Annotated in this window: 216 protein-coding genes, 7 tRNA genes and 6 pseudogenes (1 of these 229 only partly in view); 91 read left to right on the top strand and 138 right to left on the bottom strand. The window is 66.8% G+C overall.

Annotated features, from left to right (window positions below; genetic code table 11):
* The 4 genes in view from ligA to ACVWWW_RS08330 are tightly spaced (at most 50 nt apart) and all read right to left on the bottom strand, a layout consistent with a single transcriptional unit that may run on beyond the window.
* Window positions 1-1,765, bottom strand: partial view of an NAD-dependent DNA ligase LigA gene (ligA, locus tag ACVWWW_RS08345; RefSeq protein ID WP_027083002.1) — the 5' portion only. 587 nt of this gene lie to the left of the window's left edge; the window shows 1,765 of its 2,352 coding nt (coding positions 1-1,765); its start codon is at window positions 1,763-1,765; the stop codon falls past the left edge of the window.
* 4 nt (window positions 1,766-1,769) lie between these two features.
* A complete protein-coding gene (locus ACVWWW_RS08340; RefSeq protein ID WP_051235116.1) occupies window positions 1,770-2,864 on the bottom strand; it encodes a class III poly(R)-hydroxyalkanoic acid synthase subunit PhaC in 1,095 nt (364 codons plus the stop codon).
* The gene (locus tag ACVWWW_RS08335; protein ID WP_051235113.1) at window positions 2,864-3,790 is read right to left on the bottom strand and encodes a poly(R)-hydroxyalkanoic acid synthase subunit PhaE; all 927 of its coding nucleotides are present in this window, start codon (window positions 3,788-3,790) and stop codon (window positions 2,864-2,866) included. The genes ACVWWW_RS08340 and ACVWWW_RS08335 overlap by 1 nt, the downstream gene beginning before the upstream one ends.
* Before the next feature lie 50 nt (window positions 3,791-3,840).
* Window positions 3,841-4,455: a CDP-alcohol phosphatidyltransferase family protein gene (locus tag ACVWWW_RS08330; RefSeq protein WP_027083000.1), complete on the bottom strand. Its 615-nt coding sequence runs from the start codon at window positions 4,453-4,455 to the stop codon at window positions 3,841-3,843.
* Window positions 4,456-4,637: 182 nt separating this feature from the next.
* On the opposite strand from ACVWWW_RS08330, the gene ACVWWW_RS08325 reads away from it, so the two are divergent.
* The 3 genes from ACVWWW_RS08325 to ACVWWW_RS08315 are packed head-to-tail and all read left to right on the top strand — an operon-like array spanning window position 4,638 to window position 7,904.
* Window positions 4,638-6,431, top strand: coding sequence for a DUF1800 domain-containing protein (locus ACVWWW_RS08325; protein ID WP_051235111.1), 1,794 nt, complete (start codon window positions 4,638-4,640; stop codon window positions 6,429-6,431).
* A gap of 10 nt (window positions 6,432-6,441) precedes the next feature.
* Window positions 6,442-7,065 carry a DUF1501 domain-containing protein gene (locus ACVWWW_RS08320; protein ID WP_456998671.1) on the top strand — a complete coding sequence of 208 codons (624 nt, stop codon included), beginning with the start codon at window positions 6,442-6,444 and terminating at the stop codon, window positions 7,063-7,065.
* Window positions 7,062-7,904: a DUF1501 domain-containing protein gene (locus ACVWWW_RS08315; protein WP_456998670.1), complete on the top strand. Its 843-nt coding sequence runs from the start codon at window positions 7,062-7,064 to the stop codon at window positions 7,902-7,904. Before ACVWWW_RS08320 ends, ACVWWW_RS08315 begins: the two co-directional genes overlap by 4 nt.
* A gap of 898 nt (window positions 7,905-8,802) precedes the next feature.
* On the opposite strand, the gene pnp is transcribed toward ACVWWW_RS08315, so the two are convergent.
* From pnp to tpiA, 25 genes are all read right to left on the bottom strand, one after another.
* Window positions 8,803-10,911 (bottom strand): polyribonucleotide nucleotidyltransferase, encoded by a 2,109-nt coding sequence (gene pnp, locus ACVWWW_RS08310; RefSeq protein WP_027082998.1) that lies wholly within the window; start codon window positions 10,909-10,911, stop codon window positions 8,803-8,805.
* Between the two features lie 114 nt (window positions 10,912-11,025).
* Window positions 11,026-11,286, bottom strand: a complete 261-nt coding sequence (gene rpsO / locus ACVWWW_RS08305; protein ID WP_027082997.1) for a 30S ribosomal protein S15 — start codon at window positions 11,284-11,286, stop codon at window positions 11,026-11,028.
* Between the two features lie 162 nt (window positions 11,287-11,448).
* Entirely contained in the window at window positions 11,449-12,432 is a 984-nt protein-coding gene (gene truB, locus ACVWWW_RS08300) for a tRNA pseudouridine(55) synthase TruB (protein WP_027082996.1), read from the bottom strand.
* A 9-nt stretch (window positions 12,433-12,441) separates the two neighbouring features.
* Window positions 12,442-12,837 (bottom strand): 30S ribosome-binding factor RbfA, encoded by a 396-nt coding sequence (gene rbfA, locus ACVWWW_RS08295; RefSeq protein ID WP_027082995.1) that lies wholly within the window; start codon window positions 12,835-12,837, stop codon window positions 12,442-12,444.
* 3 nt (window positions 12,838-12,840) lie between these two features.
* Window positions 12,841-15,429: a translation initiation factor IF-2 gene (infB, locus tag ACVWWW_RS08290; RefSeq protein WP_027082994.1), complete on the bottom strand. Its 2,589-nt coding sequence runs from the start codon at window positions 15,427-15,429 to the stop codon at window positions 12,841-12,843.
* 125 nt (window positions 15,430-15,554) lie between these two features.
* Window positions 15,555-17,066 carry a transcription termination factor NusA gene (gene nusA, locus ACVWWW_RS08285; protein ID WP_027082993.1) on the bottom strand — a complete coding sequence of 504 codons (1,512 nt, stop codon included), beginning with the start codon at window positions 17,064-17,066 and terminating at the stop codon, window positions 15,555-15,557.
* 5 nt (window positions 17,067-17,071) lie between these two features.
* The gene (gene rimP / locus ACVWWW_RS08280) at window positions 17,072-17,677 is read right to left on the bottom strand and encodes a ribosome maturation factor RimP (protein ID WP_027082992.1); all 606 of its coding nucleotides are present in this window, start codon (window positions 17,675-17,677) and stop codon (window positions 17,072-17,074) included.
* Window positions 17,678-17,830: 153 nt separating this feature from the next.
* Window positions 17,831-17,907, bottom strand: a tRNA-Met gene (locus ACVWWW_RS08275).
* Window positions 17,908-17,986: 79 nt separating this feature from the next.
* Window positions 17,987-19,441: an NADH-quinone oxidoreductase subunit NuoN gene (gene nuoN, locus ACVWWW_RS08270; protein WP_196804400.1), complete on the bottom strand. Its 1,455-nt coding sequence runs from the start codon at window positions 19,439-19,441 to the stop codon at window positions 17,987-17,989.
* A 10-nt stretch (window positions 19,442-19,451) separates the two neighbouring features.
* A complete protein-coding gene (locus tag ACVWWW_RS08265) occupies window positions 19,452-20,966 on the bottom strand; it encodes an NADH-quinone oxidoreductase subunit M (protein ID WP_027082990.1) in 1,515 nt (504 codons plus the stop codon).
* A gap of 27 nt (window positions 20,967-20,993) precedes the next feature.
* A complete protein-coding gene (nuoL, locus tag ACVWWW_RS08260) occupies window positions 20,994-23,144 on the bottom strand; it encodes an NADH-quinone oxidoreductase subunit L (protein ID WP_027082989.1) in 2,151 nt (716 codons plus the stop codon).
* Between the two features lie 13 nt (window positions 23,145-23,157).
* On the bottom strand, window positions 23,158-23,481 hold the full coding sequence (gene nuoK, locus ACVWWW_RS08255; protein WP_036141954.1) for an NADH-quinone oxidoreductase subunit NuoK: 324 nt from the start codon (window positions 23,479-23,481) through the stop codon (window positions 23,158-23,160).
* A complete protein-coding gene (locus ACVWWW_RS08250) occupies window positions 23,478-24,116 on the bottom strand; it encodes an NADH-quinone oxidoreductase subunit J (RefSeq protein ID WP_027082987.1) in 639 nt (212 codons plus the stop codon). The genes nuoK and ACVWWW_RS08250 overlap by 4 nt, the downstream gene beginning before the upstream one ends.
* A 7-nt stretch (window positions 24,117-24,123) precedes the next feature.
* On the bottom strand, window positions 24,124-24,612 hold the full coding sequence (gene nuoI / locus ACVWWW_RS08245; protein ID WP_027082986.1) for an NADH-quinone oxidoreductase subunit NuoI: 489 nt from the start codon (window positions 24,610-24,612) through the stop codon (window positions 24,124-24,126).
* A 16-nt stretch (window positions 24,613-24,628) separates the two neighbouring features.
* Complete coding sequence (gene nuoH, locus ACVWWW_RS08240) at window positions 24,629-25,687, bottom strand: NADH-quinone oxidoreductase subunit NuoH (protein WP_027082985.1); 1,059 nt, start codon at window positions 25,685-25,687, stop codon at window positions 24,629-24,631.
* A 6-nt stretch (window positions 25,688-25,693) separates the two neighbouring features.
* The gene (gene nuoG, locus ACVWWW_RS08235) at window positions 25,694-27,925 is read right to left on the bottom strand and encodes an NADH-quinone oxidoreductase subunit NuoG (RefSeq protein ID WP_027082984.1); all 2,232 of its coding nucleotides are present in this window, start codon (window positions 27,923-27,925) and stop codon (window positions 25,694-25,696) included.
* Window positions 27,922-29,289, bottom strand: a complete 1,368-nt coding sequence (gene nuoF / locus ACVWWW_RS08230; RefSeq protein ID WP_027082983.1) for an NADH-quinone oxidoreductase subunit NuoF — start codon at window positions 29,287-29,289, stop codon at window positions 27,922-27,924. The genes nuoG and nuoF overlap by 4 nt, the downstream gene beginning before the upstream one ends.
* A gap of 7 nt (window positions 29,290-29,296) precedes the next feature.
* Window positions 29,297-29,824 (bottom strand): NADH-quinone oxidoreductase subunit NuoE, encoded by a 528-nt coding sequence (gene nuoE / locus ACVWWW_RS08225; RefSeq protein ID WP_027082982.1) that lies wholly within the window; start codon window positions 29,822-29,824, stop codon window positions 29,297-29,299.
* A 25-nt stretch (window positions 29,825-29,849) separates the two neighbouring features.
* Window positions 29,850-31,151, bottom strand: coding sequence for an NADH-quinone oxidoreductase subunit D (locus ACVWWW_RS08220; RefSeq protein ID WP_051235109.1), 1,302 nt, complete (start codon window positions 31,149-31,151; stop codon window positions 29,850-29,852).
* On the bottom strand, window positions 31,148-31,888 hold the full coding sequence (locus tag ACVWWW_RS08215; RefSeq protein ID WP_051235107.1) for an NADH-quinone oxidoreductase subunit C: 741 nt from the start codon (window positions 31,886-31,888) through the stop codon (window positions 31,148-31,150). Before ACVWWW_RS08215 ends, ACVWWW_RS08220 begins: the two co-directional genes overlap by 4 nt.
* On the bottom strand, window positions 31,885-32,451 hold the full coding sequence (locus ACVWWW_RS08210) for a NuoB/complex I 20 kDa subunit family protein (protein ID WP_036141947.1): 567 nt from the start codon (window positions 32,449-32,451) through the stop codon (window positions 31,885-31,887). Before ACVWWW_RS08210 ends, ACVWWW_RS08215 begins: the two co-directional genes overlap by 4 nt.
* A 7-nt stretch (window positions 32,452-32,458) precedes the next feature.
* Window positions 32,459-32,815: an NADH-quinone oxidoreductase subunit A gene (locus tag ACVWWW_RS08205; RefSeq protein ID WP_027082978.1), complete on the bottom strand. Its 357-nt coding sequence runs from the start codon at window positions 32,813-32,815 to the stop codon at window positions 32,459-32,461.
* Between the two features lie 93 nt (window positions 32,816-32,908).
* Window positions 32,909-32,993, bottom strand: a tRNA-Leu gene (locus ACVWWW_RS08200).
* A gap of 94 nt (window positions 32,994-33,087) precedes the next feature.
* Complete coding sequence (gene secG, locus ACVWWW_RS08195; protein WP_027082977.1) at window positions 33,088-33,552, bottom strand: preprotein translocase subunit SecG; 465 nt, start codon at window positions 33,550-33,552, stop codon at window positions 33,088-33,090.
* Between the two features lie 19 nt (window positions 33,553-33,571).
* Window positions 33,572-34,324, bottom strand: coding sequence for a triose-phosphate isomerase (gene tpiA / locus ACVWWW_RS08190; RefSeq protein ID WP_027082976.1), 753 nt, complete (start codon window positions 34,322-34,324; stop codon window positions 33,572-33,574).
* 58 nt (window positions 34,325-34,382) lie between these two features.
* Between tpiA and ACVWWW_RS08185 the strand changes: the two genes are divergently transcribed.
* Both ACVWWW_RS08185 and ACVWWW_RS08180 read left to right on the top strand, forming a co-directional pair.
* Window positions 34,383-34,910: a DNA-deoxyinosine glycosylase gene (locus ACVWWW_RS08185; protein ID WP_051235106.1), complete on the top strand. Its 528-nt coding sequence runs from the start codon at window positions 34,383-34,385 to the stop codon at window positions 34,908-34,910.
* 7 nt (window positions 34,911-34,917) lie between these two features.
* Complete coding sequence (locus ACVWWW_RS08180; RefSeq protein WP_027082975.1) at window positions 34,918-35,589, top strand: DUF6445 family protein; 672 nt, start codon at window positions 34,918-34,920, stop codon at window positions 35,587-35,589.
* 57 nt (window positions 35,590-35,646) lie between these two features.
* On the opposite strand, the gene ACVWWW_RS08175 is transcribed toward ACVWWW_RS08180, so the two are convergent.
* The 11 genes and pseudogenes from ACVWWW_RS08175 to prmB form a co-directional block, all read right to left on the bottom strand.
* Window positions 35,647-36,588, bottom strand: a complete 942-nt coding sequence (locus tag ACVWWW_RS08175; protein WP_027082974.1) for a 2-oxoglutarate and iron-dependent oxygenase domain-containing protein — start codon at window positions 36,586-36,588, stop codon at window positions 35,647-35,649.
* A gap of 61 nt (window positions 36,589-36,649) precedes the next feature.
* Window positions 36,650-37,999: a phosphoglucosamine mutase gene (gene glmM / locus ACVWWW_RS08170; protein WP_027082973.1), complete on the bottom strand. Its 1,350-nt coding sequence runs from the start codon at window positions 37,997-37,999 to the stop codon at window positions 36,650-36,652.
* Complete coding sequence (gene accD, locus ACVWWW_RS08165; protein ID WP_027082972.1) at window positions 37,996-38,874, bottom strand: acetyl-CoA carboxylase, carboxyltransferase subunit beta; 879 nt, start codon at window positions 38,872-38,874, stop codon at window positions 37,996-37,998. The genes glmM and accD overlap by 4 nt, the downstream gene beginning before the upstream one ends.
* Before the next feature lie 120 nt (window positions 38,875-38,994).
* Window positions 38,995-39,789, bottom strand: a complete 795-nt coding sequence (trpA, locus tag ACVWWW_RS08160; protein WP_027082971.1) for a tryptophan synthase subunit alpha — start codon at window positions 39,787-39,789, stop codon at window positions 38,995-38,997.
* 102 nt (window positions 39,790-39,891) lie between these two features.
* The gene (trpB, locus tag ACVWWW_RS08155; RefSeq protein ID WP_027082970.1) at window positions 39,892-41,121 is read right to left on the bottom strand and encodes a tryptophan synthase subunit beta; all 1,230 of its coding nucleotides are present in this window, start codon (window positions 41,119-41,121) and stop codon (window positions 39,892-39,894) included.
* 48 nt (window positions 41,122-41,169) lie between these two features.
* A complete protein-coding gene (locus tag ACVWWW_RS08150) occupies window positions 41,170-41,838 on the bottom strand; it encodes a phosphoribosylanthranilate isomerase (protein ID WP_027082969.1) in 669 nt (222 codons plus the stop codon).
* Window positions 41,835-42,668 carry a tRNA pseudouridine(38-40) synthase TruA gene (gene truA / locus ACVWWW_RS08145; protein ID WP_051235104.1) on the bottom strand — a complete coding sequence of 278 codons (834 nt, stop codon included), beginning with the start codon at window positions 42,666-42,668 and terminating at the stop codon, window positions 41,835-41,837. Before truA ends, ACVWWW_RS08150 begins: the two co-directional genes overlap by 4 nt.
* Entirely contained in the window at window positions 42,665-44,353 is a 1,689-nt protein-coding gene (locus tag ACVWWW_RS08140) for a FimV/HubP family polar landmark protein (protein ID WP_027082967.1), read from the bottom strand. Before ACVWWW_RS08140 ends, truA begins: the two co-directional genes overlap by 4 nt.
* An 81-nt stretch (window positions 44,354-44,434) precedes the next feature.
* Window positions 44,435-45,449: pseudogene (locus tag ACVWWW_RS08135) on the bottom strand (aspartate-semialdehyde dehydrogenase).
* Window positions 45,450-45,582: 133 nt separating this feature from the next.
* Window positions 45,583-46,674 (bottom strand): chorismate synthase, encoded by a 1,092-nt coding sequence (gene aroC, locus ACVWWW_RS08130; RefSeq protein WP_027082965.1) that lies wholly within the window; start codon window positions 46,672-46,674, stop codon window positions 45,583-45,585.
* Between the two features lie 4 nt (window positions 46,675-46,678).
* Window positions 46,679-47,560 (bottom strand): annotated as a pseudogene (gene prmB, locus ACVWWW_RS08125) (50S ribosomal protein L3 N(5)-glutamine methyltransferase); the annotation flags it as partial.
* Between the two features lie 241 nt (window positions 47,561-47,801).
* Between prmB and ACVWWW_RS08120 the strand changes: the two are divergent.
* From ACVWWW_RS08120 to ACVWWW_RS08110, 3 genes are all read left to right on the top strand, one after another.
* Window positions 47,802-48,332, top strand: a complete 531-nt coding sequence (locus ACVWWW_RS08120; RefSeq protein WP_456998747.1) for an SCO family protein — start codon at window positions 47,802-47,804, stop codon at window positions 48,330-48,332.
* Window positions 48,329-49,174 carry an archaetidylserine decarboxylase gene (gene asd / locus ACVWWW_RS08115; RefSeq protein WP_027082962.1) on the top strand — a complete coding sequence of 282 codons (846 nt, stop codon included), beginning with the start codon at window positions 48,329-48,331 and terminating at the stop codon, window positions 49,172-49,174. Before ACVWWW_RS08120 ends, asd begins: the two co-directional genes overlap by 4 nt.
* A gap of 81 nt (window positions 49,175-49,255) precedes the next feature.
* Window positions 49,256-49,639 (top strand): hypothetical protein, encoded by a 384-nt coding sequence (locus tag ACVWWW_RS08110; protein ID WP_027082961.1) that lies wholly within the window; start codon window positions 49,256-49,258, stop codon window positions 49,637-49,639.
* An 81-nt stretch (window positions 49,640-49,720) separates the two neighbouring features.
* Here ACVWWW_RS08110 and ACVWWW_RS08105 read toward each other — a convergent pair whose 3' ends face one another.
* On the bottom strand, window positions 49,721-51,367 hold the full coding sequence (locus ACVWWW_RS08105) for a transglycosylase SLT domain-containing protein (protein ID WP_036141939.1): 1,647 nt from the start codon (window positions 51,365-51,367) through the stop codon (window positions 49,721-49,723).
* Between the two features lie 132 nt (window positions 51,368-51,499).
* Here ACVWWW_RS08105 and ACVWWW_RS08100 point away from each other — a divergent pair, with 132 nt between their 5' ends.
* Together ACVWWW_RS08100 and greB are read left to right on the top strand one after the other, a co-directional pair.
* On the top strand, window positions 51,500-52,978 hold the full coding sequence (locus tag ACVWWW_RS08100) for a helicase HerA-like domain-containing protein (RefSeq protein WP_027082959.1): 1,479 nt from the start codon (window positions 51,500-51,502) through the stop codon (window positions 52,976-52,978).
* Window positions 52,979-53,005: 27 nt separating this feature from the next.
* A complete protein-coding gene (gene greB, locus ACVWWW_RS08095) occupies window positions 53,006-53,509 on the top strand; it encodes a transcription elongation factor GreB (protein WP_027082958.1) in 504 nt (167 codons plus the stop codon).
* 17 nt (window positions 53,510-53,526) lie between these two features.
* Here the strand turns inward: greB and rimO are convergent, their stop codons facing one another.
* Complete coding sequence (gene rimO / locus ACVWWW_RS08090) at window positions 53,527-54,909, bottom strand: 30S ribosomal protein S12 methylthiotransferase RimO (protein WP_027082957.1); 1,383 nt, start codon at window positions 54,907-54,909, stop codon at window positions 53,527-53,529.
* A 126-nt stretch (window positions 54,910-55,035) separates the two neighbouring features.
* Between rimO and ACVWWW_RS08085 the strand changes: the two genes are divergently transcribed.
* Window positions 55,036-55,698: a dienelactone hydrolase family protein gene (locus ACVWWW_RS08085; RefSeq protein WP_027082956.1), complete on the top strand. Its 663-nt coding sequence runs from the start codon at window positions 55,036-55,038 to the stop codon at window positions 55,696-55,698.
* Window positions 55,695-56,111, top strand: a complete 417-nt coding sequence (locus tag ACVWWW_RS08080; protein WP_027082955.1) for an HIT family protein — start codon at window positions 55,695-55,697, stop codon at window positions 56,109-56,111. Before ACVWWW_RS08085 ends, ACVWWW_RS08080 begins: the two co-directional genes overlap by 4 nt.
* 9 nt (window positions 56,112-56,120) lie before the next feature.
* Here ACVWWW_RS08080 and dcd read toward each other — a convergent pair whose 3' ends face one another.
* Window positions 56,121-56,690: a dCTP deaminase gene (gene dcd, locus ACVWWW_RS08075; RefSeq protein WP_027082954.1), complete on the bottom strand. Its 570-nt coding sequence runs from the start codon at window positions 56,688-56,690 to the stop codon at window positions 56,121-56,123.
* Between the two features lie 61 nt (window positions 56,691-56,751).
* A complete protein-coding gene (gene apbC / locus ACVWWW_RS08070) occupies window positions 56,752-57,825 on the bottom strand; it encodes an iron-sulfur cluster carrier protein ApbC (RefSeq protein WP_081672076.1) in 1,074 nt (357 codons plus the stop codon).
* A 324-nt stretch (window positions 57,826-58,149) separates the two neighbouring features.
* Here apbC and ACVWWW_RS08065 point away from each other — a divergent pair, with 324 nt between their 5' ends.
* A complete protein-coding gene (locus ACVWWW_RS08065; protein ID WP_036141936.1) occupies window positions 58,150-61,029 on the top strand; it encodes a TonB-dependent receptor domain-containing protein in 2,880 nt (959 codons plus the stop codon).
* A gap of 75 nt (window positions 61,030-61,104) precedes the next feature.
* Here ACVWWW_RS08065 and ACVWWW_RS08060 read toward each other — a convergent pair whose 3' ends face one another.
* Complete coding sequence (locus ACVWWW_RS08060) at window positions 61,105-62,670, bottom strand: tetratricopeptide repeat-containing sulfotransferase family protein (protein WP_036141933.1); 1,566 nt, start codon at window positions 62,668-62,670, stop codon at window positions 61,105-61,107.
* A gap of 155 nt (window positions 62,671-62,825) precedes the next feature.
* Between ACVWWW_RS08060 and ACVWWW_RS08055 the strand changes: the two genes are divergently transcribed.
* The 3 genes from ACVWWW_RS08055 (at window position 62,826) to rnfB (ending at window position 65,907) form a co-directional block, all read left to right on the top strand.
* A complete protein-coding gene (locus ACVWWW_RS08055) occupies window positions 62,826-63,254 on the top strand; it encodes a DUF2147 domain-containing protein (RefSeq protein ID WP_027082950.1) in 429 nt (142 codons plus the stop codon).
* A 117-nt stretch (window positions 63,255-63,371) separates the two neighbouring features.
* On the top strand, window positions 63,372-65,441 hold the full coding sequence (metG, locus tag ACVWWW_RS08050) for a methionine--tRNA ligase (protein WP_027082949.1): 2,070 nt from the start codon (window positions 63,372-63,374) through the stop codon (window positions 65,439-65,441).
* 28 nt (window positions 65,442-65,469) lie between these two features.
* On the top strand, window positions 65,470-65,907 hold the full coding sequence (gene rnfB, locus ACVWWW_RS08045; protein WP_051235100.1) for an Rnf electron transport complex subunit RnfB: 438 nt from the start codon (window positions 65,470-65,472) through the stop codon (window positions 65,905-65,907).
* Between the two features lie 13 nt (window positions 65,908-65,920).
* Here the strand turns inward: rnfB and ACVWWW_RS08040 are convergent, their stop codons facing one another.
* From ACVWWW_RS08040 to ACVWWW_RS08015, 6 genes are all read right to left on the bottom strand, one after another.
* On the bottom strand, window positions 65,921-66,868 hold the full coding sequence (locus ACVWWW_RS08040) for a TraB/GumN family protein (protein ID WP_036141931.1): 948 nt from the start codon (window positions 66,866-66,868) through the stop codon (window positions 65,921-65,923).
* The gene (locus ACVWWW_RS08035; protein ID WP_036141928.1) at window positions 66,868-67,794 is read right to left on the bottom strand and encodes a DUF1684 domain-containing protein; all 927 of its coding nucleotides are present in this window, start codon (window positions 67,792-67,794) and stop codon (window positions 66,868-66,870) included. The genes ACVWWW_RS08040 and ACVWWW_RS08035 overlap by 1 nt, the downstream gene beginning before the upstream one ends.
* The gene (gene mutL / locus ACVWWW_RS08030; RefSeq protein WP_456998669.1) at window positions 67,773-69,584 is read right to left on the bottom strand and encodes a DNA mismatch repair endonuclease MutL; all 1,812 of its coding nucleotides are present in this window, start codon (window positions 69,582-69,584) and stop codon (window positions 67,773-67,775) included. Before mutL ends, ACVWWW_RS08035 begins: the two co-directional genes overlap by 22 nt.
* Window positions 69,585-69,651: 67 nt before the next feature.
* The gene (locus tag ACVWWW_RS08025) at window positions 69,652-71,160 is read right to left on the bottom strand and encodes an N-acetylmuramoyl-L-alanine amidase (protein WP_027082946.1); all 1,509 of its coding nucleotides are present in this window, start codon (window positions 71,158-71,160) and stop codon (window positions 69,652-69,654) included.
* Window positions 71,161-71,246: 86 nt separating this feature from the next.
* Entirely contained in the window at window positions 71,247-71,720 is a 474-nt protein-coding gene (gene tsaE / locus ACVWWW_RS08020; RefSeq protein WP_027082945.1) for a tRNA (adenosine(37)-N6)-threonylcarbamoyltransferase complex ATPase subunit type 1 TsaE, read from the bottom strand.
* Entirely contained in the window at window positions 71,717-73,174 is a 1,458-nt protein-coding gene (locus tag ACVWWW_RS08015; protein ID WP_027082944.1) for a bifunctional ADP-dependent NAD(P)H-hydrate dehydratase/NAD(P)H-hydrate epimerase, read from the bottom strand. Before ACVWWW_RS08015 ends, tsaE begins: the two co-directional genes overlap by 4 nt.
* Window positions 73,175-73,196: 22 nt before the next feature.
* Here ACVWWW_RS08015 and queG point away from each other — a divergent pair, with 22 nt between their 5' ends.
* Both queG and ACVWWW_RS08005 read left to right on the top strand, forming a co-directional pair.
* Entirely contained in the window at window positions 73,197-74,282 is a 1,086-nt protein-coding gene (gene queG / locus ACVWWW_RS08010; RefSeq protein ID WP_036142522.1) for a tRNA epoxyqueuosine(34) reductase QueG, read from the top strand.
* Window positions 74,283-74,289: 7 nt separating this feature from the next.
* Window positions 74,290-74,901: a TfoX/Sxy family protein gene (locus ACVWWW_RS08005; RefSeq protein WP_081672073.1), complete on the top strand. Its 612-nt coding sequence runs from the start codon at window positions 74,290-74,292 to the stop codon at window positions 74,899-74,901.
* A gap of 65 nt (window positions 74,902-74,966) precedes the next feature.
* Here ACVWWW_RS08005 and pgi read toward each other — a convergent pair.
* The 6 genes and pseudogenes from pgi to pcnB form a co-directional block, all read right to left on the bottom strand.
* Window positions 74,967-76,482 (bottom strand): annotated as a pseudogene (pgi, locus tag ACVWWW_RS08000) (glucose-6-phosphate isomerase).
* Between the two features lie 3 nt (window positions 76,483-76,485).
* The gene (gene panD, locus ACVWWW_RS07995) at window positions 76,486-76,866 is read right to left on the bottom strand and encodes an aspartate 1-decarboxylase (RefSeq protein WP_027082941.1); all 381 of its coding nucleotides are present in this window, start codon (window positions 76,864-76,866) and stop codon (window positions 76,486-76,488) included.
* Window positions 76,867-76,947: 81 nt separating this feature from the next.
* Entirely contained in the window at window positions 76,948-77,805 is an 858-nt protein-coding gene (gene panC, locus ACVWWW_RS07990) for a pantoate--beta-alanine ligase (RefSeq protein WP_027082940.1), read from the bottom strand.
* Window positions 77,806-77,808: 3 nt separating this feature from the next.
* On the bottom strand, window positions 77,809-78,630 hold the full coding sequence (gene panB / locus ACVWWW_RS07985; protein ID WP_027082939.1) for a 3-methyl-2-oxobutanoate hydroxymethyltransferase: 822 nt from the start codon (window positions 78,628-78,630) through the stop codon (window positions 77,809-77,811).
* A gap of 4 nt (window positions 78,631-78,634) precedes the next feature.
* Entirely contained in the window at window positions 78,635-79,129 is a 495-nt protein-coding gene (folK, locus tag ACVWWW_RS07980) for a 2-amino-4-hydroxy-6-hydroxymethyldihydropteridine diphosphokinase (protein ID WP_027082938.1), read from the bottom strand.
* Entirely contained in the window at window positions 79,126-80,439 is a 1,314-nt protein-coding gene (pcnB, locus tag ACVWWW_RS07975; protein WP_036141925.1) for a polynucleotide adenylyltransferase PcnB, read from the bottom strand. The genes folK and pcnB overlap by 4 nt, the downstream gene beginning before the upstream one ends.
* A 103-nt stretch (window positions 80,440-80,542) precedes the next feature.
* Between pcnB and ACVWWW_RS07970 the strand changes: the two genes are divergently transcribed.
* Together ACVWWW_RS07970 and fdxA are read left to right on the top strand one after the other, a co-directional pair.
* Window positions 80,543-80,618: transfer RNA gene (locus ACVWWW_RS07970), tRNA-Glu, on the top strand.
* A gap of 125 nt (window positions 80,619-80,743) precedes the next feature.
* Window positions 80,744-81,067: a ferredoxin FdxA gene (gene fdxA, locus ACVWWW_RS07965; protein ID WP_027082936.1), complete on the top strand. Its 324-nt coding sequence runs from the start codon at window positions 80,744-80,746 to the stop codon at window positions 81,065-81,067.
* Between the two features lie 74 nt (window positions 81,068-81,141).
* Here fdxA and ACVWWW_RS07960 read toward each other — a convergent pair whose 3' ends face one another.
* Together ACVWWW_RS07960 and dapA are read right to left on the bottom strand one after the other, a co-directional pair.
* Entirely contained in the window at window positions 81,142-81,636 is a 495-nt protein-coding gene (locus ACVWWW_RS07960; RefSeq protein ID WP_027082935.1) for a hypothetical protein, read from the bottom strand.
* Between the two features lie 13 nt (window positions 81,637-81,649).
* Window positions 81,650-82,552, bottom strand: coding sequence for a 4-hydroxy-tetrahydrodipicolinate synthase (dapA, locus tag ACVWWW_RS07955; protein WP_027082934.1), 903 nt, complete (start codon window positions 82,550-82,552; stop codon window positions 81,650-81,652).
* 57 nt (window positions 82,553-82,609) lie between these two features.
* On the opposite strand from dapA, the gene ACVWWW_RS07950 reads away from it, so the two are divergent.
* The 5 genes from ACVWWW_RS07950 (at window position 82,610) to ACVWWW_RS07930 (ending at window position 86,853) form a co-directional block, all read left to right on the top strand.
* Window positions 82,610-83,278 (top strand): glycine cleavage system protein R, encoded by a 669-nt coding sequence (locus tag ACVWWW_RS07950; protein ID WP_155914272.1) that lies wholly within the window; start codon window positions 82,610-82,612, stop codon window positions 83,276-83,278.
* The gene (locus ACVWWW_RS07945) at window positions 83,275-83,757 is read left to right on the top strand and encodes a peroxiredoxin (protein WP_456998746.1); all 483 of its coding nucleotides are present in this window, start codon (window positions 83,275-83,277) and stop codon (window positions 83,755-83,757) included. The genes ACVWWW_RS07950 and ACVWWW_RS07945 overlap by 4 nt, the downstream gene beginning before the upstream one ends.
* A 74-nt stretch (window positions 83,758-83,831) precedes the next feature.
* Window positions 83,832-85,229 carry a PhoH family protein gene (locus ACVWWW_RS07940; RefSeq protein WP_027082931.1) on the top strand — a complete coding sequence of 466 codons (1,398 nt, stop codon included), beginning with the start codon at window positions 83,832-83,834 and terminating at the stop codon, window positions 85,227-85,229.
* Window positions 85,226-86,020: a bifunctional hydroxymethylpyrimidine kinase/phosphomethylpyrimidine kinase gene (gene thiD, locus ACVWWW_RS07935; RefSeq protein WP_027082930.1), complete on the top strand. Its 795-nt coding sequence runs from the start codon at window positions 85,226-85,228 to the stop codon at window positions 86,018-86,020. The genes ACVWWW_RS07940 and thiD overlap by 4 nt, the downstream gene beginning before the upstream one ends.
* 77 nt (window positions 86,021-86,097) lie before the next feature.
* Complete coding sequence (locus ACVWWW_RS07930; protein ID WP_456998668.1) at window positions 86,098-86,853, top strand: alpha/beta hydrolase family protein; 756 nt, start codon at window positions 86,098-86,100, stop codon at window positions 86,851-86,853.
* A 139-nt stretch (window positions 86,854-86,992) separates the two neighbouring features.
* Here ACVWWW_RS07930 and ACVWWW_RS07925 read toward each other — a convergent pair.
* From ACVWWW_RS07925 to ACVWWW_RS07885, 9 genes and pseudogenes are all read right to left on the bottom strand, one after another.
* Window positions 86,993-87,069: transfer RNA gene (locus ACVWWW_RS07925), tRNA-Arg, on the bottom strand.
* Between the two features lie 104 nt (window positions 87,070-87,173).
* A tRNA-Ser gene (locus ACVWWW_RS07920) sits at window positions 87,174-87,266 on the bottom strand.
* 66 nt (window positions 87,267-87,332) lie between these two features.
* Entirely contained in the window at window positions 87,333-87,536 is a 204-nt protein-coding gene (csrA, locus tag ACVWWW_RS07915; RefSeq protein WP_027082928.1) for a carbon storage regulator CsrA, read from the bottom strand.
* 116 nt (window positions 87,537-87,652) lie between these two features.
* Window positions 87,653-90,317: pseudogene (gene alaS / locus ACVWWW_RS07910) on the bottom strand (alanine--tRNA ligase).
* A gap of 123 nt (window positions 90,318-90,440) precedes the next feature.
* The gene (locus ACVWWW_RS07905) at window positions 90,441-90,869 is read right to left on the bottom strand and encodes a regulatory protein RecX (protein ID WP_051235438.1); all 429 of its coding nucleotides are present in this window, start codon (window positions 90,867-90,869) and stop codon (window positions 90,441-90,443) included.
* Between the two features lie 551 nt (window positions 90,870-91,420).
* Window positions 91,421-92,449, bottom strand: coding sequence for a recombinase RecA (recA, locus tag ACVWWW_RS07900; RefSeq protein WP_027082926.1), 1,029 nt, complete (start codon window positions 92,447-92,449; stop codon window positions 91,421-91,423).
* A gap of 154 nt (window positions 92,450-92,603) precedes the next feature.
* The gene (locus tag ACVWWW_RS07895; protein WP_027082925.1) at window positions 92,604-92,795 is read right to left on the bottom strand and encodes a DUF1508 domain-containing protein; all 192 of its coding nucleotides are present in this window, start codon (window positions 92,793-92,795) and stop codon (window positions 92,604-92,606) included.
* An 8-nt stretch (window positions 92,796-92,803) separates the two neighbouring features.
* Window positions 92,804-93,427 carry a transcriptional repressor LexA gene (gene lexA, locus ACVWWW_RS07890; RefSeq protein ID WP_027082924.1) on the bottom strand — a complete coding sequence of 208 codons (624 nt, stop codon included), beginning with the start codon at window positions 93,425-93,427 and terminating at the stop codon, window positions 92,804-92,806.
* A 45-nt stretch (window positions 93,428-93,472) separates the two neighbouring features.
* The gene (locus ACVWWW_RS07885; protein WP_027082923.1) at window positions 93,473-93,970 is read right to left on the bottom strand and encodes a CinA family protein; all 498 of its coding nucleotides are present in this window, start codon (window positions 93,968-93,970) and stop codon (window positions 93,473-93,475) included.
* A 130-nt stretch (window positions 93,971-94,100) separates the two neighbouring features.
* On the opposite strand from ACVWWW_RS07885, the gene mutS reads away from it, so the two are divergent.
* Window positions 94,101-96,653 (top strand): DNA mismatch repair protein MutS, encoded by a 2,553-nt coding sequence (gene mutS, locus ACVWWW_RS07880; RefSeq protein ID WP_456998745.1) that lies wholly within the window; start codon window positions 94,101-94,103, stop codon window positions 96,651-96,653.
* A 3-nt stretch (window positions 96,654-96,656) separates the two neighbouring features.
* Here the strand turns inward: mutS and ACVWWW_RS07875 are convergent, their stop codons facing one another.
* Window positions 96,657-97,289: a TMEM175 family protein gene (locus tag ACVWWW_RS07875; protein WP_051235096.1), complete on the bottom strand. Its 633-nt coding sequence runs from the start codon at window positions 97,287-97,289 to the stop codon at window positions 96,657-96,659.
* A 160-nt stretch (window positions 97,290-97,449) separates the two neighbouring features.
* On the opposite strand from ACVWWW_RS07875, the gene ACVWWW_RS07870 reads away from it, so the two are divergent.
* Window positions 97,450-98,100, top strand: coding sequence for a DUF937 domain-containing protein (locus tag ACVWWW_RS07870; protein ID WP_051235094.1), 651 nt, complete (start codon window positions 97,450-97,452; stop codon window positions 98,098-98,100).
* A 90-nt stretch (window positions 98,101-98,190) separates the two neighbouring features.
* Here the strand turns inward: ACVWWW_RS07870 and ACVWWW_RS07865 are convergent, their stop codons facing one another.
* From ACVWWW_RS07865 to ffh, 6 genes are all read right to left on the bottom strand, one after another.
* Window positions 98,191-98,589, bottom strand: a complete 399-nt coding sequence (locus ACVWWW_RS07865; RefSeq protein ID WP_027082921.1) for an RNA-binding S4 domain-containing protein — start codon at window positions 98,587-98,589, stop codon at window positions 98,191-98,193.
* 512 nt (window positions 98,590-99,101) lie between these two features.
* Entirely contained in the window at window positions 99,102-99,521 is a 420-nt protein-coding gene (gene rplS / locus ACVWWW_RS07860; RefSeq protein WP_027082920.1) for a 50S ribosomal protein L19, read from the bottom strand.
* Between the two features lie 115 nt (window positions 99,522-99,636).
* On the bottom strand, window positions 99,637-100,431 hold the full coding sequence (trmD, locus tag ACVWWW_RS07855) for a tRNA (guanosine(37)-N1)-methyltransferase TrmD (protein ID WP_027082919.1): 795 nt from the start codon (window positions 100,429-100,431) through the stop codon (window positions 99,637-99,639).
* A gap of 54 nt (window positions 100,432-100,485) precedes the next feature.
* Window positions 100,486-101,037: a ribosome maturation factor RimM gene (gene rimM / locus ACVWWW_RS07850; protein WP_051235092.1), complete on the bottom strand. Its 552-nt coding sequence runs from the start codon at window positions 101,035-101,037 to the stop codon at window positions 100,486-100,488.
* The gene (rpsP, locus tag ACVWWW_RS07845; RefSeq protein WP_027082917.1) at window positions 101,037-101,294 is read right to left on the bottom strand and encodes a 30S ribosomal protein S16; all 258 of its coding nucleotides are present in this window, start codon (window positions 101,292-101,294) and stop codon (window positions 101,037-101,039) included. The genes rimM and rpsP overlap by 1 nt, the downstream gene beginning before the upstream one ends.
* 108 nt (window positions 101,295-101,402) lie before the next feature.
* Window positions 101,403-102,770 (bottom strand): signal recognition particle protein, encoded by a 1,368-nt coding sequence (gene ffh, locus ACVWWW_RS07840; RefSeq protein ID WP_027082916.1) that lies wholly within the window; start codon window positions 102,768-102,770, stop codon window positions 101,403-101,405.
* 84 nt (window positions 102,771-102,854) lie between these two features.
* On the opposite strand from ffh, the gene ACVWWW_RS07835 reads away from it, so the two are divergent.
* The 6 genes from ACVWWW_RS07835 (at window position 102,855) to ACVWWW_RS07810 (ending at window position 108,794) form a co-directional block, all read left to right on the top strand.
* Window positions 102,855-103,655, top strand: a complete 801-nt coding sequence (locus ACVWWW_RS07835) for a cytochrome c biogenesis protein CcsA (protein ID WP_027082915.1) — start codon at window positions 102,855-102,857, stop codon at window positions 103,653-103,655.
* An 89-nt stretch (window positions 103,656-103,744) separates the two neighbouring features.
* Window positions 103,745-104,194: a MarR family transcriptional regulator gene (locus tag ACVWWW_RS07830; RefSeq protein WP_027082914.1), complete on the top strand. Its 450-nt coding sequence runs from the start codon at window positions 103,745-103,747 to the stop codon at window positions 104,192-104,194.
* Window position 104,195: 1 nt separating this feature from the next.
* Window positions 104,196-105,668, top strand: coding sequence for an efflux transporter outer membrane subunit (locus tag ACVWWW_RS07825; protein WP_027082913.1), 1,473 nt, complete (start codon window positions 104,196-104,198; stop codon window positions 105,666-105,668).
* On the top strand, window positions 105,665-106,852 hold the full coding sequence (locus ACVWWW_RS07820; protein WP_027082912.1) for an efflux RND transporter periplasmic adaptor subunit: 1,188 nt from the start codon (window positions 105,665-105,667) through the stop codon (window positions 106,850-106,852). The genes ACVWWW_RS07825 and ACVWWW_RS07820 overlap by 4 nt, the downstream gene beginning before the upstream one ends.
* A 1-nt stretch (window position 106,853) precedes the next feature.
* Window positions 106,854-107,225 carry a hypothetical protein gene (locus ACVWWW_RS07815; RefSeq protein ID WP_027082911.1) on the top strand — a complete coding sequence of 124 codons (372 nt, stop codon included), beginning with the start codon at window positions 106,854-106,856 and terminating at the stop codon, window positions 107,223-107,225.
* A 21-nt stretch (window positions 107,226-107,246) separates the two neighbouring features.
* Window positions 107,247-108,794 (top strand): DHA2 family efflux MFS transporter permease subunit, encoded by a 1,548-nt coding sequence (locus ACVWWW_RS07810; RefSeq protein WP_036141919.1) that lies wholly within the window; start codon window positions 107,247-107,249, stop codon window positions 108,792-108,794.
* A gap of 306 nt (window positions 108,795-109,100) precedes the next feature.
* Here ACVWWW_RS07810 and radA read toward each other — a convergent pair whose 3' ends face one another.
* Window positions 109,101-110,507, bottom strand: coding sequence for a DNA repair protein RadA (gene radA, locus ACVWWW_RS07805; protein WP_036141915.1), 1,407 nt, complete (start codon window positions 110,505-110,507; stop codon window positions 109,101-109,103).
* Window positions 110,508-110,684: 177 nt separating this feature from the next.
* On the opposite strand from radA, the gene ACVWWW_RS07800 reads away from it, so the two are divergent.
* Window positions 110,685-110,885, top strand: a complete 201-nt coding sequence (locus ACVWWW_RS07800) for a hypothetical protein (RefSeq protein WP_027082908.1) — start codon at window positions 110,685-110,687, stop codon at window positions 110,883-110,885.
* A 27-nt stretch (window positions 110,886-110,912) separates the two neighbouring features.
* On the opposite strand, the gene ACVWWW_RS07795 is transcribed toward ACVWWW_RS07800, so the two are convergent.
* The 4 genes from ACVWWW_RS07795 to ACVWWW_RS07780 are packed head-to-tail and all read right to left on the bottom strand — an operon-like array spanning window position 110,913 to window position 115,865.
* Window positions 110,913-111,881, bottom strand: coding sequence for an aldose 1-epimerase (locus ACVWWW_RS07795; RefSeq protein WP_051235090.1), 969 nt, complete (start codon window positions 111,879-111,881; stop codon window positions 110,913-110,915).
* Entirely contained in the window at window positions 111,878-112,939 is a 1,062-nt protein-coding gene (gene galK, locus ACVWWW_RS07790) for a galactokinase (RefSeq protein WP_027082907.1), read from the bottom strand. The genes ACVWWW_RS07795 and galK overlap by 4 nt, the downstream gene beginning before the upstream one ends.
* A complete protein-coding gene (galT, locus tag ACVWWW_RS07785) occupies window positions 112,936-114,024 on the bottom strand; it encodes a galactose-1-phosphate uridylyltransferase (protein ID WP_027082906.1) in 1,089 nt (362 codons plus the stop codon). The genes galK and galT overlap by 4 nt, the downstream gene beginning before the upstream one ends.
* Entirely contained in the window at window positions 114,024-115,865 is a 1,842-nt protein-coding gene (locus ACVWWW_RS07780; RefSeq protein WP_051235088.1) for a glycosyl hydrolase 2 galactose-binding domain-containing protein, read from the bottom strand. Before ACVWWW_RS07780 ends, galT begins: the two co-directional genes overlap by 1 nt.
* A gap of 77 nt (window positions 115,866-115,942) precedes the next feature.
* Here ACVWWW_RS07780 and ACVWWW_RS07775 point away from each other — a divergent pair, with 77 nt between their 5' ends.
* The 3 genes and pseudogenes from ACVWWW_RS07775 (at window position 115,943) to ACVWWW_RS07765 (ending at window position 120,614) form a co-directional block, all read left to right on the top strand.
* A complete protein-coding gene (locus ACVWWW_RS07775; protein ID WP_196804362.1) occupies window positions 115,943-117,205 on the top strand; it encodes a glycosyltransferase in 1,263 nt (420 codons plus the stop codon).
* Between the two features lie 20 nt (window positions 117,206-117,225).
* Window positions 117,226-118,411 (top strand): annotated as a pseudogene (gene glf / locus ACVWWW_RS07770) (UDP-galactopyranose mutase).
* A 76-nt stretch (window positions 118,412-118,487) separates the two neighbouring features.
* Complete coding sequence (locus ACVWWW_RS07765; protein ID WP_196804361.1) at window positions 118,488-120,614, top strand: family 1 glycosylhydrolase; 2,127 nt, start codon at window positions 118,488-118,490, stop codon at window positions 120,612-120,614.
* A gap of 41 nt (window positions 120,615-120,655) precedes the next feature.
* On the opposite strand, the gene ACVWWW_RS07760 is transcribed toward ACVWWW_RS07765, so the two are convergent.
* Window positions 120,656-122,623 (bottom strand): LTA synthase family protein, encoded by a 1,968-nt coding sequence (locus ACVWWW_RS07760; protein ID WP_036142496.1) that lies wholly within the window; start codon window positions 122,621-122,623, stop codon window positions 120,656-120,658.
* A gap of 85 nt (window positions 122,624-122,708) precedes the next feature.
* Between ACVWWW_RS07760 and ACVWWW_RS07755 the strand changes: the two genes are divergently transcribed.
* From ACVWWW_RS07755 to ACVWWW_RS07735, 5 genes are all read left to right on the top strand, one after another.
* Window positions 122,709-123,473, top strand: coding sequence for a response regulator transcription factor (locus tag ACVWWW_RS07755; protein WP_456998667.1), 765 nt, complete (start codon window positions 122,709-122,711; stop codon window positions 123,471-123,473).
* A complete protein-coding gene (locus ACVWWW_RS07750; protein WP_027082902.1) occupies window positions 123,470-124,693 on the top strand; it encodes a sensor histidine kinase in 1,224 nt (407 codons plus the stop codon). Before ACVWWW_RS07755 ends, ACVWWW_RS07750 begins: the two co-directional genes overlap by 4 nt.
* A 144-nt stretch (window positions 124,694-124,837) precedes the next feature.
* Window positions 124,838-125,638, top strand: coding sequence for a membrane protein (locus tag ACVWWW_RS07745; RefSeq protein ID WP_027082901.1), 801 nt, complete (start codon window positions 124,838-124,840; stop codon window positions 125,636-125,638).
* 22 nt (window positions 125,639-125,660) lie between these two features.
* Window positions 125,661-126,365, top strand: a complete 705-nt coding sequence (locus ACVWWW_RS07740; protein ID WP_027082900.1) for a hypothetical protein — start codon at window positions 125,661-125,663, stop codon at window positions 126,363-126,365.
* Between the two features lie 51 nt (window positions 126,366-126,416).
* Complete coding sequence (locus tag ACVWWW_RS07735) at window positions 126,417-127,448, top strand: YncE family protein (protein WP_027082899.1); 1,032 nt, start codon at window positions 126,417-126,419, stop codon at window positions 127,446-127,448.
* Window positions 127,449-127,521: 73 nt separating this feature from the next.
* Here the strand turns inward: ACVWWW_RS07735 and ACVWWW_RS07730 are convergent.
* From ACVWWW_RS07730 to murJ, 6 genes are all read right to left on the bottom strand, one after another.
* A tRNA-Thr gene (locus ACVWWW_RS07730) sits at window positions 127,522-127,597 on the bottom strand.
* Window positions 127,598-127,663: 66 nt separating this feature from the next.
* Complete coding sequence (ispH, locus tag ACVWWW_RS07725; RefSeq protein ID WP_027082898.1) at window positions 127,664-128,614, bottom strand: 4-hydroxy-3-methylbut-2-enyl diphosphate reductase; 951 nt, start codon at window positions 128,612-128,614, stop codon at window positions 127,664-127,666.
* Window positions 128,615-128,623: 9 nt separating this feature from the next.
* The gene (gene lspA / locus ACVWWW_RS07720; protein ID WP_027082897.1) at window positions 128,624-129,133 is read right to left on the bottom strand and encodes a signal peptidase II; all 510 of its coding nucleotides are present in this window, start codon (window positions 129,131-129,133) and stop codon (window positions 128,624-128,626) included.
* A gap of 52 nt (window positions 129,134-129,185) precedes the next feature.
* A complete protein-coding gene (gene ileS, locus ACVWWW_RS07715) occupies window positions 129,186-131,981 on the bottom strand; it encodes an isoleucine--tRNA ligase (protein WP_051235436.1) in 2,796 nt (931 codons plus the stop codon).
* 75 nt (window positions 131,982-132,056) lie between these two features.
* On the bottom strand, window positions 132,057-133,007 hold the full coding sequence (locus tag ACVWWW_RS07710) for a bifunctional riboflavin kinase/FAD synthetase (protein ID WP_081672065.1): 951 nt from the start codon (window positions 133,005-133,007) through the stop codon (window positions 132,057-132,059).
* Between the two features lie 38 nt (window positions 133,008-133,045).
* Window positions 133,046-134,641, bottom strand: a complete 1,596-nt coding sequence (gene murJ / locus ACVWWW_RS07705; RefSeq protein WP_027082895.1) for a murein biosynthesis integral membrane protein MurJ — start codon at window positions 134,639-134,641, stop codon at window positions 133,046-133,048.
* 149 nt (window positions 134,642-134,790) lie between these two features.
* On the opposite strand from murJ, the gene rpsT reads away from it, so the two are divergent.
* On the top strand, window positions 134,791-135,063 hold the full coding sequence (gene rpsT, locus ACVWWW_RS07700; protein ID WP_027082894.1) for a 30S ribosomal protein S20: 273 nt from the start codon (window positions 134,791-134,793) through the stop codon (window positions 135,061-135,063).
* A gap of 169 nt (window positions 135,064-135,232) precedes the next feature.
* Here the strand turns inward: rpsT and cgtA are convergent, their stop codons facing one another.
* From cgtA to rplU, 3 genes are all read right to left on the bottom strand, one after another.
* The gene (gene cgtA, locus ACVWWW_RS07695; RefSeq protein ID WP_027082893.1) at window positions 135,233-136,312 is read right to left on the bottom strand and encodes an Obg family GTPase CgtA; all 1,080 of its coding nucleotides are present in this window, start codon (window positions 136,310-136,312) and stop codon (window positions 135,233-135,235) included.
* A 135-nt stretch (window positions 136,313-136,447) separates the two neighbouring features.
* Entirely contained in the window at window positions 136,448-136,708 is a 261-nt protein-coding gene (gene rpmA, locus ACVWWW_RS07690; protein WP_027082892.1) for a 50S ribosomal protein L27, read from the bottom strand.
* A 12-nt stretch (window positions 136,709-136,720) separates the two neighbouring features.
* A complete protein-coding gene (gene rplU, locus ACVWWW_RS07685) occupies window positions 136,721-137,041 on the bottom strand; it encodes a 50S ribosomal protein L21 (RefSeq protein WP_027082891.1) in 321 nt (106 codons plus the stop codon).
* 298 nt (window positions 137,042-137,339) lie between these two features.
* Between rplU and uvrA the strand changes: the two genes are divergently transcribed.
* Complete coding sequence (gene uvrA, locus ACVWWW_RS07680) at window positions 137,340-140,228, top strand: excinuclease ABC subunit UvrA (protein WP_081672063.1); 2,889 nt, start codon at window positions 137,340-137,342, stop codon at window positions 140,226-140,228.
* Window positions 140,229-140,674: 446 nt separating this feature from the next.
* On the top strand, window positions 140,675-141,091 hold the full coding sequence (locus ACVWWW_RS07675) for an acyl-CoA thioesterase (RefSeq protein WP_027082890.1): 417 nt from the start codon (window positions 140,675-140,677) through the stop codon (window positions 141,089-141,091).
* Here ACVWWW_RS07675 and ACVWWW_RS07670 read toward each other — a convergent pair.
* Window positions 141,088-141,534 (bottom strand): copper chaperone PCu(A)C, encoded by a 447-nt coding sequence (locus tag ACVWWW_RS07670; protein ID WP_081672061.1) that lies wholly within the window; start codon window positions 141,532-141,534, stop codon window positions 141,088-141,090. The genes ACVWWW_RS07675 and ACVWWW_RS07670 overlap by 4 nt on opposite strands.
* 85 nt (window positions 141,535-141,619) lie before the next feature.
* Here ACVWWW_RS07670 and ACVWWW_RS07665 point away from each other — a divergent pair, with 85 nt between their 5' ends.
* Window positions 141,620-142,399: an enoyl-CoA hydratase/isomerase family protein gene (locus ACVWWW_RS07665; protein ID WP_027082889.1), complete on the top strand. Its 780-nt coding sequence runs from the start codon at window positions 141,620-141,622 to the stop codon at window positions 142,397-142,399.
* Here the strand turns inward: ACVWWW_RS07665 and ACVWWW_RS07660 are convergent, their stop codons facing one another.
* From ACVWWW_RS07660 to ACVWWW_RS07650, 3 genes and pseudogenes are all read right to left on the bottom strand, one after another.
* The gene (locus ACVWWW_RS07660) at window positions 142,400-143,251 is read right to left on the bottom strand and encodes a sulfurtransferase (RefSeq protein ID WP_027082888.1); all 852 of its coding nucleotides are present in this window, start codon (window positions 143,249-143,251) and stop codon (window positions 142,400-142,402) included.
* Window positions 143,248-144,043, bottom strand: a pseudogene (locus ACVWWW_RS07655) (CoA pyrophosphatase). The gene ACVWWW_RS07660 and the pseudogene ACVWWW_RS07655 overlap by 4 nt, the downstream one beginning before the upstream one ends.
* Window positions 144,044-144,124: 81 nt before the next feature.
* Entirely contained in the window at window positions 144,125-144,820 is a 696-nt protein-coding gene (locus tag ACVWWW_RS07650) for an FKBP-type peptidyl-prolyl cis-trans isomerase N-terminal domain-containing protein (RefSeq protein ID WP_027082887.1), read from the bottom strand.
* A 220-nt stretch (window positions 144,821-145,040) separates the two neighbouring features.
* On the opposite strand from ACVWWW_RS07650, the gene ACVWWW_RS07645 reads away from it, so the two are divergent.
* The 14 genes from ACVWWW_RS07645 (at window position 145,041) to rnt (ending at window position 157,311) form a co-directional block, all read left to right on the top strand.
* Window positions 145,041-145,835, top strand: coding sequence for an enoyl-CoA hydratase-related protein (locus tag ACVWWW_RS07645; protein ID WP_036141901.1), 795 nt, complete (start codon window positions 145,041-145,043; stop codon window positions 145,833-145,835).
* A gap of 50 nt (window positions 145,836-145,885) precedes the next feature.
* On the top strand, window positions 145,886-146,209 hold the full coding sequence (locus ACVWWW_RS07640; RefSeq protein WP_081672227.1) for a hypothetical protein: 324 nt from the start codon (window positions 145,886-145,888) through the stop codon (window positions 146,207-146,209).
* 308 nt (window positions 146,210-146,517) lie between these two features.
* Window positions 146,518-147,201, top strand: coding sequence for an endonuclease III (gene nth / locus ACVWWW_RS07635; RefSeq protein WP_051235432.1), 684 nt, complete (start codon window positions 146,518-146,520; stop codon window positions 147,199-147,201).
* 89 nt (window positions 147,202-147,290) lie between these two features.
* On the top strand, window positions 147,291-148,568 hold the full coding sequence (locus ACVWWW_RS07630) for a porin (RefSeq protein ID WP_027082885.1): 1,278 nt from the start codon (window positions 147,291-147,293) through the stop codon (window positions 148,566-148,568).
* Between the two features lie 204 nt (window positions 148,569-148,772).
* Window positions 148,773-149,777, top strand: a complete 1,005-nt coding sequence (gene pstS / locus ACVWWW_RS07625; protein WP_155914417.1) for a phosphate ABC transporter substrate-binding protein PstS — start codon at window positions 148,773-148,775, stop codon at window positions 149,775-149,777.
* Between the two features lie 149 nt (window positions 149,778-149,926).
* Complete coding sequence (pstS, locus tag ACVWWW_RS07620; protein ID WP_027082883.1) at window positions 149,927-151,003, top strand: phosphate ABC transporter substrate-binding protein PstS; 1,077 nt, start codon at window positions 149,927-149,929, stop codon at window positions 151,001-151,003.
* Window positions 151,004-151,101: 98 nt separating this feature from the next.
* Window positions 151,102-152,064 (top strand): phosphate ABC transporter permease subunit PstC, encoded by a 963-nt coding sequence (gene pstC, locus ACVWWW_RS07615; protein WP_036141898.1) that lies wholly within the window; start codon window positions 151,102-151,104, stop codon window positions 152,062-152,064.
* Complete coding sequence (pstA, locus tag ACVWWW_RS07610) at window positions 152,064-152,912, top strand: phosphate ABC transporter permease PstA (RefSeq protein WP_027082881.1); 849 nt, start codon at window positions 152,064-152,066, stop codon at window positions 152,910-152,912. The genes pstC and pstA overlap by 1 nt, the downstream gene beginning before the upstream one ends.
* 29 nt (window positions 152,913-152,941) lie before the next feature.
* The gene (pstB, locus tag ACVWWW_RS07605; RefSeq protein WP_036142482.1) at window positions 152,942-153,751 is read left to right on the top strand and encodes a phosphate ABC transporter ATP-binding protein PstB; all 810 of its coding nucleotides are present in this window, start codon (window positions 152,942-152,944) and stop codon (window positions 153,749-153,751) included.
* Between the two features lie 13 nt (window positions 153,752-153,764).
* A complete protein-coding gene (gene phoU, locus ACVWWW_RS07600; RefSeq protein WP_027082879.1) occupies window positions 153,765-154,460 on the top strand; it encodes a phosphate signaling complex protein PhoU in 696 nt (231 codons plus the stop codon).
* Between the two features lie 205 nt (window positions 154,461-154,665).
* Window positions 154,666-155,001, top strand: coding sequence for an HvfA family oxazolone/thioamide-modified RiPP metallophore (locus ACVWWW_RS07595; RefSeq protein WP_051235081.1), 336 nt, complete (start codon window positions 154,666-154,668; stop codon window positions 154,999-155,001).
* 10 nt (window positions 155,002-155,011) lie between these two features.
* A complete protein-coding gene (locus ACVWWW_RS07590) occupies window positions 155,012-155,878 on the top strand; it encodes an HvfB family MNIO-type RiPP peptide maturase (protein WP_027082878.1) in 867 nt (288 codons plus the stop codon).
* Window positions 155,847-156,626 carry an HvfC family RiPP maturation protein gene (locus ACVWWW_RS07585; RefSeq protein ID WP_456998666.1) on the top strand — a complete coding sequence of 260 codons (780 nt, stop codon included), beginning with the start codon at window positions 155,847-155,849 and terminating at the stop codon, window positions 156,624-156,626. The genes ACVWWW_RS07590 and ACVWWW_RS07585 overlap by 32 nt, the downstream gene beginning before the upstream one ends.
* A gap of 58 nt (window positions 156,627-156,684) precedes the next feature.
* Window positions 156,685-157,311 carry a ribonuclease T gene (rnt, locus tag ACVWWW_RS07580; protein ID WP_027082876.1) on the top strand — a complete coding sequence of 209 codons (627 nt, stop codon included), beginning with the start codon at window positions 156,685-156,687 and terminating at the stop codon, window positions 157,309-157,311.
* 3 nt (window positions 157,312-157,314) lie between these two features.
* Here the strand turns inward: rnt and ACVWWW_RS07575 are convergent, their stop codons facing one another.
* From ACVWWW_RS07575 to ACVWWW_RS07550, 6 genes are all read right to left on the bottom strand, one after another.
* The gene (locus tag ACVWWW_RS07575; protein ID WP_196804360.1) at window positions 157,315-158,061 is read right to left on the bottom strand and encodes an anti-sigma factor domain-containing protein; all 747 of its coding nucleotides are present in this window, start codon (window positions 158,059-158,061) and stop codon (window positions 157,315-157,317) included.
* A 2-nt stretch (window positions 158,062-158,063) separates the two neighbouring features.
* Window positions 158,064-158,627, bottom strand: coding sequence for a sigma-70 family RNA polymerase sigma factor (locus tag ACVWWW_RS07570; protein WP_456998744.1), 564 nt, complete (start codon window positions 158,625-158,627; stop codon window positions 158,064-158,066).
* 169 nt (window positions 158,628-158,796) lie between these two features.
* Entirely contained in the window at window positions 158,797-159,072 is a 276-nt protein-coding gene (locus ACVWWW_RS07565) for a CBU_0592 family membrane protein (RefSeq protein ID WP_051235079.1), read from the bottom strand.
* Complete coding sequence (rlmB, locus tag ACVWWW_RS07560) at window positions 159,072-159,833, bottom strand: 23S rRNA (guanosine(2251)-2'-O)-methyltransferase RlmB (protein WP_027082872.1); 762 nt, start codon at window positions 159,831-159,833, stop codon at window positions 159,072-159,074. The genes ACVWWW_RS07565 and rlmB overlap by 1 nt, the downstream gene beginning before the upstream one ends.
* Window positions 159,834-160,250: 417 nt before the next feature.
* Entirely contained in the window at window positions 160,251-162,677 is a 2,427-nt protein-coding gene (rnr, locus tag ACVWWW_RS07555) for a ribonuclease R (RefSeq protein ID WP_036141894.1), read from the bottom strand.
* A gap of 39 nt (window positions 162,678-162,716) precedes the next feature.
* Window positions 162,717-163,730, bottom strand: coding sequence for a CorA family divalent cation transporter (locus tag ACVWWW_RS07550; protein WP_027082870.1), 1,014 nt, complete (start codon window positions 163,728-163,730; stop codon window positions 162,717-162,719).
* Between the two features lie 101 nt (window positions 163,731-163,831).
* Here ACVWWW_RS07550 and ACVWWW_RS07545 point away from each other — a divergent pair, with 101 nt between their 5' ends.
* Window positions 163,832-164,455 (top strand): RES domain-containing protein, encoded by a 624-nt coding sequence (locus tag ACVWWW_RS07545; RefSeq protein WP_051235076.1) that lies wholly within the window; start codon window positions 163,832-163,834, stop codon window positions 164,453-164,455.
* Window positions 164,456-164,507: 52 nt separating this feature from the next.
* Here ACVWWW_RS07545 and ACVWWW_RS07540 read toward each other — a convergent pair whose 3' ends face one another.
* Window positions 164,508-164,693 (bottom strand): hypothetical protein, encoded by a 186-nt coding sequence (locus ACVWWW_RS07540; RefSeq protein ID WP_027082869.1) that lies wholly within the window; start codon window positions 164,691-164,693, stop codon window positions 164,508-164,510.
* A gap of 221 nt (window positions 164,694-164,914) precedes the next feature.
* Window positions 164,915-165,001, bottom strand: a tRNA-Leu gene (locus tag ACVWWW_RS07535).
* Between the two features lie 219 nt (window positions 165,002-165,220).
* Between ACVWWW_RS07535 and parC the strand changes: the two genes are divergently transcribed.
* The 3 genes from parC to ACVWWW_RS07520 are packed head-to-tail and all read left to right on the top strand — an operon-like array spanning window position 165,221 to window position 170,507.
* Window positions 165,221-167,464, top strand: a complete 2,244-nt coding sequence (parC, locus tag ACVWWW_RS07530; protein ID WP_027082868.1) for a DNA topoisomerase IV subunit A — start codon at window positions 165,221-165,223, stop codon at window positions 167,462-167,464.
* 3 nt (window positions 167,465-167,467) lie between these two features.
* A complete protein-coding gene (locus ACVWWW_RS07525) occupies window positions 167,468-168,124 on the top strand; it encodes a thiopurine S-methyltransferase (RefSeq protein ID WP_027082867.1) in 657 nt (218 codons plus the stop codon).
* Between the two features lie 46 nt (window positions 168,125-168,170).
* A complete protein-coding gene (locus ACVWWW_RS07520) occupies window positions 168,171-170,507 on the top strand; it encodes a penicillin acylase family protein (RefSeq protein WP_027082866.1) in 2,337 nt (778 codons plus the stop codon).
* 18 nt (window positions 170,508-170,525) lie between these two features.
* Here ACVWWW_RS07520 and ACVWWW_RS07515 read toward each other — a convergent pair whose 3' ends face one another.
* The 11 genes from ACVWWW_RS07515 to ACVWWW_RS07465 form a co-directional block, all read right to left on the bottom strand.
* Entirely contained in the window at window positions 170,526-173,798 is a 3,273-nt protein-coding gene (locus ACVWWW_RS07515) for an EAL domain-containing protein (RefSeq protein WP_081672053.1), read from the bottom strand.
* Window positions 173,799-173,899: 101 nt separating this feature from the next.
* Window positions 173,900-175,606 (bottom strand): asparagine synthase B, encoded by a 1,707-nt coding sequence (gene asnB, locus ACVWWW_RS07510; protein ID WP_027082865.1) that lies wholly within the window; start codon window positions 175,604-175,606, stop codon window positions 173,900-173,902.
* 275 nt (window positions 175,607-175,881) lie between these two features.
* Complete coding sequence (locus ACVWWW_RS07505; protein WP_027082863.1) at window positions 175,882-176,250, bottom strand: VOC family protein; 369 nt, start codon at window positions 176,248-176,250, stop codon at window positions 175,882-175,884.
* A 30-nt stretch (window positions 176,251-176,280) separates the two neighbouring features.
* Window positions 176,281-177,741, bottom strand: coding sequence for a UdgX family uracil-DNA binding protein (locus tag ACVWWW_RS07500; protein ID WP_051235072.1), 1,461 nt, complete (start codon window positions 177,739-177,741; stop codon window positions 176,281-176,283).
* Window positions 177,741-178,973: a putative DNA modification/repair radical SAM protein gene (locus ACVWWW_RS07495; protein WP_027082862.1), complete on the bottom strand. Its 1,233-nt coding sequence runs from the start codon at window positions 178,971-178,973 to the stop codon at window positions 177,741-177,743. Before ACVWWW_RS07495 ends, ACVWWW_RS07500 begins: the two co-directional genes overlap by 1 nt.
* Window positions 178,974-179,046: 73 nt before the next feature.
* On the bottom strand, window positions 179,047-179,754 hold the full coding sequence (locus ACVWWW_RS07490) for a UdgX family uracil-DNA binding protein (RefSeq protein WP_081672051.1): 708 nt from the start codon (window positions 179,752-179,754) through the stop codon (window positions 179,047-179,049).
* Window positions 179,754-180,608: a DUF3298 and DUF4163 domain-containing protein gene (locus ACVWWW_RS07485; protein ID WP_027082861.1), complete on the bottom strand. Its 855-nt coding sequence runs from the start codon at window positions 180,606-180,608 to the stop codon at window positions 179,754-179,756. The genes ACVWWW_RS07490 and ACVWWW_RS07485 overlap by 1 nt, the downstream gene beginning before the upstream one ends.
* Window positions 180,609-180,680: 72 nt before the next feature.
* Entirely contained in the window at window positions 180,681-181,394 is a 714-nt protein-coding gene (locus ACVWWW_RS07480; protein ID WP_036141890.1) for a pseudouridine synthase, read from the bottom strand.
* Between the two features lie 62 nt (window positions 181,395-181,456).
* A complete protein-coding gene (locus tag ACVWWW_RS07475; protein ID WP_027082859.1) occupies window positions 181,457-181,729 on the bottom strand; it encodes a GNAT family N-acetyltransferase in 273 nt (90 codons plus the stop codon).
* Between the two features lie 60 nt (window positions 181,730-181,789).
* Window positions 181,790-182,386, bottom strand: a complete 597-nt coding sequence (locus tag ACVWWW_RS07470) for a rhomboid family intramembrane serine protease (RefSeq protein ID WP_027082858.1) — start codon at window positions 182,384-182,386, stop codon at window positions 181,790-181,792.
* A 22-nt stretch (window positions 182,387-182,408) separates the two neighbouring features.
* Window positions 182,409-183,041: a glutathione S-transferase family protein gene (locus ACVWWW_RS07465; protein WP_036141887.1), complete on the bottom strand. Its 633-nt coding sequence runs from the start codon at window positions 183,039-183,041 to the stop codon at window positions 182,409-182,411.
* A 74-nt stretch (window positions 183,042-183,115) separates the two neighbouring features.
* Here ACVWWW_RS07465 and ACVWWW_RS07460 point away from each other — a divergent pair, with 74 nt between their 5' ends.
* Both ACVWWW_RS07460 and ACVWWW_RS07455 read left to right on the top strand, forming a co-directional pair.
* Window positions 183,116-184,888 carry a M14 family metallopeptidase gene (locus ACVWWW_RS07460; RefSeq protein WP_456998743.1) on the top strand — a complete coding sequence of 591 codons (1,773 nt, stop codon included), beginning with the start codon at window positions 183,116-183,118 and terminating at the stop codon, window positions 184,886-184,888.
* Window positions 184,889-184,934: 46 nt separating this feature from the next.
* Window positions 184,935-185,942, top strand: coding sequence for an MliC family protein (locus ACVWWW_RS07455; RefSeq protein ID WP_081672049.1), 1,008 nt, complete (start codon window positions 184,935-184,937; stop codon window positions 185,940-185,942).
* Here ACVWWW_RS07455 and ACVWWW_RS07450 read toward each other — a convergent pair whose 3' ends face one another.
* Window positions 185,943-186,692: a DUF72 domain-containing protein gene (locus ACVWWW_RS07450; protein WP_027082855.1), complete on the bottom strand. Its 750-nt coding sequence runs from the start codon at window positions 186,690-186,692 to the stop codon at window positions 185,943-185,945. It abuts the gene before it with no gap.
* A gap of 32 nt (window positions 186,693-186,724) precedes the next feature.
* Window positions 186,725-187,276 carry an RNA 2',3'-cyclic phosphodiesterase gene (thpR, locus tag ACVWWW_RS07445; RefSeq protein ID WP_051235066.1) on the bottom strand — a complete coding sequence of 184 codons (552 nt, stop codon included), beginning with the start codon at window positions 187,274-187,276 and terminating at the stop codon, window positions 186,725-186,727.
* Window positions 187,277-187,358: 82 nt separating this feature from the next.
* Between thpR and ACVWWW_RS07440 the strand changes: the two genes are divergently transcribed.
* Complete coding sequence (locus ACVWWW_RS07440) at window positions 187,359-188,207, top strand: SDR family oxidoreductase (RefSeq protein WP_027082854.1); 849 nt, start codon at window positions 187,359-187,361, stop codon at window positions 188,205-188,207.
* Window positions 188,208-188,213: 6 nt separating this feature from the next.
* Here the strand turns inward: ACVWWW_RS07440 and ACVWWW_RS07435 are convergent, their stop codons facing one another.
* From ACVWWW_RS07435 to rsmD, 7 genes are all read right to left on the bottom strand, one after another.
* On the bottom strand, window positions 188,214-188,843 hold the full coding sequence (locus ACVWWW_RS07435) for an alpha-ketoglutarate-dependent dioxygenase AlkB (protein WP_051235064.1): 630 nt from the start codon (window positions 188,841-188,843) through the stop codon (window positions 188,214-188,216).
* Between the two features lie 40 nt (window positions 188,844-188,883).
* A complete protein-coding gene (locus ACVWWW_RS07430) occupies window positions 188,884-189,270 on the bottom strand; it encodes a YbjQ family protein (protein ID WP_027082853.1) in 387 nt (128 codons plus the stop codon).
* 62 nt (window positions 189,271-189,332) lie between these two features.
* The gene (gene ggt / locus ACVWWW_RS07425; protein WP_027082852.1) at window positions 189,333-191,066 is read right to left on the bottom strand and encodes a gamma-glutamyltransferase; all 1,734 of its coding nucleotides are present in this window, start codon (window positions 191,064-191,066) and stop codon (window positions 189,333-189,335) included.
* The gene (locus ACVWWW_RS07420; protein ID WP_027082851.1) at window positions 191,066-191,329 is read right to left on the bottom strand and encodes a YfhL family 4Fe-4S dicluster ferredoxin; all 264 of its coding nucleotides are present in this window, start codon (window positions 191,327-191,329) and stop codon (window positions 191,066-191,068) included. Before ACVWWW_RS07420 ends, ggt begins: the two co-directional genes overlap by 1 nt.
* 172 nt (window positions 191,330-191,501) lie before the next feature.
* The gene (locus ACVWWW_RS07415) at window positions 191,502-191,999 is read right to left on the bottom strand and encodes a hypothetical protein (RefSeq protein ID WP_027082850.1); all 498 of its coding nucleotides are present in this window, start codon (window positions 191,997-191,999) and stop codon (window positions 191,502-191,504) included.
* A gap of 20 nt (window positions 192,000-192,019) precedes the next feature.
* Window positions 192,020-192,517, bottom strand: a complete 498-nt coding sequence (gene coaD / locus ACVWWW_RS07410) for a pantetheine-phosphate adenylyltransferase (protein ID WP_027082849.1) — start codon at window positions 192,515-192,517, stop codon at window positions 192,020-192,022.
* Complete coding sequence (gene rsmD, locus ACVWWW_RS07405) at window positions 192,514-193,143, bottom strand: 16S rRNA (guanine(966)-N(2))-methyltransferase RsmD (RefSeq protein WP_051235062.1); 630 nt, start codon at window positions 193,141-193,143, stop codon at window positions 192,514-192,516. Before rsmD ends, coaD begins: the two co-directional genes overlap by 4 nt.
* Before the next feature lie 63 nt (window positions 193,144-193,206).
* Here rsmD and ftsY point away from each other — a divergent pair, with 63 nt between their 5' ends.
* Genes ftsY through ACVWWW_RS07385 form a run of 4 tightly spaced genes read left to right on the top strand, consistent with a single transcriptional unit; the run spans window position 193,207 to window position 197,014 of the window.
* Window positions 193,207-194,424: a signal recognition particle-docking protein FtsY gene (gene ftsY / locus ACVWWW_RS07400; protein WP_027082848.1), complete on the top strand. Its 1,218-nt coding sequence runs from the start codon at window positions 193,207-193,209 to the stop codon at window positions 194,422-194,424.
* Window positions 194,421-195,689 carry a hypothetical protein gene (locus ACVWWW_RS07395; RefSeq protein WP_027082847.1) on the top strand — a complete coding sequence of 423 codons (1,269 nt, stop codon included), beginning with the start codon at window positions 194,421-194,423 and terminating at the stop codon, window positions 195,687-195,689. Before ftsY ends, ACVWWW_RS07395 begins: the two co-directional genes overlap by 4 nt.
* Window positions 195,679-196,743, top strand: coding sequence for an A/G-specific adenine glycosylase (gene mutY / locus ACVWWW_RS07390; RefSeq protein ID WP_027082846.1), 1,065 nt, complete (start codon window positions 195,679-195,681; stop codon window positions 196,741-196,743). Before ACVWWW_RS07395 ends, mutY begins: the two co-directional genes overlap by 11 nt.
* Before the next feature lies 1 nt (window position 196,744).
* Window positions 196,745-197,014 carry an oxidative damage protection protein gene (locus ACVWWW_RS07385; RefSeq protein ID WP_027082845.1) on the top strand — a complete coding sequence of 90 codons (270 nt, stop codon included), beginning with the start codon at window positions 196,745-196,747 and terminating at the stop codon, window positions 197,012-197,014.
* Between the two features lie 4 nt (window positions 197,015-197,018).
* On the opposite strand, the gene ACVWWW_RS07380 is transcribed toward ACVWWW_RS07385, so the two are convergent.
* Genes ACVWWW_RS07380 through ACVWWW_RS07370 form a run of 3 tightly spaced genes read right to left on the bottom strand, consistent with a single transcriptional unit; the run spans window position 197,019 to window position 201,033 of the window.
* Entirely contained in the window at window positions 197,019-197,546 is a 528-nt protein-coding gene (locus ACVWWW_RS07380) for a hypothetical protein (RefSeq protein WP_027082844.1), read from the bottom strand.
* Window positions 197,547-197,555: 9 nt separating this feature from the next.
* The gene (locus ACVWWW_RS07375) at window positions 197,556-199,442 is read right to left on the bottom strand and encodes an ATP-binding cassette domain-containing protein (protein WP_027082843.1); all 1,887 of its coding nucleotides are present in this window, start codon (window positions 199,440-199,442) and stop codon (window positions 197,556-197,558) included.
* 37 nt (window positions 199,443-199,479) lie between these two features.
* On the bottom strand, window positions 199,480-201,033 hold the full coding sequence (locus ACVWWW_RS07370; protein WP_027082842.1) for a protein adenylyltransferase SelO: 1,554 nt from the start codon (window positions 201,031-201,033) through the stop codon (window positions 199,480-199,482).
* Window positions 201,034-201,229: 196 nt separating this feature from the next.
* On the opposite strand from ACVWWW_RS07370, the gene ACVWWW_RS07365 reads away from it, so the two are divergent.
* Window positions 201,230-203,308: a DEAD/DEAH box helicase gene (locus ACVWWW_RS07365; protein WP_027082841.1), complete on the top strand. Its 2,079-nt coding sequence runs from the start codon at window positions 201,230-201,232 to the stop codon at window positions 203,306-203,308.
* A gap of 206 nt (window positions 203,309-203,514) precedes the next feature.
* On the opposite strand, the gene ACVWWW_RS07360 is transcribed toward ACVWWW_RS07365, so the two are convergent.
* The 5 genes from ACVWWW_RS07360 to ACVWWW_RS07340 all read right to left on the bottom strand — a co-directional run bounded on the left by ACVWWW_RS07360 (window position 203,515) and on the right by ACVWWW_RS07340 (window position 207,127).
* Window positions 203,515-204,039 (bottom strand): pyridoxamine 5'-phosphate oxidase family protein, encoded by a 525-nt coding sequence (locus ACVWWW_RS07360; protein ID WP_051235059.1) that lies wholly within the window; start codon window positions 204,037-204,039, stop codon window positions 203,515-203,517.
* Window positions 204,040-204,125: 86 nt separating this feature from the next.
* Window positions 204,126-204,866 carry a sulfurtransferase gene (locus ACVWWW_RS07355; RefSeq protein ID WP_027082839.1) on the bottom strand — a complete coding sequence of 247 codons (741 nt, stop codon included), beginning with the start codon at window positions 204,864-204,866 and terminating at the stop codon, window positions 204,126-204,128.
* Window positions 204,867-204,920: 54 nt separating this feature from the next.
* Window positions 204,921-205,268 carry a hypothetical protein gene (locus ACVWWW_RS07350; protein WP_027082838.1) on the bottom strand — a complete coding sequence of 116 codons (348 nt, stop codon included), beginning with the start codon at window positions 205,266-205,268 and terminating at the stop codon, window positions 204,921-204,923.
* 29 nt (window positions 205,269-205,297) lie between these two features.
* A complete protein-coding gene (locus ACVWWW_RS07345; RefSeq protein ID WP_155914266.1) occupies window positions 205,298-205,450 on the bottom strand; it encodes a hypothetical protein in 153 nt (50 codons plus the stop codon).
* A gap of 48 nt (window positions 205,451-205,498) precedes the next feature.
* Window positions 205,499-207,127, bottom strand: coding sequence for a serine hydrolase (locus ACVWWW_RS07340; RefSeq protein WP_036141882.1), 1,629 nt, complete (start codon window positions 207,125-207,127; stop codon window positions 205,499-205,501).
* An 88-nt stretch (window positions 207,128-207,215) separates the two neighbouring features.
* Between ACVWWW_RS07340 and ACVWWW_RS07335 the strand changes: the two genes are divergently transcribed.
* The 4 genes from ACVWWW_RS07335 to ACVWWW_RS07320 all read left to right on the top strand — a co-directional run bounded on the left by ACVWWW_RS07335 (window position 207,216) and on the right by ACVWWW_RS07320 (window position 210,152).
* Window positions 207,216-208,457: a TIGR03862 family flavoprotein gene (locus ACVWWW_RS07335; RefSeq protein ID WP_027082836.1), complete on the top strand. Its 1,242-nt coding sequence runs from the start codon at window positions 207,216-207,218 to the stop codon at window positions 208,455-208,457.
* A 100-nt stretch (window positions 208,458-208,557) separates the two neighbouring features.
* Entirely contained in the window at window positions 208,558-208,935 is a 378-nt protein-coding gene (locus ACVWWW_RS07330) for a response regulator (protein ID WP_027082835.1), read from the top strand.
* 10 nt (window positions 208,936-208,945) lie between these two features.
* Complete coding sequence (locus ACVWWW_RS07325) at window positions 208,946-209,788, top strand: chemotaxis protein CheX (protein ID WP_027082834.1); 843 nt, start codon at window positions 208,946-208,948, stop codon at window positions 209,786-209,788.
* 145 nt (window positions 209,789-209,933) lie between these two features.
* The gene (locus ACVWWW_RS07320; RefSeq protein ID WP_027082833.1) at window positions 209,934-210,152 is read left to right on the top strand and encodes a hypothetical protein; all 219 of its coding nucleotides are present in this window, start codon (window positions 209,934-209,936) and stop codon (window positions 210,150-210,152) included.
* 34 nt (window positions 210,153-210,186) lie between these two features.
* On the opposite strand, the gene ACVWWW_RS07315 is transcribed toward ACVWWW_RS07320, so the two are convergent.
* On the bottom strand, window positions 210,187-210,834 hold the full coding sequence (locus tag ACVWWW_RS07315; protein WP_051235057.1) for a hypothetical protein: 648 nt from the start codon (window positions 210,832-210,834) through the stop codon (window positions 210,187-210,189).
* 83 nt (window positions 210,835-210,917) lie between these two features.
* Complete coding sequence (locus ACVWWW_RS07310; protein WP_027082832.1) at window positions 210,918-212,027, bottom strand: sensor domain-containing diguanylate cyclase; 1,110 nt, start codon at window positions 212,025-212,027, stop codon at window positions 210,918-210,920.
* A 188-nt stretch (window positions 212,028-212,215) separates the two neighbouring features.
* Here ACVWWW_RS07310 and ACVWWW_RS07305 point away from each other — a divergent pair, with 188 nt between their 5' ends.
* From ACVWWW_RS07305 to ACVWWW_RS07295, 3 genes are read left to right on the top strand one after another with little or no spacing between them, the layout of a single operon-like run.
* Window positions 212,216-212,986: an alpha/beta hydrolase gene (locus tag ACVWWW_RS07305; protein WP_051235055.1), complete on the top strand. Its 771-nt coding sequence runs from the start codon at window positions 212,216-212,218 to the stop codon at window positions 212,984-212,986.
* 57 nt (window positions 212,987-213,043) lie between these two features.
* Window positions 213,044-213,352, top strand: a complete 309-nt coding sequence (locus tag ACVWWW_RS07300; protein WP_027082831.1) for an HPF/RaiA family ribosome-associated protein — start codon at window positions 213,044-213,046, stop codon at window positions 213,350-213,352.
* Between the two features lie 22 nt (window positions 213,353-213,374).
* The gene (locus ACVWWW_RS07295) at window positions 213,375-214,175 is read left to right on the top strand and encodes a glucose 1-dehydrogenase (protein ID WP_027082830.1); all 801 of its coding nucleotides are present in this window, start codon (window positions 213,375-213,377) and stop codon (window positions 214,173-214,175) included.
* Here the strand turns inward: ACVWWW_RS07295 and ACVWWW_RS07290 are convergent.
* Complete coding sequence (locus ACVWWW_RS07290; RefSeq protein WP_027082829.1) at window positions 214,166-214,345, bottom strand: hypothetical protein; 180 nt, start codon at window positions 214,343-214,345, stop codon at window positions 214,166-214,168. The genes ACVWWW_RS07295 and ACVWWW_RS07290 overlap by 10 nt on opposite strands.
* A 41-nt stretch (window positions 214,346-214,386) precedes the next feature.
* Here ACVWWW_RS07290 and ACVWWW_RS07285 point away from each other — a divergent pair, with 41 nt between their 5' ends.
* The 6 genes from ACVWWW_RS07285 (at window position 214,387) to ACVWWW_RS07260 (ending at window position 218,604) form a co-directional block, all read left to right on the top strand.
* The gene (locus tag ACVWWW_RS07285; RefSeq protein ID WP_051235052.1) at window positions 214,387-215,226 is read left to right on the top strand and encodes an NAD-dependent protein deacetylase; all 840 of its coding nucleotides are present in this window, start codon (window positions 214,387-214,389) and stop codon (window positions 215,224-215,226) included.
* A gap of 69 nt (window positions 215,227-215,295) precedes the next feature.
* A complete protein-coding gene (locus ACVWWW_RS07280; protein WP_081672046.1) occupies window positions 215,296-216,264 on the top strand; it encodes an MBL fold metallo-hydrolase in 969 nt (322 codons plus the stop codon).
* Window positions 216,265-216,330: 66 nt separating this feature from the next.
* Window positions 216,331-217,230, top strand: coding sequence for an SDR family NAD(P)-dependent oxidoreductase (locus ACVWWW_RS07275; RefSeq protein ID WP_027082828.1), 900 nt, complete (start codon window positions 216,331-216,333; stop codon window positions 217,228-217,230).
* Between the two features lie 62 nt (window positions 217,231-217,292).
* Window positions 217,293-217,613, top strand: coding sequence for a hypothetical protein (locus ACVWWW_RS07270; protein WP_027082827.1), 321 nt, complete (start codon window positions 217,293-217,295; stop codon window positions 217,611-217,613).
* Between the two features lie 73 nt (window positions 217,614-217,686).
* A complete protein-coding gene (locus tag ACVWWW_RS07265) occupies window positions 217,687-218,070 on the top strand; it encodes a hypothetical protein (protein WP_155914264.1) in 384 nt (127 codons plus the stop codon).
* A gap of 60 nt (window positions 218,071-218,130) precedes the next feature.
* Window positions 218,131-218,604, top strand: coding sequence for an NUDIX domain-containing protein (locus ACVWWW_RS07260; protein ID WP_027082825.1), 474 nt, complete (start codon window positions 218,131-218,133; stop codon window positions 218,602-218,604).
* Here the strand turns inward: ACVWWW_RS07260 and ACVWWW_RS07255 are convergent, their stop codons facing one another.
* Window positions 218,605-218,871 (bottom strand): DksA/TraR family C4-type zinc finger protein, encoded by a 267-nt coding sequence (locus ACVWWW_RS07255; protein ID WP_027082824.1) that lies wholly within the window; start codon window positions 218,869-218,871, stop codon window positions 218,605-218,607.
* A 138-nt stretch (window positions 218,872-219,009) separates the two neighbouring features.
* On the opposite strand from ACVWWW_RS07255, the gene ACVWWW_RS07250 reads away from it, so the two are divergent.
* Window positions 219,010-220,017, top strand: coding sequence for a sensor domain-containing diguanylate cyclase (locus ACVWWW_RS07250; RefSeq protein ID WP_027082823.1), 1,008 nt, complete (start codon window positions 219,010-219,012; stop codon window positions 220,015-220,017).
* Here the strand turns inward: ACVWWW_RS07250 and ACVWWW_RS07245 are convergent.
* Entirely contained in the window at window positions 220,014-220,487 is a 474-nt protein-coding gene (locus ACVWWW_RS07245; RefSeq protein ID WP_027082822.1) for a DUF1203 domain-containing protein, read from the bottom strand. The genes ACVWWW_RS07250 and ACVWWW_RS07245 overlap by 4 nt on opposite strands.
* A 185-nt stretch (window positions 220,488-220,672) precedes the next feature.
* On the opposite strand from ACVWWW_RS07245, the gene ACVWWW_RS07240 reads away from it, so the two are divergent.
* Window positions 220,673-221,746 (top strand): DUF1615 domain-containing protein, encoded by a 1,074-nt coding sequence (locus ACVWWW_RS07240; protein WP_456998665.1) that lies wholly within the window; start codon window positions 220,673-220,675, stop codon window positions 221,744-221,746.
* A gap of 19 nt (window positions 221,747-221,765) precedes the next feature.
* On the opposite strand, the gene ACVWWW_RS07235 is transcribed toward ACVWWW_RS07240, so the two are convergent.
* Window positions 221,766-222,758 (bottom strand): SDR family oxidoreductase, encoded by a 993-nt coding sequence (locus ACVWWW_RS07235; RefSeq protein WP_036141878.1) that lies wholly within the window; start codon window positions 222,756-222,758, stop codon window positions 221,766-221,768.
* A 96-nt stretch (window positions 222,759-222,854) separates the two neighbouring features.
* Window positions 222,855-223,373 carry a DUF1993 domain-containing protein gene (locus ACVWWW_RS07230; protein WP_027082819.1) on the bottom strand — a complete coding sequence of 173 codons (519 nt, stop codon included), beginning with the start codon at window positions 223,371-223,373 and terminating at the stop codon, window positions 222,855-222,857.
* Between the two features lie 78 nt (window positions 223,374-223,451).
* Between ACVWWW_RS07230 and ACVWWW_RS07225 the strand changes: the two genes are divergently transcribed.
* Entirely contained in the window at window positions 223,452-224,009 is a 558-nt protein-coding gene (locus ACVWWW_RS07225; protein ID WP_456998664.1) for a M23 family metallopeptidase, read from the top strand.
* Here the strand turns inward: ACVWWW_RS07225 and ACVWWW_RS07220 are convergent.
* On the bottom strand, window positions 223,992-224,312 hold the full coding sequence (locus tag ACVWWW_RS07220; protein WP_051235050.1) for a hypothetical protein: 321 nt from the start codon (window positions 224,310-224,312) through the stop codon (window positions 223,992-223,994). The genes ACVWWW_RS07225 and ACVWWW_RS07220 overlap by 18 nt on opposite strands.
* A 76-nt stretch (window positions 224,313-224,388) precedes the next feature.
* Here ACVWWW_RS07220 and ACVWWW_RS07215 point away from each other — a divergent pair, with 76 nt between their 5' ends.
* From ACVWWW_RS07215 to ACVWWW_RS07205, 3 genes are all read left to right on the top strand, one after another.
* Window positions 224,389-224,688: a hypothetical protein gene (locus ACVWWW_RS07215; protein ID WP_196804358.1), complete on the top strand. Its 300-nt coding sequence runs from the start codon at window positions 224,389-224,391 to the stop codon at window positions 224,686-224,688.
* A gap of 73 nt (window positions 224,689-224,761) precedes the next feature.
* Window positions 224,762-225,064, top strand: coding sequence for a DUF2388 domain-containing protein (locus ACVWWW_RS07210; RefSeq protein WP_027082815.1), 303 nt, complete (start codon window positions 224,762-224,764; stop codon window positions 225,062-225,064).
* Between the two features lie 15 nt (window positions 225,065-225,079).
* Window positions 225,080-226,879, top strand: a complete 1,800-nt coding sequence (locus ACVWWW_RS07205) for a DUF7844 domain-containing protein (RefSeq protein WP_051235045.1) — start codon at window positions 225,080-225,082, stop codon at window positions 226,877-226,879.
* The last annotated feature ends 67 nt before the right edge of the window (window positions 226,880-226,946 follow it).

Raw genomic sequence — 226,946 nt, 5'->3', positions numbered from 1 at the left:
TGCCAGGCTGATCGAGGAAGTGCCCGAGCGAGCGCGCGACCTCGCCGCCGATGTCCGGCAGCGCCTTGAACAGCGGCCACGGCAGGCGACGCACGACCTCGAGCGAACCGAACCATGCGGACAGCGCCTTGGCGGTGCTCTCGCCGACGTGCTCGATGCCGAGTGCGAACAGCAGGCGCTCGAGAGTCGTGCTGCGGCTGCGGTCGATGGACGCCAGAAGGTTTTCCGCCCACTTGGTCGCGACCTTGCCGCGCGCTTTCGTGGTCGACTCAACATCGACCACTTCAACATCGCGTGCGTCGACCTCGCGTTTCATCGCGAGCAGGTCGTCGAGCGTCAACGCGTACAGATCGCCGAGCTGCTTCACGTAGCCGAGGTCGCAGAGATCCTCGATGAAGCGATCGCCAAGACCTTCGATATCCATCGCGCGGCGCGACGCGAAGTGGCGGACGGCCTCCTTGCGCTGCGCAGCGCAGGTGAGTTCGCCCGAACAGCGCCACACCGCCTGCCCTTCCTCGCGCACGATTTCCGAACCGCACACCGGGCACGTCGTCGGCATCTGCCATGCCTTGGCGCCGCGCGGACGTTCCGATTCGACGACGCGCACGATTTCAGGGATCACGTCGCCCGCACGACGCACGATCACCGTGTCGCCGGCGCGCACGTCGAGACGGGCGACCTGGTCGGCGTTATGCAGCGTGGCGCTCGTCACGACAACGCCGGCTACCTGCACCGGACGCAGGCGCGCGACGGGCGTTGCCGCACCGGTGCGACCGATCTGGATCTCGATCGACTCCAGAACCGTCATCTGTTCCTGCGCCGGAAACTTGTGCGCGATCGCCCATCGAGGCGCACGCGATACGAAACCCATCTCGCGCTGGCCGGCGTAGTCGTCGAGCTTGTAGACGACGCCATCGATGTCGAACGGCAGCGATGCGCGGCGTCCGCCCATGCCGCGGTAGTAGTCGAGCAGACCGTTTGCACCGCGCACAACCGCGTTCTCGGCGCTGACGGGCAAGCCCCAGTCACGCAGCTTCGCCAAGACCTGCGAATGCGCATCGGGCAACGTGCCGCCCTCAACTGCGCCAATCGCATACGCGTAGAACGCGAGCGGACGTTGCGCAGTGATGCGCGGGTCGAGCTGGCGCAGTGAGCCTGCGGCACCGTTGCGCGGATTCGCGAGCGGCTTCGCCCCTTCCGCGAGCGCCTTCTCGTTGTAGACGTTGAATGCCGCGATCGGCATAAAGACTTCGCCGCGCACTTCGAGCACATCTGGCCAGCCGCTGCCACGCAAGCTGAGCGGAACGCTGCGGATGGTGCGGACGTTGAGCGTTACGTCTTCGCCGGTTGCACCGTCGCCGCGTGTCGCTGCGACCGTCAGTCGACCCTGTTCGTAGCGGAGGCTGATCGCAAGGCCATCGAGTTTGGGTTCGACCGAGAAAGCCGGATTGTCCACCTCGAGCGTTTGCTCGATGCGGCGCACGAAGTCCGCGACTTCCTCGTCGGTGAACGCGTTGGACAGCGACAGCATCGGCACGACATGGCGCACCTGTGCGAACGCGCTGGCCGGCACAGCGCCGACCCGCTGCGTCGGCGAGTCGTCCGTCGCGAGATCCGGATTATCGGATTCGAGCGCGAGCAGCTCGCGCATCCAGCGGTCGTACTCGGCGTCCGGAACCGACGGATCGTCGAGCACGTAGTAGCGATGGTTCGCGTCGGCGATCAGCCGGCGCAGTTCGTCGATGCGTGCAGCAGGTTTGGCCATGCGGTCAGCGGGCGCCCTTCGATCGCTGCGACAACCAGTCGTGGATGCCCTGCGGAATGTCGCGTTGCGCGCGTCCCGACACGTAGATGCCGATGTGGCCGCCACGGAACGAGAGCTCGCTGTAGTCCTTGGTGCCGACGAGGCCGCGCAACGGCTTCGACGCTGACGGCGGCACAAGATGATCCTGCTCGGCGTAGATGTTGAACACCGGCATGTCGATCGCCTTCAGGTCGACGGTTCGATCACCGACGCGCACCGTGCCCTTGACCAGGCCGTTCTCCTGGTAGAACTGCTTCATGAACTCGCGGAACGCTTCGCCGATGAGGTCCGGCGAATCGAAGATCCACGTTTCCATGCGCAGGAAATCCTCGACCGCGCGCTTGTCCTCGAGGATGTCGACCAGCCCGACGTACTTCTGCACGAGCAGCCGATACGGCTTGAGCGTGAGGTAGCACCAGTTCATGACATCCGCCGGCACGTTGCCCAGCGTGTCGACCATCAGGTCGATGTCGAGCGAACGCGCCCAGCCGGCGAGCATGTTGTCGTCGGTGTGGAAGTCGACCGGCGTCACCATCGTGACGAGGTTGCGCACCTTGCTTGGATTCAGCGCGGCGTAGCACAGCGAGAACGCGCCGCCTTGGCAGATGCCGAGCAGGTTGATCGCATCGACGCCATGCGCGCGGCGCAGGTAATCCACCGCACCGCCGAGGTAGCGTTGGATGTAATCCTCGATCGTCTGGTAACGATCCGAACGGTCCGGATAGCCCCAGTCGATGATGTAGACGTCCTGCCCGCGCTCGAGCAGGCCGCGCACGATCGATTTGTCGCTCTGCAGGTCGACCATGTACGGGCGGTTGACCAGCGCGTAGGCGATCAGCAGCGGCACGGTTTCGGTCGGTGTCACGCCGTCGCGGCGGAAGCGGTAGACCGCGACCTTGCCGTCGCGCCAGACCTCTTCGCGTTCGCTTGCGCCGATGTCGACGGGATCGAGCGTCGCAAGCGTTTCCATGCCCTTGCGCAGGCGCGCCTGCGTCTGCAGCGCTTCACGCGCGAGCGCGTCGAGGCCGATGTTCATCGGCGATCCGAACGGGTTGTCCATCAGCGTTTACCGGTCTTGCGGGGCGCGGCCTTGGCGGCGCGGGGCTTGGCGGGTTCGGGCTCCGCTGCGGTGCGTGTATCGGGTGCCGGTTGCGACATCGCTTCGACCGTTTCGCGAAGACGGCGAAGCTCGCGCTCGAGTTGCGCGACCTTGCGATGCGCGGCGTCGACTTCCGAACGGCCGGGAATGCCCCACTGCGCGCAGGCCAGTTCGACTTCCTGCTGCATCGCCGCGCGAACGCGCATTTGTGCGTTGATGTATTCGCCGAACGCGGCCTTGAAGCGGTCGCTCAGCGCGATGTCCGCATACGCGTCTTCCGCGGCATCGATCCAGAGATCGAACAGCGCACGTGCGGATTCGACCGGCTTGCCGTCGGTACCGCGCTTGGCGAGCAGCGATTCGAAACGCGAGAACGCGTCCTGCCCGGCTTCGGCGACGATCGCGTTGAACGCGCGCGACGCCTGCTGGAAATCGGCGGTCGCCTTGCCGAACGCCTGCATGCGTTCTTGCGACTCGCGTGTAAAGCCGAACGCCGGCATCTCGAACGGTCCGCGCGTTGCGCCCGGCGCGCCGCCGAAGAAGGCCGCCGGCATGAATGCGCTGGCGAAACCGGACTGCGCGAACGGGTTGTCGCCCAGCATCGAACGCCAGGCGCGCGCGATGTCCGCCGCCTGCGCTTCGCCGCTGCTGCCGAACTGCGCGGCGAGCTGCTGCATCTGCGTCATCCACTGGCTCGCGAGCGCGGTCGGATCGAAGCCTGGCGCCGGTTGCGGCGCGGCAGGCTTCCACCATGCGAACGGATCGGGCGCAGGCGCGGCGGGCTGCGGGCTCATGGCCGAAAGCCATTGACGCCCGAGACGCTCGAACGTGGCGGGATCGAACGCGGGAAATCCGAAGCCGGCGGCTCCGAACGGGGATGTCGACATGGTGTTCTCCGATCGAGCGTCGATGATAACGAACGCGTCGTACGGCCCGGTTACGGTTTCGGGATATGCACGGTCTTGCTGATCATCAGCGAGCCGGACAGCGCGAACATCAGCACCAGCGGGTGCAGCTGCCACGGCCCGAGCTGCACGACGCCGCCCCATGTGCTCGACCCGAGCGCGCCGCGCATCGCAGCGATCGCCAGCACGATGACGAGCACCAGGCTGGTCGGGATCGGCGTGCCTTCGAAGTACTTCACCTTGTCGCCGCCGCCCGAGAGCTGCTCTGCGGTGACGTTGTAGCGCGCGAGGCGGCTCACGCCGCAGCAGACGAAGTAGCTGAGCACGATCCAGTCCCACCCGCCCTGCAGGCCGCAGGCGTAGGCCAGCGCTGCAGGTGCGACGCCGAACGAGATCACGTCGGCGAGCGAGTCGAGTTCGCGCCCGAGCGTCGATGCCGACTGACGCCAGCGCGCGACGCGCCCATCGAGCGCATCGAACACGAACGCGAGCGGGATGAGCGCCATGCCGAACAGCAGGTCGCGCACCACGCCGTCCTGCAGGAAACGCATGGCCGCGAAGACCGCGCCCGAGCCGCAGAACGCGTTGCCGAGGGTGAACCAGTCCGCGAGCTGGAAGTCGCGGATCATCGAGAAGTGGCGTTTCATCGGGGCATCCGGCGGTTTCGTGGCAGCGTGCCAAACCGAGTGTGACGCACGCAACACTGCTGCTTCACATTTCCAACCGGCGGTCGCCAAATTTTTGACACGTAGCCGTGACGGCGCACCCGGTTCGGCAAGCTGTTGATTTCTATAGTGCTTCCTGCTGGAGGGGGATCCAGGGGAAGGATATGAAGCGTTCGATGTATGCGATGCGGCCGGCCCGCGTCGCCCGCCGTGGTGGGTTCTGGACGGTCACGCGCCGCGCCCCGGCCCCGGTCTACTCCCTGGCCCAGAAGTACGGCGACGGCCTGCGCATCCGCAGCCAGCCCTTCGTGCGCAGCGTTGCGCCCGAGGTGGGCGCCGGTGCTGCACTGCCCGCCGAGGTGCTCACCCTCGCCCGTGCGCCGTTCGCGGTACGCATGCTGCGCAACCTGAGCTTCGGCCCGACCAAGACATCGCTGGCCGAATTCCAGGGCCTCGGCTCGACCGACCCGCAGCGCCTCGCGAACTGGGTCGACTGGCAGCTCGACTACACGTCCATCGACGACAGCGCGGTCGCCGCACGTCTCTCGCGCGGCGGCTACGTCACGCTCGGTAAGTCACTCCCGCAGCTCTGGGCCGACCACGTCGTGCCGAATCCCGCCTGGGAAGTGCGCATGCTGCCGGCGCTTGAAATGCAGCGCGCCGCGTTCGTGCGTGCAACCTATTCGCGACGCCAGTTGTTCGAGATGACCGTCGACTTCTGGCACGACCACTTCAGCGTGTTCGGTTACGACTACTCCGCGGGCCCGGTGTTTCCGCATTTCGATCGCGACGTCATCCGCAAGAACGCGTTCGGCAATTTCCGCACGATGCTCGAGGACGTGGCCAAGAGCCCGTCGATGCTCTACTTCCTCGACAACTACTCAAACACCAAGGCCGGCCAGAACGAGAACTGGGCGCGCGAGCTGATGGAGCTGCACACGCTCGGCAGCGAGAACTACTACGGCTTCCAGGACCCGGCGACGATCCCGCGCGACCCAGCCGATTCGAGCTACCCCGCCGGCTACACCGACATCGACGTCTACGAAGTCGCCGCCGCATTTACCGGTTGGACGCTGCGCGACGGCAATTGGCAGTTCCCGAACGAGAACGACGGCAGCTTCGTCTATCGCGCCGCGTGGCATGACACCAACCCGAAGACCATCCTCGGCAAGCAGCTCGTCCCCGAGCAGCCGGACATGAAGGACGGCCGCGACGTCCTGGATCGCCTCGCCTCGCATCCGGCGGTCGCGCGCCACATCTGCGCGAAGATCATCCGACGCTTCATCAGCGACACGCCGTCGCAGTCGCTGATCTGGAGCGCGGCGCAGGTGTTCCGCGACAACTGGCAGGCGCCGGACCAGCTGACGAGAGTGCTGCGCCACATCCTCAACTCCACCGAGATGTACAACGCGTGGGGCAACAAGACGCGCAAGCCGTTCACCGCGATCGTCGCGGCGATGCGCGCGGGCGGTTCGGATTGGACGCTCGCCACCACCGGCGAACGCAGCGACGAATTCGTCTGGCGCTTCGGCTTCACCGGACACACGCCCTTCGGCTGGCCTGCGCCGAACGGCTATCCCGACATCACCGCGCCGTGGTCGGGCTCGAACAGCTACGGCCAGACATGGCGAATGCTCGACTGGCTCACCGACACCACCGACGGCGGTTTTTCGTTGCTGCCGGTGCTGCAGGAAACGCGTGCGAACGTCGCCGCGGGCTCGTGGACCGCGAACAACCTCGTCGATTACTGGTGTGGCCGCCTGCTCGGCTACACGCCGGATGCGGCGCGTCGCAACGTGCTGACGAAATTCCTCGCGCAGAACGGCGACCCGGCGACGTACGTGATCGCCGATAACGAAGTCTGGTCCGGCAGCGACTTCAAGAAGCACTACAACCAGTCGCGGCTCAAGAGCACGGTGTCGATGATCCTGCTCTCGCCCGAATTCCTGAGCCGCTGAGGGCGACGCCATGCATACGCCACGATTCACACGTCGACAGTTCCTCAAGGGCGTCTGCGCGACCGCCGCAACCGCGGCCGCCGGCCCGCGACTCATGTTCGGCAACGACGCACGCGCGGCGAGCGGCGACGGCGATGTCGTCGTCATGCTGTTCCTGCGCGGCGCGATGGACGGCCTCAACTTCGTCGTGCCGATGGGAAGCAGCGACCGCGCTTATTACGAGACGGTGCGACCGAACCTCAACATCGCCGCGAGCGGCACGTACGGCGCGTTGCCGCTGACGTACAGCGACGGCAGCGCGAGCAGCTTCGGTCTGCATCCCTCGGCGACGGGCCTGCGCGATCTGTGGAATGCGGGTCGTGTCGCCGTCGTGCATGCCGCGGGCTTGATGACGTCGGCATCGCGCAGCCACTTCGATGCGCAGATGGCGATCGAACAGGGCGTCGCACGCGGGCTCAACACCGGCTGGATGGCGCGTGCTATCGCGACACAGCCGAACATCGCCGGCTCGAGCATGGCCGCGCTGGCCTGCATGCCGCGCGAGCCCGTGTCGCTCAACGGCACGACGCGCGCGATCACGATGGACAGCCCGACGGACTTCCAGCTCAACCTCGGCGCGTGGGCGTGGGGATGAAGACGCGCTCGGATTCACCGGCGGGTCTCGTCGGCATGCAGGAAACCCTCAAGCAGTTGTGGGGCGGGCAGACGTCAATCGAATCGAACGGCGCGCTCGCCGAGCAGGCATTGCGCGTGGTCGCGGCACAGCCGTACGGCGCACTGCCGTCGACGTGGCCGAGCACGCAGATCGGCAACGAGCTGTGGACCGTCGCGCAGTCGATCAAGTTCGGCGTCGGCCTGCGCTATGCCGCCGTCGACCTCGGCGGCTGGGACACGCACGACGCGCAGGGCACGGCGGGCTCGGGCTATCACTACTACCAGAACAAGATTGCCGAGCTCTCGCAGGCGTTGTCGGCGTTCCAGGCGGAACTGGAAGCGAACGGCAACGCGCCGCGCGTCACGACGATCGTGATGTCCGAATTCGGTCGACGCATGCGGCAGAACGCCGCCGGCGGCACTGACCATGGCTACGGCAATCCGATGCTCGTGATGGGTGGCCCGGTGAACGGTCGTCGCTTCTACGGCCAGTGGCCGGGGCTTACCGACACCGTGATCGCAGCGGCGAATGGCGACCTTCCGGTCACCACCGACTACCGACGCGTCGTCTCGGAGATCCTGATTCGCCGGATGGGCAACAACAACCTGTCGACGATTTTCCCGGGCTACAGCGGTTACACGCCGCTCGGGATCATGCAGGGTGCCGACATGGCGGCTGCGATGGCGCCGATGATGGCGAGTTCGTCGGTGAGTGCGGTGGATGCGCCGGTGCAGAGCGAGCAGGATGTTGCGATCGAGCAGGGTCTGCGGGCGCGTGGTGGGTCGGTGCGGGATCAAGTGTTGCGGCGGATGTTCTGATTGGCCGGCTGGCGGCGTCGACCGGCGCGCCGTGTGCTTGAAGACCGTCGTTCTAGCTTGCGCTGATGAAAGGCAACGTCGGAAGCGTTTCGTGCGCTGACGCGCCCGAGTCACTTTTCTTTGCCGGTGCAAAGAAAAGGTAACCAAAAGAAAGCACCTTCCCCGATCAGATCTACAGCACGCAGGTTGTAGTTCCACACGATCCGCACACTCGCCATCCTGGCTCGGGTGCGGACGGCGGCCACCCATGTCCGCCGCCCTTCGGGTCCCACGATTTGAGTCGCGACGCGAACTCGCACTTGCGCTCGCTTGCGCGTCGCGCGGGTGGTACTGACCCGTTGCAGCTCGCAGTTGCGTGTTGGCTCCAGTGTTCAGTTGATGCCGCGGATCGAATCGACTTAAAGACAACCGCCGAACGCGTGGCGTCAAGGCCCAAGTACTTTCCGCAACGGATGCGCTTAAGCGCGACGTCGCAATGTCTCGCCGAGGCGCCATTACCCACTGCGGACATCGAGCAACCGAGCTAACGCGTCAGACGCGTGCTTCGCGCTTCCACCTCAAAAGCCGCGCAATCGGTGAAGACCCCGAAGGGGCGGCCGACAGGACGTCGGCCGTTGCCACCCGAGGCAGGATGCCGAGTGTGGCGATCGCGACAATGCCGCCCGCTCGCGAGCTGTAGATCCGTCGGGGAAAAGTGCTTTCTTTTGGTTACTTTTCTTTGCACGAGCAAAGAAAAGTGACTCGGCCGCTTCAGCGGACGAAACGCCTTCCGTCTATGCCCGCGGGCGCGTCAGTCGCACGAACGTTGAGGCCTCGCGAAGTAGAAGGCTAGAAACACGGCCCAAAGAAAAAGCGGGCCGAAGCCCGCCTTCTCCAATTCCAGCAATGACCGCAGCGATTACTCCGCTGCGACGCCCTCGCCTTCCTCGACGGCCTTCATCGACAGGCGGATGCGGCCCTGCTTGTCGACTTCCAGCACCTTGACCTTCACCACGTCGCCTTCCTTGAGCTTGTCGCTGACCTTCTCGACGCGCTCGTTGGAGATCTGCGACACGTGCACCAGCCCGTCCTTGCCCGGCAGGATCGTGACGAACGCACCGAAGTCCATGATCTTCGCGACCTTGCCTTCGTAGATGCGGCCCGGCTCGACGTCCGAGACGATCTGGTCGATGCGCGCCTTCGCGGCCTGCGCGGCGGCGGCGTTGACCGAGGCGATGACGATGGTGCCGTCGTCCTGGATGTCGATCTGCGTACCGGTTTCCTTGGTGATCGACTGGATGGTCGCGCCACCCTTGCCGATGACTTCGCGGATCTTGTCCGGGTGGATCTTCATCGTGAGCAGGCGCGGCGCGTACTCGGACAGCTCGGTGCGCGGCGTGGTCAGCGCGCTCGCCATCTCGCCGAGGATGTGCAGGCGACCCTGCTTGGCCTGGTCGAGCGCGATGCGCATGATCTCTTCGGTGATGCCCTGGATCTTGATGTCCATCTGCAGGGCGGTGATGCCTTCCGACGTACCGGCGACCTTGAAGTCCATGTCGCCGAGGTGATCTTCGTCACCGAGGATGTCGGACAGCACGGCGAAGTCGTTGCCTTCCTTGATCAGGCCCATCGCGATACCCGCGACCGGCGCCTTGATCGGCACGCCCGCGTCCATCAGCGCCAGCGACGAACCGCAGACCGATGCCATCGACGACGAACCGTTCGACTCGGTGATCTCCGACACGACGCGGATGGTGTACGGGAACTCTTCCATCGTCGGCATGACAGCGAGAATGCCGCGCTTGGCAAGACGGCCGTGGCCGATCTCGCGACGCTTCGGGCCCATCATGCGGCCCGTCTCGCCCACCGAGTACGGAGGGAAGTTGTAATGGAACAGGAAGTGTTCCTTGTACTCGCCCGAGACGGCATCGATGATCTGGCCGTCGCGCGCGGTACCGAGCGTTGCGACCACGAGCGCCTGCGTCTCGCCACGCGTGAACAGCGACGAGCCGTGCGTACGCGGCAGCACGCCGACGCGCGAGGTGATCGGGCGAACGGTGGTCAGGTCGCGGCCGTCGATGCGCTTGCGGGTGCGAAGCACCGAGTTGCGCATCGTCTGGTATTCCTGCTCGCCGAATTCCTTCGAGACGTCGGCGGTGTTCCAGCCGTTCGACTCGACGTGCGGCTGTAGCACTTCCATGGCCGCCTTCTTCAGCGTCTGGATCGACGTACGGCGCTCGGCCTTGTTGACGATCTGGTACGCGGCGCTCAGGCGGTCCCCGACGGCGTTACGCAGCGCGTCGATCATGGACTCGTTCTTCGCGGGCGCTTCCCAGTTCCACGACTGCGTGCCTGCTTCGGCGACGAGTTCGTTGATCGCGTTGATCGCGATCTGCGATGCCTGGTGACCGAACATCACGGCGCCGAGCATCACGTCTTCCGACAGCACGTCGGCTTCCGATTCGACCATCAGCACGGCGTCCTTGGTACCGGCGACGACGAGTTCCAGCGCCGATTCCTTCAGCTGCGCGGCGGTCGGGTTCAGCACGTACTGGCCGTCGATGTAGCCGACCTTCGCAGCACCGATCGGGCCCTGGAATGGTGCACCGGTGAGCGCCATGGCGGCGGACGCGCCGAGCAGCGCCGGGATGTCACCGTCGACTTCCGGGTTCATCGAAACCACGGTGGCGATGATCTGGACTTCGTTCTTGAACTCTTCCGGGAAGAGCGGGCGGATCGGACGGTCGATGAGGCGCGAGATCAGCGTCTCCTTCTCCGTCTGGCGGCCTTCGCGCTTGAAGAAGCCGCCCGGAATGCGACCACCGGCGTAGAAACGCTCCTGGTAGTCGACGGTGAGCGGGAAGAAGTCCTGGCCTTCCCGTGCCGTCTTGGCCGCGACGGCCGAAACGAGCACCACGGTGTCGTCCATCTTCACGAGGACCGCGCCGCCCGCCTGACGGGCAATTTCGCCGGTCTCCAGCGTGACCTGGTGGGCGCCGTACTGGAAGGTCTTGGTAATTTTCGCCACGTTGTTATTCCCTTGTATCGCTTTGGTTCGTCCGGAGCCCCTGCCCCGGCCGTACTGCTTTTCGTTACCCAAAAACGAACCGCGGCGCATCACTGCGCCGCGGTCGGTGTTTCTTTAGCGGCGCAGACCGAGCTTCTCGATCAGGGCCTTGTAGCGCTCGTTGTCTTTGCGCTTCAGGTAGTCGAGCAGGCTGCGACGGCGGTTGACCATCTGCAGCAGGCCACGACGGCTGTGGTGATCCTGCTTGTGGATCTTGAAGTGGCCGGTGAGCTGCTCGATGCGCGCGGTGAGCAGAGCGACCTGCACTTCCGGCGAGCCCGTGTCGTTGGTGCCGCGGGCGTGCTCGCCAATAACCTTGGAGGTGTCGATGGACATCAGTTTTCCTTGAGACGCGGGACCCGCAGAGGCAATCGGCGACGAAACTGACGTCGCTGACGCACCGCATGGTCCGCCGGGTGAAATAAAGGGGTGCCCGAAAGGGCGCGCGTATTGTAGCCGCGGGGCTCGACCCCAACAAGGCGAAACATCGATCGACCGCTAAGCGGCGGGCGTCGACGCCCAACTGAAAAGCCGCTGGGGACGCAGGCGGCCGTCGTGGACATTCGCCAAACCGATCACGCGACCGTCGGGCCCGGTGACGACAAGCAAACCGGCGTCGCCATGCGCGGCAGCACTCGATTCCACCGGACTCTGCACGGCTGGCAGTTGTGCGACGGCCGCTTGCGACCAGTCGATGGACTGCCCATACCCGAACCGGCGGGTTTCATCGGCGTCGAGGGCGACCTGCGCGCGATGCGCGACCGCTTCTTCGATCGACATGAGGCAGCCGTCCAGTGCCGCTTCGTCGTCCGCGGCGAGCGACTGCAGCGCCTCGAGCGTCCACATCCGTCGCGTGCGGAATGGATCGACCCAAAGCCGCCGCAGCGCCGTCACGTGCGCGCCGCAGCCGAGCGCTTCGCCCAAGTCGCGCACGAGGCTCCGTACATAGGTGCCCGACCCGCATTCGACCGACAGCGTCAGGTCATCGCCATCGCGGGCGATCAGGCGAAACGAAGCGACATCGACCTCGCGCTCCGGTGCCTCGACGGCCTCGCCGCGCCGCGCGCGCGCATAAAGCGGCTCACCGCCCTGCTTCAGCGCCGAGTAGATCGGCGCGCGCTGGCGGATGCGGCCTTCGAACGACGACATCGCAGATCGGATCGCGTCGTCATCAAGCGACGGAATCGGCCGCTCGCGCAGCACGACGCCGTCTGCATCGTCCGTATCGGTGGTAGCGCCGAGTCGAGCGACCGTCTCGTAGGCCTTGTGCGCGCCGAGCAGTAGGCCCGCGATCTTCGTTGCCTCGCCGAAACAGACCGGCAGCAGCCCGGTCGCCAGCGGATCGAGACTACCGGTATGCCCGGCCTTTTCGGCGCGGAAAAGATGGCGGACGCGCTGCAGCGCCTGGTTCGAGCTCATGCCCGACGGCTTGTCGAGCAGCAGGATGCCGTCCAGACGACGGAATCGCGTCTTGCGACTCACGCGCGTTGCTCAGGCTTCGGGCGTGGACGCAGCGTCGTCGGTACCCGACGTCTCGTCGATGCGCGGATTCGCCTGCAGCAACTGCTCGATGCGCTCGCCGCGGTCGAACGAGGCGTCGTAATGGAAGTGCAGCTCCGGCACGTGCCGCAGTTTCATCGCACGGCCGAGCTCGTAACGGATCTGCTTGCCGGCCTCTTTAAGGCCCTTCAGCGCTTCGTCCGCACGCTCGGGCTGCAGCGCGGTGACGAAGACCTTGGCGTGCGCCATGTCACGGGTGATTTCGACGTCGGAAACGCTGACCGACGGCAGCCCCAGCTCGCGCACGGCCTCGTGCACGAGCGTGCCCAGCTCACGGCGGAGCTGGGCGGAAACGCGGTCGGTTCTATGGAAGCTCTTGGAAGGCATGGATTACAGCGTGCGCTGCACTTCGATGCGCTCGAAGCACTCGATCTTGTCGCCCGGCTTGACGTCGTTGTAGGCCTTGACGCCGATGCCGCACTCGGTGCCGTTACGCACTTCGTCGACGTTCTCCTTGAAGCGGCGCAGCGATTCCAGCTCGCCTTCGAAGATGACCGTTTCCTGCCGAAGCACGCGAATCGGCTTGCCGCGACGGATGACACCTTCGATGACCATGGAACCCGCCACCGCACCGAACTTCGAGGAGCGGAACACGTCGCGAACCTCGGCGGTACCGATGATCTCTTCGCGGATCTCGACGCCGAGCACGCCCGACGCGATCTGCTTCACCTGGTCGATGACGTCGTAGATGATCGAGAAGTAGCGCAGGTCGACGCCCTGGTTCTCGATGACCTTACGTGCCGACGCGTCGGCACGGACGTTGAAGCCGATGACCGTGGCCTTCGACGTCGCCGCCAGCTGCGCATCGGACTCGGTGATGCCACCGACGCCCGAACCGATCACGTTGATGCGGATCTGGTCGTTCGACAGGCCGGTCAGTGCGTCGCGAAGTGCCTGCACGGAGCCCTGCACGTCCGCCTTGACGACGAGGTTGAGGTTGAGCTGGCCGGCGCCCTCGCCCATCTGCGCAAGGATGTCTTCCATGCGGTTGCCCGGCTGCGCGACGAGACGATGCTCGCGACGCTTGGTGTCACGCTGCTGCGCGACGTCCTTGGCGAGGCGCTCGTCGTCGACGACGACCAGATCGTCGCCCGCATCCGGAACGCCCGAGAGACCGAGGACCTGCACCGGAATCGACGGACCCGCCGACTGCACCTGCTGGCCGGTCTCGTCGAACAGCGCACGCACGCGGCCGTACTGCACGCCGCAGACCACGTAGTCGCCCTTCTGCAACTGGCCCGACTGCACCAGCAGCGTGGCGACCGGTCCGCGGCCCTTGTCGAGCGACGATTCGATGACGACACCGGTCGCACGACCGGTCGGAACCGCGCGCAGCTCTAGGACTTCGGCCTGCAGCGAGATCGCATCGAGCAGATCGTCGATGCCCTGCCCGGTCTTCGCGGACAGTTCGACCATCTGCACGTCACCACCGAATTCCTCGGCGACGAGGTCGTAGGCGAGCAGTTCGTTCTTGACGCGGCTCGGGTCGGCGTCCGATTTGTCGATCTTGTTGACGGCGACGACCACCGGCACGCCGGCAGCCTTCGCGTGCTGCACCGCTTCAACGGTCTGCGGCATGACGCCGTCATCGGCAGCGACGACCAGCACCACGATGTCCGTCAGCTTGGCGCCGCGGGCACGCATCGCGGAGAACGCGGCGTGGCCCGGGGTGTCGAGGAAGCTGATGACGCCCTTCGCCGTTTCGACGTGGTACGCACCGATGTGCTGCGTGATGCCGCCGGCTTCGCCCGACGCCACCTTGGTGCGACGGATGTAGTCGAGCAGCGAGGTCTTGCCGTGGTCGACGTGGCCCATGATCGTGACGACGGGCGGACGCGGGGTCTTGTCGCCCTGCACATCCTCGACGTGCGCGATCAGCAGCTCTTCGGCCGAATTTTCGGACGCGCGGACTGCGGTATGGCCCAGTTCCTCGGTCACGAGCACCGCGGTGTCGTGGTCGACGGTCTGGTTGATGGTCGCCATCACGCCCATCTTGAAGAGCGCCTTCACGACGTCACCGCCCTTGAGCGCGAGCTTCTGCGCGAGCTCGGCAACGGTCACCGTGTCGCCGATGGCGACTTCGCGGCGCACCGGTGCGGTCGGGCGCTGGAAGCCCGAACCCGTACGGCTCTGGTCCGGCTGGCGACGCTGCTGGGTCTTCGGCTTGCCACGGGCGGCGCCACGACGGGCGCGCTCGGAGGCGCTGAGGTGCATCTGGCCGGCAAAGCGGCTGGCGCGGTCGTCGTCCTCAACGCCTGCGACCATCGCGTGCGAGCCGCGGGTCTTGTGCTTCGGGTCGTGCGCCGGGGCACGTGCGGGCTCGGCAGCGCGCGGCGCGGGACGGCCGTGCGCATGGCCGGCAGCGGCGGCAGGACGGCGGACTTCCGCTTCGCCCTCGGCGGCAGCGGCGGTTGCGCGCTCGGCTTCGAGGCGCGCGCGGGCGGCCGCTTCGGTTTCCTGACGTGCGCGCTCGATTTCCTCGGCGCGCCGACGGTCGGACTCCGCCAGGCGCTGCTGCTCGTCGAGGTTGCGCTGACGCGACTCCTCGAGCTTGCGCAGGATCTCGGCGCGTTCGTCGGTCGGGCCGCCGCCAGGCGAGTTGGCGTCGCGTACCAGCGTCACCTTCTTGCGGACGACGACGTCGACCGTCTGCTTGGCCTTGCCACCGCCGACAGTGATTTCCTGCTTGCGGCTGCGGTTGAGCGTGATCTTCTTGGGTGCGTCGACCTCGGCGGCCGCCGCATCGCTCTTGCCGTGCGCACGCTTCAGGAAGCCGAGCAGCTTCACCTTCTCCATGCTGGTCACGACCTGATCGGGGCCGCTGAAGCTCATGCCGGCTTCCGCCAGCTGCTCCAACAGCTTCTCGACCGGCGTATTGACCAGTTCGGCGAGCTTGCGAATCGTGGTTTGCTGCGACATTCGGTTTCCGTGTTCTCGTTGCGCGGCCGAGGCCGGGCTATCCATTGAATTCTAGCGCGGGTGGGTGGTCCGCCCCCGTCACCCGGGCCGCCGTCCGCCCTGCGGCAGCGGCCCGATGGCGCGGCTTACTCGCCGCGCTCGAGTCGTGCGATTTCTTCGGCGCGTGCCGCGAGGATCAGAGCGGCCGCGCGGGCCTCGTCGAGACCCTCGATGCCGAACTCCACCACCTCGTCCGCGCCGAGGTCCGACAGGTCCTCGCTGGTCCGGATGCCGTTGGCGGCCAGCGCATGCGCGGTCGCCTCGTCCATGCCCTCGAGCGCCAGCAGGTCGTCGGCCGGCATCTGGCCTTCCAGCGACTCTTCCTCGGCCAGCGCGTCGTTGAGCAGCGAGTCGCGGGCGCGCGAGCGCAGCTCTTCGACGATGTCCTCGTCGAAGCCTTCGATCGCCAGCAGTTCGCCGACCGGCACGTAGGCGATTTCCTCGACCGTGTTGAAGCCTTCCGACACCAGGATGCCGGCGATTTCCTCGTCGACTTCGAGCTTGTCGACGAACAGCTGGCGCGACGCGGCCTGCTCGGCCTCGCTCTTGGCCTGCACCTGGTCGGCGGTCATGACGTTGAGCTGCCAGCCCGTCAGGCGGCTGGCGAGGCGCACGTTCTGGCCGCCCTTGCCGATCGCCTGCGCGAGGCGCTCTTCGGCGACCGCGAGGTCCATCGAGTGCTTGTCCTCGTCGACGACGATCGACTGCACTTCGGCCGGCGCCATCGCATTGATGACGAACTGCGCCGGATTGTCGGACCACAGGATGATGTCGACGCGCTCGCCGTTGAGCTCGTTGCTCACGGCCTGCACGCGCGAACCGCGCATGCCGATGCAGGCGCCGATCGGATCGGTGCGGTTGTCGTGTGCAAGCACCGCGATCTTGGCGCGGTCGCCCGGATCACGCGCGCAGGCGCGGATCGTGACCAGGCCCTGGCCGACTTCCGGCACTTCGAGCTTGAACAGCTCCATCATGAATTCGGGCGCGGCGCGGCTGATGAAGATCTGCGGGCCACGCGGCTCCGGGCGCACGTCGTACAGGAAGCCGCGCACGCGGTCGCCGGTACGCAGCACGTCGCGCGGGATGCCCTTGTCCTTCGGGATGATCGCTTCGGCGTTGCCGCCGAGGTCGACATAGATGTTGCCGCGCTCGACGCGCTTGACGATGCCCGTCACCAGCTCGCCGACACGATCCTTCCACGCGTCGATCACCTGCTGGCGCTCGGCCTCGCGGACCTTCTGCACGATGACCTGCTTGGCGGCCTGCGCGGCGATGCGGCCGAAGTCCGGGTTCTCGATCTGCTCTTCGATGAAGTCGCCGACTTCCACGCCTTCGACTTCGTCGATCGCGTCCATCATGCGGATCTGGCGATCCGGCGATTCCATCACCACGTCGTCGGCGACGACTTCCATGCGGCGGAAGGTCTCGTAGCTGCCGTCCTTGCGGTCGATGGTGACGCGCACGAGCACGTCCTCGTCGTGGTAGCGCTTCTTCGCAGCCGACGCGAGCGCGGCTTCGATCGCATCGAAAATGACGTCGCGCGGGACGCCCTTTTCGTTGGCGACCGCATCCACGACCATCAGAAGTTCCTTGCTCATCTCGATTACTCCGCCTCGGACGGATTCGAATCCGCCGGCTTAGGTTGGGTGTTCTTCTTCGGCGCCTTGGCGGCCTTGCCGCCACGACCCTTTTCCTTCTGGGGCGCGAGGCCCAGCGCGACCCAGTCCGGCACGATGCGCGCCTTCTCGACGTTGCCGATGGCGACATCGATGTTGAGCCGCTGGCCGCCGAGCCCTTCGATATCCATGCGCACGTTGTCGCCTTCGACACCGACGATGCGGCCCTGCAGGCGACGACGGCCGTCCTGCGGAAGCTTCAGCGTGACCTTCGCTTCCTCGCCCGCGAACCGCGCGAACTGCGCAGCGGTGAACAGCGGGCGATCGACGCCGGGCGACGACACTTCGAGCGTGTAATGCACGGTGATCGGATCTTCGACGTCGAGCTGCGCGGACACTTCGCGGCTGACGCTTTCGCAATCCTCGATCGTGACCATGCGGCCTTCTGCCGCGGCGTCCTGCGTCACGTCGATGTACAGGCGAAGCACTGCGCTGCCCGGTGCAGGCAGGTACTCGACACCGACCAGTTCGAGCCCGAGGGCCTCGATGGTCGGCGTCAAAAGAGCGGTGATCTGTGTGGCTTTGTCCGCCATTCGCTCAACTCCCGGGCGGCATGCGCCGCGTCCGAAAACAACAAGGGGCCCATTGGGCCCCTTGTCCGGTACTGCTGGATGTCGGTCGATCGCGTGGAGCCGCGACCGTCGAGCCCAAGCAACGGTTCTTCGAAACATTGAAGAACCCGAAGCTGGTAGCGGGGGCAGGATTTGAACCTGCGACCTTCGGGTTATGAGCCCGACGAGCTGCCAGACTGCTCCACCCCGCATCAGGCCGACAATTGTATGGGTGACACCGGATTCGCGCAAGCCTGAATTGCGGTCAATCGCGCCGCGTTCGGCGAATGGTCAGGCGAATGCGCGCTGGCACCACGCCATGACCGGGCTCCACGCGAAGCCGAGCGCCAGAAGTCCGAGTGCGTTGACGGCGAACACGATACGCAGGGGGCGGCTCGCGACCACGGGCTGCGTGTGACTGTCCGCATCATCGAAGTACATCGCCTTGACGACCCGCAGGTAGTAGAACGCGCCGACTACCGCGAACACCACGCCGACGATCGCGAGCCACATCATTCCACCGTCGAGAGCGGCGCGCAGCACCGCGAGCTTCGCCCAGAAGCCGAGGAACGGCGGCAGGCCGGCCAGCGACGCCATTACGCAGAGCACCATGCCCGCCAGCATCGGGTGACGCGCGTTCAGGCCCTTGTAGTCGTCGACCAGGTCGGCCTCGAAGCCGCGCGCCGACATCACCACGATCATGCCGAACGCGGCGACGGCCATCAGCGCGTAGCTGATCGCATAGAACATCGCTGCCGCAAAACCCTGCGAACCGCCGCCGGCGATGCCCATGAACAGGAAGCCGACATGCGACACCGTCGAGTACGCGAGCATGCGCTTCAGATTGCTCTGCACCATGGCGCCGAGGTTGCCGATCGCCAGCGACGCAACGGCGATGACCGCGAACAGAAGCCGCCACTTTTCATCAAGGGCATTGGCGCCCACTTCGAACAGGCGATACGCCATGCCGAACGATGCGAGCTTCGGCGCCGAACCGATGAACTGCGTGATCGGCGTCGGCGCGCCTGTGTAGACGTCGGGCAGCCACATGTGGAACGGCGCGCCGCCGAACTTGAACGACACGCCCGCGAGCATGAAGACGACGCCGGTCACGAGCATCGTGCCGCCCTCGCCGCTCGCGACCACCGACGCGATGCGCGTGAGGTCCAGCGAGCCGGTCGCGCCGTAGACGAGCGACATGCCGTACAGCAGCAGGCCGGACGCCAGCGAGCCAAGGACGAAGTACTTGATGGCCGATTCCGATGCGAGCGCGCTATCGCGATCGATGGCGACCAGCGCGTACGAGCACAGTGCAAGCATCTCCAGGCCGAGGTAGATCATTACCAGGCTGCCCGCAGACACGAGCAGCATCATGCCGACGGTCGCGAACAGCACCAGCACGGCCACTTCGCCGCGGTACAACTCACGCGCGCGCAGGAACGGCCACATGTAGAGCATCGAGAGCGCGGAGACGACCAGTACCGCGACCTTCAGCACATCCGCCGCGGTGTCGCGCACGAACATGCCGCCTAGCGTGGTCGCGTCACCGCCGACGCCCGTCGCAACCATGATGGCCACCGCGACGAGAGCGACGATCGCGCCCGCATGCGTGACGATCCGGCGGCCCTCGTCGAGGAATAGGTCCAGCATCAGCAGGACAAAGGCGGCACCCACCAGCACCATCTCCGGAAGGAGCGGCATCAGGTCGGCGGCGGTGGGCATCGGGGCAATCATGGGCGGCGGTATTCCGTCGGCATTACAGCTTGGACGACTCGATCTGCTTGGCGAGCTGCGCGATCGAAGGCTGCATCAGGTCGGTGAGCGGCTTGGGCCACAAGCCCAGCAGCAGCACGCCGACGGCGAACGCGCCGAGCACGAAGCCCTCGCGCTTGTTGATGTCGGTGAGCGCCGCGACGTTCTCGTTGGCGACCTCACCCCAGACGACGCGCTTGACCAGCCACAGCGTGTAGGCGGCACCGATGATCAGCGTGAACGCAGCGCCGAACGCTAGCAGCGGATTCTTCTGGAAGCTCGCGATGATGACCATGAACTCGCCCACGAAACCCGACGTGCCCGGCAGGCCCGAATTCGCCATCGCGAATAGCACCATGAAGGCGGCGAACCACGGCATGACGTTCGCGACGCCGCCGTAGTCGCGGATCATGCGGCTGTGCATGCGGTCGTAGAGCACGCCAACGCAGCTGAACATCGCGCCCGACACGAAGCCGTGGCTGATCATCTGCACCATCGCGCCCTGCAGGCCGAGTTCCGCGCCGGTTGCATTGCCCATCTCGCGCACCAGGCTCAGCGCGATGAACGTGCCGATGGTGACGAAGCCCATGTGCGAGATCGACGAATACGCGATCAGCTTCTTCATGTCCTCCTGCACGAGGGCGACGAGGCCGACGTAGACGACCGCGATGATGCTCAGCGTCAGCGGCAGCCACGCCCAGTACCAGCTCGCGTCGGGGACGATCGGCAGCGCAAAGCGCAGGAAGCCGTAACCGCCGATCTTCAGCATGATCGCCGCCAGCACGACGGAGCCCGCGGTCGGCGCCTCCACGTGCGCATCAGGCAACCACGTGTGCACCGGGAACATCGGCACCTTCACCGCGAATGCGATGAAGAAGGCGAAAAACAGCCAGGTCTGCTCCTTCATCGTCAGCGGCAGCGCGTACATGTCGGCGAGCTGCCAGCTGCCACCCTTCAGGTACAGATAGATCAGCCCGACCAGCATGAACAGCGAGCCGAGGAACGTGTAGAGGAAGAACTTGATCGAGGCATAGATGCGGCGCGGCCCGCCCCAGACGCCGATGATCAGGAACATCGGGATCAGCATGCCTTCGAAGAAGACATAGAACAGCATCGAGTCGAGCGCCGCGAAGACGCCGATCATCAGACCTTCGAGGATCAGGAACGCGGCGTAGTACTGGCTGACGCGCGCGTCGACGGATCCCCACGCACCGATGAGTACGAGCACGGAAGTGAACGTGGTCAGCGCGATCAGTGCCGCCGAAATGCCGTCAGTGCCGACGTGGTACTGGATGTCGTAGGACGCGATCCAGATGCGCGCTTCCTCGAACTGCATGCCGGGGTTCGAGAAGTCGAAGCCGGTGAACAGCGGGATGGTCAGCGCCAGCACGACGATCGAACTGGCGACTGCGAACCAGCGCGCGGCGTTCGGACGTTCGTTGCCGAAGGCGAGCGTGATCACACCGGCCAGGATCGGCAGCCAGATGAGGAGGCTCAGCAAGGGAAAGGTCCCGTTCAAGGGCTCGGGGCTCACGTCATTCCCTCGTCAATGCCAGCCGCGCATGAGGAAGGCCAACAACAGAATCAGGCCGACGATCATCGCGAACGCGTAGTGGTAGAGATAGCCGGACTGCAGACGGCGCGAGAGGCGCGCGACCACGTCGACCAGGCGGGCGCTGCCATTCACGGCGACGCCATCGATCACGATCGAATCGAACATCCGCGACGCGCGGCCGAGCGCGATACCACCACCCGCGAAGCCGTCGATCCACAGATTGTCGAAGCCGTACTTGTTCTCGAGCACGCGCACCGGCCACGCGAACATGCGGCGCGCGCGATCGGCGAGTTCGGGCTTGATCAGATACATCAGCGTCGCCAACGCGAACCCAGCGACCGTGAGCCAGAACGCAGGCGCCTTGAGTGCGTGCGCCGCCATCAGCACTGGACCGTGCCAGTCCTCCTCGCCGATCTTCGCCATCGTGTCGCGAGCAGCCTGCAGGTCGATCGCGCCGAGGAAGAAGGGCCACTGCTTCGTGTGCCCGGTCCAATCGGTGCCGAACAGCATTGGGCCGGCGGTGAAGAAACCGATCAGCATCGACGGGATCGCGAGCAGGACCAGCGGCAGTGTCACCACCCACGGCGACTCGTGCGGTTCGTGCACGCCGTGATGGCCGTGATCGTCGTGGTGACCATGGCCGTCGTCGTGCAGCGGCTCGTGCAGCGTCTGCGAACCCTCGGCATGCGCGTCCACGTTGTGGTGCGTGTCGGACGGAACGACATCGCGGAAGCGCTCGCGGCCGTGGAAGGTCATGTACAGCAGGCGGAAGCTGTAGAACGACGTCACGAACGCGCCCAGCAGCACACACCAGTAGGCGTACTTCGCGATCCAGCCGTCGCGGTGCTCGGCCGCGAACTTGGCCGCCTCGATGATCATGTCCTTCGAGTAGAAGCCGCTGAAGAACGGCGTCGCGACCAGCGCGAGCGTGCCGATCAGGCTCGTCCAGTAGGTGATCGGCATGTACCTGCGCAGGCCGCCCATCTTCCGCATGTCCTGCTCGTGGTGCATGCCGATGATCACGCTACCGGCCGCGAGGAACAGGAGCGCCTTGAAGAAGGCGTGCGTCATGAGGTGGAACACGGCCGCGGAGTACGCCGACGCGCCGAGCGCGACGGTCATGTAACCGAGCTGCGACAACGTTGAGTACGCGACGACGCGCTTGATGTCGTACTGCACCATGCCGATCAGGCCGGTGAAGAACGCCGTCGTCGCACCGATGAACAGCACGAAGTTCAGCGCCGTCTGGCTCATCTCGAACAGCGGCGACATGCGCGCGACCATGAAGATGCCGGCGGTCACCATCGTCGCCGCGTGGATCAGTGCGGAGATCGGTGTCGGGCCTTCCATCGAGTCCGGCAGCCAGACGTGCAGCGGCACCTGTGCGGACTTGCCCATCGCGCCGATGAAGAGGCAGACGCAGGCCACGGTCATCACGGACCAGGACCACATTCCGCTCGTCGCCGCCGGATGGTTGAACATGTCGCCCAGCAGGTGACCGGTCATCACCGGCGCGCGCGCGAACACGGTGCCGTAGTCCAGCGAACCGAACGCGTACAGCAGCAGCGCGATACCCAGCAGGAAGCCGAAGTCGCCCACGCGGTTGACGAGGAACGCCTTGAGGTTCGCGAACACCGCGGTGGGCTTCTTGAACCAGAAGCCGATCAGCAGGTACGACACGAGGCCGACCGCTTCCCAGCCGAAGAACAGCTGCAGGAAGTTGTTGCTCATGACCAGCATGAGCATCGAGAAGGTGAACAGCGAGATGTAGCTGAAGAACCGCTGGTAGCCCGGGTCTTCTTCCATGTAGCCGATCGTGTAGATGTGCACGAGCAGCGACACGAAGGTGACCACCACCATCATCATCGCGGTGAGGCGGTCGATCATGAAACCGACGTGCGCCTGCAGCCCACCGATGTCGAACCAGGTGTAGAGGTTTTCGTTGAACGGCGCGGCGCCCTGCCCGACCAGCGTCCACAGCACGCTCATCGACAGGACGCAGCTCGTCGCGACGCCGAGGATCGTGACCCAGTGCGCGCCGGCGCGGCCGATCTTGCGGCCGAACAGGCCCGCGAGGATCGAGCCGATCAGCGGCGCGAGGACGATCGCGACGAGGATGGACTTGGAAATGACGTGTTCCACACCGGGCATCGGATCAACCCTTCAGCGAATCGATTTCGGCGACGTTGATCGTTCGCCGATTGCGGAACAGCGTGACGAGAATCGCCAGGCCGATGGCGGCCTCGGCCGCTGCGACGGTCAGGATGAAGAACACGAACACCTGACCCGACGCGTCACCGAGTTGCCGGGAGAACCCGACGAAATTCACGTTGACCGACAACAGCATCAGCTCGATCGACATGAGCAGCACGATGATGTTGCGGCGGTTGAGGAAGATACCCGCGACCGCGATGCAGAACAGCACCGCGCCGAGCGCGAGGTAATGGCCCAGCGTGATGCCGTGCGCCGTCAGGATCATGCGTCACCTCCGGTGGGCGGGACCGGCGCCTTCGCCGGACGCACCGCGTCCATGCGCACGAGGCGCACGCGATCGGCCGCGCGAATGCTCGACTGCCACGACGGATCCTGCTGGCGGACCCCGCCGCGATGGCGGAGTGTCAGCATCACTGCCGCGACGACCGCGATGGTCAGGATGACGGCTGCGACTTCGAACGGCAGCAGGAAGTCGGTGAACAACGTGCGCGCCAGCCAGACCGTGTTCGGCACATCGGTGCCAGCCGCGGCGTTGGCGGGCAGACCGGCCGCCATCTGCGCGCGCACGCCGATCAGCGTGACGATCTCGACCAGCATGACGATCGAGACGATCAGGCCGATCGGCAGGAAGCGCACGAAGTGCTTGCGCAACGGCGCGACGTCGATGTCCAGCATCATCACGACGAACATGAAAAGCACCATTACCGCGCCGACGTAGACGAGGATCAGCGCGATGCCGAGGAACTCGGCACCGGCGACGATCCAGGTGCAGGCGACGGAGAAGAACGTCAGCACCAGGCACAACACGGCGTGCACCGGATTGCGCAGGGTGATGACCGCGCCCGCCGCGATGACGGCCGTGGCGGCGAACAGAAGGAAGGCGATCTGCGCAAAGTCCATGGCGGCCTCAGCGGAAACGGGCGTCGAGCTGGCGACGCTCGGCGAGCTCGGCTTCAAGCCGGTCACCGATCGCGAGCAGCTGCGGCTTCGTCACGACGTTCTGGCCGCGCGTGTCGAAGTGGTACTCGAGGATGTGCGTCTCGACGATCGAGTCCACCGGGCACGACTCCTCGCAGAAGCCGCAGTAGATGCACTTGAACAGGTCGATGTCGTAGCGCGTGGTGCGACGCGTGCCGTCCTCGCGCTTCTCGGAATCGATCGTGATCGCCAGCGCCGGGCACACCGCCTCGCACAGCTTGCACGCGATGCAGCGCTCTTCACCGTTTGGGTAACGACGCAGCGCATGGATGCCGCGGAAACGATGCGACTGCGGCATCTTCTCCATCGGATACATGACCGTGTACTTCGGCTTGAACAGGTACGACGCCGTAAGCCACAGGCCCTGCATCAGCTCGATGAGCAGCAGGCTTTTGAAGTAGGACGTAATGCGCTTCATGGGGTCCGGGCGTCCGTCACTTGTAGGGCACGAAGACGCCGTAATAGGCCATCAGGGCGGTGACGCAGATCCACGCGATCGTGATCGGAATGAACACCTTCCAGCCGAGACGCATGATCTGGTCGTAGCGGTAACGCGGGAACGAGGCGCGGAACCAGATGAAGGCGCTCGCGAAGAACGCGACCTTCAGCAGCAGCCACCACCAGCCGTCGACCGACAGCAGCGGAATGCCGAGCCCCTGGAACGGGCTCAACCAGCCACCGAGGAAGAACAGCGACGTCAGGAAGCTGACGAGGATCATGTTCGCGTATTCGGCCAGGAAGAACAGCGCGAACTGCGAACCCGAATACTCGACCATGTGGCCGGCGACGATTTCCGACTCGCCTTCCACCACGTCGAACGGTGCGCGGTTGGTTTCCGCGACGCCCGAGATGAAGTAGACGACGAACAGCGGGAACAGCGGCCACATGAACCACTCGAACATGCCGGCATTGCCGGCCTGCGCGCGCACGATCTCCGACAGGTTGAGGCTGCCCGCGGCGATCAGCACGCCGACAAGCGCGAAGCCCATCGCGATCTCGTACGAGACCACCTGCGCGGCGGAGCGCATGGCGCCGAGGAACGCGTACTTCGAGTTCGACGCCCAGCCCGCGAGGATGATGCCGTACACGCCCAGCGACGTCATCGCGAGCAGATACAGCAGGCCCGCATTGACATCGGCCAACACGACCTTCGTGTCGAACGGCACCACCGCCCATGTGGCGAAGGCCGGGGCGAGGCCGATCAGCGGCGCGAGCACGTACAGCACCTTGTCGGCGCGCACGGGCTGGATGACTTCCTTGAACAGAAGCTTGAAGACGTCGGCGAACGCCTGCAGCACGCCCATGCCCACGTACATGGGTCCGTGGCGCACGTGCATCCAGCCGATGAGCTTGCGCTCCCAGACCACGTAGAACGCGACCGAGATGATCACCGGCATGGTGATCGCAAGGATCTTCAGGACGATCCAGACGAGCTGACCGGTGACGCCGAAACCGTCGAACCAGCCGTGCATCGAATCAATGGCCTCATGCACCATCTATCAGGCCCTCCCGGCGTCGACGCGTGCGGTGCCGAGCGGCGACGTCGCGCCGTGACCGCCTTCGATATGGACGGTGCCGACCGCCACCTTCGCACTGACTTCGACCGGCAACTTCGCGGATCCGGCAGCGACCGCGAAGCGACCGACGGAACCGTGTTCGAGGCCGAGCGACTGCGCGTCCTGCGGGTTCACGTATGCACGCGGCGCGTGGTTGAGCGGATGCGACTGCAGCGCGGGTGCGCGACGAACCACCGCGTCGACGCGATAGATCGCCGGACTCACGGCGAGCTCGAGACCACCCTGCCCCGCATCAGGTGCACGACCGGCGGCGACCTGCACGTTGCGCGGCGCAATCGACGCGCGAGCACCGGCGAAGTCGACGAATTCGAAACCCGGAACCGCAAGCTCCGTCGCGAGCGCACGCAGCACGCGCCAACCCGGGCGCGCCTGGTCAGGCAGCTTGCCGCCCGCGACGGCGATCTGGTCGCGACCTTCGAGGTTGGTCAGCGTCGCGTCGATTTCCGGCAGTGCGCCGATCGGCAGGATCACGTCCGCGACCGCACGCGTCGACTCGCAGGCGAACTGACTGAACGCGACGACCTGCGCACCGTTGAGTGCTGCCATCGCGATGCCGGTATCCGCGAAATCGAGGCCCGGCTCGATGCCGTACAGCACGTAGGCCGAGCGCGCGTCGGCGAGCATCGCCTGCGTGTCGCGCGACGTCGGCAGCACGCCGTGACGCGCAAGACCGACGGCATTCGCGCCTTGCGGCACGCGGCAGAGCTTGGCACCCGTCGACTCGGCGAGCTGGTGTGCAGCAGCGCGAATGCGCGCGGCGTGCGGGCCGTTCTCGGCGATCGACCCGACAATGATCGCGGCGGACGTCGCACCGGTCAGTGCATCGCGCAGCGAGGTATCACCCAGCGCATCGGCAATTCGTGACGGCGCGACGATCTGCTTGCCGACGATCTCGAACGTGAAGTCGAAATCGACCGGATTGACGACGAACACCTTCGCGCCGCGCGTCCACGCGCGACGGATGCGCGCATGCACCAGCGGAAGCTCGTGACGGATGTTCGAGCCGACGATGACGATCGTCGATGCGGTGTCGATATCGGCGACCGGCATCGCGAATGGTTCGGCGATGGCTGCGTCCGACAGGTCGACCTGCCCGAGGCGATGGTCGATGTTGCCCGAACCCAGCGCATCGGCCAGGCGCGCGAGCAGCGCACCTTCCTCGTTCGACGTCGACGGATGCACGAGCACGCCAAGCTTGTCGGCGCCGTTGTCGCGCAGGATCTGCGCCGCGCGTGCGAGCGCCTGCTCCCACGACACTTCGCGCCACTCGCCGGCGTCCTTGACCATCGGACGCGTCGCGCGATCCGCGGCGTACAGGCCCTGGTGCGAGTAACGGTCACGGTCGGACAGCCAGCACTCGTTGACCGCGTCGTTGTCACGCGGAACGGTGCGCAGCACTTCGCCGCGACGCACGTGCAGGAACAGGTTGCTGCCAAGCGCGTCGTGATAACCGAGCGACTCACGCGCCATGAGTTCCCACGGGCGCGCCTTGAACTGGAACACCTTGTTGGTCAGCGCCCCAACCGGACAGACGTCGATCACGTTGCCCGACAGTTCCGTCGTCAACGGCTTGCCGTCGTACGTACCGATCTGCAGGTTCTCGCCGCGATACATGCCGCCGAGTTCGTACGTACCGGCGACCTCCGCGGTGAAGCGAACGCAGCGCGTGCACTGGATGCAGCGCGTCATCTCGGTCGCGACCAGGGGACCGATGTCCTCGTCCGGCACCGTGCGCTTGCGCTCGGAGAAGCGCGAGATCGATCGGCCGTAGCCCATCGACAGGTCCTGCAGTTCGCACTCGCCGCCCTGATCGCAGATCGGGCAGTCGAGCGGATGGTTGATCAGCAGGAACTCCATCACGTTGCGCTGGCTCTTGAGAGCCTTCTCGCTACGCGTGACGACCTTCATGCCGTCCATCACCGGAGTGGCGCAGGCCGGCGCCGGCTTCGGCATCTTCTCGACTTCCACCAGGCACATGCGGCAGTTCGCCGCGACGCTGAGCTTGTCGTGGTAGCAGAAACGCGGGATCGGAATGCCGGCCTTGTCGGCGGCATGGATGATCATCGAACCCTTGGGCGCGGCCATCTCGACGCCGTCGATGAAGACGGTGACGTGATCCGGCGGAAGGTTCGGATTGACGGGTTGCGCACTCATGCGGCGGCCACCTGCTGCACGACCGTGCCCGCGGCTTCGTCGTCGACGAGGAAGCGCTTGTTGACGATCGCGTATTCGAATTCATGCCAGAAATGGCGCAGGAAGCCCTGCACCGGCCACGCCGCGGCTTCGCCGAACGCGCAGATGGTGTGGCCTTCGATCTGGCCGGCGGCGGCGCGCAGCATCTGCAGGTCGTCGAGCGTCGCTTCGCCATTCACGATGCGCGTGAGCATGCGGTACATCCAGCCGGTGCCTTCGCGGCACGGCGTGCACTGGCCGCACGACTCCTTGAAGTAGAAGCGCGCAATGCGCTGACAGGCGCGCACCATGCAGGTGGTGTCGTCCATCACGATGACCGCACCCGAGCCGAGGCCGGAACCGGCCTTCTGGATCGCGTCGTAGTCCATCGTCAGCGACATCATCGTGTCGCCGGGCAGCACGGGCATCGACGAGCCGCCCGGAATCACCGCCTTGAGCTTGCGACCGCCGCGAACGCCGCCGGCCATCTGCAACAGTTCGGAGAACGGCGTGCCGAGACGGATCTCGAAGTTGCCCGGGTTGGCGACGTGGCCCGACACCGAGAACACCTTCGGGCCGCCGTTGTTCGGCTTGCCAAGGCCTGCGAACCATTCCGCACCGTTGCGGATGATCGCCGGCACCGACGCATACGTTTCGGTGTTGTTGATCGTCGTCGGCTTGCCGTACAGGCCGAAATTCGCCGGGAACGGCGGCTTATAGCGCGGCTGGCCCTTCTTGCCTTCCAGCGATTCCATCAGCGCAGTTTCTTCACCGCAGATGTAGGCGCCGGCGCCGAGCGCGCCATAGATGTCGACGTCGATGCCGCTGCCGAGCACGTTCTTGCCGAGCCAGCCGTTTTCGTACGCTTCCTTCAGCGCCTGCTCGAAATGCTCGAACGGCTCGTGATGGAATTCGCCGCGCAAGTAGTTGTAGGCCGCCGTCGAACCGGTCGCGTAGCAGGCGATGGCCATGCCTTCGACGACCGAATGCGGGTTGTAGCGCAGGATGTCGCGATCCTTCGCCGTGCCCGGCTCGGACTCGTCGGAATTGCAGAGGATGTACTTCTGCCCGGCGCCCTTCGGCATGAAGGACCACTTCAGACCGGTCGGGAAGCCCGCGCCGCCGCGGCCGCGAAGGCCTGACTGCTTGACCATGTCGATCACTGCAGCCGGCTCGATCTTCTCGGTGAGGATCTTGCGCCAGGCGCTGTAGCCGCCGGTCTTCAAATAGTTTTCGTACGACCACGGCGTGTCGAAGTGCAGCGTCGTGTAGACGACGTTGTGCTCCTGCGGCGCCGGGCCGACCGGGCCGTAGCCCTTGGAATAGTCGTGGTGCGAATGCGCCATCGCGCGATTACTCCAACCCGTCCAGAAGCGCGTCGACCTTCGTCGTGTCGAGCTTCTCGTGGTAATGGCCGTTGATGACGACGACCGGCGCACCGCAGCAGGCGGCGAGGCATTCCTCTTCGCGCTTCAGGTACACGCGGCCGTCGGCTGTGGATTCGCCAAGCCGGCAACCGAGTTTCTTCTCGGCATGCTCGACCAATTCCTGCGCGCCGTTGAGCCAGCAGCTGATGTTGGTGCAGAAGGCGACGTTGTGGCGGCCGACCTTCTCGGTCTCGAACATCGAATAGAAGCTCGCGACCTCGTATGCCCACACCGGCGGAATGCCGATGTACTTTGCGACCGCGGCGATGATCTCGTCGCTCAGCCAACCGTCGTTCTGCTCCTGCGCAGCGTGCAGGCCCTGCAGCACGGCGGAGCGGCGACGGTCCGCCGGGAACTTCGACAGCCAGTGGTCGATGTGCGCGCGCGTAGCATCCGTCAGCGCGACCATGGGGTCGACGTTCTGGCAGGCTTCGAAGTTGCCGGTGGCTTTCATTTCGGTGAGTGCTCCAGCGATCGACTCAGCGGTCGATCTCGCCGAAAACGATGTCGTAGGTGCCGATCATCGCGACGACGTCGGCCAGCATGTGGCCCTTGACGATCGCGTCCATCGACGAGAGATGCGCGAAACCCGGCGCGCGCACTTTCAGGCGGAACGGCTTGTTCGCGCCGTCGGAAACCAGGTACACGCCGAACTCGCCCTTGGGCGCTTCCACCGCCGCATAGGTCTCGCCCGCCGGCACGCAATAGCCTTCGGAGAACAGCTTGAAGTGGTGGATGAGCGCTTCCATGTCGTCCTTCATCTCTTCGCGCTTGGGCGGCGCGACCTTGAAGTTGTCGACCATGACGGGGCCCGGGTTGGCCTTCAGCCACTTCACGCACTGCTGGACGATGCGGTTCGACTCGCGCATCTCGGCCACGCGGACGAGATAGCGGTCGTAGCAGTCGCCGGTCTTGCCGACCGGAATATCGAACTCGACCTGGTCGTAGCGCGCGTACGGCTGCATCTTGCGCAGGTCCCACGCGATGCCCGAGCCGCGAATCATCGGACCGCTCATGCCCCAGGCATGCGCGTCTTCCGGCGACACCACGCCGATACCGACGGTGCGCTGCTTCCAGATGCGGTTGTCGGTGAGCAGCGTTTCGTACTCGTCGACGCGCGCCGGGAAATCGCGGGTAAAGGCTTCGATGAAGTCGAGCATCGTGCCTTCGCGCGACTCGTTGAAGCGCTTGAGGTTGTTGCCCTTGCGCCACGGCGACTCGCGGTACTTCGACATGCGATCCGGCAGGTCGCGATAGACGCCGCCCGGGCGGTAGTACGCGGCATGCATGCGCGCACCGGACACCGCCTCGTATACGTCCATCAACTCTTCGCGTTCGCGGAACGCGTAGAGGAAGACGGCCATCGCACCGAGATCGAGCGCGTTCGATCCGATCCACATCAGGTGGTTCAGGATGCGCGTGATCTCGTCGAACATCGTCCGGATCCACTGCGCGCGTTCCGGAGCCTCGATACCGAGCAGCGTCTCGATCGCACGCACGTAGGCGTGCTCGTTGCACATCATCGAGACGTAATCCAGACGGTCCATGTACGGAACCGACTGGTTGAAGGGCTTGGATTCGGCGAGCTTCTCGGTCGCGCGATGCAGCAGACCAATATGCGGATCGGCGCGACGCACGACTTCGCCATCCATCTCGAGGATGAGGCGCAGCACGCCGTGCGCGGCCGGATGCTGCGGGCCGAAGTTCAGCGTGTAATTGCGGATCTCGGGACCGAGGTTGGTCGGACGCAGCGGTTCGGCCTGGGACGGAACGGCACTCACTTCTTCACCTCCGCGCGCTGCGCGGCTTCGCCGACCGAGGTCTCGTAGCGCGCGTCGTCACGGATGACGCGAGGCACGAGCACGCGCGGCTCGATCGTCACCGGCTGATAGACCACGCGGCGACGCTCGGCGTCGTAACGCACTTCAACATTGCCGATCAGCGGGAAATCCTTGCGGAACGGATGACCGACGAAGCCGTAGTCGGTCAGGATGCGGCGCAGGTCCGGATGATCATCGAACACGATGCCGTAGAGGTCGAACGCCTCGCGCTCGAACCAGTTCACGCCCGGCCAGATGCCGACCAGCGACGCGACCGCGGGCACCGCATCGTCGGGCGCGAACGTACGCACGCGAAGACGCGCGTTGTGCTGCACCGACAACAGATGGGTGACCACGGCGTACCGACGCTCGGGCGCGATCGTCGCGCCGTTCGGCTGCTCGCCCCAGACGAAGCGGCCCATGCCTTTGCCTTCGACGCCGCGCGAAAAGCCTTCGGACGAGACGCTGGTGTCCCACTCGTCGCTGCCGTAGCTCAGGTAGTCGACGCCGCAAAGGTCGACGACCTGCTCGAAGCCGAATTCGTCGCGCAGCGCGACATGCGTCGCGAGCCATGCATCGTGCGGCAGTTCCAGCGTGACTTCGCCGCGCGGCTGCGCGACGGTCACGATGCCGTCGGCGAAGCGTTCGCGCAGGCGCGACGCGAGAACGGGTTCGATCGCTTCCGGCACCGCACTCATGTGCGCACGCCCTCGCGGGTGTCGCCGAAGTTGGTGCCACGACGGATCTTCTTCTGCAGCTGCAGGATGCCGTAGGTGAGTGCTTCGGCCGTCGGCGGGCAGCCCGGCACGTAGATGTCGACCGGCACGATGCGATCGCAGCCGCGCACGACCGAATATGAGTAGTGGTAGTAGCCGCCGCCATTGGCGCAGCTGCCCATCGAGATGACCCACTTCGGGTCCGGCATCTGGTCGTACACACGGCGCAGCGCCGGCGCCATCTTGTTGACCAGCGTACCCGCCACGATCATCACGTCGGACTGGCGCGGCGACGGGCGGAACACGACGCCGAAGCGATCGAGGTCGATGCGCGCGGCACCCGCATGCATCATCTCGACCGCACAGCAGGCGAGACCGAACGTCATCGGCCACATCGAGCCGGTGCGCGCCCAGTTCCACAGCGTGTCGAGGTTCGTCGTAACGAAGCCCTGCTGCATGACCGGGTTGTCGGCCTCGGGCAACAGGATGTCGTCGAGCCGCCCTTCGGGCAGCGGATTGAACATACGGTCGGAAAGCGACTTCATGGCGACCTCACTCCCAATCCAGGGCGCCGCGCTTCCACGCGTAGGCGAAACCGATTACCAGCAGCGCGAGGAAGGTGCCCATCTCGACGAGGCCGAACGGTCCGAGCTCGCGAAACACCAGCGCCCAGGGGAATACGAACGCGATCTCCAGATCGAAGACGATGAAGATGATCGCGATCAGGTAATAGCGCACGTTGAACTGCATGCGCGCGTCTTCGAACGCATTGAAGCCGCTTTCGTAAGGCAGCAGCTTCTCGACCGTCGGGGTTTTGGGCCCGAGGACGCGTCCGACAATGATCAAGGCGACGCCGATACCGCCGGCGACGATCAGGAACAGCAGGGTCGGCAGATATTCGGCCAGCACTCGTGTTCTCTCGGCTCTCGCGCGGCGGGCCGGCGTATGCCGCACGGCGCGCTTCGGTCACCCCGCACCGTCGCGGCCGGGGGATGCTTCGTGTGGTGCCCAAGGGGGGACTCGAACCCCCACGACCTAAGTCGCTACCACCTCAAGGTAGTGCGTCTACCAATTCCGCCACCTGGGCAAAAACATGTCATCCGGGACGACTTTTTCGGGTCGCTTGCGACCCACTCCGTGCTTCCGTGCCGGAGCAGCACATTGTAACTAAATCGCGCGGTTTAACCACCCTGCGACGGCGCATTCGGCGTCGTCGTCACAGGTGCGGTTTGCGCCGGTGCAGTGGCGGGCGTCGTCGCAGGAACCGACGGTGCCGTTGTCGGCGCTGCAGGAATCGCACTCGGTGCCGACGGCACTGCGCTGCCCGGCGCGACCGGAACTGCAGTCTTCGACGCTGGCGCGTTCGGCACCTGCGACATGATGCTGCCGCCGTTGTCGGCATCGGGCTTGCTCGCATTGCGCGAGACATTCCACGAGATGAGCAGGCTCAGCACGAAGAACACGACCGCGAGCCACTTCGTCGACTTCGACAGGAAGTTGGCCGAACCGCGCGAGCCGAACACGGTGCCCGAAGCGCCGCCGCCGAAGCCGGAACCGGCCTGCGCGCCAGCGCCGCGCTGCATGAGGATCAGTGCGATCATGCCGATCGCAAGCAGCACATAAATGATGTTCAAGAACAGCAGCATGGGATGGCCCCGTCGAGGCTCAGGGGGCGGCCGCTCGCGCGATCGCCAGGAAGTCCGCGGCCTTCAGCGATGCGCCTCCGACCAGTCCGCCATCGACGTCGGGCTGGGCGAAGAGCTCGGCCGCGTTGTCAGGCTTGACGCTACCGCCATACAGGATCGGCAGCGAGCCGCCGATTCTAGCATCGCGCTGGGAAATCTCGCCACGGATGAAGGCGTGGACCTCCTGTGCCTGCTCCGGGCTGGCAGTGCGGCCGGTGCCGATCGCCCAGACCGGCTCGTAAGCGAGGACGGCACAGTCAAGGTCCGCGACGCCGTCGCCGGCGAGCAGCGGCTCCAGCTGCTGCTCGATCCGCCACCAGGTGCGACCGGCTTCACGGTCTTCGAGCGTCTCGCCGACGCACAGGATCGGCACGAGGCCGGCGGCCTTGGCGGCTCGGAACTTGCGCGCGACCAGCTCGTTCGATTCGTGGTGGTACTGACGACGCTCGGAATGCCCGACCAGCCCATAGACCGCGCCGACATCCTTCAGCATCGACGCCGACACTTCGCCGGTGTACGCACCCTGCTCGTTCGCGCTCACGTCCTGCGCGCCGAAGCCGAGGCCGCGTGCACCGTAGTGCTGCACCAGTTCGGCGAGGTATGGCAGCGGCGGGAGGATCACGCGCTCGACCCCGGCGACCGCCGTTTCCGCGACGACCGCATCGAGCAGCGACGCGGCGAACGCACGATCTCCGTGCAGTTTCCAGTTTCCGGCGACGATTCGACGACGCATCGCGTGTTCCCCTCGAAATCCGGCGCGAAGTCTAGCCCAACCCGCGACGCCACCGACCATGACGACCCTCCGCGGCCTGCCACCGATCGAGAATCCCGACGCGCGAGCACTCGTGCTCGGCAGCATGCCGGGCGGCGCGTCGCTGCGCGCGGGCCGCTACTACGCCCATTCGCAGAACCTGTTCTGGACGTTCATGGGTGAGCTGGTCGGCGCGCTACCGGAGTGGACGTACGAGCGCCGCATCGAACAATTGCGCTCGGCCGGCGTCGCGCTCTGGGACGTGATCGCGACCTGCGAACGGACGGGCAGCCTGGACAGCGCGATCCGCGGCGCGGTCGCGAATGACTTCAGCGCGTTCTTCGCGGCGCACCCGCGGCTGCGTGCGGTGCTGTTCAACGGTGCGACGGCGGAGGCCACGTTCCTGAGGCAGGTGCCGGTCGACGTCGTGCCATCCGGCGTGCAACTGATCCGGGGGCCGTCGACCAGCCCGGCGAATCGTTCGATACCCACCGCGACCAAGCTCGACGCATGGCGGGGCGCACTGACCGATGCCGGCGTTCGGATGCGGCCGGCACCGTCGGTATAGTCCGGGCATGCGCCCTGCTCCCGTTCGCCTCCCCGTTCTTCCATATCGAAAGCCCACCGAAGGCCGCGACTTCTGGGTCGTCGATGACGTGCTTCCGGATCCCGATCGCGTGCGCGAACGCGCACTCGCGCGAGAGGACTGGACGCTCGGCTGGCCGCATCGCGAAGAGAGCTGGCCCGGCGCGCGGATCATGCCGGGACTGGAGCCCGACGAACTCGAGGGCGTGGACGCGCGCGTCAAGGCGCTGACGGGTGCGACGAAGCTTTGGGTGCAGGCATCACCCGACGGCACGACGCTGAATCACAACTGCATCCAGGCGGTGGGCGACAACGAAGGCGAAGTGCGGCCGCATACGGATTCGCGTGCGCTGTGCCGCTACGCCGCGGTGCTGTATCTCAACCCGAAGGTGCCGGACGACTGCGGCACGAGTTTCTTCCGCCAGCGCCTGCCGACCGGGCAACTCGGCGGCAATTCGGTGATGCCGCCGCATAACAATCTGGTCGAAGCGCTGGGCACGCGGTTCGTCGCCGACGGCAGCTTCGTCGAGGACATCGCTGTTCCGCACCGCTACAACCGGCTGCTCGTCTATCGCGCGAACCTGATCCACAGCGCGACGCGCTACTGGGGCCGCACGCTGGAAACCAAACGCATGGCCGCGGTGTTCTTCTGGATGGCCTGATTCGGCCGTCAACCGCATCAACGAAAAACCCGGCCGAGGCCGGGTTTTCCTTGTGGGTCACTTCAGCTTGATTTCGCGAAGCCGCTCTTCGAGATAGCCCTGCGCCGTGATCGACTCCGGATAGCGGCTCGGGTTGTCCGCGCTGACGCACGACGGCAGCACGTCGATCACGAAATCCGGATTCGGATGCAGGAAGAACGGCGTCGAGTAGCGCGGCTGGCGCGCCTTCTCGCCCGGCGGATTGACGACGCGGTGCGTCGTCGACGGATACACGTGATTCGTCAGGCGCTGCAGCATGTCGCCGATGTTGACGACGATGGTGTCGGACTGCGCGGTGAACGGGATCCACTCGCCCTTGCGCGACAGCACTTCGAGGCCTTCCGCGCTCGCACCGACCAGCAGCGTGATGAGGTTGATGTCCTCATGTGCACCGGCGCGAACGTTCGGCACGTCGGGCGTGGTGATCGGTGGATAGTGGATCGGGCGAAGGATCGAATTGCCCTGGTCCGTCACCGTCACAAAGAAGTCTTCCGGCAGGCCGATGTGCAGCGCGAGCGCGCTGAGCATGCGCGAGCCGAGCGCGTCGAGCTCGGAATACAGGCGGTAGCCGACGTCGCGGAACTCGGCGATTTCGGTCGGCCACACGTTCGCCGGCATTGAGTCGGCGTACTTCGAATCGCGGGCGATCTCGCGACCGATGTGGAAGAACTCCTTGAGGTCGAAGTGCTGCGCGCCCTTCGCGGTCTCGATGCCGAACGGCGTATAGCCGCGCGCGCCGCCACCGCCGGCGATGTGGTACTTGCGCTTCACGTCGTCCGGCAGCGCGAAGAACTCGGCGAATACGCGGTAGGCGTCGTCGATCAGCTGCTGCGGGATGCCGTGGTTGCGGATGCCGGCGAAGCCCCATTCGCGGTACGTGGTGCCCACTTCGGCGACGAAGGCGTCGCGCTGCGACGGGTCGTCGAAACGCTTGATGTCGAGGGTCGGGATCTGGCTCATGTCGGTTCTCTTGTCGAGCCGGCAGTGTGGATCACCACCGGCTCCATCGATTTGATCGAGGTCAGGCCGCTGCGGCCTGCACGGCGGCGGCGAGCTGCGCGAGCGTGGCGTCGACGAGTGCATCGTCGTCGGCTTCGACCGTGACGCGCACGACGGGCTCGGTGCCGGACGGACGCAGGAACGCGCGACCCCGACCCAGCACCGCCTGCTGCGCATCGGCGAGCGCGGTCTTGACGCTCTCGGCTTCGGCCGGCTTCTTGCCCGCCGCGTAGCGGACATTGACCGTCTTCTGCGGCACGCGACGCAGGCCTTCGAGCGCCTGCGTCAGCGACATGCCGCGACGCCCGAGCACTTCCAGTACCTGCAACGCGCTGACGATGCCGTCGCCGGTGCTGACGCGATCGAGGCAGAGCAGGTGGCCTGACGCTTCACCGCCGAGCACCGCTTCGTGCGCGACGAGCTGCTGGTGCACGTAACGGTCGCCGACCTTCGCGCGCAGGAAGTTGATGCCGCGCTGGCCCAGCGCCTGCTCGAGGCCGAAGTTGCTCATTAGCGTGCCGACCACCGGGCCGCGCAGTCGACCCGCGGCCTGCCAGTCGGTCGCGAGCACGTAGATCAGGTCGTCGCCGTCGCGCACGTTGCCTTCGCCGTCGACGAACAGCACGCGGTCCCCATCGCCATCGAACGCGATGCCGAGGTCGGCGCCCTGCTCCACCACGGTCTTCGCGAGAAGTTCCGGGTGCGTCGAGCCGACGCCATCGTTGATGTTCGTGCCGTTGGGTTCGACGCCGATCGTGGTGACGCGCGCGCCGAGTTCGCGGAACACGACGGGCGCGACCTGGTACGTCGCACCGTTCGCGCAGTCGACGACGATGCGCATACCGGCGAGGTCGAAGCGGCGCGGCACGCTGCCCTTGCAGGCTTCCACGTATCGACCGAGCGCCTCGCGGGTGCGCACCGCCTTGCCGAGTTCGTCGGACGGAACGGTTCGGAACGGTTCGTCGAGTGCGGCTTCGATCGCGAGCTCGGTTTCGTCGTCGAGCTTCTCGCCTTCGGCCGAGAAGAACTTGATGCCGTTGTCGTAGTGCGGGTTGTGCGACGCCGAAATCACGATGCCGCCGTCCGCACGCAGCGAGCGCGTGAGGTGCGCGACCGCGGGCGTCGGCATCGGGCCCATCAGCTGCACGTCGACGCCGGCGGCGACGAGCCCCGCTTCCAGCGCGGCTTCGAACATGTAGTTCGAGATGCGCGTGTCCTTGCCGATGATGACGACCGGCTTGCGCCACGACGGCGCGCTGGAACGCAGCGCGTGACCGTACGCGTTGCCGAGACGAAGCACGAAGTCCGCAGAAATCGCGCCTTCGCCGACGCGGCCGCGAATGCCGTCCGTACCGAAATAACGACGACTCATGCCGCCGCGTCCGCGGGCTTGGGCTGCTTCATCATCAACGCGAGCAGGTGTGACAGGCGATCGCGCAGTTCGCGACGGTCGCAGATCATGTCGATCGCGCCGTGCTCGAGCAGGAACTCCGAACGCTGGAAACCTTCCGGCAGTTTCTCGCGCACGGTCTGCTCGATCACGCGCGGGCCCGCGAAGCCGATCAGCGCTTCCGGCTCGGCGATGTTGACGTCGCCCAGCATCGCGAATGACGCGGACACGCCGCCGGTGGTCGGATTGGTGAGCACCGAGATGTACGGAAGGCCGGCGTCGCGCAGGCGACCGAGCGCCGCGGATGTCTTGGCCATCTGCATGAGCGAGAACAGCGACTCCTGCATGCGCGCGCCGCCCGACGCCGAGAAGTTCACGAACGGACAGCCGATTTCCAGCGCCATTTCCGCCGCACGCGTGAAGCGCTCGCCGACGACCGAACCCATCGAGCCGCCCATGAACGGGAAATCGAACGACGAGGCGACGAGGTCGCGACCGTCCAGCGTGCCGCGCATGGCGATCAATGCATCGCGCTCGCCGGTCGACTTCTGCGCGGCCTTGATGCGGTCGGAATACTTCTTCTGGTCGCGGAACTTCAGCACGTCGGTCGGGCCGAGTTCGGCGCCGATCTCGCTGGCGCTGCCGGCATCGAACAGCGCCGCGAGCCGCGCCCGGGCGCGGATCGGCATGTGGAAGCTGCACTTCGGGCAGACCTCGAGGTTTTCCTCGAGCTCCGGGCGATACAGCGCGGTGGCGCAGCGGTCGCACTTTTCCCATAGACCTTCCGGCACGCTGCGGCGGCGCTGCGTGCCTTCGGTGCGGATGCCGGACGGCATCAGTTTCTTGAGCCAGGACATGCTGGAGGCTCTCCCCTATCGGACGAACGGCCGCCACGCGGCCAGCGGGTCAGTGTAGCTCAGCGCTCCGGACCGGCCGGTTGAGCCGGCCGGGCTTCCGTTCGCGGACTGCGACAGACGTCAGGCGTCGAGCGCGGCGCGCAGCGGTGCGAGGAACGCGCGGGCTGCGGCGGCCGGATCCGCGGCGTCCGCCAAGGCGGAGACCAGCGCGCTGCCGACCACCACGCCATCGGCGTCGACAGCCATCGCCGCGGCGCTCGCGGCGTCCTTGATACCGAAGCCGGCGACCACCGGGACGCCGGTGCCGTCGCGAATCACGCGCAGGCGCTCGCCGGCGGCGCCGGTATCTAGCAGATCCGCCGCGCCGGTCACGCCGGCGAAGCTGACGTAATAGAGATAGCCGCGTGCCAGGTTCTGCAGCATCGCGATGCGCGTGTCGGACGAGGTCGGCGACGCGAGCAGGATCAACGCGACACCCGCCGCCTCGAACGCGTCGCGGAACTCCGCGGCTTCTTCCGGCGGCAGGTCGACCAGCAGGATGCCGTCGACGCCCGATTCCGCCGCGAGCTTGGCGAACGCCAGCGGCCCGCGGATCTCGACGGGATTGAGGTAGCCCATCAGCACGACCGGCGTGTCGGCATCGCGCGCGCGGAACTCGCGCACGCTGCGCATCACGTAATCGATGCCGACGCCACGTGCCAGCGCGCGTTCGGAACTGCGCTGGATGGTCGGGCCGTCGGCCATCGGGTCGGAAAACGGCACGCCGAGTTCGATGACGTCAGCCCCGGCTTCGACCAGTGCGTGCATCGCGGGCACGGTCGATTCGAGCGACGGATCGCCCGCCGTCAGGAACGGGACTAGCGCCTTGCGGCCGGCGGACTTGAGCTGCGCGAAGCGTGTGTCGATGCGGGACATGGAATCCAAATTCGATGGCGCACCTTCGTCGAAGGTGCCGGCGGGCGTCGGTCGATCAGTGCGACCGTCGCCATCGCGGCGTCGCGGCGTGCGCGCGGTGCATCAGAGCGTCATGCCGTCGCGCGCGGCGATGGTGTGCACGTCCTTGTCGCCACGCCCGGACAGGTTGCACAGCACCAGCGCGTCCTTCGGCAGATCGCGTGCAAGCTTCACCGCCTGCGCGATCGCGTGGCTCGACTCGAGCGCCGGCAGGATGCCTTCGGTGCGCGCGAGGCGATGGAAGGCTTCGAGCGCTTCGTCGTCGGTGACGCCGACGTACTGCGCGCGACCGGTGTCCTTGAGGAACGCGTGTTCCGGGCCGACGCCGGGATAATCGAGACCTGCGGACACCGAATGCGTTTCGATGATCTGGCCGTCGTCGTCGCAGATCACGTAGGTGCGATTGCCGTGCAGCACGCCCGGACGACCTGCGGCGAGCGATGCGGCATGGCGACCGGTATCGATGCCATCGCCCGCGGCTTCGGCGCCGACGAGGCGCACGTCGCGATCGTTGAGGAAGGCGTGGAAGATGCCGATCGCATTGCTGCCGCCGCCGACGCATGCAGTCACCGCGTCAGGCAGACGACCGTATTCGGCGAGCATCTGCGCCCTCGCCTCGCGCCCGACGATCGCGTTGAAGTCGCGCACCATGCGCGGGTACGGATCGGGGCCGGCGACGGTGCCGATGATGTAGAACGTGTCGCGAACGTTCGTTACCCAGTCGCGCATCGCTTCGTTGAGCGCGTCCTTGAGCGTCGCCGAACCGCTGGTCACCGGCACGACGGTCGCGCCGAGCAGCTTCATGCGATAGACGTTGATCTTCTGGCGCTCGATGTCGGTCGCGCCCATGTAGACGACGCATTCGAGGCCGAGCCGCGCCGCCACCGTCGCGCTCGCGACGCCATGCTGGCCGGCGCCGGTCTCCGCAATGATCCGCGTCTTGCCCATGCGGCTGGCGAGCAGCGCCTGGCCGATGGTGTTGTTGATCTTGTGCGCGCCGGTGTGGTTCAGGTCTTCGCGCTTGAGCAGGATGCGCGCGCCGCCGGCTTCGCGGGTCAGGCGTTCGGCGAAGTAGATCGGGCTCGGGCGGCCGACGTAATGAGCGAGGTCGCGATCGAAGGCATCGACGAACGCCGGATCGACGCGCGCGGCGTCGTAGGCGTCGGCCAGCTCCTGCAACGGACCCATCAATGTTTCGGCGACGAACCGCCCTCCGAAGCGACCGAAGTGGCCGTCGGCGTCGGGATAGGCGTTGTAATCGTCGACCGCGGAGGTCGGTGCAGCGTCGGACATCGTCGGGGCCGGCAGGACGCGGGGGAGCGCGCCCGCCAGTTTAGGCGATCAGCAGGCCGCTACGGCCGCGTCGGTATGGCAATCGGCGCGACGCACTTCCTCGACGAAGCGACGCATCTTGTCGCCGTCCTTGATGCCGGGTTCGCCTTCGATGCCGCTGGACACATCGACGGCCCACGGCGTCGCGGTGGTGACCGCTTCGAACGCGTTCTCGGGGGTCAGGCCGCCGGCGAGTGCATAGGGTTTCTGCAGGTCGCGCGGGATGCGCGTCCAGTCGAACGTGCGTCCGCTGCCGCCGCTCTCGCCGGTGCGATGGCTGTCGAGCAGGAAGCCCGCGGCGCCAGGGAACCGAAGCTGCAGATAGTGCGGCGCCATGATTTCCTCGCCCATCGGGACGACCTTGAGGTACGGCAGGCCGAACGATCGACAGAACGAATCGTCTTCGTTGCCGTGGAACTGCAGCAGGCTCGGACGGACCTGGCGCACGACGTCGCGCACTTCCTCCAGCGAGTTGTCCTGGAACAGCGCGACCGCATCCACCAGCGGCGCGAGCGCCTGGCGCATCGCGCGCGCTTCTTCCGGCGCGATGCGACGCGGGCTCTTCGGCGCGAACACGAAGCCGATGCCATCGACGCCGAGCTCGCAGGCCAGGCGCACGTCGCCCGGACGGGTGAAGCCACAGAACTTGATGCGGGTACGGAAGAGAGTTCGATTCACAAGGTGACCTCGGGGGGAAGGTGCCATTCCGCGGGGTAGCGCGGGCCCAGGAAGACCAAGCCCGCCGACGGCGCCGTCGGGCCGGCGCGCGTGCGATCTCGGCCTTCGAGCAGCTCGGCGATCCAGCCTTCCGGCCTGTCGCCACGACCCACCATCAGCAGGCTGCCGACGATGTTGCGGACCATGTGGTGCAGAAACGCGTTGGCCTGGACTTCGACTTCGACCACGTCGCCGGCGCGGCGGACGAGCGCCTCCTGCATCTCGCGCCGTGCGTGCGCAGCCTGGCAATGCACGGTGCGGAAGGCGGAGAAATCGCGCTCGCCGATAAGGAACTGTGCCGCCCGGTGCATCGCGGCGGCGTCAAGCGGTCGTCGCTCCCATGCCAGCACCTGGCGTTTGAGCGCCGGGCGGACGGGACGGTTGAGGATGCGATAGACGTAGCGTCGGGCGCGTGCAGAGAAGCGCGCGTTGAAGTCGCGTGGCACTTCGCGGCACCAGAGAACGGCGACTTCGGGTGGGAGCCGGGACGTCGCGCCCAGCATCCAGCCGCGCGGATCGCGCTGCACGGTCGCGTCGAAATGCGCGACCTGGCAGGCGGCGTGGACGCCCGCATCGGTGCGGCCGGCGCAGGTGACTTCGATCGACCTGCCCGCGACAAACGACAAAGCGGCCTCGACCGTGGCCTGCACGGTCGGAAGCGGTGTGGGTTCGGGCTGGCCGTGCGCACTCAGGCGCTGCCAGCCGCTGAAACAGGTGCCGTCGTACTCGACGCCGATCGCGTATCGCGTAGTCTCGCCGCCGGCCGGCTCCGTGGCCGCGCCGTCGGTCATCCCATGTCCCGCAGCATTTTCGCGGCGACGCCGCGGGTGGTGGCGTCACCGGTTTCGGCGACCTCGGCGAGCAAACTGCGCGCGCGCTCGCGGTCGCCCATGTCGAGGTAGGCCTGCGCGAGTTCCAGACGCTCGACGCTGTTGGCGTCGGCGGACGGCGTTTCGAGCGGCAGCTCGACGGCGGCGGCAGGTGCGACCGCCGCCTTCGCGGGAGCCCTACGACGCGGCGTCTTGGCGACTGCCGGCGTTCGGTCCCACGACGGCGTGGCATCGACGGGCTCCGGCTCCGGCGCGGAAATCGGCGCGGCCGGGCCAGCCGGGAACGCGTCAGCCAGAGACGGACGCGGCTCGGTCGACGGTGCGCGGAACACCGGTTCCGGACGCGAGCGACGGCGCGCCCAAGCCGCGGCGGCGAGACCGAGGAGCACCAGCACGCCTCCACCGATCCACGGCAGCGACGACGAATGCTCGGCTTGCGGCGGCTGCACGGCCGGCGGCTGCGTCGCCTTGCGCTGCTGCGCGGCGGCGAGCTGCGAGTTCTGCATCGCCAGCAACTTCTGTTGATCGGTCTGCAGTTTCTCCAGCTCCGCCACGCGGCTCTTGAGTTCCTGCACTTCGGCATCGCGCGCGGCGAGCGTTTCCTTGGTCTGCACGAGTTCCTGTCGAAGCATTTCCCCCTCGCCTCCGGCATCGATGCCGGACTGGGTGCCGCCGCGGGCCGTTCGGCCGGCGCCCGGGGGCACGATTTCGAGTCGACCGCCCGCCTCGGCCGCAGCCGACGCCGGACGGTTCGGCTGCGCCGCCTGCGCGACGGGCGCCTGCGGCTGCGTACGCGCCTGTCGGTACTGCCGCGCGTACGTACGCACGAGGTCGGCCGCTTCGCGCGCCTCGACCGCCTGCAGTTCCGACGTCGCCGGCACGCGCAGCACGCTGCCGCTGCGAAGTTGATTGAGGTCCCCGCCGATGAACGCCTCGGGGTTCGCCCGCAGCAGGCCGATCATCGTCTGCTCGTTGCTGGCGCCCTGCGGCGCAACCTGCGAGGCGACCCGCGACGCGGTGTCGCCCGGACGGACGCGGTATTCGGTGCCTGGCGATGAACTCGGCGCGGGCTGCGCAGCGATCGGTGCCGGCGCGGGCGCGGGTGTCGGAGTCGCGCTCGGCGTGGCAGCCGGCGTCGGCGCTGCAGGAGTCGGCGCAGGCGTCGGTTCGACCGCGACCGGACGCTCGATTACCGCCGGCGACTCGACCGCAGGCGCCTGCACGACGACCGCGGGCTGCGAATCGATCGAACCCGGCTGCGCGACGGTCGCGGTGTACTCGCGGACCAGTCGTCCCTCGCCCCAGTCGACCTGGATGAGGAAATCGAGCAGCGGCTCGGTGACCGGCTGCGACGTCGTGATGCGGATGACCGGCCGACCCTGCAGGTCGCTGCCGACGGTGAACTGGAGGTCGGCGACGATGCCGATCGGCGGCTCAAGGCCGACGCGGGTGAAGGTTTCCGGCGAGGCGAGCGCGGCCTGGAGGTCGACCAGTTCCGACGGGTCATTGCTGACAACCGGGATCTCCGCCAGCAGCGGCTGCCCGAGTCCGGACTTGACCTGCAGCTGTCCCAGACCGAGGGCATGGGCCGACCCGCTCGCCAGCGCGAGAGCCAGCAGCCCGACGGATCGCAACAATGGCCTCACGGATGTCTCCCCTACGTTCCGCCGCGACTCTAGCAGGCCGGGCCGACGTCGCACGAGCCGTGCGACGCGACCGGTGCCGGCTTATTCGGCGATCACGAGCTCGGCGAGCTGCACCGCATTGAGCGCGGCACCCTTGCGGATGTTGTCCGCCGTCACCCACAGCGACAGCCCGCGCGGATGCGAAATGTCCTCGCGGATGCGGCCGAGCGTAGACGGCATCGTTGCCCGACGCATGCGTCACCGGCGTCGGATAACCGCCGGGCTCGCGGTCGTCGACCACTTCCAGGCCCGGCGAGGCTTCGAGCAACTCGCGGGCGCGCTCGGCCGTGATCTTCTCGCGCGTCTCGATGTGCACGGCCTCGGAGTGGCCGTAGAAGACCGGCACGCGGACGACGGTCGGGTTCACGAGGATGGAGTCGTCGCCGAGGATCTTGCGCGTCTCCCAGACCAGCTTCATTTCCTCGCTGGTGTAGCCGTTCTCGAGGAAATCGCCGCCGTGCGGGATCACGTTGAAGGCGATCTGCACCGGGTAGACCTCCGGCTTCGGGTCCTGGAAGTTCAGCATCGCCGCGGTCTGGCGACCGAGCTCTTCCAGCGCGCGACGACCGGTGCCCGACACCGACTGGTACGTCGCGATGTTGATGCGTTCGATGCCGACTTCGCGATGGATCGGTGCGAGCGCCACCATCAGCTGCATCGTCGAGCAGTTCGGATTGGCGACTATGCCGCGCGGCCGGTTCTTCAGCGCCTCGGGGTTCACTTCGGACACCACCAGCGGCACGTCGTCCATGTAGCGGAACGCGGACGAGTTATCGATGACCACCGCGCCCGCCTGCGCAAACTTCGGGCCGTATTCCTTCGAGATGTCGCCGCCGGCCGAGAACAGCGCGATGTCGACGCCGGTCGGGTCGAACGTCGCGAGGTCCTGCACGACGATCTTCCGATTCTTGAAGTCGACCTTCTCGCCGGCCGAGCGTTCGCTCGCGAGCAGGTGCAGTTCGGCGATGGGGAAGTCGCGCTCGGCGAGCACCTTCAGCATGGTTTCGCCGACGGCGCCGGTGGCACCGACGACTGCGACATTCACGGGGTTCTTCATGTGTTCGTTCTCTCTGGGGCTGTCGCGCCGGCACTCGGGCTTCGTGCGCGATGGCGAATAGTTGGATTGTCGGGCAAACGCACGTCGCGGCGCAGGCGAGCGTCGCGCCCAAGGCGCGCGCAGCGGCTGGCCGCTATCGTTTTTTCACGTCGCCGCACTGCGCGCGATGGCGCAGCGCCTGGTCCATCAAGACGAGCGCGACCATCGCCTCGCAGATCGGCGTCGCACGGATGCCGACGCAGGGGTCGTGACGTCCGGTCGTGATCACTTCGACCGCATTGCCGTCCACGTCGACGCTGTCGACCGGCAGCCGAAGGCTCGACGTTGGCTTGAACGCGACCGAGCAACGCAGCGGCTGGCCGGTGCTGATGCCGCCGAGGATGCCACCGGCATGGTTGCTGTCGAACTGCGGGAGACCATCGCTGCCCGGACGCATGACATCGCGATGCACCGAGCCGTGCATCGGCACCGCGTCGAAACCGTCGCCGATCTCGACGCCCTTCACCGCGTTGATGCTCATCAGCGCAGCGGCGAGTTCCGCATCGAGCTTGCCGTAGATCGGTTCGCCCCAGCCCGGTGGCAGCCCGAGCGCGACGACCTCGATGCGCGCACCGACCGAATCGCCGGACTTGCGCAGCGCATCCATGTAGGCCTCGAGTTCGGCAACCTGCGCGCCGTCGGGCCAGAAGAACGGATTGGCTTCGACGTCGGTCCAGTCCGGAATATCCGGGCAGGAGGAACGGATCTCGCCGAGCTGCGACAGGTAGCCGCGCACCTGCACGTCGAATGCGGACGCCAGCCACTTCTTCGCGATGACGCCGGCGGCGACGCGCATCGTCGTCTCGCGCGCACTCGAACGACCCCCGCCGCGCGGATCGCGCACGCCGTACTTCGCCCAGTACGTGTAGTCGGCATGGCCGGGCCGGAACTGCTGCGCGATCGCCGCGTAATCCTTGCTGCGCGCATCGGTGTTGCGAATGAGCAGCGCGATCGGCGTGCCGGTGGTGACGCCTTCGTACACGCCGCTGAGGATCTCGACCTCGTCGGCCTCGTGGCGCTGCGAGGTGTGCCGCGTGCGGCCGGTCGCGCGACGTTCGAGATCGCGTGCGAAATCCTCGACCGCGATCGGCAGGCCCGGCGGACAACCGTCGACCACGCAGCCGATCGCCGGACCATGGCTTTCGCCGAAGGTCGTGACGCGCAACAGGTGGCCGAAAGTGTTCAAGGCGTCAGGCGCGTGCGTCAGCGAGTTCGCGGATGCGCGCGTGGTGCTCGACGAGGTCGTCGCGTTCGACGACGAAGATGCCCATCTGACCGACCTTGAACTCCACCCACGCCATCGGCAGCTCCGGCAGCAGGTCGCCCAGCGCGCGCTCGGCCTCGCCGACTTCGCAGATCAGCAGGCCGTTCTCGGTGAGGTGTTCCGGCGCGTCGCGCAGGATGCGCAGCGCGAGGTCGAGGCCGTCGTCGCCGGCACGCAGGCCGAGCTCGGGCTCGTACGAATACTCGCGCGGCAACGCGTCGGTTTCGTCGTTGGTGACGTACGGCGGATTGGTGACGATGAGATCGAAACGCTCGCCCTGCAGGCCGTCGAACAGGTCGGACTTCACGAACGAGACGTTGGGAACATGCAGGCGTTCCTTGTTCTCGGCCGACAGCGACAGCGCTTCGTCGCTGATGTCGATGCCGACGACGTCCCAGTTCGGGTGGTAGTGCGCGGTCGCGATCGCGATGCAGCCGGAGCCCGTGCAGAGATCCAACACGCGTTCGACGTCGCGCTCACCCAGCCACGGCTCGAAACCGGCAGTGATGAGTTCGGCGATTGGCGAACGCGGCACGAGGGCGCGGCGGTCGGACTTGAAGCTGAGGCCGGCGAACCACGCCTCGCCGGTGAGGTAAGCGGCGGGCACGCGCTCGTCGATGCGGCGTCGGAACAGCTCCAGCACGCTGCGCATCTCGTCTTCGGTCACGCGCGAGGCGCCGTAGATCGGATTGAGATCGTGCGGCATGTGCAGCGCATGCAGGACGAGCTGCGTCGCTTCGTCCAGCGCGTTGTCGTAGCTGTGGCCGAAGGTGAGGTCCGATGCATTGAACAACGACCCGCCGTGGCGGGATCAGGTCGATGATCGAGACCTGCTGAAAGTTCGGAAGGCCAGCGCCCATTGACGTCGCACACGCAGGAAGGCCCGCGATTATAGCGGGCGGCCGGTATCATCGCCGGTCCCGTCGGGCCTGGAGCCGACCATGTTCAACCGGACGACGCTGATCGTTCTCGCCGCCGCGCTCGCCGGTGGCCTCGGGCTGCTCGCCGCACGCCACGTGTTCGCGCCCGCGGCGTCGGCGGCGCCTGAGATGAAAGCGGTGCACCTGATCGACCCGCGCGCCATTCCGGCCTTCGCGCTGCGTCAGTCCGACGGCACCCAGCTCGTGCCCGGCGAACTCAAGGGCCACTGGACGCTGGTGTTCCTCGGTTTCACCCATTGCCCGGACGTCTGCCCGACCACGCTTGCCGAGATGGCGCGCGCGCAGAAGCAGTGGGAGGCGCTGCCGGAAACCACGCGCCCGCGGTTGCTGTTCGTGTCGGTCGACCCGGACCGCGACACGCCCGATCGCGTCGGCGAATATGCGCATGCTTTCCATCGCGACACGCTCGCGGCCACCGCCGACGTACCGACGCTGGAACGCTTCGCGCGCTCGATCGGCCTGGTGTTCGAGAAGTCGCCGCCCGCGCCCGGCGCACCCGCGGATGCATATTCCGTCGACCACAGCGCGGCGATGATCGCGCTCGACCCCGAAGGCCGCATGGCCGGTCTGCTGCAGCCGCCGCTCGATCCCGCCGCGATCGCCAGCGACCTCACGACCCTGACGAAGACGATGCGATGAGCCTGGTCACCCGCCTCACCTACGCCCTGCCCCATCGCTTTCTGTCGTCGCTGGCGCGTTCGCTTGCGTACTCGAAGCATCCGCGCGTCAGCCGTTGGCTGATCGACACGGTGACGCGCAAGTTCGGCGTCGACCTCGAGGAAGCTGCTGAAGCAGACCCGCGTTCGTACGACTCGTTCAATGCGTTCTTCACCCGTTCGCTGAAGCCCGGCGCGCGCACCGCGCATGTCGACGCGAACGCGTTGGTGATGCCGGCCGATGGTCGCATCAGCCAGTGCGGGCCGATCCGCAACGGCGAGATCTTCCAGGCGAAGGGACGCAGCTTCACCGCAGCGGAACTGCTCGGCAGTGAAGAAGACGCGCGTCCATTCGCGGATGGGGTGTTTGCCACGGTGTACCTCTCACCGCGCGATTACCACCGCGTGCACATGCCGTGGACCGGCACGCTGAGGCGCACCGTGCACGTGCCGGGTCGGCTGTTCAGCGTCGGACCGAACGCCGTGCGCTTGGTGCCGCGACTCTTCGCACGCAACGAGCGTCTCGTCTGCCACTTCGACACCGACTTCGGGCCGATGGTGATGGTGATGGTCGGCGCGCTGCTGGTGTCGGGCGTCGAAACCGTGTGGAGCGGCATCGAGATTCCGCAGTACGGCGACCGCATCAACGTCAAGAGGTACGAGCGCGGCATCACGCTGGAGCGCTTCGCCGAGATGGCGCGCTTCAACTACGGCTCGACCGTGATCGTGCTGCTGCCGGCGGGCGTCGCGACGCTCGATCCTTCGCTGCAGGCGGAATCGGCAGTGCGCCTCGGCGAGCGGCTGGCGACGCTGCTGCCACGTTAGAGCCCGGTTAACGCGACGAACGGTGGCGTCGCCGTGTCGGCGCGCTCTTAGCATCGGCATTCCTGTTGCGAAGGAATCGCTATGCGCACCATCAACACTGTTGTTCTGACGTTCGGGCTGGCGACCGCCGGCATCGCGGCTGCGCAAACCCCGCGTCCCGCTCCGAAGCCCATGCCGCCGACTGCGACGGTCGGCCGAAGCACGCCGTCGCCCGCGATCATCGTGCAGGGCGGCATCACGCCACAGCCGGGCTGCGGTCCGTCAACCGGCGGTTCGATGAGCGGAACGCCGAGCGCGGCGATCGGTCCGAAGCAGGACGACCCGGTCGGCCCGCATCCGAACAGCGCCGCGACATCCGGCGCGCTCGCGTCGTCGACCGGCGCGATCGCGATCGGCCCGAAGCAGGATGATCCGGTCGGGCCGCATCCGTCCGCTGCGATCAAGTGCACACCGGCGACCCACTGACCGCCGTAGCAGTTCCATCCGCTCCAAAGAAAAACGCGCCATGATCCGGCGCGTTTTTCGTTTCGTTCGAACGGAAGGCGATCAGCCCTCGCAGCCCTTCAGCATCAACGTCTGGCCGCGCTTCAACGCATTCGCGCGCTTGACGCCGTTCGCCTTGGCGAGGTCGTCGGTATCGCAGCCGAACTTCTTCGCGATGGTCGACAGCGATTCGCCTTCCTGCACGCGATAGCTTTTCGGCGCGCGTGACTTCGAATCGGTCTTGCTGCGCGACTTCGCATCGGCATCGGACTTCGCAGTGCGACGCGCGTCGACGTCCGGCGTCGGTGCAGGCACCACGCGGGCCGGCGGTGCGACCATCGGCGTCACCTGCGACGACGGCCCAGTCGGCACCGTGTCGGACGGCGAGGTATCAGTGTCGTCCGCAGGAATCGCCTGCAACGGACCCGTACGCACGACCGCGCGGCTCGGATCGCTGAGCACCAGCGTCTTTGCGAGATCCGCGCGCGCGCCACTCACGCACCAGCGGTTGTAGGCGCTGACGATGCGTGTCGTCGCCACGAGGCTCGTGCCGGCCGGCAGAAACGTCTCGGGCTGGTAGCGCGGATTGAGGTTGCGCAAGGTGCGCATGTAACCCTCGCGCACGCCCTTGTTACCGAGGCAGATGCCGAGCTGGTAGATCGACGCCGACTGCGTGAGCCGCAATGGCGCGGGTCGCGCCGACACCTTCGGGAACGTCAGGCCGTATTCCTTGGGATGCAGGAACAGCCACGCCGCGCCGATCACCATGGGCACGTAGTCGCGCGTTTCCGCGGGGAACTGGTTGTAGACGGACTCGTCCCAGAACGAACGCGCCGACGTGCCCTGATAGACGCGCAGCGCACGGCCTTCGCCGCCGTTATATGCGGCCAGCGCCAGCTCGATGTTGCGGTTGAGCTGACCCATGCGCTCGTTGAGATATTCGGCACTGGCCTGCGCGGCCGAGCGTGGGTCGTAGCGCGTATCGAAGCCGGTGCCGTCGTCGCCGAGGCCGAAGCGCTTACCGGTCGCGTACATGAACTGCATCGGGCCCGCCGCGCCGGTGCGCGACGTCGCATGCACCTTGCCGTTCGATTCCTTGGCCATGATGCCGAACAGCAGCGCTTCCGGCAGGCCGCGGCGCTCGTACTCCGGCCACATCAGGTAGCGCATGTTCTCGTAGTTCTCGTAGCTCGACAGCAGCGAGCCACGCATGTCGGTCAGCCAGCGACGGATCGCCTGCTGCACGGCGGGGTTGTACTCGACCATGCGATCGAAGCGGTGGTCCTCCGACAGCAGCGCCGCGGCGTGCGCGGCTTGCGGAACGTTCGCGGCGGCACCTTCGTGGCCGATCGCGTCTGCGGTCAGCGGCGCGTCGTCCTCATCGTCGGCATCGGCGTCGACGGACTGCTTCAGCAGCCGGTTGTACGTCGCGAGGAAGGTGTTGACGGGGCAACCGCGCAGCTGGATGCAGGCGGTCATCACCTCTTCCATCTCCTGCAGCGCGGCATCGCTTTCGGTCTGCGCGCCGGGGTCGTCGTTGCGGACGCCGATCGATGCCCTGGTGAAACGTGACTCCGCGGCCTGCATGCGCGAGGTCAGGGCGTCGACATTGACGGTCTCGCGGCGGGCGGCGAACGAGAGCGAGGGGACGAGGAAAAGCGCGGCGGCGCAGGCGAGCGACAGCCGGTATCGAAGAATTTGGGGGGTCATCACGGGGAACGGTACGGCGGGAACGGCCGAGGGTATCCCCCGCCCGCGCGGCGGGGCAAGGAACCTCATCCGCAATCCGGGCTGTTCGCATCGCGTGGTTAGAATCGAGTCATCCCCCGGTACGAGTTCGCGATGACGCTTTCGATCCTGCTCGGCAAGACCGCTCCGCCCGAGCTCAAGCCCGTCGAACTCCCCGCCCGCACCGGCAACCGCCACGGCCTCGTCGCCGGCGCGACCGGCACCGGCAAGACCGTCTCCCTGATGACCCTCGCCGAAGGCTTCTCGCGCATCGGCGTTCCCGTGTTCATGGCCGACGTGAAGGGCGACGTCGCCGGGCTCGCCATGGCGGGCGTGCCGAACGAACGCCTGCAGTCGCGGCTGTCGACGCTGGCCATCACCGACCACGCGCCGGAAGCGAATCCGGTCATCTTCTGGGACCTGTTCGGCACCGCCGGCCACCAGATCCGCGCCACGGTCTCGGAGGTCGGCCCGATCCTGCTGTCGCGCATGCTGGAGCTCAACGACACGCAGTCCGGCGTGCTCGACATCGCGTTCAAGCTGGCCGACGACCAGGGCCTGCTGCTGCTCGACCTCGACGACCTGCGCGCAGTGCTCGGCCATCTCGCCGAGGAGCGCAAGTCGATCTCGACGCAGTACGGGCTGGTCAGCGCGCAGTCGATCGCGGCGATCCAGCGTTCGCTGCTGCGCCTGGAATCGGACGGCGGCCACCAGTTCTTCGGCGAGCCCGCGCTTCAACTCGCGGACCTGATGCGCACCACGGCCGACGGGCGCGGCGTGATCGGCATCCTCGCCGCCGACAACCTGATCATGAAGCCGCGGCTGTATTCCACGTTCCTGCTGTGGCTGCTGTCGGAGCTGTTCGAGCAGTTGCCCGAGGTCGGCGACGTCGACAAACCGAAGCTCGTCTTCATCTTCGACGAAGCGCATCTGCTGTTCGACGACGCGACGCCCGCGCTGCAGCAGCGCGTCGAGCAGGTCGTCCGGCTGATCCGCTCGAAAGGCGTCGGCGTCTATTTCTGCTCGCAGTTTCCGGACGACGTGCCCGGCGAAATCCTTGGCCAGCTCGGAAACCGCATCCAGCACGCGCTGCGCGCATTCACGCCGCGCGACCAGAAGGCGGTGCGCGTCGCGGCCGAAACGTTCGTGCCCAATCCGAAGATCGAGGTCGAAGCCGCGCTTACGCAGCTTGCGATCGGCGAGGCGCTGGTGTCGGTGCTGTCGGCTGAAGGCGTACCGTCGCCTGTCGAGCGCGTGCTGATCGCGCCGCCACGCTCTCGCATGGGGCCGATCACACCGGCCGAGCGGCAGCAGCTGCGCGCGACGAGCCCGGTAGGCGCGAAGTACGACCAGGCGCTGGATCGCGAATCCGCGTCGGAGATGCTCGCGCGCCGCGCGGAAGCGCCGCCGGCTACGCCCGTCGCGACACCACCCCCGCCGCGCTCCGCGCCTGCGCCGCGCGCGTCGAATCGTCAGGGCATCGTCGAGACCATGGCCAAGCAGGCGGCACGCACCGTCGGCAGCCAACTCGGTCGGCAGATCGTGCGCGGGCTGCTGGGCAGCCTGCTCGGCGGGCGCGGGCGCAGTCGATGACGTTTACACGCTGGTTCGGCTAACGCGATGGGCCGCTGGCGTCCACCGGGCGAACAGAGCACGGCGCTGATCACGCGCGAAGGCTTCGAGCGCATGAAGGCCGAGCTGGACGATCTCTGGCGCGTCAAACGCCCGGAGATCGTGCGTGCGCTGTCGGCCGCCGCCGCCGAAGGCGATCGCTCGGAAAACGCCGAATACATCTATCGCAAGAAGCAGCTCGGCGAGCTGGATCGGCGCGTGCGTTACCTGAGCAAGCGCGTGCCGTCGCTCAAGGTGATCGAGAGCGCGCCGTCGGACCGGGACGCGGTCTTCTTCGGCGCGACGGTGGAGTTGGAAGACGCGGCGACGGGCGAACCGCTTCGCTATCGGATCGTCGGGCCCGATGAGACCGATGCGGCAAAGGGCGACATCAGCATCGACTCGCCGGTCGCGCGCGCGCTGCTGAAGAAGCACGTGGATGACGAGGTCGAAGTGCAGTTGCCGATCGGCCCGCGACGCGTCGTCATCGTCGACGTGGCGTACCCGGACTAACGCACGCCCACCCGCGTTTAGGCGCGAACCGGCAGCGGAGTCAGCGTCGGCATCTCGGGCACAAGCGCTTCGCCGAACAGGTCGTGCTCGTCGCTGCCCATGATCTCGACGTCGACGAACTGACCGGGCTTCAGGCCCAGCTCGCCGCCGTTCTGGATCTGAACGACGCCGTCGATCTCCGGTGCGTCGGCCTTCGAACGCGCGATCGCGAGTTCGCCGTCGACCATGTCGACCATGCACTTCTGCACCGTGCCGACCTTCGCCTCGAGACGCGCCGCCGAAATCTCCGCCTGGCGTTCCATGAAGCGCGCAAGGCGCTCCTGCTTCACTTCTTCCGGCACCGGATCCGGCAGGTCGTTCGCCGCCGCGCCTTCGACCGGCGAGTACGCGAACGCACCCACGCGATCGAGCTGCGCTTCGTCGAGGAAGTCGAGAAGTTCTTCGAACTCCGCTTCCGTCTCGCCCGGGAAGCCAACGATGAACGTGCTGCGCAGCGTGAGGTCGGGGCACATGCGGCGCCAGTTCTGCACGCGCTCCAGCGTCTTCTCGACCGCACCCGGGCGCTTCATCAGCCGCAGGACGCGCGGGCTGGCGTGCTGGAACGGGATATCGAGGTACGGCAGCACCTTGCCCTCGGCCATCAGCGGGATGACGTCGTCGACGTGCGGGTACGGATACACGTAATGCAGGCGCGACCACACGCCGAGCTGCGACAAGCCTTCGCACAGCGACTTCATGCGTGTCTGGTACGCGTGGCCGCGCCACTCGCGTTCGGCATAGCGCACGTCGACGCCGTAGGCGCTGGTGTCCTGCGACACGACGAGCAGTTCGCGCACGCCGCCCATCACGAGTTTCTCGGCTTCGCGCAGCACGTCGTCGACCGGGCGCGACACGAGGTCGCCGCGCATCGACGGAATGATGCAGAAGCTGCAGCGGTGGTTGCAGCCCTCGGAAATCTTGAGGTACGCGTAGTGCTTCGGCGTCAGCTTGATCCCGACGTCGTTCGCGGGCAGCAGGTCGATGAAGGGATTCCGCACCTGCGGCACGGCGGCGTGCACGGCAGACATCACGCTCGCGTAGTCGGCAGGGCCGCTGATCGCCAGCACGTCAGGGTGCGCTTCGCGAATGACATCGGCGCGCTTGCCGAGGCAGCCGGTGACGATGACCTTGCCGTTCTCCGCGAGGGCTTCGCCGATCGCGTCGAGCGACTCTTCCACCGCGCTGTCGATGAAGCCGCAGGTGTTGACCACCACGACGTCGGCGTCGTCGTACGTCTGCACGAGCTCGTAACCCTCCACGCGCAGCTGCGTGAGGATGCGTTCGGAGTCGACGAGGGCCTTCGGGCAGCCGAGGCTCACGAAACCCACCTTGGGGTTCCGGACGGGATTTTGGGCGGACATGGCGTGGTCTCGAGGGGCGGTCGGAAGCGACGGCCCGGTGGCCGCGACATCGGCCGCGGCGGGTGTCCAGTATAACGGCCGGGATTGGCCGTCCCGAGCGGCCGTGAATCGCATTCAGGAGGCCCGATGGGCACGTGGCACGAACTCGAAACCCCGCAGGGCGCGGTGCGCACTTGGCATGCCGTGCCCGACCGCGAACCGGCCGGTGGCATCGTCCTGATCCAGGAAATCTTCGGCGTGAACGGGCATATTCGCGATGTCGCGGAGCGCTTCGCAGCGGAGGGCTTCGAGGTCGCTGCGCCGTCGCTGTTCGATCCGGTCGAGCCGAACGTGGAGCTGGGCTACGACGCTGCGGGCGTCGCGAAAGGCCGCGAGCTGGTCGGAAAGCTGGGCTTCGACGCGGCGATCTCGATCGTCGACGCAACAGCCGGTTGGTTGCGGGGCCGCGGTCGCACAGTCGGTGCGGTCGGCTTCTGCTGGGGTGGCAGCGTGGCTCTGCTCGCGAACACGCGGCTCGGGCTGCCGTCGGTGAGCTACTACGGCGCGCGATCGATGCAGTTCCTGGGCGAACCGCTGCGCGCACCGATGATGTTCCACTTCGGCGAGCGCGATTCGAGCATCCCGGCCGCCGACATCGAGGCACATCGCGGCGCGTATCCGCAGGCCGAAGTGCACGTCTACGACGCCAACCACGGCTTCAACTGCGACCGTCGCGACGACTACGACCCGGCCGCCGCCGCGCAGGCGTGGACGCAGACGGTGCGCTTCTTCAGGGAAGCGTTGAAGTGACCGACTGGTCGCTGCATGCGCAGCTGGCGGCCGACACGCACCCGGTCGCGTCGCTGGCGCTATGCGACATCCTGCTGATGAACGACGCGCGCTGGCCGTGGCTGATTCTGGTGCCGCGCATCGACGGCGCACGCGACTGGATTGATCTCGATCGGGAGTCGCAGCATCGGCTGTCCGACGAGATCGCGGGAGCGAGCCAAACGCTGCGCGACCTGCACGCGCCGGACAAACTCAACGTCGCGGCGCTCGGGAACATGGTCCCGCAGCTGCACGTGCATGTGATCGCACGCTTTCGCACCGACGCGGCGTGGCCGCGGCCGGTGTGGGGTGTCGGCGACGCGGCACCCTACTCGCCCGAAGCGCTACCGGGCGTGCTGCAGTCGCTGCGCGAACGATTCGGGCGCAGCGACTGAACCCGGACGTCAGGTCTTCGGCAACGTCACGCCGACCTGGCCCTGGTACTTGCCGCCGCGATCGCGGTACGACGTCTCGCACACTTCGTCCGACTGGAAGAACAGCATCTGCGCGACGCCTTCGTTCGCGTAGATGCGCGCGGGAAGCGGCGTCGTGTTGCTGAATTCCAAGGTCACGTGGCCTTCCCATTCGGGCTCGAGCGGCGTCACGTTGACGATGATGCCGCAGCGCGCGTACGTGCTCTTGCCGAGGCAGACCACCAGCGTGTCGCGCGGAATGCGGAAGTACTCGACGGTGCGTGCCAGCGCGAACGAGTTCGGCGGGATGATGCAGACGTCCGACTCGATGTCGACGAAGCTGCCTTCATCGAAATGCTTGGGGTCGACGATCGTCGAATTGATGTTGGTGAAGATCTTGAACTCGCGCGAGCAGCGCACGTCGTAGCCGTAGCTGGACGTGCCGTAGCTGACGAGGCGCTCGCCGGACGCGGAACGCTTGACCTGGCCGGCTTCGAAGGGCTCGATCATCCCCTTCTCCTGCGCCATCTGGCGGATCCAGCGATCGCTCTTGATGCTCATCGTGCGGCCCGTGCGGCTAAAAAACGCATTCTAGCCGCTGATGCCGGCCCGCCGGCCGCGGCTACTCCCCAGCGAGGCTGATCGACAGCGAACGCGCGACGGTCGGACGACGCGCCAGTGCCACGGCCACCTGCCGCGCCGTAGCCACGAACGCCTGCGCGGCGGCGGACTCGGGTTCCGCAGCGACGATCGGCGCACCGGTGTCGCCGTGCTCGCGGATGCCCCGCTCCAGCGGCAGGCTGCCGAGCAGCGGATAACCGTAATCCGCCGCCATCCGTGCGCCGCCGCCCTCGCCGAAGATGTGCTCGGCGTGGCCGCAGTTCGAACACACGTGCAGCGCCATGTTCTCGACGAAGCCCAGGATCGGCACGTTGACCTTCTCGAACATGCGCACGGCCTTGCGTGCGTCCAGCGTGGCGACGTCCTGCGGGGTCGTCACAATGATCGCGCCGGCCACCGGAATCTTCTGCGCGAGCGTCAGCTGGATATCGCCCGTGCCGGGCGGCAGGTCGAGGATCAGGTAGTCGAGATCGCCCCAGCGCGTGTCGTTGAGCAGCTGCGTGAGCGCCGACGTCGCCATCGGGCCGCGCCAGATCATCGGCGTGTCCTGCTCGACGAGAAGCCCGATCGACATCGCTTCGATGCCATGCGCGGTCAGCGGCTGGATGGACTTGTTGTCCGGACTTTCGGGACGGCCGGACAAACCGAGCATCGTGGGAACACTCGGCCCGTAGATGTCGGCGTCGAGGATGCCTACGCGCGCGCCTTCCTGCGCCAGCGAGACCGCGAGGTTGACCGCAACGGTCGACTTGCCGACCCCGCCCTTGCCCGATCCCACGACGATCAGGTTGCGCACCGTGGTGAGCGGCGATAGGCCGGTCTGAGGCGCATGTGCGTCGATGCGCTGGCGGATCGTGACGTTGCCGGGCGCGTGGCCGGCGGCGGTGAGGGCCGCGGCGATGCGCGATTTCAGCTCGCCGTCAATGCGGGCGGTTGGCACCTTCGCGATGACATCGACCTCCGTGAAATCACCGCGGGTACTCGTCCCCACTCGGCTCGCGATGTCGCGAAGCGTCGTGCCGGGGATGGCTGCATCGGCGGCAAGCAGAAGGGATTCGATGTCGGTCGTGGTCATGACGTTGCCCGTGGAAACTCGACGTGTTGGACGCCATGCCGCCATTGTCGCGCGGGCCGTGGGTAAGCGCACGTTTCTTCGTCTCATCCGATGAGACACACCGCGCGCCGTTCGCTGACTGGTTCGCATCGCCATGTCGAAGTGCATGAGGCGCGCGTCACACACGAATTCCTTGTGTCGCTGACAACTTCAGCTTCGCGCATCGCGCACATGACCAATGGCCTGTCAGACGCGTGTTACGCGAATGTTACGGTCGGAAAGTCAATGCAATGACACACGAATCGCACGGAGGCTTTCGATCTCTCCCATGGGGTATTCCAGTTGATGTCACGCAATGCAACCATCGTGCGGAGTCGCCTCGCGACCGCACTTCTGGCCGCGATGCTATTGCCGACGGCCGCACTCGCTCAGAGCACCACCACCTCCTCCACCACTTCGTCGGACACCACGCCGACCACCGCCGATGGCACGAAGGCGGACGGACATCAGCTGGACCGTGTCGTCGTCACTGGCTCGCTGATTCCGCAGACGGCCAAGGAAACGGCTACGCCCGTTAGCGTGATCTCCGCCGAGGACATCAAGGCGCGCGGCTTCACCAGCGTGTCCGATGCCCTCCAGCAGAGCTCGTTCTCGACGGGCGGCGTGCAGGGCGGCCAGACGTCGGCCGGCTTCACGCAGGGCGCCGAGACGATGAGCCTATTCGGCCTGTCGGTTGGCTACACCAAGTACCTGATCGACGGCCGCCCCATGGCCGACTATCCGGCGCTCTACAACGGTAGCGACACGTTCAACAACATCAGCGGCATCCCGATCGACCTCGTCGAGCGCATCGAAATCCTGCCGGGCGGCCAGTCGTCCCTGTACGGCTCCGACGCCATCGCGGGCGTCGTCAACATCATCCTGAAGAAGAAGCTCGCAGCGCCTGTCATCAGTGCGCGCGTGGGCGGCTATTCCGACGGCGGCGGCGACAGCTACCGCGTCAGCGGCGCGACCACGTTCTCCGCCGCGGACGACCGTTTCAACGTCCTGCTCGGCGCGCAGTACGAAAAGCGCAACCCGATCTGGGCGTACGACCGCGACATCACCAAGCAGTACAACCAGAACGGCACGAGCCCGGCAATCGCCAGCCGCGACTTCCTGGTCTACGGCTACCGCAACATGCTGACGGCCGGCCTGGACGACTACGGCTACGTCTTCTCCGACCAGAACAACTGCGCGAATACGACCGGCCTGTTCGGCGGCACCGAAGGCCTGAACACGCGTGAGGGCTACGGCCAGTATTGCGGCTCGCTGTTCAGCCCGGGCTATCGCACGCTGCAGAACGGTAAGGAGTCGGCGCAGGGCTACGTGCATGCCACGTTCGACATCAACGCCGATCACCAGCTGTACGCGGACGCGCTCTACAGCCACGAGAAGGTGAACTACAACATCGGCGCCGGCTACACCTGGTGGGGCACCGGCGTGAAGTGGGGTTACTTCTACGATCCCGCCGCCGATGGCCTGGTCAACCTGCAGCGCGGCTTCGCACCGGAAGACTTCGGTCCGGGCGGCTACAAGAATACGATGAGCCGCGACACCAGCGAGTCGTCGATGACGACCATTGGTGCGCGCGGTGCCCTCGGCCAGTCGGGCTGGGACTACGACGCGTTCGTGTCCGCCACGCGCTACTCGTTGAACGAGCGTTCGTGGGCGCGCCTTGCCGATCCGATCAACGATTGGTTTGAACAGAACGTGCTCGGCGCGCAGGACGGGTTCGACCCGTACTACGGCGCGTATCCGGTGTTCACTCCGAACTACGCGCGCTTCTACTCGCCGCTGACCGCGGCCGAGATCGGCAGCTTCACCGACTTCACGACGTCGAAGAGCCGCACCGCCAACACGATGGCGCGGGCGCAGGTCACCAACAGCGCGTTGTTCTCGCTGCCGGGCGGCGATGCGGGCATCGCGTTGGCCGTCGAGGGCGGTCACGAGACGTGGCAGTACAACCCCGATCCGCGCCTGCTCGACGGCGAAATCTGGGGCACGACCGCCGTCAGCGGCGGCGGTGCGCGCAATCGCTATGCGGCCATCGGCGAACTGCGCCTGCCGGTGTTCGCGCCGCTGACACTGTCGCTGTCGTCGCGCTATGACAAGTTCAATCCGGACGGTGCGGACCCGGTCAGCAAGGCGACGTATTCGGTCGGGTTCGAATACCGTCCGTTCCAGAGCCTGCTGTTCCGCGGCAAGTACGGCACCGCGTTCAAGGCGCCGACGCTCGCCGACCAGTTCCAGGGCGAGAGCGGCTACTACAACTTCGTCACCGACTACTACGCCTGCCAGCAACGCGGATTCAGCCCGGCGGACGTCGTCGACTGCCCCGCCCGCTACACGAGCGTGCAGTACTTCGGCACCACGTCGGGCAGCCTCGACCTGCGTCCGATGAACGCCAAGGTGTGGAGCGGCGGCGTGGTGTGGGCTCCGACGGCGGCGTTCTCACTCGGCGCGGACTTTCACCACTGGGAGATCGAGGACGAAGTCGGCCAGCAGAACGCGAACGGCCTTGCGCTGCGCGAGATGTACTGCCGCACCGGCGCCGCCGGCTACGACATCGACTCGCCCGTCTGCCAGGACGCGCTGTCGAAGATCACCCGCAACAGCGCGGGCACGATCACCGACATCTCGACGCCGAAGGTCAACGAGGCATTGGAAGTGCTGAGCGCGCTGACGCTCAGCGCCAACTACCACGTCGGAATCGGTGCGTACGGCGACCTGCTGTTCCGCGGTTCGTACACCAACAACCTGAAGCACGAGTACACGCAGTTCGCCGGCGATACGCCGATCGACCTGGTGCGTCGCCCGGGTTGGAGCAGCGACCCGAAGTCGAAGGCCAATGCCTCGGTCACGTGGAGCAACGGCGCATGGGGCACCACGCTCTATGCCAACCGAATGGGCCACACGCCGAACTACCGTGCGCAGGTCGACGACAACTACGACGCGGCCACCGCGGGCAAGCTGGATCCGTTCACGCTCTACAACCTGAGCGTCGACTACCAGGCGATGCCGCAGCTGTCGCTGTCGTTGATGGTGAACAACCTGCTCAACACCATGCCGCCCAAGGACCCGACCTACTCGGGCAGCACTTCCGAGCCGTACAACAGCGCGCAGTACAGCCCCTACGGCCGCGCCGTCTACCTCGAGGCACGTTGGCAGTTCGGCAAGAAGTAAGCGTTTCCCAAGGCTGTAAAATGAAGGGCCCCGGTTCTCTCCCCGGGGCCCTTTTACTTGGTTGTCTCGCGCGATCTACAGCGCGATGCCGGCGTCTTCGAGCACGTGCCGCATCGGTTCGAGCGCGTCGCCGTAGCGCCTCCAGCGCTCGAGTGATGTACGAAACATGGGCGAGCGCACCTGTACGACACTCGCGGTGGCGACGGGCGCTTCGTTCCTCTCGAACGCGAGGCATGCGTCGTTCCACGCGAGCCCGCAGTGCGCCAGCAGCTCCCGCGTCGTACGCTCCTGATCGTCCACGAGCGTTTCGTAACGAACCTCGAGTAAGCGGTCGCCGGGCAGATCGCGCCAGTGCGCCATCAGTCGATCGAACAGCACGTAATAGCGCGCTGTGTCGATGGGATCGAACGAGTAGTCGTAATACGGCGAGGTCAGTGCGAACAGCTGCCGGAAATTGCTCAGGCACACATCCATCGGATGGCGGCGCATTGCCACGAGCCGCGCATTCGGCAGTGCCGCCGCGATGAACCCTGCGTACAGGAAATTGTGCGGGAGCTTGTCGACAAAACGCGGCGTATGGCCAGTGACGGGACGCGTGCTCGCGATATAGGCATCACCGAGCGGTGACAGATCGGCACGGCCCGCCGCCGCGACCGTATCCGGGTCAATGAGCTCGCGCGTCCTCGTGCCGGACAAACGCTTGAGCAGCACGCCGAAATTCTGCAGCTCGCCGGCCGACTGCACGTCCGGATGGCTCGACAGGATGCGGTCGACCAGCGTCGTACCCGAACGCGGCATGCCGAAAACGAAGATCGGCTCGCTGCTCGTGGACGGCGCTGCAGGAGCCGGAAGCGTTCCGAACGCGCGTTCGATCGCCACGAAAAGTTGTTCATCGCGCTCGAAACGGTAACTACGTCCGCGCGCACCTTCGCGTTTCCCAGCGACGAGGTGCGCGAACGCCTCGGGATAGCGCTGCAGATCCTCCTCTTCCTTGGCGAGGGACAGCTCGACGTACATCGCAGATTGGCCGGGCTCCGCACCGGGGCGCAAGCTCCGGAGGCGATCGACATGATTCGACTCGGGCGTCTGCTTTCGCAGTTGCGCGAGCGCGAGGTGCGCACGCCCGTAGCGGGGATCGAGTGCGAGGCAGGCTTCGTATTCGCGCTCAGCATCGTTGAGCTCGCCCGCGAACATCAGTGCAGTCGCGTAGTTGAACCGGAACGTGGCGACATCAGGCGCGGCCTCGACGGCGCGCCGGAACAGATCGCCAGCGCGTACGTAGTCGTTGGCCTGCGTCAGCACGACGCCGAGGGTGTCGAGCGTGAGCGGGTCCTCCGGAGACGCCGCCATCGAGCGATCCGCCGCCTCGATCGCCTCGCGGAACATGCGCGCCGCGGCGAGTGCCCGCGCGCGCTGAGCGTGGTAATCGGGTCGCGTCGAGCTCAATTCGCAGGCGCGATCCAGCAGCGCAAGCGCCTGCGGGATCCTCTCCATGTGCAACGCCGCGACGCCGCCGATGAAATGCACCCCGCCGTGCTGCGGCGCTACGCGCGCGAGCTGGGCGGCCAATTCGAACGCGCGAGGAAAGTCGTTACGGTTCAGCGCCGAGATCGCCTCGGCGTACAGCGGTGCGGGATCCATTCCGCAAATTCTAGGCGGTCATGTGAACGCTCAGCCGCGCTACCTGCCCCGGACGCTGAACAACCGACCGTAGGTGAAACCGCGCCGTCGCAATTCGGGTTATATAAGGCCACCCACCCGCACCCGCGGCGGGCCACCACGTCCTAGGGGGACCCATGCGCACCACGTTCACCGCACTGCTCCTGCTCGCGCTGCCGCTCGCGGCCGGCGCCGCCGACAACTCGCCGATCGGCAAGTGGAAGACGCTCGACGACGAGACCGGCAAGGTCATGACCATCGCCGAGGTCTACCAGGCCCAGAACGGCAAGCTCGCCGCAAAGATCGTCGAGGCTGTCGACCCGGCCGCGGCCACGTGCACCAAGTGCGACGGCGCGAAGAAGGGTAAGCCGACCGTCGGCATGCCGATCCTCTGGAACCTGTCGCCGATCGATGGCGGCTGGGGCGGCGGCGAAGGCTACAAGCCGTCGGCCGGCATGAGCTTCAAGGCCAAGAGCATCAAGCTCGTCGATGCCGGCAACAAGCTCGAAGTCACCGGCTGCAAGCTGTTTATCTGCAAGACGGCGACCTGGGTCCGCGTTCACTGATCGGCTCGACGTCCTGGTAATTCAAACGGCCCGGGAAACCGGGCCGTTTTCTTTTGGCAGGTCGGCCCGCAAAACGCCGCGTGCGATACTTTCCGATCCCCTGCGCACGCGTCCGCCATGTCCCGCGAGATCCTCGTCACCTGTGCCCTGCCCTACGCCAACGGTCCGCTGCACCTGGGCCATCTGGTCGGGTACGTCCAAGGCGATATCTGGACCCGCGCGAAGCGCATGTCGGGCGACACCGTGCACTTCGTCTGCGCCGACGACACCCATGGCACGCCGATCATGCTCGCCGCCGAAAAGGCCGGCACGACGCCGGAAGCGTTCATTGCCGGCATCCAGGCCGGCCATGAGCGCGACTTCGCCGAATTCGGCGTCGCATTCGATCATTACGACTCCACCAACTCCGACACCAATCGTGAGCTGACGCAGTCGATCTACCGCGCGCTCGAAAGCGCAGGCCACATCACGCGATGCGCCGTCGCGCAGCTGTTCGATCCCGTCAAGGGCATGTTCCTGCCGGACCGCTACGTCAAAGGCATCTGCCCGAACTGCGGCACGCCGGACCAGTACGGCGACAACTGCGAGCACTGCGGCGCGACCTACGCGCCGACGGAGCTGAAAGAACCGCGCTCGGTAATCAGCGGCGCCACGCCGGAGCTGCGCGAGTCTGAACACTTCTTCTTCGAGCTCGGACACTTCGACGCGTTCCTGCGCGAGTGGCTGTCGCGCGACGTCGCGATCGGCGGCGTCAAGGCGAAACTGCAGGAATGGCTCGACGCCGAAGGCGGACTGCGCGCCTGGGACATCTCGCGTGACGCACCGTATTTCGGGTTCGAGATTCCGGGTCATCCCGGCAAGTTCCTGTACGTGTGGCTCGATGCGCCGATCGGCTACCTGTCTAGCTTCAAGACGCTCGCCGCGAAGAACGGCATCGATTTCGACGCGTATCTGCGCGCCGATTCGACCGCCGAGATGCATCACTTCATCGGCAAGGACATCGTCAATTTCCATGGCCTGTTCTGGCCGGCGGTGCTGCACGGTGCCGGCCTGCGCGCGCCGACGCGCCTGCATGTCAACGGCTACCTGACGGTGGACGGCGCGAAGATGTCGAAGTCGCGCGGCACGTTCGTGATGGCGCGTACGTACTTGGAGGCGGGGCTCGATCCGGAAGCGCTGCGTTACTACTTCGCAGCGAAGACGTCGGGCGGCGTCGACGACGTCGACCTCAACCTCGCCGACTTCATCGCGCGCGTGAACTCCGACATCGTCGGCAAGTTCGTGAACCTCGCGAGCCGCTGCGCTGGTTTCATCGAGAAGCGCTTCGGCGGACGTCTTGCGGACGCATTGCCGGATGTGGCGACCTACGACCGCTTCGTCGCGCAGCTGCAGCCGATCGCCGACGCGTACGCGCGCAACGAAGCTGCGAGCGCGTTGCGCCTCACCATGGCGCTCGCCGACGAAGCGAATCGCTATATCGACGAGACCAAGCCGTGGGTGCTCGCCAAGCAGGACGGTGCGGACGCCGAACTGCAGGCCGTCTGCACGCAGGGCTTGAATCTGTTCCGCGTGCTCGCCGTGGCGCTAAAACCCGTGCTCCCGCGCGTTGCATCGCAGGCGGAAACCTTCCTGCGCGCGCCGGTGTCCGCATGGGGCGACGTCACCGCACCGCTGGTCGCACGTGACATCGCGCCCTACACCCCCCTGTTCACCCGTATCGACCCGAAGCAGATCGACGCCATGACCGACGCCAGCAAAGACACGATGCAGACCACCGACGCGACGAAGACTGCAACGGCCGCGCCTGTCGCAAAGCCGGAGGCGCCCGCCGCAGCGTCGGCCCCTGCATCCACCTCGACCATCGGCATCGACGACTTCGCGAAGCTCGACCTGCGCATTGGCAAGGTGCTCGAATGCGGCTTCGTCGAAGGCTCCGACAAGCTGCTGCGCTTCCTGCTCGACGCCGGCGACCTCGGCCAGCGCCAGATCTTCTCGGGCATCCGCGCGTCGTATGGCGAGCCGGAAACGCTGGTCGGCCGCAGCGTGGTGTTCATCGCCAACCTCGCGCCACGCAAGATGCGCTTCGGCGTGAGCGAGGGAATGATCCTGTCGGCCGGCTTCGACGGCGGCGGGCTGTTCCTGCTCGACGCCGACAACGGCGCCGCGCCGGGCATGCCGGTCCGCTGACGCTTCGGCGCGACCGCGCCCGACGTTGATGTCCACGCCTTCGACCACCGCTACGCCGTTCGACGCGCTTGTCGAGCGGCTCGACCGCCTGCTCCCGCAGACGCAATGCGGACAATGCGGATTCGCGGGGTGCCGCCCGTATGCCGACGCGATGGCGCGCGGCGAAGCGGATATCGATCACTGCCCGCCCGGCGGCGACGAGGGCGCGAGAGTGCTGGCGCGCGTTCTCGGCGTCGCGCCGAAGGCTTACGACCGCACGCGCGGCACTCACAAACCGCCGCAGGTCGCGCTCGTCGTTGAAGACGACTGCATCGGATGCACGAAATGCATCCAGGCCTGTCCGGTCGACGCGATCATCGGCGGCGCCAAGCACATGCACACCGTCATCGAGCCGCTCTGCACTGGTTGCGAGCTGTGCGTGCCCGCGTGCCCCGTGGATTGCATCGTGCTGATGCCCGCGGCCTGAGCCGCACTGGCATTCAGTGCGTCGTGGCTTTCGCCGGGCCGCACGCCGTGCAGATGCGCTCGACGCGATAACCTTTCGCGCGCAACAACGCGACCACGCCGTCGTCGCCCAGCAGATGCAGCGCACCGACGACGACCAAAGTGTCATGGCCCTTGCCTTCGGCAAGTAGCGCCTGGAATCGCGGAATCCACGCACGATTCCGATCGACGTTGAGCCGCTGGTACGTCACCGGCGTCAGGTCGGCCATTTCCTCGCGCGTCAAACGCTCGAGTGTCGGGATGTCGCCCGCCCGCCATGCGTTGTGCAGTTCATCAAGCCGAGCACCCGCGTTGTCACCCTCATCGACGAACTCGCGCAAAGATGCGATCTGTTCGCTGAGAGGCGTGCCATCGAGCGTCGTCAATTGCTGGCGCACGGTCTCGAGGCCGCTCGTGGGCTTGTTAGCAGCACGCGCGCGCGTCATCAGGTTGCGATCGAGCCCGTCGTCCGGCGCATAGCCGCTGCGCTGGCCGAGCAAGGTCACCAGCATCGTGTCGACGAACCACGGCTCGAAGCCACCCATCTGTTCCGGCTGCAGACCCATCGCGCTGAAGCGAGCGTCGAGCGGCGTCTTCAGATCGGCCGGCAGCGTATTCGCGAGCGACGACGCCGGGTCGGACTTCGCGAGCCCGAGCATCAGCCCGGTCACCGACGGATCGTCCAGATCTTCCGGCGCGACTTCGAATACCAGCGACTCCGCGTCATCGAATGCACGATCGACGTCGGGCGACAGCGGATAGTCCGACTTCGCGAGCAGGTGAAAGGAACCGAGCAGGTAGATGTTGTTGTCGGCGTCGGACACCTTCCACAGCAGCGGAACCGGCGGCGCCGACGGCGCGGGTGACACCGGCGTCGAACCCGCGACCGGAAGCGCGAGCAGCAGGCCGATCAGCGCGAGTGCGTAACGATGCATGACGCGCATCAGTGGCCGCCGTACGCTTTTTCGCCCGCCTTGACCGCCAGGTCGAGGCGATTCATCGGCGGCGGAAGCGGACACGTGGCGAACGGAGTGAACGCGCATGGCGGGTTGTAGGCCTGGTTGAAGTCGATGGCGACATGTCCGTTCGCCGGGGGCGCGGTGTCAACGAAACGCCCGGCGCCATAACTGCCGTGGCCGCTGGTGCGGTCGGCGAACACGAGGAACAGACCGCCGTCGTCGTTCGCGAGCGCTTCGAGTTGGTAGCGATTGCCGTTGCGCTTGAACTCGACGTGGCCGGGATTCGGCGTCGGCTCGACCATGCCGACGATGTTCACGATGTCGAGCTTCTGGCCCGGCGGATTCGGCACGTAGGTCGCGTCGATGATCCAGTCCGGGCCGCCCGGCCAGTACTGCAGGCCGTGGAACTGCACACGTGTCGGCGCGTCGGCATGCTTTACGCGCAAGGCGAAGCGATCGCCGCGATGGATGACGGTCGCGATGCCTTTGCCGTCGTCGAAGCCGATCACGTTCGCGCCGGCAGGATCATCATCCGGGCGCAGATTGCCCGCGCGCGCAGGCTGACCATCGATGGTGAGCCCCGCCTTGGCATTGGGCACGAAGCGCACATGGCCATTGCGTACATCGAACATGCCGAACTGCGCAGGGCCGGCCGCGAGGCGGATGCCGTTGTCCGACGCACTGCCGACGTAATGCGAACCGGGATCGAGCCAATGCAGGCCGATCAGCGACGTCCAGCCATCGGGCTTCGTCAGCTCGGTGAGTCGCTGCGCGCGCCACGCCTGTTCCGCCTGCAGGTACGCAGCGGGCAACGCCTTGGGCTTCGCCGGCGGCGCCTCGCGATTGCACGCGGCGAGCGCGATACAAGCCGTCGCGACGAGGATGCGGGTCAACGTCCGCGCAGGAACCATTTATCGATCTCCGCCAGCGAAAAACGCGCCCAGGTCGGACGCCCGTGGTTGCATTGACCGGAGCGTTCCGTCGCTTCCATCTCGCGCAGCAGCGCATTCATTTCGTGGATGGTGAGTCGACGGTTGGCACGTACGGCGTGGTGGCATGCCATCGTCGAAAGCAGTTCGTCGCGCGCGGCGGCGATGCGTCGCGTTTCGCCATGCTCGCGCAAATCGGCGAGCACGTCGCGCAGCAGGCTTTCCGTGTCGCCGTTCGCGAGCAGCGCGGGTACAGCGCGCAACAACACGGACTGCAGCCCGGTTCGCGAGACTTCGAATCCGAGCTGCGCGAGGGTCGCGACTTCGCGCTCCGCGACATCCGCTTCGCGCTCCGACACCGGCACCGTCTGCGGCACCAGCAGCGGCTGCGTGCGCAGGCCTTCGCCGTCGTGCGCGTTCTTGAGCTTCTCGTAGCCGATGCGCTCGTGCGCGGCATGCATGTCGACGACGATCAGGCCGTCAGCGCACTCGGCAAGAATGTAGATGCCCTGCAGCTGCGCCAACGCGTAACCGAGCGGTGGCAGCGTCGGCTCGTCGTTTGCGGCCGGGTCGACGAGCGATTGCATCGACGGCGTCGCAGCGCGCTCCGGCGATGCATACAGCGCTTCGTACCCTGCTCGGGTTTCCGCGACCTGCAATCCAAGCGGCGACTGTCGCATCGGTGGCGACCACGCACCCGGCGCAGACACGACCGTCGCCGGTGCGCCGAACGTCGCGACGCTCGAACCCGCGCGCGTTTCCGCGAGCACGCCCGCGAGCGTCCGATAAACAAAGTCGTGGATCAGGCGGCTGTCGCGAAAACGCACTTCGTGCTTCGCGGGATGCACATTCACGTCGACGCGCCGCGGATCCAGCGAAAGGAACAGCACGTAAGCGGGATGGCGGCCATGGAACAGCACGTCGGCATATGCCTGGCGAACCGCGTGCGCAACGCCGCGATCGCGCACCGCGCGTCCATTGACGAACAGGAATTGCTGGTCGGTGCTCGCGCGGTTGTAGCTCGGTTCGGCGATCCAGCCCTGCAGCCGCAGGCCACGACCTTCATCGCCCAAATCGCCCTGCTCGACGCGCAGCGAGTGGCGCACGAAATCCGGACCCAACGCTTCGTGCAGGCGTTCTCCCGACAGCAGGTCGCGCTCGCCCTTCCAGCGTCGCGACGCCTTGCCGTTGTGCGAGACGCGCAGCTCGACATCGGGACGCGCGAGTGCGAGTTGCCGCAGCCAGTCCTCGATGTGCGACAGCTCGGTGCGCTCGGCACGCAGGAACTTGCGTCGCGCCGGCACGTTGTAGAACAGGTCGCGCACTTCGACGGTGGTGCCCTGCGGATGCGCGCGCGGCGTCGGTGCGCCGACCGTGCCGCCGTCCACTTCGATCGCCGTTGCATGCTCGGCATCGCGCGTGCGCGACACCAGCGCCAGGCGGCTCACCGATGCGATCGACGGCAGCGCTTCGCCGCGGAAGCCGAGCGTCGCAACGCCTTCGAGATCGTCGAGCGACGCGATCTTGCTCGTCGCATGGCGCTGCACAGCGAGCGCGAGTTCGTCGGGATCGATGCCGAGTCCGTCGTCGCGGATGCGGATCAGGCGGATGCCGCCGTCCTCCAGGTCGATGTCGACTCGACCGGCGCCCGCATCGAGCGCGTTCTCGACCAGCTCTTTGACCACGGACGCCGGGCGCTCGACGACTTCGCCGGCAGCGATCTGGTTAATGAGGACGTCGGGGAGTTGTCGGATCGGCACGGCGGCATTCATCGCGCTCGCGCGCGGTTACGGCCGTCGATGATAGACGCGCGCCACGCCGGGCGCGCGGTCGAATGTCTCAGCGTCCGCCGCCCGCGGGGCCGCCGTAAAGAGCCGGCGATGCGACCTGCGCCGCGAGCATGGTGCCCGGCGGCGGCGTGCGCACGAAGTAGCCGTTGACGCCACTGAACACTGCACGTGCGATCGCGGCCTGCTGCACCGGATCGGTCAGGCGCTGCTCTTCGTCAGGATTCGAGATGAAGGCAGTCTCGACCAGCATCGCGGGGATGTCGGACGTGCGCAGTACGGCGAAGTTCGCGCGTTCCACGGTCGACTTGTGGTTCGGCCCGAGGCGCGCAAGGCCCGAAAGCACCTGCCCCGCCACGTCTTCCGACGCCTTGAGGTTGCCGCTCTGCGTGAGGTCGAGCAGCACCGAGGCCAGCGTATTGCCCGGCTCGACCGGCACGCCGCCGATCAGGTCGGCCGAGTTTTCCTTGTCCGCCAGCCAGCGCGCGCGCTGCGACGATGCGCCCTTGAGCGACAACACGAACACCGAGGAGCCACGTGCCGCTGCGTTTTCCGCGGCGTCGGCGTGGATCGACACGAACATGTCCGCGCCCGCGCGCTTGGCAAGGCGTGCGCGCTCGTTGAGCGGGATGAAGAAGTCGGAGTCGCGCGTCAGGTACGCCTTGTAGCCCGGCGTCGCGCTGACCTGGCGTGCGAGTTCGCGCGCGATCGCGAGCGTCACGTCCTTCTCGCGACGACCGGTCGGGCCATGCGCACCGGGATCCTGGCCACCGTGGCCGGCGTCGATCGCGATGACCAGCGGACGCAGCGGTCGACCGGACGCGTCGCGCAGCGGCCGGGCCGGCGGCGGCGCGACGCTGATCTGCGGCGGGGTGAAGGTGTAGGTGGAGACGGGCGCGATCGAGACGGCCTGCTGTGCCGGCGGATCGATCCGCGTGGAAGCCGGACCCGGCACCGAAGTCGTCGGGGCGGTCGAAACGCCAGCAACGAGGCGATCCAACGAATTTTGCGAGGCCGCGGTGACGGTCGGCGTCGACACCGGCGTGGAGGCGGGCATCTGCGACGGCGCATCCATCGCGACCAAAGCGCCGGTCGAGGATGACGGGCTGGCAGTCAGCGGTGCCGACGTCGCGACTGCAACGGTCGCGGTCGCGGTCTCGTCGTCGCCCGGCCATTCGATAACCAGGCGGCTGCCATTGGCCGACGGCTCGATCTGCGGGCGAAGTGCGGCGATCGGCTGCGCAAGGTCGAACACGACGCGGGCGACGCCGGGCTCGGGCTCGCCGTAGCGCACGCTGCGGACCACACCGGCCGGTGCAGGAAGCGACGCACCGTGGCGCACCGACGAAGCCGGAAGGTCGACGACAAGACGGTCGGGGTTCGCGAGATGGATCAGGCGGTAGTCGCCCGGTACTGCATCCAGCGCGATTTCCGCACGCGTGCCGGTGGCACCGCGGCTGAGCTGGACGCTGCGGACTTCCGCCGCTTGCGCAAGGTTCCACGCAAGCGCGGCGATGAGCGCCGCCCCGAGGAGGAATTTCTGCACAGTGTCGGCCTTCACGCGCATGTCAGTAGTCAAGCACTGCGGGACCCGCAATGCAAGCGACTTTTCCCTTGTGAATCCGTGACCTGGCGCGGACTTCTCCGTCAGCCGTGAAGATCGCCAGATGTGAAGACGGCCGACGCGTCCGTCAACCACCGGTCAGAGGCAGGTGAATTGGGCGTTATTTCGACGTTGCGCCCCGTTGCAGACAGTTCCAGGTGGATGCGCAGGTCCGGCGGCGGTAGCGCCGCCCCGCCCCGCTCGGGCCATTCGACCAGCCAGAGCACCGCGTCGGCCGGGTCGAGGCCCAGAAAGTCGAGTTCGCCCGGATTGCCGATCCGGTACAGGTCGAGATGCCACGCCTCCCCGCCCTCCACCGTGTAGCGCTCGACCAGCGTGTACGTCGGGCTGCGGATCGCACCGGTGACACCGAGCTCGCGAAGCAGCGCGCGGGCGAGCGTGGACTTGCCCGCGCCGAGATCGCCGATCAGATGCACGACGCCATGCCGCGGTCGCGTCCGCGCCAAGGCTCGGCCGAGCGCGGCGGTGGCGTCGGCGTCGGCGAGTTCGAATTTCATGCGGGATTCGCGAGTCGCCGCAACGGCGGCAATACATCCGACGGCAGCATTCCGCGCTCGCCTTTCTCCGCCGCAGTGATATCCGCAGCGGCCGAGTGCAGCAGTGCGCCGCAGCAGGCCGCGTCGAACGATGAAAGGCCCTGTGCGCGCAGTGCCGCGATGACGCCGGCAAGCAGATCGCCCATGCCACCGACAGCCATGCCGGGATTTCCGGCATCGAGTACTACAGGCGTGTTGCCCGGCGCCGCGATCACGGTGCCGGCGCCCTTCAGCACGACCACCGCGCCGTAGCGCTCGACGAGTTGCGCCGCGGCACCCAGACGGTCGCGCTGGACGGCCCCGGTCTTGATGCCGAGCAGACGCGCAGCTTCGCCCGGATGCGGCGTCAGCACCGAATCGGGCTTGACCTTGAACGCGTGGCGCGCGACCAGGTTCAACGCGTCGGCGTCGAACACCGTCGCGACGTCGCTGTCGAGCACGTGGTGCAGATGCGCGAAGCCCCAGTTGCCTTGTCCGAGCCCGGGACCGATGACCACGACGTCGGGCCAGTCGGCGTCGAACTCGTCGGCCTCCGGCGCCGCCATCGCTTCTGGCAAGCGCGCCAGCAGCGGCGCGAGGTGCGTATCGCGCGTATGCACGCGCACCAGCCCGGCACCCGCGCGGAGAGCACCTTCTGCGCACAGCAGGACGGCGCCGCCGCTACCGTGGTCGCCGCCGATGCAGGTGACTCGACCGTTGTCGCCCTTGTGGCTATCGCGACCGCGCGGGCGTAGCCAGTGCGCGAGTGCGTCGACCGCTGCGAGGCTCGCGCAACGTACAGGAACATCGATGGACGCCGGCACATCCAGCGACGCACATGCAACCACTCCCGCGTGGCCGAGCGCCGGCCCGCTGCGCAATACCGCTTTCGACAGCAGGAACTCCAGCGTCGACGTCGCCTGTACCGCAATGCCCGCGACGCCGCGTGCATCCGCCCCGCTGGGCACATCGAGCGAAAGCACAGGCGCACCGTGCGCGTTGATCGCCTCGATCAGCGCGACGGCTTCGGCACGTGGCTCGCGCGAGAGTCCGATGCCGAACAGCGCATCGACGACGACATCGGCCTCGGGCAACGCGCCGCTCCAGCTATCGAGTCGTCCGTCTGCCTCGACATAGACATCGCGCGCCCGGCATGCCGCGACATGCGCGGAACCGGTCGGTCGATATTCGATCACCTGCACGTCGCGCCCCGACGCATGCGCCAGCCGCGCGAGCACGAAACCGTCGCCACCGTTGCCGCCCGCGCCGCAGACCACGAGCAGTCGCGCCGCCGCGGGCCACAGCTCCAGGACGCGCTGCCAAGCCATCTGCCCGGCGCGTTCCATGAGGATCGATTCGTCGCCCACCGCGGCGATCGCGGCCGCCTCGAAGCGCCGCACTGAATCGGTGTCGAACAGCGGCGGAAGGTCGCGCATGGCCGGATTCTATACTTGGCCCATGAGCCTCGCCGCCGTGTCCGACGCGCCCGTCGATCTCGCCGCCATGGGCGCGCGGGTGCGGGAGCTTGCGCGCGAGATGGGCTTCCAGCGCTGCGGCATCAGCGGCGTCGAACTTGCCGAGGACGAAGCCTTCCTCGCCGACTGGCTGGATCGCGGCCTGCACGGAACCATGGACTGGATGGCGCGCCACGGCAGCAAGCGCGCGCGTCCTGCCGAGTTGTTGCCGGGCACGTTGCGCGTGATCAGCGTCGGCCTCGACTACGGGCGTCGCGACGACGAGGAAGCCTGGGCGACGCTCGACGACGGCGAACGCGCGTATGTCGCGCGCTACGCACTGGGCCGCGACTATCACAAGCTCATGCGTAACCGCCTGCAGAAGCTTGCGGACCGGATCGCGGCGGAGATCGGTCCGTTCGGACATCGCGTGTTCGTGGACTCGGCGCCGGTGCTCGAACGTGCACTTGCGCGCAATGCGGGGCTCGGCTGGATCGGCAAGCACACCTGCCTGATCGATCGGAACGGCGGCTCGTGGTTCTTCCTGGGCGAGATCTACGTCGACATCGCGCTCCCCGTGGATCCCCCGGCCACGGCGCACTGCGGCACCTGCACGCGTTGCATCGATATCTGCCCGACGCAGGCGATCGTCGGTGCGAACCGTCTGGATGCGCGTCGCTGCATTTCCTACCTGACGATCGAACACGAAGGCCCGATCGACCCTGAGCTTCGTCCGCTCATGGGCAACCGCATCTTCGGCTGCGACGACTGCCAGCTCGTCTGCCCGTGGAACAAGTTCGCGCGCCGCACCGACGAGCCGGACTTCCGCGCGCGCAACGATCTCGATACTGCGACGTTGCCCGAGCTGTTCGCGTGGAGCGAGGACGACTTCCTTCGCCGCACCGAAGGCACAGCGATCCGCCGCAGCGGACATTCGCGCTGGCTGCGTAATATCGCGATCGCACTCGGAAATGCGCCGACGACTTCCGAAGTGATCGCGGCGCTCGATTCACGTCGCGACATCGAAGACGCGGTCGTACGCGAGTGTGTTCAATGGGCGCTCCTACGACACGCACAACGCACAGCCTGAGGACCGCATGGCGACCGACCCCGGCACGATCGAATTCCTGATGGACCAGCTCGGCACGCGCGGCGCGTCGTACAGCACGCGTCGCATGTTCGGTGAGTACTGTCTGTATCGCGAAGGGCTGCCGGTCGCGTTCGTCTGCGACGACGTGCTGTTCGTCAAGGACACGCCGGTGGGACGCGATGCGATGACGGCCGCAGGTGTGCTCGCGTTCGGCCCGCCCTACCCCGGCGCCAAGGACTATCTGCGGCTGCCGCCCGATGGCTGGGACGAAGGGCAATGGCTGCGTGGCTTGCTCGATGCAACGGCAGCAGCGTTGCCTGCGCCGCGGATCAAGAAGGCCGACGGCGCCACGAAGCCTGCGGCTGCGAAGAAGAAGCCAACAACGAAGAAGGCCGCCGGCACGGCTACGACGAAGCGGGCTGTCGGGAAGAAGTCAGTGTCGAATAACAAGCGCGCATTTGCGAAGAAAGCAGCGCCTGCGAAGAAGGTGGCGCCACCCAGAGGCACGAAGCGTCCGTCGACCAAGGCGTCGGCTTCCAAGACCGGCAAGCGCACCGCCGTGAAGAAGACGACTTCGGCAGCGAAGCCGCGTTCGTCGAGCAACAAACGCAAGGGCTGAACAACGAGCCGCGACACCGGCAGCGCCGCTCGTCGCCACGGGCCGCGCGATCAGCGCAACGCCGACTAACGCCGCTGCGAAATCTCGTCGAGCAGCGCCCGCGTTACCGGGTCATCCGCTTCCGATTCGCCGCGCACCGCCGGCAGCAGCGTGTTCGCGATCTGCTTGCCGAGCTCGACGCCGAACTGATCGAACGCGTTAATGCCCCACACCACAGATTGCAGGTAGACGCTGTGCTCGTACATCGCGATCAGCGCGCCGAGCGAGCGCGGCGTCAGGGCGTCGAGCAACAGCATCGTGTTCGGCCGGCCACCCGGATAGCGGCGATGCGGATCCTCGCTGTCCTGCCCGTTCGCGAACGCCTGGCTCTGCGCAAGCAGGTTCGACAGCAGCGCGTCGTGGTTGTCGCGATACGGCGCGTCGCCCTGCACGACGCCGAGGAAGTCGCATGGGACAGGCGTCGTGCCCTGGTGCAGCGCCTGAAAGAAGCTGTGCTGGGTGTCGGTACCCGGGCCGCCCCACCACACGGGCACCGTATCGACGTCGACCGACGTGCCGTCGATCTGCACGGACTTGCCGAGGCTTTCCATCACCAGCTGCTGCAGGTAGTTCGGCAGGAGACGAAGTCGTTCGTCGTAAGGCAGGACGGCCTGGCTGGCGGAGGTCAAGCGCATTGCGATTCCACACCGCCGTCAGCGCATGCCACGCGGCGAGGTTGCGACGCACCGGTTCGCGAAGAACGTGCGCGTCCATCTCCGCGGCACCGTCCAGCAAGGCTTCGAAGCCATCCATGCCGATCGCGATCGCGATCGGTAGGCCGACCGTCGACCACATCGAATAACGACCGCCGACCCAATCCCACATCGGCAGGATGCGCTCGGCCGGAATGCCGAACTCAGCCGCACGCGCGACGTTTGCGCTGATCGCGTAGAGGCGCGAATCGTCGCCCAGCCAGTCACGCAGCACGCGGCCGTTGAGCAGCGTTTCCTGCGTGCCGAAGGTCTTGGAAATCATCAGCGCGGCGGTGCGCAACGGATCGAGCCCGGCCAGAACGCGCTGAGCGGCATGCCCGTCGACATTCGACAGGAAGTGCACGCGAATGCGCGAGCCCCCGACCGGCGCGAGCGCGTCTACCGCAAGGCGCGGGCCGAGGTCGGAGCCGCCGATACCGACGCTGACGACGTCGGTGACGCCAGACGCGACGATCGCATCGACCACAGCGCGCATGGAAACTCGTGCTTCGCGTGCCATCGCATTCGAAGTACGGGCAGTTTCGGCATCGACAAGATCACTGCGCAGCGCGGTATGCAGCGCCGGACGACGCTCGGTGACGTTGACCTGCTCGCCGTCGAACAGCGCGCGAACGCGGCCCTCGAAATCCAGCGATTCGCCGAGGCGGAACAAGGCATCGAGCGCTACACGGTCGTAGCGCTGGCGGGCGAAGCTGGCGTGGATCGGACCGACCCGCAGCGCGAAATCGCGTGCCCGATCGGGATCGTCGGCGACGAGGTCGCGGAGCGGTGTCTGGCTTACGCGCGCCGCCTCGGCGCGCAACGGGCTGAGGCGGTCGGCGATGGACATGCGTTACGCGGCCTGTGCGGGGATCGACTGGTTGGTGTGGGTCAGGCGGTTGTCGCGGTCGACGTAGACGCACATCGGCTTGAACTTGGCGGCTTCCGCCTCATCGCATTGTCCGTACGCGGCGATGATGACGAGGTCGCCGGGCTGCGCCAGATGCGCGGCTGCGCCATTGACGGAAATCGTGCCGCTGCCCTCTTCCGCACGGATCGCATAGGTCACGAAGCGCGTGCCTTGGTTCACGTTCCAGATGTGGATCTGCTCGTACTCGCGGATGCCCGAGATGTCGAGCAGGCGCCCGTCGATCGCGCACGAGCCTTCGTAGTGCAACTCGGCGTGGGTGACGGTGGCACGATGGATCTTGGCCTTGAGCATGTTCAGGAGCATGGCGGCGAGCTCGTCCCGCAGGCTGCGGGCACTGGAAAACATGAAGTCTAGCAGCGCATGGCGCGCTGCAACATGCGCCGTTCAGGCAGCGCTGGGCCGCTCGAACTCGAGGTTATCGATCAGGCGGGTGCGGCCGAGCCGGGCGGCGATCAGCGCGACGAGCGCAGTGTCGTCGGACGTCGGCTCGATCAGATCCCGCCGACGCACGACGGCGTAGTCGACGTCGAAGCCGAGGTCGGCCAGCTGCTTCGTCGCCTCGGCTTCGACGTCGCCCCGCTCGCGCATCGCTATCGTGGCTTCGCGCATGGCCTGCAGGACGCGATGGATCTCGACTGCACGCGGGCGCTCGTCCTGCGACAGGTACTGGTTGCGCGAACTCATCGCCAGGCCGTCGGTCTCGCGGACGGTCGTCGCCGCCACGATCTCGACAGGAAACGACATTTCGCGCGCCATGTAACGAATGACCGCGAGCTGCTGGTAATCCTTGCGACCGAACACCGCGACGTCGGGCTGCACCTGCAGGAACAGGCGAGCGACAACCGTGGCGACGCCATCGAAATGCCCTGGGCGATGCGCGCCTTCCAGCACGTCGGTCACGCCCGGCACGCGCACCTGCACCGCGTTGGACGCGCCGAACGGATACATGGTTTCGACGTCCGGCATCCAAAGCACGTCGCAGCCTGCATCGCGCAGGCCAGCGACATCCTGCTCTGGCGTGCGCGGATAGCGCGCGAAATCCTCGTTCGGTCCGAACTGCGTCGGATTGACGAATACGCTTGCGACGACACGATCGGCGCGTTCGCGCGCCTGCCGTACAAGCGAAAAATGACCGGCGTGCAGGTTGCCCATGGTGGGCACGAACGCAATGCGCTCACCTGCGCGCGCCCAGCCGCGCACCGTGTCGCGCAGTTGCGCGAGGTCATGGAGCACGGTCGTCATGGCTCAGGCGTATCCGTGCTCGGGCGCGGGGAACGTGCCGTCGTGCACCTCGCGTACGTAAGCTTCGAACGCGCCGGAAATGCTTCCGCCGGTAGCGAGGAAATCCTTGACGAAACGCGGCGCGCGGCCATGTCGCAGGCCGAGCATGTCGTGCAGCACCAGGACTTGGCCGGTGCAGTCCGGGCCGGCACCGATACCGATGGTCGGGATCGACAACGCGTCGGTGATCCGCGCAGCAAGCGCACTCGGCACGCATTCGAGTACCAGCATCGATGCGCCCGCGGCTTCCACCGCATGTGCGTCGGCGACCAGCTTTTCAGCGGCTTCGTCGGTCTTGCCCTGCACCTTGTAGCCGCCGAGCCGCAGCACCGACTGCGGCGTCAACCCGAGATGCGCGCATACCGGAATCTCGCGTTCGACGAGATGACGAATGACGTCGAGCTTGAAGCCCGCACCTTCAATCTTGACCATCGACGCGCCGGCACGCAGGAACTGCGTTGCCGCTTCGAGCGCGGTTTCGGATGTTGCATCCGACTGGAACGGCATGTCGGCAATCAGGAATGCGCGACGCAAACCGCGCGCGACGCAGGCGACGTGGTATTCGACCGCGCGCACCGTCACCGGGATCGTGCTGCGACGCCCCTGCACCACCATGCCGAGCGAGTCACCGACGAGCACGGTGTCGACGCCCGCGGCATCGATCGCACGCGCGAAGCCGGCGTCGTAACAGGTGAGCATGGTGATGCGGCGGCCTTCGTGGCGCGCCTGCAGCAGCTGCGGGAGGGTGACGGGCGACGTCGTGTCGCCGGCGGCGTTCGTGTACATGGCCCTAGCGTAGCGCCTCGATGTCGCCGGTCGCCACGCGCTCGCGCAACGCTGCGACCGGCCCGTGGCCCGGCACGACCAACGCCCGCGCGACCTCCGCCAGCGGCACGAGCACGAAGGCCCGCTCGTGAAGATGCGGATGCGGCACGCGAAGGCCGTCTTCTTCGATGACGACGTCGCCATAGAGCAGCAGGTCGAGGTCGAGTTCGCGCGGGCCCCAGCGCAGCGCGGTGCAACGGTCGCGCCCGGCATCGCGCTCGAGCCGCAGCAGCGTAGCCAGCAGCTGTTGCGGCGTCAGGGCCGTCGCGACCTTCGCCACGGCATTGATGAAGTCCGGCTGCTCAGTCACGCCCCAGGCCGGTGTGCGGTAGAGGCTGGAGCGCGCGGTGACGTCAATGCCATCGCATGCGTCGAGCTGCTCGAACGCTAAGCGAATCGTCGAAGCAGCGTCACCGATGTTCGCGCCGAGCCCGATGTAGGCCTCGACGGGCGCACTCACTCCGGGCCGCCCGCCGTGCGGCGGCGGCGACGGCGGCGACGCGGACGCTCACCGTTCTCCTCGTCTTCCGCTGCGGCTTCGGCATTGCCGACCGCGGCGTCCGGATGCTGCTGCGCCTCACGCCAGAACTCGACGTCGGCATTGTGTTCGTCGGATGCGGTGAGGCGCAGCACGAGGAAATCGAACGCGGCGCGAAAGCGCGGATGCGACAGCAGGCGAAACACGCGGCGACGCTGGCGCTGCGAGAAACGCGTCTGCAACAGCCAGATTTCCTGCATCGGCAACGTAAACCGACGCGGCAACGCGATCACGTCCATCTGATGCAACGTCACTCGATCGGCAGCGCGTTGCTGCGCTTCGGGCGCATTGATGCCGTCGGCCTGCAGGCGTGCGAGCGCGCGGCAATACGCGGGCCACAACAACAGCGCGAACAGGAACGCAGGCGACACGGGCTCTTCCGCGGCGACGCGCGCATCGGTATCGGCCAAGCCTTTCAGCACCATGCGGCGCAGCGCGCCACTGCGGTTCGAAAGCAGCGCCGCGGCGGCTTCGGGGAACAGCACGGGCAGCAGGTCGTGCGCTTCGAGACCGAGGAAGCTCTGCACGGCATGGCCCGACAGGAACAGCTTCAGGCATTCCTCGAACAGGCGTGCGGGTGCGGCTTCGCGGAGCAGCGGCGCAAGGCGCGGAATCGGTTCGGCGGTTGCGGCTTCGATCGTAAAACCGAGCTTCGCTGACAGCCGCACCGCGCGCAGCATGCGCACCGGGTCTTCGCGATAGCGGCGCTCCGGGTCGCCGATCAATCGAAGGATGCGCGCCTGCACGTCGGCAAAGCCGCCAACGTAATCGCGGATCGAGAAATCCTCGATCGAGTAATACAGCGCGTTCGCGGTGAAGTCGCGACGCACCGCGTCTTCTTCGATGCTGCCGAAGACGTTGTCGCGCACCACCTGCTCGACCTCGTGCGCCTCGACATCGTCATCGGCCGGCTGTGCGGCGCGGAACGTGGCGACTTCGATGATTTCGCGGCCGAACACGACGTGCGCGAGGCGGAAGCGGCGGCCGATCAGGCGGCAGTTGCGAAACAGCCCGCGCACCTGTTCGGGCGTCGCGTCGGTTGCGATGTCGAAGTCTTTCGGATGACCACCGATGAGCAGGTCGCGCACGGCGCCGCCGACGAGGTGGGCACCGAAGCCCGACTCGCGCAGCCGGTACAACACACGCAGCGCATTGGGGCTGATGTCGCGGCGCGAAACGTTGTGCGCGTCGCGTGGAATGATCGTCAAGGAAGCGTCGGAATCGTCGGTCATCAGCGGGCAGCGCCGCGAAGTGGAGAGGTCGGCCCATTGCCGCGGGACACTGAGCCCGCCTATACTACCAGCCGCGCTGGACGGAGCTTCCAGCGTGTTCCCTGCTCCCTTCGTCTAGAGGCCTAGGACGTGGCCCTCTCAAGGCTAAAACACGGGTTCGAATCCCGTAGGGAGCGCCATACAACACGGTCCGGCGCACAGGTTCGAGTCGCGACAGGCCACACCGCCAACCCGTGCAGCGATGCGCGGGTTGTTTCGTTTAAGCGTCGGGAATAATCCGGCCACGTCCAACGGAAACGCCAACATGCCCTTCGTCGTCACCGAGAACTGCATCAAGTGCAAGTACACCGACTGCGTCGAGGTCTGTCCGGTCGACTGTTTCCGCGAAGGTCCGAACTTCCTGGTGATCGATCCCGACGAGTGCATCGACTGCACGCTCTGCGAGCCGGAATGCCCGATCAACGCGATCTATCCGGAGGACGATGTTCCCGCCGGGCAGGAAGCGTTCATCGCGCTCAATGCCGAGCTGTCGAAGGCGTGGCCGGCGATCACGGCGCGCAAGGACGGCATGCCGGACGCGAAGGACTGGGAAGGCGTTCCCGACAAGCTGCCGATGCTCGAACGCTGATCGACAGCGACGTCGCGACACAAAAGAAACGGGCGCCCTGAGGCGCCCGTTTTCGTATCCGGCAACGACCCGCGTTACGGCGCGAGCGCAGCCTTCAGTGCACCGACCAGGCGACGCGCGGCATCGCCGGTCGCCGGCAGGCCGCGCGGATCGACCGCCGACACATAGACGCCACCCTCGGCCGCAGCGACGCGCACGAGGAAGTTCGAACCGCTGTAGTTGACGTCGTACGCGCCGATCAGCGGTGCGCGATTCGCAATCGTCAGGCCGGCAACGCCGCCGAGCGCGGTACCGACGCGGGTGAACACGTCGTCGCGCGTGCCCTGCACGGTGAAGCCGAGCGCCGAAGACGACGCTGCAGCCTGCTGAGTGCCCGACGCGGTCGCGCTGGCGGACGTCGCCGGCGTGGTCGCGGTCGCATCGAGGTCCGGCGGCACTTCGAGCGGACGCGACTCGGCCGAGCCGGCGTACAGCTTGTCGGAGCCGTGGTGGAACCAGCTGCAACCCGAGGCGGTGGCGACGATCGCAACAGCCAGCGAGGTGCGGGCGAAGACGGACAGCTTGGACATGAAGACTCCGGGTTCAGGCCGCGACGGCGTCGCGACAGGCGTTTTCGAGTTGTTGGGCGATGCCGGCGAAACGCGTTGCGGCATCGATATGCGCCGGCGAGAGATCCGTCAGCGGAAGACGCAGGCCGTGGCCGATACCGAGTCGCGAGAGGATCGCCTTCACCGGAATCGGGTTCGGTTCGATGCCGAGGAAATTGTACAAACCGGTGAGCTGCGCATCGATGTCGTTCGTGCGCGAATCGCGCGAGCGCGCGGCGTCCGCGAGACGGCGGAACATGCCGGGCACGACGTTCGACGCCACGGAGATGATGCCATCGGCACCCTGAAGCATGGCGCGCGCGGCGGTCGGGTCGTCACCGCTGAGCACGGCAAAGTTCTCGTCGCGCAGCGCAAGCAACGCGGTCATGCGCTCGGCGTCGCCCACCGCTTCCTTGATACCGACGATGCGCGGATGGCCGACGAGTTCCGCGACCGTCTCCGGGAGCATGTCGCAGCCCGTCCGGCCGGGCACGTTGTAGAGCACGACGGGCAGCGCGGCGTCGTTGGCGATCGCGCGGTAATGCGCGACCAGGCCGGCCTGTGTCGGCCGCACATACGGCGGCGTGACGATCAGTGCGGCGTCGGCACCGAGCGCCGCGGCGCGGCGCGTCAGTTCGATCGTCTTCAGCGTGTTCGACGTTCCCGTACCCGCGAGAACCGGAATGCGCCCACCGACGGACTCGACCGCGGTGCGCAGCAGGAGGTCGTATTCGGGATCGAGCAGCGCGGCGGCTTCGCCGGTCGAGCCGGCCACCACGACGGCCTGGGTGCCGGCGTCGAGCTGCATGCGCAGCAGCCGCTGCCATGCGTCGAGATCGAGTTCGCCGGACGCGTCGAAGGGCGTCGCCAGCGCGGTAATGCTGCCGCTCAGTCGCAAGGAAGGCCTCCGCGGAGCGCGGAAAAGTCGTGGGGACGCGCAGTATGCGCGCCCCGGATGTTACTTGCGGCGAAAAACCGGCGGCAAGTATCCTGTCCGACCGCGGATCGCGGCCTTCCGCCGGCGTTTCCGCCGGGTCCCCACCCCACCATCGCAGGCGCCGCCTTGACCGACACCGCTGCCCGGCCGTCGCCGAACGAAAATTACCTGCTGATCAACGCGTACACGGTTCACCCCGCGTCGCCGTTGCTCATGGTCACGCGACGGATCGCCGACAGTGGCTGCAACATGGTCGACGCACGCCTGTCGACCGTGGGCCGCGACGTCTCGGTGACCGCGCTCGCCGTGGGCTCGTGGGACGCCGTCGCCAAGCTCGAGGCCATGCTGACGCGCCTGGAGCGCGAGGAAGGCCTGAAGCTCGTCTGGTATCGCACCGGCCCGAAGCCCGTGCAGTCCAGCCTTCTCCCGTACGTGGTCGAAGTGGTTGCCGCCGACAAGGCCGGCATCCTGTTCCAGCTCGCCGACTTCTTCGACCGCCAGGGCATCACCATCGAAACCCTGCACTGCTCGCGCTACCGCGCCATGCAGACCGGTGCCGACATGTTCTCGGCGCAGCTCACCATCGGCGTGCCGTCGAGCATGCACATCGCCGCGCTACGCGACGATTTCCTCGAGTTCTGCGATCACCTGAACCTCGACGCGATCATGGATCCGATGAAGTTCTGATCGACATGGCGATCGATACCGGCGACCTCGTTCCTGACCTGGACCTTGCGCTGTCGAGCGGGCAGACGCGCCGTCTGTCCAGCTATCGCGGTCGCTGGCTGGTGCTCTACTTCTACCCGAAGGACAGCACGCCGGGCTGCACGACCGAAGGCCTGGACTTCAATTCGCTGCTCGGCGATTTCGACGCAGCGAATGCGACGATCGTCGGCGTATCGCGCGACTCGCTGAGGTCGCATCAGAACTTCTGCGCCAAGCAGGGCTTCAAGTTCGACCTCGCCAGCGATGCCGACGAATCGGTGTGCAACGCGTTCGGCGTCATCAAGCCCAAGAAGCTCTACGGCCGCGACTACGTCGGCATCGAGCGCAGCACGTTCCTGATCGGCCCCGACGGCCGCGTCGCGCAGGCCTGGCGCCCGGTGAAGGTGCCCGGCCACGCCGCAGCGGTGCTCTCGACGCTGCGCGAGCTCCAGTCCGCCTGATCCGCTTCTCGCGTCACGAGCGCGGCGGTATGGTGCAGGTGTCGCGCGCGACCGCGCGCATCACGGAGCGGCAGATGACGGCAGGCAAGCGGATCTACGTGCTGGACACCAACGTCCTGATGCACGACCCGACCGCGTTGTTCAGGTTCGAGGAGCACGACGTCTACCTGCCGATGCAGGTGATCGAGGAACTCGACCGGGGCAAGAAGGGCACCTCCGAAGCCAGCCGTAACGCCCGCCAAGCCAGTCGCTACCTCAACGAACTGATCCAGTCCGCCGGCCACGAGGCGCTCGTCGCCGGCGTGCCGCTCGTCCAGCCCGAGGGGCTGAACCTGCGCGGCGTGCAGAAGATCGGCCGCCTGCGCTTCCAGACCAAGCCGGACGAGGCGTCCACGCGCTTCGGGGCCGCGATCGCCGACAACGCCATCCTGGGCGCGGTCGAAGCGCTGCAGAGCCGCGAGCCGGGCACGGAAGTCGTGCTGGTGTCGAAGGACATCAACCTGCGCATCAAGGCCGCGATCGCCGGCCTGCTGTCGGAGGACTACGAGAACGATCGCGCGCTGTCGGATCTCGACCTGCTCTATACCGGCGTCACCGCCCTGCCCGAGGACTTCTGGCAGCGCCACGGTAAGGGCATGCGTTCGTGGACGGAGCGCGGCCGCACGTACTACGAGGTCGGGCGCGTCGACGGCGACGACTGGTACGCGAACCAGTTCCTGCACCTGCCCGGTGATGAAGACGCGGAGCTGCGCGTCGTCGACGTGGACGACGATCGCGTGCGACTGCAGATCGTCGACGACTTCCGCTCGCCGCAGCACGCGGTGTGGGGCATCCACGCGCGTAATCGCGAGCAGAACTTCGCGCTCAATGCACTGATGAATCCGGAGGTCGACTTCGTTTCGCTGCTCGGCACCGCCGGCACCGGCAAGACGCTGCTCGCGCTTGCCGCGGGCCTTGCGCAGACGATGGACCAGCAGATCTATCGCGAAATCATCATGACGCGCGCGACAGTGAGCGTCGGCGAAGACATCGGTTTCCTGCCCGGCACCGAGGAAGAAAAGATGACGCCATGGATGGGCGCGCTGACCGACAACCTCGAGGTACTTACGAGCAACCAGGAAGGCGGCAGCTGGGGACGCGCCGCGACGAACGACCTGCTCGCCTCGCGGATCAAGATCCGCTCGATGAACTTCATGCGCGGCCGCACGTTCCTGTCGCGCTACGTGATCCTCGACGAGGCGCAGAACCTCACGCCGAAGCAGATGAAGACGCTGATCACGCGCGCCGGCCCGGGCACGAAGATCGTCTGCCTCGGCAACCTCGAACAGATCGATACGCCGTATCTCACCGAGACAACATCGGGCCTCACCTACGTCGTCGACCGCTTCAAGGCGTGGCCGCACAGCGCGCACATCACGCTGCGTCGCGGCGAGCGCTCGCGTCTGGCCGACTTCGCCTCCGACGTGCTGTGACGGTCTCCGTCCTCACGATCGCCGGATCGGATTCCGGCGGTGGCGCCGGAATCCAGGCGGATCTCAAGACGTTCGCTGCGCATCGCGTGCACGGTTTGAGCGCGATCGCCGCGTTGACGGCCCAGAACACACGCGGCGTCACCGGCATCGTGGTGACGGATCCGGCCTTCATCGCCGAGCAGATCGACGCATGCTTCGACGACTTCGACATCGGCGCGGTGAAGCTCGGGATGCTGGCGAACGCGGAGGTCATCCATGCGGTGGCCGATGCGCTCGAACGCCAGCATCCGGTGCCTGTCGTGGTCGATCCGGTGATGATCGCGACGTCTGGTGCTTCGCTGCTCGATCCGAGCGCGATTACCGCAGTGCTCGATCGGTTGCTGCCCATCGCAGCGGTGCTGACGCCGAATGTTCCGGAAGGCGAAGTGCTGCTCGCGCGCCACATCATCGATGCCGATGACGCGCTCGACGCCGCACAACGGCTGATCGAGCGCGGTGGACGCGGTGTGCTGCTCAAGGGCGGCCATCTGCGCGGGAACGGGCCGCTGATCGACACGCTCGCGATGCCCGGCGGGCGTGTCGAACGCTTCGAGCATGCGCGACTGGATGCACGCGGACATGGCACCGGCTGCACGCTGGCGTCGGCGATCGCGGCGGAGCTGGCGCTCGGGCAGTCGCTGGCCGTCGCCTGCTCGCGCGCGACCGACTATGTGCATCGCGCTCTTGCACTTGGTTACAAGCCGGGTCGTAGTGACGTCATCGTTCTCGACCACTTCGGCGCTGCGCGATGAACGTGGAAGTGCGGTGGGCGCCGGTGGCCGCGGCGGACGGGCATCGTTGGGACTTGCTGGTTGCGCAAGGCGAACGCGTGGATCGATGCCTCGTATGGCTGCCGGCACTGGGCGTTCCTGCGCGCAGCTACGAAGGATTCGCGCGGGAACTCGCATCACGCGGCGTCGCGGTCGTCGTGCACGAGTGGCGTGGCTTCGGCAGCAGTTCGTTGCGCGCGTCGCGATCGGTCGATTGGGCGTACCGCGAACTGCTCACCGTCGATATCCCGACGACGCTTGAAGTCGCAGCCAGGACGTTTGATCGCGTGCACGTGCTCGGCGGGCACAGTCTCGGCGGACAACTCGCGAGCTGCACGCAGGCGCTCGCCGCGCAGCCCGCGCACGAATTGTGGCTGGTCGCCAGCGGCGCACCGTACTGGCGTGCCTTCCCGCGACCGCTGCGCTTCGGCCTTCCACTCGCATATCGGCTGCTCAACGCGCTGGCGATGTGGTTCGGCGCGCTGCCTGGGCGGCGCATCGGCTTCGGTGGCAACGAAGCACGCGGCGTGATTCGCGATTGGTCGCGCACGGGGCTCACAGGCTGCTACACCGCGCCCGGCGTCGGCGATATCGAACCGAAGCTCGCAGCGGTTACTTCGCCGCTGACGGCCGTGCTCTTCGCCAACGACTGGCTAGCGCCGCGCGCGTCGCTCGATTACCTGATGGCAAAAATGCAGCCGGCGTCGACGGCGGTGACGTTGCTGGATGCCGCCAAACTCGGCACGCGCGACGACCACTTCGCATGGATGAAAGCACCGACCGAAGTCGTGTCAGCCCTGCTCGACGCGCACTGAGCCCCGTCTGCGTTGACGCGTGCGCGCTTCGAAGACGCGTCGACCGGGAATTGCTCGATTTCCCGCAAATAACGCATCGAACTTATCGACCGCACAAACAAAAAGACCGACAGTTTCCTGTCGGTCTCTTCGTCTTGTATGGCGCGCCCGGAAGGATTCGAACCTCCGACCCCCAAGTTCGTAGCCTGGTGCTCTATCCAGCTGAGCTACGGGCGCGTAGTCGAAAAATTATGACGTTCGATGCAATGTTCGTCAACGCTTTTCGATGATGATCGCGGAAGTTTTACCGCGATCGTTCGCCACTTGCGTGGCTATACAACTGGCGGAGACGGAGGGATTCGAACCCTCGATGGAGCTTTTGACCCCATACTCCCTTAGCAGGGGAGCCCCTTCGGCCTCTCGGGCACGTCTCCGGGAATTACTCGCTGCGATCGCCGCGAGGCCGGGATGTTAACGCCCCGGCCGCAATGCGGCAATCGTCATCCTTGCGTGCCGTCCGCCGCCTCGTCGCGTACGTCACCGCCACGCTGGATGCGCTGGTAAATCTCTTCGCGGTGAACCGCGACGTCCTTCGGTGCGGTGATACCGATCCGCACCTGATTACCCTTCACGCCGAGCACGGTGACCGACACCGAGTCGCCGATCATCAGGGTTTCGCCGACGCGACGCGTCAGGATGAGCATTACGACCTCCTTGATCCGGCATCTCCGCCGGGCGCGCAGCCTCTGCCACGCACAATATTTGGACACAAACGCCCGCCATGGTAGCGAGCGGCCATTTCATGCTGCAAGGAAGCGGTTCACACTCCTGCAGCGGCAGTACGTTCCTTTACGAGCCCGGCCACTCCGGCAAGCGCGGCAGCCAGTGCGGGGACGTCATCGCCACCGCCCTGCGCCATGTCCGGCCGACCGCCACCCTTTCCGTTGATCTGTCGCGCAACCTGCCCGAGCAGGTCGCCCGCCTTCACCGGACCGAGCGCGCGTCCGCCGACGCCCGCGACGAGCGATGCTTTTCCATCCTGCACGCCCGCAAGAACTACAACGGCATCGACCAGCTGTTGCTTGAGCCGGTCGACAGCGTCGCGTAGCGCCTTGGCGTCGAATCCTTCCAGACGGGCCGTGACGACCTTGATGCCGTCGACGTCGACGGCCGACGATGCGAGGTCCGCGGTGGCACCGGACGCAGCCTTGGCCTTGAGCGATTCCAGCTCGCGCTCGAGGCGACGCTGGCGGTCGAGCAGCGCACGCAGCTTGTCCGACACCTCCGCGCGCGGCGAACCCACGAGCCGTGCGGCCTCGTCCAGGCGATGCAGTTCGGACGCGACGTAGTCGAGCGCGCCCTGCCCCGTCACCGCTTCGATGCGGCGCACGCCGGCCGAAACACCACTCTCCGACAGAATCTTGAAGAAGCCGATGTCACCCGTGCGCGACACGTGCGTGCCGCCGCAGAGTTCGGTCGACGTATCGCCCATGCGCAGCACGCGCACGCGATCGCCGTACTTCTCGCCGAACAGCGCGAGGGCACCGAAGTCGAGCGCTTCCTGCATGCCCATGTGATGCACTTCGGTCGAATGGTTCGCGCGGATCTCCGCATTGACCTGACGTTCGACCTCCGCGATCTCGTCCGGCATCACCGGCTGGAAATGCGAGAAATCGAAGCGCAGGCGATCGGGCGCGACCAGCGAACCCTTCTGCTGCACATGCTCGCCAAGCACACGACGAAGCGCCGAATGCAGGAGATGCGTCGCCGAATGATTGAGCACCGTCGCCGCGCGACGCGTACCGTCGACCGAACCCATCACACGATCGCCGCGCGACAGTCGTCCCGACTGCAATGCACCGACGTGGCCATGGAACTGGCCCGCGAACTTCAGCGTGTCGCGAACAACGAAGCGCACGCCCTTCTCGTCGAGCTCGCCCGCGTCGCCGACCTGGCCACCGCTTTCGGCGTAGAACGGCGTGCGATCGAGGATGACGACCGCTTCGTCGCCCGCTTCGATCGACTCAACCGCGCGGCCATCCTTGAGGATCGCGAGCACCTGCAGGCCGCCATCGACGAGCTTGTCGTAACCGAGGAACTCGGTCGGCGGCATCTGCGCGGCGAGTTCCGCCGACAGCGTGGTCGTGCTGCCGAACTTGCCCGACGCGCGCGCGCGTTCGCGCTGCTCGGTCATCAGCCGCTCGTAGTCCTCCATCGCCGACGGCTCGAGCTCCGCACCATCGCGCTCGCGCACGATGTCGGCGATGAGGTCCGGCGGGCAACCGTAGGTGTCATGCAGCTGGAAGAGCTGTTCGCCGTCGATCCGTCCGTTGTTGCGCGACAGATAGCCTTCGAGACGCTGCATGCCGGCATCGAGCGTCTGAGCGAACGCCGCTTCCTCGGCCTTGAGCGTGCGCTCGACGAAGTCGCGCTTGGTCGCGATCTCCGGATACGCATCGGCCATGACTTCCACCAGCGGCGCGACCATCTTCCAGAACGTGCCGTCCGCCGTGAGGCCGTTGAGCTTCCAGATGTGGCGGATCGCGCGACGGATGATGCGGCGGAGCACGTAGCCGCGCCCTTCGTTCGACGGCATCACGCCATCCACGATCAGGAACGAGCACGCGCGGATGTGGTCGGCGATGACGCGCAGCGACTTGTTGTCGAGATCCGAACGCTCGGTGAGGTTCGCGGCCGCACCGATCAGGTGGCGGAAAATGTCGATCTCGTAATTGCTGTGCACGTGCTGCAGCACGGCCGCCATGCGCTCGAGGCCCATGCCGGTGTCGACGCAGGGCGCCGGCAGCGGCACCAGCGTGCCGTCGGGCTGGCGGTCGAACTGCATGAAGACGTTGTTCCAGATCTCGATGTAGCGATCGCCGTCTTCGTCGGGCGAACCCGGCGGGCCGCCGGCGACGTGCGGGCCGTGGTCGTAGAAGATCTCCGTGCACGGGCCGCAGGGGCCGGTGTCGGCCATCTGCCAGAAGTTGTCGGACGCATACGGCGCGCCCTTGTTGTCGCCGATGCGCACGATGCGATCGACCGGCAGGCCCATGTCGCGATGCCAGATGTCGAAGGCTTCGTCGTCGTTGTGATAGACGGTGACGAGCAGGCGGTCGGCCGGCAGGCCCCAGACCTTGGTCAACAGCTCCCATGCCCAGGCGATCGCGTCCTTCTTGAAGTAATCGCCGAACGACCAGTTGCCGAGCATTTCGAAGAACGTGTGGTGGGCGCGCGGTATAGCCGACCTGGTCGAGATCGTTGTGCTTGCCGCCGGCGCGCAGGCAGCGCTGCACGTCGGCAGCGCGCACGTAGCCGGGCTTCTCGCTGCCGAGGAACACGTTCTTGAACTGCACCATGCCCGAGTTGGTGAACAGCAACGTGGGGTCGTTGGCCGGAACCAGCGGCGCCGACGGAACGATGGTGTGTCCCTTGCTGCGGAAGAATTCGATGAAATCGCTACGGATTTCGGACGTGGTTTTCATACGGGAGCAGTTCGTCTGGACGCGGTGCAGCCGGACGGCCGCCGAAAGGCAGCCAGCAGGCACTGGGAGGACCTCGAAGAGTAGCAGGCGCTGCGGCGCCGCATGCGCCCGCGGATGGACCGGTCAGTCGCCAGTCGTGAAACGTGCAGCGGCGCGGGCGACATCGCCGGGGAAGCCGCGACGCATCAGGTAGTCCATCGCCTTGCGCTCGCGGACCCGCCCGTCCTCGATCCGGCCGAAGCGCCGGGTGACGAGGTCGCGGGCGATTTCCGTCCAGTCGCCCTCGAACTCGTCCAGCGCGGCCCGACCGACGTCAGCCGGAAGATCGTGAGTGCCGAGTTCGGCACGAATGTGCAGCGGGCCGTAGCCGTTGGACGCACGGCTGCGGACGAGGCTTTCGGCGAAGCGACGCTCGTCCTGCCAGCCGGCGGCGACGAGTTTGTCGACGGCGATTTCGACTTCCGCCGCATCAACGCCACGCGTCACCAGCTTGCGGGTGAGCTCTTTGCGGGAGTGTTCGCGCCGAGTCAGTAGGGCGAGGGCGCGCTGCAGCGCGGTCGCGGGCTTGCGCTCGCGTTTGGGGCGCTTGCGGGTGTCGGCGTTGGGGCCGAAGAGGGATTCGTAGGCGGGGCCGGTGTCGAGAGCGTCGGTTGGTGCCCGGGTGTCATCGCTGGCGACGCGGCTCGTACCGTTCCGAGCGTCCGATTGCGCCGTCGAAGGATGGGATTTCGTTCCCTCCCCGTGCTCCGCCTTGAGCGAAGCGCGGACCCGTCGCGGTGGTCGATCGTCCGCTTGGTCTCGGCGCCCGCGAGTGCCGGCACGTGTATCAAGAGCGCCATGCAACCTGTCCGGATCGGCGGCAACATGCACCGGCGGATCGGTGCGGTTACTCGAGGCAGGAACGCGCTTCGACGTCTGCGCAGGACGCGGAACAGCCTTCGGACTCGCATCACCCTCGAAATCCGCGGGCGAGAACAAATCGGACAATCGAACGATGCCCTGCGGCGCAGCGTCGCCAGAGCGCGTAAACGACTCGGCCCCGGGCTCGTCGCCCGGGGCCGTTTCGCGATCACGTGGAGGACGTGGCCGGCTCATCGCCTCGATCAGGCATTCGCCTCGGCTTCAGCCGGATTGATCTCCTGCGGCACGAACTTCTCGCGCAGCGCGGCTTCGAGCTTCGCCGCCATCGCCGGGTTCTCCTTGAGGAACGTGCGGGCGTTTTCCTTGCCCTGGCCGATGCGCTCACCGTCGCAGCTGTACCACGCACCCGCCTTCTCGACGAGCTTCGCATCGACGCCCATGTCGATCAGCTCACCCTCGCGGGAGATGCCTTCGCCGTAGAGGATTTCGGTAACGACCTGCTTGAACGGGGGCGCCAGCTTGTTCTTGACGACCTTGATGCGGGTCTGGTTACCGATGATCTCTTCGCCCTTCTTGATCGAGCCGATGCGGCGGATGTCGAGACGGACCGACGCGTAGAACTTCAGCGCGTTACCACCGGTGGTGGTCTCCGGGCTCTGACCCGGCATCATGATGCCGATCTTCATGCGCAGCTGGTTGATGAAGATCACCAGCGTGTTCGAGCGCTTGATGTTGCCGGTGAGCTTGCGCAGTGCCTGCGACATCAGGCGGGCCTGCAGACCCGGCAGCTGGTCACCCATCTCGCCTTCGATTTCCGCACGCGGCGTCAGCGCAGCGACCGAGTCGATGACGACCATGTCGACTGCATTCGAACGCACGAGCATGTCGGCAATTTCGAGCGCCTGTTCGCCGGTGTCCGGCTGCGAGAGCAGCAGGTCGTCGACGTTGACGCCGAGCTTGGCGGCGTAGATCGGATCGAGCGCGTGCTCGGCGTCGATGAAGGCCGCGGTGCCGCCCTTCTTCTGGCATTCCGCGATCGCCTGCAGCGTCAGCGTGGTCTTGCCCGACGATTCCGGGCCGTAGATTTCGACGACGCGTCCGCGCGGCAGGCCGCCGATGCCGAGCGCGATGTCGAGCATCAGGGAACCCGTGCCGACGATTTCGACGGCTTCCACGGCGCGGTCGCCCATGCGCATGACCGAGCCCTTGCCGAACTGCTTCTCGATCTGGCCGAGAGCCGCTGCAAGTGCGCGCTTCTTGTTCTCATCCATTGAAGGGTTCCTGTTGCTCATTGGTGTAGGGAGACTCTAGGGGCCGGACATCGCACGCATTGAGACGATGGCATCGGCAGATGAACTGTGCGACGAGTGGTCGCACACAGGGATCGGACGACGCATGCGGCGGCCGTAGGAAATTGCCGCTCGGTCAGCCGTAAGCCTCGATAACGGGTGTTGCAGGCGACGTGGCTTTGACGAGTCCGATCGCGTATTCGCAGTCGTACTTGCTGACATAGCCTTCGGAACTGTCCGCGATGATCTCGCCGTTGTCGGCAACCAGTCGCCAACGCCACTGGAACGACTGCATCAAAGGATTCGAGCTGTAGATTTCGAACTTCATGAGAGACCTCAACGATTCGGGCGCACGAGACCGCAGTACAGGCCTTCGATTGCGAAGTCCTGCTCGGACGTCACTTCGATCGGATCGAAGTCGGGATTGCGCGGCAGCAGGCGGATGCGGTCTTTCGCGATCTTCAGAAGCTTCACGGTGATCGCGTCATCGATACGCGCGACGACGATCTGCCCGGAGCGCGCTTCGTTCGTGCGATGCACGCCGATCAGGTCGCCGTCGAAGATGCCTTCGTCGCGCATCGAGTCGCCCTTGACCCGCAGCAGGTAATCCGGCGCTGGCGCGAACAGGTTCTTGTCGAGCAGCACCATGTCGTCCGAGCCGATGTCCGCGCCGATCGGCAGACCCGCTGCGACCTGGCCGAGCACCGGCAGATGCAGCATGTCGTTCGCGTTGGCGGCGGGCCCATTCGGCGTGGCGACCAGGCGGATGCCCCGCGCCTGCCCCGGCACCCGGCGGATCGCGCCAGCCTGCTCGAGCGCCTGCAGGTGGTACTGGGCCGCCCGGACGCTGCTGAAACCGAAGACCTGGGCGATCTCCGTCTGCGACGGCGGGACGCCGTCGGCCTCGATGCGCTCGGCGATCATTTCGAGGATCGCCTGCTGGGTGTCGGTAAGGTTCATTAGTAGTAATACTACTAACCCAATCGCCCACCGCAAGACCGTTCGTCAGGCGGCGAGCTCGATCAGCCCGGCCAGCGACGCCGCCACGGTCTGCCGGCGGACCGCTTCGCGATCGCCCTCGAAGTGATGGACCGAGGCGTGCGGATAGCCGCCGCGCCGCTTCCAGGCGATCCAGACCGTGCCGACCGGCTTGCCCGGCGTCGCGCCGCCCGGGCCGGCGATTCCGGTGACTGCAACGGCGAGCGTCGCCGCCGAATGCACCAGCGCGCCGGACACCATCTCGACCACCGTCTCCCGGCTGACCGCGCCGTGTTCCTCGAGCGTGTGCGGGTTGACGCCGAGCATCGCCTGCTTGGCCTCGTAGCTGTAGACGACCATGCCGCAGTCGAACCACGCTGAGGAGCCGGCGAGGTCGGTGAGCGTCTTGGCGATCCAGCCCCCGGTGCAGCTTTCGGCGGTCACGACGGTGAGGCGGTTGTCCTGCGCCGCGCGGGCCAGGGTTTCGCCGAGGCGGCGGAGGTCGTCGTCGGAAGGAAGATCCATGTCGCCATTATGGCCGGCCGGTCGCGCGGCATACTGTCGCCCCGCGGGCCCAGGCCCGACCGCCCGACCGAAGTCCGCCGTGCCCGACGCCAGCGCCGACGCCCGTTCCGCCGACGCCCACACCCCGCTCATGCGCCAGTTCTTCGCCGCCAAGGCGGAGCACCCGGACGTGCTGCTGTTCTTCCGGATGGGCGATTTCTACGAGCTCTTCTACGACGACGCCCGCAAGGCGGCGCGGCTGCTCGACATCACCCTCACCCAGCGCGGCAGCTCGGCCGGACAGCCGATCCCGATGGCGGGCGTGCCGCATCACTCGGCCGAGGGCTATCTGGCGCGGCTCGTCGCGCTTGGCGAGTCGGTTGCCATCTGCGAACAGATCGGCGACCCGGCGCTCGCCAAGGGCATCGTCGAGCGCAAGGTCGTCCGCATCGTCACGCCGGGCACGGTCACCGACGAAGCGCTGCTCGACCAGCGTCGCGACACACTGCTGATGGCGGTTTCGCGCGGTAAAACCGGGTGGGGCCTCGCGTGGGCCGACCTGGCTGCAGGACGCTTCCTCTGCAACGAAGTCGCGAACGAAGACCTGCTCGAAGCCGAGATCGCGCGCCTCGATCCCGCCGAAGTGTTGTTCCCCGACGAAGACGCCCTGCCCGCCTGCGTCGCCACGCGCACCGGCCTGCGCCGCCGAGCGCCCTGGCTGTTCGACCTCGACAGCGGCCGCCGTCAGTTGCTGCGCTTCTTCGACGTGCACGACCTCACCGGTTTCGGCATCGACGACCGCCCGCTCGCGACCGCCGCGGCTGCGGCGCTGCTCGGCTACGTCGAGGAAACGCAGAAGCAGCGCCTGCCGCACCTGACCTCGATCGCGCTCGAGTCGGGTGACGGCGCGATCGCCATGAACGCCGCGACGCGTCGTCATCTCGAACTCGACACGCGCGTCGATGGCGACACGCGCCACACGCTGCTCGGTGTTCTCGATTCGACGGTGACGCCGATGGGTGGCCGCCTGCTGCGCCGCTGGCTGCATCGACCGCTGCGTGATCGCGACGTGCTGCGCCATCGCCACAATGCCGTCGCCACACTGATCGACACGCGAACCGACGATGCACTGCGCGACGACCTGCGCGCCGTCGGCGACATCGAACGCATCCTCGCCCGTGTCGCCTTGCGCAGTGCGCGTCCGCGCGACCTGTCCACGCTGCGCGACGCGCTCGCGATGGCGCCGACACTGCGCGAACGCCTCGCGCCGCTCGACGCGCCGCGCCTGCAGGCGTTGCGCGACGAACTCGGCGAGCACGATGCGATCGCCGCGCATCTTGCTGCAGCGATCGTCATGCAGCCGCCGGTGCTCGCACGCGACGGCGGCGTTTTCGCAGAAGGCTATGACGCCGAGCTCGACGAGCTGCGTCGGCTGTCGACAAATGCCGACCAGTTCCTCGTCGACCTCGAAGCGCGCGAACGCGAAGCGAGCGGCATTCCGACGCTGAAGGTCGGCTACAACCGCGTGCACGGCTACTTCATCGAGATCAGCAAGGGCCAGGCCGCGCGCGCGCCGACGCACTACACACGCCGGCAGACGCTGACCGGCGCCGAGCGTTACATCACCGAGGAACTCAAGCAGTTCGAGGACAAGGTGCTGAGCGCACGCGAGCGTTCGCTGTCGCGCGAGCGTCTGTTGTACGAACAGTTGCTCGACGTGCTCAACGAGCATCTCGAACCGCTGAAGCACTGCGCGGCAGCTCTGTCCGAACTCGACGTGCTTGCCGGGTTCGCCGAACGCGCGCAGGCGCTCGACTGGTCGCACCCGGAACTCGCGGAACATCCCGGCATCCGCATCGAGCGCGGCCGCCATCCCGTCGTGGAAGCCGTGCGCGACGCGCCGTTCGAGCCGAACGATCTGATCCTCGACTGCGCACCGGACCACGTCGGCCGACGCATGCTCGTCGTCACCGGCCCGAACATGGGCGGCAAGTCGACGTACATGCGGCAGAACGCGCTGATCGTGCTGCTCGCGCACATCGGCAGCTTCGTGCCGGCGTCGACCGCGGTGATCGGTCCGATCGATCGCATCCTCACGCGCATCGGCGCCGGCGACGACCTCGCCCGCGGGCAGTCGACCTTCATGGTCGAGATGGCGGAGACGAGCTACATCCTCCACCACGCGACCGACCGTTCGCTCGTGCTGATGGACGAGATCGGCCGCGGCACATCGACATACGACGGCCTCGCGCTTGCGGAAGCCTGTGCACGCCATCTCGCGCACGCCAATCGCGCGTACACGCTGTTCGCGACGCACTACTTCGAACTCACGCGCCTCGCCGAGCCCGGCAGCGGCATCGCGAACGTCCACCTAGATGCCGTCGAGCACGGCGACAAACTCGTGTTCATGCATGCGGTCAAGGACGGCCCAGCAGATCGAAGCTTCGGCCTGCAGGTCGCTGCACTCGCCGGCTTGCCGAAAGCGGTGGTCACTCAAGCCCGTGCTCGCCTTGCCGAACTCGAACAGCAACGTCCGGACGATGCACGCGCGCCGATGACGGCGGCGACTCTCGATTCGCCGCAGCAGTTCAGCCTGTTCTCGCCGACATCCGCTGCGATCGAAGCGCTTGCCGGCCTCGACCCCGACGAGCTGACGCCGAAGCAGGCGCTGGAAGCGCTTTACCGGCTTCGCACGCTGCTCTGATTGTTACGCTGCCGCGTCGGCGCTGACGGGTGCAGGCCGCCGCCGATAAAGCAGTCGGCGCCAGAAGGGCAACGTAATCATCGCCATCGGGCCGAAAAACGGCGCGACCTGCGCGAGGAGCAACGCGCACAGCGATGCGGCGATCGTCGCTATGCCTCGTGCACGGATGTAGCGCGCATCGTCGTCCGTCGTGGTCGGTGCGCGCATTGCCGGCGACACCGCGAGCGTATTGACGCGAAGATTCAGCAACGCCATCAGCAGCATCCACAACCAATACAGCGACGCGGGCACGCGGGCGCCGGCGTACTCGGCCATGAACGCCGTCAAGAACGGCATGAAGGCGACGCTGCCAAGCAGCAGCAAATTCCACAGTGCGATGCGCTGCGAATAGCGCGTAGCAAGCGAAAAGGCGCGGTGGTGGCCCATCCAGAAGGCGCCGATGACGCCGAAGCTCACGAAGTAGCCCACCAGGTTCGGAACCAGATGGGCCAGCGCGACCCAGTACGCGTGATCACCGCCGGCGCGGCTGACCTCGGGCACGTGCACCTCGATGACGAGCAGCGTGATCGCGATCGCGAACACCGCATCCGAGAAGAACACCAAGCGTTCAAGCGCGTGGTCCGTGTCCTGGCTCATGTCGTCTCCCCGTTTCGCGCATTGTTTCCGCCATGGCGCGGTGCGGCAAGCGTGACCGCACGTCAGCTCGAACGCGGCGACCACGCCGGCCTGACGAAACCCTCACGATGCATCCATGAGCCGCGTGGCTGACTCGTAGTGTCCGCCACGGAGAATTCCCATGAACGGCCCGCTCTACGACGATCTTCTCGACCAGCTTCGCGGCACGCCCTCGCACCAGCTCGGCCAGCGACTCGGCATCTCGCCGGCGACCGCGCTGCAGGCCGCCGCCACTGCCCTGCCCGTGCTGCTGGGCGCCATGCACCGCAACGCGAATGCGCCATCGGGCGCCGACTCGCTGCTGTCCGCGCTGGAGTACGACCACCGCGGCGTGGACCCTGCAAATGCGCTTGGTACCGCACTCGCCGGCGGGGGCAGCGGTGCAGGCATCCTCGGCCACCTGTTCGGCGATCGCCACGAGGCCGCAGCGGATGCCGTGAGCCAGGCCACCGGTCTGGACGGCGGCCGTTCGTCGATGTTGTTGCGGGTGCTGGCGCCCGTCGTCATGGCCTACGTCGCGCGCAGGCTGTTCACGTCGCGCGAGGCCGACGGCGCGAATACGCCGCATGCATCGCCGGAGGGTCTGCGTACCGCGCTGGAGCAGGAAGTCGGCGCGCTGCACGCGACGTCGGAGCCCCATCACGGCCTGCTTGCGTTCCTCGACCAGAACCGCGAAGGGGATGTCGACCTGTCAGAGTTCGGATCAGCCGATCCGACGAGCGCGCTGCCGGTGCAGACGGCGGAGATGCGGAGCCCACGCCCGCGGATCTGATCCATCGCGGTTCGGAGCTTTGCACGGTACGGCGATGCCCGTGGCAATCGGGTTTGCGATCGCGGTTCCGACGCAGGGCTGACGCGGTGATCAGGCCGCGTCGATGTCGCCCAGTGCACGGATGAGTCGTCGAGCGCGCTTGTCCGGCCGCTGCTCCGGTGCGCGATAGCCGTTGCGCATAGCAGCGCGCTCGGCGCGCGCCTGGTCGCGGCGCGTCCGTGATTCTTCGGTCTCCGCGTAGAGCATCTGCGCGATGGGCGCAGCACCACGTTCGTCGCTGATGCCTAGGACGGCGACATCGAAGCGCTCGTCGCCACGCACGATGCCGAGACGATCGCCGACACGCACCGCGCGCGACGGCTTGGCGCGCTGTCCGTCGAGCTCCACACGACCGGTTTCGATCGCCTGCTTCGCGAGCGAACGCGTACGGAAGAACCGCGCCGCCCACAGCCACTGGTCAAGTCGAACGTTTGCTAGAGCTTCGGTCATTCGAGAGACGTTTGAAGTTGAAGGAGTTTCAGCGCTGGCGAGCCCGCCGAGCCAGCGCTCGACGTGACTGCCGATCGAACGACGTCGTTGCAACCGCTACGGCGCGTCACAGCAGCGGCTACGGCACGCGACCACGCTGTACGGCATCACTTACATTGGCCGGATCTGCGGGCTGCTCGAAATGATTGCAGCGCCGGCAACGATTAAATCGCGCGAAAGTTGTCGCGAGGCCGAAGCGTTCGTTCACGTCAGCGAATTACGTCAGCGGCTGTCGCGTGCGCGAACGCGGCGTCGGCAGCAAACCTCTGCAGCGCGGCAGTCCAGTGGCAAGAGCGAGCGACCGTCGATGCGAAGCCGATGCTGGGGCATTGCTGCGCATCGTGCCGCCGTGTCCGACAACCTGCTCGCTCCGCGCGGGCCGACTGCACGCCTACTCCGCGCGCGGACTACACACGGCCGCCCAAATGCAAACGGCCGCCCTGAGGCGGCCGTTGCAGGAAGCGCTGCGCCGATTACTGCTGGGCAGCGGCGGCAGCTGCTGCGGCGGCCGTAGCCTTCGCCTTCGCGTTGCCGGCCAGATCTTCCTTGATGCGCGCCTTCTTGCCCTGCAGACCACGCAGGTAGTACAGCTTGCCGGCGCGGACCTTGCCGCGGCGCTTTACGTCGACCGACTCGATCGTGGCGCTGTGCGTCTGGAAGACGCGCTCGACGCCGAAGCCGTGCGAGATCTTGCGAACGGTGAACGAGGAGTTCAGGCCGCCGTTCTTGATGCCGATGACCACGCCCTCGTACGCCTGGAGGCGCTCGCGGTTGCCTTCCTTGACCTTCACGTTGACGACAACGGTGTCGCCCTGGCTGAAGTCGGGAAGCGTGCGGGTGATCTGCTCGGCTTCGAAATTCTGGAGGAGCGTATTGAGGGACGGCTTGTTCATGGGCTTTGGCCTGTTGGTGTCGTTGTAGAGCCGCGAGTGCGCGTGGACCCGCGTGCCGGCATCGGTGGAACGAAGCCCGCAATTCTAGCGGGAAATTTCCTTGCGTGGCTAGGGCTTAGCCGATTTCCGGATCGGCGGCGGCCGATTCCGTGGTGGGCGCCACGTCCGCGCCCGGCGCCTGCGATTCCCGATACAGCTTCAGGAGCTCGGCATCCTTCTTCGACAGGACGCGCCCCTTGAGCAGGTCCGGTCGACGCTCCGCCGTCCGCCCCAGCGACTGCATGCGCCGCCATTTGGCGATCTTCGAGTGGTCGCCGGAGAGCAGGACGTCGGGAACCATGCCCAGGTCGTGTTCGACCGGCCGCGTGTAGTGCGGGCAGTCGAGCAGCCCGTCCTCGAAGCTGTCCTGAGTGGCGGATTCGGCGTCGTTGAGCGCCCCGTCCTGCAGCCGGGCGATGGCGTCGACGACCACCGCGGCCGCCAGCTCGCCGCCCGACAGCACGTAGTCGCCGATCGAGATTTCTTCATCGACCTCGGCACCGATCAGGCGCTCGTCGATGCCCTCGTAGCGGCCGCAGAGCAGGATCAGCTGCGGCTCTGCGGCGAGCCGTCGCACCGTTTCCTGGTCGAGGCGGCGGCCCTGCGGGCTCATGTAGACGACCCGCACCGGGCCATCCCCGCCCGCGCGCGCCGCGTTCAACGCGCGACGCAGTGGGTCGATCAGCATGACCATGCCGGGGCCACCACCGAACGGGCGGTCGTCCACCCGGCGGTAATTGCCCTCGGCGAAATCGCGCGGGTTGGTGCCGTGAATCGAGAGAAGCCCCCGCTCGATCGCGCGCCCGACGACGCCGAACGCCGCGCACTGCGCGACGAACTCGGGGAACAGGCTGACGATATCGATGCGCATGGTGTGCCTGGCTGTGGAACGGCTATCGATCGCCGCGGTGACGCGGATCGCGCGTCAGAAGTCCGGATCCCAGTCGACCGTGATGCGGCCGGCCTCGACGTCGATTTGGGTGACGAACTGCGGACGCACGAAGGGGATCATCCATTCGCGGTCGCCATCGCGGGTGACCAGCACGTCGTTGGCGCCGGTGGCGAACAGGTGCGTGACGCGACCCATCGCGACGCCTTCGGTGTTGACGACTTCAAGGCCTTCGAGGTCGGTCCAGTAGAACTCGCCTTCCGCGGCCTTGGGCAATGCGGAGCGCGGCACGTAGATCTCGGTGCCGCGCATGGCGTCGGCTGCGTCGCGGTCTTCCACGCCTGGGATTTCCGCCGCGAGGCTCTTGCCGACGGCGCGTCCGCGCACGCCCATGAGCTCACGCTCGACGCCGCGTGCGTCGCGAAGAATCCAGGGCCGGTAGCCGAAGAGCGCCGAGCGCGGCTCGGTCCAGCTCTCGAGTTTCACTTCCCCACGAACGCCGAAGGCGCCGACCACCCTTCCAACAAGGATGCGGCGCCCCGGGTTGTTCGTATCGCTACCGCCCGCGCCGTGCACGGGCGAGGACATCAGGCCGCGGCCTGCGCCTTGGACGCCTGCTTGTACAGGTCGGCGACCTTGTCGGTCATCTGCGCGCCCTGGCCGACCCAGTGCTGGATGCGGGCGACGTCGAGCTCGACGCGCTTGTCGTTACCGGCGGCAACCGGGTTGTAGTAACCGACGCGCTCGATGTTGCGGCCGTCGCGGGCGCTGCGGCTGTCGGTAACGATGATGTGGTAGAACGGGCGCTTCTTGGCGCCGCCACGCGTCAGGCGAATCTTGACCATAGGTTTCTCGGTGTTGCCCAGCTGCCGGAATGGCAGGGTAAGCCGACAATTTTAGCGGGAAGGCAGGCCGCGGGTAAACCCGTCGGGCCAAGCGGCCGTGGATCCGCCTCAGCGGAATGGCATTCCGCCCCGCCCGCCCATCATCCCCTTCATGCCGCGCATGAGTCCCTTCATGCCGCCGCCGGCCAGCTTGGACATCATCTTTTCCATCTGCTGGTACTGCTTCATCACCTTGTTGACGTCCGCCGGGGTCAGGCCCGCGCCCTTGGCGATGCGCGCGCGGCGCGAACCGTTGAGCAGCGTCGGGTTGCGGCGCTCCTTCTTGGTCATCGAGTTGATGATCGCGATCATCCGCGGCACTTCCTTGCCGGTGATCTGCTGCTTCAGGTGGTCCGGTACCTGACCCATGCCCGGCAGCTTGTCCATGAGCCCGTGCAGGCCGCCCATGTTCTGCATCTGCTCGAGCTGGTCGCGCATGTCGTTGAGGTCGAATTTCTTGCCCTTGACGACCTTCTCGGCGAGCTTCTGCGCCTTGTCCTTGTCGACCTGCGCTTCGACCTGCTCGACCAGCGACAGCACGTCGCCCATGTCGAGGATGCGGCTCGCGATACGGTCCGGATGGAAGACGTCGAGGCCGTCCGGCTTCTCGCCCGTACCCATGAACTTGATCGGGCGACCGGTGATGTAACGCACCGACAGGGCCGCACCGCCGCGTGCGTCGCCGTCGGTCTTGGTCAGCACGACGCCGGTGAGCGGCAGCGCCTCGGAGAAGGCCTTCGCGGTGACCGCGGCGTCCTGGCCGGTCATCGAATCGACGACGAACAGCGTTTCGACGGGATTGACCGCGGCATGCAGCGCCTTGATCTCGGCCATCATCGCTTCGTCGATCGCGAGGCGACCCGCGGTATCGACGATCAGCACGTCGACGTACGACTTGCGCGCATCGTCGATCGCCGCCCGCACGATCGCTTCGGGCTTCTGCGATGCATCGGACGCGAAGAACGTCACGTCGACCTGCTCGGCGAGCTGGCGCAACTGCTCGATCGCGGCCGGGCGATAGACGTCGGCCGATACCACCATCACCTTCTTCTTGCGCTTTTCCTTGAGGTGCTTGGCGAGCTTGCCGACCGTCGTGGTCTTGCCCGCGCCCTGCAGGCCGGCCATCAGGATGACCGCCGGCGCCGGCACGTTGAGGTTGAGGTCCGATGCCTGCGCGCCCATCACGGCCGACATTTCGTCGCGCACGATCTTGATCAGCGCCTGGCCGGGCGTCAGCGACTTGAGCACTTCCTGGCCGACCGCGCGGGTCTTGATGCGCTCGATCAGCGCCTGCACGACAGGCAGCGCGACGTCGGCTTCGAGCAGCGCGATGCGCACCTCGCGCAGCGACTCGCGGATGTTCTCCTCGGTCAGGCGACCGCGGCCACGCAGGCGCTCGATGGTGCCGGAGAGGCGCTGGGACAGGGACTCGAACATGGCGGGACCGACGCGAAAAACGGTCGCGAAGTATAGCCGCCACGCGCCTGCGACCCGCCGAACGGCTGTGCGACACTCCGCGCCATGACGCTCGCGCTCGTGATCGCTTCCGCTGTTCTCTACCTCGTGGCGACCGGCATGCTCGCCGCCGCGTTGCGCGCGGATCCCGCTGCGCCGGGTGACGGCTGGCGCACGCCGTCGGCAATCGCACTCGCGCTGCACGCGGCCACGCACGTCGTCGCGTGGAACGAAGTGCATGGGCCGGACCTGCACTTCTTCGCCGCGTTGTCGCTCGTCGCGCTCGGCATGGCGGCGGTGACGACGTTCGTCGCGCGACGCGAGCGCGTGGCGGCCTTGGCGATCGTCGCGCTCCCGCTCGCGGCGGCGATGCTGGTCGCGTATCGCGCTTACGGCCATACCGCGCCGATGGCGCTGGACTGGCAACAGCAACTGCATGCCGCGCTGGCCCTGCTCGCCTACGCGACGCTGGCGGTCGCGGCCTTGCTCGCGGTGACACTGTGGGGGCAGGAACGCGCTCTGCGACGTCGCGAGTTCCACGGCTGGCGACGCGCACTGCCGCCGCTCGTGCAGCTGGAATCGCTGATGTTCCGCACGATCGCGGTCGGCTTCGCGCTGCTGACGGCCACGCTGCTCACCGGCATCCTGTTCGTGCAGAACCTGTTCGCCCAGCACCTCGTTCACAAGACGGTGCTGGGCATCCTGTCGTGGCTGGCGTTCGGTGCCCTGCTCTACGGCCGCCGGCGCTACGGCTGGCGCGGCGACAAGGCCGTGCGCTGGACCCTCGCCGCAATGGCGCTGCTGGTCCTCGCCTACTTCGGCAGCAAGATGGTCCTCGAGCTGATCCTCCACCGCGCGGTCGTCTGAATCGTTCTGCTAACAGAACGCTGGTTGACTATGTGCGGATGCAATAATTGCATTGACAACTATTGCGCGCGCACCTAAAGTGCGCGGCCATGACGAACACCCCGCCCTGCAGTGGCTCCTCGCTTGGCCTGATGTTCCGTCAGGTCCGCGATGCCATGTGGGCGCGCGTCGAGCGTGAACTCGCCGCCGCCGGCCACGACCTGACCTTCAGCCAGTACATCACCCTCAAGACGCTCGGCAGCGGCCGCGCCGGCGTGAGCGAACTCGCACGCGCCGCGCAGTTGCATCCCGGTGCGATGACACGGCTGCTCGACAAGCTCGAAGCGCAGGGCCTCGTCGCTCGCGTCGTCGACCCGCAGGATCGCCGCGCGTTGCACGTCGACCTGACCGATGCCGGCCGCTCGCTGTGGACCGAGATCAGCGACTGTGGCCGCCGCGTACACGCCCGCGCGATGCAGGGTCTGGACGATGCCGAGCAGGCGCGCCTGATGGATTTCCTCGTTCGCGTCCGCGACAACCTTTCCTCCGACCTCGACTGACATGACCCCACGTCCCGTCGCGCCGACCCTCCGGCGCCTGGCTCCGTTGTTCATCGCCATGGCGCTCGCCGGTTGCGCCAGCATGCATGGCATCGAACCGCAGGAGCATCCGATGGATGCGAATGCGCTCTCCGCATCGAACGCGCTCGCCGGCGCGGCCAACGCGCCGCTCGCGCGCGACTGGTGGCGGGCGTTCGGTGATCCGCAGCTCGATTCACTGGTCGACGAAGCACTCGCCGGACAGCCGAGCCTCGCGGCCGCCGATGCGCGCGTGCGCCAGGCCGTCGCGCAGACCGGCCTTGCCGAAGCCGCGAGCAAGCCGACGGTGGGCGCGTCCGCCCAGTATTCGGGTCTGCAGATTCCGACGACGGTCGCGCCCGATCCGCTGGGCGGCAAGTACACCGGCGTTTTCCTGCTCGGGCTCAACATCAAGTGGGCTCCCGATGTGTGGGGCGGCGACCGCGCGCGTTACGAAGCCGCTGTCGGCCAGCTGCGCGCGTCGGAAGTGGAAGCGCAGGCCGCGCGTTTGACGCTCGCATCGAACATCACCCGCGCGTATGTCGGACTCGCACAGGCATACGACGCACTCGACGTCGCCAATAACGAGAAGTCGCGCTCGCAGCGCCTGCTCGGCCTCGGACGCCAGCGCGTCAAGGCGGGCATCGACAACGCGATGCAGACGCGCAATGCCGAATCGCTGGTCGCTGCGGCGAACCAGCAGGCGCAGGCGGCGCAGCAGCAGATCGAGATCGCGAAGCACGCGCTTGCCGCGCTCGTCGGCAAGGGTCCGGATCGCGGTGAGTCCATCACGCGCCCGAAGGTCCTGAAGGCGCCAGCGCCGGCTGTGCCGACCGTCATTCCGAGTCAGCTTCTCGGTGCGCGTCCTGACGTTGTCGCCGCGCGCTGGCGTGCGGAAGCTGCAAGCCAGGGCATCCGTGCGTCGAAGACGGCGTTCTATCCGTCGGTCAACCTGTCCGCGCTGGTCGGCGTTGCGGCGACCACGCTTGGCGACCTGTTTTCGACGAATGCACTGCTGACGCAGGGCGGCCCGGCGATCTCGCTGCCGATCTTCGATGGCGGACGCCTGCGCAATACGCTCGCACGTTCGGATGCGGACTACGACCTTGCGGTCGCCGCGTACAACGGCAGCCTGCTGACCGGTATGCGCGAAGTCGCCGATGCGGTGAACAACTCGCGCACGCTCGATGCGCAGATCGCGTCGGTGCGCGAGGCGCGCGATGCCGCGGCTGCCGCGCTGTCGCTCGCCAACGCCCGCTACAAGGCCGGGTTGTCGACGCAGATCGACGTGCTCAATGCGCAGCGCCCGCTGCTGCAGCTCGACCAGCAACTCGCCGCGCTGCGCGCGCAACGCTTCCTCGCGGTGGTCGATCTCGACCAGGCGCTGGGTGGCGGCCTTGCGCTCACCACGCCCTCCTCCGATTCCAACTCCGACTCTGCGACCGCCGCCCGATGAGCACGCCGAACGCCACTCCCGCAAACGAAACCGCGCCCGCACCCGCGAAGAGCAGCAAGCGCCGTCGCGCGCTGACGATCCTCGCGCTCATCGTCGTGATCGCCGGCATCGCCTGGCTGCTGTACCACTTCATGGTCGGCCGCTGGCACGAAGACACCGACGACGCATACGTGCAGGGCAATATCGTCACGATCACGCCGCAGACCATCGGTACCGTCACCGGCATTACCGCCGACGACGGCATGCGCGTCGAAGCAGGCCAGGTGCTGGTGCAACTCGATGCGACCGATGCGCAGGTCGGCTACGAGCAGGCCGTCGCGAACCTCGCCAATACGGTCCGCCAGGTGCGCGGCCTGTACAGCAGCGTGAGTTCGTCGGAAGCCGAGATCCGTTCGCGCGAGATCGCGATCGCCAAGCTGCGTGCGGACGTTGCGCGTCGCAGCGGACTCGTCGCCAGCGGCGCGGTGTCGGCGGAAGAGTTGGCGCATGCACGCGATGAACTGGCATCTGCCGAAGCCGCGCTCGCCGCATCGCGCGGCAACCTGTCGCGCAGCCGCGCACTGGTCGACGCGACCACCGTGCAGAACCAGCCGCAGGTGCAGGCCGCCGCCGCGCAGGTGCGCCAGGCATTCCTCGCAATGCAGCGTGGCGCGATCGTCGCGCCGGTCACCGGTTACATCGCCAAGCGCAGCGTGCAGCTGGGCCAGCGCGTGCAGCCGGGCCAGACGCTGATGACGGTGATTCCGCTCGAGCAGGTGTGGGTCGAAGCGAACTTCAAGGAAACGCAGCTCGCGAAGATGCGCATCGGCCAGCCGGTCGAACTGCATTCCGATCTGTACGGCAAGGACGTGACTTACACCGGTCGCCTTGCGAGCCTCGGCCTCGGCACGGGCAGCGCGTTCTCGCTGCTGCCGGCGCAGAACGCCAGCGGCAACTGGATCAAGATCGTGCAGCGCGTTCCGGTGCGCGTCGAAGTGCCGGCAGACCAGCTGGTGAAGCATCCGCTGCGCATCGGCCTGTCGATGAGCGCGGACGTGAACCTGCACGACCAGAGCGGCCCGGTGCTGGCCAGTGCGCCGCCGCAGAAGCCGCTGTTCACCACGTCGGCTTACGAGCGCCAGATGCATGCCGCGCAGGACCGCATCGATCAGGTGATCCGCGAGAACCTGTCGGGCCGCGGCTGACATGCAGCCCGCGTCGCCGTCGCGCTTCACGCTCGTGCCGAAGGTGTTCTTCGACACGCTGGATGAGGGCCTCGATCTTTTCGTCGACGCCCTCGGTTTCGAGCTGAAGTACCGCGACGACGACCTTGCCGTTGTCGAGCGACATGGCGCGAAGGCCTACGTCGTCGCCAGCGCGGAGTACGCGGCGAAGGATCGCCCGGAACTCACGATCGAAACCGATGACATCGACGCGCTGCATGCCGACATCGCGGCGCGCCGCGCCGACCTGCTGCACCCCAACCTTCCCGACGTGATGCTTCGCCCGTGGGGCGCGCGCGAATTCGCGCTGCTCGATCCGACCGGCGTCTGCATCGTCTTCCGGCAGTTCGACTGACCGGCTATTCGACAGGCATCCATGGCTGCTGCTGCCCCCGCTCCCGCCGGCTTCCGTCCGCCGAACCTCGCGCTCGCCACCATTGGCCTGGCGCTGGCGTCGTTCATGCAGGTGCTCGACACGACGATCGCCAACGTGTCGCTGCCGACCATCGCCGGCAATCTCGGCGCCAGTTCCAACCAGGCGACGTGGGTCATCACTTCGTTCGCCGTCAGCAACGCGATCGCGCTGCCGCTGACCGGTTACATGACGCGCCGCTTCGGCGAGGTCAAATTGTTCACGTGGGCGACGCTCGCGTTCGTCGTCGCGTCGCTGCTGTGCGGCCTTGCCAATTCGATGGGCCTGCTGGTCGTCGCGCGTGCGCTGCAGGGTTTCGTCGCGGGCCCGATGTATCCGGTCACGCAGGCGCTGCTGATCTCGATCTATCCACCCAACAAACGAGGGCAAGCCATCGCGCTATTGGCGATGGTGACCGTCGTCGCGCCGATCGCCGGCCCCATCCTCGGCGGCTGGATCACCGACAACTACAGCTGGGAATGGATCTTCTTCATCAACATTCCCATCGGCATCTTCTCCAGCTTCGTCGTACGCGCGCAGCTGAAGGAACGTCCGGTAACGCTGCAGAAGCCGAAGATGGATTACGTCGGACTGGCGACGCTGGTGCTGGGCGTCGGCGCGCTGCAGACGCTGCTCGATCTCGGCAACGACGAGGACTGGTTCAACTCGCCGCGCATCGTGGTGCTGGCCATCATCTCGGCGATCTCGCTCGCGGTGTTCATCATCTGGGAACTCACCGAGAAGGACCCGATCGTCAACCTGCGCCTGTTCCGCCATCGCAACTTCAGCGCGGGCACGGCGGCAATGGTGATGGCGTACGCGGCATTCTTCAGCGTGGGCCTGCTGGTGCCGCTGTGGCTGCAGCGCAACCTCGGGTACACGGCGATCTGGGCGGGCTTCGCGAGCGCGCCGATCGGCATCCTGCCCGTCATCCTCACGCCGTTCGTGGGCAAGTACGCGCAACGCTTCGACCTGCGCGTGCTGGCGAGCTTCGCCTTCGTGGTGATGGCGACCACTAGCTTCATCCGCTCGGGCTTCAACCTCGACGTCGACTTCCATCGCGTCGCGATGGTGCAGCTGTGGCAGGGCCTCGGCGTCGCGCTGTTCTTTATGCCGGTGCTGACGATCCTGCTGTCGGACCTGGAACCGCATGAGATCGCGGCGGGCTCGGGTTTGGCGACGTTCGTGCGAACGCTCGGCGGCAGTTTCGCGGCGTCGCTGACGACGTGGGCGTGGAACCAGCGCACGACGATCCACCATGCGCAGCTGACCGAAAGCATCAATGCCTACGATCCGGCGATCCAGCAGACGGTGCAGCAGCTGGGCCAGGGCGACCTGCAGCGTGGCGCGTTCGTGATGGAGCGGATGATTTCGCAGCAGGCGGTGCAGATCGGGTTCAACGAGATCTTCCACGTGCTGGGGATCGTGTTTCTCGTCGTGATCGCGTTTGTCTGGGTGGCTAAGCCGCCGTTTGCGGCGAAGGCGGGGCCGGCTGTGGCGGGTGGGCACTGACGCTTTCGCTTCGGGTGGACGGCGCTGTTCGTCGTCCAACGGGCGGACGTTTGGGTCGAGGTTTGAGCAGCGCAAGCGTTTCGTGCACTGACGCGCCCGAGTTACTTTTCTTTGCTGGTGCAAAGAAAAGGTAACCAAAAGAAAGCACCTTCCCCGATCAGATCTACAGCTCGCGATCGTGTGGGTTTCCTACGATCCGCACACTCGCCATCCTGGCTCGGGTGCGGACGGCGCGCGTCCTGCGCGCCGCCCTTCGGGTCTTACGGTTTGTGTTGGTGGCCGACGGCTCTTGTGTCGGCTCTGCACTTAGGCGTGTTCGAGGGCGTCTGCGAGACGCTCGACGGCGATTACTTCCATGCCCGCTACCTTGCCGGACTTCGGGGCATTGGCCTTCGGCACGATGGCGCGCTTGAAGCCGTGTGTGGCGGCTTCTTTGAGGCGTTCTTCGCCGTTGGGGACGGGGCGGATTTCGCCGGAGAGGCCGACTTCGCCGAAGGCGACGGTGTTCTCACCCAGCGGCCGGTCGCGTAGTGACGAGAGCACGGCGAGCAGCAGCGGTAGGTCGACCGCGGTTTCCTGCACGCGGATGCCGCCGACGACGTTGACGAAGACGTCCTGGTCGCCGACGGCGATGCCGCCGTGTCGATGCAGCACGGCGAGCAGCATCGCCAGACGATTGCCTTCCATGCCGACGGCGACGCGTCGCGGGTTCGACAGCGGGGACTGGTCGACCAGTGCCTGCACTTCGACCATCAGCGGCCGCGTGCCTTCGCGCGTCACCATGACGCAGCTTCCGGGCTGCGCCTGACGGCTGCCGGACAGGAAGATCGCGGACGGGTTCGGCACCTCGCGCAGGCCCTTGTCGCCCATCGCGAACACGCCGAGTTCGTTGATCGCACCGAAGCGGTTCTTGAAGGCGCGCAGCACGCGGAAACGGCTGCCGGATTCGCCCTCGAAATACAGCACGGCGTCGACCATGTGTTCGAGCACGCGCGGGCCGGCGATGCCACCTTCCTTGGTAACGTGGCCGACCAGAAACACGGCGGTGCCGGTTTCCTTCGCATAGCGGACGAGTCGCGCCGCACTCTCACGCACCTGGCTCACCGAGCCCGGCGCGGCGGTGAGCGTTTCCGTCCACAGCGTCTGGATGGAGTCGGCGACGATCAGTCGCGGGCCCATCGGCGCGGCCTGTTCGAGGATGCGTTCGATGCAGGTTTCCGCCAACGCGTGCACGCCTTCGAGCGGCAGCCCGAGTCGCACCGCGCGACCCGCAACCTGCGCCAGCGATTCTTCGCCAGTGACGTAAAGCCCCGGCATGTTGTGCGCCATCTGCGTGACTGCCTGCAGCAGCAGCGTCGACTTGCCGATGCCGGGGTCGCCGCCGACCAGGACGACCGATCCGGGCACCAGGCCACCACCAAGCACGCGATCGAACTCGCCGATGCTGGTGGTTTCGCGCGATTCCTCGGAGACCGTGACGTCCTTGAGCGCGGTGATCGCCGGCGGATCGATCTTGCCGGCCCAGCCGCTGCGCCGGCTCTGCGCGACGCCCGCCTTTTCGGGCAGCGCCGCCTCGATCGCGATCTCGCTCAGCGTGTTCCAGCGGCCGCAGTCCGTGCACTGCCCCTGCCACTTGTTGTGCTCCGACCCGCACTCCGCGCAGACGTATGCGGTGTTGCGGCGCGCGCTGGACTTGCCGGACTTCCCGATCATCGAACCCCTCCGTTGAACCCGAAGGGTAAACGCCGGAGGTCGCAGCCGCTAAGACCCTGAACGCGCAAGTCGGGCGACGCCCCCGGCCGCGACGTCCGCATGCCCTTTTTCCCGCCGCTGAAATCGGCGTAACGACCTCGCCGCTAGCGTCGAACCGTCCAACACGGAGGCGCCGACATGACCGACCGCAACAGCCACGACACCGGCAAGAACATCGGCCAGGGAATCGCCGGGATCAACGATAACCAGCGCCGCGACCAGCTCAACCGCGGTGGCGATCAGCGCACGCAGGACCAGCGCGACGTTCGCTCGTCATCCGAAGACGATGGCCGCGCGAAGGACGACCCGAGCCGCGCACCGGAATCCGGCACGCCCTGACTCTGACGATGCTGCACTGACCACGCGTCAGTGCAGCGAGTTCTCCGTCGCCTCGACGCGCAGGCGGAACGTGGCCGCGAAACGCCCGCCCGGCTCGACGACCGTCAGGTTCTCGTGCGAACGCAGCGCATCGGCCGGCGCCGTCATGGGTTCGAGCGAGATGTAGTCGTGCCCGTCCGGTGCGTAGATCTGCGCGAAACGGAAGTTCTCGAGGAAGTCGACGCTTATGCGGCGCCCGTTGCCGGCGATCGACATGGTCGGGCTGTCGCTGGTGAACGCGAAGCCGTGATCGAACTCGACGTGCGCGAGGCGGTCGTCGTACGCGGGAAGATGCGTGCGATCGCCGACGGGCAGCAGCAATTCATCGAGCACGATGCCGTCCATCGCAGGCAACGTGAGCTGCCACTGGTCGCGACCGATGCCCGGTAGGCCGATATAGGGATGGAAACCGAAGCTCACCGGCACGCGCACGCCCGCATTCGCGAGCACGGCGGTTTCGATGGTGAGGCCGAGGCCGTCGAGCGTCGCGGTCATCTCGACTTCGTGCTCGAACGGGAACACGGCAAGCAATTCGGGGCGATTCCACTGCAGGCGACTGCGCACCCGGCGATCGGTCGCTTCCTGCACGCGCCATTCGAGCTTCGGCCACGGCACGCCGTGGATGATCGTGTCGTTCCAGTCCTTCATCACCCACGGCGACGCCTTGTCGAGCTCGACGGAACGGTCGTCGAATTCGTACTGCGTGCCCCGAATGCGATTGGCGTACGGATAGTTGAGCGGGATGCCGATCGACATGCCGGTCGCCAGCGCTTCGTCCATCTCGTCGATGCGCCGAAGTATCTCTTCGCCGCGATGCTTCAGCGACGTGCAGATCATGCCCTGCTCGGGACGGAACACCGCGAGCAGCTCGCCCGCGGCGAGCGTGTGGGTGCGCGGTTGCGTCGAACGCGCGGTCGTGCCACTCGTGGCCGTTTGCGGTGTTTCCTGCGTCGTCATGCGTTCCCCTCCGGCACCAGCACGCGCCCACGTTCGCCGTAGCTCGCGACGACTTCGCGGCCCACGCGTTCCGCCTCGCCTTCGCGGCACAAGGCAACGCAGGCGCCGCCGAAACCCGCACCCGTAAGCCGCGCCCCGAATACCGACGGATGCTTCTGCAGCAGGTCGACGAGCCGATCGAGTTCGGGCACGGAGACTTCGTAATCGTCGCGAAGGCTGGCGTGCGAGGCGTTCATGAGCTCGCCGAACTCGCGGGCGTCGACACCCTCGACAGCACGCAGCACGCGCGCGTTCTCGCTGACCACGTGACGCGCGCGCCGGCGCTGCGGTTCGCCCAGCGACTCCACGCGCGACACATCGTCGACATCTCGCAGGGCGGAAACGCCGAGCGTCTTTGACGCCGCCTCGCACTCGTCGCGCCGCGTGTTGTATGCGCTCGATGCCAGCGATCGACTGAGCCCCGAGTCGATCACAAGAACCTCGGTTCCCGCCGGGCGCGGCACCAGCCGACGTTCGAGCGTTCGGGTGTCGAGGAACAGCATCTGCGTGGAATCGGCGAGGCTCGACGCCATCTGATCCATGATTCCGCAGTTGACGCCGGCGTAGTCGATCTCCGCACGCTGCGCCATCTGAGCGATGCGCACGTCGTCGACGTCGAGCTTGAGTAGCTCGCGCAGTGCGCGGAGCGTTGCCACTTCCAGCGCCGCGCTGGACGACAGGCCAACGCCCATCGGCACGTCCGAATGCATGTAGATGTCGAGGTACGGCACCTCGACGCCCATATCCATGACGCCGCGGATGCAACCGTAGACGTAGTGCGCGAAGTGATCGCCCGGCAGCCCGTCGCGCTCGAAGCGCGATTCGCTGGCGAGGTCGGCCGCGTGCACGACGAATGCACCACCGCGGTTCACGCGCATCGAGACGGTGGTCTTCTGCGGAATCGCGGTCGGCAGCACGTAACCGTCGTTGTAATCCGTGTGCTCGCCGAGCAGGTTCACGCGGCCGGGCGCGGACGCCACGACGTCGGGAGGAAAACCGAAAATGCCTTCGAAACTCATGCGTCGATGTCCACGTCGATCTGTTGCAGGTCGCGCGCCTTGTCTTCCGGCAGCGCATCCATCGCGAACCAGCCGGCCGCCAGCTCCGTGCCGGCGAGATACTTCAGGCGGTCGCGCGTTCGGTACGGCGGATAGAACTCGGCGTGAAGGTGCGATTCGGGATGCGGGCGGCCGTCGAGCGGGGCCTGGTACCACGCCATCAGGTACGGGAACGGCCGATCCCACATCGCGTCGTACTTCATCAGCACGGTCTTGAGCGCGCGTGCGAGATCGGTACGTTGCGCGTCGCTGAGGTCACGGAACGTCGCGACAGGTTCGATCGTCGCGACCCAGACTTCATATGGATAACGCGCCGCTGCCGGGACGAATGCGACGGCGTGGTCGCCGCGATAGACGATGCGCTGCGCATCCTCGATCTCACGTGCGATGTGATCCCGCAGCACGCCGCGGCCCGTGCGTGCGTGGTACGCCTCGGCGACCTGCTGCATCCGCGCTGGTACCGGTGGCACCGATGGATACGCGTAAATCTGCCCGTGCGGATGGTGGAGCGTCACACCGACTTCTGCGCCGCGATTCTCGAACGGCAACACGTACCGGATCTCGTCGAGCGCACCGAGTCGTGCGGTGCGATCCGCCCACACCTGCAGCAACAGCTCGATGTGCGAAAGCGGAAGTCGCCCCAGCGACGACAGCCGATCCTGCGTGAACACCACGACCTCGCACTTGCCCGTACCCGGCGCGGTGTCCACGATGGACGCTGGCACTTCGTCGGCCGCAAGGCTCAGCGACGGAAAGCGATTGTCGAATACCGCGACATCCCAATCGCCAACGGGCAATTCGGTCGGCGCGCCCGCATCGACCGTCACGGCGAGCGGGTTGTATTCCGGCGGCGGCAGGAATGTGCGGTCCTGTCGATACGCGGCGTACGTGATCCACTCGTCGCGCAATGGATGACGACGCAGGTGCGGGCTGCGACCCAGCGGATCGCGAAACGGACTCGGCGCCTCGCCGACGTCCGTGATCGCCTCACGCGCATAGAGCGTGAGCGCGCGACCATCCGGCTTGGTCAGCTCGACGACATGCATCAGGCGGCGCCCTGGATGTACGTGCGCGACATCTGCACCACTGCGCGGATCTGTTCGAGTGGAATCTTCGGCACGCGGTCCTCCGTCAGCAGGCCGTTCGCTTCCTGGAACGTGTCGGCGAACTGGGTATAGCAATAGCCGGAGAACAACGCGGTGTAGGTGACGGCCTCGATCAGCTCCTTGAAGCGACGCGTGAATTCATCCGCTTCGTCGGCGACGGAATAGCCCCAGACCTGCGCCTCGCCCGTCGCCTCGCCTTCCATGCTCGGCTTCTGCGATCGCGTGTCGAACGCGATGCCGCCGAACTCGGTGAGCACGATGGGCTGGCCGCGGTGCGGAAAGCCGTCGAGTGTGAGGATGCGCCCACCGGGCCGGCGTCGATCGAACAATTGCTCCGTCGTCACTTCCGGGCCATAGCGCTGGCGGATGTGATCGACGTTCGCGTCGTAATCGTGGATACCGATGATGTCGGTCGCGCTGCTTTCCCACCCGTCGTTGCCGATGACGGGGCGTGTCGGGTCCAGTGTCTTCGTCAGGCTGTAAAGCGCAGCCACCGCATGTTGATGAGCGCCGACCGTGGTGAGCTCGGGCACGCCCCAGGATTCGTTGAACGGAACCCAGGTGATGATGCATGGGTGGCTGAAGTCGCGTTCAATGGCCTCCGACCACTCGCGCACAAGGCGCTTGATCGCCGTGCGCGTGAAGCGATAGCACGAGGGCATTTCTTCCCACACGAGAAGCCCGAGGCGATCCGCCCAATACAGATAGCGCGGACTTTCGATCTTCTGGTGCTTGCGCACGCCGTTGAAGCCCATCGCCTTCGCGAGCTCCACGTCGTAACGCAACGCGGCGTCGCTTGGCGCGGCGAGCAGCGTGTCCGGCCAGTAGCCCTGGTCGAGAACGAGCTTGAGGTGGTACGGCCGACCGTTGAGCATGAAGCGGTCGCGCAGCACGCCGATCGAGCGCAATGCCGTGTACGACTGCACCTCGTCGATCACGACATCGCCGCGACGCAGCCGAACCGTCGCCGCGAGCAGCGTCGGTTTCTGCGGGCTCCACAGCAGTTCGTTGCGGAAATCGTCGATGCCCGGATCGGACAGGATGATGCGTCGATCGACTTCGCCGTCAATCACTCTGTAGCGATCGTCCGCCAACAACTTCTCACCGTGGTGGACCTGCACGTCGACCGAAAGGCCTTCGGTGTCGCCGCCGACGATGCGTGCTTCGAACGTCAGCGCGAAGCCTTCGACATGCGGCGTCCAGCGGATCTTCTGGATGTGCGTGCGCGAAACCTTTTCGAGCCACACCGTCTGCCAGATGCCCGTCGTACGCGGATACCAGATCGAGTGCGGTTCGAGCTGCCAATCCTGCTTGCCACGCGGCTTGTTCAGTTCCTGCGGATCGTCTTCGACGTAAACACTGACGACCTGCGGGCCTGAAGCGTTCAGCGCTTCGGTGATGTCGACCTGGAACGGCGTATGGCCACCTTCGTGACTCGCGACGGGTTGGCCGTTGACCCATACCTTCGCGAAGTAATCGACCGCACCGAAATGCAGGATGACACGTTCGCCTTCTGTCGCCTCTACGTCGAAATCACGCTGATACCAGCAAGCTTTGTGAAACCCGCGATCTCCGACGCCGCTGCGCGTCGACTCGATCGGGAACGGCACAACGATCTGCAACGGCCATTGATCGATGTCTCGCGGGTGTGCGTAGCGCTTCTCGTTGTCGAAGGCGAACCGCCACGGTCCGTCGAGCGACTGCCAATGCGCGCGTCGCAGTTGCGGGCGTGGATAAGCCTCGTCGTCGCAGAACTGCGATGCGTCAGCAAGTGGTGTCATCGATCCGGGTTCTGGCTTCACTTCGTCGAGATGTCGTTAATACAAGACTCATTTTTAACCAATTCAGTGAGAGCGCCATGTCAAAGGAAAGAGATGCGTCGGCCAACGACTCGACTGCAACATTCACGGACGGCCATGGCAACGGCGCGTCCAATGCCGCTTCGGCGGCGGTCTCGGGTGCTTTGAACGACGGGCGTGACGACTTTCCGATCATCGTCCACTGCCATCTGCGCTGGGATTTCGTCTGGCAGCGCCCGCAGCAGATCTTCTCGCGCCTCGCGAAGAAGCATCCGATCCTCTTCATCGAAGATCCGGTGATCGCCGAAGGCGAACCCCACCTTGCGATCGACGAGCCGTATCCGAATCTCGTGCGCATCGTTCCGCAGATCCCGCAGCACCTCGCGGTGAACGCCGACAAGGACGCCGAGATCTTCCTTCCGCAGATCCGCCAGGCGCTTCGTACGCATCCGCGCCTGGCCGGCCGCTTCGACCAGCCCGTGCACTGGTTCTATTCGCCGATGCCCGCGCCCGGTTACATGGGTCAGTTCGGTGCCGTCGGTGTCGTCTACGACTGCATGGACGAGCTCGCGAACTTCCGTTTCGCGCCCGCCGACATCGCCGACCGCGAGCGTTTCGTCATGTCGAACGCCGATGTCGTGTTCACCGGCGGCTACCAGCTGTTCGATTCCAAGTCGAAGCATCACGACAACGTGCATGTGTACGGCTGTGGCGTCGATGTCGAGCACTATTCGCAGGCGCGTAACCCGGCGACCGAGATTCCCGCCGCGGTCGCTGCTGCGCCCGGTCCTCGCTTCGGCTACTTCGGCGTGATCGACGAGCGCTTGGACTACGAGCTGATCTCCGCCCTCGCCGACCGCTTCCCTGAAGCGTCGATCGTGATGGCCGGCCCGCTGGCGAAGGTCGACCCGAACGACCTGCCGAAGCAGTCGAACATCCACTGGCTCGGCCAGCAGCGTTACGAAGACCTGCCGGCCATCGTCAAGGGTTTCGACGTCTGCCTGATGCCGTTCGCATTGAACGAAGCGACCAAGTACATCAACCCGACCAAGACGCTCGAATACATGGCGGGCGGCAAGCCCATCGTGTCGACCGCGGTCGCCGACGTGGTGCGCAACTTCGTGCCGCTCGTCGATGTCGCCTACTCGCAGACCGAGTTCCTCGATGCCGTCGAGCGCGCATGGCGCAAGCCCAATGCCGACCTGCTCGCGCAGGGCGTGCAGCGCGCGGAGGACTCGTCGTGGGATTCGACGGTCGAAGCCATGCGCAACGACGTGCAGCAGGCGGTGTGGAACGCCGTGCCGAAGCAAGCCGCCGCCTAATACCAAGGAGCAATTCCGACATGAAGACAGACGTTCTGATCGTAGGCGCCGGTTTTTCCGGCTCGGTCGTCGCACGCGAGCTCGCCGAGCGCGGCTATGAAGTGCTGGTGATCGACAAGCGCGACCACATCGGCGGCAACGCCTACGACCGCAAGGATGCGCACGGCATCCTGATCCACCCGTACGGCCCGCACATCTTCCACACCAACGCCGACCGCATCGCCGAGTACCTGTCGAACTTCACCGACTGGCGCCCGTACGAGCATCGCGTGCTGGCGAAGGTCGACGAGAAGCTTGTCCCGATCCCGATCAACATCGACACGGTCAATGCGCTGTATGGCATGGACCTGAACGAGGGAAACGATCCAGTCCTTCTACGACTCGGTCCGCGAGCCGCGCGAAAAGATCCGCACGTCGGAAGACGTGGTGGTCAACGCCGTCGGCCAGGATCTGTACGAGAAGTTCTTCCGTGGCTACACGCGCAAGCAGTGGGGCCTAGATCCGTCGGAGCTCAATGCATCCGTCGCCGCGCGTGTTCCGACGCGCACGAACCGCGACGATCGCTACTTCACCGACAAGTTCCAGAAGATGCCGGCTGAGGGCTACACCAAGATGTTCGAGCGCATGCTCGACCATCCCTCGATCAAGGTCGAAACCGGCGTGGACTTCTTCGAAGTGCGCGAGCGGGTCGATGCGTCGCACATCGTCTACACGGGCCCGCTCGATACGTTCTATGCCAACTGCTACGGCCCGCTGCCGTACCGTTCGCTGCGTTTCGAACACGAGCATCTGGCGGATACCGAGTGGTACCAGTCGGTCGGCACGGTGAACTTCCCGAACGACTACGACTACACGCGCACCACCGAGTTCAAGCACCTGACCGGCCAGCAGCATCGCGGAACGTCGCTGGTGCGCGAGTTCCCGCAGGCCGAAGGCGACCCCTACTACCCGGTGCCGCGTCCGGAGAACGAGCTGCTGTTCAAGCGTTACGAGGCGCTGGCCGAGCGCGAGCAGAACGTCACGTTCGTCGGCCGCCTTGCGCAGTACCGCTACTACAACATGGACCAGTGCGTAGGCGCGGCGCTCAAGTCGGTCGAGTACATCCTCGAGAAGATGGGCGACGACTCCGAACGCGCACCGGCCGAGCTGGTGGTGGCACGTTCGGCGGCGAACGCACCCGCGCCGCTCATCGCTGCGAAGCGCTGATCGGCACGAGGTGGTGGTGATGCGGTCGAGTGGCAGGTTGGAGCTTTGGGGTGGCGTGGAGTGCACGGTCAACCGCGTGGGTGACCGGTACATCGAGCAACTCGAGCGCAACGAGCATTGGAAGCGGCTGGACGATCTCGACCGCTTCGCCGCGCTGGGCATCCGCGCGATCCGCTACCCCGTGTTGTGGGAGCAGGTCGCGCCGTTCGGGCTGGACTCCGCGGACTGGACCCGGCCCGACGAACGCCTGTCGCGTCTTCGCGAGCTGGGTGTGCAGCCCATCGTCGGGCTGGTGCATCACGGCAGCGGCCCGATCGATACCAGCCTGGTCGACCCGCTGTTCCCCGAGAAGCTCGCGACCTACGCACGTGCGGTCGCCGAGCGCTTTCCGTGGGTCGAACACTGGACGCCGGTCAACGAACCGCTGACCACCGCGCGTTTCTCGGGCCTGTACGGGCTGTGGTATCCGCACGGCAGCGACGAGAAGACATTCCGCGAATGCCTCTTCAACGAGGTCCGCGGCGTGATCCTCGCGATGCGTGCGATCGAGTCGGTGAATCCGAATGCGAAGCTCGTGCAGACGGACGATCTTGGCAAGACGTACAGCACGCCGCTGCTCGACTACCAGGCCTACTTCAACAACGAACTGCGCTGGCTCGGCTGGGATCTGCTCTGCGGTCGCGTCGACGAATCGCACTACCTGTGGGAATGGCTGACCACGCGTTGCGGTGCGACGCCGGACGAAGTCCTCTGGTTCCGCGACAACGCGCGTGCGCCCGACATCATCGGCGTCAACCACTACATCACCAGCGAACGCTTTCTCGACGACAACGCGGACGCGTACCCCGAACATCACCAGGGCGGCAACGGCGTGCATCGCTATGCCGACGTGGAAGCGGCGCGCGTCCTCGCTTCGCCCACCGGCGGCATCCGCCCGCTGATCGAGGAATGCTGGGAACGCTTCGGCCTGCCGATCGCCGTTACCGAAGCGCATATCGACGCGCGTCGCGAAGACCAGCTGCGTTGGCTCGCCGAGATCTGGCGTGGTTGCGAGCAGTGCATCGACGAAGGCATCGACGTTCGCGCGGTTACCGTCTGGGGCATGCTCGGCCTGTACGACTGGAATTGCCTGCTGACCGACGTTCGCGACTATTACGAGTCGGGCGCGTTCGACGTGCGCGGTGGCACGCCACGCCCGACGGCGGTGGCGCACCTGATGCGTGATCTGTCGAGTGGCGGTGTTCCTCCACATCCGGTGCTGGCCGGCAAGGGCTGGTGGCATCGCCCGGAGCGCTACTTCGCGAAGCCCGTCCGCGTGCGCGGCCTCGAGTTTCCGAAGCGCCCGGACACGGGCGCCAACCGCGCGCCCATCCTCATCACCGGCGCGACCGGCACGCTGGGACGCGCGTTCGCGCGCATCTGCAAGGAGCGCGACATCGCGTGCCGCGTGCTCGGTCGCGACGAAATGGACATCGCCGAACCCGATTCCATCGAACGCGCGATCGATGCGTATGCGCCTTGGGCGATCATCAATGCGGCTGGCTATGTGCGCGTCGACGATGCGGAACACGACGCCGAGCGCTGCTTCCGCGAGAACACGGTCGGCCCCGCGAACCTCGCGGCGGCGTGCGCGCGTCACCACCTATCGCTGGTGACGTTCTCGTCCGATCTCGTATTCGACGGCGAACGCGATTCGCCCTACGTCGAAACCGATTCGACGCGGCCGCTCAACGTGTATGGCGAGAGCAAGGCGCGTGCCGAGCAGCTCGTTCTCGACCGCCATCCGGATGCGCTGGTGGTCCGAACGAGTTCGTTCTTCGGCCCATGGGACCGTCATAACTTCATCACCATCGCGCTGGACACGCTCGGCCGGGGCGACTCGTTCATCGCCGCCGACGACATGACGGTGTCGCCGACCTACGTGCCGGACCTGGTGCATGCGTGCGTCGATCTGCTGATCGACGGCGAGTCCGGCATCTGGCATCTCGCGAACGAAGGCGAGATCACCTGGGCCGACCTAGCACTACGTGCGGCAACGCTGGCCGGTGTCGATACGCAGCGTCTGGAAGTATCGAGCGATCACGTCGATCGCCTGCCGGCGCGACGCCCGCGCTACAGCGCGCTGACCACGCGACGCGCGTTCCCCCTGCCCTCACTCGACGACGCGCTGGGCCGCTACGTTCGCGATCGCGCGATGCATTGACGGTGGCGCTGCGATCGAGCGCAGCGCCACTAAAACGCAGCTTACTGATGCGCCGACGGTGAAGGCTTCGCGGCCAGCGGGCGGAACGGCGTCGCCATCGCACCGCTGTGGAAGGCCTCAGCGGCCGTCTGGTAGTAGCTGATCGCGTCAAACGTCAATGCGGGCACCTCCGGCAGCGGCGGCTGCGGGTCGTCCCCATTCCATGCGGGCTTCAACGTGTCGACACGGCGATGCGGCGCGAGCTGCACGAGATGCGTGGGCGTCAGATAGCCCAGCAGTTCGTAGGTGCCGATAAATGCGCGTTCGGGCTTCGTCTGCATGACGTCGACACCGTAGAACCGGCTCCGGTAATCCATGCCGAGCATCCCAAGCAGCGTCGGCGGGATATCAATCTGGCTCATCAGGCCGTCGAAGCGACCGGGCGCGACGTTCGCCGGCGAATAGATCCACATCGGGATGTGGTACCGGAACGTCGGCATGTCGGCGCGGCCTGCGCTCGACGCGCAGTGGTCGGCGGTGATCACGAAGATGGTGTCGTGGAACCAGGGATGCGTTCGTGCGCGTCGCAGGAAATCGCCGAGCGCCCAGTCGGTATAGCGAACCGCGCCAACGCGATCGTGCTGCTTGAAGTCGCCGCGCCCGACCGGGAACGTGTACGGGCGGTGGTTCGACGTGGTCATGACGTGCGCGAAGAACGGCTTGCCGCTCGCGGAGGTCCGGTCCCACGTCTGCATAGCGAACGTGTAGAGGTCCTCGTCGGCGACGCCCCATACGGTGGCGTGGTGGATCTGCGCCTTCGGAATCTCCGCGCGGTCGTGGATCGTGTAGCCGTTCTGCCCGAAGAACTCGTCCATGTTGTCGAAGGCGCCGTAGCCCCCGTACACGAACGAGGACTCGTAGCCCTTGCTGTTGAAGACCTTGCTTAGCGTGAACAGATTCTCGTTGCCTGGCCGCTTGACGATGGATTCGCCGGGGGTCGGCGGCACCGCGAGCGATAGCGCTTCCAGACCGCGCACCGTGCGCGTACCGGTCGCATAGAGCTGCGTGAAAAGCAGGCTCTGCGACGTGATGGCATCGAGATTCGGCGTCATGGATTGCTTCGCGCCGTACGTCCCCGAGTACTCCGCGGAGAAACTCTCGACACTGATCAGCACCACGTTGAGCCGGCGCTCCGGCGCCGCGTTGTGGATCGTGCGGTCGATGCCCGTCGGCGCGTCGAACGTCGCGTCCGGCGTGCTCACGCCCGCGCGAACACGCGCTTCCGCGTCGCGCGTCGCGACGGTGCGGTAGTACTGCTCGTAGTCGAGCGACGGGTTCCGGTACGCGGCGAAGAACTGGTAGATGCCGTTGCCTTCCAGCTCGTCGGCGTAGTGGTTGCCGGTTCGCACCTTCATGTCCGAGGTGACCAGCCACGTCGACAGGCCGCAGGCGACGCACCACACAATGACGACCACCACGCGGCCGGCGAGCGTGGTGCCGTCATCCGGAATGCGGCGCCAGCGCCTGGTGAAGTAGAACGCTCCCACGGTCACCAGCGCAATCGCGCAAAGCAGCGGCACCACCGGGTACGACTCGCGGATGTTGCCGAGCACCTCGGTCGTATAGACGAGATAGTCGACCGCGATGAAGTTGAAGCGCGACTGGAACTCTTCCCAGAACGTCCACTCCGACAGCGCGACGAACAACATCAGCGCGAGCAGCACGAGGCAGAGCCCGCCCACGACAATGCGTCCGCCGCGGCTCATCAGCCAACGCCTTGGCAACACTGCGAGCAACAGCACCAGCGGTATCGCAAGGTAGAGATAGGTCAGGACATCAAAAAACAGTCCGACGCCAAACACCGCGCCGAGCACCTGCGGCGAATGCGGCACGCCGCTGCCGGTGGCGATCAGCAGCACCAGGCGCGTCGCGGTCGAGACGAACAGGAAGCACAGCAGCAGCCACGACAGCGGGCGGAAACGGCCCGGAAGCCACGCGGGAGACAGAGCAGCGGAATCGGGTGGTGACATCGGCATTATTCGGGAACGGCTTCGGCAGGTTCGGCGCGAAGCATGTAACGCGCGCTCAGGCGAATCTCAGCGCGCCGTTAAACACGTGCGCACGTCGCAGTTCCGCGTCGATCTGGCCGGTGTCGCACCCGTGTGGCACGCTGGCGAAATGTCGACGCCGTCGCTACTTCCATCGCCTGCAGGGCTGCGCGTACTGCTCGTCGAGGACCAGTACGACATCGCGGCAAACATCTGGGACTTCCTGGATCGCCGCGGTTACGAGGTCGACCACTGCGCGGACGGCGCGAGCGGCCTGCAAGCGGCGATGACGCGCGCCTTCGACGTCATCGTGCTCGACCTCGGCCTGCCCCGCCTTGACGGCCTCGACCTATGCCGCAGACTGCGCGATGCAGGCCATGGCGTCGCGATCCTCATCCTCACGGCACGCGACACACTCGACGACAAGCTGCGCGGCTTCGCCGAGGGCGCCGACGACTACATGGTGAAACCGTTCGAGCTGCGCGAACTCGAAGCGCGCATCCGCGTGCTGCATCGGGCGAGCCGTCCGGCCAACGCAGTCATCGAGTACGGCCCGCTTGCGTACGACGCGTCGGAAATGGTCGCGGTGCGCGAGGGTCAGCGCATCCCGCTTACACGCCTGCAGGGAATGCTGCTGAAGGTCCTGCTGGACGAGGCGCCCCGCGTCGTCTCGCATACGCGCCTGCTCGACGAGGCCTGGCCCGACGGCAGCGACGACGTCGCGTCGCTGCATACGCAGATCTATGACTTGCGCATGCTCATCGACCGCCCGTTCGACGCACCGCTGCTGCATTCGGTGCGCGGTGTCGGCTACCGGATCCGCCTGCCATGAACACGTCGATGCCGCTGCGAAGGCGCGTCACCCTCGCCTTCCTGTTGCTGGGCTTCCTGCTCAGCCTGACGTTTGCGCTGGCGGCCGTCGCGATTACTGAGGATTACGAGTCCGTCGTCGCGCGCGAGATCCTGCGTGGTCAGGCCGAGGACTACAGCCTGCGACTGTCGAACGGGCTGCCCTCGCAGCTTCCGCAGACGCATCGCCTCAGCGGGTATCTCAGCAACCCGCCGTCCGCATACGCCGCATATCCGCCCGGTGTTCGCGAAGACCCGTTGCACGACGGCGTTCACGTCGGTGTTTTCGACGTTCCCGCTGGCCGGCTGTACTTCGTCATCAACCTTGCCGACATCGAAGCGCTCGAGCGCCACCTGCATGCGACGCTCGCGGCGATCGTGCTGCTCGGCACGCTGGCCTCGGGATGGCTGGGCTGGCTGCTTGCGCGCCGCTCGCTCGCGCCGGTTACGACGCTGGCTGCGGCGGTCGACCGCCTGCCGCTGGTGCCGGTTCGCAGCGATCTGGCCGCCGATGCGAGCCCCGACGATCTCGGCCGCCTCGCCGAAGCGATCGACCGCTATCAGTCGCGTCTCGTCGATGCGCGCGAACAGGAACAGGCGTTCTTCGCCGACGCGAGCCACGAACTGCGAACGCCCGTGGCTGTCGTGCGCGGCGCCGCGGAGCTGCTGCGCGAGGACGCAGCGCCCGTGCCCGCACTGACGCCGCGACTGGATCGACTGGATCGCGGCGTCGCCGACCTGGCCGACCTGCTCGAAATCCTGTTGCGACTCGCTCGAGGCCAACGCAGCGAGATCGAACCGCGCGACGCGGCATCTTGGTCCCGCAGCGTGATCGAGGACGCACTGTCGCGGTTCGCACCGAACATCCACGTTCGTGTCGAAGCATCGGACGTGCAATGGAGGTTGCCTGGCCACGACGCGGCGCTCGTGCTGCGGGCCGTCGCTCGCGACATCGTTCCCGCCGGCGCGTCCGGAACGCTCGTCGCGAACGTAACCCCGCACGGTATCGAGTTCGCAACGACCGATGCACGGATACCCGACAGCGGGCGACCGCGCGGCCCGGTACGAAGTGATCGCGGTATCGGTGCCGGCCTGCTCGGACGCTTGGCTCACGCGCATGGCTGGACGGTCGATGGCGTGGTGGGTCGCGCCGTCGTGCGATGGAACGAGGCGGCGGTCACGTCAGCAAGCGTTGCGCCTTAACGCGCTGCTGAGCATCGATCCATAGGCTGCGATCGAGCATGGCGTGAGCCGTCTACTACCGTCGCCAAGCGCCCCGCGTCGTGGCGACACCCACATCGTGACGACACCGCACCGCTCCACCGCAGCCGAACCGGAACCAGACGGATGAACCAAAGAGACCTCCGCGACGTCGCCAGCAAAGTCCCCGCGATCACTCTCGCGTTCTGGATCATCAAGATCCTCGCGACGACACTCGGCGAGATCGGAGGCGACGCGGTCACCATGTCGTGGCTGGGCGAAACGACGCCGGAAGCAAGCGCGAGTGCGTGGCACCCCGGTTACCTCATCGGCACTGCGATATTCGCGGTGATCTTCGGTATCGCCGTGGCACTGCAGATCCGCGCGCGGCGCTTCAACCCGTGGATGTACTGGACGACGATCGTCGCGAGCACGACGGTCGGAACGACGCTGGCGGACTTCGCCGATCGATCGCTCGGCATCGGCTACACCGGCGGCTCGACGCTACTGCTCGCGCTGCTGCTGGCCTCCCTATTCACTTGGTATCGGACGACCGGCACCATCGCCGTCGACAGTGTTCGCGACCCGCGCTCCGAGCTCTTCTACTGGCTGACGATCACCTTCTCGCAGACGCTGGGCACCGCGCTTGGCGATTGGGTCGCCGACACACAAGGTCTTGGCTACGTCGGCGGAATCGAGATCTTCGGTGGGCTGCTCGTGCTCGTCGCGATCCTCTACTTCACGACACGCATCTCGCGAACGGCGCTGTTCTGGGCGGCATTCGTGCTGACGCGTCCGTTGGGTGCCGTGGTCGGTGATTTCCTCGACAAGCCGATCGCGAAAGGTGGCCTGGAGCTGAGCCGCTACACCGGCTCGATCGCGCTACTGGTCGCGATCGCCATCTGCATCGCGGTGTTTCCGCAGCGCCCGGCAACGCGCCCGCACTGACGTGCGAGCCGTTGCAGCGCTGATGCTGTTGGCCGCTTCGTTCGTGGCGCACGCGCAGGCCGGGCCGCCAATGATCACAAACGATCCCGACACTCCCGGTGCCGGCGTCTGGGAAATCAACATCGCCGCGACCGGTTCGACACAACCTCACGGCGAAACACTCGATGCGCCGGACCTCGACATCAACCGCGGCGTGGGCGATCGCATCCAGTTGTCGGTGCACGCAGCGTGGGCGCATGCGCGCGCGCGCGACGCGTGGTCGTCGGGCCTCGGCGACGTCGAGCTCGGAATGCGCTACCGCTTTCTCGATGCGGACGACGACGGAATTTCGCTCGCGGTGCAGCTTCTCTACATCCGCGGCTGGTCCGCCGCCGCGCGTCGGCGCGGGCTGGCGTCCGATCATCCGGAATGGGTGCTGCCGGTCCAGCTGGCGCGCCCGCTCGCAACGTTCAGCGTCGGCATGGAAGTCGCGCGCCACTTCGTCGAACACGATGCGGACGCGTGGCAGGCGGGCGTTTTCGTCGCGCACGACTGCTTCGGCGGCGACTGCCTGGCCGAGGTGAACACGACCCGCGTCGACGGCGACGCGTCGCGTACGACCTACAACGTCGGTGCACGCCATCCGATCGCCAAGAACATCCTGCTGATGGCATCTCTCGGACGCGAGAGTGGCGCGGGCGAGCCTGCGTCGGTCGTGTCCTACATCGGTCTGCAGTACGTGCACTGATTTCGCGCATCACGCTCGACCACACCACCTCTCCACTTTCTAGGAACGCCCATGCGACTGTCATTGCTCGGACTCTCGGCCGCACTCGTGCTTGCGGGTTGCGCCTCATCCGGCGCGGCCAACACGTCGTACGCGGTGGTCTCACACTGGCCGGTCGCGGGTGCAGGCCATTGGGACCTGCTCGACGTCGACTCGCAGGCGCATCGGCTCTACGTCAGCCGCGGCGATCGCGTGCAGGTGATCGATACCGATTCGGGTCGGCTCGTCGGCGAAATCAAGGACACGCCCGGCGTGCACGCCATCGCGCTGGCTCCGAAGCTCGGCCGCGGCTTTTCCACCGACGGAAAGACCGATCGTGTCACCGAATTCGACCTGAAAACGCTCGCGACGATTCGAACGATTGCCGTCGCCGGACATTCACCCGACGCCGTTCTTTATGACGATGCGACCGGGCGTCTGTTGGTGTTCAACGCACGCAGCAACAACGCATCGGTCATCGATCCGGTCGCTGGTCGCGAGATCGCGACGATCGCCTTCGACGGCAACCCGGAGCTTCCGGCGAGTGACGGCGCAGGCCACGTATTCGTCAACATCGAAGACCGCGGCGAAGTGGTCGACATCGACGCACGATCAGCAAAGGTGCTGCACACATGGACGCTCGCCGGGTGCGAAGAGCCCACGGGCCTCGCGCTCGACGCAGCGCACGCACGCCTGTTCTCCGCCTGCGCGAATGGCGTCATGGCGGTGACAGATGCGCGCGATGGTCACGCCATCGCACGCATTCCGATCGGCGAAGGCCCCGATGGCCTCGCGTTCGATGCGTCACGCGGCGACGTGCTGGTGCCGAACGGCCGCAGCGGCACCCTCACCGTCGTCCACGAAACCGCGCCCGATCGCTTCGACGTCGTGCAGACGCTGCCGACGCGGGCGAGCGCACGCACGATCGTCCTGGATGCGAAGACACACCGCGCCTACCTGCCGGCCGCGCAGTTCGGACCGAAACCTGCCGGTGTCGACGAAGACGCGCGTCCGCCGATGATCGACGGCAGCTTCGAGATTCTGGCGGTCGGTCCCGCGCCGTAGTCGACGAGCCGAATCGACCGGCGGACCAAAGAAAAAGGCTTGCACGCCGTCGCATGCAAGCCTTTCCTTTATCTGGTGCCGGAAATAGGAATCGAACCTACGACCTACGCATTACGAATGCGCCGCTCTACCAACTGAGCTATTCCGGCGGTCTGCCGCAGAACGGCAAGGTGCGAGATTCTAGGCAGCCGTGGGCGGCAGGTCAACGACGGCGGTCACTCGACCAGCTGAAGGCGCAGCGCCTTCGGCAGCGCGAACACCATGTTTTCCGGCTCGCCGTCGAGTTCGCGCACGTCCCCAGCCCCCAGGTCGCGCAGGCGATCGAGCACGCCTCGGACCAGTACGTCCGGCGCGGACGCGCCCGCCGTCACACCGACGGCCTGTTTTCCTGCGATCCAGCTCGGCTGGATCTCGTCGGCGCCGTCGATCAGGTAGGCCTCGACGCCCTGCCGCTCGGCGAGTTCGCGCAGCCGGTTGGAGTTCGAGCTGTTCACCGAGCCGACCACGAGCACCAGGTCGCATCGCGCGGCGAGTTCGCGTACCGCGTCCTGACGGTTCTGCGTCGCGTAGCAGATGTCGTCGTTGCGCGGGCCCTGGATCTGCGGGAACTTGGCGCGCAGTGCGTCGATCACGATGCGCGTGTCGTCGACGGAGAGCGTGGTCTGCGTCGTGTAGGCAAGCTTGTGCGGCTGTGCGACTTCGAGCGCGGCCACGTCGTCCTCGTCCTCGACGAGGTAAATCGAGCCTGTCGCGCCCTCGCGCAGCCATTGGCCCATCGTGCCTTCGACTTCCGGATGGCCTTCGTGGCCGATCAGCACGACGTCGTTTCCGGCGCGGCAGTGGCGCGAGACTTCGAGGTGCACCTTCGTCACCAGCGGGCACGTCGCATCGAACACACGCAGGCCGCGACGATCCGCTTCGGTGCGCACCGCCTGCGACACGCCGTGCGCGCTGAAGATCACGGTCGCGCCGTCGGGCACCTCGTCCAGTTCTTCGACGAAGATCGCGCCGCGCTGGCGCAGGTCGTCGACGACGAAGCGGTTGTGCACGACCTCGTGGCGCACGTAGATCGGCGCGCCGAGCAGCTCGATCGCGCGCTTGACGATTTCGATGGCGCGGTCGACGCCCGCGCAGAAGCCGCGCGGGTTGGCGAGGAGGATGTCCATGCGTGAATGCTACCGCCCGTAACCCGGCCGCGCCTGACGCCCCGGCAACAGGCTGGCGAGCACGATGCCGGCTACACCGACGCAGATCGCGGCGTCGGCCACGTTGAACGACGGCCAGTAGTGGCGGCCGGCGTACCACTGGATGAAGTCGATGACATGGCCGTGGACCAGACGGTCGATCACGTTGCCGATCGCGCCCCCGATGATCAGCGCGTACGGAGCAGCCGTACGCCAGGCGCCGCGCGGCATGCGCGACATCGAAATCGCTAGTCCGGTGCTGATGCCCAGCGCCAGCAGCAGGAAAACGTATTTCTGCCAGCCGCCGGCGTCGCTGAGCAGGCTGAACGCCGCGCCTTCGTTGTAGGTACGGAACCAGTTCCAGAAGCCGGGCACGACCGGAACGGCCGTGTACTCCGGCAGGCTGCGCAGCACCCAGGCCTTCGACCACTGGTCGACGCCGATCACCACCGCGGACAGCAGCAACCAGTTCAGCGCATTCGATTTGTTGCGAGGACGCATCGGAACTCCCGTTCAGCCGCTTTCGCGACGTGCGGCGGCGCGCGGCCGCCGATCAGAACCAGCGGCGGATCTCGGCGATGCCGTCGACATTGCCTGCGCAACGCGCGCAGACGGTGGGATGTGCGAGCACCGCACCGACGTCGGCCCGGTACTGCCAGCAACGCGCGCACTTCGGCTTGTCGGTCTTGCGTGCGCTGACGTCGCCACTGCCCTCACCCACCGCGACGTCGCCGCTGATGAAGAGGAAGCGCAGTTCGTCCTGCAACTCGCGCAGCCAGCCTGCTTCTTCCGGCTTCGCAGCGATCGCGATTTCCGCCTCGAGCGCAGCACCGATCTCGCCGGCAGCACGCATGGGTTCGAGCGTGCGGCTGATCTGGTCGCGGATCGCGAGCAGACGATCGAAACGCGCGGCATCGATCGGCGCATCCGCCGGCAGCGAGACGAGTCCGTCGTACCACGTCACGAACAACACATTGTCAGCGCGCGCACCCGCTGCGGTCGTCGCAGGCAGGAAGCGCCACATCTCGTCGGCGGTGAACGTCAGGATCGGCGCGATCCAGCGTACGAACGCCTCGGCGATATGGAACATCGCGGTCTGCGCCGAACGGCGGCCCGCGGAATCCTCCGGCATCGTATAGAGCCGGTCCTTGGTGACGTCGAGGTACAGCGAACCGAGATCGACACTGCAGAAATTCGCAAGTGCCTGCACCACTTCGGCGAAGTCGTACCGCTCGTACGCGGCGGCGAGCTTCTGCTGCACTTCGAGCGCGCGATGCACGATCCAGCGATCCAGCGCGACCATCGATTCCGGCGCCTGCACGTGCGTCGCCGGGTCGAAACCATCGAGGTTGGCGAGCAGGAAGCGCGCGGTATTGCGCAGGCGTCGATACACGTCGCCGCTGCGCTTGAGGATTTCGTCGGACACCGCGATTTCGCCACGATAGTCGGTCGACGCGATCCACAGGCGCAGCACGTCGGCGCCCATCTGGTCGATGACCTTCTGCGGCTCGATCGTGTTGCCGATCGACTTCGACATCTTCTTGCCCTGCGCATCGACGGTGAAGCCGTGCGTGAGCACCTGTCGATACGGCGCGGCGCCGTCCATCGCCACGCCCGTCAGCAGCGACGACTGGAACCAGCCGCGATGCTGGTCCGAACCTTCGAGATACAGATCCGCTGGTTTGTGCAGTCCGTCTTCCGGGCGCTGCGCCAAGACGCATTCGTGCGTGACCCCCGAGTCGAACCAGACATCGAGGATGTCGGTGACCTTGTCGTAGTCAGCGGCTTCGTCACCGAGAAGTTCGGTCGCGTCGCAGTCATACCAAGCGTCCACACCTGCGGCTTCAACGCGCGTCGCGACGGCACGCATCAGCTCGGCCGAACGCGGATGCGGCTCGCCGGTGATGCGATGGATGAACAACGCGATCGGCACGCCCCACGTGCGCTGGCGACTGATGCACCAGTCCGGACGGCCATCGATCATGCCGGCGATGCGGGCCTCGCCCCACTCCGGGAACCAGCCGACGCCCTTGATCGCTTCGAGTGCATCTCGACGCAGGTTCGCCTGCTCCATCGAGATGAACCACTGTGGCGTCGCGCGGAAGATCACCGGCGTCTTATGGCGCCAGCAATGCGGATAGCTGTGTTCGACGATGTGCGCCGCGAGCAGTGCGCCGTTATCGCGCACAGCATCGACCAGGAGGTCGTTCGCCTTCCAGATGTGCACGCCCGCGATCTCGGCGGTGCCGGCGGCGGGTGTGCCCGGCAGATAGCGACCGCGCGAATCGACGGGATTCATCTGCGCGGCGGTGTACTTGTCGATCAGCCCGTACTTCTGGCTGACCGCGAAGTCCTCCTGGCCATGACCGGGTGCAGTGTGCACGGCGCCGGTGCCGTCCTCAGCCGACACGTGGTCGCCCAGCAGCAGCGGGATGTCGCGCTCGTAGAACGGATGCGCCACCACGAGGCCTTCCATCGGCGCACCGAGCGACGTGCCGAGCACGTGCGGCTCGTCGACGCCGTAGCGCTTGAGCGCGCGTTCGACCAACGCACTCGCAAGCACGAGCAGGCGCGGGCCGTTCGGCCCGACCGGACCTTGGACCAGCGAATACTCGAGCTCCGGACCGATCGATACCGCAAGGCTCGCGGGGAGCGTCCACGGCGTCGTCGTCCAGATCGGAACGGCAACTTCTGTACCCGGTGCGACATCGACGCCGAACACACGCGCGAGTGCCTGCGCATCACGCGCGGCATACGCGACGTCGATCGCCGGCGACTTCTTGTCGGCGTATTCGATCTCGGCTTCTGCTAGCGCGGAGCCGCAGTCGAAACACCAGTGCACCGGCTTGGCGCCGCGCACGATGTGGCCGCGCTCGACAATCTTCGCGAGCGAACGCAGCATGTCCGCTTCGTAGCGGAAATCCATCGTGCGATAGGGCTTGTCCCAGTCGCCGAGCACGCCGAGCCGCTTGAAGTCGCGACGCTGCAGATCGATCTGCTCCGCGGCGTATTCACGACACTTCTGGCGGAACTGCGCGGCGTCCAGCTTGTCGCCGACCTTGCCGTGCTTCTTCTCGACCGCGACTTCGATCGGCAGGCCGTGGCAATCCCAACCCGGCACGTATGGCGCATCGCAGCCGTCGAGCAGGCGCGACTTGACGACGATGTCCTTCAGCACCTTGTTGACCGCGTGCCCGATGTGGATCACGCCGTTCGCGTACGGCGGGCCGTCGTGCAGCACGAACGACTTCTCGCGGCCCTGCACCTGCTCGCGGATGCGCTGGTACAGGCCTTCCTGCTCCCAGCGTGCGAGCGTCTGCGGCTCGCGCTTGGGCAGGTCGCCGCGCATGGGAAAGTCCGTCGCAGGCAGGTGCAGCGTCGCCTTGTACGGGTTGGCTTCGGGGGTCTCGCGGTCGGTCACGGGTCAGGCGGTCCGTCGGGTATGCGTGGGAGACAGGATTTCGCGCGCCTGGGCCGCATCGCGATCCATCTGCGCGACCAGGGCGGGAAGTCCGTCGAACTTGAGCTCGTCGCGCAGTTTGGCGACAAATTCGATGCCGATGCGGCGCGTGTACAGGTCCGCATCGAAATCAAAGATATGGGTTTCCAGCAGCGGCTCAACTCCGCCGACGGTCGGGCGTGTGCCGAGACTCGACACGGAGGCGAGCGGAACCGGCCCGAGGCCGTGCACGCGCGTGGCGAAAATGCCGGAAAGCGGCGGCCTGCCCTGCGGCAGCCGCAGGTTCGCGGTCGGATAGCCGAGCGTGCGACCGAGTTGCTTGCCGCGCACCACGCGGCTTTCGATCAGGTACGGACGACCAAGCGCGACCGCAGCATCGTCGAAGCGACCGTCCGCCAGCGCTTCGCGGATGCGCGTGCTCGAGACGCGCGTCGCGCCAGCATCGACGAGCTCGATCGAATGTGCTTCGAAGCCGAAACGCGCGCCGGCGTCCTGCAGCAGCGCGAGATCGCCAGCACGCCCGCGGCCGAAACGGAAATCGGGGCCGACCCAGACTTCGCGCGACCGCAGCGCGTCGACCAGCACCGTGCGGATGAAATCCTCGGCCGACATCGCGCTCAGGCGTGCGTCGAAGCGCAGCAGAACGACGTCGTCGATGCCCATCGCGTAGAGCGCATCGATGCGCGAACGCGCCGACATCAATCGCGCCGGAGCGACGTCGCGCGCGAAGAACTCGCGCGGCAGCGGTTCGAACGTCACCGCCACCGCGGACACGCCGAGCTCGCGCGCACGCGAAACGGCGCGGCGCACCAGCGCCTGATGCCCCAGGTGCAGGCCGTCGAATGCGCCGATGCAGACCACGCTTCCCTGCGGGACAAGAACCCCGCGGTCGACGTCTCGAAACAGCCTGCTCATCCGTCGAAGTATAGCCAGCCGGCCGGTCGCGCCCGGCCTCAGTGTTCGCGGAAATCGCGCGGCCGGAAGCCGAGCGCGAGCAGCGTGGCCACGTAGACCAGCCCGCCGCCCGCGACGAGCGCGACCAGGTTGACGATCCGTGCGCGTGTCGAGGCCATCGTGAAGTCGGGCAGCAGGTGCAGGCCGAGCGCGACGGCAGCGGCCATCACGGCACAGGCCAGACCGACGCGTGCCACGAACGACCACCAGCCGGGCTGGCGGTCGTAAACGCCGGAGCGGCGCAGCCAGAACCACAGCAGGCCGAGGTTGAGGTAGCTAGCGATCGTGCTGGCGAGGCCAAGCGCGAGATGCAGGCCCGGCGTGGTTGCGAGTGCGAAGACGAGACCCTTGGCGCGAGCTTCCGGCGTCGTCCACATCGCATAGAGGATCGCGATGAGGATCGCGCTGAACACCATGTTCGCGATCAGCGCGGCGACGCCCGCGCGCACCGGCGTCCGCGTGTCCTGGCGTGCGTAGAACGCGGGAAGCACGATCTTGAGCAGCGCGAACGACGGCAGGCCGAAGCTCAGGCCGAACACCGACATCGCGGTCATGCCGGTGTCGAAGGCGTTGAAATGGCCGTGCTGGAAAACGGTCGCGACCAGCGCTTTCGACAGCATCATCAGGCCGGCCGCCGCGGGCAGCGAGATCAGCATCGTCGCGCGCAGGCCCCAGTCGAACGCGCGCGAAAAACCGGCGCGATCCGCCCGCACATGATGGCCCGACAGCGACGGCAGGATCACGGTGCCGAGCGCGACGCCGAACACGCCGAGCGGCAATTCGAGGAAGCGATCCGCCAGCGACAGCCACGTCTGCGATCCGACGAACAGGCGCGCGGCGACCACGGTGTCGAACAGCAGGTTGATCTGCGCGACCGAGGCGCCGAACAGCGTCGGCACCATCAGCGTCACCACCTTACGCACGCCCGGGTGCGACCAGCCCCACTTCGGCACGGTCAGCAGGTCGAGCTTCGCGAGCGACGGCAGCTGGAAGAGCAGCTGCAGGATGCCTGCGAACAGCACCGCCCACGCCAGCGCCTTGATCGGAACCTGCAGGTGCGGCGCCAGCCACAGGGCCGCAGCGATCATGCACAGGTTGAGGATGACCGGCGTCAACGCAGGGATGCCGAAGCGGTGGAAGGCGTTGAGTGCGCCGCCCGCAAGCGCCGTAAGCGATACGAACAGGATGAACGGGAAGGTGAGCCGGAGCAGCTCGATCGTCAGTTCGTACTTGCCCGGCGCGATGCCCGATTCGCCGAGGTTGAACAGCCATGCGACCTGCGGGGTGAAGACCAGCCCGAGCGCGGTGATGAGCATCAGGATGCCCGCCAGCGTGCCGGCGACCCGCGAGGTCAGTTCCTTGAGCTCGGCATGCGATCGGGTCTCCTTCACCTCGGTGAAGACCGGGACGAAGGCGGTCGAGAACGAACCCTCGGCGAACAGGCGCCGCATGAAGTTCGGGACGCGGAACGCGATCATGAATGCGTCGGTCGCGGCGGAGACGCCGAACACCGAGCTGATCGTGATGTCGCGGATCAGGCCGAACACGCGGCTGACCATGGTCATGCTGCTGAACGAGAGCAGCCCGCGGATCATCCTGGGCTTCGTCATGCCGCGCGTCTCCACGCCACGTTGACGCAACCCATTGAAACCGCCATACTTTCCGGTCTAGCTGTACCCACTTTTCCCTCCCTATCGTGCTGTCTCCCGGACAGCCGCTCCATCAAGACTTCCAGGAAACAGCCGTGGCCAACATCAAGTCCGCCAAGAAGCGCGCCAAGCAGACCGTCGTGCGCAACATGCGCAACGCCAGCCAGCGCTCGATGCTCCGTACGTCCGTCAAGAAGGTGCTCAAGGCCCTTCACGCGAACGACGCCGCTGGCGCCGAAGCCGCTTTCGCGTCGGCCCAGCCGCTGCTCGATCGTTTCAGCTCGCGCGGCCTGATCCACAAGAACAAGGCTGCTCGCCACAAGAGCCGCCTCAACGCCCGCATCAAGGCGCTCAAGGCTGCTGCCTAAGCACTTGACGGGTCGACGAAGAAACCCGGCTTCGGCCGGGTTTTTTTGTGCCTGCGATTCGCGCGTCAACGTGTTCGACGCAGCGTAGTCGCCATCGACGCCCACAACGACGTTGATTGCGCTACCGCGGCGATTCGCGCTGGACATCGAGTGATTCCGACGTCGTCGCTTAAAGCGAGGCGTCGTCGGCAAGCGGGCCGGCGGCATCGCGTTCCGCCTGCGCGTCCTCGCGCTGGCGATCGAAGAACGCCATGACATCCTTCATGATCGGCCACGTGCCTTCGCGACCGATCGCGGACACCACGTACGAACGCTCTTTCCAGCCGAGCTCGGCGATGATTTCGCGGACGAGTTCGTCGCGCTCTTCGTCGAGCAGCAGGTCGGCCTTGTTGAGCACCAGCCAACGCGGCTTTGCGAGCAGCTCGGGATCGTGCTTGCCGAGCTCGTGTTCGATCGCACGCACCTGCTCCGCCGGCGTGACACCTTCGACGCCGCCTTCCATCGGTGCGATGTCCACGAGGTGCAACAGCAGTCGCGTGCGCTGCAGATGGCGCAGGAACTGCGCGCCCAAACCCGCACCGTCCGCCGCACCTTCGATCAGGCCCGGAATGTCGGCGATGACGAAGCTGCGATGCGCTTCGACGCTGACGACGCCGAGGTTCGGATACAGCGTCGTGAACGGATAGTCCGCCACCTTCGGCGTCGCCGCCGAAACCGCGCGAATGAAGGTGCTCTTGCCCGCGTTCGGGAAACCAAGCAGGCCGACGTCCGCCAGCAGTTTCAGCTCGAGCTTCAGCACGCGCTGCTCGCCCGGCAAACCCGGCAGCGCCTTGCGAGGCGTGCGGTTTACCGAACTCTTGAAATGCATGTTGCCGAGGCCGCCCTTGCCGCCCTGCGCGACGAGCAGTCGTTCGCCGTGGCGCGTCAGGTCGCCGATGATTTCATCGGTCTCGACGTTGGTGATCACGGTGCCGACCGGCACGGTCACGACCAGGTCGTCGCCGGCCTTGCCGTACATCTGGCGGCCCATGCCGTTCTCGCCGCGTTGCGCCTTGAACATGCGCTGGTGGCGGAAATCGACGAGCGTGTTGAGGTTCTCGTCGGCGACCAGCCAGACGCTGCCGCCTTCGCCGCCGTCGCCGCCGTCCGGGCCGCCGAGCGGGATGAACTTCTCGCGACGGAACCCGACGCAGCCGTTACCGCCGTTGCCTGCGATGACCTGGATTTCGGCTTCGTCGACGAGCTTCATTGAATGACCTGCATGGACCGGCGCGAAGCCGGGCCGGCATTGTGAATGAAAGACGGCGGAAAGCGCGCGATATGCGCCATCCCCGCAAACGAAAAGCCCCGCCGAAGCGGGGCTCGTCGCTGCATCGTGATCCGCTTACGCGGCGTCGACGACGCTGACGGTGCGGCGCTGTGCCGCACCCTTGACCGAGAACTCCACCTTGCCGTCGACGAGCGCGAACAGCGTGTGGTCACGGCCGAGGCCGACGCCCGGACCCGGATGGAACTGGGTGCCGCGCTGACGCACGATGATGTTGCCGGCTTCGATCGCCTGACCGCCGAACACCTTCACGCCGAGGTACTTCGGGTTCGAGTCGCGGCCGTTACGGGTGGAACCTACGCCCTTTTTATGTGCCATGGCGCCTTCTCCTTACTTCTTGCTGCCACCGGCAATGCCGGTGATCTGGATTTCGGTGTAGTGCTGACGGTGACCCATCTGCTTGCGGTGGTGCTTGCGGCGACGGAACTTCACGATCTTGATCTTGTCGGCGCGGCCGTGGCCGACGACCTTCGCACGGACCGTCGCGCCCTTCAGCGCATCGCCCAGCGTCACGCCGTCGCTACCGCCCAGCATCAGGATGTTGTCGAAGGTGATTTCGCTGTCGGCCTCGGCCTCAAGCAGCTCGACGCGAAGCGTCTCGCCTTCCATCACCCGGTACTGCTTACCGCCAGTGACCAGTACTGCGTACATGACCAGACTTCCTCTGTAGTTATTGTGGTCCTGCCGCCGAACCCCAAGCGGACAGAAGCGGAATTCTAGGCGACTCAACGGGTTAGCGCAACCGAACCCGCTCCCGCGAACCCGCGACGCCGGTCTCACCGGGCGAGACGGCGGGCAGGCACTCTCCCCTGTTCAGGCAATCCGCGTCCCTCGCGCCCGCTCACGTGCGGGTCAAGCGCGTCGGACCAAATTGTCCGGGGGCTCCGGTCCCGATACGCTCTCCTGTTCGCCGTTCGACGGCGCTCCCCCAGCCCGAGATTTTCCGAAGATGGCGATGGAATTCATCCGCGTGCGTGGCGCGCGGACGCACAACCTGAAGAACGTCGACCTCGACCTGCCCCGCGACAAGCTGATCGTCATCACCGGCCTGTCGGGCTCGGGCAAGTCGTCGCTCGCGTTCGACACGATCTACGCCGAGGGCCAGCGCCGCTACGTCGAGTCCTTGTCCGCCTACGCCCGGCAGTTCCTGTCGGTGATGGAGAAGCCGGACGTCGACCACATCGAGGGTCTGTCGCCGGCAATCTCGATCGAGCAGAAGTCGACCTCGCACAACCCGCGATCGACCGTCGGCACGATCACCGAGATTTACGACTACCTGCGCCTGCTGTTCGCACGCGTCGGTATTCCGCGCTGCCCGGACCACGGCTTTCCGCTCGAAGCGCAGACCATCAGCCAGATGGTCGACCAGGCCATAGCGCTCGATCCCGAGCAGCGCTACATGCTGCTGACGCCGGTCGTACGCGAGCGCAAGGGCGAGCACGCGCAGATCTTCGACCAACTGCGGGCGCAGGGTTTCGTGCGCGTGCGCGTCAACGGCGTGCTGCACGAGATCGACGAGGTGCCGAAGCTTTCGCTGCGCAGCAAGCACACGATCGAAGCGGTGATCGATCGCTTTCGGCCGCGCGAAGACCTCAAGCAGCGCCTCGCGGAATCGTTCGAGACCGCGATCAAGCTCGGCGACGGCATGGCGATCGTGCAATCGCTGGACGACGACAAGGCTGCGCCGCTGCTGTTCTCGTCGAAGTTCAGCTGCCCGGTCTGCGATTACTCGCTTCCGGAACTCGAGCCGCGCCTGTTCTCGTTCAACTCGCCTGTGGGCGCCTGCCCGACCTGCGACGGACTCGGCGTGAGCCAGTTCTTCGATCCGTCGCGCGTCGTCGTGCATCCCGACCTGTCGCTGTCGGCCGGTGCCGTGCGCGGCTGGGATCGTCGCAATACGTACTACTTCCAGCTCGTGCAGTCGCTGGCGCGGCACTACGACTTCAACGTGGACATGCCGTGGAACCAGCTCGCGGACAAGGCGAAGAACGCGGTGCTGTTCGGCAGCGGCACGGAAGCGGTCACTTTCACGTACGTCAATGACTCGGGCGGACGCTACCAGCGCCGGCACCGCTTCGAAGGCGTGATTCCGAACCTCGAGCGGCGCTATCGCGAGACCGAATCGCAAGCGGTGCGCGAGGAGTTGTCCAAGTACATCAGTGATCGCCCGTGCTCCGAGTGCGGCGGCGCGCGGCTCAATCGCGCGGCGCGCAACGTGTTCGTCGGCGAGCACAACGTCGCGCATATCGTCGTGTTGCCGATCGACGAGGCACTGCGCTTTTTCCACGATCTTTCGCTGCCGGGCTGGCGCGGTGAGATCGCCGGAAAGATCGTCAAGGAAATCGCCGAACGCCTGACGTTCCTCATTGACGTTGGTCTCGACTACCTCACGCTCGAGCGCAAGGCGGACACGCTGTCCGGCGGCGAAGCGCAGCGCATTCGACTGGCGTCGCAGATCGGCGCGGGCCTGGTCGGCGTGATGTACGTTCTCGACGAGCCGTCGATCGGCCTGCACCAGCGCGACAACGAGCGACTGCTCGGAACGCTGACGCGCCTGCGCGAACTCGGCAATACGGTGATCGTGGTCGAGCACGACGAGGACGCGATCCGTCTCGCCGATTACGTGGTCGACATCGGCCCCGGCGCGGGCGTGCACGGCGGCGCGATCGTCGCGCAGGGCACGCCGCAGGACGTGATGTCGAACCCGGCGTCGGTGACCGGCCAGTTCCTCAGCGGCGCGCGCAGGATCGAAGTGCCGGCGAATCGGCACAAGCCCGACAAGTCGATGATGTTCCGGCTGAAGGGCGCGAAGGGAAACAACCTGCGCGATGTGGATGTCGAGATTCCGGCCGGCCTGCTCACGTGCGTCACTGGCGTGTCGGGCTCGGGCAAGTCGACGCTGATCAACGACACGCTGTACGCGATCGCCGCGAACGAACTCAATGGCGCGTCGATGTCGCCGTCGGCCTACGACAACTACGACAACATCGAGTTGTGGGACAAGGTCGTCGATATCGACCAGTCGCCGATCGGCCGTACGCCGCGCAGCAATCCTGCGACATACACGGGCCTATTCACGCCGCTGCGCGAGCTGTTCGCGCAGGTGCCGGAATCACGTGCGCGCGGTTACGCGCCCGGTCGCTTCAGCTTCAACGTCAAAGGCGGCCGCTGCGAGGCGTGTCAGGGCGACGGCCTGATCAAGGTCGAGATGCACTTCCTGCCGGACGTGTACGTGCCCTGCGACGTCTGCGGCGGCAAGCGCTACAACCGCGAAACGCTGGAGATCCGCTACAAGGGCTACAACATCAACGACGTGCTCGAGATGACCGTCGAAGATGCGTTGCCGTTGTTCGAGGCGATTCCGTCGATTTCGCGCAAGCTCGAAACGTTGATGGACGTCGGCCTGAGCTACATCAAGCTCGGCCAGTCGGCGACCACGCTTTCGGGCGGCGAAGCGCAGCGCGTGAAGCTCTCGCGCGAGCTGTCGCGTCGCGACACCGGCCGCACGCTCTACATCCTCGATGAGCCCACCACCGGCCTGCACTTCGCCGACATCGAGCAGTTGCTCGGCGTGCTGCATCGCCTGCGAGATGAAGGCAATACCGTCGTCGTCATCGAGCACAACCTCGATGTAATCAAGACGGCGGACTGGGTGATCGATCTCGGACCCGAAGGTGGACATCGCGGTGGCACGATCCTCGGTTGTGGTACGCCCGAGCAGATCGCGGCGATGTCGCATTCGCATACCGGCCGATTCCTTGCGCCATTGCTCCAACGCGATCAAGCTGTCGCGCCTGCGGCGAAGCCCAGCCGCAAGCGCAAGACTGCATCGCGATGACCGACCAACCGCCTCCGCCCTCCTCCGACAAGAAGCCGCGTCGAGCCCGTGCACCGCGTAAGCGCGCGCCGGCGAAGCGTGCGGCGAAGGCGAAACAGGGAGCGGCGGCGGTGATTGCGCTTGATGCGGATGGTGGATCGGTTGAAGTTGCGGCCGATGTGCGCGTCACGCACGCCGCAACCGTAGAGGCAGCAGCCGCGGCGTTGAGCAGCACGCAGCTGACGGCCGAGCCTGCTACGCCGCAACCGGGCGCGACCGCAAACGCGCCGGCCGAGCAGCGCGAAACAACGACGCAGCAGAGGCCGCAAGGCGGTCGCCAGCGACGTCAGCCGCGCGACGAGAAATCGCCCGAGGTCGCGAAGCACGCTGAGCCGCGTGAAGCGTCGCCCGCCGCCGAGGCGCAAGCACCAACGCCGGAAACCGGGGCGTCCGAATCAACCGCGCCGATGAAGCAGGACAGCCTGCGTCCCGGCGAGCTCATCCGCGTTCCGCTGTCGGTGCGCTGGCGCGATCTCGACGCGTTCAACCACGTCAACAACTCGAAGTACCTGAGTTACCTCGAAGAAGCGCGCCTGCGCTGGATGCTCAGCGTGCCGGGCATGGGACTCGACGAGAACGTCGCGCCGGTCGTCGCGGCGTCGAACCTCAACTATCGACGCCCGATCGAATGGCCAGGCGATGTCGTGATCGAGCTGTTCGTCGAACGACTCGGCGGCAGCAGCGTCACCATCGGTCATCGCATCGTCGATGCGAAGGAGCCGCGCGCGCTCTATTGCGACGGCAACGTCGTGATGGTGTGGATCGATCGCACCACGGGGCGCTCCGCCCCGCTTCCCGCCGGCGTGCGCGACGCCTGCAGTTAAGGCGCCGCGCTGCGGACGTCGAAGTCGACGGGCAGTACACGCCCGTCCGCGAACTTCAGTTCGACGCGAACTTTCCCGCCGGCGCGCAACTCGCCCGTCGGCGACATCATCATGAGGTGCCGCCCGCCCGGCGCGAACGCGACATGCGCATCCGGCGCAAGTTCGACGCGCGGCAAGGGACGCATCTTGCTGACGCCGGCTTCGACCCGCGTTTCGTGCATCGAAACATCGCCGAAGATCCTGGACGTCGCACCCGTCAGCACCACCACTGTCTTGCAACGGTTGTCGAGCACGAAGAAACCCGCGCCCATCGGCATCATCGGCGTCATGCGAACCCATGCATCGCGCACGGTCGGCATGCATGGGGCGGGCTTCGCACCACGGGCGAACGCGACGAAGGGAATGGCGAGTAGCGCGGAGAGCGCGAGGGCGGATCGATTCATGCGCGCATTGTAGGAAGCGGCGGCCGCGCCGTGGCGGGCCGTCCGGCGGCCGGTTAACCTGCGGCACGGTCTTCGGAGGCGAGCCATGGCACGGGTACAGACGCAGGAACACGGCGACATCCTCGAGATCCGGCTCGCGCGCGCGCCGGTCAATGCGCTCGATCCCGAGCTCTGCGGTGAGTTGCGTGACGCCGTGGCGCATGCCGCGCAGCACGGCGCGCGTGGGATCGCGCTGACGGGCGGCCCGTCCGTGTTCTCCGCCGGGCTTGACGTCCCATACCTGATGTCCCTGGGCGACGACCGTGCCGGGCTCATGCATGCATGGGAAGCCTTCTTCGGCGCCGCGCGCGCACTCGTCGGAAGCACGATTCCGATCGCAGCGGGACTTGCCGGTCACGCGCCTGCAGGTGGCTGCGTGCTGGCTCTGTGTTGCGACTACCGCGTCATGGCGCGCTCGCCCGATCCGGCGAAACCATTCCGCATCGGGCTCAACGAGACGCAGGTCGGGCTCGTCGCGCCGGAAGGCATCCAGCGCCTGCTGCGTCGCGTAGTGGGTGCGCATCGCGCAGAGCGCCTGCTGGTCGGCGGGCTGATGCCGACGACCGATGAAGCGCATGCGATCGGATTGATCGACGAGGTGGCCACGGTCGACGACACGGCGCAGCGCGCGGTCGACTGGGTGCGCGCGCTTTCCGCACTACCGCGTCAGCCCGTGCTTGAAACGCGCGCCATCGCGCGCGCGGACGCGGTCGACGCATTGCATCCGCGCAACATCGAACTCGATCGCTTCGTTACGTCGTGGTATTCGCCGGACACGCAGGCGGCGTTGCGCGCGGTGCTGGAACGCCTCGGCAAATCGCGCTGATCAGCCGGTCGCGACCAGACGCGCGTCGTCCTCGATCCAGCCGCTCCACGAACCCGTGTACAGACGCGCGCCGTGCAGGCCAGCGTGCTCCATCGCGAGCAGGTGATGGCAGGCGGTGACGCCCGACCCGCAGCTGGCCACCAGTGTTTCGGGCGCGCGTCCATCGAGCAGCGCTTCGAATTCGGCGCGCAGTTCACGCGCGGGACGGAAGCGTCCGTCGGCGAGATTCGTCGCGAACGGGCGGTTGAGCGCACCGGGGATGTGTCCCGCCTTGCGATCGAGCGGTTCGATGTCGCCGCGATAACGCTCGGCGGCGCGTGCATCGACGACGGGCGCCCCTGCATCAAGCGCGGCTTCGACGTCCGCGGTACCGAGCAGTCGCGTGTGATCGAACGCGCCTGCATACGGGCCGATGTCCGACTCGTCGACATCGCCCGTCTCGACTCTGCCGTCCGCCGCGCGCCACGCCGACCATCCACCATCGAGCACCGTGACGGCGTCGTGTCCCCATGCCTTGAGCATGAACCACAGCCGCGCCGCGGCCAGCGCGCCCTGCGCGTCGTCGTAGACGACGACCTGATGCACGGGCGTGATGCCCAGGCGGCCGAGCGTCGTAGCGAAGGCTTCGTCCGACGGCCATGGGTGCCGGCCTGCGCCCGGGTAATGCGGGCCCGACAACTCGGTTTCGAGGGACGCACGTCGCGCGCCGGGCACGTGGCCTTCGGCGAAGCGCCGTGCGCCCGCACCGCGATCGGCGAGGTCCACGCGCGTATCGACGATCGCAAGCGGCCGTTCGTGTGCTTCGATCGCGCGGCTGAGCGTGCGCGCGTCGATCAATGTCGTCCATGTCATCGATGTGTCTCCAGCCGGTCGTGCAGGTTGAGCAGCATCGAGGCGGTGGCGCCCCAGATGCGCTGGTCGGGATAACGGTACTCCCAGACGACGCGGCTGCGGCCCTGCACCTCGAAGCGGCGTTCGACGCGGTTGTCTGGATCCATCAGATAGGCGAGCGGAACTTCGAACACCGCGGCGACCTCTGCCGGATCCGGATGCGCGATGTAAGACGGATCGATCAGCGCGACCACCGGCACCACGCGAAACCCGGTAATCGTCGCGAGTGGATCGAGGAAGCCGAGTGGGGTGATCTGCGCAGCGGGAATGCCTACTTCCTCATACGTTTCGCGCAGTGCGCCAGCGACCGAATCCGCATCCTCGGGATCCAGCGCGCCACCGGGAAAACTCACCTGCCCCGGATGCTGGCGCAGGTCGTCGTTGCGACGCGTCAGCAGCACGTGCAATCCGTCATCGCGCGGGACGAGCCCGACGAGCACGGCGGCATCGCGCATCACGCGCGTGTCGAGCAGGCCATCTAGATCGACGAGGTTCCAGCACGCGCCACGCGGTGGTGCATCGAGCGGATGCAGCGCGCGACGCAGGTGCGTGAGATCCGCATCAACCATTCGCGCGGTCGGCCTCGCGGGCGGGCAGCACGGCGTCCATGACGCGCAGGCGCTCGTCGTCGCCCATCGTGCCCCAGCGCGCGATCTCGTCGAGCGTACGCAGGCAGCCCGCGCACAGCCCGTCGTCGCGCATCTCGCAGACGCCGACACAGGGGCTGAGGACCGCACGGAACTGGGAATTCATGGGGTGATTCTCTCAGACGCCAAGCTCTGGAAACACGAACGCCGGCGCGAGGCCGGCGTTCGGAGAACCTTGCGGTTCGACTTACTTGGAGCTGACGAGCTTGATCTCGAACACCACCGCCACGTTCGGCGGGAAACCGGTGCGCGGGTCGGCGCCGTAGGCCTTGTCGGCCGGCAGCGTGACTTCCCACTTCGAACCGACCGGCATCTGCTGGATCACTTCACGCATCGCCGGCATTTCGATCTGGCTGACCTTGATCGACGGGATCGACTGCGCCGGACGCGCCTGCGCCGGACGCTCGCCCCATGCATACGGGCCTGCGACTTCGAGCTGCACGGTGTTGGCCATCGTCGGCTTCGCACCGGTGCCGTTCTCGATCACGCGGTACTGCACGCCGCTCGGGAGAACCTTCACGCCGGCCTTGGCCTTGTTCGACGCGATGTACGCATCGCTCTTGGTCTTGTTCTGCGACGACGCCTTGTCCCACTCGGCCTTCGACTTCGCGACCTGGCGCGTCTGCATGTCCTGCAGAACCTTCTGGAGCTGATCGACCGGAACGGACGGCTGCTTCTTCGCGTAGGCGTCCTGCAGGCCCTTGATCATCGAGTTGACGTCGAGCGCTTCGCCGCGATCGGTCAGTTCGGCGGCATCAGCGCCGGTCTTGAAACCAAGGGCGTAGCTGAGCTTGCCCTTGTCGGACGTGACGTCCTGCGCGGACGCAGCGCCCGCGGCAACTACGAACGCCGCTGCAGCGACGGCAATCAGACGAAACTTCATCGGGTGAAACCTCCGGTATGGGGAAGCCGGGTGCGCTTCGTGCGCAGCGGCGTTGAACAACCCTTATGCCGCGTACCGGTCGACAGCCCCGAGTGGCGCGCTAGGATACTGAGGGCAGGGCTTAACCGCCACTGACACCGAACCCTCTGACCGCGCCCCGCCGCTCGAGTTCCGCAGGATCTCCCCGGGCGCGTTTTCCCCGATTCCATTCAGGCTCGCCATGACCGACAGCAGCAGCGCACCGCCGGTGACCGTCGCCGACCGCGAGGCGGTCCGCATCATCACCGTGAATCGCCCGGACAAGCTCAATGCGCTCAATGCAGCGACTTTGGATGCATTAGACGTCGCATTTGCCGAAGCCATCGATGCTGCCTCCGTGCGCGCGATCGTGCTCACGGGCGCGGGGCCGAAGGCCTTCGTGGCCGGCGCGGACATCGCGGAGATGAACACGTTGACGCCGGTGCAGGGCCGCGACTTCTCGCAACGCGGCCAGCGGATGATGCGTCGCGTCGAAAAATGCCCGAAGCCCGTCATCGCAATGGTGAACGGATTCGCGCTGGGCGGCGGTCTGGAGCTCGCGATGTGCTGCCATCTGCGAATCGCCGCAGATACCGCGCGCGTCGGTCAGCCGGAGATCAATCTGGGACTGATCCCCGGCTTTGGTGGCACGCAGCGACTTCTGCGACTTGCAGGCCGCGCGGCCACGCTCGAACTCTGCCTGCTCGGTGCACCGATCGATGCACAGCGTGCGCGCGAACTCGGCATCGTCAACCGCGTGGTTCCGGCGGCCGAACTCGAAGCGCAGACGATGGCCATCGCGCAGCAGCTCGCGAACTCCGCGCCGCTCGCGGTGCGTGGCGCGCTCGACTGCATCAACGTCGGTGGCGAATGCGGCATCGAGGAAGGCCTGGAATACGAGGCCGCGCAATTCGGCCTGATGTTCGCGACGCAGGACATGCGCGAAGGCACATCGGCGTTTCTCGAGCGCCGCAAGCCGACCTTCAGCGGCACGTGATCGATACGCGTTGCCCCGAGTGCGGCTGCACCGCGGTGACGCCGGTGCACATGATCGTGTCGCGCCTTCGCGTGAACGATCTTGATGGCGCGCTCGATGCGGGGTTGCTTGCGGTGGACGCGTGCGTTGGTTGTTGCGCGGAGTGCACCGCGCGAATGATCGCCATACGCGATGAGCGTCGATTCGCACTCGCTGCACGGGAACGTTTCCGGGCGCGGGAACAGCGGCTCGCACGACGTGCGGCCGAACGCGAAGTCGCGCGCAATGCGCGCACGCCGGCAATGACTGCCGCAGCACCAACGCCTGCCCTACCCCCCGCGGCCGCAGCTGCGCTGCAACGAGCGCTCGCTCGTGCGAAGGGACCGAGCCAGTGAGTCGGACGCGCGGGACCGGGCGCTCTGCGTCGGGCGCGAAGCCGTTGTCGGCGCGGACGGCGGTCAAGAAGATCGTTCCTGCGACGGCGAAGTCCGCTATGCCGGCCGTGAAGAAGAAGGTCGTGACGAAAGTTCGCACTGCGGTCGCGACGGGCACGCCATCACGCGAAAAGAAGACGGGCTTCGCAGCGAAGAAGGCCGCAACGAAACTCACGCGCGGTGTAGCCGCGATCGACGATGCGTCGACGCGTAAGCCGCGAAGCACACGACTGCTCGGCGGCAGCGATCGCGTCGCGCCGTCCAAACGCATGACGCCGCGTGAGATCGACGAGCTGTTCGCGCGCCTCAGCGAAACCAATCCCGCACCGACCACCGAACTCGAATACTCGACGCCTTACGAACTGCTCGTCGCCGTCGCGCTGTCCGCGCAGATGACGGACATCGGCGTGAACAAGGCGACGCGCCAGTTGTTTCCGGTCGCGAACACGCCGAAGGCGATCGCGAGGCTCGGCGTCGAAGGGCTGGCGCCCTACCTCGCCGGGATCAACTTCAATCGCACGAAGGCGAACAACGTCGTCGCGATGGCGCACCAGCTGCTCGAGCAGCACGGTGGCGAGGTGCCGCGCGATCGCGAGGCGCTGGAAGCGCTGCCGGGCGTCGGCCGCAAGACGGCGAACGTGGTGCTCAATACCGCGTTCGGCGAAACGACGCTCGCGGTCGATACGCACATCTATCGCGTATCGAACCGCACGGGACTCGCGCCCGGCGCCGACGTCCGCATCGTCGAGGACGAGCTGCTGCGCGTCGTGCCGAACAAATACCTGCAACACGCACACCACTGGCTGCTGCTGCACGGCCGCTATGTCTGCAAGGCGCGTGTGCCCGACTGCCCGCGCTGCATCGTGCGCGACCTCTGCCATTTCCCGGATAAAACGCCCGGCAAGGCACCGCCGCTGGAAGTCGCTCCGACGCGTCCCCGACGCGCTCGATGACACGCTCGCGGCGCCGGCCGCGGAACTGTCACATTTACGCAATCTTCACGCCCTAGCCTTCGCGGCGCTCCTCCTTCCCAGGACCCGTCATGAAACTCTCGCGTAACACGCTCGCCCTCGCCCTGCTGGCCGCGCTCGCTGCGCCAGCCGCGCACGCCGAAGTCGCTATCGACGTCATCCACGACTCGGAGGTCAGCTTCGAGGGCCTCGTGCAGGCCGACGCCAATTGGTACAGCGACGACATCGCCATTCTCAACGCCAACAACAACGACGGCGGCGACGATTTCGACATGCGTCGCGCCGAACTCGTGCTGAAGGGCAAGGGCCCGGGCAACTACGAGTGGGTGCTGGGCTACGACGCCCGCGCCAACAAGTTCCTCGACCTCAACGCGAAGTACAAGCTCGGCGGCGACGCCAACAAGTACATCCAGATCGGCCAGTTCAAGCAGCCGAACAGCCTGGAAGAACTGTCGTCGACCAAGAACAATGACTTCATCGCTAAGTCCTCGATCACGAACACCTTCGCGGTGGCTCGCCGTCTCGGCGGCGCGTTCAGCTACGGCGACACGAACTGGTCGCTGACGGGCTCGTACTTCGAGCGCGAACTGACCCGTAATCTCGCGCACGGCAACGGCTACGGCCTGCGCGGTACGTGGGCGCCGATCAACGCGAACGGCCAGATCCTGCATCTCGGCCTGTCGTACGTGAACTACGACACCGATACCGACACGCTGCGCCTGCGCGCACGTCCGCTGGCCGACCTCGCGGGTACGCGACTGGTCGACACCGGCGCGACCGGCATGCGCAACGCCGACCGCATTTCGGTGGTCGGGCTCGAAGGCATGTACGCCACTGGCCCGTTCAAGGTGCAGGCCGAGTACATGAAGGCGGCCGTCGACCGTTACGACACCGGATTCGCGGCGCAGCCCGGCAACACCTACGACGCGGGCGGCTATTACATCCAGGGCGTGTGGAACATCACCGGCGAGAAGTTCGGTTACAAGGCGGGCGTGCCGACCACGCCGCTGCCGGACAACCCGTCGACCGGCATGTTCCAGCTCGGCCTGCGCTACGACCACATCGATCTCGACGATGGTTCGATCGTCGCCGGCGCAACGCCGACGGCGGCCCCGACCATCAACGGCGTGCTGGGCGGCGAGCAGAACGCGTGGACGATCGGCGCCAACTGGTACTGGCATTCGAACTTCAAGTTCATGCTGAACTACGTCAAGGTCGACAGCTCGCGTTACATCGGCAAGACCAGCGCGACGTACTCGGCGAACCCGGCGTACAACAACGCCACGTTCAACCGCGTGGTCGATGACAACCCGGACATCATCGAGGCGCGCTTCCAGTTCTACTGGTAATCGCCGCGTCACACTCTCTCCAAGGGTCGAGTCTTTTGGAGGCGCAGCGCAGGCTGCGCCTCCTTTTTTATTGGTGCGCTGTCACGCAGATGTCATCGACGTGCAACGGCGATGTCATCGTTCCGCGATGGAATGCGCGCAGGCGGGCGATGCCCGTCCCCGACCAGGAGTCCATCCGTGTTGAAGTCCCTCAGCTCGCGTTCCATGCATGCGCGCGCGCTCGCGCTTTCCCTGGCCCTCGCCTGCTTCGCCGCACACGCGGCCGACGCCACCGGCGCGGGCTCGTCGTTCGTGTATCCGGCCATCTCCAAGTGGTCGTCCGATTACGCGAAGGCCACCGGCAAGCAGGTGAACTACCAGTCGATCGGTTCGGGTGGCGGCATCGCGCAGGCCAAGGCCGGCACCGTCGACTTCGGCGCCACCGACATGCCGCTCAAGCCCGATGACCTCGCCAAGTCCGGCCTCATCCAGTTCCCGTCGGTGATCGGCGGCGTCGTGCCGGTGATCAACGTGCCGGGCGTGGCGTCCGGCGCGATGAAGCTCGACGGCGACACCCTCGCCCGCATCTTCCTCGGCGACATCACGATGTGGAACGACCCGGCGATCGCTGCGCTCAACGGCGGCGTGCAGCTGCCGGCGAAGAAGATCACCGTCGTGCACCGCTCGGACGGTTCGGGCACCACCTTCAACTTCGCCAACTACCTGTCGAAGGTCAACGCGACCTGGAAGCAGAAGGCCGGCGAAGGCACGATGGTGCAGTGGCCGGTCGGCATCGGTGGCAAGGGCAACGAAGGCGTCGCCGCATACGTCAAGCAGATTCCGGGTGCGATCGGTTACGTCGAGCTGTCGTACGCGCTGCAGAACAAGATGGCGTACTCGCGCATGAAGAACGCCGCCGGCAACTTCGTGCTGCCGAGCGACGAGACCTTCGCTGCGGCCGCCGCCAGCGCCGACTGGACGAACGCCAAGGACTTCTACCTGGTGATGACCAATGCGCCGGGCGCGCAGTCGTGGCCGATCACGGCGACCACGTTCATCCTCATGCACCGCCAGCCGAAGAACGCCGCCGGCTCGAAGAACACGCAGGAGTTCTTCCGCTGGGTCTACACGAATGGTGACACCTCGGCCAAGGCGCTGGACTACGTGCCGCTGCCGGACGCGCTGGTCCAGCAGATCGAGACCTACTGGTCGACCAACGCGAAGTACTGATCCACCGCCGCTTCGCTCCTCCGGACGGGCCCCTTCACGGGGCCCGTTCGCGTTGCGGCGGCTGTGTCATCGACGTGTAACAAAAACATCATTTCATAGCGCCGTGGTGCCGCCATCGGGGCGGCGCGCCTGTATTCGCGGAGCTTTCCATGAACGTCGCACGCCTTGGTCTCGCCCTCGCGCTTTCGATCGCCCTCACCGCCTGCTCGGGCGGCGGCTCCGCCGACAAGGCACCGAATGCATCGACCACGGCCGCAACGCCCGCAGGCAGCGCGTCCGAAGCGACGATCACCGGTGCCGGCGCGACGTTCATCTATCCGCTGCTGTCGAAGTGGTCGGCCGAGTACAGCCAGAAAACCGGCTCGAAGATCAATTACCAGTCGATCGGCTCTGGCGGCGGCATCGCGCAGATCAAGGCGGGCACGGTCGACTTCGGTTCCAGCGACAAGCCGCTCGCGTCGGACGAACTCGCGGCCGCGGGCCTCGGGCAGTTTCCGTCGGCCGTCGGTGGCGTGGTGCCGGTCGTGAACCTGCCGGGCATCGCCGCCGGGCAGCTGAAGCTCACCGGTCCGGTGCTCGCCGATATCTATCTCGGCAAGGTCACGATGTGGAATGACGCCGCGATCGCAGCGCTGAATCCCGGCGTCGCGCTGCCCACGATCAAGATCAACGTCGTCAAGCGTTCCGACGGTTCCGGCACGACGTTCAACTTCGTCAACTATCTCTCGAAGGTCAGCCCGGAGTGGAAGACCAAGGTCGGCGAAGGCACGTCGGTGAACTGGCCGACCGGCATCGGCGGCAAGGGCAATGAAGGCGTTGCTGCGTACGTCAAGCAGATCAAGGGTTCGATCGGATACGTCGAACTTGCGTATGCGGCCGAGAACGGCATGGCCCATGCGCAGATGCAGAACGCCGCGGGTCAGTGGGTGCAGCCCAGCATCGCGTCGTTCCAGGCCGCTGCCGAAGCTGCCGACTGGAAGAACGCGCAGGACTTCAACCTGGTGATTACCAATGCACCGGGCGCGCAGGCGTGGCCGATCGCCGCGACGAATTTCATCCTCATGTACAAGCAGCCGAAGGACGCGGCGCGCTCGAAGGCGACGCTCGACTTCTTCCGCTGGGCGATGCACGACGGCGGCAAGACCGCGCAGTCGCTGAACTACGTGCCGCTGCCGCCGGAGCTGGTGTCGCAGGTCGAAACGTACTGGACCGCGCAGTTCAAGTGATGCCACGTCGCTTGATGCCCGTGTGCATCGAGCGACGCGATTCCATCCGACGTTGCACGACGCACGACGCGTCCTGATCCACGCCTCCGCACGGTGACATGAGCGCCATTCCCGCCCCTGCCCTCGATTCCACCACGCGTGACGCCGCGGCCGACCGCGGCTTCCGCTGGCTCGTCACCGGTGCCGGCATGTTCGTGCTGGTGTCGCTGGCGGCCGCCGCGCTGTCCATGGCCTGGGGTGGACGCGCGACGTTCCAGAAGTTCGGCCTTCACTTCTTCACGTCGCGTGCGTGGGATCCGGTCGGGCAGGACTTCGGTGCGCTGGTCCCGATCTACGGAACCATCGTGACGGCGCTCATCGCGATGATCATCGCAGTGCCGGTGAGCTTCGGCGTCGCAATGTTCCTCACCGAAATCGCACCGAAGTGGCTGCGAGGCCCGGTCGGCAGCGCGATCGAACTGCTCGCCGGCATCCCGTCGATCATCTACGGCATGTGGGGCCTGTTCGTGCTCGTGCCGTACCTGAGCGAGCACGTATATCCGTGGATCGACGCGCACCTCGGCACGTTGCCGGTGATCGGCGCGCTGTTCGCGGGCCCGCCGCTCGGTCTCGGCATGCTCACCGCCGGCCTCGTGCTCGCGATCATGATCATCCCGTTCATCGCGTCGGTGATGCGCGAGGTATTCCTGACGGTGCCGAACCGCCTGAAGGAATCGTCGTACGCGCTGGGGTCGACGCGTTGGGAAGTCGTGTGGGACGTCGTGCTGCCGTACACGCGCTCGGCGGTGATTGGCGGCGTCTTCCTCGGCCTCGGTCGCGCGCTCGGCGAGACGATGGCGGTGACGTTCGTGCTCGGCAACGCCCATGAACTCACGACGTCGCTGCTGATGCCGGGCAATTCCATCGCCGCGACCATCGCCAACGAATTCGCCGAAGCCGACTCCGAGCAGTACCGCTCGGCACTGATCGCGCTGGGCTTCGTGCTGTTCCTGGTGACGTTCGTGGTGCTGTCGGTGGCGCGACTGATGCTCCGTCGCCTGTCCAAGCGGGAGGGCACCTGATGTTGTCGCTCTATACCCGCCGCCGCGTGACCAATGTCGTCGCGCAGCTGCTCGCGGTCCTCGCCACCGCGTTCGGCCTGTTCTGGCTGGTCTGGATCCTGTGGACGACTCTGCATAACGGCATCGCGTCGATCAATGGCGCGTTGTTCACTGCGATGACCCCGCCGCCGGGTGAGGAAGGCGGCCTGCTCAATGCGTTCTTCGGCAGCGCGCTGATGAGCGTGCTCGGCATCGCGATGGGTGCGCCGATCGGCGTGCTCGCCGGCACCTACCTCGCGGAGTATTCGAACCGCAGCTGGATCGGCGACGCGGTGCGCTTCGTCAACGACATCCTGCTGTCGGCGCCGTCGATCGTGCTCGGCCTCTTCGTGTACACGCTGGTCGTTGCGCGCATGGGGCATTTCTCGGCGCTCGCAGGCGGCATCGCACTCGCCTTCATCGTGTTGCCGGTGGTCGTGCGCACAACCGACGAGATGTTGCGCCTGGTGCCCACGCAGATGCGCGAGGCGGCGCTGTCGCTGGGCATCCCGCAGTGGAAGGTGATCGTGCAGGTGCTGTATCGCTCGTCGCTGCCCGGCATCATCACCGGCATCCTGCTGGCGCTCGCACGCATCTCCGGCGAGACCGCGCCGCTGCTCTTCACCGCGCTCAATAACCAGTACTGGTCCACCGATGTGTCGTCGCCGATGGCGAACGTGCCGGTGGTGATCTTCCAGTACGCGATGAGCCCCTACGACGCCTGGCATTCGCTTGCATGGGCCGGCGCCTTCGTACTGATGCTGTTCGTGCTCGCGGTGAGCCTGCTCGCCCGCGCGATCGTCGCCCGCAACCGCGTGTCCCACGACTGATGAATGCCGCCCTGCCTCCGGATCTCGCCATGAACGACGCTCCCCGCTTCCACCTGGCGACCGCGCAAGCGGCGGCGTCCGCCGCGCCGGTCAAGCTCGCCGCGCGCGGGCTCGACTTCCATTACGACAAGTTCCACGCGCTGAAGAACATCAACCTCGAGATTCCGGAGAAGCGCGTCACCGCGCTGATCGGGCCGTCGGGTTGCGGCAAGTCGACGCTGCTGCGCATCTTCAACCGCATCTACGCGCTGTATCCGAAGCTCAACGCAAGCGGCGAAGTGCTGCTCGACGGCGAAAACATCCTCGACCCGCGCTTCCCACTCAATCGCTTGCGCAGCAAGGTCGGCATGGTGTTCCAGAAGCCGGTGCCGTTCCCGATGACGATCTTCGAGAACGTCGCGTACGGCATCCGCCATCACGAACGCCTGTCGAAGGCCGACATGAAGGATCGCGTCGAGCAGGCGCTGCGTCAGTCGGCGCTGTGGGACGAAGTGAAGGACAAGCTGGGCCAGAGCGCGCTCGGCCTGTCCGGTGGTCAGCAGCAGCGGCTCTGCATCGCGCGCGCCGTGGCGCTGCGTCCGGACGTATTGCTACTCGACGAACCTACGTCCGCGCTTGACCCGATTTCGACCAGCCGCATCGAACAACTGGTCGACGACCTCAAGCGCGACTTCACCATCGCGATCGTCACCCACAACATGCAGCAGGCCGCGCGCATCTCGGATTACACGGCCTTCATGTACCTGGGCGAGCTGGTCGAGCACGGCACCACCGAAACAATTTTCTCCAACCCCTCGAAGCAGCAGACCGAGGACTACATCACCGGTCGCTTCGGCTGACAGGGGCACGCACATGCACGACCACATCCTCAAGAGCTACGACGCCGAGCAGAAGCGCTTGCTCGACGAAACCCTGCGCATGGGCGAGATGGCCGCGTCGCAGCTGGAAGCCGCGCTCGACGTGGTGCAGCGCCGCGACGACAAGGCCGCTGCGCGCATCATCGCGAACGATGAAGCGATCGACGCGATCGAGCACGAAGTCAGCCACGACGTCATGAAGCTCGCGCTACGCGGCCCGATGGCGCGCGACCTGCGCGAGATCCTCGCGGCGATCCGCATCGCGTCCGACATCGAGCGCATCGGCGACTACGCTGCGAACGTGGCCAAGCGCTCGATGGCGCTCAACACCGCGCCGCCGTTGCCGCACGTCGCCGGGCTGCAGCTGATCGGCAAGCTCGCCGTGCAGCAGGTCCGCGACGTCATCGCCGCCTACCGCGACAGCGATACCGATGCAGCGCAGCGCGTGCGTGCCGCGGACACCGAGATCGACACCGCCTACACCGGCCTCTTCCGCGAACTGCTCACCTACATGATGGAAGACGCGCGCGCGATCACGCCCTGCACGCATCTGCTTTTCATGGCGAAGAACATCGAGCGCATCGGCGACCACGCGACCAACATCGCCGAAAACATCTGGTTCCTCGTGCGCGGCGAAGAAGCGCTGCCGCCGCGCGAGAAGGCGGACGAAAGCAATACCGCGACGCTTTGACGTCTGCGGGATGTGCGCGACGGGCGGCCTCGGTCGCCCGTTTTCGTTGGAGTCGCGTGCATCCACGTTCCGCAAATCGCCGTAGTTGAGGTCTGACGACGGATGAACCGCCGTCCGGCCGCTCGGATCTTCCGGCTGCCGACCACAGCCCGCCGCGCTAGCATCGCGCTTCTCGCGGTCCGCCCGCCCGACACGAGGTCACCCCATGTCCCGTTCCCTCAAGACCCCTACCCTCGCCACCTTCACCGGCTCGCTGCTGCTGGCCGGCACGGCATTCGCGTCGACGCCGCTGTCGCAGGGCTACATGCTGTCGGCGACCGATGCGCCACCGAAGAGCGACTCGAAGGCCGCCGAAATGAAGTGCGGCGCCGACAAGATGAAAGGCGGCGAGATGAAGTGCGGTGCCGACAAGGCGAAGGCCGACGCAATGAAGGCTGACGCCGCCAAGCCGAAGATGCAGCCGGCCGCCGACAAGAAGGTCGCCGACGCGAAGATGGCCGAAGGCAAGTGCGGCGAAGGCAAGTGCGGCGGCTCGATCTGACCGCTCGTTGATGGCCGCGACGCGCATCCTCGCTCCGGATGCCGCGGGCCTCGGTCTGCGGCGGGCCCTGCTCAGCCCGCTGCAGGCTGCGTCGAATGCGATCGTCGACTTCATCGAGGCCGCGCCGGAAAACTGGATGGGCTTGGGCGGTGCGCTCGGTGAAGCATTCGAGTCGTTGGCTGCCCGCTGGCCCGTCGTCTGCCACGGGCTGTCGCTGTCGCTGGGCGGCCCCGGTGAACTGGACGAAACCTTCCTGCTGAAGCTGCGGCGCTTCCTCGACCGCTTCGACTGCGCGATCTACAGCGAGCATCTGTCCGCGTGCACCGACTCGCAGGGCCAGCTGTACGACCTGATGCCGCTGCCGTTCCATCGTGCCGCGGTGGATCACGTCGTCGACCGCATTCGTCGGACGCAGGACGTGCTCGGCCGACGCATCGCCGTCGAGAACATCTCGTATTACGCGACGCTCGACACTGGTGACTCGGCTGCGATGCGCGAGATCGAGTTCGTCAACGACGTCCTCGACCGGGCCGACTGTGACCTGCTGCTCGACGTCAACAACATCGTCGTCAACGCCACGAATCATCGCTACGACGCGTACGAATTCCTCGCCGCGCTGCCGGCCGAGCGCATCGCATACGTCCATGTCGCCGGGCATTACGACGAAGCCGACGACCTGAAGGTCGATACGCACGGCGCGCCTGTCGCCGCACCGGTATGGGACCTGCTCGACGCCGCGTACGCACGTTTCGGCCCGCGCCCGACGCTGCTCGAGCGCGACTTCAACCTGCCGCCGTTCGACGAACTGGTCGCAGAACTGGACGGCGTGCGCGCGCGGCTGGCTCGTGCGTCCACTGGTCGACGTCATGCCGCCTGAGGCGTTTGACTCGCTGCATGCCTTGAGCGCGTATGTCCGCGATCCCAACACGGCGCCCGGGCCGGTCGGAATCGAAGAACGCCGGCTGAAGATTTACGCCGACCTCGTCTTCAACAACGTGGAATCGCTGCTGGCGGGAACGTTCCCGGTCGTGCGCGCGACACTCGGCAACGACGCGTGGCACACACTGATCCGCGACTTCCTTCGCGAGCACGACGCACGCACGCCGGTGTTCACCGAGCTCGCGCGCGAGCTTATGCGCTATCTCGACACACGTGCGGATGGGAGACGCGGCGATCCGCCGTGGCTTCGCGAACTCGCGCACTACGAATGGATCGAACTCGCGCTGCGGATCAGCGAAGAGCGTCCACACGACATTGCGCATGATCCGAGCGGTGACCTGCGAAGCGGCGTGCCTGCGCTGTCCCCGCTGGCCTGGCCGCTGGCCTACGACTGGCCCGTGCATCGAATCGCTCCGGGCGCGGTCCCGGCGTCACCGGAAACGACGCTGCTCCTCGTGCATCGGCGGGACGACGGAAGCGTCGGTTTCCACGCGCTCGATGCATTGGCGTTCCACCTGCTGCAAGGCCTTGTCGACGACGATGCGAGTACAGGCGAAACCCGGCTGCGCGCGCTCGCGGACGAAGTCGGCGCGACCGACGTCGACGCCTTCATCGACGCCGGCATCGCGCTCCTCGAGACCTATCGACACGACGGCATCATCCTCGGCACGCGGATCGCCGCCTGACAGCCGCTACCGGCCGGTCTGCTAGGCTTCCGGCCCGCGTCGACGATCCCGCCTCCCCGTGCCTTCACTCGCCTCGCGCTTTCGCGGCTTCCTGCCCGTCGTCGTCGACGTCGAGACGGGCGGCTTCGACTGGAACCGCCACGCGCTGCTCGAAATCGCGGTCATTCCGCTCGATCTCGACGCCGACGGACGCATCGTTCCCTGCCCGACGACCAACGCGCACGTGATGCCGGCGCCGGGCACCGAGATCGATCCGAAGTCGCTGGAAGTGACCGGCATCATCATCGACCACCCGTTCCGCGACGCGAAGAACGAGCGCCAGGCGCTGGACCAGGTGTTCGCGCCTGTGCGCGCCGCGATGAAGAAGCACGGTTGCCAGCGCGCGATCCTGGTCGGACACAACGCGCATTTCGACCTGAACTTCCTCAACGCGGCAGTCGCGCGTTCGAAGCATCAGCGCAACCCGTTCCATCCCTTCAGCGTGTTCGACACCGTGTCGCTCGCGGGCGTCGCCTACGGCCAGACCGTGCTCGGCCGTGCGCTGCAGGCGGCGGGCATCGACTGGCAGGCGAGCGAAGCGCACTCGGCCGTGTACGACGCCGAGCGCACTGCGGAACTGTTCTGCAAGATCGTCAACGCGTGGCCGATGCTCGGCGGCGCGGGTGCGCCGTCGAACAAGGCATAAGCGCTACAGCGAGAGCGTGCCCGCTGCCATCGGTTTGGACGACGGCGACTGCGGCGCGACCGGCTGCACCGGTTCCATGGTGATCGCGACGGTCCAGCCCGACTGCATGCCGGCATGCAGCTCGGCCTTGGGCACGTCGACCCAGTGCGAGTGCGACGCGCCGACGTAACCCAGCGACTTCGGCTTCTGGCCCGGCGCGATCAGCCACAGCACCGGCGCCATCTGGCCTTCCGGCACCGTGCCCGGCACCGGCACCAGCCACATACCGCCGCCGTGCGGATCGGGTGTCGCGAGGTACGCGATCTGCCCGCTGTTGGTCATCAGCTGCGTGACCGGCAGCTCGGGCATCACCGGCTTGGCCTGCGAAGCGACGCTCTGGACCGGCACGTTGATCACGCGTGGCTTCTGCACCGCGACCACCGCCAATACCGCGGCAGCTGCGAAGCCCGCTGCAGTGGCGGCCTTCCAGAATCCGGCGCCGGCGCGCTCACGTCCGCCTGTCACCGGCGACCAGCCGAGCCGCGTGCGGATACGCGGCCACGCGTGGTCCGGCACGGTCGCTGGCGGCAGCTCGTCGTTGAGTCGGTCCAGGCGCGCGCTCCAGTCCTCGACGAGCCGCGCGAATGCGGGGTCACGCGCGATGCGCAGGCGCACCTCGCGACGGGTGCGCTCGTCCAGCACACCCAGGACATATTCGCCGGCCAGCAGGTCGTCGGAGGGCGGGTCGCGGTCGATATCGTGCTCGCGCATGGTCATTGCTCCAGGCACGCGCGCAGCTGCAACAGGCCGCGTCGGATCCAGCTTTTCACCGAGCCCAGCGGCGCGCCGGAACGCGTCGCAAGCTCCTCGTAGGTCGCGCCTTCGAAGAACGCGGTGCGGATCAGGCCGCGACGTCGTTCGTCCAAGCGCTGCATGCAATGTTGCAAGCGGTCGCGATCATCCGATGCTTCGGCGGCGTCGATCGGCGTTTCACCGTTGTCGGGCAGTTCGTCGCCGAGTTCAATCGCGGTGGTGCGCACGGTATGGCTCGGCGAGCGCAGGCGATCGATGCAGCGATTGCGCGCGATCATCGCCATCCACGCCATTGCGCTCGCGCGGTGCGGATCGAACTGGTCGGCCTTGTGCCAGATGGTGCTGAACACCTCCTGCAGCACGTCCTCGGCTTCCGCGCGATCGGGCAGCAGTCGCAGGCAGATGGCGAAGAGTCGCGACGATGCGGCGCGATAGAGGCGTTCGAAGGCCGTGCGATCACCGTCGGCGACGTCGAGCAACAACTCGGCGTGCGCGTCGGTATCGCCCGTGGCAGGCGCGGAGATGAGCATGGAGGCCCCGTCGAAGCTGTAGCTGGCGATGGCGATCACTGCATCCCCCGGCCGGCGCCGAAGGCCCGACGGTTATGCCACCCGTGCGGGTCGCTGGCAAGCACGCCGATATGGCCTGCTCACCGTGATCTACGAGATGACGCCTGCTGCGGATGCAGCTCGATCAGCTGCGCGTGCGGCGTTCTCGAAGTGAACGCACGATTCCGTACGCACTCACCGCGATCCACGCGCCTTCGAGCAAAGCAACGGAAAGATTGAACGTGCCGACCAGCGACACCAGCACCGCAGCCGCGCCGAACAGATTGAGCAACTGGTAGACGATGCCCGTCGCCGACAACCGGCGCGATTGCGCGAGGTAGAACGCGAGCAGGATCGCAAACGAACCCGCGAGCCCGACGAGGTCGTACCAGTGCAGCGAAATGAGTGCTTCGTCCTGCATCAGCGCGCGCTCCTCTGTCGTACGGCTTCGAACAAGGTGACGCCCGTGGCCACCGACACGTTGAGGCTTTCGACCGCGGTCGAGGCTGCACCGGGCATCGGAATCGACACCAGCCCGTCGCAGGTCTCGCGCGTGAGTCGACGCAGCCCGTCGCCTTCACCACCGAGCACGAGCCCGACGTTGCCACGCAGGTCGATCGAATACAGCGAGGCGTCCGCTTCGCCGGCCAGGCCATAAAGCCACACGCCGAGCTTCTGCAGATCCTTCATCGTCCGCGCGAGATTGGTGACCGGCACGACCGGCACCGCATCCGCCGCGCCCGCCGACGTCTTGCGCACGGTCGCATTGACCTGCACCGACTTGTCCTTCGGGATCACCACCGCCGTCGCACCCGCCGCAGCGGCGCTGCGCAGGCAGGCGCCGAGGTTATGCGGGTCCTGCACGCCATCGAGGATCAGCACGAGCGCGCGACCTTCCGCGGCCTCGATCAGCTGGTCCAGCTCGTTTTCGCTCCAGGTCTTCGCCGCGACATATCGCGCGATCGCGCCCTGATGCCGCACGCCACCGGACGCGCCGTCCAGCGCCGATTGCGCCACCCGGCGAACGTCGATATCCAACCGCCGCGCGAGCGTCTCGATCTCCTGGATGCGCGGATTCTTCGCCCCCGCCTCCAGCAACACCTCGCGTACATGCTCCGCATCGTTCTGGAGCGCCGCCGACACCGCATTGATGCCCGCAATCCACTGATTCTGTTTGCTCATGTGCCTATTGTGCCGCGCCGGCGCAGATTGCGCCCGGACGCCTTGGTGGCAAAGCCGCACTGCCGACTTGACCCTGTGGGCGACGAGACGCGCACCGCGGAAGCGACCAGCGACGCTGGCTCTTCAGTTCAACAGCCGCCCAAACCGTGAAGACCCCGAAGGGGCGGCCGACAGGACGTCGGCCGTCGCCACCCGAGCCAGGATGGCGAGTGTGGCGATCTCGACAGACCTACCCGATCGCAGGCTGTAGATCCGTCGGGAAAGGTGCTTTCTTTTGGTTACTTTTCTTTGCACCAGCAAAGAAAAGTGACTCGGGCGCTTCAGCGCACGAAACGCCTCTGCCGCTTACTCCGCGCCATGCAGAACGTGGAGCACATGAAACCGGGCTGGCGACCGAATCGCCGACCAGCCCACCAATCAATACGGAACCTTCTTCCTCTTAGCCGGCTGCCCCCGAGGCGGCAACGGCTTCGACCCGCCCGCAGCCTCCTCACCCACCAACCGGAAGTCGATCCGCCGATCCTCAACACTCGCCTTCAACACCACGATCCGCACCCGATCACCCAACCGGTACTCGCGCCCGCGGCGCTCACCGGTGAGCGTCTTGCGGATCGGATCGAAGTGATAGAAATCGTTCGGCAGCTGCGTGACATGTACGAGCCCATTGACCTTCGACCCATCGAGCTCGATGAACAGCCCGAAGCTCGTAACGCCGCTGATCGTGCCGTCGAACTCGCCACCGACGTGCTGCTCCATCCACGCCGCACGGTAGCGTTCGTCGACCTCGCGCTCGGCTTCGTCCGCACGACGCGAGCGCGCCGAGCAGTCCAACGAAAGCTGCGCCATCGCACTCGGCGAGTATCGGAACTTCTCCGGTTTCGCGCCGCTCAGCGCGTGCTTGATCGCGCGATGCACGAGCAGATCGGGATAACGGCGGATCGGCGACGTGAAGTGCGCATACGCTTCCAACGCCAGACCGAAATGCCCGACGTTGCCCGGCGCATACACCGCAAGCGCCTGGCTGCGCAGCAACACCGATTCCAGCAACGCCGCTTCGGGCCGCTCGCGGATCTTCTTCAAAAGATTGGTGAAATCCTTCGGCTGCACCTTCGCCCACGCCGGCATGCTCAGCCCGAACTCCTTGAGGAACTCGAGCAGGTCTTCGTACTTCTGCTCCGGCGGCCGTTCATGGATGCGATATGGCGCGGGCACCTCGGCCGCGATCAGGAACTTCGCGGCCTCGACGTTCGCCGCGATCATGCATTCCTCGATCAGCTTGTGGGCGTCGTTGCGCTGGATCATGCCGGCCTGCACGACCTCGCCCTTCGGACCGATAACGAAACGGACTTCGCCCGACTCGAACTCGATCGCACCGCGACGCTCACGCGCCTTCACCAGGATGCGGAACAGCTGGTGGAGGTTCTCGATGTTCGGCTGCAGCGAACCGATCACACCCAACGCTTCGGAGCGGTCCTCGTCGCTGACGCCGTCGCCGATCGCGTTCCACACCTGCGTGTACGTCAGGCGTGCATGCGAGTGCATCACGGCTTCGTAGAACTTCGACGACGTCACCTGCCCCTTGCGATCCACCTGCATGTCGCAGACAAAGCACAGGCGGTCGACCTTCGGCTTTAGCGAGCAGATGCCGTTCGACAGCGTCTCGGGGAGCATCGGCACGACGAAACCGGGGAAGTACACGCTGGTCGCGCGCTTCTGCGCTTCGTCGTCCAGCGGTGTGCCGGGGCGCACGTAGTTCGAGACGTCCGCGATCGCGACGATGAGCCGGAAACCGTCGCGATTCGGCTCCGCGTAGACCGCGTCGTCGAAATCCTTCGCGTCCTCGCCGTCAATGGTGACCAGCGGAACTTTGCGCAGGTCGACGCGGCCGCTCGCGGTTGCATCGTCGACTTCGATCGGAATCGATGCGGCTTCCTCCAGCACCGGCTGCGGGAACTCGTGCGGAATATCGTGGCCGTGGATCGCCGCCTGCACCGCGAGCGACGCCGTAAGGCGATCACCCAGCACGGTGAGAATGCGACCGACCGGCACGTGCTTGCCGTCTGGCATTTCGGTGATTTCGCAGACGACGAGCTGGCCGTTCTGCGCATCGTTCTTCGCATCCGGCGGAATCAGGATGTCCTGCTGGATGCGTCGATCGTCGGGATTGACGAAGCCGACGCCCGCGCGCGTTTCGTAGCGGCCGATCAAGCGCGTCAGGCGACGTTCGAGGATCTCCGCGATCGCTCCCTCGCGACGACCGCGACGATCCACACCGGTGACGCTCGCCAGCACGCGGTCGCCGTGCATCACGCGCCGCATCTCGAACGGCGGCAGGAACAGATCATCGCCGTGTCCGGGATCGGGCTTCAGGAACCCGAAACCATCGGGATTCGCGATGACGACGCCCGGAATCAGGTCGACCTGCTGCGCCGGCAGGTATGCACCCTTGCGGTTCTGCAGCAGCTGACCGTCGCGCACCATCGCACGCAGACGGAAGCCGAGTGCGTCACGGCGTTCGTCATCGTTGATCTCGAGGCGATCGGCGATCGCATCCATCGGCAGCGGGCCGTCAGACGATGCCAGCATCTGCAGGATCATCTCGCGGCTGCCGATCGGCTTGTCGTAGCGCGCCGCTTCGCGCTGTGCGTGCGGGTCCACCGACGGTGCGTCACCGCGACCGCGTAGCGGCCTCGGCGGTTCCGGCATCCAGCCCGGCCGCTTGGGGCCGCCCTGCTTCCCGCCACCGCCTGTTCCTGGTGCGCCGCGCTTCGCTGTCGACGGTCCCTGCTTCGCGCCGCCGCCGTTTCCGGCGCCGGCTCCTTTTCCTGCGTTCTTTCGTTTCATGAACGGGATCGTCTCACACGTTCATGAAGGCGATGTCGCTCAGCGCGCGGTTCGCCAGAGCCGCCATGCGGCCCAGATTCCCGATACCAGCAGCACTGCGGTGATGATTCCGGACGAGATGTAGAACCCGACCGGCCCGCTGTCGAAGATCGGCGCCTGGAAATTCATGCCGAGCACGCCCGCAATCGTCGCGACCAGGCCCATCGCCACCGTCACGATGGTGAGCGTGTAGACCGCTTCGTTCGTGCTCTCCGCGGCGCGCGAGGTGTAGAGATCGAAGCTGCCGTTGACGAGCTCGCGCACGGCTTCGATCGACTGCATCACGTTGCTGTAGCGCTTGCTCACGAGTTGGCAGTGGCGCTCGGCGGATTCGGACTGGCAGGGATCGAAGTCGGGTCGGCCCAGTGCGTCGAACAGATCCCGTTGCGACGACAGATGCCGACGCAGCTTCGAAGCCATGTGCCGCAACGACTGCAGCTCCGCGAGATGCGCGGCCTTCGGGCGTCGCAGGATCAGAAGTTCGAGGCGATCGAGTCGCGTTTCGAACGCATCGCGCGCGTCCAGGTAGTCCGTAAGCATGCGATCCATCAACGTCGTGGCGAAGCTCGTGGCTTCGAGGCGACCGACGCGCAGGTGGTCGGCCTCGTTGTCCAGCACGCTGCTGATGAAGTCGACCGGCTCGCGGTGAACACTCAGCACGACGTTCGGGCCGATGCCGAACGCGACGGGTACGTCGCTGGGCTTGCTCCCGTCGCGCCAGTTGAGCGCGCGCATGTGCAGGTATTTCCAATCGCCGTCGATGACCAGCCCGAGTTCGCTGGGGGCGTCGGGATCGAGCCGCGAAGGATCGGCGCCGAGCGCGGCCGTTGTTTCGGGCAGGCCCTTCTCGCGCACGACGTCGACCCAGACGAGGCGATCGTCGGGCACCGGCTCATGCGCGCTGAGTTCGGCCGGCACGATGTCGCGGCTGGGGTGGTCGCTCTCGAACAGCAGCGCACGGATGACGGGTTCCGCGGGCGCGGCGGCCGGGGATGGAGCGGACGGGCTGGACATGGCGTGCCTCCTAAGCGGCTGCAGCTTCACGGCTGCCATGAGTAGGCCTTGTTAAAACCGAACCTACCCTGCACGTGCCGATGCCTGTCCGCGAGGAGCCCATGCACAACCCGCACACCCCGTCCGCCCCCACCGAAAAGGAACTGGACAAGGCGCTGAAGGACACGTTTCCCGCCAGCGACCCGGTTTCCGCGACCGTCCACCTCACCGCAACGCCCACCAGCAACAGCGTCGGCGCGTCCGAACACAGCGCCGATCATCCCGGCACGGTCACCGTCTACCGCATCGTCGGCGAGGACCAGAAGGAAAAGCCCTTTGCGGCGAACGGAAACAAGTCCGGGCGTTGGACCTCCGAGGGCACGCCGGCGGTCTATGCATCGCTGTCGCCATCGGCGGCGCTGCTCGAGTTCCTCGCGCATTGCGAGGGCGAACCACCGGAAACCGCCTACCTCGCGAAGGCGCACCTGCCGCGCGAACGCATCACCGTCGTCCAGGCCTATCCGTCGACATGGCGCGAGCGGCCGTATCGCAGCGACGTGCAGCAGGTCGGCGATGCATGGTCGACCTCGCACCAGTCACTGGCCGCGCAGGTGCCGAGCGCGCTGTCGGAGGAAAGCTGCAACGTTCTGATTAATCCGCAGCACGTCGACGCGCCGCTGATCCAGGGCGTGTACGTCACGCCGATCCGGATCGACGAGCGACTGCGCAGCCTGACCCGTCACTGATCTGCAGATGCGAAAAACCCGCGGAATCCGCGGGTTTTTCATTTACCGGCACTCAGTGCGAGCGCTGGCGGTCGCCGCGGTCGCCCTGCCCCGGGCCGGCATCGTTCTTGGCGTGGCGCTTCTGGTCCTGCGCCAGCGAACGGCCCACGTCGTCGGATTCGCTGAAACGTCCCTTCGAATCGCGGCGCACGTAGCGCTTGTCACCGGGATTCGGCTCGATCAGTTCTCGCTTGCTCATCGGGTCTCTCCACTCAATACGAGGTAACACGACCCGAACGTCGCGCGTCGATGGTGAAGAACAGGACAAAGGGCACTCGCGGCCTGATCCGCGTTCGTCGTCGATTCAGCGCCTTTTGCACGCGGTCGCGGATCGGTGCGGTCGACGGTCGAGCCCCGGACCGGGACGACGCAGCGCTTGAAACGAAAAAACCCCCGATCGCTCGGGGGTCTTTCGATATTTGGTGCCCGGGAGAGGACTCGAACCTCCACGAAGTTGCCCCCGCTAGCACCTGAAGCTAGTGCGTCTACCAATTCCGCCACCCGGGCAAGGTGCGGCGCGTATCTTGGGGCGGAAGCGGCACGATGTCAACGATACGCACGCATCAACTCGACGGCTCCCGGTCGCGGCGGCTGAGACCCTCGCGCCGGATGCTCGTCGCCCGGCGGCAGGTCCTGGCGCGCACGTAGAATTCAATGCGAAATCGAACTCCCGCGGGCCGAGCCCGCGCCATCGCGAGCGCCGCTCGCGTCGCCTCCCGGAAATCCATGACCGATTCGCCCCGCTCCACCTTCCACGGTTTCGAGCAGATTCCGCTGCGCGAATACGCCGAGCGCGCCTACCTCGACTACTCGATGTACGTGGTGCTCGACCGCGCGCTGCCCTTCATCGGCGACGGACTCAAGCCGGTGCAGCGCCGCATCATCTATTCGATGAGCGAGCTCGGGCTCAACGCCGGCGCGAAGCCGAAGAAGTCCGCGCGCACCGTCGGTGACGTCATCGGCAAGTTCCACCCGCACGGCGACTCGGCCTGCTACGAAGCGCTCGTGCTGATGGCGCAGCCGTTCTCGTACCGCTATCCGCTGATCGAAGGCCAAGGCAACTTCGGTTCGCCGGACGACCCGAAATCGTTCGCGGCGATGCGCTACACCGAATCCAAGCTGACGCCGATCGCCGAGGTGCTGCTGGGCGAACTCGCGCACGGCACGGTGGATTGGGATCCGAACTTCGACGGCACGCTCGAGGAACCGAGCTGGTTGCCGGCGCGCCTGCCGCACCTGCTGCTCAACGGCACGACGGGCATCGCGGTCGGCATGGCGACCGACGTGCCGCCGCATAACCTGCGCGAAGTCGTCAGCGCCTGCGTGCGGCTGCTGGATGATCCGGACGCGACCACGCGCGATCTCTGCGAATACGTGCACGGCCCGGACTATCCGACCACGGCGGAAATCATCACGCCGCGCGCCGACATCCTGCAGATGTACGAAACCGGCATCGGTAGCGTGCGTGCGCGTGCGGTGTGGCAGAAGGACGGCCAGAACATCATCATCACTGCGCTGCCGTACCAGGTGTCGCCCGGCAAGGTGATCGAGCAGATCGCGACGCAGATGCGCGCGAAGAAGCTGCCGTGGCTTGAGGACATCCGCGACGAATCCGACCACGCGAACCCGACGCGCATCGTGCTGATGACGCGCAGCAATCGCGTCGATGTCGATCCGTTGATGGGCCATCTGTTCGCGACCACCGATCTCGAACGTTCGTACCGCATCAACTTCAACATCATCGGCCTCGACGGCAAGCCGCAGGTCAAGAACCTGAAGGCGCTGCTGAGCGAATGGCTGCAGTTCCGCAGCGACACGGTGACGCGCCGGCTGACGCATCGCCTCGAGCGCGTCGAGCGTCGCCTGCACATGCTCGAAGGCCTGCTGGTCGCCTTCCTCAATCTCGACGAAGTCATCCGCATCATCCGCAGCGAGGACGAACCCAAGCCGGTGCTGATGGCGCGCTTCGGGCTCACCGAAGAGCAGACGGACTACATCCTCGAAACGCGCCTGCGCCAGCTTGCGCGGCTCGAAGAGATGAAGATCCGCGGCGAGCAGGAAGACCTTGCCACCGAGCGCGAACGCATCCAGTCCATCCTCGGCAGCAAGGCCAAGCTGCGCAAGCTGATCAAGGACGAACTGCTGGCCGACGCCAAGAAGTTCGGCGACGAGCGTCGCTCACCGCTGGTCGCGCGCGGCGCGGCGCAGGCGATCTCCGAAACCGAACTGGTCGCCAGCGAGCCGATGACCGTCGTGGTCAGCCAGAAGGGCTGGGTGCGTGCCGCGAAGGGCCACGAGATCGACGCGGCCAGCCTGTCGTATCGCGAGGGCGACGAACTGCTCGCCGCGGTGCGTACGCGCAGCACGGCGCAGGTCGCGTTCCTCGACTCGACCGGTCGCAGCTATTCCGCGCTCGTGCATACGCTGCCGTCGGCGCGCGGCAACGGCGAGCCGCTCACCGGACGCTTCGCGCCGCCGTCGGGTGCATCGTTCCAGGCGGTGACCAGTGGCGATGCCGAGCAGACCTTCCTGCTGTCGACGAGTCACGGCTACGGCTTCGTGACCAAGTTCGACAACCTCGTCAGCCGCAACAAGGCCGGCAAGGCGATGGTGTCGCTGACGCCGAACGCCGAAGTGCTGCAGCCTTCGCCTGCGCCGACGAGCAAGGGCGCGCGCGTGGTCGCGGCGACCAGCGCGGGCCACGTTCTCGCGTTCCCGATCGGCCAGCTGCCGGAAATGGATCGCGGCAAGGGCAACAAGATCATCGAGATCCCGAAGGCCAAGCTCGGTACCGAGCGCGTCGTCGACGTGGTCGTGGTGACGCCGGAGCAGTCGCTGGTGGTGCTGTCGGGCTCGCGGACGATGACCGTGTCGTACAAGGAACTCGAGGGCTACATGGGCCAGCGCGGCGCGCGTGGCGGGCTGCTGCCGCGCGGCTGGCAGAAGGTCGAAGGGCTGCTCGTCGAATAACGCATGGACGCAGGCTTCTGGCATTCGCGATGGCAGGACGGGCGGATCGGCTTCCACCAGGACCGCCCGACGCCGCTGATGCTCAAGCATTGGCCGTCGCTCGGCGTGCAGCGAGGCGCGCGGGTATTCGTGCCGTTGTGCGGCAAGTCGCTGGACCTCGCGTGGCTCGCGTCGCAGGGCTTGCGCGTGCTCGGCGTCGAGTTGTCGCAGCACGCGGTCCAGCAGTTCTTCGCGGAGCGCGGGCTCACGCCGGATGTTGAAGACAGCCGCTACGGGCGTCATTTCCGCGCTGGCGACATCGAGATTATCTGCGGTGACGCGTTCGCACTCGGCGAGGACGCGCTGCGCGACTGCGACGCGGTGTTCGACCGCGCCGCGCTGATCGCACTGCCGCCCACGATGCGCGAGAGCTACGCGCGCGACGTGTACTCACGGCTACCGGCGACGTGCCGCGGGCTCGTGATCACACTCGAATACCCGCAGCAGGAAAAGGCCGGCCCGCCCTTCTCGGTCGAGGAAGATGAAGTGCGCGCGTTGTACAGCCGTGACTGGCAGGTCGAGCTGCTCGAACATCGCGACATCCTCGACAGCCAGCCGTCGTTCGTCGACGAGGGCGTGACCGCGCTGTCGACCGCCGTCTACCGGATCGACCGCCGCTGACCTCGCGCCGCGCGTACAGTACGGCGGGGCTCACGAGGGGACGTGCATGAAGCGCTGGACTCGACGGATCGCGCGAATCGCGATCGCGCTGGTGGTTCTCCTGATCGTGCTGGCGCTCGCCGCATGGTTCGCGATGCGCGGCAGCGTGCCGCGAATGGACGGCGACGTCGCCCTGCCCGGCCTGTCCGCGCCGGTAAGCATCCGGCGCGACGCACTCGGCGTGGTCACCATCGATGCCGCGAACGAAGCCGACGCGATGCGTGCGCTCGGCTACGTGCACGGGCAGGAACGCTACTTCGAGATGGACCTGATGCGACGCGTCGCGGCCGGCGAGCTGTCCGAGCTGTTCGGCATGCGCGCCTTCCCGCTCGATGCGAAGCACCGCCAGGATCGACTGCGCGCACGCGTCACCGCGAATCTCGATGCAGCGATGGGCGCGCGACGCCCGGTCGTCGATGCCTATGTCGCGGGCATCAACGCAGGCGTCGGCTCGTTGCGCGTGCGGCCGTGGCCCTACCTGCTGCTGCGGCAGGCGCCGCGGCGCTGGGCGATCGAGGACACGCCGCTGGTCGGCTACGCCATGTACTACGACCTGCAGGACGCCAGCGGCGCGCGCGAACTCGCGCTGTCGAAGGCGCTGCCGACGTTGCCGCCCGCACTGCAAGCGCTGGTGCTACACGACGGCAGCAGCTGGGACGCGCCGCTGGAAGGCGAGCCGCGCGGCGATGCGATGCTGCCCGGCGCGAACGTCATCGACCTGCATCAATGGGCCGCGCAGGCGAAATCGATTGCGCCGTTCAAGCCGCGCCCGGAAGTCGGCAGCAATAACTTCGCGGTCGCCGGATCGCTGACGCGCGACGGCCGAGCGATCCTCGCGAACGACATGCACCTCGGCCTGCGCGTGCCCGCCATCTGGTTCCGCGCACGCCTGCGTTACGCCGACCCGCGCGCGCCGGGTGGCCGCGTCGACGTCACCGGTTTCACGCTGCCCGGCCTGCCCGGCGTCATCGTCGGCAGCAATACTCACGTCGCGTGGGGTTTCACCAACAGCTACGGCGACTGGCTGGACTGGGTGGTCGTGCCCGGCTGCCATCGCGCGTCGTGCCCGATGGCGCGCAAGTTCCGCGAGCGCGTGCTGCCGAACATGACCGTGGATGTGCTCGAAACGCCGTGGGGGCCGATCGATCATTTCGACGCGCAGGACCGCGCGCTGGCGCGTCGATGGGTCGCGCATCTGCCGGGCGCGGTGAATCTCGGTCTGCTCGACATGGCGCATGCGGCGTCCATCGACGATGCAATGCGCGTTGCGGATGCGACCGCGATTCCCGCGCAGAACCTGTTGGTCACCGATCGCAGCGGCCGCATCGCGTGGCGACTGCTCGGCCCGGTTCCGCAACGCGCGCCGGGCTGCATCGCAGCGGGCATCTCCGACGGCGCGACATGTCCGCCGTGGAAAATCTCGACCGTCGCAACGCCCTCGGTGATCGATCCGGCATCCGGCCGTCTGTGGTCCGCGAACGCACGGGTCACCGACGGCGAGGACCTGAAACGCATCGGTGACGGCGGCTACGTGCTCGCGGTGCGCGCGCGACGCATCCGCGACGACCTGATGGCCAAGCCGCAGTTCAACGAACGCGACTTGCTCGACATCCAGCTCGACGATCGCAGCGTGTTCCTGCAGCGCTGGGCGACGCTGATGCACGACGCGGCATCGCGCAGCCCCGCAGGTTCCGCGCTCCGCGCGCTCGACCGCGGCCCGCTCGAACCACGCGCGACCGCGAACGCCGTGCAGTACCGGCTCGTGCGCGCATGGCGACAGACCGTACTCGATCGCGTGCGCGAAGGCCTGCTGATGCCGGCGCGTGTCGCGCTGGGTGCCGAAGCCGAGATGCCGGAGCTGCCGCAGCTCGAAGGCGTCGCGTGGCCGATGGTGACGCAGCGCCCCGCGAACCTGCTGAACCCGCGCTTCGAATCCTGGGATGCGCTGTTCGACGACGCCGCTGCGCAGGTTCGCAACGGACTGGCCAAGCACGGCCCGCTCAACGAGCGTTCCTGGGGCGAGCGCAACACGGCGTCGATCTGTCATCCGCTCGCCGCGGCATTGCCGTTCGCGAGTCGATTGCTGTGCATGCCGGCCGAACCGCTGGACGGCGACAGCCTCACGCCACGCGCGGTCGCGCCGGATTTTGGTGCGTCCGAGCGCATGGTGGTCGCGCCCGGCCACGAATCCGAAGGCATCACGCATGTGCCGGGCGGGCCGACCGGAAATCCCGCATCGCCGTACTGGGCTGCGGGACACGCGGACTGGGTGCACGGTCGGGCGACGCCGTTCCTGCCGGGTGCAACACTGCACCGAATGACGCTGGAGCCCGCGACGCGCTGACCGCGTCGCGATCGATCGTCAGGCGATTTCGGGCCGCGGCAACGTCGCGCGGCCGCGATCGGCATAGCGCATTAGCAGCGGCAGCAGTTCCTCGAACGGCATCGGGCGGCCGAGCAGGTAGCCTTGCACTTCGTCGATGTGCCGCGCGCGCAGCCAGTCGAGCTGCAGCGACGTCTCGACGCCTTCCGCTACGGTGCGGATATCGAGCGCATGCGCCAGGCCGATGATCGAATTGCAGATCGCCGCGTCGTCCTCGTCGGAGCCGAGGTCGCGCACGAACGAGCGGTCGATCTTCAGCCGGTCGATCGGAAAACGCTTGAGGTAGGCGAGGCTCGAATAGCCGGTGCCGAAGTCGTCGATCGAGAAGCTCACGCCCATCTCGGCGATCTGCTGCATCAGTTCGATCGCACGCTCCGGGTTCTGCATCAGCAGGCCTTCGGTGATCTCGAGCTCCAGCACTTCGCGCGGCAGCGAGTGGCGCTGCATGGTCTCGGCGACGTGCTGCACCAGGTCGTCGTTGAACTGCGCCGGCGACACGTTCACCGCGACGCGCAGATGCGGCAGGCCCGAATCGGCAAGCAGTCGGTAGTGACGCGCCGCTTGATCGAGCACGCGACGGCCCAGCTCCACGATCAAGCCGCTTTCCTCGCACACCGGGATGAACTCGCCCGGCATCAGCAGACCACGTTCCGGATGGATCCAGCGCACCAGCGTTTCGAGTGCGACGGGGCGCTCGTTGCTGTCGAACAGCGGCTGGAACACCGGCACGAACTCGTCGCGTTCGAGCGCGCGCCGTAGTTCGCTCACCAGCTGCACGCGGCGCGACACGCCGTCGACGAATTCGTTCTGGAACGGCACGGCGCGGTTGCGGCCCTGGCGCTTGGCCTGGTGCATCGCGAGATCGCCATGCTTGAGCAGTGTCTCCACATCCTTGCCGGCTTCGGGGAAGCGGCACCAGCCGAGGCTGGCGGTGAGCATGTGCTGCGTATCGCCGACGTCGATCGGCCGCGCGAGCGCTTCGCTGATGCGGCGGATGACTTCGGTCGCGCCGGCGTCACCCATCTGCTCGGTGAGGATGATGACGAACTCGTCGCCGCCGAAGCGCGCGACGGTGTCCGTCTCACGCGACACGGTGCGCAGGCGTTCGGCGACTTCGCACAGTACCTGGTCGCCCGCGGTATGGCCGAGCGTGTCGTTGACCAGCTTGAAGTCGTCGAGATCGATGAAGATCAGCACGCCGCCGCGACCGTAGCGCTGCGCATTGAGCAGCGCCTGTTGCAGGCGGTCCTGCAGCAGCTGGCGATTGGGCAAGTCGGTCAGCGCGTCGTGGGTGGCGCGGTACGCGAGGCGCTCTTCGTAGCTCTCGCGTTCGCTCATGTCGAGCATGCCGCCGACGACGCGCAGCGCGGTACCGTTGGTATCGCGCTGGATGAAGGCGCGGTCGATCACCAGCGCATAGCTGCCGTCACCGCGGCGGTAGCGGTACTGCTCGCGCCATTCGGCGTCGTCTGCTTCCAGCGCGCGCTTGAGCCCGGCGAGAACGCGTGCGTTGTCGCTGGGATGTACGCGCACCGCCCATTCGTCGACCGGCGCCACCGGCTGCGGCAACGTGCCGAAGCGCGTGTAGTAGCTCTCGCTCCACCAGATGTCGCCGCTGGCGACGTCGTAGTCGTAGATGACGTCGCTGGTTGCGCGGGACACGAGGCGGAAACGTTCTTCCGCGCGCTCGCGGTCGGTGACGTCCTGCGCGGCCACCAGTCGCGCGGTGCGACCGTGGAAGTCGATGTCATGGTTGTAGATCGCCATGCGCATCGTGCGGCCGTCGCGGTGCAGGTGGGTCCAGACGCGGCCCTGCGGCCGCGCGGTCGACTTGTCGGCCGCCGCGAGGCGGACCGCTTCGTGTTCGGACTCCGGGCGGATCGAAAGCATGCTCGCGCCGACGAGTTCGTCGCGCGTGTAACCGTAGTGCGCGACCATCGCGTCGTTGATCGCAAGGATCTCCAGCGTTTCGCGGTCGAACACCCACATCGGCAGCGGGTTGTGTTCGAACAGGAATCGGTACTCGCCTTCCGCACGGACTGCGCGTGCACGCGCGTCGGCAAGTTCGGTGATGTCCTGCTGGAAGCCGCGCACGATGGTGCGGCCGTCTTCGTCGCGCGCGAACACACTGCGCGCGAGCACTGCGCGCTCGACGCCGTCGGGCCGGATGATGCGGAACTGCATCTCGGTGGGATCGGGACTGGGGCGCATCGAACGCGCCAGCGCACGCAATTCGCCGATGTCGTCCGGATGCACCATCGCGAAGACGTCGTCCAACGGCAGCACGCGTGTGTCGTCCGGCAGGCCGTAGATGCGCGCGCCGTGTCGCGTGACATGGATGACACCGGCTTCCGGGTCCCATTCGTATTCGCCGAGCATCGCCAGCGACTTCGCCTGCTCCAAGCGCTCTTCGCGGTTGTGCAGCACGTGCAACGCGCGATCGAAGCGTCGCACCAGCCAGCCCCATGCGACGGCGAGCATCAATGCGATCAGGCAGATCGCGCCGGCCGGGCGCCCCCAGATATCGAGCAACGCCGGCGGCTCGGTGCCGACGACGATGGTGAGCCCGGTGCCGGGCAGGCGACGGAAGCTGTGTTCGCGTCGCCGGCCGTCGCTGACCGTCGTCGAGATGTAGCGGCCTTCGTGCTGCGTCGCGCGCTCGCTGGCGAAGAGCGGCGACGACACCATCGTCTCGCCGATCGCCTGTTCGCTGCGGAATGAGCCGGCGACCAGCACGCGCTGGTCCTGGATCAGGCTGACGAAATCGTGGCCGTCCAGGCGGTAGCCGCGGACGACGGCGGTGAGCGTGCGCGGATCGATGGTCGCGCGGACCACGTGGTCGCCCACGCGTCGCGATACCGGAAGCCGCCATGCAGTGCCGACGCGCACGGGCGCGCCGACGGTCGCCCATGAGGACTTCGGCAGGTCGGTCGGCGTGGCGGGCATCACCGTGATGTCGCGCATCGGCACGAGCTGGCCGTCCGCCGTCGGCGACACCACGTCGGCCAGCTGGCGGCCGATCAGGGTGAGGCGGTCGAGCAACTGGCGCTGCACGGCGTCGGTGACGAGCCGGCTGCGCAGTTCGCGGGCGTTCTGATATTCGCGGTAGTCGGTCGCGGCGAGCAGCAGCGCGATCACCGGCAACAGCGCGGCCAACCCCCAGCCCACGGCGAGCAGGCGCAGCCTGCGCCGATCCCGCGCAGGCCGTGCGGCATCGCGGGAGCTGTTCGGGGTCGCCTCGGTGGAAGTCATGCCGCTCCGGTCGTTGCATGACGGGGCGCCCGACAGCCGAAGCCACCGGCCGGACCCGCGTTCTCCCCGTCGTTAACGGGCGCGGGCCGGCCGACCTTGAGTCACGCAGGCGTGACGCGCGTCTCGCCCGCGGGTGACAGCGCCGCTTCGTGCACCCCTGCGACGGCGCGACCCGATGGATCGGCGGCTGCAGCGAAGGCGGCATCCCATGCGATCGCGGTCGGCGTCGAGCAGGCGATCGACTTGCCGCCGGGCACGGTGCGCGCGCAGGCCTCGCCCGGATACCAGCGCTCGAACAGCGTGCGGTAGAGGTAGGCCTCCTTCGTCAGCGGCGGGTTGATCGGGTAACGGAACTCGGCGGTGGCGAGCGCGGCGTCGGTGACCTCCTGGTCGGCATGCGCTTTCAGCGAATCGATCCAGCCATAGCCGACGCCGTCGCTGAACTGTTCTTTCTGCCGCCACAGGATGGAATCGGGCAGCCAGCCTTCGAAGGCTTCGCGAAGGATGGCTTTTTCGATCCGCCCCGCGCCCGCCATCTTCGCCGTGGCGTCCATGCGCATCGCGACGTCGAGGAATTCGGTATCGAGGAACGGCACGCGCGCCTCGACGCCCCAGGCCATCATCGACTTGTTCGCGCGCAGGCAATCGAACTGGTGCAGGCCTTCGAGCTTGCGCACGGTTTCCTCATGGAACTCGCGTGCGTTCGGCGCTTTGTGGAAGTAGAGATAGCCGCCGAAGATCTCGTCGCTGCCCTCGCCCGACAGCACCATTTTGATGCCCATCGCGCGGATGCGTCGTGCGAGCAGGAACATCGGCGTGGACGCGCGGATCGTAGTGACGTCGTAGGTCTCGATGTGGCGGATGACTTCGGGCAGCGCGTCGATGCCCTCTTCCACCGTGTAGGTGAAACCGTGATGCACGGTGCCGATCGCGTCGGCGGCGATCTGCGCGGCAGCCAGGTCGGGTGAACCGTCCAGGCCGATCGCGAACGAATGCAGACGCGGCCACCAGGCTTCGCTCTCGTCGTTGTCCTCGATGCGGCGTCGCGCATAACGCGCGGCGACTGCGGCGACCAGCGACGAATCCAGTCCACCCGACAGCAGCACGCCGTACGGCACGTCGCTCATCAGCTGGCGATGCACGGCGCGCTCGAAGGCTTCGCGCAGCTCGTCGCGCGACACCTCGACGCCTTCGGTGGTTTCGACGCGGCGCCATTCGCGTACGTGGTAGCGACGCAACTGCCCGGTCGTGCTGTCGAACCAGTGACCCGGCGGGAATGGCGACACATCGGGACAGTTGCGCGCAATCGCCTTCATTTCCGACGCGACCCAGACGCGGCCATCGGCGTCGTGTCCCCAATACAGCGGGCAAACACCGATGGGATCGCGCGCGACCACGAAGCGGCGTTGCGCACCATCCCACAGCGCGAACGCGAAAATGCCGTTGAGACGATCCAGCCATGCACCGATGTCGTCACCGCTCGCGTAGAGCGCGCTGATCGGTTCGCAGTCCGAGCCGGTAGTGAACGGATAACCCGGCAGCGATTCGCGCAGCTCGCGATGGTTGTAGATCTCGCCGTTCACCGCGAGCACCACGCGTCCGTCCTTCGACACGATGGGTTGCGCACCACCGACCGGGTCGACGATGGCGAGGCGCTCGTGCACCAGCAGCGCACCGTCGTCGGCATGTACACCGCTCCAGTCGGGGCCGCGATGGCGTTGTCGGGCGGACATGGCGAGCGCGAGTGGCCGAAGCACGCGCAGGTCGGCGTCGGGGCGGAGATCAAATGCGGCGAGGATGGAACACATGGCGGGAGCCTTCTTTTTTTCGTGGGGATGAAAACGAAGAAGCCCGCACTTCTCAGTGCGGGCTTCGGTATCGATCAGCGTGTGTTGCGTGCGCTAATCGCCGGCCCGCGGGAGGCTGGCGTTATTGCGATTGTTATTGTTGACGCACGCGACGACGCGCCCGTTGCGGGCGGCGTTCATGGCGAGGGCGGGCGTCGAGGGCATGGGTCGATCCTGCCCGCGATCTGCGGACTGCACAACCCGCTTGCGCGACCGTTCGTCCGACGGCGCGTGCATCACTTGAGCGAGTGCAGGCCGAACATGTTGCCTTCGGTGTCGACGGCGAGCGCGATGAAACCGTAGGGGCCGATCGACATTTTCGGCTTCTGCAGGCGCCCACCCGCCGCTTCCACGCGCGAGGCCTCGACCGCGCAGTCCTCGCTGCGGAAGTAGACGATGGTCGACGCGCCGCCGGCCTTCAGGCCTTCGTAGCGCACCAGTGCACCGCCCGCACCCGGTGAATCCGGCGATGCCATGAATGCCCACATCTCGATGTCGGGCGATGGAAGCTGTTCGAGTTGCCGACTCAGTACGGTTTCGTAGAAACGCTTGGCGCGCGACATGTCGTCGACGTAGATCTCGAACCAGTTGACCGGGTTGGACATGTCGCACTCCGCGATGACCGAGCGCCGATGCTAGTCCTGCAATGCGGCCGGAAGTGCGCGCGCAGGCGGCCGTTCGTCGACCACATCAAGCGGCCGCGACGCGATGCGCATGAGGTCGGCGACGAAGCCGCGATACGCGTCGCCCTGGGATTCCGGCGGCTGTCGCAGCACCCAGGATGGATGGACGGTGGCGAGCACGGGTGTGCCGATGTCGAGCGATTGCCAGCGGCCGCGTTCGCGCATCAGCGAGAAGGTTCGACCGAGCAGCGCGTTCGCCGCAGTCGCACCGAGGCAGACGATGCGGTCGGGACGCAGCAGCGCCAGCTCGCGATCCAGCCATCCACGGCACGCACTCTGTTCGGCGGCATTCGCACGCTGGTGGATGCGCCGCTTTCCGCGCATCTGGAACTTGAAGTGCTTGACCGCATTCGTCACGTAGACGGACGAGCGATCGAGGCCAGCCTCCGCCATTGCGCGATCGAACAGCCGCCCCGCCGGGCCGGTGAACGGTCGACCGGACAGATCCTCTTCGTCGCCCGGCTGCTCGCCGATGAAGACGATGCGCGCATCACGCGGACCTTCACCGGGCACCGCCTGTGTTGCAGGTTTCCACAACGGACACGCGCGACAGCCGCGAAGCGCGAGGTTCAGTGCCTCAAGATCATCGACCGGCGTCGGCGTTGCGAACACGGGCGCCGGGATGTGTCGACGCGCGGGTTCCGGCGCACGTTCGACCATCGCATCGACGCGCCGAGACGCATCGCGCATCAATGCCGGCAGATCGCGCGCTTCGGGCAGGTGCTTCCAGAAGCGCACGGGCATTTCAGCACGCATGGCACGCGGGTTGAGTCGCGCCGGATTGAAGATGCTCGCGTAGTAACGACGCCAGAGCGCTTCGCCGGCGTCATCGGTCGGTACTTCACTGCGATCGCCACCCTCGCCCATCACCAGCATCGAGCCGTCCCAGACCGCGCGCCGGTACGGCGTCAGGATCGCCCAACGCATGCCGGCGAAGCGGCGCTCGAAGAACGGCGCGACGAGATCGACGACGTGGTGATCCGGCTCGTACCAGGCCACGAACGCGTTGGATTCGCCGGGCACTTCGCGAAATCGCACGAAGGCTTTCATCTTGTGCGCGTCGCGATGCACGGCCTTCTGAAGCTGCATGGCGCGACGCACTTCAATGTCGGACTCGTGTTCGAGCAACGATGGTTCACCGTGCGTCACGCGCCAGACCAGGCGATACGCGAGCGCATGACGCTGCGGGTCGCGATGCGCGAGCACGGCTTGAGCGAGTCGCAGGAACGCGCCCGGTACTGCGGGTGCATCGTGCACCGGCTCTGCATCGGCAAGCGGACGACCGCCGAGCAGCCCGTCGGCGTCGCCATTCCATTCGATGAGCTCAGGCGCGATGCCGGCCTGCAACGCCAAACGCGCTTGCCCGCGCCACGCGGCGAGATCCCACGACGGCTCGACCGCCGCACGCCACATCAGAACAACGCCGACTGCACCGGCGCGGGTGCGAGCTTCGCGCGGATCCTCTCGGGCCGGTCAAGCGCGCCGCGCGGATGGTGGTCGAGCGTCTGCACGAACGGGAGCACCTTGTGCAGGCTGACGCCGAGACGCGCGAGATCATCCAGACGCATGCGTGCAAAGCGTCGCGATGACAGCACGCGCTTGACCGTCTTCGTGCCGAGGCCCGGCACGCGCAGCAGCATTTCGCGCGGCGCAAGGTTGACGTCCACCGGGAACCGATCCGGATGGCGCAGCGCCCACGCGAGTTTGGGATCGACGTCGAGATCGAGCATGCCGGCGTCCGTATCGCGCGGCGCGATCTCTTCGACCTCGAAATCGTAGAAGCGCATCAGCCAATCGGCCTGATACAGGCGATGCTCGCGCACCAGTGGCGGCGATTTGAGCGGGAGCGCGACGGATGCATCGGGAATCGGGCTGAACGCGGAGTAGTAAACGCGGCGCAGGCGGTAGTTGCCGTAGAGGTTCGCGCTGGTGTCGAGGATGCTGCGGTCATCCGCGCCATCGGCACCGACGATCATCTGCGTGCTCTGCCCGGCCGGTGCGAATGTCGGCGCACGCACGGCTTTCACACGCTCTTCCTTCGACTCCTCGATGCGCCAGCGCAACTGACCCATCGCGCCGCGGATGCTCGACGTGGTCTTCTCCGGCGCGAGCCTCGACAACCCGCTTTCGGTCGGCAACTCGATATTGATGCTCAATCGATCCGCATGTCGGCCCGCTGCTGCCAGCAGCTCGGGCGACGCTTCGGGAATGGTCTTGAGATGGATGTAGCCACCGAACGCATGATCCTCACGCAGCGAACGCGCGACTTCGACGAGCTGCTCCATCGTGTAGTCGGCATTGCGAATGATGCCGCTCGAAAGGAACAGGCCTTCGATGTAGTTGCGTCGATAGAAGTCGAGCGTGAGCCGCACGACTTCATCGGCGGCAAAACGCGCGCGACGCACGTTGCTGCTGCGGCGGTTCACGCAGTAGGCGCAGTCGTAGACGCAGAAGTTGGTCAGCAGGATCTTCAGCAGCGAGACGCATCGCCCGTCCGGCGTGTACGAATGGCAGATCCCCATGCCGCCGGTGCTGCCTATGCCGCCAGTTCCGATCGAATCGCGTGTCTTCCCGCCGCTGGATGCGCAGGACGCGTCGTATTTCGCGGCGTCGGCGAGGATCGCGAGCTTGTCGATCGTGTTCACGGGCCGGCTCCGTCGAGGTCCGGCGATCGTGGGAGGCGTCCGTCTCGGCCTGTGAGACGGCGCCTGAACCCGTTCAGTGAAGTTGGTTCAGTGCAGTCAGCAGTGCGAGGTCGTCGCGAAATGCACGGAAGGCCGCCTCGCGATCGGCGTCACCGCGTTGGCGCAGCACCCACGACGGATGCATGGTCGCGAACGCGCGTCGTCCGTCCGGCAATTCCTGCCATTGGCCGTGCTGCTTCATCAGCGCGAACTTCGAGCCGAACACCGCTTTGGCGGCGATCGCACCCAGGCAGACGATCACATCCGCCTTCACTGCCTTGAGTTCGCGCTCGAGCCAGATATGGCAGGCCTTCTGCTCGGCGGGATTCGGTTGCTTGTGAATGCGCCGCTTGCCGCGCGGCTCGAACTTGAAGTGCTTCACCGCATTGGTGACGTACATCGTCTTGCGATCGAGCCCGAGTTCGTCGATGGCCTTGTCGAAGATGCGACCCGCCGGCCCAACGAACGGTTCGCCCGCGATGTCCTCGCTGTCGCCGGGTTGTTCGCCGATCACGATGACGCGCGCTTTCGGCGAGCCTTCGCCGAAGACTGTTTGTGTCGCGGGACGCCACAGGTCGCAGCGTTTGCATGCGGCCGCGGCTTCGCGAAGCGCGCGCAGGCTGTTGCCGGCAGGCTCGGGCGCGGTGCCTTCGGGAACGTCGGGAAAGCGCTCGTCGCCTCCGCGCGCGGCCGGCGCACGAACGCGCGAAGTCGGCGTGTGCGTCGACGCGCGCGGCGACATCAGCCGGTGGCCTGGAACAACGTGCGATACGCGGGCGCGATGTCCTGCATCAGCTGCGATGCCGGCAGGTCGACCGTATGCATGCCTTCCGAATACGGCCCGACCTGATAGGGCGGAAACACGAAGCGCAGTGCGGTGATCTTGCCGGCGCCGTCGAGCACGGGCTCGAACACCGCGAAGTCTTCGGGCTTGGGCTCCGTGCCGCCTTCGATCATCGCGTTCGCCGACTTCAGCATCGCGGCGCGATCATGCGGATCGACCTTGTCGGCATCCAGGCGCTGTTCGAGCTCGGTGTGCAGCTGCGTGCGTACATCGCTGGCGATGTGCTCCCAGCTCTGCGCCTGCGGGAACAGTTCCGCGGCGGTAAGCATGCGGTTCTGCGCGGGCAGCCAGACCCAGCGCTGGATCATCGGCATGCCGTGCGCGCCGCCGGTGTAGGCGCTGCCGTCGACGGCCAGCACCACCATGTCCGGCGCCTCGTGCTTCAGCTGGAACTCCAGCGACAGCTCGTACGGGCCGGCGGCCGTATCCGGCGGGCGCTGCTTGGCGGCGTCGAGCACCTGCTGGCGCGCCTGCGCGGCATAGCGCTGCGCCTCTGCGGCAAGGCCCGGATATTTCGACAGATCGCGCGGATAGCTGATGCCGATGATGTGCGTCGACGTGGTTTCCAGCTCGTCCTTGAGCGCGACGCTCGGCGCCGTTGCGCCGGACGCAGGTTGCGCGCTGCCCGACGGCGTGGCGGTGCCGCCTTGGGGCGCGGGCGCGGGCTTCTGGCAGGCGGCGAGCAACAGGCAGACGACCGCAGGCGCGGCCAGCGAGAGCACGCGGCGGGGAAGCGTCGAAAGGGATGTCATGAAGTGTCGCGAAATTGAACGGGGCGTCGACACGAAATTAATGGGTCGCGTGTGATGCCCGTATCGACGCGATCACCAGTCGGTGCGGCCCGGCAGCAGCGCGTGCAGCTCGGCGTCGGTCAGGTTGCGCCACTTTCCGATCTTCAGGTGCCCGAGCTTGACCGCACCGATGCGCACGCGAACCAGCGTTTTGACACGATAACCGAAGTGCGCGGCCATCAGGCGGATCTGGCGGTTCAGTCCCTGCACCAGCGTGACGCGGAAACCGAAACGGCCGAGCTTTCCGGTCTTGCACGGCAGCGTCATCTGCCCGTGCACCGGCACGCCGCGCGCCATCCCGCGCAGGAACTCGTCGGTGACCGGGTTGTTCACCGCGACGAGGTACTCCTTCTCGAGCTTGTTCTCCGCGCGCAGGATCTCGTTGACGATGTCGCCGTTGCTGGTGAGCAGGATCAGCCCTTCCGAATCCTTGTCGAGCCGGCCGATCGGGAAGATGCGCTGCTCGTGGCCGACGAATTCGACGATGTTGCCCGGCACCGCGCTTTCGGTGGTGCAGGTAACGCCGACCGGCTTGTTGAGCGCGATATAGACGTGGCGACGCTTGTTCGGCGCCGCCTTGCGCGCCGCGACCTTCTGGCCGTCGACCAGCACCTCGTCGCCCTCGCCCATTTCGGCGCCGACTCGCGCGCGCAGGCCGTTGATGGTGACGCGGCCTTCCGCGATCAGCCGGTCCGCTTCGCGTCGCGAGCAGAGGCCGGTGTCGCTGATGTATTTGCTGATGCGCATGGGCGGGTCGGGCGTCGTCGGGGCGCGGATGCTGTCACAACCGGGCCGCGGCTGCAGCGGGCTCAGCCGGCCAGCACGTCCGCGTAGTCCGGATGGCGCTGTGCCCAGGCCGCGGCGTAGCTGCACAGCGGCCGCACGCGCAGGCCGTTCGCCCGGGCGTAGTCGAAGCCCGCCCGGACCAGGTCGCCGGCGACGCCGCGCCCGCCGATCTGCGAAGGCACGCCGGTATGCGTGATCGCGAGGACGCCATTTTCGATGCGGTAGCCCATCTCGGCTTCATGCCCGTCGACGGTCACCACGAAACGCTCGGCGTCGGGTTGATGCTGTACGTCCATCGATTGCTCCTTGATTGATGCGACGAGCAGACACCGGCCGCGATGCAGGGCCGGTGAGCGTCAGAAGTGCGGCGAGGCCAGCGCAGCGAGGAAATGTCGGCCCACCGCCGGATTCATGACCAGCATGAAGATCACGCCGTAGATCGCGCCGGAAAGATGCGCGTTATGGTTCACGCCATCCGCGCCGTTGCGGTCCGCCCAGAACGACCACGCGAGGTAGCCCGCGCCGTAGAGGATGCCGGGCACGGGAATCGGGATGAGGATCATCATCCACGGGTCGATCAGGATCGCGGCGAACAACATCGCGGCGACTGCACCCGACGCACCGAGGCTGCGATAGCGGCTGTCGTCCCGATGGCGCAGGTAGCTGGGCAGGATCGCGACGATTACCGCCGACACATAGAAGAAGACGAACGTGATCGGGCCCGACAGGCCTTCGACGATGCGCTCGGTCAGCCGCCCGAAGAAGAACAGCGTCAGCATGTTGAAGAACAGATGCGACAGGTCGGCGTGCACGAAGCCGTGCGTGAGCAGGCGTTCGACCTGCCCGCGGCGCACCGCCGGCGGCCACAGCAGCAGGCGTTCGGCGAGTTGGGGTTTCTGCAGCGCGATCCACGACACGATCGTGGTCACGGCGATGATCAGGAGAGTCAGCATGCGTCGGTCGGTTGCGTGGTGATCAGGCCCATTCGGTGAGGCCTTCGCGTTCGTAGAGCGTGGCGAACGACGGCCGCGCCTTCATGCGGCTGGCGAGCGCGCCGAGGTGCGGCCAACGGTCGCCAGGCCTGGGCATGCCGCGCGACCAGCGCAGCAGCATCGTCAGGTAGAAGTCGGCGACACAGGGCTGGCCGCCGAGCAGGAACGGGCCGTTCTTCGCGAGGTGGTCGTCCAGCCGCTGCCATGCGGCCTCGATGCGCGGGATGACGTGCTCACGCGCGATTTCGATGTTCGCGTCGCCCGCGACTTCATGCGGATACCACCAGATGCGGAACAGCGGCTGCACCGCGTTCGCGAGGTGGAACATCCACTGGTTGTAGGTCGCGCGCTCGGCGGAATCGAAACTCGGCGCGAGGCGGCCGACAGCGTAGCGGTCGCCCAGCGTCATCGCGATCGCCGCGGCCTCGAACGTCGCGCGGCCTTCGTCGACGTAGGTCGGGACCACGCCGTTGGGGTTCATGGCGAGGTACTCGGGACTCTTCTGCTCGCCGGCGGCGGTATCCACCTTGCGCAGCTCGACGTCGAGACCGAGCTCGATGAGCAGCCAGTGGACGACCATGCTCGCGGCGCCGGGCGCGTAGTACAGGCTGCGCATCGGGATCCTCCGGACGGAACGGCCGGGCATGATCGCACGGGCGGCCGGCTACCATGCGGGCACCTCCCCGCTGCCTGCCGCCGATGAATCGCACGCCCCTGCTCGCCGCCCTGCTCGCCGTCGCCCTGCCCGCCCTTGCGCAGGACGCGCTCACCACGGTGTCCGAACGCAGCGGCTTCGTGCGCACCGGTCGCTACGACGAAGTCATCGCGCTTTGCGACGCCTTCGCCGCGAAATACCCGAACGCCGTTCGCTGCGAAACATTCGGCACCACGCCGGAAGGCCGGCCGATGAAGGTGCTGGTCGCGTCCACGTCCGGTGCGCTGACGCCGGAAGCGGCACGCGAGCGCGGACTGCCGGTCACGCTGATGCAGGGCGGCATCCACGCCGGCGAAATCGACGGCAAGGACGCGGGCTTCCTCGCCCTGCGCGAACTGCTCGACGGCAAGATCGCGAAGGGCGCGCTCGCCAAGCAGGTCTTCGTCTTCGTGCCGGTGTTCAACATCGACGGCCACGAGCGCTTCAAGGCCTGGAACCGCCCGAACCAGCGCGGCCCGGAAGAAATGGGCTGGCGCGCCACCGCGCAGAACCTCAACCTCAACCGCGATTACATGAAGGCCGACGCGCCGGAAATGCGCGCGATGCTGGCGCTGATCGAGCGCTGGGATCCGGTCGCGTACGTCGACCTGCACGTCACCGACGGCGCGAAGTTCCAGCACGACGTCGCCGTGCAGGTCGAGCCGGTGAACTCCGGCGACCACGCGTTGCGCACCGCGGGTCGCGCACTACGCACCGGCACGATCGCGCGCATGACGAAGAAGGGCGCGATGCCGCTGCCGTTCTATCCGTCGTTCATCAAGGGTGATGATCCATCGTCGGGCTTCGAGGACGGCGTGTCGACGCCGCGCTTCTCGCTCGGCTACATGCAGCTGCGCAACCGTATGGCGATGCTGGTCGAAACGCATTCGTGGCGCCCGTATGCGTATCGCGTGCGCACCACGCACGACGCGATCGTCGCGGTGCTCGAGGAAGTCGCGGCGAACGGCGTCGCGTGGCAGCGCATGGAACGCGAGGCGGATGCGCGCGCAACCAAGCTGGCCGGCACCTCGGTTCCGCTCGACTACAAGGCGACCGACGCGACGCGCACGATCGACTTCAAGGGCTACGCCTACACGCGCACGATGTCCGACATCTCCGGCGCATTGATGACGCGCTACGACGAGACCAAGCCGCAGATCTGGCACATCCCGCTGCACGACGTCGTGGTGCCGCGTATCAGCGCCGACGCACCGCAGGCCGGTTACATCGTGCCGGCCGCATGGGTCGACATGGTCAAACCGACGCTGGATGCGCACGCCGTCCGTTACGAGCGCATCGCCGCGCCGCTGCAGAACGTCACCGCGCAGGCATGGCACGCCGACACGATCACGTTCTCGGCCGATTCGTTCGAAGGCCACCAGCGCCTGGACGCCAAGGGCGCGTGGACGCCGGCGACGCCGTCGCTTGTCGCAGGTGCATTGTTCGTGCCGATCGCGCAACCGAAAGCTCGCCTCGTGATGGGCCTTCTGGAGCCCACGGCACCGGATTCCGTCGCCGGATGGGGCCGCACGAACACCGCGTTCGAGCGCAAGGAATACATGGAGGACTACGTCGCCGAGGAAGAGGCCGAGAAGATGCTCGCCGCCGATCCCGCGCTGCGCGCCGAGTTCGAGAAGCGCCTGAAGGACGACCCCGACTTCGCGAAGAGCCCGGACAAGCGCCTCGAGTTCTTCTATCGCCGCCACAGCGCGTGGGACGACCGCTACGGCGTGTATCCCGTGCTGCGCGTGGATCGCGACCCGCGCTGACGCTGCGTCCATGCCGCATGGGTGACCCTGTCCGCGGAGGTTCTTCATGCATACCCGGACGTTGATCGCCCTCGCCGCCTGCAGCACGCTGCTGGCCGGTTGCCCGTCGCATCCGCCGACCGCGACGACGACGACGTCTGCCGATACCGCAACACCGTTGACCAGCCTCGTTCGTGGCAACGCGACGTACGTCGAGCGCATCAAGATGCCGCCGGGTGCGTCGCTGCAGGTCGAGCTGATCGATGCCGCGTTGCAGAAGGTCGTCGTGGCTAAAACGTTCGACGATGTGGCGGGCCCGCCCTACCCGTTCGAGCTGCGCGTACCGACCGACGCGCGCCCTGCGGGTTACGCGCTGCGCGCGACGCTGACCGGCCCCGACGGCGTGCGCTGGTTCGAGACGCCTGCGCCGGTCGGCGTGACGCCAGGCGGCGATGCCGTGGAGTTGCGCATGCGCCGCGTGGTTGCACGCGACGACACGAGCAGCGCGGCTGCAGCTACCGGTCCCGTCGCGCATTGGGAATGCGGCGACCTCGGTGTGATGTCGCGCTTCGACGACGCGCCGAAGCAGGTGCGCCTCTCGTTCAACGGTGCATCGCTGACGCTGCCGATCGCGCCTTCCGCCTCCGGCGCGCGCTATGCGGACGCGCGTGGCGCCGAGTTCTGGACCAAGGGCGCGACGGGCACGCTCACGCTTGTCGGCGAGCCATCGCGCGACTGCGTGCAGGCCGTGCAGGTGTCGCCGTGGAACCGGGCGGTCCTGCGTGGCGCGGTCTTCCGCGCGGCCGGCAGCGAGCCGGGATGGACGGCCGAGATCGCCGGCACGCCACCGATGCTCGACGCACTGCTGGACTACGGCCAGACGCGCGTCACCGCGCCGATGCAGGTCGCCGCCGACGGCTATGACGGCAGGGACGCGTCGGGTCGCGCCGTGCACATCACCGTGCGCAAGGAACGCTGTCGCGACGGCATGAGCGGTCAGGCCTTCGAGGCGACGGTGATGCTCGACGTCGCCGGCACCGCCTATCGCGGCTGCGGCGCGCACCTGCAGGACTGATCAGCCCCGCGGGCTTTCGCCATCGAGCATCGCTTCGAGGCGCAGCGCATCGAACGTCGCATGGCCCAGCGCCGTGTTGTCCATGACGACCCAGCAATGCAAACCCTCGTAGCGCGCGGCGGCGATGTCGTCCGCCCACGGCTGCAGCCCTTCTTCCCCATAAGCGTCGTAGTAGATGCGCGGCGAACCGTGCAGCCGCCAGTAGCGCAAACCGCCTGCGCCGCCGGCCTTCGCGGCTTCCGGGAAACGCGCAGGGTCGGCGGCGACGCGCGAGACCTCGAACCGCGTCCAGAACGCATCGACCTGCGCTTCGAACCACGTCGCGTGGCGTGGCTCGCAGACGATCGCGCCGTCGAACCGCGTGCGCAGCGCGTCGAAGAACGCGCTTGCAACGTCCAGCTCGAACGCGAGGCTCGGCGGCAGTTGCACCAGGATCGGGCCCAGGCGGTCGCCGAGTTCGCGCACTTGCGAGAGGAACGTTTCGATGATGTCCACCGGCGCGTGCAGGCGCGCGTCGTGCGTTGCCGCTCGCGGAAACTTCACCGCGAAACGGAAGCCGTCGGGCACGCACGCCGCCCACTTCGCGTACGTCTTCGGCTGGTGTGGCCGGTAGAACGACGAGTTGATCTCGACCATCTCGAAGCGGCGCGCATAGCGCTGCAGGTGCGTGCCATCGCCCGGAAAGAATTCGGCATGCGCGCTGGAAATGCCCCAGCCCGCGCAGCCAATGTGCAGATCCTTCGTCGCCATGCGCCAGAGGCTGCATGCATGGGCGTGAACGCTCAGGCGTCGCGCAGAGGCCAGCGGTCGATCACGTCGTAGCGTCCGTCATGGCTGTGCACGAGTACGAAGTCCGTCACCGGCCATGACACCGGCTCGATTTCGACTTCCGGCAGCGCACCGCGAACGTTGCGCAACACCGTGATGTGTGGCGAGAAGGTCTCGTGCAACCGGTAGGGAATGTCGGCGTCGCCCAGCGCGTGTCGCAGCGTCGACCACAGCGCATCGAGCCCCGAGTTACCGGATGGGGCCAGCCAACCGACACGCGCGCCAGCGAACCCACCCGCGCGTTCGACCACGAGATGGAACGCACGCTCGTCGACAATGGACACCGCGTCGCGCGCGCGCTCGATCACGTCGTCGGGGCGCCCATGCCAACCACCGAGAAAATGCAGAGTGATGTGGTGCTTGGCTGCAGCGGTACGACGCCCCGCGCCTTCGAACATCGACACGCCATCGACCGCCCGATCGAGCGCGGCGCGCACCTCGTCGCCCGGCCATAGCGCGAAGAAGAGCCGGTGTCCGCCGCCGGTAGTCGCGGGATCCGTCGTCATGCAGCGAGTGTAGGCGTCGTCGCTTCATGCCGTTGCGACGGCAACGTGCGGACCATTCGTGCGGAAGAACAGGAGGGTGCCGATGGCCACGCGCAAATCTGCCGCGAAAAAGATCAGCGAGCCCGGCCGCCAGCGGTCCATGGGCAAGCAGCCGGAAACGATCCGGGACGGCTACCGCGGCAGCGGCAAACTCGAAGGCAAGGTCGCGCTGGTGACCGGCGGCGACAGCGGCATCGGTCGCGCGGTCGCCGTGCATTTCGCGCGCGAGGGCGCGAACGTCGCGATCGTCTACCTGTCGGAGGACGACGACGCGCGCGATACCGAACGAATGGTGGTGGCGGAAGGACGCCGCTGCCTGTTGCTGCGCGGCGACGCGCGGAGTGAAGCGCGATGCCGCTGGGCGGTCGAGCAGACGGTGAAGAAGCTCGGCGCGCTCAACATCCTGGTCAACAATCTTGCAGACCACGTGTCGCAGGAACGGCTCGAGGACGTGAGCAGCAAGCAATTGAAGGCGACGTTCGAGAACAACGTCTATCCGTTCTTTTTCATCACGCGCTTCGCACTGGAGCACCTCGGCGAAGGCGACGTCATTATCAACACCGGCTCCGTCACCTCGTTCCGCGGCAGCGAGCACCTGCTGGACTACGCGTCGACGAAGGGCGCGATCGAGACGTTTACGTATTCGCTCGCGAAGAACCTGGTCAAGCGCCGTATCCGCGTCAACGGCGTCGCGCCCGGCCCGATCTGGACGCCGCTGATCACGTCCACCTATGGGCCCAAGGAACAGAAGGAATTCGGCCGCGACACGCCGATGGGCCGGCCGGGCCAACCCAGCGAGCTCGGGCCGGCTTACGTGTTCCTCGCCAGCGAGGACAGCAGCTACATCACCGGCCAGTTCATCCACGTCAACGGCGGCAGCTTCATCGGCTGAGCGCGGTCAACCTGCGGGACGATAGCCGCGCAGCAGATCGCCGCCGGGCTGGCGCACGCGGAACGCGAGGCTGATCCGCGGGCCGACGGTGTCGCGTGTCTTGGGAATCCCGTGATCGTGCGTCGACTGCGATGCGTGGCTCATCACCAGCAGGCTGCCCGGCTCCAGAGGAAGACGGATACGGCGTCCCGGGATACCGGTTTTCGGCGTGATCACCATCTCGCGCACGTCGCCGAGCGAGACGAGGGCGATCGGCTGACCCGGCATCAGCGCGTGCAGTGTGTCGTTATGCGGCGCGACGCTGTCGCGGCCATCGCGATAGAGATTGATGCCGACCGTATCGAACGGCGCGTCGACGACCGTGCGCACCGTTGCGAGGATTTCGCCGATCGCAGGCGGCACGTCGGGCGACGCGAGCGGATACGACGCGATCAGGCGCGGCACTTCGACCGTGCGTTCGTACATCTCGCGCTGCAGGGCGCGCCACTGCACATCGCTGCGGAGCGACTCGAACCAACGCTCGGCTGTCGCGGCATCGATCAGGCCGGGGCGGTAGCGAATGCCGCCCTCGGCGTCGTCGAACAGAGCGACGTCGCCGGTATCGAACAATGCGGGCTGGCCGGTGCGGGTGGACATGGCGACAGCTTCGCGCGCCCGCGTCGCACCGGCGGTGAATTCAGCGCTCGGGCTCGACGATGACGGCCGTGCCGTAACACAGCACTTCGGTGAGGCCGGCCATCAGCTCGGTGGCGTCGTAGCGCGTGGCGATGATCGCGTTCGCGCCCAGCTGCCGTGCGTGCAACATCATGTCGCGGTACGTCTCCATCCGCGCCTGCTCGCAGAGCTGCGTGTAGATGGTGATGTTGCCGCCGAACAGCGACTGGATGCCGCCGAGGAAATTGCCGACCACCGACCGCGAGCGGACGGTGATGCCGCGCACGATGCCGAGGTTACGAAGCACGCGCATACCCGGAAGCTCCAGCGCCGTGGTGACCATGGTGTCGTTGAGCGACAGACCGTTCGAATGCGACGACGGCGCGGCGGTGGTGTTGTAGGGATCCATGAGGGGCTCCTATTGGTCGCCCCATCATTCCACGGCCGCTTGCCGCGGTCGCGTGCCGTCGCTTAGCGCCCTGTGGCCTTGCTCTCCACCGTCGCCTTGCCCATCGGGTTGCGCGGGTCCGTGCCGCCCTCGAGCGTATTGGCGCGCTTGTCCCACGCAACCGTCTGCAGGTTGCCCCACGTGGACTCGCCGGCATTGACCTTGTGGCCCATCGCTTCCAGCGACTTCACGGTCTGCGCGTCGAGCGCGCCGGCCTCCGCGGAGATCACGTCGGGCAACCACTGGTGATGCACCCGTGGAAGCGCCGCGACCTGTTGCGCCGACAGACCCGCGTCGTAGCCGAGAATGCCGTAGAGCACCTCGGTGATGATTCGGCTGCCGCCGGGTGCACCGATCACGACGAGCTTGTCCTTCGACTCCATGAAGCTGGGCGTCATCGAGCTGAGCATGCGCTTGCCCGGCTTCGGCGCATTTGCCTCGAACCCCATCACGCCGAACGCGTTCGCGGTGCCGGGCTTCAGCGCGAAATCGTCCATCTCGTTGTTGAGCAGCACACCGGTGCCCGGCGCGATCATGCCCGAGCCGTACGTCAGGTTGACCGTCTGCGTGGTCGACACGCGATTGCCCTGCGCGTCGATGATCGAATAGTGCGTGGTCTCGTCGTCTTCGAGCGGCGCCGGCTGGCCCGGCAGCAGTTCGCTGGGCGTCGCCTTCTCCGGATGGATCGTCGCGCGCAGCCCGGCCGCGTAATCGGGCGACATCAGGCGCGACATCGGCACTTTCACGAAGTCGGGGTCGCCGAGGTAGATGGTGCGGTCGCGATACGCCCGGCGCATCGCCTCGGTCAGCACGTGCGTGCGGTGCGCATTGTCGAGCTTCTGCAGATCCCAGCCCGACACCGTCTGCAGGATTTCGGCGAGCGCGACACCACCCGACGACGGCGGCGGCGACGTGGTGATGCGCCAGCCGCGGTAGTCGAACACGAGTGGCGCGCGCTCGCGGACGCGGTAGCCCGACAGTTCCGCGGCGGTCCAGCGGCCGCCCTCCTCGGTGACGGCGGACAACAGCTTCGTCGCGGTTTCGCCGCGATAGAAACCGTCGAAACCCTTGCTTGCGATCAGCTCGAGCGTGTGTGCGAGCTCGGGCTGCTTGAACGTTTCACCGACCTTCGGCGGATCGCCGTCGGCGAGGAACACTGCGCGCGTGCCGCGGTAACGCTCCATCACCGTGCGACGGCTGGCGTAACCCTTTTCGAGACGGTCGTAGACGGGAAAGCCTTCGCGCGCGACGCGGATCGCCGGCGCAAGCGTCGTCGACAGCGGCAGCTTTCCGTACTTCTGCGCGATGTGCACCAACGCCGCTGGCAAGCCCGGAATGCCTGCGGACCACGGGCCGTTCTCGGAGCGATCGCGGTTGAGATCGCCCTTCGCGTCGAGGAACGCCGCGGGCGTCGCGGCTTCCGGCGACGTTTCGCGCGCATCGACGAACACGTCGCGCCCGGTTTTCGCCTCGTGCAGCAGGAAGAAGCCGCCGCCGCCCAGGCCGGAACTCACCGGCTCGACAACCGACAACATCGCCGACACCGCCACCGCCGCGTCGAACGCGTTACCGCCCTTGTGCAGCATCTCCATGCCGGCGTCCGTCGCAAGCGAGTGCGCGCTGGCGATCGCCGCGCCCGGCGGATGCGTTGCTTGCGTCGCGGCAGGTTTTGCAGCGGCCGGCGTCTTGGCAGCCACGGGCAATGCGACGAACAGCGACAGAACCGCAGCGGCAAGAACGTGCATTACAGGACGCATCAAACGTGCTCCAACGGGCCGCCGGCGAGCGCGATGGCCTTGGCCAGCAACTCGTCGCGGGTTTCGGGATGGGCGGTATCGGGGTCGATGCATTCGACCGGGCAGACGACGACGCACTGCGGCTCGTCGAAATGGCCGACGCATTCGGTGCAGCGCGCGGGGTCGATCACGTAGATGACCTCGCCCTGCGAGATCGCCTGGTTCGGGCAGGCGGGTTCGCAGACGTCGCAGTTCACGCAGAGGTCGTTGATGCGGAGTGACATGCCATCGCAGCCGGTGTCGAGGCAGCATTGTCGCACCCACGGCCGGAACCGTTGCCGACGCGGGCTGCACGCCGGGTTGTCGGCCACGCAACAGCGCGCGACCCGGAAACGACGACGGCCGGCGAATGGCCGGCCGTCGAGGCGATTGCGGCGGAAGCCGCGACCGCGGGTCTTACTTGGCTTCGACGAACTCGAACTTCGCGCCCGACGGCTTCACCGCCGCCTCGGCGCGGTCCTTGTCGGCCGCGTCGCCGATGAACAGCACGCGCACGCCCTTCATGGTGTCGGCGCCGGCGCCGGTGAACGCGGCGACGATCATGTCGGCGGCCTGCTTGGACTCCGGCGAGGCGAATGCGAGCAGCGTGCCTTCGACGCCACCACGTGCGACGTCTTCCTTCGCCTTGTCGACCTGGCGCTGGAAGGTGTCCTGGAAGCCGGCTTCGCTCGACGGCGGCAGGGTGTACGCGTAGACGCTGGACGCGCCCTCGAGGTGACGGGTCACCTGGTCCTTGATGTAGTTGTCCCAGCCGGTGCCATCGGTCGGGCTGGTCGGCTTGGCGACGGCCGGCTTCTGCGTTGCGGCGGTCTGCGTGCCTTCTTCCTTTTTGCACGCCGCCAGGACCGGCAGCGCGAGCACGGCGAGCAAAATCAGGCGGGTGGTGTTCTTCATGCGTTTCCTCGGGGTTGACATCAAATACGCCGCCAGTGGTCTTGCAGCGCGGTGGCCACCGCCGGGGGAACGAAACCGGATACATCCCCGCCGAGGCGGGCGATTTCGCGGACCAGCGATGAAGAAATGAATCCGTATTGCTCGGCCGGGGTCAGGAACAAAGTCTCGACCTCCGGGATCAGGTGGCGATTCATGCTCGCCATCTGGAACTCGTATTCGAAGTCCGACACCGCGCGCAGGCCACGCAGCAGAACGCCGGCGCCGACCTCCCGCACGAAATGCGCGAGCAGCGAATTGAAGCCGCGCACTTCGACATGCGGATGGTGGGCGATCGCGTCCTTGGCGAGCTCGACGCGCGTAGCGAGCGGGATCGACGGGCCCTTCGACGGGCTTTCCGCGATGCCGATGACCAGGCGATCGAACAACGGCGCGGCTCGATCGACGAGGTCGATGTGACCGTTCGTGATCGGATCGAAGGTGCCGGGATAGACGGCTGTGCGGTGACGTGCCGCGGTCATGGAATCTCGTGCGGGTTCGACGGCTCCCCGGCCGTCGCTTCGGGATCGAGTGTAGCAGCGGCGGACGCGTGTGAAGGGGCCCGGTAAAGGGCGTAGCGGACCTCCCGAGTGCGGCCTTCGCGATGCAGCTCCCAGTTCGCCGGCACGCCGGGGTCGACGTCCGCCGGGCTTTCGACGTGGACCAGCGCATCGGCCGCGAGCCGTGGTGCGAGCACCGGCCACACCCGCGACCACAGCCCGCCCGCGAACGGCGGATCGACGAAGGCGATGTCGAAGGTCGCGCTCGACGACGCCAGCCAGCCGACCGCATCGCCCTGCACCACTTGCCCGCGTGCGCCGCCTTCGAGGCGGCCGAGCGTCGTGCGCAGCGCGTTCGCAAGGCTTGCGTCGCGCTCGACCAGCACCGCCGACGCCGCGCCGCGCGACAGCGCCTCGAGCCCGAGCGCGCCGGTGCCGGCGAATACATCGACCACACGCGCGTCCGGCAGCCACGGCATCAGCCAGTTGAACAGCGTCTCGCGAACGCGGTCGGACGAAGGCCGCAGGCCCGCGACCTGCGGAACGTCCAGGCGCGTTCCGCGCCATCGTCCACCGATGAGGCGGACCTTTCCGGGTGACGTGTTCATCGGGGCTGCGTGGGGGCCGGTGCTAGCATGTCGCGCCCATTTTCCCCTATTCCGACGCCGCCGATGCTGAGTTTTCTGCGCCGCAAGAAGCCGACCGATTCCGAGCGGCGGATGTCCGCCGAGGAGATCGCCGCGGCGTTCGCCGGCGCCGATCCCGTTGCCACGCCGGAGGCGCCGGTCGAGTCCCTCGACGCCAGCATCAACGATCCGGCCGCGGTCGACGCCGCCGGTGAGTGGCTCGGCACCGCGCTTCCGACGCCGGCCGAGCCGGCGGTCGAACTGGAGCCGCCGGTGGCCGAGGCGGTCGAGTCGTCGGATGAGCTTCTCGGCGTGTCCAGCGATTCCGTCGCCGCCGCGGCCGGCAAGCGCGGCTGGCTCGACCGCCTGCGCGGCAACGCGTTCACCCGTTCGATCGGCGGTCTGTTCGCGCGCAACCCCAAGCTCGACGACGACCTGCTCGACGAAATCGAGACCGCGCTGATCACTGCCGATGTCGGCGTCACCGCGACGACCGAGCTGGTCGACGATCTTCGCAAGCGCATGAAGGCGCGCCAGTTCGCCGACGCGAACGCGTTGCTCGCCGCATTGCGCGCCGACCTGCTCGCCATGCTCGAGCCGGTGTCGAAGCCGCTGGTCATCGATCGCAGCGCGAAGCCATTCGTTCTTCTTACGATCGGCGTCAACGGCGTCGGCAAGACCACCACCATCGGCAAGCTCGCGCGCCGTTTCCGCGACGAGAACCGCAGCCTGATGCTCGCCGCCGGCGACACCTTCCGCGCCGCGGCGGTCGCGCAGCTGCAGGCCTGGGGCGAGCGCAACGGGGTGCAAGTGATCGCGCAGGGCCAGAACGCCGATGCCGCATCGGTGGCGTTCGACGCGTTGCAAGCGGCGAAGGCGCGCGGCACCGAAGTACTCATCGCCGACACCGCGGGCCGCCTGCATACGCAGCAGGGCCTGATGGCCGAACTCGGCAAGATCAAGCGCGTGTTGCAGAAGCTCGACCCCGCCGCACCACACGAAGTGCTGCTGGTCATCGACGGCACGACCGGCCAGAACGCGCTCTCGCAGCTGCGCCAGTTCCATGCGGCGATCGGTGTGACAGGGCTCGTCGTGACCAAGCTCGACGGCACCGCGAAGGGCGGTGTGGTGTTCGCGCTCGCACGCGAGTTCGGCATTCCGATCCGCTTCGCCGGCATCGGCGAGCGCCCGGAAGACCTGCGTGTCTTCGACGCCGCGGCCTTCGTCGACGCCCTGCTTCCGGAGTCGCTGGGCGGCGGATGACCGACGGAACCCCGGTCGAACCGAATCCGCCCGCCGCGCCTCCGCGGCGGCGTCGCGCATGGCTGATCGTCGCGATCGTGTTGATCGCCGCGCTCGCCGGACTGGTGCGCTGGGCGACGCGCCCGCAGCAGGTCGCATCGCTGGTGCTGTCCCAGGCCAGCCGCGCGCTGGGCCTGCGCATCACCGCCAAAGGCGTCACCGAATACACGTTGGGTGACATGCCGCGCCTTGTGCTGCGCGAGGTCACCGCGCAGCGCGACGGCGACGCGACGCCGGTGCTGCGGGCCGATCGGATTTCGCTCTCGCTTCCTTGGTCGACGCTCAAGTCGCGCGGCGCTGACCTCGTCGTGCACCGCGTCGAAGTCGACCATCCGCGCATCGACATCGCGGCCATGCAGCGCTGGCTGGCGACGCGTCCGCCATCGCCGCGACGTCCGACACCGACGTTGACGGATGGCTTCGTGGTGCGAAACGGCATCATCACCGGCGAAGGCTGGACGATCGATGCGCTCGCCATGAACGTGCCGCGCCTGGCGCCGAAGCAACTCGTGCACGCGACGCTGAAAGGCCGCGTCGTCGCCGGCGATACGCGCATGCCGTTCGATGTCGCTGCGACACTCGCGCGGCGGGAGATGCCGGCGGGACTCGGCGTGGCTGGCGCCGCGACGGTCGAGCGTCCGGAGTGGACGCTACCGCTCGATCTCGTGCTCCGCGGCGTTCCGGATCTGACGCATGGCATCGCACTGGATGACATGTCGCTAGGCGCGCGTGCGCGTTACGTCGCGAAGCCGACCGACCTCCCCTTCCGCCTCGGCATCGGCGGACGCGCGACGTATGCGCAGGGCTTGCACATCGCTCCGTTCGGTCTCGCGCTTCGCGAAGGCGAAACGATTCCCGACGTCACTGCTTCGGGTCGGCTGGACTGGACATCCGCACTCACGCTACGACTCGAGGGCGAGATCGCACGTTGGCCGTCGGCGTGGCCTGCGCTGCCCGCGCCGATCGGTCGCCCGCGCGGCGCGCTTCCGATGCAACTGGCCTACGACGGTCCGACCGATCTTTCAGGCAACACGTCGCTGCAACTTACGTCGGGCGCAACGCGATTCGATGGGAGGTTCCAGCTTGCGAAGATGCTCGCGTGGATCGATGCGTCGTCCACCGGCACGCCGCTGCCACCGCTCGATGGCCGCGTCAGTACGCCGCGTCTCGAGTTGCCCGGCGTGACCATGGAAGGCGTCGAGGTCGAGTTCACCGATGGCGAGTGAGGGTTTCGCCGCGCGGCTGCTCGCGTGGTTCGACGTCAACGGCCGCCATGACCTGCCCTGGCAGCATCCGCGCACGCCGTACCGCGTGTGGCTGTCGGAAGTGATGTTGCAGCAGACGCAAGTCGCGACGGTCATTCCCTACTTCCACCGCTTCGTCGATGCGCTGCCGACGCTGCAGGCGCTCGCCGATGCATCCGCGGATCAGGTGCTCGCGCTGTGGTCGGGCCTCGGCTATTACACGCGCGCTCGCAACCTGCACGCGGCGGCGAAGATCTGCATGGAATCGCACGGTGGCGAATTGCCGCGCGACGTCGATGCGCTCGCCGCGCTGCCGGGCATTGGCCGCAGCACGGCAGCAGCGATCGCCGCGCAGGCATGGAACGACCGCCACGCGATCCTTGACGGCAACGTCAAGCGCGTGCTCGCACGTTTTCATGGCATCGAAGGGTGGCCCGGAACGCCGAAGGTCGAGCGCATTCTCTGGGGCTTCGCGCAGGCGCATGTCGAGGAAGCGGGTCTGCCGGACGCCCGCCTTGCCGACTACACACAGGCGCAGATGGATTTCGGCGCGACTCTGTGCACGTCGCGTCGTCCGGCCTGCGTGATCTGCCCACTGCAGGACGACTGCATCGCGCGCATCGAAGGTCGTCAGGACGAATTGCCGACACCGCGCCCTGCGAAGACGCTGCCGCATCGACATGCCGTGATTCTCGTACTGCGCGACGCCGATGGACGCGTGCTTCTGCGGCGGCGCGAACCGACCGGGGTCTGGGCGTCGCTATGGTCGCTTCCGCAGTTCGACGACGAAGCGGCGGCGGACGCCTGGATCGCATCGCAGCGCACACCCGCCAGTGCGGTGATGTGGCTCGACGACGTCGCACACGGCTTCTCGCACTACCATCTCACCCTGCGGCCGCGCCTGCATCGCATCGAAGCGCTGCCGACGCGTGTCGCCGAAGACGATTCGAGCGCATGGGTGACGCGCGGCGATCTCGCATCGCTCGGCATTCCCGCACCGATCCGCACGCTTCTCAACCGTTTGTTCGAGGACTGACATGCCACGTACCGTCGACTGCGTATGGCTCAAGCGCGAGGACGAAGGCCTCGACTTCGTGCCGTGGCCCGGCGAACTCGGGCGTCGCGTCTACGCGCAGGTGGGCAAGCAGGGCTGGGCAGCGTGGCTCGCGCACCAGACCATGCTGATCAATGAGAACCGGCTTTCGCCGATGAATCCGAAGCACCGCGAATACCTCGCCGAACAGATGGAAAAATTCCTGTTCGGTGGCGGTGCCGACGCGGCAACGGGCTACACGCCGGAGCCCTGATCGTTCAGCGCGACGACGGGTCGCGACTGCATGTCCCCGGCGCCCGCCCGGCCTTCGCAAGTACCGCCGTCTGCGACTGGGACGTCCACAGCACGCAGGTCAACTCGCCTTCGCGTTCGAAACGCGCGAGTTGCGTGGCTGCGGTACCGGCATCCATTCCCGGCAACAACGGAACGAGCTGCTGCACCACGCGCCAGGCGTCGATGCCGTAATACGGCAGGCTGACCATGCCATCCCTGCCCTGCACGGTCAGCAGCGGATGGGCGCGGCCATCGGGTGATCGCGCTGCGGCCAACGTATGCGCCAGCACGACGTCGGCATTCCCAAGTGACGCGCGCTGCAGACGCTGGCCCGAGACCCGTGCGGTGAGCACCCGCGTGCCGGCATCGATACTGACGATCGCCTTCTCGGCATGCGCGCGTTGCGCCGCGACGAACGCCGCCTGGTCATGCGTTCGCTTGGCCTGCAGCGCCCAGTAGCTGCCGAGCACAAGGGCGAGCACGACGATGATCGATACCCACCACTTGCGCATGGCGACTCCTCAGCTATCGAGTTCCGACCAGCGCGCGTAAGCGGTGTCGAGCTCCGCCTGCACGCGTGCGATTTCCGCATTGTGCGCCGTGATCGCGGCGGCGTCGCGGGTGTAGAACGTGGGCTCGGAGAGCGCATCGGTGAGCCGCGCGACTTCGGTTTCAAGCGTCTCGATGCGTGCCGGCAGCGATTCCAGCTCGCGCGTTTCCTTGAAGCTGAGCTTGCGCTTGGCGGGTGCGGGTGCGGGTGCGGGCACGGGCGCGACGGGCGCAGCCGATGCGCGCGGAAGCTCGGGCTTCGACGACCTCGAACCCGCTGCGGGCCGCTGGCGCACCCAGTCGGTGTAACCGCCGACGTAGTCGCCGACCTGCCCGTCGCCTTCCATGACCAGCGTCGACGTCACCACGTTGTCCAGGAAGTCACGGTCATGGCTGACCAGCAGCAACGTGCCCGCGTAATCGCCGAGCAGCTCTTCGAGCAGTTCCAGCGTTTCGACGTCGAGGTCGTTGGTCGGTTCGTCCATTACCAGAAGGTTGGACGGTTGCGCGAACAGGCGCGCGAGCAGCAGGCGGTTGCGCTCGCCACCGGACAGTCGCGTGATCGGTGCGCGCGCGCGTTCCGGCGTGAACAGGAAGTCCTGCAGGTAGCCGATGATGTGCTTGCGCTTGCCGTTGAACTCGACGAACTCGCGGCCCTCCGCGACGTTCTCGATCGCGTTCCAGTCTTCGCGCAGCGTCGCGCGGTACTGGTCGAAGTAGGCGATCTGCAGGTTGCTGCCTTCGCGCACTTCTCCCGTTTCCGGCTTGAGTTCACCGAGCAGTGTCTTCAGCAGCGTGGTCTTGCCGCTGCCGTTCGGGCCGATCAGGCCGATGCGGTCACCGCGCATGATGCTGGTCGACACATCGCGCAGGATCTTACGGCCGCCGAGCGACACCGAAACATCCTTCGCCTCGATCACCTTGCGGCCGGATGCGTCGCCCTGCGCGGCTTCCATGCGCACCTTGCCGGTCTGCTCGCGACGCTGCGAACGCTCGTCGCGCATCGCCTTCAGACGACGCACTCGGCCTTCGTCGCGCGTGCGGCGCGCCTTGATGCCCTGGCGAATCCACACTTCTTCCTGCGCCAGCAGCTTGTCGAAGCGCGCGTTCTCCTGCGCTTCGGAGTGCAGGCGTTCTTCGCGACGTCGCAGGTAGTTGTCCCAGTCGCCCGGCCAGCTGGTGAGCGAGCCGCGGTCGATCTCGACGATGCGCGTCGCCAGCGACCGCATGAAGCGGCGATCGTGGGTGATGAAGATCAGCGTGCCGCGCCACGACTTCAGGAACCCTTCCAGCCAATCGATGGATTCGATGTCGAGATGGTTGGTCGGTTCGTCGAGCAGCAGAACGTCGGGCGACGACACCAGCGCGCGCGCCAGCATCACGCGGCGACGCATGCCGCCGGATAGGCCCGCGAACGCCTGGTCGCCATCGAGCGAAAGCCGCGTCAGCGTTTCGGTGACGCGCTGGTCCAGCGACCACGCACCGAGTTCCTCGATGCGCGACTGCACTTCCGCCAGCGCATTGGCGTCGATGTGCTCGGCATGGCTGAGATGGTGGAATCGCGCGAGCAATGCGCCCTGCTCGCCCAGGCCGCCGGCGACGACGTCGAACACGTCGCCCGCGGTATCGATCGGCACTTCCTGCTCGAGCCGCGCGACGCGCACGCCGTCTTCGTAGCGCACCTCGCCGTCGTCGGCATGCAGGTCGCGCGAGATGAGTTTCAGCAGCGTGGACTTGCCGGCGCCATTGCGGCCGATGACGGCGATTCGCTCGCCGGGATCGATGGACAGGTCGACGTGGTCGAGCAGCAGCGGGCCGCCGACGCTGAAGTCGACGGACTGGAGAGTGATCAGGGGCATCGCCGCATTCTACGCGGCGCGGGCCGCTCGCCCGCTCTTACGAGCTGCAGGACAGCATCGAGCAACCGGCCTTGTGACGCGCCCAGTCAGGCCGGCGCTGCGCGAATTCGTCGCGGCCGGGCTGATCGTCGTAGGGCCGGCGCAGCACGTCGAGCAGCTCGTGGATGCCCTTTGCGTCGCCCACCGTGGCGCGGTCGATCGCCTGCTGGGCGAGGTAATTGCGTAGCACGTAACGCGGATTTGCACGACGCATCTGCTCGCGGCGCCGACCCTTGTCGACGTCGGCGAGGCGGTCGGCATACCGCGAAAGCCAGTCGCGAAGTGCGGTCTCGCCAGCGTCGCGCTTTTCGTCGCTGTAGTACGCGACAGCGAGCGGTGCGAGGTCCGGCGCTGCCGGATCGACGTCGATCAGCCCGCGGAAGAACAGCGTCATGTCGACTTCGTGCTCGCGCATCCATCGCTGCAGGTCTTCCATCAGCAGGACGTCGCCATCGCGGAATTCGCCGAGACCGAGCTTGGCGACCGCGTTGTCGCGCTCGGTCTGCTCATACGTCTCGACGAATCGCGCAAGACCCGCCTGCAGCGGCCCGACGTCGCCGCCCAGTTGCGACAGCGCACCCGCGAGGCGCCCTAGGTTCCAGTACGCCACGGCCGCTTGCTGGCCGAACCGATAGCGGCGGCGCTGCGCGTCGGTGGTGTTCGGCGTCCAGTCCGGGTCGTAGTCGTCGATCCAGCCGTAGGGGCCGTAATCGATCGTCAGGCCGAGGATGGACATGTTGTCGGTGTTCATCACGCCGTGGACGAAACCCACGCGCATCCAGTGACCGACCATCACGGCCGTGCGCTCGCAGATCTCGCCGAACCAGTCGCCGACGACGTTCGGCGACGCGGCATCGAGATGCGGGTAATCGCGACGGATGCAGAACTCGACGAGTTTCTGCAGCAGCGGCACGTCGCCACGCGAGGCCGGCAGTTCGAAATGCCCGAAGCGGATGAACGACGGCGCGACGCGGCAGACGATGGCACCGGGCTCTGGCGCGGCATGTCCGTCGTAGAACATGTCGCGCACGACGTCGTCGCCGGTCGCGACCAGGCTGAGCGCGCGCGTGGTCGGTACGCCGAGGTGATGCATCGCCTCGCTGCACAGGAATTCACGTACGGACGAGCGCAACACGGCGCGTCCGTCTGCCGTACGCGAATACGGCGTCGGGCCCGCGCCCTTGAGCTGCAGTTCCCAGCGCTCCCCGGCCGCATTGACGACCTCGCCGAGCGTGATCGCACGGCCGTCGCCCAACTGACCGGCCCAGTGGCCGAACTGGTGCCCGCCGTAGTTCGATGCGTAGGGCTGCATCTCGGACAACAGCGCATTGCCACCGAACAGCTCGGCGAACTCCGGCGAGGCGGCGTCGGCCTCGTCGAGCCCGAGCACCGCCAGCATCTCGCGCGATACCGCGAGCACGCGCGGCGCGACCACGTGCGTCGGCTCGACCGGCGACCACGCGGCGCCATGCACCTGCCTCACGACGTTCGCGTCCGACGGATCGCCGGGCAGGTCGCGAACGAAACGATTGTCGAAATGCAGATCGGACAGGCTCATGGACGGCCGTGAAGACGGGCGCCGCCGTGGCGCTCCGGAGACCCATCGTAGCCATCGCGCGTTATGCGGATCGCGACGCCGCCGGCCGTCGCTACGCGGCCGCAGTGGCCCGAATCGACGGCCCGCACGCGCGCGTACGGGTAGACTTCCGCCCCCGACCGGCCCGCCCGGCGCTGACGTTCCCGCTGCCATGAGCGCCGAAAACGAACCCGTAACCCCGACTTTCAGCGACCTCGAGCTGGGCGCACCGCTGCTGCGCGCGTTGGCCGATGTCGGCTACGAAACCCCCTCGCCCATCCAGGCCGCGACGATCCCGCCGCTGCTCGCGGGCCGCGACGTCATCGGCCAGGCGCAGACCGGCACCGGCAAGACCGCGGCGTTCGCGCTGCCGGTTCTGGCGCGCATCGACCCCACGCGCGCCAAGCCGCAGGCGCTGGTGCTGGCGCCGACGCGCGAGCTGGCCATCCAGGTCGCCGAGGCGTTCCAGAAGTACGCGACCTACCTGCCGAAGTTCCAGGTGCTGCCGATCTACGGCGGCCAGGGCTATGCGCCGCAGCTGAGCGCGCTCAAGCGCGGCGTGCATGTCGTCGTCGGCACGCCGGGCCGCGTCATCGACCACATGAAGCGCGGCACGCTCGACCTGTCCGAGCTGCGCATGCTCGTGCTCGACGAAGCCGACGAAATGCTGCGCATGGGCTTCATCGACGACGTGCAGGCCGTGCTCGACGCGACGCCACCGACGCGCCAGGTCGCGCTGTTTTCCGCGACCATGCCGCCGCCGATCCGCCGCATCGCGCAGACGCATCTCAAGGATCCGGTCGAGATCGCGATCAAGTCGACCACGACCACCGCAGCGAACATCCGCCAGCGCTTCGTGTCGGTCAGCGGGCATCACAAGCTCGACGCCATCACCCGCGTGCTCGAAGCCGAAACCTACGACGCGATGATCGTGTTCGCCCGCACCAAGATCGCGACCGAGGAACTCGCCGGCAAGCTCGCGGCTCGCGGCATCGCGGCTGCAGCGCTCAATGGCGACGTCCAGCAGGCGCAGCGCGAGAAGATCGTGCAGCAGCTCAAGGACGGTCGCATCGATGTGCTGGTCGCGACCGACGTCGCCGCGCGCGGCCTCGATGTCGACCGCATCAGCCACGTGCTGAACTACGACATTCCGTACGACACCGAAAGCTACGTGCACCGCATCGGCCGCACCGGCCGCGCGGGTCGCACCGGCGAAGCGATCCTGTTCGTGACGCCACGCGAGCGCGGCATGTTGCGTGCGATCGAACGCGCCACGCGCCAGCCGATCGAGCCGATGGAGCCGCCGAGCATCGAGTCGGTGAATGCGCGACGCGTCGACAAGTTCCTGGGCCGCATTTCGGACGCGCTCGAATCGTCCGACCTGCCGATGTATCGCGAGCTGATCGAACGCTTCGAGAACGATCGCAACGTGCCGGCGGTGGAAATCGCCGCCGCGCTCGCGCACCTGCTGCAGGGCGAATCGCCGCTGCTGATGCCGACCGGCCACGACCCGTTGCTCGCCGCGCAGCAGCGCGAACGCAACAACGATCGCGACCGTGCGCCGCGTTTCGATCGCGATACGCGCAGCGAGCGCCCCGCGCGCTTCGACCGCCCGGACCGCGCACCGCGCGCAGATCGCGATGGCAAGCCGTACGGCGATCGCGCACCTGCGCCGGCCGAGCGTCCTGCGCGTTTCGAGCGCGACGACGCACCGCCGCGCATCGAGCGTGGCCCGATGGGCGATGACGCACGTCCGCCGCGTCGCGATCATGAGGATCGCCCCGCGCGCGCCGCGAGCGATTTCGAATCACGCGGCCCGCGTTTCGAGCGCGAGACGCGCGTGCATAACGACGCCGAGCGCCAGTTCGACAGCGCGCCGCGTCATGAACGCCCGCAGCGCGGTCCCGATCCGGGCATGGAAACGTTCCGCATCGAGGTCGGCCACGTGCATGGCGTCAAGCCGGGCAACATCGTCGGCGCGATCGCGAACGAGGCGGATCTGGAAAGCCGGTTCATCGGACGCATCGACATCCGCGACAACTTCACGCTGATCGACCTGCCGGGCGGCATGCCGCACGAGACGATGGAGCACCTCAAGCGCGTGCGCGTCGCCGGCCAGCAGCTGAAGATCCGTCGCGACGATGGCCCGCGTGGTGGTGGACGCGATGCGGGTGGTCCGCCGCGTGGTGGTGGCCGTGATGGCGCGCCGCCGCGCGGTGGTCGCGGTGGGTTTCCGCGTCGCGATCGCTGAGGAACGTGGGCGCCGTGTAGCGGCGCCTCGCTGGACAGCGTGACGCTTGGCTCGCCGACTTAATCGGTGATGTTTGGAACGCGCGCCTTGTGCCGCGTTCGGAAGCAACGCGGCGCGGCCGTCGCATGAGACGCGGCCGCGCCAAGCGGCTAACTCGACTCGACACACGCCCGCGTCATCGACGCGGACGCGCGCCGTCGTCCCGACTACTGCAGATTCATCCGCTGGTTGTCGGTGAGCCGACCCGGATCGTTCGTCACCGCGGTCAGCAGGAAGTGCAGCGCCTTGCCCGCCATCGTGCCCGGGCCGTCCCAGTATTCGGCGCTCTCGGCCTCGACGCGGATCAGGCAGAGGTTCGGATCGTCCTTGCCGTCCTTGAAGTAGGCGCTCATGTACGGCTGCCAATGGCGTTCGATCTCGGCGCGGTCGCGCGTGGCGATGGCGGTGCCGCAGATCGAGATGTAGGTGCCGTTGTCCTTCGCGGCGAACGCGACGTTGACCTGCGGATTCGCCTGGATCTCGCGCACCTTCTCGCTGTCGGCGCCGGTCGCGAACCAGAGATCCCCGTCGAACTCGATTTCCGCAACACCAAGCGGGCGGCTGAAGAGGCGACCGTCCTCGCCCTGCGTGGTGAGCATCGCGACGTGCAGGCCCTTGGCCATCTCACGAAGCTTCTGGATGTTCTCGTCGCGGTCCGGGGCCGCGGTACGGCGGTCGTCGCGCAGGTCCATGTGATGTCCTCGGCTTGCGGCGTCGTTGCCGCTGCAAGCAGGAGACCGCACCGGCCGCCGACGCACGGTGAAGCGCCGGTGACGCGTCAGGCGATGTCGTCGACTATCGGCTGTAGCTGCGGATCGAGCGCGACACGACCGTCGAACACGAAGCAGCGGCCGTCGTAACCGAAACCGCCGACCTTCTCGAAGTAACCGAGGATTCCGCCGTCGAGCTGCAGCACGTTGGGCATGCCGTCCGCCTGCAGCCACAGCGCGGCCTTTTCGCAACGGATGCCGCCGGTGCAGAAGCTCACGACAGTCGCGTCGGCGAGTTCCTCGCGATGCGGTTCAAGCGCGGCCGGCAGGTCGGTGAAGTTGTCGATCGGCAACGTGATCGCGCCGTGGAACGTGCCGTATTCGAACTCTTCGCGATTGCGCGTGTCGAGCAGCACGAGTCGACGTCCCGCGTCGTCGTGACCCTGTTCGATCCAGCGCGCGAGTGTTGGCGGATCGACTGCCGGTGCGCGTGCATCGAGCGGCGCGGTGCCATCGCGACGGAAGGTGATGATCTCCGGCTTGCGCTTGACCTTCAGCCGCCCGAACGGCTGCATGCGGCTCCAGCTTCGCTTCACTTCGAGCGCGGCGAAACGCGCATCGTTGCGCAGGACGTCCAGCACCGATTCGACAACGGCTTCGTTGCCCGCGAGAAACAGGTTCACGCCTTCCGGCGCAACAAGGATCGTTCCGCGCACGTCGCCCGCTTCCGCAGCCGCGCGCAGCCTTTCGGCGAGCGCATCGGCGTCATGGACTTCGGCGAAATGGTAGGCGGCGACGTTGAGCAGCATGGTCGCCATTGTACGGAGCCGCTTCGCCGCGCCGTCCGGGCGCGGCGGTGTCGTTCACGCGCCGACGAGCGCGTCGAGATGCGGAAGCGGCTGCGGGCTGGCGACGAAGGTCGCGCCGTTGTGGTCCTGCTTGAACACGAAACCGTGCGCCATCTGCAGGTCGTCGGGCACCCAGAACACGCGCGGCTCGAGACGGAAGCCGCCTTCCCAGCCGGCGGCGTACGCGGCTTCTTTCGCCGATTCCCAGCTTTTCAGGAACGCGAGCGTCGCCGAACTATCGAGGCCTTCGCGCGGGTCGCTGCCCTCGCACGGCACCGCCGCGACTTCCAGCGTCTCGCGCACGGTGCGCAGGTGGTGCCAGCCGTAGTCGATCGGGCCGACGGAATACACGTGCCAGGTCATGAGCGGTCCCCTTTGCGCGATGTCGTCCATCAGCCGGGCATCGGCATGCCGAGGTGCGGCGCCAGCAGCCAGTACACCGTGCCGATGATCACCGCCCAGATGAGCAGGCGCACGACCAGCCCGACTGCCTTGAAGGCGAGCCACAGGCCGAGGATGACGATGATGATTGCAACGATGCTCATGGGTGTTTCCGATGGAGTCCGGCCAGCATAGACCGGAACTCCGGCACGTTAGGGCGTTGGGACCGGCGTCAGGCGCAGGTCCTGGAAGTCGAAGCTGAAATCCGTGAGCGGCGACACGGGCTCCATGCGCACGCCGCGGATCGCGCCATCGTGGTCGAGGTCGAAATCGACGAATGCATCGGCGTTCAACCAGCGCTGGTCCCAGTGGACGATGAAGCTGTCGTGCTGCCACGGTTCGAGTCGACCGGTGAGTTCCGGCGTCTTCGTGAAGCGCAGTCGCAGGCCGCTGCCTTCGCGTTCGACCGCGACATCGCCGTACCACGGGTCGCGATACATGCCCGCGTACTTCGCCAGCGGAAGAGACGGTTTCGACGACGCATCGCGCGCGGCGAGGTGCTTCTTCCAGATTTCGTCGGCATCACCACGCTGCTTGTCCAGCGCGGCGCCGTAGGCCGCGACCCAGTCGGTCTTGGGCGCGCCGGTGTAGGCATCGAGCACGCGATACGTGATCGCGTTGAACGCGCCGCCGAGCTCCGCATTGGTCAGCACGACCACACCGACGCCGAGGTCCGGAACCATCGTCACCTTCGACACCATTCCGGGCCAGCCGCCGGTGTGCCAGACGAGCTTGTGGCCGCGGTAGTCGGACAGGAACCAGCCTTCGCCATAACCCGCGAAGTTCGGCTTCAGCGGTGCGAGTTGCGGAACGCTCGGTTCGGAGACCGAAATCGGCGTCACCAGTTGCCACATGCCCTGATGGCGTTCTTGGCTGACGAGGCGCTTGGCGTCGTCGCCCGTGCCGCTGATCACGCCGTCGGCGAGCTGCAGGTTCATCCAGCGCGCCATGTCGTGCACGCTCGAATAGATGCCGCCGGCACCCGCGACGTTGGACCACGTCATCGGCGCGGCGAGCGGGCGCACATCCTTGAAATCGAACGCGGCGTGGCCGGTCGCGACTTCATCGCCGGGCTTGAGGAAATCGCTGTTGTAGCGCGTCTCGTTCATGCCGAGCGGACGGAGGATGCGCGAGTCCAGGAACGACTGGAAACTCTGCCCGCTCACCTGCTCGACCACCTGCTGCGCGACGCCGAACAGGATGTTGTCGTACGCGTACTGGCCGCGGAAGCTGCCGTTGATGGGCACGTTCTTCAGGCGCTCGGCGACTTCGCGACCGCTGTACGTCGTGCCCGGCCAATACAGAAGATCGCCCGCACCGAGGCTCAGGCCCGAGCGATGCGCGAGCAGGTCACGGATGCGCATCTCGTGCGTGATGGTCGGGTCCGACATGCGGAACCACGGCAGCCGGTCGATCACGCGATCGTCGAGCGACAGCTTGCCTTCGTCGGCGAGCATCGAGATCGCCATGGACGTGAACGCTTTCGTGTTCGATGCGATCGCGAACATCGTGTGCGCGGTGACGCGATCGTTCGTGCCGGCCTTGCGCACGCCCCAGCCGTTCTCCAGCACGATGTGCCCGTCCTTGACGATCGCGACCGCGATGCCCGGCACATCGAAACGCTTGCGGTCGGATTCGACGTAGGCATCGAAATCGGCGAGCTGCGCCGGGAGCGCGGGCGCCGCAGCGGGTGCAGAAACGGGTTCGGCCGTTTGCGCGCACACGGGCGCGGCGAGCAGCAGGGGAAGCACGAGCAGGCAGGCGGACAGGCGCGGCGTCATCGGTCGGGTTCGCTTGGACGAGCGCGGACGATACCGTGCGGCGTGTCGCTGCAGGCATGCTGTGCGCCCCGAATCCACGCTTGGCCGCATGCAGACCGCACGACTCGACCTTCCCGGCATCGCGATCATCGGCGGTGGCCCCGCCGGCCTGATGGCCGCGGAAGTCGCGCGCGCGGCCGGCGTCGAGGTCGACCTGTTCGACGCGAAGGGCTCGGTGGGCCGCAAGTTCCTGATCGCCGGCAAGGGTGGCTTGAACCTCACGCACAGCGAGCCGCGGCCAGCGTTCGATGCGCGCTATCGCGAGCGAGCGGCGCAGGTCGGGCGCTGGCTTGATGATTTCGACGCGGATGATCTGCGCGAATGGGCGCGCAGGTTGGGTGTCGAAACATTCGTCGGCAGTTCGGGCCGCGTGTTTCCGACGGATCTTAAGGCCGCGCCGCTGCTTCGCGGATGGGTGCGGCGCCTGCGCGACGCCGGCGTGCGTTTCCACGTGCAGCATCGCTGGATCGGCTGGACGGACGACGGTGCGTTGCGCTTCGACACGTCGCACGGGCGCGTCGAAGCGATGCCGCGCGCCACCGTGTTCGCGATGGGCGGCGGCAGCTGGCCCGAGCTTGGATCCGACGGCGCGTGGGTTGCGCCGTTCGCGGAGGCCGGCATCGACATCGCGCCACTCGTCCCTGCGAACTGCGGTTTCGACATCGCGTGGACGCCGCACTTCGTGGAACGATTCGCGGGTGCGCCGCTGAAGCCGGTGGTCGCGCACTGGACGGACGTGCATCGCGCGCGGCGGTCGCTGCAGGGCGAATGCGTCGTGAGCGCTGCGGGGATCGAAGGCAGCCTGATCTATGCGCTGTCGGCCGACCTACGCGACGCGATCGCGCGCCACGGTTCGGTGGTGCTCGAACTCGACCTCGTGCCGGGTCGCGACGAGGCCACGTTGCGCGCCGCCCTAGCCCGCCCGCGCAACGGTCGAAGCCTTAGCGATCACCTGCGTCGCCAAGCCGGCGTGCACGGCGTTCGCGCCGGACTGCTGCACGAGGTGCTCGGTCATCCGCTTCCTGATGACCCACAGCGCCTGGCAGCCGGATTGAAGCGCCTGCCGCTTCGCCTGATGTCGCCACGGCCGATCGACGAGGCGATCAGCTCGGCGGGCGGCGTGCGGCTGGAAGCGCTCGACCACGCTCTCGCCTTGCGCGCCCGCGCCGGCGTCTTCATGGCCGGCGAGATGCTCGACTGGGAGGCGCCCACCGGCGGCTACCTGCTCACCGCCTGCTTCGCCAGCGGCCTTCGGGCCGGACGTGCCGCGGCCGCTTTCGTCCGACGGTAATGACCCTCAAGCTTTTTCGTACGGTGCCGTTACGACGTTCCGAGGGTCGACTACGATCGCCCACGGAACGCGCGCGCCGGATGCGTGCCAGGACACCACGATGACTGCCCGCCCGACCGTTCTTCTCTGCGATGACTCCCGCGCCCTGCGCATGCTGACCGCGCAGCAGATCGACGCCTGCGGCTACCAGCTGGCCGGCGAAGCCGACAACGGCATCAAGGCGGTCGAGCAGTACCTCGCGCTCAAGCCCGACGTCGTGCTGCTGGACCTCGTAATGCCGAAGGTCGACGGCAAGGCGGCGCTCAAGCGCATCCTCGAGCTGGACCCGGCCGCGAAGGTCGTCGTGCTCAGCTCGCTGGGCGCGCAGAACGACATCGAGCAGTGCCTGAAGATGGGCGCCAAGAGCTACCTGCAGAAGCCGATCGACCGCGACACGCTCGCGCGCGTGCTGGCCGAAGTCACCGCCGTCGCGGCCTGAGGACTCGACCATGGCAGCCAAGTTCTTCGGCCAGTTCCTGCTGGAAAAGGGCGTCATCGACGCCGCACAGCTCCTGCGCGCACTCGAAGTGCAGCGCGTCTCCAACCCCGCGCTGGGCGAGCTCGCCTGCGAGCGCGGCATGCTCACCGCCGACCAGGCGATGGCGATCAACGAGCGCCAGCGTCGCGAGGACAAGCGCTTTGGCGACCTCGCGCAGTCGATGGGCCTGCTGACCGGCGACGAAGTCGGCCTGCTGCTCGACGAGCAGAAGTCGCGCCGCAAGCTGTTCGGCGAGATCCTCGTCGAGGAAGGTTTCCTCAGCCGCGAGCGCCTCGATGAAGAGCTGCGTTCGCATGCCGGCGAGCGCGACGAAGCCGTGCGTTCGCTCGATGCGATGTTGGCCTCGCATCAGCTGGGCCGGCGCATCGGCAATTCGATCGCGACCTGCAACAAGCTCTTCCCGCGCCTTTTGCGCACGCAGTGCCAGTTCTCCAGCGTCGCCGACCCGAAGAATCCGCCGGCCACCGATGCCATGGCGCTGGTGCGCGTGTCGGCGGACCGTCCGCTCGCGATCGGCGTCGCCTGCGACAACGCGACCATGCATGCGATCGCTCAGGCCTTCCTGTCGATCCCGCCGGAAGCCTGCGACGAAGAACTCGCGCTCGACGCGCTCGGCGAGTTCGTCAACGTGCTGATGGGCTACGTCGTCAAGGACAGCTTGCCGGAAGACGCGACCTACCGCGCTTCGCCGCCGGACTTCGAAACCCCGGTTTCGGCGCTCGACGACGGCATGCACGTGCTGGTCTCGATGACCTCCCAGCTCGGCCCGTTCCTGCTGGTTCTGGGCGACTGAGGGTTCCACGCCGGCTCCGGCCGGCGCCGTGGAACGCCCGGATCAGGCCGCCTATCCGGGGCTCACGGTCGAGTCCGGCTGACTTCACGTCGCCTTGAGCTCTCCGCCCCGCAGACTGGCTCCAGCACCACGGGGAGCCGCGTCCATGTACACCGTTAGCCACTCGACCGTCATCAGTTCGCGCGAGCTTGCCGCCCTGCGCCTGCTTGCCGTGGACGCCCGAGCCAAGATCGACAAGGAGCTCGAGGACGACCTCTACACCAAGGGGCTGTTGCAGATTTCCTGGGACCGCTGCCTGTCCCCGGCCGGTCGCGACGCGATCGACCCCAGCGCCGCCTTCGGCCCGCGACGCGCCCACGGCTGACGGGCGACCGGCCTCCGCCGGCCGCCCTGTTCGATCAACCGCCGTTCGATCCGCCCGGTGCCGTTGCGCCGGTCGAGCCCGTATCCGACGAGCCACCGCTCGCGCCCGGCATGACCACATGCCAGCTTCCGAACTTGTCCTTCACGCCGTCGCCGTTGATCTGGCCGATGCCGGCGTCGGCCGCGTAGCGATACAGCGGATGGCCTTCGAAGGTGACCTGCCGCGTGCCGTCGGGTCTGGTGATGACGGAGATCGCCGCGCCCTGCAGGCCGGCCGCGCCGGTCGGCTGCTGCGTCTCCACCGTCACCGGCGGCCAGGTCTGCGCGCAGGGGCCGACGCACTTGCGGCCGTCGTTGTCGCCTTCGACGTAATAGAGCGCATTGCCGGCGGCGTTCGTCAGGTATGGGCCGTGCGGGCCGTCGGGCACTAGTACCAGCATCGGACCCGGTGCGGCCGCGCCGGCGTTGCCCGGAACGCCCGTTGCGCCGTTGCCGATCGCCGGGTCGGCCGAGCTCACCGGCGGTGCGCCGGGACCGACCGAGGTCGAGCCGTTATTCGCCGTCGGCTTGTCGGTGGCGCCGTCGGCGAGCGTGTCGTTGCTGCCCTTGCCCTTGCAGGCGGCGAGCGCCAGCGCGGCAACGACGGCGAGGCCCAGGGCGCGGGCGGCGGGAATACGGGACATCGGTAACCTCCATGGTCGATGTGCGGCGCCAGTGCCGCATTCGATGATGAATAGCGCCGGCGACGTGATCGCCGGGTCGTGCGTCAGCGCTGGCGTCGCGCGCGCTTCTGCTCGTACATGCGCTCGTCCGCCGCATGCAGCACCTGCGAGGCATGCGCCTCGCCGTCGTGGATCACCCAGCCGATGCTGCACTTGATGCGCAGCCGCACGCCGTTGATCACGCGCGGGCGGGCCAGTTCGTCCTCGACTGCCTGCGCGACCGATCGCACGTCACGGTCCGCATCGCGCAGCGACGACAGCAACACCACGAATTCGTCGCCACCGAGGCGCGCCACGAAGTCGGTGTCGCGCAGAGTCTCGCGCAGCACGCCGGCGGTGGCCCGCAGCACGGCGTCGCCGGTGCCGTGGCCGTGCGTGTCGTTGATTTCCTTGAAATCGTCGAGGTCGATGAACAGCACGCCGAAGCGATGCGGCTGTCCATCGTGCGAGGCGCAGACCGTCTCCAGCTGCGTCTCGAAGGTCGCTCGGTTCGGCAGCCCGGTCAGCGCGTCCAGCGACGCCGCGTCCTGGTACATCTGCGCGGTAGCCTGCGTATCGAGCAGTGCGTCGTGCAGGCGACGCAGCAGCCGCGCGTTCTCCTCCAGCGCGAGTTGTCGCCCCAATGCGCCGCCCATCGCATTACCGATCAGCGCGATCGCCTGCGCATCGATGTCGTCGAAGGCATGCGTGACGGACGAGCAGATCTCCAGCACGCCCTGGTTGGCATCGCCGTAGCGCAGCGGCGCCGCGATGAGTGCATGCAACTGGTGTCGACGGCGTACGTCGCCGCGGATGCGGTCGTCTGTGGCCGTGGCGTCGCTGCGCAGGGAGGTGCCGGCGTCGAGGCAAGCGCAGGCCAGCGTCTGCCCGCCGTTGAACGCATCGATGTCGACGCGCTCCATCTGGCCGCGCGCGCAGGCCACCGTGAGCCCCGCCTCGCCGTTGTCGAGCAACACGACGCCGCCGGTGGCACGCGTGATCTCGACGACCTTGTCGAGTGCGTACTCGATGAAAGATTCGGTACTGCCTGGATGCTCGGCGACAGAGGCCAACGCCGCAACGAGGCCACGCAGGCGCAGGATCTCGCTGTCCTTCGATGAGGACGCGATCCAGGGCAGGCCCCGTTCTGCGCGGGGTCGACCGGGGGTCAGCACGTTCGCGGCAATCCGGATTTCAGAGCGGACGATCCTCGTCGACCGACCATCAAGCGCATGTGAGCCACGACCTTGCATCGGTCACATTCCGCGCATGTCGCAAGACATGAATACGCCAACTCGATGCCTCGACTCATCCGTAACGCGCGCCTGCGAGACTCGTCTTCGCTGAATAGAGGGGAGCCCGAATGCGATTGCTTCGATGGTCGGTGTTGCTTGTCGCAGCGAGCGCACTGCTCGCATGCGTGCCTACGCGGGCGGACTTGTCGAAACCCGTGCCGACCGCGCTGCTGCCTTCGAAGGCCGGCTCGCACCGACTCGTTGTAGTGCTGCCGGGGCGACGCGACCGGCTGGAGTCGCTGCGTCGAAGCGGCGTCGGCGAAGCCATCCAGCGCGTATGGCCGGACGCCGACGTGCTGTTCGCCGAGCTGTCGATGCCCTACTACCTCGACCGCAGCGCGCCGCGGCGCCTGCACGACGAGGTGCTGATGCCGGCGCGACGTCGTGCCTACACCGAGATCTGGCTGGTCGGCGCGTCGCTCGGCGGCATGGGCAGCATTCTCTACGACGGCATGTATCCCGGCCAGGTCGACGGTATGGTGCTGCTCGCGCCGTACACCGGTGAGCGGGACATCCACGACGAGATCCGCGCGGCCGGTGGGCTCGATGCCTGGCAGCCGTCGGCGTCGACCATCGACGAGCAGAACCTCTGGCAGCGCGACCTCTGGGCGCAGATGAAGACCTGGAAGAACGAGCCCGAGCGCACGCGCAACGTGTGGCTGGGCTACGGCGACAACGACTACCTGCGCGAAGGCATGCCGCTGGTGGCGGACGTGCTGCCGACCGACCACGTGCTGGTGCGGCCCGGCAAGCATGCGTGGAGCACGTGGACGCCGATGGTCGAGGAGATCTTTCGCAACATCGATGCCGAGCGCGCCAAACGCGCAGCGGCGCACTGAGGTTTTAGTCACGGCCGGTCGTCTAGGTTCGAGGCTGGCCCACCGACGGACATCGCCATGCATATCGAAATCAACCACGACAACCACATCAAGTACGACGAATCCGTCGAGCGCCATGTCCGCCAGGCGCTCGACTCGACGTTGTCGCGCTTCGCCGACCAGGTGACGCGCATCGAAGTGCACCTGCATGACAAGAACGCCGAGCGTCGCGGCGGAAACGATCGCCATTGCCTGCTCGAGGCGAAGGTTGAAGGTCGTCCGCCAATTGCCGCGTCCGATGAGGCCGACACCATCGCGGCGGCGATCACGGGTGCGGCGAAGAAGCTGCAGCGTCGCCTCGACAGCGACCTCGGCAAGCTGCACTGATCCATCGCGCGACGGTCGCGACATGGGCCTGACGCCGCCGATTCCTGCGATCGATCCGCAGCCCCTGCGCGGCCGCGTGGTGCTCGTCACGGGCGGAGCGCAGGGCATCGGCCGGGGCATCGCGCAATGCGTTCTCGCGGCGGGCGGCGCGGTGGTGATCGGCGATACCGACGACGAAGCCGGACAGGCCTGCATCGACGAATGGGAAGCCGGCGCTGCCGCGATGTTCGTGCATCTCGACGTCTCGAAGGAACGTTCGGTGCGCCGTTTCATGGACGCCGCGCGCGGCACGTTCGGTCGCGTCGACGGACTCATCAACAACGCCGCGAACGCGGACCCCGAGACCGGTCCGGTGGAGTCGCTGTCGCTCGCCGACTGGAACCGCTTCATCGCGACCAACCTGACCAGCGCGTTCCTCTGCAGTCGCGACGCCCTGCCCCTGCTTCGCGAATCGCGCGGCTCGATCGTCAACATCGCATCGACCCGAGCGATGCAATCCGAACCGGACACCGAAGCCTATGCCGCGACGAAGGGCGCGCTGGTCGCCCTGACGCATGCACTCGCGATCAGCGCGGGCCCGGACGTACGGGTGAACTGCATCAGCCCGGGCTGGGTGCCGACCGAAGCCTGGCAGAAACCGGCGTCGCGACGTCGACCCAAGCTCGGCCGCAAGGACCAGACGCAGCATCCGGTCGGACGCGTCGGGCGACCGGAAGACATCGGCGCGCTCGCGGTCTACCTGATGTCGGACGCGGCCGGCTTCGTCACCGGCCAGAACTTCGTGGTCGACGGCGGCATGAGCCGCAAGATGATCTACGCCTGATCGTCGCCCTTCGGCTGCTTCAAAGCCCACATGTTGTCGACGAGGTTGGGATAGCGACGCCCCGCCGCTTCCGCGCGTTCCTTCGCGGCCTCCTTCTGCGCTGGCGTCAGGTGCGCGCCGCTGCCTTTTGGCGCGGGCTTTTTCCACGGCGGGCGGCTATCGGTAGGCATGGCGTCATCGGGGCGACGGGAATGGCGGCTAGGATGCCCGCATGCACGTGATCGCCGACGTCGACACCACTGCCGAAGCGCAACTGCTGCGCGAGTGGCTCGCGCCGTTTCGCCGCGTGTTCGTGCTGACCGGCGCGGGCTGCAGCGCGGCGTCAGGCATTCCCGATTACCGGGACGAGGCCGGCGGCTGGAAGCGCAAGCCGCCGGTCACCTTCCAGGCGTTCACGCAGGACGATGCGACGCGACGTCGCTACTGGGCGCGGTCGTTCGCCGGCTGGCCGGTGTTCTCGCAGGCGCAACCGAACGCAGCGCATCGCGCGCTCGCCGACTGGCAAGCATCGGGCCGCATGTCGGCGCTGCTGACGCAGAACGTCGACGGGCTGCACGAGCGCGCCGGCAATCGCGACGTCATCGACCTGCACGGCCGTCTCGACACCGTGCGTTGCCTCGCCTGTGGCGAGCTCACGCCGCGTGATGCGATGCAGGCGCGTCTTGCCGATGCGAACCCCGGCTGGATCGATGCGATCACCGCGTTCGCACCGGACGGCGATGCCGATCTTGAACGTATCGACTTCGATGACTTCATCATTCCACCGTGCGCGCACTGCGGCGGCATGCTCAAGCCGGACGTCGTGTTCTTCGGCGAGAACGTGCCGCGCGCGCGCTTCGAACATGCGCGCGATGCGCTCGCCGCGAGCGATGCACTGCTGGTCGTCGGCTCGTCGTTGATGGTGTATTCGGGCTTTCGCTTCGCCCGCATGGCGCATGACGCAGGCGTACCGATCGCGCTGCTCACGCGCGGCGCAACGCGTGCGGATGAACTCGCTTCGCTCGCGCTGCGTGCCGATTGCACCAAGGTGCTGCCCGAAGCCCTGATCTGACAGGCCGCTGTCACGGCGCGCCGACCACGGCCTTGCGAGCCTCGCGCTGTCGACCGAGCGTGCGCGGCCATGAAAATCCATCACCTCAATTGCATCTCGACGTGTCCGCTCGGCGGACGACTGATGGACGGCTTTACGCCGTCGATGGTCGAGCGCGGCCACCTCACTGCGCACTGCCTGCTGATCGAAGCCGACGACCGGCTGATCCTCGTCGATACCGGCATGGGCCTGCGCGATGTACGCGATCCGCACAGCCGCATCTCGCGCTTCTTCCTCGGTCTGGTCGCACCGGACTTCCGCGAAGAGATGACCGCGATCCGCCAGGTCGAACGCATGGGTTTCGACCCGCGCGACGTGCGCGACATCGTGATGACCCACCTCGACTTCGACCACGCCGGCGGCCTCGACGACTTCCCTCATGCGCGCGTGCACATGATGACGCGCGAGCGCGAATGCGCCGAGCAGCAGAAGACGTGGATGGATCGGCAACGCTTCCGGCCGCAGCAGTGGTCGACGCGCGGACAATGGCATACGTACGCCGGTTCATCCGGCGAACAGTGGATGGGCTTCGATTGCGTACGCGAACTCGAAGGCCTGCCGCCCGATGTGCTGATGGTGCCGCTGCATGGCCACACGCACGGGCACGTCGGCGTCGCGGTGCGCAGCGAGGGTCGCTGGAAACTCAACGCGGGCGATGCCTACTTCTATCACGCGGAAATGGACCCGGTCCGCCCGCACTGCACGCCCGGCCTGCGCTTCTACCAGTGGATGCTGGAGAAGGACCGCAAGGCGCGGCTCGACAACCAGAACCGCCTGCGCGAGCTACGACGCCAGCATGCGAACGATGTCGACATCTTCTGCTCGCACGACGTACTCGAGTTCGAGCGCCTCGCCGGCCGGTCCGCGCGCATCCCGGCGGACCGGCTGCAACGCGAGGTCGTGCGCAATCGCCCGCAGCCACAGCAGCCGCAATGGCCGACCGGCGATGTGCCACGCGGCAACGACACTGGCTCCATCGACCAGCGCCGCCCGCACTGAGCCGTGCACACCCGGCCACCACGGCCGGTCCTGCAGGCTGCGGACAACTTCGATCGGGAATCCACCATGCCGGCACGCACCGTCGTCATCACCGGCGCTTCGAGCGGCTTCGGCCGCGGCGTCGCGCTCCGCCTCGCCGAGGAAGGCTGCAACCTCGTGCTCGCCGCGCGGCGCAGCAACCTGCTCGACCAGCTCGCCAAGGAATGCGGCAACGCGATCGCGGTGACCTGCGACGTCGGCGATCCGAATGCAGTCGAAAAGCTTGCGGCCGCGGCCATCGCCAAGTTCAACCGTTTCGACGTGTGGATCAATAACGCGGGCGTCGCTGCGCTCGGCCCTTACGAGCGCGTACCGCTCGAAGACCACATGCGCGTGATGCAGACGAACATGGGCGGCGCGCTCGCCGGCAGCTATGTCGCGCTGCGGCACTTCCGGCAATCAGGGGACGGCACGCTGATCAACGTCGCGTCGATGCTGGGTCGCACGCCGGCGCCGTATTACGCGTCGTATTGCGCGACCAAGTACGGCATCGTCGGCCTCTGCGATGCGCTGCGTCAGGAAGTCGCCGCGGTCGGCGCCGCCGACAAGATCCGCATCTGCGCCGTGCTGCCGATGGCGGCCGACACGCCGTTCTTCGACCACGCCGCGAACTACACCGGCCACACACTGCACCCGTTCCCGATCACCGATGCGGACGAGATCGTCGCCGCCATCGTCGGCGTGGTGAATGCACCACAGGACGAAGTCACCGTCGGGCTGTCGGCAACCGCTGCAGTCATCGCCGAGCGCCTGTCGCAAACGATCACGCACGGGATGACCGGTGCGATGCAGCAGCTGCTGCAGGATGAGGCACCGGAAGCGCCGGAAGACGCGGGCAACCTGCATCGCCCGCTCGCGATCGGTACCGGCGTGCATGGCAGCATCCTGCAGCGGCTCGACGTCGAACGTCAGCAGCCGCGCCACTGATCGCGACGCGCGGGTCACGGCTCGCGCGCCACGCTTGCGGCATCGAGATTCGGAGTAGCGACATGACCAGTACGAATCATCCGAACAACGAAGACGGCGGCTACGGCGGCAGCAGCCTGGTCGGTAGCGATCGCAGTGGCCTGCAGTCCGCGATCGAAAGCCGCGAGATCGTGGACGGCGCACGTCGCGATTCGACGACGCATCGCAACGCGCCGTCCACCACGGACAGCCTCGGCCGCGTGGTCGATCGCGATGCGAATGGCCGGCGCGTCGAAGGTGCCGACTCGAGCGCTGGCATGGGCGCGTCGATTGATGATTCCATCCCCGAAGCGCCGGGTGCGACGTCAGGCGGCCGCGGCGGCGGCGACGAACTTGAGGACTGACGGCGACGCGCGCTGCCACTCGCGTCGCACGGCGCGAGCATGCAGACTGCGCGCCCTGCTAAACGACACCGACATGCCTGTTTCTTCCCGCCCCCGCCATCCCAAGCGCCGGCCCGACGGTGACGGCCGTGGCCGCAGCATGCCGGCGGTCGCGCATCTACTCGCGCCGGACGACCAGATCGTCGGCGGCATCGCGCAGCGCAACGACGAATACGCGCTCGTGCTCGCCGGTCGCGAAGTCGCATCGACCGACAGCGCGGGCATGGCGATCGCCATGCTGCGGCACGCACGCGTGATGCTGTCCAACGACGAAACGCCGCTGTCCATCCGCGTCGCGCCCGCGCTGGAAACACCGGCGACGCTCGAAGCCGACGCCGCGGGGCTCACGCTCGAGGCCTACCTCGACGCACTGGAAACCGAGCGCGTCGAACGCGCAGCGGTAGCGCGACCGCAATAGTTTCACGCTGCCGACGCAGCGCTGCGGCAAGACTCCGCGGCGGCCCGGGAACGACGACGCATGCCCCAGGAAAGCGCCGGCATCCTGCTCTACCGCAAGCGCCCGAACGGGTTGCATGTGCTGTTGGCGCATCCCGGCGGACCGTTCTGGCATTCGCGCGATGCAGGCGCGTGGAGCATTCCGAAAGGCGGCCCGATGCCAGGCGAGAACGCAGAACAGACTGCGCGTCGCGAATTCGAGGAAGAGCTCGGCATGGCCGCGACCGGCGAACTCGCGCCGCTCGGTCGCCTGCGTCAGAAGGGCGGCAAGTGGGTGGAAGCATTCGCGATGGAAGGCGACTTCGACCCTGCGCAACTCAACAGCATCATGTTCCGTATGGAGTGGCCGCCGCGCAGCGGGCGCTTCAGCGAGTTTCCCGAAGTCGACCAGGCGCGCTGGTTCGCGCTCGACGAAGCGCGCGACAAGATGCTCGAAAGCCAGCGTCCCCTGCTCGACCGGCTCGACACGCTCATCAACGGCGGCCCGCTGATCTGATCAGCGCAGCTGGCTGTCCTTGCTGCCGCGACGGTTGTAGCCGCTGACACCGTGCTCTTCGGCATCGTGCAGTTCCTGGCAGGCCACGCATAGGCGTACGCCGGGCAATGCCTGTCGGCGCGCCTCGGGAATCGGCGCTTCGCATTCCTCGCAATGGCTGCGCCCCGGACCGTGCGGCAGGCGGCTTCGCGCGCGACGAATCGCATCGCCCACCGTCGCGTCGATCTGGTCCTGTACCGCCCCGTCGCCTGCCCAACCGGTCGCCATCGTTCGGCCCTCCTCGACGCGAGAATACGCGGCGCGCCATGAACCTGCGACGACGCGCACCCTTTGTATCCACAGCTGCTGCGACACATCCGCGCGCCTCAGGCAGAATCGATTCATCGTTTCCGGAGACACAGTCGGATGGATCGGCTGCTCGCACAGCTCTCGCAATCGCTCGACACCGCACGCACCCTTGATGACCTGGTCCGTCCGCTCTTGGAGATGCTCCAGAGCCTCACCGGGCTCGAATCGACCTACCTGACGGAGGTCGACGAACACGCGGGCGTGCAGCACATCCTGTTCTCCCGCAATGCGGGTTCGCTGGACATTCCGGAAGGGCTGTCGGTGCCGTGGAGCGACACGCTCTGCCGTCGCGCGCTGCTGGAAGGCCGCACGCAATGCGATGACGTACCCGAGCGCTGGGGCGATTCCGACGCCGCGGCCGCGCTGCGCCTGCAGACCTATGTGAGCGTTCCGGTTCGCACCGGTGACGGGCAGTTGTTCGGCACGCTCTGCGCCGCGAGCGCCGAGCGCCACGTGCTCGACACCGACGCCGAGCACGCGCTGCGCCTGTTCGCGCGGCTCATCGGCTACCACATCGAACGCGAGCGCATGATCGAGCAGCTGCGTCGCGCAAACGCGGAGCTCGCGACGTCTGCGCTGTCCGATCCGCTCACCGGCCTGCCGAATCGGCGCTCGCTCGCGCAGGAACTCGCGCGCATGCTGGCGCGCGTGCAACGCGATGACCGTGCACTCGTCGTCGCCTACATCGACCTCGATGATTTCAAGTCGATCAACGACGGCCACGGCCACGAAGTCGGCGACCGTTTCCTCGTCGCGATGGCGCGCGCGCTCGAAAATGCACTACGCGGTGGCGACCTCGTCGCACGCATCGGCGGCGACGAGTTCGTGGTGGCGGGCGCGATACCGCGTGAGAACGCGGAAGCCGCCGCCAAGGTGCTGTGCGAGCGACTCGAAAAGGCCACGATCGGGCGGTTCGACCTCGGCAGCGGCGGTTATGTGGACTATCACGGCGCCAGCGTGGGCGTAGTGCTCGCGCACATCGGCGAGGTCGATGCGGAGGCCGTCCTCGCCCGCGCCGACCGCGCCATGTACGACGCCAAGCGCGAACGCCGAATCCGCCGCTAGGCGGCGATCCACTCCACACGCGCGGCGTAGCAACCCGGCCGCGCGTAATGCACGTGCACGTAGGCGACGTCTGGTGTCGCGAGCATCGCTTCGATACGTGCATCGCCGTCGACGCCATCGACCACGTCCGCCTCGACGATCATGTGCGAGGCGTCGAACGCGCGCAGTGACAGCAGGCGTCGACGCATTACATCGGGCAACCCGCCATCGACGACGCTCGCCTGCGTCGCGCCTTCCCGCACGTAGACGGCATGGCTCGCGCGGTACGGCGTGTTCGCGGGCTGGTGCGTGTAATTGACCAGCAACGCGACTTCGCCTTCGACCAGATCGCGCAGCTCCACGCGGTCCGGAACGCCATCGTCCGCACCGACGCGGACACGCCGGGCGCCACGGGCGACGAGCTCGTCGTCGGACATCGCGAACAGCGGAATGAAAGGCGTCGGATCGAGGCCGAATACGCGAAACGTCATGGCGGTGCTCCTTGGGACGAGGCGTGCAGGATCGACCTCACGCCCGACGCGCGCTATCCGGATCTTGCTCGGCGTTAACCCCGCTGGGCTACCCTTCGGCATCGCAGCCCACCGGCCATCCCGTGACCCGACGCGTTCCGTTCGCCGCCGCAGCACCATCGACACGTCACCGCATTCGGCGAGGCGTGTTCGTCGCCCTCGCCCTCTCGCTGCTGCTACCGGGCTGCCACGAAACGCCGCGGCCGCGACCGAAGACGCCCGCCGAAGTGCGCGCGGAACTTGCGCGACTGATGCCCGCGGGCATTCGCGACCGCAGCGGTTGGGCCGCCGACATCCAGGCGGCCTTCGCTGCGCTCAAGATCGATCCGTCGAAGGCGAACCTGTGTTCGGTGGTCGCGGTGACTGAGCAGGAATCGAGCTTCAGCGCCGACCCGCATGTGCCCGGCCTGGGCAACATCGCGCTCGAGGAAATCGACCGTCGCGTCTCCGCGCACCACATTCCGCCGCTGGTCGCGCGCGCCGCCTTGCAGATCAGCGCGCCGGATGGCCGTACGTGGGAACAGCACATCGCTGCGGCGACCACCGAACGCGAACTCAGCGACGTCTACGAAGCGATGATCGATCGCGTGCCGATGGGAACGCGGCTACTGGCGAACGCGAACCCGGTGCACACCGGCGGGCCTATGCAGGTCAGCGTGACGTTCGCCGAAGCGCTGGCGCGCGACAAGGATTATCCGTATCCGGTCGAAGGATCGATCCGCCACGAGGTATTTACACGCCGCGGCGGCGTCTACTTCGGCACCGCGCACCTGCTCGGCTATCGCGCGTCGTACAAGCAGCCGATCTTCCGCTTCGCCGACTACAACGCCGGCTGGTATGCGAGCCGCAATGCGGCGTTCCAGAACATGGTGTCGATCGCGACCGGCATTCCGCTCGAGCTCGACGGCGACCTCGTGAACTACGGCGGCGGCGCGAGCCGCACCGAAACCGCGATCGGTTCGCTGTCGCAGGAACTCGGCATGGACACGTCGAAGATCCACAGCGCGCTGGCGAAGTCGGAGACGCTGGACTTCGAGAAGACCGATCTCTATCGCGAGATTGCGCAGCTCGCGGAGCGTTCCGCCGGTCATGCGCTGCCGCGCGCACGCCTGCCGGAAATCCGACTGCAGAGTCCGAAGATCACGCGGCGCCTGACCACCGCGTGGTTCGCACAACGCGTCGACCAGCGTTATCGCCGCTGCATGGCGCGGGCGAAGTAAGCGACTCCGCCCGCGTCGATCAGCCGCGAGGTCCGCCCATCACCGGCAGGATCGCGCCGTTGACGTACGAGCCGGTCACCGGCGATGCAAGGAAGACGTACGCCGGCGACAGCTCTTCCGGCTGCGCGGGACGCTTCATGTCGCTGTCCTGCCCGAACTTCGACACGGATTCGGCGTCCTTGTCGGCCGGGTTGAGCGGCGTCCAAACCGGGCCCGGCGCAACGGCATTCACCCGTATGCCGCGTTCGAGCAGGTTGCTGGCCAGCGACATGGTGAAAGCGCTGATCGCGCCTTTCGTCGCCGAGTAATCCAGCAACTCCTTGCTGCCGAAGATCGCGGTTTCCGACGTCGTATTGATGATGCAGGCGCCCTGCTTCATGTGCGGCAGCGCGGCACGCGCCATGTGGAAGTAACCGCCGACGTTGGTTTCCAGCGTCATCATCAGCTGCTCGTCAGTAATGTCCTCGAGCTTCTTCGCGTGCTGCTGGAAGGCGGCGTTGTTGACGAGGATGTCGAGCTTTCCGAATTCGTCGACCACCTGCTGCACCGCGCCGTCGCAGAACTTTGCATCGCGCACGTCCCCCGGAATGGTGATGCAGCGACGACCTTCGGCTTCGACGAACTCTTTGGTCGTCTCAGCGTCCTCGTGTTCGTCGAGATACAGCACGGCTACATCCGCACCTTCGCGTGCGAACAGCACAGCGACCGCGCGACCGATGCCCGAATCCGCGCCCGTCACGATCGCGACCATGTCCTTGAGCTTGTCGCTGCCGAGATAGCCCGGCGCGAGGAATCGCGGCTCGAGTTCCAGCTCGTGCTCGTTGCCCGGCTTCTTCAGGTGCTGCTTGGGCAGTGGCCCCTCGGGCTTGCGATCAAGCCCCGCCTGCACCGGCTTCTTGTCCTCGCCGGACGACTTGCCGCCCGACGCTTCCTTGTCATCGATCTTCGACTGGATGCGACGCTGCGCGTCGGCGGTGCGGGCGCTGTCGCCGTTCGGGTGCTGGCTCGCCATGGGCTCGTCCTGTGCAGGAAAAACCCAACCCTGCCCGGCGCTCCGCAAAGCGCCGGTGAGCGATGGCTGACGAAATCGTAAGAACGTTGTCGGGGTTCAGGCCGGGGCGTCGGGACCGGCGATGAAGTCCATCTTGCCGAGCGGCGCGCCTTCGCGTCGAAGCAGCGCGTACGCCGCGGTGACGTGGAAATACAGGTTCGGCAGCACGAAGTTCAGCAGGTAGTCCTGCCCGGTGAAGCGCATCTCGCCCGTGCGCATGTTCAGCACGATCTCGCGCGTCTCGCTGCCGTCGATCTTCGCGCGATCGACGCCTTCAACGAGTTCGATGGTACGGTCGATCCGCGCGTACAGCTGCTCGAGCGTGGTTTCCTCGTCCGCGAGCGGCACCGGTTCCTGCCCGGCCAGTCGCGCGGCGCCGTTCTTCGCCATGTCGCAGGCGATCTGCACCTGCCGCGACAGCGGCAGCATGCCGTCGATCACCCGCAGTTCCAGCAGAGAATTCGGATCGACGCCGCGCTCGCGCGCATGTGCGGCACCCTTGTCGAGAATGTGGCGAAGATTGCGCAGGGCGCGCACGAACGCCGGAACGGAAGCCTGGTACATGGAGATCGTCATGACCGTCTCGCGGGTGGGGAGCGGCAAGAGTAGTACACCGGCATTGCAACCTGAATGCGCCTTCGGTCGGGGTTGGGCGTGAGTCGGCGGCTGCGGAGATGGCTGGCGTCGATCGCCACGCTCGTGCTCGTGGCGGTCATCGCGCGATGGGCCTGGTACCGGCCTTTCATGGACGTGCCGCGCACGCTGGTCGAACTGCATTGGGCGCCCGTGCCGACACACTTGCCGGTGCCTGTCCAAGGCGTGGCGGCGCGAGGTATCGCCGATACGTGGGCCGCACCGCGAGGTCGAGATCGCCACCACGAGGGCGTCGACATCTTCGCCAAGCGGGGCACGACGGTGACGAGCACGACGCGCGGGCTGGTGGTCGCCATTCGCGACCAGGGCCTCGGCGGACGGCAGGTTTGGGTGCTTGGGCCCGCTGGCGAGCGCCATTACTACGCGCATCTCGACGGGTGGGCGCCGGGCTTGAAGGAAGGCGATGTCGTCATGCCGGGCACCGCGCTCGGCATCGTCGGCGACACCGGCAACGCGCGCGGCACGCCGCCGCATCTGCACTACGGCATCTACACGGCGCGCGGCGCGGTCGACCCGTGGCCGCGACTGCGCGCCGGTGCGTCAGCTCGGAATCCGTAGCGCGACCATTCCGACCAGCACCGCCGCGCCCAGGATGCGACGGAACGGGCTGTCGCCATCGGTGAGTTCAAGCCACGTCCAGGCGAACAGAAAGCCCGACGCGATGAACGCGACAACGTCGTGCCATCGCGATCCGCGCAAGGCGAACGCAAGCGCGGCGAACAGCGCCCACAAGGTGATCAGCAGGTTCGGCCGCTGCACGATCACAAGGCGACCGTGCTCATCGGACAGGAAACTGCGCAGGGCGGACGACATCGCGAAATGATCACGACGCGCGGTGATCGCGTCGCGATGGACGCGCATTCACCGCGCCGAAACGGCCGTGGTCGGCATGATCGACCCATGCGGCCGTGAGCCGCGGCGACGCGAGGTGCAGGTCATGCAGGAACGGATCGAGGTCGGGCAGATGGTGTTCGTCGCGGATGGCGGCGTCGGTGTGGGCGCGGTGCGCGAGACGCGTCGCGACGAATTCGTCGTCAATATCCAGAACGCCGGTGATTTCGTGCTGCCGCTCAGCGCCGTACGCGACGTGCATTCCGGCAAGGTGGTGCTCGCGCTCGACCGGCTGGACGACAACGTGATCGAGGCGCTGCGCCACGTGCACGATGGCGAACTGCCGGAGTACGCGGTCGTCGACCCCAAGGACGGCACGCCGGACGACGCTCCGCGCACGCACTGACGGTCGGTTCAGCCGCCGCTCGCGGCCCCGCACTATCCTCGTCATCCCGCTACCGGATGCCGAACGCATGGCCCTGACCCGCACCCTGCTCGCGACCGCCGTCGCGCTCGCCCTTCCCCTTTCGGCCTCGGCCAGCAGCTTCGCCGGCAGCTCGGCGGGTTCGTCCGCCGGTGCATCGTCGAACTCGAGTGGCAGCTCGTCCGGTAACGACAAGGTGGTGATGCAGGCGCGCGACGACGCCGCCATGTTCGTCGCCACCGACGGCCAAGTTCGCGGCGCGCAGCTCGAAGCCGCGCTGCACGTCATGCGCGAACAGCGCGCAGAAGCCAAGGCCGCCAGCGACCTGCAACTCGCGATGGCGATCCTCGCCCGCTGATTCCGGTTCAACCCAGTGCGTGACGCGCGATCGATCGCGCTTGCCGCGGCGTTCGCGTTCGCGGCGCTTGCTTGCCCTGCGCGTGCGGTGCAGCTGTCGACGGTCGATGTCGGGCTCAACGACGCGCAACGCGCTACGAGCGAAGCGGTTCTCGCACACGCCGTCGAGCTGCTGCCGCCTGCGTGGTCGGCGGCGTTGGATCAGCCGCTACGTGTCGAATGGCGCGACGATCTTCCCGCGCATGTCGACGGACACTATGTTCCCGGCACGGTGAAGCTGCGTCGTGCGCTGCTCGACGAGTCGACGCCAGGTGCACCGTCGCGCGCCGCCACGGCCGCGGTGCTGCACGAGCTCGCGCATGCTTGGGATCGCTCGCCGCACGGCGGCCTCTCGCGCGATCCGCGCCTTCTCGATCTCGCCGGCTGGTCGGTGGCGCCGCTGCATGCGGGCGGTCGCGTCGCAACCAACGACTTCCGCGATCGCACGCCTGACGACTACGAGCGCACCGATCCGCGCGAATTCATCGCGGTCAATCTCGAACACTTCCTAGTCGACGCGGACTACGCGTGTCGCCGACCGGCGCTAGCGCGGTGGTTCGCGTCGCGCGCGGGCATGGCGCCGCCGCGCACCGACTGCGGTGCACCTGCGTTCGTGCTGCCGAACACCGACGGCGCAGCGGATGCATCCGCGCTGCTGACGATCGACCCGTCGCGCGTCTACGCCGTCGACTACCTGCTCGCAGGCGCCGAAAAGGCGCCGATGAGCCGCTGGGGCCATTCGATGCTGCGGCTGGTGGTCTGCGCGCCGGGGCACGGGCTCGGCCCGGATTGCCGGCTCGATATCGCCTGGCATGTGGTGCTGTCGTTCCGCGCCTTCGTCGACGACGTGCAGATCTCGAGCTGGCGCGGCCTCACGGGCGGCTATCCCTCGCGCCTGTTCGTACTGCCGATGCCGCAGGTGATCGACGAATACACCAAGGTCGAACTTCGCGATCTGACCTCGACGCCGCTGCGCCTGTCGCGCGACGAGATCGCATCGCTGCTCGAACGCGCCGCGCAGGTGCACTGGTCATACGACGGCCGCTATCGCTTCGTCACCCGCAACTGCGCGGTCGAAACCTGGACGCTGCTGCATGACGGCGTGCCGCGTCTTGCAACGATGGATCTCGGCAGCCTGACACCGACCGGCTTGCTCGCTCGACTCGCCCGCGCCGATGTCGCAGACACGTCGGTCTTTGACGACGTGGATTCGGCCCGTCGACTCGGCTACCGCTTCGACTCGCAGGCACAGCATTTCGCACAACTGTTGGACGCCGCGAAAACAGCACTGCCGATTCCCGAGCGCAAGGTCAGCGACTGGCTCGACCTGCCACCGTCGCAACGCGCGCGATGGATCGACCGAGCCGACCTCAAGGCCACGGCCGCATTGCTCGTGCTGGAAACAGCATCCCTGCGCCGAGCCGAACTACGTGCAGCTGACGAACTCAAACATCGACTTCTTAGCGGCCGCGACCCGCGCATCGCTGAGCTACGCAGCGATACGGACGCGGCGATCCGACTCAGCGCCCGCCTCGCGCGCCCAGCTTCTTTCGCGCCTGGCGGCTACGGCATGCCAACCATGGACGAACGACCGGCGATCGCGTCGCGCGTCAACGATGACGCGGCACACGCGACCGAACAGGAGGCAGCGCTGCGCACGGCCGCCGAAGCCGTGCTCGCGCCGCGTGAGAGAGTCGGTGTTCGCGACGCACGCGAGAACGTGCAGCGCCTCGGTGACCGCCTGCGCACGCTATCGGCGGCAGCCGGGTCGCTGTAGTGCTGCGCAGATCCGGGCGTTCCGCGCCGGACTCGGCGCACCGCCGCACGGCCGCACCGCCGCTAAA

Source organism: Lysobacter sp. HA18 (assembly GCF_054057595.1).
Note: the sequence above shows the minus strand (reverse complement) of the source record. Positions and strands in the feature narration are given on the sequence as shown.

Coding starts and splice junctions, on each gene's coding strand:
- ACVWWW_RS07290 (WP_027082829.1), bottom strand. CDS start 214,345: ATGCCTACCGATAGCCGCCCGCCGTGGAAAAAGCCCGCGCCAAAAGGC.
- ACVWWW_RS07340 (WP_036141882.1), bottom strand. CDS start 207,127: ATGACGCCGCGCCTGTCCGCCTGCCTGCTCGTGCTTCCCCTGCTGCTC.
- ACVWWW_RS07810 (WP_036141919.1), top strand. CDS start 107,247: ATGGCTGCTGCTGCCCCCGCTCCCGCCGGCTTCCGTCCGCCGAACCTC.
- ACVWWW_RS07380 (WP_027082844.1), bottom strand. CDS start 197,546: ATGCGCAAGTGGTGGGTATCGATCATCGTCGTGCTCGCCCTTGTGCTC.
- panD (WP_027082941.1), bottom strand. CDS start 76,866: ATGCTCCTGAACATGCTCAAGGCCAAGATCCATCGTGCCACCGTCACC.
- ACVWWW_RS07550 (WP_027082870.1), bottom strand. CDS start 163,730: ATGTCCAGCCCGTCCGCTCCATCCCCGGCCGCCGCGCCCGCGGAACCC.
- ACVWWW_RS07235 (WP_036141878.1), bottom strand. CDS start 222,758: ATGGCGAGCCAGCACCCGAACGGCGACAGCGCCCGCACCGCCGACGCG.
- ACVWWW_RS08325 (WP_051235111.1), top strand. CDS start 4,638: ATGAAGCGTTCGATGTATGCGATGCGGCCGGCCCGCGTCGCCCGCCGT.
- ACVWWW_RS07455 (WP_081672049.1), top strand. CDS start 184,935: ATGCATACCCGGACGTTGATCGCCCTCGCCGCCTGCAGCACGCTGCTG.
- greB (WP_027082958.1), top strand. CDS start 53,006: ATGGGCCGCTGGCGTCCACCGGGCGAACAGAGCACGGCGCTGATCACG.
- ACVWWW_RS07220 (WP_051235050.1), bottom strand. CDS start 224,312: ATGCGCGTCCATCGCGACGCGATCACCGCGCGTCGTGATCATTTCGCG.
- ACVWWW_RS07420 (WP_027082851.1), bottom strand. CDS start 191,329: ATGTCACTCCGCATCAACGACCTCTGCGTGAACTGCGACGTCTGCGAA.
- ACVWWW_RS07645 (WP_036141901.1), top strand. CDS start 145,041: ATGACCGACAGCAGCAGCGCACCGCCGGTGACCGTCGCCGACCGCGAG.
- recA (WP_027082926.1), bottom strand. CDS start 92,449: ATGGATGAGAACAAGAAGCGCGCACTTGCAGCGGCTCTCGGCCAGATC.
- ACVWWW_RS07735 (WP_027082899.1), top strand. CDS start 126,417: ATGCGACTGTCATTGCTCGGACTCTCGGCCGCACTCGTGCTTGCGGGT.
- nth (WP_051235432.1), top strand. CDS start 146,518: ATGACGCCGCGTGAGATCGACGAGCTGTTCGCGCGCCTCAGCGAAACC.
- nusA (WP_027082993.1), bottom strand. CDS start 17,066: ATGAGCAAGGAACTTCTGATGGTCGTGGATGCGGTCGCCAACGAAAAG.
- asnB (WP_027082865.1), bottom strand. CDS start 175,606: ATGTGTTCCATCCTCGCCGCATTTGATCTCCGCCCCGACGCCGACCTG.
- ACVWWW_RS07365 (WP_027082841.1), top strand. CDS start 201,230: ATGAGCGCCGAAAACGAACCCGTAACCCCGACTTTCAGCGACCTCGAG.
- ACVWWW_RS07545 (WP_051235076.1), top strand. CDS start 163,832: ATGCACAACCCGCACACCCCGTCCGCCCCCACCGAAAAGGAACTGGAC.
- pstB (WP_036142482.1), top strand. CDS start 152,942: ATGAACGACGCTCCCCGCTTCCACCTGGCGACCGCGCAAGCGGCGGCG.
- ACVWWW_RS07760 (WP_036142496.1), bottom strand. CDS start 122,623: ATGTCACCACCCGATTCCGCTGCTCTGTCTCCCGCGTGGCTTCCGGGC.
- ACVWWW_RS07230 (WP_027082819.1), bottom strand. CDS start 223,373: ATGACGATCTCCATGTACCAGGCTTCCGTTCCGGCGTTCGTGCGCGCC.
- ACVWWW_RS07375 (WP_027082843.1), bottom strand. CDS start 199,442: ATGCCCCTGATCACTCTCCAGTCCGTCGACTTCAGCGTCGGCGGCCCG.
- ACVWWW_RS08330 (WP_027083000.1), bottom strand. CDS start 4,455: ATGAAACGCCACTTCTCGATGATCCGCGACTTCCAGCTCGCGGACTGG.
- pstS (WP_027082883.1), top strand. CDS start 149,927: ATGAACGTCGCACGCCTTGGTCTCGCCCTCGCGCTTTCGATCGCCCTC.
- ACVWWW_RS07875 (WP_051235096.1), bottom strand. CDS start 97,289: ATGAGCCAGGACACGGACCACGCGCTTGAACGCTTGGTGTTCTTCTCG.
- rpsP (WP_027082917.1), bottom strand. CDS start 101,294: ATGGTCAAGATTCGCCTGACGCGTGGCGGCGCCAAGAAGCGCCCGTTC.
- ACVWWW_RS07795 (WP_051235090.1), bottom strand. CDS start 111,881: ATGACGACGCAGGAAACACCGCAAACGGCCACGAGTGGCACGACCGCG.
- ACVWWW_RS08250 (WP_027082987.1), bottom strand. CDS start 24,116: ATGGACTTTGCGCAGATCGCCTTCCTTCTGTTCGCCGCCACGGCCGTC.
- ACVWWW_RS07270 (WP_027082827.1), top strand. CDS start 217,293: ATGACCAGTACGAATCATCCGAACAACGAAGACGGCGGCTACGGCGGC.
- nuoK (WP_036141954.1), bottom strand. CDS start 23,481: ATGATCCTGACGGCGCACGGCATCACGCTGGGCCATTACCTCGCGCTC.
- ACVWWW_RS07285 (WP_051235052.1), top strand. CDS start 214,387: ATGCACGTGATCGCCGACGTCGACACCACTGCCGAAGCGCAACTGCTG.
- ACVWWW_RS07325 (WP_027082834.1), top strand. CDS start 208,946: ATGGCAGCCAAGTTCTTCGGCCAGTTCCTGCTGGAAAAGGGCGTCATC.
- ACVWWW_RS07345 (WP_155914266.1), bottom strand. CDS start 205,450: ATGAGCATCGTTGCAATCATCATCGTCATCCTCGGCCTGTGGCTCGCC.
- rplS (WP_027082920.1), bottom strand. CDS start 99,521: ATGAACAAGCCGTCCCTCAATACGCTCCTCCAGAATTTCGAAGCCGAG.
- ACVWWW_RS07540 (WP_027082869.1), bottom strand. CDS start 164,693: ATGAGCAAGCGAGAACTGATCGAGCCGAATCCCGGTGACAAGCGCTAC.
- ACVWWW_RS07710 (WP_081672065.1), bottom strand. CDS start 133,007: ATGAGCAGGCTGTTTCGAGACGTCGACCGCGGGGTTCTTGTCCCGCAG.
- ACVWWW_RS07480 (WP_036141890.1), bottom strand. CDS start 181,394: ATGCGCATCAGCAAATACATCAGCGACACCGGCCTCTGCTCGCGACGC.
- ACVWWW_RS07565 (WP_051235079.1), bottom strand. CDS start 159,072: ATGCAGGACGAAGCACTCATTTCGCTGCACTGGTACGACCTCGTCGGG.
- murJ (WP_027082895.1), bottom strand. CDS start 134,641: ATGATCCGCGGGCTGCTCTCGTTCAGCAGCATGACCATGGTCAGCCGC.
- ACVWWW_RS07320 (WP_027082833.1), top strand. CDS start 209,934: ATGTACACCGTTAGCCACTCGACCGTCATCAGTTCGCGCGAGCTTGCC.
- trmD (WP_027082919.1), bottom strand. CDS start 100,431: ATGCGCATCGATATCGTCAGCCTGTTCCCCGAGTTCGTCGCGCAGTGC.
- ACVWWW_RS07780 (WP_051235088.1), bottom strand. CDS start 115,865: ATGACACCACTTGCTGACGCATCGCAGTTCTGCGACGACGAGGCTTAT.
- ACVWWW_RS08110 (WP_027082961.1), top strand. CDS start 49,256: ATGCGCACCATCAACACTGTTGTTCTGACGTTCGGGCTGGCGACCGCC.
- glmM (WP_027082973.1), bottom strand. CDS start 37,999: ATGAGTCGTCGTTATTTCGGTACGGACGGCATTCGCGGCCGCGTCGGC.
- tsaE (WP_027082945.1), bottom strand. CDS start 71,720: ATGAAATTCGAACTCGCCGACGCCGACGCCACCGCCGCGCTCGGCCGA.
- ACVWWW_RS08120 (WP_456998747.1), top strand. CDS start 47,802: ATGAAAGCGGTGCACCTGATCGACCCGCGCGCCATTCCGGCCTTCGCG.
- galT (WP_027082906.1), bottom strand. CDS start 114,024: ATGCATGTCGTCGAGCTGACCAAGCCGGATGGTCGCGCGCTCACGCTC.
- ACVWWW_RS07960 (WP_027082935.1), bottom strand. CDS start 81,636: ATGTCCAAGCTGTCCGTCTTCGCCCGCACCTCGCTGGCTGTTGCGATC.
- ACVWWW_RS08185 (WP_051235106.1), top strand. CDS start 34,383: ATGACGACCCTCCGCGGCCTGCCACCGATCGAGAATCCCGACGCGCGA.
- ACVWWW_RS07435 (WP_051235064.1), bottom strand. CDS start 188,843: ATGTCCACCCGCACCGGCCAGCCCGCATTGTTCGATACCGGCGACGTC.
- ftsY (WP_027082848.1), top strand. CDS start 193,207: ATGCTGAGTTTTCTGCGCCGCAAGAAGCCGACCGATTCCGAGCGGCGG.
- ACVWWW_RS07470 (WP_027082858.1), bottom strand. CDS start 182,386: ATGCTGACTCTCCTGATCATCGCCGTGACCACGATCGTGTCGTGGATC.
- ACVWWW_RS07215 (WP_196804358.1), top strand. CDS start 224,389: ATGCAGGAACGGATCGAGGTCGGGCAGATGGTGTTCGTCGCGGATGGC.
- ACVWWW_RS07385 (WP_027082845.1), top strand. CDS start 196,745: ATGCCACGTACCGTCGACTGCGTATGGCTCAAGCGCGAGGACGAAGGC.
- ACVWWW_RS07360 (WP_051235059.1), bottom strand. CDS start 204,039: ATGGACCTGCGCGACGACCGCCGTACCGCGGCCCCGGACCGCGACGAG.
- fdxA (WP_027082936.1), top strand. CDS start 80,744: ATGCCCTTCGTCGTCACCGAGAACTGCATCAAGTGCAAGTACACCGAC.
- ACVWWW_RS07740 (WP_027082900.1), top strand. CDS start 125,661: ATGCTGTTGGCCGCTTCGTTCGTGGCGCACGCGCAGGCCGGGCCGCCA.
- ACVWWW_RS07295 (WP_027082830.1), top strand. CDS start 213,375: ATGGGCCTGACGCCGCCGATTCCTGCGATCGATCCGCAGCCCCTGCGC.
- ACVWWW_RS08005 (WP_081672073.1), top strand. CDS start 74,290: ATGGCGACCGACCCCGGCACGATCGAATTCCTGATGGACCAGCTCGGC.
- galK (WP_027082907.1), bottom strand. CDS start 112,939: ATGAGTTTCGAAGGCATTTTCGGTTTTCCTCCCGACGTCGTGGCGTCC.
- panC (WP_027082940.1), bottom strand. CDS start 77,805: ATGACGACCGTGCTCCATGACCTCGCGCAACTGCGCGACACGGTGCGC.
- tpiA (WP_027082976.1), bottom strand. CDS start 34,324: ATGCGTCGTCGAATCGTCGCCGGAAACTGGAAACTGCACGGAGATCGT.
- ACVWWW_RS07825 (WP_027082913.1), top strand. CDS start 104,196: ATGACCCCACGTCCCGTCGCGCCGACCCTCCGGCGCCTGGCTCCGTTG.
- rimP (WP_027082992.1), bottom strand. CDS start 17,677: ATGGCGGACAAAGCCACACAGATCACCGCTCTTTTGACGCCGACCATC.
- ACVWWW_RS07520 (WP_027082866.1), top strand. CDS start 168,171: ATGAAGCGCTGGACTCGACGGATCGCGCGAATCGCGATCGCGCTGGTG.
- rsmD (WP_051235062.1), bottom strand. CDS start 193,143: ATGAACACGTCACCCGGAAAGGTCCGCCTCATCGGTGGACGATGGCGC.
- ACVWWW_RS07895 (WP_027082925.1), bottom strand. CDS start 92,795: ATGAAGTTCGAAATCTACAGCTCGAATCCTTTGATGCAGTCGTTCCAG.
- ACVWWW_RS08340 (WP_051235116.1), bottom strand. CDS start 2,864: ATGGACAACCCGTTCGGATCGCCGATGAACATCGGCCTCGACGCGCTC.
- pcnB (WP_036141925.1), bottom strand. CDS start 80,439: ATGACCGACGATTCCGACGCTTCCTTGACGATCATTCCACGCGACGCG.
- nuoF (WP_027082983.1), bottom strand. CDS start 29,289: ATGGCGCATTCGCACCACGACTATTCCAAGGGCTACGGCCCGGTCGGC.
- truA (WP_051235104.1), bottom strand. CDS start 42,668: ATGACCGACGGCGCGGCCACGGAGCCGGCCGGCGGCGAGACTACGCGA.
- csrA (WP_027082928.1), bottom strand. CDS start 87,536: ATGCTCATCCTGACGCGTCGCGTCGGCGAAACCCTGATGATCGGCGAC.
- accD (WP_027082972.1), bottom strand. CDS start 38,874: ATGTCCTGGCTCAAGAAACTGATGCCGTCCGGCATCCGCACCGAAGGC.
- trpB (WP_027082970.1), bottom strand. CDS start 41,121: ATGTCCGACGCTGCACCGACCTCCGCGGTCGACGATTACAACGCCTAT.
- ACVWWW_RS07595 (WP_051235081.1), top strand. CDS start 154,666: ATGTCCCGTTCCCTCAAGACCCCTACCCTCGCCACCTTCACCGGCTCG.
- pstS (WP_155914417.1), top strand. CDS start 148,773: ATGCATGCGCGCGCGCTCGCGCTTTCCCTGGCCCTCGCCTGCTTCGCC.
- ACVWWW_RS07335 (WP_027082836.1), top strand. CDS start 207,216: ATGCAGACCGCACGACTCGACCTTCCCGGCATCGCGATCATCGGCGGT.
- ACVWWW_RS07950 (WP_155914272.1), top strand. CDS start 82,610: ATGTTACTTGCGGCGAAAAACCGGCGGCAAGTATCCTGTCCGACCGCG.
- ACVWWW_RS07490 (WP_081672051.1), bottom strand. CDS start 179,754: ATGTCGCCGCGCGCGTCGACGCACACGCCGACTTCGCGCGTTCGTGCG.
- ACVWWW_RS07675 (WP_027082890.1), top strand. CDS start 140,675: ATGAAGCAGGACAGCCTGCGTCCCGGCGAGCTCATCCGCGTTCCGCTG.
- ACVWWW_RS07465 (WP_036141887.1), bottom strand. CDS start 183,041: ATGCGCAGCCTGTACTACGCGCCCGGCGCCGCGAGCATGGTCGTCCAC.
- ACVWWW_RS07630 (WP_027082885.1), top strand. CDS start 147,291: ATGAAACTCTCGCGTAACACGCTCGCCCTCGCCCTGCTGGCCGCGCTC.
- ACVWWW_RS07515 (WP_081672053.1), bottom strand. CDS start 173,798: ATGACTTCCACCGAGGCGACCCCGAACAGCTCCCGCGATGCCGCACGG.
- dcd (WP_027082954.1), bottom strand. CDS start 56,690: ATGAGCATCAAGAGCGATCGCTGGATCCGCCAGATGGCGCAGGAGAAG.
- ACVWWW_RS07670 (WP_081672061.1), bottom strand. CDS start 141,534: ATGAATCGATCCGCCCTCGCGCTCTCCGCGCTACTCGCCATTCCCTTC.
- queG (WP_036142522.1), top strand. CDS start 73,197: ATGAGCCTCGCCGCCGTGTCCGACGCGCCCGTCGATCTCGCCGCCATG.
- ACVWWW_RS07430 (WP_027082853.1), bottom strand. CDS start 189,270: ATGGATCCCTACAACACCACCGCCGCGCCGTCGTCGCATTCGAACGGT.
- ACVWWW_RS07475 (WP_027082859.1), bottom strand. CDS start 181,729: ATGGACGTACAGCATCAACCCGACGCCGAGCGTTTCGTGGTGACCGTC.
- pstA (WP_027082881.1), top strand. CDS start 152,064: ATGTTGTCGCTCTATACCCGCCGCCGCGTGACCAATGTCGTCGCGCAG.
- ACVWWW_RS07415 (WP_027082850.1), bottom strand. CDS start 191,999: ATGAAGAACACCACCCGCCTGATTTTGCTCGCCGTGCTCGCGCTGCCG.
- thpR (WP_051235066.1), bottom strand. CDS start 187,276: ATGACGACGGATCCCGCGACTACCGGCGGCGGACACCGGCTCTTCTTC.
- ACVWWW_RS07835 (WP_027082915.1), top strand. CDS start 102,855: ATGACGCTCGCGCTCGTGATCGCTTCCGCTGTTCTCTACCTCGTGGCG.
- mutS (WP_456998745.1), top strand. CDS start 94,101: ATGCGCCAGTTCTTCGCCGCCAAGGCGGAGCACCCGGACGTGCTGCTG.
- lspA (WP_027082897.1), bottom strand. CDS start 129,133: ATGCGTCCTCGCAACAAATCGAATGCGCTGAACTGGTTGCTGCTGTCC.
- rbfA (WP_027082995.1), bottom strand. CDS start 12,837: ATGCCTTCCAAGAGCTTCCATAGAACCGACCGCGTTTCCGCCCAGCTC.
- ACVWWW_RS08055 (WP_027082950.1), top strand. CDS start 62,826: ATGCGCACCACGTTCACCGCACTGCTCCTGCTCGCGCTGCCGCTCGCG.
- ACVWWW_RS07775 (WP_196804362.1), top strand. CDS start 115,943: ATGTCAAAGGAAAGAGATGCGTCGGCCAACGACTCGACTGCAACATTC.
- ACVWWW_RS07665 (WP_027082889.1), top strand. CDS start 141,620: ATGGCACGGGTACAGACGCAGGAACACGGCGACATCCTCGAGATCCGG.
- ACVWWW_RS07265 (WP_155914264.1), top strand. CDS start 217,687: ATGCCTGTTTCTTCCCGCCCCCGCCATCCCAAGCGCCGGCCCGACGGT.
- ACVWWW_RS08060 (WP_036141933.1), bottom strand. CDS start 62,670: ATGGATCCCGCACCGCTGTACGCCGAGGCGATCTCGGCGCTGAACCGT.
- ACVWWW_RS07300 (WP_027082831.1), top strand. CDS start 213,044: ATGCATATCGAAATCAACCACGACAACCACATCAAGTACGACGAATCC.
- ACVWWW_RS07315 (WP_051235057.1), bottom strand. CDS start 210,834: ATGTCCCGTATTCCCGCCGCCCGCGCCCTGGGCCTCGCCGTCGTTGCC.
- ACVWWW_RS07280 (WP_081672046.1), top strand. CDS start 215,296: ATGAAAATCCATCACCTCAATTGCATCTCGACGTGTCCGCTCGGCGGA.
- ACVWWW_RS07505 (WP_027082863.1), bottom strand. CDS start 176,250: ATGTCCAACCCGGTCAACTGGTTCGAGATCTACGTCGACGACATGTCG.
- lexA (WP_027082924.1), bottom strand. CDS start 93,427: ATGAACCTTACCGACACCCAGCAGGCGATCCTCGAAATGATCGCCGAG.
- cgtA (WP_027082893.1), bottom strand. CDS start 136,312: ATGAAGCTCGTCGACGAAGCCGAAATCCAGGTCATCGCAGGCAACGGC.
- asd (WP_027082962.1), top strand. CDS start 48,329: ATGAGCCTGGTCACCCGCCTCACCTACGCCCTGCCCCATCGCTTTCTG.
- ACVWWW_RS07660 (WP_027082888.1), bottom strand. CDS start 143,251: ATGACATGGACGACATTGATCGACGCGCGCACGCTCAGCCGCGCGATC.
- coaD (WP_027082849.1), bottom strand. CDS start 192,517: ATGACCGCGGCACGTCACCGCACAGCCGTCTATCCCGGCACCTTCGAT.
- ACVWWW_RS07820 (WP_027082912.1), top strand. CDS start 105,665: ATGAGCACGCCGAACGCCACTCCCGCAAACGAAACCGCGCCCGCACCC.
- radA (WP_036141915.1), bottom strand. CDS start 110,507: ATGATCGGGAAGTCCGGCAAGTCCAGCGCGCGCCGCAACACCGCATAC.
- ACVWWW_RS07640 (WP_081672227.1), top strand. CDS start 145,886: ATGATCGTGTCGCGCCTTCGCGTGAACGATCTTGATGGCGCGCTCGAT.
- parC (WP_027082868.1), top strand. CDS start 165,221: ATGACCGATTCGCCCCGCTCCACCTTCCACGGTTTCGAGCAGATTCCG.
- rplU (WP_027082891.1), bottom strand. CDS start 137,041: ATGTACGCAGTACTGGTCACTGGCGGTAAGCAGTACCGGGTGATGGAA.
- rlmB (WP_027082872.1), bottom strand. CDS start 159,833: ATGAGCAAACAGAATCAGTGGATTGCGGGCATCAATGCGGTGTCGGCG.
- ACVWWW_RS08215 (WP_051235107.1), bottom strand. CDS start 31,888: ATGAGTGCGGTGCCGGAAGCGATCGAACCCGTTCTCGCGTCGCGCCTG.
- ACVWWW_RS08335 (WP_051235113.1), bottom strand. CDS start 3,790: ATGTCGACATCCCCGTTCGGAGCCGCCGGCTTCGGATTTCCCGCGTTC.
- nuoE (WP_027082982.1), bottom strand. CDS start 29,824: ATGAAAGCCACCGGCAACTTCGAAGCCTGCCAGAACGTCGACCCCATG.
- ACVWWW_RS07440 (WP_027082854.1), top strand. CDS start 187,359: ATGGCCACGCGCAAATCTGCCGCGAAAAAGATCAGCGAGCCCGGCCGC.
- ACVWWW_RS08210 (WP_036141947.1), bottom strand. CDS start 32,451: ATGAAGTCGCTTTCCGACCGTATGTTCAATCCGCTGCCCGAAGGGCGG.
- ACVWWW_RS07750 (WP_027082902.1), top strand. CDS start 123,470: ATGAACACGTCGATGCCGCTGCGAAGGCGCGTCACCCTCGCCTTCCTG.
- ACVWWW_RS07330 (WP_027082835.1), top strand. CDS start 208,558: ATGACTGCCCGCCCGACCGTTCTTCTCTGCGATGACTCCCGCGCCCTG.
- trpA (WP_027082971.1), bottom strand. CDS start 39,789: ATGTCCCGCATCGACACACGCTTCGCGCAGCTCAAGTCCGCCGGCCGC.
- secG (WP_027082977.1), bottom strand. CDS start 33,552: ATGCTGCTGTTCTTGAACATCATTTATGTGCTGCTTGCGATCGGCATG.
- phoU (WP_027082879.1), top strand. CDS start 153,765: ATGCACGACCACATCCTCAAGAGCTACGACGCCGAGCAGAAGCGCTTG.
- ACVWWW_RS08035 (WP_036141928.1), bottom strand. CDS start 67,794: ATGGTTCCTGCGCGGACGTTGACCCGCATCCTCGTCGCGACGGCTTGT.
- metG (WP_027082949.1), top strand. CDS start 63,372: ATGTCCCGCGAGATCCTCGTCACCTGTGCCCTGCCCTACGCCAACGGT.
- panB (WP_027082939.1), bottom strand. CDS start 78,630: ATGTACACGAACGCCGCCGGCGACACGACGTCGCCCGTCACCCTCCCG.
- ACVWWW_RS07590 (WP_027082878.1), top strand. CDS start 155,012: ATGGCCGCGACGCGCATCCTCGCTCCGGATGCCGCGGGCCTCGGTCTG.
- ACVWWW_RS07650 (WP_027082887.1), bottom strand. CDS start 144,820: ATGAAGTTTCGTCTGATTGCCGTCGCTGCAGCGGCGTTCGTAGTTGCC.
- rnr (WP_036141894.1), bottom strand. CDS start 162,677: ATGAAACGAAAGAACGCAGGAAAAGGAGCCGGCGCCGGAAACGGCGGC.
- mutY (WP_027082846.1), top strand. CDS start 195,679: ATGGCGAGTGAGGGTTTCGCCGCGCGGCTGCTCGCGTGGTTCGACGTC.
- uvrA (WP_081672063.1), top strand. CDS start 137,340: ATGGCGATGGAATTCATCCGCGTGCGTGGCGCGCGGACGCACAACCTG.
- ACVWWW_RS07395 (WP_027082847.1), top strand. CDS start 194,421: ATGACCGACGGAACCCCGGTCGAACCGAATCCGCCCGCCGCGCCTCCG.
- nuoI (WP_027082986.1), bottom strand. CDS start 24,612: ATGAAGCGCATTACGTCCTACTTCAAAAGCCTGCTGCTCATCGAGCTG.
- infB (WP_027082994.1), bottom strand. CDS start 15,429: ATGTCGCAGCAAACCACGATTCGCAAGCTCGCCGAACTGGTCAATACG.
- rimO (WP_027082957.1), bottom strand. CDS start 54,909: ATGTCCGCCCAAAATCCCGTCCGGAACCCCAAGGTGGGTTTCGTGAGC.
- ACVWWW_RS07450 (WP_027082855.1), bottom strand. CDS start 186,692: ATGGCGACGAAGGATCTGCACATTGGCTGCGCGGGCTGGGGCATTTCC.
- ACVWWW_RS08100 (WP_027082959.1), top strand. CDS start 51,500: ATGACGCTTTCGATCCTGCTCGGCAAGACCGCTCCGCCCGAGCTCAAG.
- ACVWWW_RS07815 (WP_027082911.1), top strand. CDS start 106,854: ATGCAGCCCGCGTCGCCGTCGCGCTTCACGCTCGTGCCGAAGGTGTTC.
- ACVWWW_RS07870 (WP_051235094.1), top strand. CDS start 97,450: ATGAACGGCCCGCTCTACGACGATCTTCTCGACCAGCTTCGCGGCACG.
- ACVWWW_RS08315 (WP_456998670.1), top strand. CDS start 7,062: ATGAAGACGCGCTCGGATTCACCGGCGGGTCTCGTCGGCATGCAGGAA.
- apbC (WP_081672076.1), bottom strand. CDS start 57,825: ATGACCACGACCGACATCGAATCCCTTCTGCTTGCCGCCGATGCAGCC.
- ACVWWW_RS07525 (WP_027082867.1), top strand. CDS start 167,468: ATGGACGCAGGCTTCTGGCATTCGCGATGGCAGGACGGGCGGATCGGC.
- ACVWWW_RS07885 (WP_027082923.1), bottom strand. CDS start 93,970: ATGGATCTTCCTTCCGACGACGACCTCCGCCGCCTCGGCGAAACCCTG.
- ACVWWW_RS07350 (WP_027082838.1), bottom strand. CDS start 205,268: ATGACCTGGCACGTGTATTCCGTCGGCCCGATCGACTACGGCTGGCAC.
- ACVWWW_RS07500 (WP_051235072.1), bottom strand. CDS start 177,741: ATGTGGCGTGCGGCGGTCGAGCCGTCGTGGGATCTCGCCGCGTGGCGC.
- ACVWWW_RS08085 (WP_027082956.1), top strand. CDS start 55,036: ATGGGCACGTGGCACGAACTCGAAACCCCGCAGGGCGCGGTGCGCACT.
- ACVWWW_RS07275 (WP_027082828.1), top strand. CDS start 216,331: ATGCCGGCACGCACCGTCGTCATCACCGGCGCTTCGAGCGGCTTCGGC.
- ACVWWW_RS07575 (WP_196804360.1), bottom strand. CDS start 158,061: ATGCGCGAGCACGATATCGACCGCGACCCGCCCTCCGACGACCTGCTG.
- ACVWWW_RS08105 (WP_036141939.1), bottom strand. CDS start 51,367: ATGACCCCCCAAATTCTTCGATACCGGCTGTCGCTCGCCTGCGCCGCC.
- ACVWWW_RS08040 (WP_036141931.1), bottom strand. CDS start 66,868: ATGCGCGTCATGCATCGTTACGCACTCGCGCTGATCGGCCTGCTGCTC.
- ffh (WP_027082916.1), bottom strand. CDS start 102,770: ATGTTCGAGTCCCTGTCCCAGCGCCTCTCCGGCACCATCGAGCGCCTG.
- rpsO (WP_027082997.1), bottom strand. CDS start 11,286: ATGTCCATCGACACCTCCAAGGTTATTGGCGAGCACGCCCGCGGCACC.
- ACVWWW_RS07800 (WP_027082908.1), top strand. CDS start 110,685: ATGACCGACCGCAACAGCCACGACACCGGCAAGAACATCGGCCAGGGA.
- ACVWWW_RS07250 (WP_027082823.1), top strand. CDS start 219,010: ATGGATCGGCTGCTCGCACAGCTCTCGCAATCGCTCGACACCGCACGC.
- ggt (WP_027082852.1), bottom strand. CDS start 191,066: ATGCGTCCTGTAATGCACGTTCTTGCCGCTGCGGTTCTGTCGCTGTTC.
- ACVWWW_RS07305 (WP_051235055.1), top strand. CDS start 212,216: ATGCGATTGCTTCGATGGTCGGTGTTGCTTGTCGCAGCGAGCGCACTG.
- ACVWWW_RS07745 (WP_027082901.1), top strand. CDS start 124,838: ATGAACCAAAGAGACCTCCGCGACGTCGCCAGCAAAGTCCCCGCGATC.
- ACVWWW_RS08015 (WP_027082944.1), bottom strand. CDS start 73,174: ATGCGCGACCTTCCGCCGCTGTTCGACACCGATTCAGTGCGGCGCTTC.
- rpmA (WP_027082892.1), bottom strand. CDS start 136,708: ATGGCACATAAAAAGGGCGTAGGTTCCACCCGTAACGGCCGCGACTCG.
- ACVWWW_RS07245 (WP_027082822.1), bottom strand. CDS start 220,487: ATGACGTTTCGCGTATTCGGCCTCGATCCGACGCCTTTCATTCCGCTG.
- ACVWWW_RS07830 (WP_027082914.1), top strand. CDS start 103,745: ATGACGAACACCCCGCCCTGCAGTGGCTCCTCGCTTGGCCTGATGTTC.
- rimM (WP_051235092.1), bottom strand. CDS start 101,037: ATGTCCTCGCCCGTGCACGGCGCGGGCGGTAGCGATACGAACAACCCG.
- ACVWWW_RS08065 (WP_036141936.1), top strand. CDS start 58,150: ATGTCACGCAATGCAACCATCGTGCGGAGTCGCCTCGCGACCGCACTT.
- nuoG (WP_027082984.1), bottom strand. CDS start 27,925: ATGAGTGCGCAACCCGTCAATCCGAACCTTCCGCCGGATCACGTCACC.
- ACVWWW_RS07255 (WP_027082824.1), bottom strand. CDS start 218,871: ATGGCGACCGGTTGGGCAGGCGACGGGGCGGTACAGGACCAGATCGAC.
- ACVWWW_RS08175 (WP_027082974.1), bottom strand. CDS start 36,588: ATGAGCCAGATCCCGACCCTCGACATCAAGCGTTTCGACGACCCGTCG.
- mutL (WP_456998669.1), bottom strand. CDS start 69,584: ATGAATGCCGCCGTGCCGATCCGACAACTCCCCGACGTCCTCATTAAC.
- ACVWWW_RS07260 (WP_027082825.1), top strand. CDS start 218,131: ATGCCCCAGGAAAGCGCCGGCATCCTGCTCTACCGCAAGCGCCCGAAC.
- ACVWWW_RS07355 (WP_027082839.1), bottom strand. CDS start 204,866: ATGCTGCTCAACGTCGCCGCCTACCATTTCGCCGAAGTCCATGACGCC.
- ACVWWW_RS07865 (WP_027082921.1), bottom strand. CDS start 98,589: ATGACCGAAGCTCTAGCAAACGTTCGACTTGACCAGTGGCTGTGGGCG.
- pstC (WP_036141898.1), top strand. CDS start 151,102: ATGAGCGCCATTCCCGCCCCTGCCCTCGATTCCACCACGCGTGACGCC.
- ispH (WP_027082898.1), bottom strand. CDS start 128,614: ATGGACATCCTCCTCGCCAACCCGCGCGGCTTCTGCGCGGGCGTCGAC.
- ileS (WP_051235436.1), bottom strand. CDS start 131,981: ATGCGCGGCGACCTGCCCAAGCGCGAGCCGCAGACGCTCGCACGCTGG.
- rnfB (WP_051235100.1), top strand. CDS start 65,470: ATGTCCACGCCTTCGACCACCGCTACGCCGTTCGACGCGCTTGTCGAG.
- ACVWWW_RS07485 (WP_027082861.1), bottom strand. CDS start 180,608: ATGACATCCCTTTCGACGCTTCCCCGCCGCGTGCTCTCGCTGGCCGCG.
- ACVWWW_RS07940 (WP_027082931.1), top strand. CDS start 83,832: ATGACGGCAGGCAAGCGGATCTACGTGCTGGACACCAACGTCCTGATG.
- ACVWWW_RS08320 (WP_456998671.1), top strand. CDS start 6,442: ATGCATACGCCACGATTCACACGTCGACAGTTCCTCAAGGGCGTCTGC.
- ACVWWW_RS08180 (WP_027082975.1), top strand. CDS start 34,918: ATGCGCCCTGCTCCCGTTCGCCTCCCCGTTCTTCCATATCGAAAGCCC.